This window comes from Rhizobium sp. RU33A (assembly GCF_900156055.1).
Classification (GTDB): Bacteria; Pseudomonadota; Alphaproteobacteria; order Rhizobiales; family Rhizobiaceae; genus Allorhizobium.
In genome coordinates this window covers 229382-457047 of sequence record NZ_FTMQ01000002.1, presented here as the reverse complement: position 1 = coordinate 457047, position 227666 = coordinate 229382, and the positions used below count along the sequence as shown (strand labels likewise).

Below are 227666 nucleotides of genomic sequence, written 5' to 3'. Positions count from 1 at the left end.
ATCGTGCCGAGCCCGCCCGCTACACGCGCCGAATTGCTGTTGGCAAAAGGCGGCAGTGGATCGGAAAACATCCGTGGATCGAGCTCGTAGGGCTCTCTGTTGACGTCGACATAGGCGCGCGGGAAGTTCGCGACGAGCAGCGGCGCACCGAATCCAGGCGCCGCCGAGAACAACTCATCGACGTAATGATCCTCCGAACGGCGAATCGATATCTCGTCGAGTCGCGACTCACCGAGGAAGGTGGAGGGATAGTGACGGCCGCTATGCGGGGAGTTATAGACGAATGGAATGGTCTGGGTCGCGGGCTCTCGAACCTCGAACAGGTCGAATTCGTTGGTCATCCGCTTTCCAGGGCCTCTTCTTTACCAAGTCACAAACTTGTTGCGTGTCTCATGTTGCCAGTCGCCCGGTGCAAAGTCCATACTCCCGGAAATGGCGGAGCAGGCTCACTTTCTCGTTGTTCACCGGTTCTTTACTGAGCCGACCCTAAAGTGAGCGGCTGCAAGCTTACCCATGCAATCGAGTACAGCGGTCCCTAAATGACTCAGAAAATCCTTCTCGCCGAAGATGACAACGACATGCGCCGGTTCCTGGTAAAGGCGCTCGAAAAGGCAGGCTACAAGGTCTCCTCCTTCGACAACGGCGCCTCAGCCTATGACCGCCTGCGGGAAGAACCCTTCTCCCTTCTGCTCACCGACATCGTGATGCCGGAAATGGACGGCATTGAGCTGGCGCGCCGCGCCACCGAACTCGATCCGGACCTGAAGGTCATGTTCATCACCGGCTTTGCAGCCGTTGCACTGAACGCCGATTCGAAGGCGCCGAAGGACGCAAAGGTCCTGTCCAAGCCTTTCCACCTTCGCGATCTCGTCGACGAAGTGAACAAACTCCTTGCTGCGTAAGGCCTGCCGAAGGGGTTGAAAAAATCTCTTCACAAAACTGCAAAATGCCTATTGACGGGCGAACAGGTTTTGTGGTCTTAAGCCGCTCATCGGATGGGCGTGTAGCTCAGCGGGAGAGCACTACGTTGACATCGTAGGGGTCACAGGTTCAATCCCTGTCACGCCCACCATTCGAATTCTTTCAAGGGCTTGCCGGAAACGGCGAGCCCTTTTGAATTTGCGGTTTACGATCCGCTTGGGATCGCGAATCAGGCTGCCTTACGCTTTCACCACCGAAACCTCTTCCCCCGCATAGACCACCACATAACCACCCTGCGGCTTCAGCACCCGTGCTCGCTTCTCAAGCCAGTCGAGATACCGCGCCTCCCGCCAGATTGCCGCCGCTTCCGGCTCCACCAGCACCGTCAGCTGCGGCCCCTGAGCATACATCATCATCCGGCTGACGCTCGGCTCCCATTCATCCCCGAGCGTCGCATCCGTGCGCCAGAGACAGAAGAAGTCACGACAGGTTGAAGGCCTGACATCATAGGCCTCGCAGCCACCGCCGACGAGGCAGTGGCGACAGGGTTCGTTGGCCGGTTTGTCGAATTCGGCAATGTCGGGAAGGATGCAGCAGAGCGAACAGCTGCCGCAATCGCGGCCCGGCACCAGCGCCGGGCCCTGCCCTTGCCCCGATAAAGTCATCTCAGGCCGCCGGACCGATGGTGACGGAGATCGGCGAGAGCCCCTCAACCGCCCCCTGGAGCCGGTCACCTGGCTGAAGCGCGCCGACGCCCGAAGGCGTGCCAGTGAAGATCAGATCGCCCGGCGTCAGGTGATAGTAGCGCGACAGATGGCTGATGATTTCAGGCACCGACCAGACCATCTCGTTGAGATGGCCTTCCTGGCGCAGGCTGTCATTGACGTTAAGCGAGATGCGCTGCGAATTGGGCTGGAAGTCGCCAGCCGGGGTGATCGCGCCGATGACGGCCGACTCCTCGAAGGCTTTCGCGATATCCCAGGGACGCTGTTTTTCCTTCATGGCGTTCTGCAGATCGCGCCTCGTCATGTCGAGCCCGACGGCATAGCCGAATACCGCCTCCATCGCGTCGTCGGTCGAGACCCGGAAGGCCGGTGCCCCGATCGCGATCACCAGTTCGATCTCGTGGTGGTAATCCTCGGTGCCTGGCGGATAGGCGATCGTGCCCCCCTCGATGACGAGACCCGTTGCAGGCTTGGTGAAGTAGAAGGGCGCGACACGATCGACGGTGTTGCCGAGTTCGGCGGCATGGGCGGCGTAGTTTCGCCCGACACAGAAAATGCGGTGAATGGGGAAACCCTCTTGTCGGCCATGGATCGGGACAAGCGGGGCGGTTGGAACGGAAAACAGCGGACGGGTCACGGACAGGACATTCTCTCTGGATTGATGAGGCTCGGGCCCGCCAAGACTGGCAGCGGGGATCACCAGCATAACCGCCTGAACGCGGCAATGCATCCGGCTTGATTGGCAAGCTTGAATGGTCGACCGGGCTTGGAACATACCGCCAAACATGTAACAAAACCGCCGCAGCTGCGTTCACCTGCCCGTAAGGCATAAGTGGTCGCTCCGACATCAGCCGGGACGGATCCGCCCCGGCAAGACATCGAAAGGCATAAAAACATGAGCAACAAGATCGTGCCGGTCATCATGGCCGGCGGCAAGGGAACGCGGCTTTGGCCGCTGTCGCGCGCAGCCGCTGCCAAGCAGTTCATCCGGTTCCTCGGCGATGAGACCTTGCTGCAAAAGACGCTCGCCCGCGTCTCCGACGCGACGATCTATGAAGCCCCTGTCATCGTGACCAACGAGGACTTCCGCTTCCTCGTCGCCGAACAGGCCCGCGAGATCGGTGTCGCGCTTGATGGCATCATCCTGGAGCCGGAGGCGCGCAACACCGCGGCTGCCGTCGCCGCCGCTGCCCTGATCGTCGGTGAGCGCCATGGCAGCGAGACGCTGATCCAGATCCTGCCCTCCGACCACGAAATCACCGTCGACGACACCTATCGCGGCTGCGTGCAAAAGGCGGCCCGTGCCGCGCGCGACGGCAAGATCGTCACCTTCGGCATCACGCCGACCGAGCCCGCAACCGGCTACGGCTATATCGAGATCGGCGACGACCTCGGCAATGGCGTAAACAAGGTTGCGCGCTTCGTCGAAAAGCCGCAGGCCGAGGTCGCCGAAAAGATGCTGGCGAGCGGCAACTATGCCTGGAACTCCGGCATGTTTGTCTTCTCCGCCGGCCAGATGATTGCAGAGCTTGAGACGCTGGCGCCGGAAGTTCTCGCGGCCGTCCGGACCTCGATCGAAAAGGCCAAGGGCGATCTCGACTTCACCCGCCTTGATGGGACAAGCTTTGCGGCAAGCCCGAGCATCTCGATCGACTATGCCGTCATGGAGAAGACGCCGAATGCGGCAGTTGTCCCATCGCCCATCATCTGGTCCGACCTCGGCAGCTGGGACGCGATCTGGAAGCTCGCGGAAGGCGATGAAAACGGCAACGTCGTCAGTGGCAACGCCACCGTCTCCGACACCACCAATTCGCTCGTCATGTCGCGCAACGCCCATCTCGCCGTCCAGGGCATGGAAGGTGTCGCCGTCGTCGCCTCGGAGGACGCCGTCTATGTCGGCCGCCTCGACCGGGCGCAGGATGTCGGCAATCTCGTCAAGATGCTCGCCGCCGACAAGAAGACGGCGCATCTCACCGAAAACCACCCGACGGCACTTCGTCCCTGGGGCGGCTATACCTCGATCCTCAATGGCGACCGCTTCCAGGTGAAGCGGCTGTTCGTCCATCCGGAGAAGAAGCTTTCGCTGCAGAAGCATCATCACCGCGCCGAGCACTGGGTCTGCGTCAAGGGAACGGCGGAAGTGACGATCGACGACAAGGTGACCGTCCTGCACGAGAACCAGTCTATCTACATCCCGCAGGGCTCGGTCCACCGCCTCGCCAATCCCGGCAAGATCCGCCTCGAAGTGATCGAGGTCCAGACCGGCTCCTATCTCGGCGAGGACGACATCATCCGTCTGGTCGACGAATTCGGCCGAAGCTGAGTTCAGGCCATACACCGCATCTGCGCGGCCCGGCGGCTTCCACCGTCCGGGCCGCTTGCTTTATGGCGCTGCATTGCACAAGATCGACGCAAGCCGGAAAAAGCGGCAGGGCGAACAGCGAAGCGGTAAAGAATGGCGATCAAGGCAAGCATCTATCATCTCACCCACTACAAGTATGACAACCCGGTCCAGCTCGGACCGCAGATCATCCGGCTGAAGCCTGCCGCCCATTCCCGCACCAAGGTTCTCTCCCATTCGCTGAAGGTCACGCCCGAGAACCACTTCGTCAATCTTCAGCAGGATCCCTACGGCAACTACCTTGCCCGCTTCGTCTTCCCGGACCCGGTCACCGAATTCAAGATCGAGGTCGACCTCGTCGCCGACATGACGGTTTACAACCCGTTCGACTTCTTCACCGAGGAAGTCGCGGTCAAATGGCCCTTCGACTATCCGGAAGATCTGCGCGACGACCTCAAGATCTACATGACGCCGGAGCCGGCGTCGCCGGCGCTCGACGCCTTCATGGCAACTGTCGACACGACGGAAGGTCAGGGAACGGTCGATATGGTAGTCGGGCTCAATGCCCGCCTGCAGCAGGAGATCGGCTATGTCATACGCATGGAGCCCGGCGTCCAGACGCCCGAGGAGACGCTGACCTCCGCACGCGGCTCCTGCCGTGATTCGAGCTGGCTGTTCGTGCAGATCCTGCGCCGCCTCGGTTTTGCCGCCCGTTTCGTCTCCGGCTATCTCATCCAGCTCGCTCCGGACCTGAAGGCGCTTGACGGCCCCTCCGGCACCGAGGTCGATTTCACCGACCTGCATGCCTGGACGGAGGTCTATATTCCTGGCGCCGGCTGGATCGGCCTCGACCCGACCTCGGGCCTCTTGACCGGCGAGAGCCACATTCCGCTCGCCGCGACCCCGCATTACAAGAATGCCGCTCCCATCTCCGGCGGCTATGTCGGCCAGGCCAACACCGAATTCGCCTTCGACATGCAGGTGAAACGCGTTGCCGAACACCCACGCATCACCAAGCCTTTCTCGGACGACAGCTGGGATGCCCTGAATGCGCTCGGACAGAAAGTCGATGCCGACCTGAAGGCCCATGACGTGCGCCTCACCATGGGCGGCGAGCCGACCTTCGTGTCGATCGACGACTTCCAGTCCGCCGAATGGAACACCGATGCTGTCGGCCCGACCAAGCGCGACCTCGCCGACCAGTTGATCCGCAAGCTGCGCGAAAAATTCGCCCCCGGTGGCTTCCTGCATTACGGCCAGGGCAAATGGTATCCGGGCGAGAGCCTGCCGCGTTGGACCTTCTCGCTCTACTGGCGCAAGGACGGCAAGCCGATCTGGCATGATCCGGCCCTGATTGCAGCCGAGGAGCACGATACCGGCGTCACGCATGAACAGGCGCAAGCGTTCATGGCCGGCATCGCTGCCGAGCTCGAGATCGAAACCGACATGATCATCCCGGCCTTCGAGGATCCGGCCGAATGGATCATCAAGGAAGGCAGCCTGCCGGAGAATGTCGACCCGTCGAATTCCATGCTGGAAAGCCCGGAGGAGCGCGCCCGCATAGCCAAGGTCTTCGAACGCGGCCTGACGACCCCGACCGGCTACATCCTGCCGGTACAGGCCTGGAACGCCAAGGCCGGTGGCCGGCGCTGGGTCAGCGAAAAATGGCGCACACGGCGCGGCAAGATCTTCCTCATCCCCGGCGACAGCCCGATCGGCTTTCGCATGCCGCTTGGCACCCTGCCTTACGTGCCGCCGTCGGAATATCCCTATATCCACACCACCGATCCCTCGGTCCCCCGTTCGCCCCTTCCCAATTTCGGCCCCCGCGATTTCGGACCCAGCGATTTCGGTCCCAGAGCGCCCGAAGGCCGGGCCATGCCGGAGGTATCTCGCAGGACTGGTGATACCCAACAAGATCGCAATGAGCAGACCATTGCCGGCTCGGTCGAGGACATCAGGGGCGCAGTCCGCACAGCCATGAGCGTCGAAGCGAGGGATGGACGCCTCTGTGTATTCATGCCGCCGGTCGAGGACGTCGAAGATTACCTCGAACTGGTGGCCGCCGCCGAAACGGCCGCCCGTGGGCTTGGCCTGCCGGTCCACATCGAAGGCTACGCACCGCCGCAGGACGAGCGTATCAACGTCATCCGCGTGGCACCTGACCCAGGTGTCATCGAGGTTAACATCCATCCAGCCTCCAGCTGGGAGGACTGCGTCGCGACGACGAACGCCATCTACGAGGAAGCGCGCCAGACCCGCCTCGGCGCAGACAAGTTCATGATCGACGGCCGCCATACCGGCACGGGCGGTGGCAACCATGTTGTGGTCGGCGGCGCCAACCCCGCCGACAGCCCTTTCCTGCGCCGTCCGGATCTTTTGAAGAGCCTGATCCTGCACTGGCAGCGCCATCCGGCGCTCTCCTACATGTTCTCCGGCATGTTCATCGGCCCGACCAGCCAGGCGCCGCGCTTCGACGAAGCCCGCCACGACAGTCTCTACGAGCTGGAAATCGCCATGGCGCAGGTCCCGATGCCGGCCAGCGGCGAAGAGGCGCCCCTGCCCTGGCTCGTCGATCGCCTGTTCCGCAATCTGCTGATCGATGTCACCGGCAATACCCACCGCTCGGAAATCTGCATCGACAAGCTGTTTTCGCCGGATGGTCCGACCGGCCGCCTCGGCCTTGTCGAATTCCGCGGCTTCGAAATGCCGCCGAACGCGCGCATGTCGCTTGCCCAGCAATTGCTGGTCCGCGCGCTGATTGCCCGCTTCTGGAAAAACCCGATCGGTGGCCGTTTCGTGCGCTGGGGCACCAGCCTGCACGACCGTTTCATGCTGCCGCATTACCTCTGGCTGGACTTCCTCGAAGTGCTGGCGGATCTCCGCGAACACGGCTTCGACTTCAAGCCGGAATGGTTTGCGGCGCAGCTAGAATTCCGCTTCCCCTTCGTCGGTGAAGTCACTTACGAGGGCTCGAAGCTGGAGCTGCGACAGGCGCTGGAACCATGGCATGTCATGGGTGAGGAAGGTGCACCCGGCGGCACGGTCCGCTATGTCGACTCATCCGTCGAGCGCTTGCAGGTGCAGCTGGAGACAGCCAATCCCGAGCGCTTCGTCGTGGCCTGCAACGGACGCCAGGTGCCGCTGCGCAAGTCGGACGTGAATGGTGTCGCTGTCGGCGGCGTGCGTTACAAGGCCTGGCAGCCGGCCTCCGGTCTGCATCCGGTCCTGCCCGTCAACACACCGCTAACATTCGACATCTATGATACATGGTCTGCCCGGTCGATCGGGGGCTGCGTCTACCACGTAGCGCATCCCGGCGGCCGGACCTACGACACTTTCCCTGTGAATGGGAACGAAGCGGAAGCCCGTCGGCTTGCACGTTTCGAGCCTTGGGGCCATACAGCCGGCTCCTATCCCCTATGGCCCGAAACCGTGTCGCCGGAATTCCCGCACACTTTGGACCTGAGACGACCGCAAGGTATCTGATCTGATGGCACAGAAGACGGCAGCGGAGCTATCCCCGCCAGACGCGCCGAAAAGCGAGGCCCGCACGGCCGGCTATCGCGCGCTGGCGGGCGCTGCCGACGAGATGCTCGACACACAAGGCAACGTCCGCCCCGTCTGGCAGGCCCTGGTCTCCGCCATCGACACGATGCCGGAACAGGATCTGCACGAGCGCTTCGCCCGGGCCGACCGCTACCTGCGAGACGCCGGTGTCTTCTACCGCGCCTACGGTTCTGGCGGATCGAGCGAGCGGGCCTGGCCCTTCTCCCACATCCCGGTGATGATATCGGAAGCCGAGTGGCAGGTGCTGGCCGAGGGGCTGGTCCAGCGTGCAAACCTTCTGGAAGCGGTCGTCGCCGACATCTATTCGGAAAACCGGCTGGTCCAGGAAGGTTTCCTGCCACCGCAACTGATCGCCTCGAACCCGGAATTCCTGCGTCCACTCGTCGGCATCAAGCCGGCCGGCGGTCACTACCTACATTTCTGTTCCTTCGAAATCGGCCGTGGGCCCGATGGCAACTGGTGGGTGCTCGCCGATCGTACCCAGGCACCCTCAGGTGCGGGCTTTGCCCTGGAAAACCGGGTTGCGACCGCCCGCGCCTTTTCCGACGTTTATGCCGAGACACACGTCCACCGGCTGGCCTCCTTCTTCGGCGCATTCCGCAAGGCGCTGCAAGCGCGCACCCGCGGTTCGGACGAGCGCATTGCGGTTCTGTCTCCGGGTCCCGCGAACGAGACCTATTTCGAGCACGCCTATATCGCCCGTTATCTTGGCATCATGCTGCTCGAAGGTGAGGATCTCACCATCGTCAACGGCAAGGTCATGGTCCGCACAGTCGCCGGCCTCAAGCCCGTCAGCGTCCTATGGCGCCGCCTTGATGCCGCCTTTGCCGATCCTCTGGAGCTCGATCAGAACTCCTATATCGGCACGCCCGGCATGGTGCAGGCGCTGCGCAACGGTGCGGTGACCTTCGTCAACGCGCTGGGCTCCGGGATCCTCGAAACCCGTGCGCTTCTCGCCTTCATGCCCACCCTCTCGCGCCACCTGCTCGGCGAGGAACTCAAGCTACCCTCGATCGCCACCTGGTGGTGCGGCCAGAAGGCCGAGCGAGAACATGTGGCAAACCATCTCGACCGCATGGTGATCGGCTCCGCGTTCTCGCGCCTGCCCTTCTTCGATGATGGCGGTCGCTCTGTCATGGGCTCGCGCTACAAGGACCCGCAAGGCAGAACCACCGCCGAATGGCTGGAAACCGAAGCCGGCAACCTCGTTGGCCAGGAAGTCGTGACCTTGTCCACCACGCCGGCCATGGTCGACGGCAAGCTGACACCGCGACCGATGTCGCTGCGTGTCTTTGCCGCCCGCACCCAGAACGGCTGGCAGATCATGCCGGGCGGCTTTGCCCGGATCGGCAGCGGTTCGGATGTCTCGGCGATCGCCATGCAGGCGGGCGGCAGTGCGGCCGATGTCTGGATCGTCTCCAACAAGCCTGTCGACCGCACCTCGCTTCTACCGGCGGAGGAGACTTTCACCCGCAACATGCCCGGCAGCCTGCCGAGCAGAGCCGCCGACAACCTCTTCTGGCTCGGTCGCTACATCGAGCGGGCCGAAGGTGTACTGCGCATCCTGCGCGCCTGGCATGCGCGCTATGCCGAAAGCGCCAATCCGGACCAGCCGCTGCTCGCCTTCGTCAGCGAGTATCTCTCGGACATCGACGTCGACACCAAGTCCGGCGTGCCGGAAAGCCTGCTCCGCAATATCGACAGCGCCGTCTATTCCGCCAGCAACATCCGCGACCGCTTTTCACCGGATGGCTGGCTTGCGCTGAATGACCTGTCGAAGACCGCGAAACGCTTCCACGAGAAGGTGAAGCCCGGCGACGACGCCGCCCATGCCATGACCATCCTCCTGCGCAAGCTTGCAGGCTTTGCCGGTCTTGTGCATGAAAACATGTACCGCTTCACCGGCTGGCGCTTCCTGACGATTGGCCGTCTCCTGGAACGCGGCCTGCACATGACCCGCCTGCTCGGCCACATGACCGGCCCCGATGCACCCGATGGCTCGCTCGACATGCTGCTCGAGATCGGTGACAACGTCATGACCCACCGCCGCCGCTACAATGTCTCGACCGCACGGTTGACGGTGACCGACCTGCTTGCGCTCGATCCACTCAATCCGCGCTCGATCCTCTTCCAGCTGAACGAGATCCGCATCGAGGTCGAGCAATTGCCGAACGCCATGGTCAATGGCCAGATGTCCAATCTCTTCCGCGAGGCGATGCGCCTGCATTCGGGGCTTGCCGTAATGACGCCGGAAGCCATGTCGGCCGATGTCTACATCAACCTGGAGCGTGAATTGGAGAAGTTTTCCGATATACTCGCCCAGACCTATTTGAGCTGACGCAATGCTCTACGACCTCTCGCTCCATATCGGTTACCGCTACGAGGTTCCGGCAACGGGTGCCCATCACATGTTGCGGCTTTTGCCGCTGTCGCTTCCTGACCGTCAGCGACTGATAGCAGGTGCGATCACGGTCACCCCGGAGCCGGACGAGATCTCGACCTTCAACGACTTCTTCAGCCATCCAACGAGCCACGCCATCCTGCGTGGTCCGCATGAAAAGCTCGACATCCGCATGCAGGCCCGAGTGATGGTTCAGGCGCAGCCGATGGCTGCCGACTTCTCGCCTCTGCTCGACCGTCTTCCGCAGGAGATCGCCGAGACCTGGTCGCTCGATGCCGAATCACCGCACCATTTCCTCGGCACCAGTCCTCGCCTGCCGCGGGACAAGGCGATATCAGCCTATGTGCGCGGCATGCTGAAACCCAGCATGACCGTGCGCCAGATCGCCGAGACGCTCTGCAGCCGCATCCACAAGGACTTCAAATACGACGCCGAAGCCACGACCGTCGACACGACGCCGGCGGAAGCCTTCGCCAAGAAGCGTGGCGTCTGCCAGGATTTCACCCATGTGATGATCGTGGCGCTGCGCAGCCTCGGCATTCCCGCAGGCTATGTCAGCGGCTTCCTGCGCACCATCCCGCCTCCGGGTAAGGAACGCCTGGAGGGTGCCGACGCCATGCATGCCTGGGTCCGCATCTGGTGCGGCAAGCTGACCGGCTGGCTGGAGCTCGACCCGACCAACGACATCGCGGCCGGCACCGACCATATCGTGGTCGGCTACGGTCGGGACTATGCCGATGTCGCCCCAGTCATCGGCGTCCTGAAGAGTTATGGCTCGCATCAGACGGACCAGGCCGTGGACGTCATCCCGGTGCACCAATAGTGCATTCTTCCATCGAATTTTATCGATCCCTTTAAACGGATCGCAATGGGATGCAGTCTATAACCCTCCAAACGCTGATTTTGGATGGACATGATGACTACCTCTGACAGCCCGCGCAGATCACTCTTCTCACGTCTCTGGTGCGACCGCGCCGGCAATTTCGGCATCGCAACGGCGGTGCTGTTCCCCGTTGTAGCCGCCACAGCTGGTGTTGCAATCGACTTGAACCGAATGGTTCAGGTGCGCGCCGCGCTTCAGGACTCCGCAGACTCGGCGGTTCTGTCTGCCGCGAACGCGCTGGCGAAAGACGACAAAATGTCTGACGACGCGGTCCTCGAGTTCGCGCGCAAGTTCATGAAGGCACAGCTGAACAGCGTGCTTCCAGGCGGCGTAAGCGACCAGACCGAAGAAGAAGCGGAAGACGATCCGCTGGCTGGAGCGGTCGGAAATGTCGAGCGGAAGCTCGGAAAGACCGGCAAGACCGTCGAAGTCAGCCTGTCACCGAGCTATACCCTGGCGACCAATGGCATGACCGCCCTGCTCGGATGGAAGGAAGTCACCGTCAGCGTCAAGGCAACGGCACAAGCCACGCCTGAAAGCGGCGCAGCCGTATCGATGTATGTCGTGCTGGATCGTTCAGGCTCGATGTCCTTCACCACGAACACGGTCGATACCTCAGTGACGAGCTGCGTGAACTACAGCGCCTCGAACTGGGCCTACAAGGACATTCAGCCGGGAAAACGAAACTATCTCAATCCGTCAAGACCCTGCTACGTGAAGAAGATGCAGGCCTTAAAGACGGCCTCGGCGGTTATGATGAACGAGTTGGTGAAGGCTGATCCGAAAGGTGACCTGATCCGCGTCGGCGCAGTGTCCTACAACGACGCCACCCAGCCAGCCTCAGGCATGGCTTGGGGCGTCACGACCGCCACCAATTATATCACCGCTTTGCCATCCGTTCCGACTGGAGGCACAGACGCTTCCGGCGGCATGCAGCGTGCCTACGAGGCATTGACGAAAAACAATAAAGCCGAGGAAAGCGCCCACGCCGCCAAACGCAATTCCGACTTTACTCGTTACATCGTCCTGATGACCGATGGCGAAATGACCGGCAACAGCGCTTCCTGGAACCCGGCTATCGACACAAAAGTGCTGGCGCAGTGCTCGGCAGCAAAAGAGGAAGGCATCGAAATCTTCACGGTCGCCTTCATGGCCCCTCAGAGGGGCAGAGAGCTGCTGTTGGCATGCGCAACGTCAACCGAACACTACAAAGAGCCGACCGATATGGCTGGTCTCGTCGCGGCCTTCGGTGAGATCGGCAAGGCTGCTGCCATGGCCTCGACCCGCCTGACCAACTGACACGATCCAAAACGTTTTGGATTTCTCCCACAATTCGACCGCAGCCGTCATGGCTGCGGTCTTATCGTTTTTTCACGCTTTCCAGAAAATATAATCAGAACAGGGTCTTGAGGCCCAAGACGGCGCTCGGAACAAAAGTTCTCCTCGCAGCTCCCCGCCTGTTGCAACTGTCTCATTTCGATGCGTAAACTGGCATTCACGGAAGCGGCACCGCTATCGCATTGGCGCCGCCCGGAGACACGAACAACGCCAGGCGGACCGATGATCAAGACTCCCCACAAAGTCGACCTTCCCCTTCCCAAGCGCGGAGTTTCCGATCCGGACGCCCTGGCCGCCGAGATCATGGACAAGCTGACTTACAGCATCGGCAAGGATGCCAAGGTGGCAACCCCGCATGACTGGTTGACGGCAACCATCCTCGTGGTGCGCGACCGCATCATCGACACGTGGATGGAATCCACTCGCACCACCTACATGAACAACGGCAAGCGGGTTTATTACCTATCGCTCGAATTCCTGATCGGCCGCCTCCTGCGCGACGCCATGTCGAACCTCGGCCTGATCGATGACATCCGTGAGGCGCTCTCCTCTCTGTCAGTCGAATTCGACGTGATTGCGGGCCTTGAACCTGACGCGGCGCTTGGCAATGGCGGTCTTGGCCGCCTCGCCGCCTGCTTCATGGAGAGTATGGCAACCGTCAACATCCCGGCCTATGGCTACGGCATCCGCTACGTGCACGGCCTCTTCCGCCAGCAGATGGCAGAGGGCTGGCAGGTCGAGCTGCCGGAAAGCTGGCTCGCCCACGGGAACCCCTGGGAGTTCGAGCGCCGCGAAAGCTCCTACGAAGTGGGATATGGCGGCACGGTCGAGACTGTCGATGGCCCCGACGGCGAACCCCGTTACGTCTGGAAACAGGGTGAACGCGTCATTGCAACGGCCTTCGACACTCCGGCAGTCGGCTGGCGGGGCGAACGCGTCAACACGCTGCGCCTCTGGTCGGCGCAACCGATCGATCCGATCCTGCTCGACGCCTTCAATGCCGGTGACCATATCGGCGCGCTGCGCGAGAGCAACAAGGCCGAATCCCTGACGCGCGTCCTCTATCCAGCCGATGCGACGCCTGCCGGCCAGGAGCTGCGCCTGCGCCAGGAATTCTTCTTCTGTTCGGCGTCCCTGCAGGACATCGTCCGCCGACACCTGCAGCAGGGCAACACGCTCGCCCAGATGCCGGACAAGGTCGCGATCCAGCTCAACGACACCCACCCGGCCGTCTCCGTCGTCGAACTCATGCGCCTTCTTGTCGACGTTCACGGCATCGCCTTCGACGAAGCCTGGGAGATTTCCTCCAAGACCTTCTCCTACACCAACCACACGCTCCTGCCGGAAGCTTTGGAAAGCTGGCCGGTGCCGCTTTTCGAACGCCTCCTGCCGCGTCACATGCAGCTCGTCTACGCGATCAACGCCAAGGTCCTGCTCGACGCACGCAAGAAGCGCGGCTTTAATGACCATGAGATCCGCCAGATCTCGCTGATCGACGAAAGCGGCGACCGCCGCGTGCGCATGGGTAACCTCGCCTTCATGGGCTCGCACTCGATCAACGGCGTGTCGGCCTTGCATACCGAGCTGATGAAGGAGACGGTCTTCTCCGATCTCCACAAGCTCTATCCGACGCGCATCAACAACAAGACCAATGGCATCACCCCGCGCCGCTGGCTGATGCAGTGCAATCCCGACCTGACCGACCTCATCAAGGAAGCGATCGGACCGGAATTCCTCGACGATGCGACCAAGCTCAAGGGTCTCGACGCCTTCGCCGACGATCCGGCCTTCCAGCAAAAGTTTGCGGCCGTGAAGTTCGCCAACAAGCAGAAGCTGGCAAGCCTCGTCGCTAGCCGCATGGGCATCAAGCTCGACCCGCATGCGATGTTCGACATTCAGATCAAGCGCATCCATGAATACAAGCGCCAGCTTCTGAACATCATCGAGACGGTCGCGCTCTTCGACCAGATCCGCTCGCATCCGGAACGTGACTGGGTCCCGCGCGTCAAACTCTTCGCCGGCAAGGCAGCGCCCAGCTACCACAACGCCAAGCTCATCATCAAACTGGCCAACGACGTCGCCCGCATCATCAACACCGACCCCTCGGTGCGCGGTCTGCTGAAGGTCGTTTTCATCCCGAACTACAACGTCTCGCTCGCCGAAGTCATGGTTCCCGCCGCCGACCTTTCCGAACAGATTTCCACCGCCGGCATGGAAGCGTCTGGAACCGGGAACATGAAGTTCGCGTTGAACGGTGCATTGACCATTGGAACGCTCGACGGCGCCAATGTCGAAATGCGCGATCATGTGGGCGAGGAGAACATCGTGATTTTTGGAATGACCGCAGACGAGGTCGGACGCGTGCGAGCGGATGGACACAATCCCCGCGCCGCAATCGACGCCTCGCGCGAACTGCAGCAGGCCCTCTCGTCGATCGCATCTGGCGTCTTCTCGCCTGATGACCGTGACCGCTATGCCGATCTGATGCAGGGCATTTACCAGCATGACTGGTTCATGGTTGCCGCCGATTTCGACGCCTATGCCAAGGCTCAACGTCAGGTGGACGACATCTGGACCGATACCTCGGCATGGTATTCCAAGACCATCCGCAATACGGCCCGCATGGGCTGGTTCTCGTCGGACCGCACCATCCGGCAGTACAACGCGGACATCTGGAGAGCTTGATGGCAAAATCACCGAAGAGGAGCGGTGACGTAGCGACGCCGGACACACCGTCGGCAGCAGAAATCGAAGCGATCATTCATGGGACGCATGGCGACCCCTTCGCCTTTCTCGGCGTGCACGAGGCAGGCGCGGGCCATGTCGCGCGTTGCTTCATCCCGGGTGCCGAGACGGTGGTTGCCTACAATCTGGCCGGAGACCAGGTCGGCGAACTCGCGCGTCTCCACGATGCCGGCTTCTTTTCCGGTCCGGTCAAGCTCGATGGGGTTCTGCCGGTCCGCTACCGCGCCACCCGCGGCGATGCCGAATGGACAGTGACCGACCCCTACAGCTTCTGGCCGATCCTCGGGCCGATGGACGATTACTTCATTAAGGAAGGATCGCACCTGCGCCTCTTCGACAAGATGGGCGCTCATCCGATCAAGCATCAGGGTGTCGACGGCTTTCACTTCGCCGTCTGGGCCCCCAATGCCCGCCGCGTTTCCGTCGTCGGCGACTTCAACGACTGGGACGGCCGCCGGCATGTCATGCGCCTGCGCCGCGACACCGGCATCTGGGAAATCTTCGCGCCCGATGTCCGGGCCGGTGCCAGCTACAAGTTCGAAATCGTCGGGCCGCATGGCGATCTTCAGCCGCTGAAGGCCGACCCCTTTGCGCGCCGCGCCGAGATGCGGCCGAAGAACGCTTCGGTGACAACACCTGAGCTCGAACAGGACTGGGAAGACGAGGCCCACCGCAAGCACTGGGCAAGCATAGACCAGCGCCGCCAGCCCATTTCGATCTACGAGGTCCATGCCGGGTCCTGGCAGCGCCGCGACGACGGCTCCATGCTGTCCTGGGACGAAATGGCGGCCCGGCTGATCCCCTACTGTGTCGACATGGGCTTCACCCATATCGAATTCATGCCGGTGACCGAGCACCCTTACGACCCATCCTGGGGCTATCAGACGACGGGGCTTTACGCCCCGAGCGCCCGTTTCGGCGAACCGGAGGGCTTTGCCCGTTTCGTCAACGGCTGCCACAAGGTCGGCTTGAGCGTCATCCTCGACTGGGTGCCGGCGCATTTCCCGACGGACGCCCACGGGCTTCGCAACTTCGACGGAACGGCGCTCTACGAACATGCCGATCCCCGCCAAGGCTTCCACCCGGACTGGAACACCGCGATCTACAATTTCGGTCGCCAGGAGGTTCTGTCCTATCTGATCAACAACGCGCTGTATTGGGCGGAGAAATTCCACCTCGACGGGTTGCGCGTCGATGCCGTCGCTTCGATGCTCTACCTCGATTATTCCCGCAAGGAAGGCGAGTGGATCCCCAACGAGTATGGTGGCCGGGAGAACCTGGAGTCGGTCCGCTTCCTCCAGCAGATGAACCACCATGTCTATGGCAGCCATCCCGGCATCATGACCATCGCCGAGGAGAGCACCTCCTGGCCCAAGGTCTCGCAGCCGGTCCATGAAGGAGGCCTCGGCTTTGGCTTCAAGTGGAACATGGGCTTCATGCATGACACGCTGAGCTATTTCGCTCGGGATCCGATCTACCGGAAGCATCATCACAACGAACTGACGTTTGGCTTGCTCTACGCCTTCTCGGAAAACTTCGTGCTGCCGATTTCCCATGACGAAGTCGTACACGGCAAGGGTTCGATGATCGCCAAGATGCCCGGTGACGACTGGCAGAAATTTGCCAATCTCCGTGCCTATTACGGCTTGATGTGGGGCCATCCCGGCAAGAAGCTGCTCTTCATGGGCCAGGAATTTGCCCAATGGGGCGAGTGGTCGGAGGAGCGCTCACTCGACTGGAACCTGCTCGACTACGCCCCGCATGAAGGCATGCGCCGCCTCGTGCGTGACTTGAACTTCACTTATCGTGCGAAGGCCGCACTTCATGCCCGTGACTGCGAGGGTGAGGGCTTCGAATGGATCGTCGGCGACGACCAGGACAATTCGGTTTTTGCCTGGCTGCGCAAGGCACCCGGCGAAAAGCCGATCGCGGTTATCTGCAACCTGACGCCGAACTACCACGAGCGATACGAATTGAGCTTGCCTGCGGCCGGCCGTTGGCGTGAGATACTCAATACCGATGCCGAAATCTATGGCGGCAGCGGCAAGGGCAATGGTGGTCGCGTGGAGGCGCATGCCACGGGAAGCGGATGGGCAAAGGCGGGTGTGACCTTGCCACCGCTCGCCGTGATCATGCTGGAATTGGAACAGTAAGGGGAGGATACACATGACGGAAAAGAGAACAAAAAGCCTGTCGCGCGATGCCATGGCCTATGTGCTGGCCGGTGGTCGCGGAAGCCGCCTCAAGGAACTGACGGATCGTCGCGCAAAACCCGCCGTCTATTTCGGCGGCAAGGCCCGGATTATCGACTTTGCCCTCTCCAATGCGCTCAATTCCGGCATCCGCCGCATTGGCGTCGCCACGCAGTACAAGGCGCACTCGCTGATCCGCCATCTGCAGCTCGGCTGGAACTTTTTCAGGCCCGAACGCAACGAGAGCTTCGACATCCTTCCGGCCTCGCAGCGCGTCTCCGAAACGCAGTGGTACGAAGGCACCGCCGACGCCGTTTACCAGAACGCCGACATCATTGAATCCTATGCCCCCGAATACATGGTTATTCTGGCCGGCGACCACATCTACAAGATGGACTACGAATTGATGCTGCAGCAGCATGTCGATTCAGGTGCCGATGTGACGATCGGCTGCCTCGAAGTGCCGCGCATGGAAGCAACCGGCTTCGGCGTCATGCATGTGGATGCGACCGACCGGATCATCGACTTCGTCGAAAAGCCGGCCGACCCGCCGGGCATTCCCGGCAGCCCCGATCTCGCGCTGGCTTCGATGGGGATCTATGTCTTCCACACCAAGTTCCTGATGGAACTGCTGCGCCGCGATGCCGCCGACCCGGAATCGAGCCGCGACTTCGGCAAGGACATCATCCCCTACGTGGTGAAGAGCGGCAAGGCCGTCGCGCACCGCTTCGCCCAGTCCTGCGTCCGCTCCGATTTCGAACGCACGCCCTACTGGCGCGACGTCGGCACGATCGACGCCTACTGGCAGGCGAATATCGACCTGACGGACATCGTTCCGGAACTCGATCTCTACGACAAGACCTGGCCGATCTGGACCTATTCCGAGATCACGCCGCCCGCCAAGTTCGTCCATGACGACGAAGGCCGCCGTGGCTCGGCGATCTCGTCGCTGGTCTCGGGCGACTGCATCATCTCCGGGTCGTCGCTCTACAAGAGCCTGCTCTTCACCGGTGTGCGCGCCAACTCCTACTCGCGTCTCGAAGGTGCTGTCGTTCTGCCCAAGGTGCAGGTCGGCCGTCACGCCAGGCTCACAAATGTCGTGATAGACCATGGCGTGGTGATCCCGGAGGGGCTGATCGTCGGCGAGGATCCGGAAATGGATGCCAAGCGCTTCCGCCGCAGCGAAAACGGGATATGCCTCATCACGCAGGCCATGCTCGACAAACTGGGATAAGACACATCCATGAAGGTCCTCTCGGTCGCCTCCGAACTTTATCCGCTGATCAAGACCGGAGGCCTCGCCGACGTCGCGGGCGCGCTACCGATCGCGCTCGCCGCCCATGGCGTCGAGACGAAGACGCTGATCCCCGGCTATCCGGCCGTGATGAAAGCGGTGAAGAAGGCCAAGAAGGTCCACGAGTTCGAGGACATTCTCGACGAGCGGGTGACACTTCTCGAGGTAAAACACGAGGGCCTGGATCTTTTGATCATCGACTGCCCGCCACTCTACGAGCGTTCGGGTGGTCCCTATCTCGATACACAGGGACGGGACTACCCCGACAATTGGAAGCGCTTCGCCGTCCTCTCCAAGGTGGGCGCCGAGATCGCGGCGGGCGTGCTGCCCAGCTTCAAGCCGGACCTCGTCCATGTGCATGACTGGCAGGGTGCTCTGGTTCCCGTCTACATGCGCTATGCCGAGGCGCCGGAAGTGCCGAGCCTCATCACCATCCACAACATCGCCTTCCAGGGGCAGTTCGGTGCAACGCTCTTTCCCTATCTTGGCCTGCCCACACACGCATGGCACGAGGCGCTCGAATATTATGGCACGATCAGCTATCTGAAGAGCGGTCTTCTGACCGCTCATGCGCTGTCCACGGTCAGCCCTTCCTATGCCGAGGAAATCCTGACACCCGAATTCGGCATGGGCCTTGATGGCGTCATCGCCAGCCGCGCCGCTGACCTCTACGGCATCGTCAACGGCATAGACGCCGAGGTCTGGAACCCGGCCAGCGATCCACTGCTCACCAGCCACTATTCCGGTTCAGCACTGAAGAAGCGCGCCGGCAACCGTGCAGCCGTGGTCGAGCGCTTCGCATTTGATGGCGACGATGGCCCGATCTTTTGCGTCATCTCGCGGCTGACCTGGCAGAAGGGGCTGGACCTGCTGCCCGACGTCATCGACGAAATCGTCAATGCTGGCGGCAGGCTCGCAATCCTCGGCTCCGGGGAAAGCGCTATCGAGGCCGCCCTTCAGAGTGCCGCCGCCCATCATCGCGGCCGTGTCGGCATGATACTTGGATATGATGAAGCGCTGTCGCATGTCATGCAGGCCGGTTCCGACATCATCCTCGTGCCCTCGCGCTTCGAGCCCTGCGGGCTGACACAGCTCTACGCCCTGCGCTACGGCTGTGTTCCGCTTGTGGCCCGCACCGGCGGCCTCGCCGATACCATTATCGACGCCAATGAAGCGGCCCTGGCTGCTGGTGTTGCAACCGGCGTGCAGTTTGCGCCGGTGACATCAGATGCCCTCCGCCGGGCGATCCGCCGCACGCTACGCCTCTATAGTGACCAGCGTCTCTGGTCGCAAATGCAGAAGCAAGGCATGAAATCCGACGTCTCCTGGAACAGGAGCGCTACGACCTATGCCGACCTTTATCAACGCCTCGTCTCGAAAGGCCCGTAATCGATGATCTCGACCGTCTCCACGAAACCCTATGCGGACCAGAAGCCCGGCACATCGGGACTGCGCAAGAAGGTTCCGGTCTTCCAGCAGGAAAACTATGCGGAGAACTTCATCCAGGCGATCTTCGACAGCCTTGAGGGCTTCGAAGGCCAGACGCTGGTGATTGGCGGCGACGGCCGCTACTACAACCGCGAAGTCATTCAGGTGGCGCTGAAGATGGCCGCCGCCAATGGCTTCGGCAAGGTGATGGTCGGCAAGGGCGGGATCCTCTCCACCCCGGCTGCGTCCCATGTCATCCGCAAATACCATGCCTTCGGGGGCATCGTGCTTTCGGCCAGCCACAATCCCGGCGGCCCGACCGAAGACTTCGGCATCAAGTACAATATCGGCAATGGCGGCCCGGCACCGGAAAAGATCACCGATGCCATCTTCGCCCGCACCAAGGTCATCGACAGCTACAAGATTGCCGACGTCGCCGACATCGACCTCGACACGGTCGGCAGCTTCGATCTGGCTGGCATGACCGTCGAGGTGATCGACCCGGTCACCGACTATGCCGACCTGATGGAAACCCTCTTCGACTTCCCGGCGATCCGCGCGCTGATCTCGGGCGGCTTCCGCGTGGTGATCGATAGCATGAGCGCCGTCACCGGCCCCTACGCCGTCGAGATCCTCGAAAAGCGTCTCGGCGCGCCTTCAGGCTCCGTGCGCAACGAGATCCCCCTGCCCGACTTCGGCCACCACCATCCGGACCCGAACCTCGTCCACGCCAAGGAGCTTTATGACGATGTCATGAGTGCCGACGGCCCGGACTTTGGTGCCGCTTCCGATGGCGACGGCGACCGCAACATGGTCGTCGGCAAGGGCATGTTCGTCACCCCCTCCGACAGCCTCGCGATGATCGCCGCCAACGCCACCTGCGCCCCCGGCTACAGACAAGGCATCGCAGGCATCGCTCGCTCGATGCCAACAAGTGCTGCCTCCGACCGCGTCGCCGAAAAACTTGGCATCGGCATGTACGAGACCCCGACAGGCTGGAAGTTTTTTGGCAACCTGATGGATGCCGGCAAAGTCACTGTCTGCGGCGAAGAAAGCTTCGGCACCGGCTCTGACCATGTGCGCGAAAAAGACGGCCTCTGGGCCGTGCTCTTCTGGCTCAACATCGTTGCCGCCCGCAAACAGAGCGTGAAGCAGATCGTCGAGGCCCATTGGGCCGAATACGGCCGCAACTACTATTCCCGCCACGACTACGAAGGCGTCGACACCGACAATGCCAACGCCCTTGTCGCAGCGCTCCGCGCCAAGCTCGACAGCCTGCCCGGCACCAAGATCAACGGCCTGACCGTCAGCGCCGCCGACGACTTCGCCTATCACGACCCGATCGACCACTCCGTCTCGAAGAACCAGGGCATCCGTATTCTGTTCGAAGGCGGCAGCCGCATCGTCTTCCGCCTTTCGGGCACCGGCACCTCGGGCGCGACGCTTCGCCTTTATGTCGAGCGCTACGAGCCAGACGCCAGCCGCCACGGCATCGAGACACAAGGAGCTTTGGCCGACCTGATCGCGGCAGCCGAGGAAGTGGCCGAGATCAAGCGCTACACCGGCATGAACGAGCCGACGGTCATTACCTGATCCCCTAGAGACCTTCGCTCACGCATTAGAGCCCCGGCGTCTTCGACACCGGGGTTTTTCTTTGCCTACGGCATGACCCCAATTGACTTCACAATCATATCCACTATTCTGGATATATGGATGAAAGATCGACGATTGCGGCCCTCGCCGCCCTGGCTCAACCGACCCGCCTGCAGACCTTCCGCCTGCTGGTGGCGCATGAACCCGATGGCGTTCCCGCCGGCGAGCTCGCGCGCCTGATCGGTGTGCCGCAGAACACTATGTCGGCGCATCTGTCGACACTCTCGCAGGCCGGCCTTGTCACGGGCGAACGCCAGAGCCGCTCGATTATCTACCGCGCCGATCTCGATCGCTTCCGCGCCGTCGCCCTTTACCTGCTCAAGGATTGCTGCGGCGGCAATGCCAGCCTCTGCCAGCCGCTGATCGACGATCTCGCCTGCTGTTCACCCACCCTCGAAGTCACCCGCCCCAACTGAGAGACCGGCCATGTCCGACAAGATCTACAACGTGCTCTTCCTTTGCACCGGCAATTCCGCCCGCTCGATCATCGCGGAAGCGCTGCTGAACCGGCTCGGTCAGGGCAAGTTCAGGGCCTATTCCGCCGGCTCCCAGCCCAAGGGTGAGGTTCATCCCTACACGCTGCAACTGCTTAAGGGCGTGAACTACGACACCAGCTTCGCCCGCTCAAAGAACTGGGACGAGTTTGCAGTCCCCGGTGCCCCTGAACTCGATTTCGTCTTCACCGTCTGCGACAACGCTGCCGCCGAAGCCTGCCCCGTCTGGCCTGGCCAACCGATGACCGCCCATTGGGGCGTGCCCGATCCGGCCGCTGCCGAAGGCACCGATAGCGAGAAGCATTTCGCCTTTGCCGAAGCCTATCGCATGCTCAATCACCGCATCTCGATCTTCGTCAGCCTGCCGATGGCGAGCCTCGACAAGCTCTCGCTGCAGAAACGGCTGAACGAGATCGGCAGCAGCACTCAGACGGCCGGCTGAAGACCATGGCCGATCTTTCACGCCGCCTCACCGCCGAGGCGCTTGGCACCGCCATGCTGGTCGCAACCGTCGTCGGTTCCGGCATTATGGCGGACCGGCTTTCAGACGATGTCGCCGTCTCCCTGCTCGGTAACACGATCCCGACCGGCGCCATCCTCTTCGTGCTGATCACGATCCTGGGTCCGATCTCCGGGGCCCACTTCAACCCGGTGGTTACGATGGTCTTTGCCCTGCGCAAGGAGCTGGAGGCCTCCGCCATTCTGCCTTACATGCTCGCCCAGATCCTCGGCGGCATCGCCGGCACGCTCATCGCCCATGTGATGTTCGACTTGCCCGTCTTCCAGGTCTCGGAGACGGTTCGCACGGGCTCGGCGCAGTGGACAGCCGAAGCCGTCGCGACCTTCGGCCTGCTCCTCACCATCCTCGGCGGGCTGCGCTTCAAGACGGACGCCATCCCGATGCTGGTCGGCCTCTACATCACGGCCGCCTACTGGTTCACGGCCTCGACGTCCTTCGCCAATCCGGCCGTCGCGATCGCCCGCAGCCTGACCAATACTTTCGCCGGCATCCGCCCGATCGACCTCGCCGGCTTCATTTTCGCGCAGATTGCCGGCGCCCTGATCGCGGCCACGATCGCCGCCTGGCTCTTTGCCGATAGCCGCAACAAAATCCCCCCGATCATACCCGAAGGAACGGAACGTCCATGACCGTCACCATTTATCACAACCCTGCCTGTGGCACCTCGCGCAACACGCTTGAAATCATCCGCCATGCGGGCATCGAACCAGTGGTCATCGAATACTTGAAGACCCCGCCGAGCAAGGAAGATCTGGCGAAGATGATCGCCGATTCCGGCCTTTCGGTGCGCGAGGCGATCCGCGAAAAAGGTACGCCCTTTGAGGAACTCAGCCTTGCAGATCCCGCGCTCACGGACGACCAGCTGCTCGACGCGATGATCACGACCCCCATACTGATCAACCGCCCCCTCGTCGTCACCGAGATGGGCACGCGCCTCTGCCGCCCGTCGGAAGTCGTGCTCGACATCCTCCCCGCCGACGCCTTCACCTCTGCCTTCGTCAAGGAAGACGGCGAAGCCGTGCTCGATGCGGAGGGCAAGCGCATTGTCTGATGCAAAAATAGACCTGCCCGCCGCCGATCTCGATCACCTGCGCATGCCGGATCTGGAGGCGCTGCGCCGCCCCTTCTCGACCCACAAGCCGCGCATCCTGATTCTCTATGGGTCTCTGCGTCAGGTGTCCTTCAGCCGCCTGCTGGCAATGGAGGCCAAGCGCCTGCTAGAGCATTTCGGTGCCGAGGTGAAGGTGTTCGATCCCTCAGGCCTGCCGCTGCCCGACGATGCACCGGTGAGCCATCCCAAGGTGCAGGAACTGCGTGACCTCTCCGCGTGGTCCGAAGGCCAGGTCTGGGTGAGCCCCGAGCGTCACGGCACGCTGACCGGCATCATGAAGGCGCAGATCGACTGGATTCCCTTGTCCGTCGGTGCCGTCCGCCCGACCCAGGGCAAGACGCTCGCCGTCATGCAGGTCTCCGGCGGCTCGCAGTCGTTCAACGCGGTCAACGCCATGCGCCTGCTCGGCCGCTGGATGCGGATGATCACCATCCCCAACCAGTCCTCGGTTGCCAAGGCATATCAGGAATTCGACGGCGAAGGCCGGATGAAGCCCTCGACCTATTACGAGCGCGTCGTCGACGTCTGTGAGGAACTGGTGAAGTTCACGCTTCTCACCCGCGACATCTCCGACTACCTCACCGATCGCTACAGCGAGCGCAAGGAAGAGGCCCTGAAAGCGGTGAACCTCAAGGCCATGTAAGCGCAACCGCTCTGGCCGAAGATCGCTCGCCTGCTATTGTTCCATCAGGCGAGCGAATCAACCGGACCACGAGGCACCAAATGACCAAGCCGATGCTCGGAGCCATCATCGGCAAGACGGGTGCCGATATCCGCCTCTGGTCGCATCATGCCGAACGCGTGGAGCTCTGCCTCTTCGACACCAGCGGCGGGGCCGAACTGGCTCGCCTTTCGATGGCGCGTGGCGAAGGCGATGTGCATCATGTCTTCGTCGAGGGTTTGAAGGAAGGCGCCCGCTACGGTTTCCGCATCCACGGCCCCTATGACCCGGCGCAAGGGCACTGGTACGATCCATCCAAGCTGCTGGTCGACCCTTACGCCACCGAGTTGGACCGCCCCTTCGTTTACGACGCACGCCTTGGCCAGTTCGGCGTCGACACAGCCGCCCTGATGCCCAAGGCGGTCCTCAAGGCACATAAGCAGCTGAAGCCGATGATGCCGCTCGGCGAGCGCACCGGCTTTATCTATGAGGTCAACGTCAAGGCGCTGACTATGCTGCATCCGGACGTGCCCGAATCCCAACGCGGAACACTCGCGGCCCTCGCCCACCCCGCCGTCCTCTCCCATCTGCGTCGCATCGGCGTCGACATGGTCGAACTGATGCCGATCACCGCCTGGATCGACGAGCGGCATCTGCCCCCCCTCGGCCTCACCAACAGCTGGGGCTACAACCCCGTCGCGATGATGGCGCTCGACCCGCGCCTCGTGCCCGGCGGTGTGAAAGAATTACGCGAGACGGTTGCCGCCCTGCATGCCGAAGGCATTGGCGTCATCCTCGACCTCGTTTTCAACCACACCGGTGAAAGCGACGTCCACGGCACGACGCTGTCTCTGCGCGGCATCGACAACCGCTCCCTCTTCCGCCATGTCGCGGATGATCCGGGCACCCTGGTCAATGACACCGGCTGCGGCAACACGCTGGCCTGCGACCATCCCTTCGTGCGGCGATTGATCGTCGATACGCTGCGCCACTTCGTGCTTTCGGCCGGCGTCGACGGTTTCCGCTTCGACCTCGCCCCGATCATGGGCCGGCATTGGGACGGTTTTCATCACGACGCCCCGACGCTGAAGGCCATCCTCGACGACGAAGTGCTGGAAGATCGCATCCTGATTGCCGAACCCTGGGACATCGGCCCCGGCGGCTATCAGCTCGGCCGCTTCCCGCCCGCCTTTCTCGAATGGAACGACCGCGCCCGCGATACCTTCCGCCGCCATTGGCGCGGCGATGGTGGAACGACAGGCGATCTCGCAAACGCGCTTGCTGGCTCCGCCGATCTCTTCGCCCATGACGGCCACGGCCAGACCCGCAGCGTCAACTTCATCTGCGCCCATGACGGCTTTTCGCTCTATGACCTCGTCTCATACGAACACAAGCACAACGAGGCGAATGGCGAGCAAAACCGCGACGGCCACAACGAGAACCATTCCTGGAACAATGGCGTCGAGGGCGAAAGCTCTGACAAGGCGATCCTGAAGAAGCGCCGGCAGGATGTCGAAGCCCTGCTCTCGACACTGTTTGCCAGCCGGGGGGCCGTCATGGTGACGGCGGGCGACGAGTTCGGGCGCAGCCAAGGCGGCAACAACAATGCCTATTGTCAGGACAACCCGCTCACATGGCTCGACTGGTCGAAGGCGGATGAAGAGCTGATCGAGACCACCGCCCGCCTTGCCGCCATGCGCCAGCGTTTCTCCTGCTTCATGGACACCAGTGTTCTGACCGGCGAAGGCGATGTGACCTGGCTGAACACTGACGGTCTGCCGATGACAATCGCCGACTGGGAAACGCCCGACCTCGGTGCCTTCGCCATGGTGCTCGCCGGCATCGACCGCGAGACGGCCAAGGACTGCCATGTTGCCGTGCTCTTCAATCGTACCCCTGAGCCGAGGGACTTCGCGCTCCCCGTACACGACAAGCGCAAATGGCGCCGCCTCGAGCCCGGGCGCAGCGCCGCCAGACTGACGGTGAAGCCGCGCAGTGTCGATTTCTGGATCGAAACCTGAGTTTTTCCCCAGCAGTGACGTTAGCCTCTTCCTCATGACATCAAGCGGCTGTAGCCTGCGGGAATTATTGAAGGATCAGGTTCTTTTCATGCCGCAAGAGATTTCACTGAAGGACGTGCCGGGCCTCGTCGGTACGATTGTCGGGGTATCGGACTGGATCACGGTTGACCAACCGATGATCGACGCTTTCGCCGGCGCCACCATGGACCACCAGTTCATCCACACCGACCCCGTCCGGGCTGCCGCAGAGACGCCCTTCGGCGGCACCATCGCCCATGGTTTTCTGACCGTCTCACTGCTCTCCGCAATGAACTACAATTGTCTGCCCAAGATCCGTGAACAGACGCTTGGCATCAACTACGGCTTCGACAAGCTGCGCTTCATGTCTCCGGTGAAAACCGGAAAACGCATCCGGGGCTCTTTCAAGCTCGCGGAAGCCCGTTTTCGCGGCGCCGGCATGCTGATGAACACCTATGAGGTGACGGTCGAAATTGAGGACGAGCGAAAGCCGGCCTTGACAGCCAACTGGATCACCATCTCCCAGTTCGACCCCAAGGACCGTCCGGAGGACGTCTGACACGAGAGGCACTGCGACGATGAGTGACGACCGCAGCGAGCTCATCCGCCAGAGTTTCCTCCGTCAGGCGAAAGCCTGCGCCGATCTCGGCTCCCCCTTCACCGCCCGCATTTGTACGCTCGCCGCAGAGCGGTTGACGGACGACACGAGGGTCGGCGCCGTGATCCTCGGTTGGCCGGGGAATCCTGACGGCACCGGCGATGCGCTCGCGCTCAGGCTGGCCGGCACGCTTCACACCATTGTGCGCTCCGGCCAAGACCCTGCACTCGCAAGCGTTTACTCGCCCCATGCCGTCGACGACGATACGCTCTGGGCCGCAATCGAGGCTGCGTTGCGCCGGGACGAAGCCTTTATCCTGGAGCGACTGAAATCAGCGCCGCAGACCAACGAGGTACGCCGCTCCTCCGCCCTGCTCCCCGGTTTCCTGACGATCGCTGCGCTGACCGGCAAACCGCTGATCCTGTCGGAAGTTGGGGCCAGCGCCGGGCTCAACCTGCAATGGGATCGCTACGCCTACCGCCTCGGTGATTTCAGCTGGGGCAATACCTCACCGATGGACCTCGCCCCTCGCTGGGAAGGCCCGCCGCCGCCAGATGCAAATGTCGAGGTGGCCGAACGCGCCGGCTGCGACCTGAACCCGCTCGACCCATCTTCAGAAGACGACCGCCTTCGGCTCTTCTCCTATATCTGGGCCGACCAGCAGGACCGCCTCGACCGCACGGTAGCGGCCCTTGAAATGGCTACCGAAAGCGGCCTGAAGGTGGAGAAGGCCGACGCCATCGACTGGCTGCGGAAGCGTTTGACAACGCCGCATCCGGGCACGACCCATGTGATCTACCACACCATCGCCTGGCAATATCTGCCGCCGGCGCTGAAGTCGGAAGGCGAAGCCCTGATCGCTGAAGCCGGCGACCGCGCGACGGAAGCCGCACCGCTGGCGCGCCTGCAGCTTGAGGCCGATGGCAAGCCGGAGGGGGCGGCACTCCTGCTCACGCTTTGGCCGACAGGGGAAACCCGCGAGATTGGCCGGGCGGATTTTCACGGGCGGTGGGTGAAGTGGGTGGGATGGGAAGGCTCAACTGGCTGAACTGAACAGAGCCGCGTAGTTTCGGCGTCCGTAGAATATGTTGGTGATCACCACGTCGCTCTCGTCCATGAGGTAGAGCACGACGGCACTATGTTCGAATGGCACCATGCGCAGCCCAGGGGCCAAGTCATCTCTCGACACTCCGCCGTAGGGCGCATCACCGATCTTCTCGCAGCGCGCACGAATACGACCAACATAGCGTCTTGCAGTCACAGGCGATTGGCTGAGCGGCAGCACGAACAAGAATATGTCTCGAAGATCGCTCAACGCCTCGGGGCGAAAACGGACCTTAGCGCGCCGCACGTCCCGACACCGGTCGCGCCTCGGCCATCATCTCGTCAAGCGCAGCATCGACCTCGTCAATGCTGAGGCTCGCACGAGGATCATCGATCGAGCGACGAACCCTCAGCCGAATGGCCTCAAGGCGTTGAGCAGGATCATCCGCCGCTTGGTGCCATGCCCCGATTGCGGCAAGCACAGCCTCGTCCGCCGACGCAAAACCGCCGATCTCAACCAGATCGTCCACGGCCTTCAGGGTCTCTTGTCCAAAGGATCTCATTGGATTTGACCTCCTTGCTCTGGTGTGTCGGCTCGCACAATACCATGCGGAGCCGACCGAAGCGAGATCAGCCCCCAAACGCAAAAAGGCCGGGTCACCCCGGCCTCCCCAAACCCTTATAAACACCCCGCCCCTCAGAGAGAGGCATCCTCCGCGCCCTCGGCCAGCATTCCAAACGCATACTCCGCAAACGACCGCCAGCATTCGACCCGGAACGTCTCTTCCTCGACCCGGTAAAGGATGATCTCGATCTTGCCGAACACAGTGCGCGTGACGGCGCCAACCGGGAAGGCCGCGAGCGACAGATCCAGCGGGCAGGCAGCGTTCAGCGTATCGGCGGCAGCCGGCCCCGAGACGATGATCGCCGTGTTCCGGTGGGAGATATCAGTCGCCGAATGAACCACGCCGGAGGCGGCGCAGTCGGCCATCAGCGTGTCACCTTTCTCGTCGATCAGGAACCATTCGTCCGGGCCGATCCAGAAGGCCGTGCGGCCCTTGGCCGAGGCAGACGTCTTCGGCTTTGTCGGCAGCTTGAGACCGAGCGTCTTGGAGAGGCCGGCGACCGCATCGGCACCAGCGCGCAGCGACACGCGGGTGGCGGGAAGCGCTGGCGTCAGCCGCACCTTGGCGCTGCCGCCGTGGAAGCCGGCGAGAACGGTCTTGCGCTCTGCAACAGACATATCAGCCATGGATGCGGCCTCCTTCCTTGTCAACGAACACCATGTCGGTCACTTCGACCGCGATGGTCTTGTCCTTCATCGGCACGTAAAGCGTCTCACCCATGCGGGCGCGGCCACCGGCCACCATGGCGATCGCGATCGAGCGACCGAGGTTTTCCGACCAGTAGGACGAGGTCACGTGGCCGAGCATGGTCATCGGCTTCGGCTGGTTCGGGTTGGCGACGATCTGCGCGCCCTCTTCCAGCACTTCGTTCGGATCCTTGGTGAAGATGCCGACGAGCTGCTTGCGGCCTTCCTTGACCAGATCCGGACGCTTCATGCCGCGAATGCCGACGAAATCGGTCTTCTTCTTCGACACCGCCCAGGAAAGGCCGGCATCGTCAGCCGTCAGCGTGCCGTCGGTGTCCTGACCGACGATTATATAGCCCTTCTCGGCGCGCAGCACATGCATGGTCTCGGTGCCATAGAGGCAGGCACCGAGCGACTGGGCCCGTTCCCAGATTTGTCTGAAGACGTCAGCGCCGAAATCGGCAGGCACATTGACTTCGAAGCCGAGTTCACCGGTGAACGACACGCGGAAGAGACGCGTCGGCACGCCGCAGAACGTGCCCTCGGCCACGCTCATATGGGGGAAGGCCTCGTTCGAGATATCGATGCCCTCGACGAAAGGCGCGATGATGTCGCGCGCCTTCGGACCCTGGACGGCGATGACCGCCCACTGCTCGGTCGTTGAGGTCAGCCAGACTTTCAGATGCGGGAATTCCGTCTGCAGATAGTCTTCCATGTGGTGCATGACGCGTGGCGCACCGCCCGTCGTGGTGGTCACGTGGAAGCGATCCTCGGCCAGGCGCCCGACGACGCCATCGTCATAGATGAAGCCGTCTTCGCGCGTCATGATGCCATAGCGCGCCTTGCCCGGCTTCAGCGTGTCCCAGGCATTGGTGTACATCAGGTTCAGGAACTCGGCAGCGTCAGGACCGACAACCTCGATCTTGCCGAGCGTCGAGGCGTTGAACACACCGGCGGCCTCACGAACCGTCTTGCCTTCGCGGTTGACGGCGGCATGCATGTCTTCGCCCGCCTTCGGGTAATACCAGGCGCGCTTCCAGTTGCCGACATCTTCATAGACGGCACCTTGGGAGACTTCATAGGCATGCATCGGCGTCTTGCGGGTCGGATCAAACAGCGCATCACGCGAATGGTTGATCAGCGTGCCGAAGGTCACAGGCGTATAGGGTGCGCGGAAGGTGGTGAGACCGACCTGCGGGATCTCCTTGCCAAGCACTTCCGCCGCAATGGCGAGGCCATGCATGTTGGAGAGCTTCCCCTGGTCGGACGCCATGCCGTTGGTCGTGAAGCGCTTGATATGCTCGATCGAATGCATGCCCTCGCGCACGGCAAGGCGAATGTCCTTGGCGCAGACATCGTGCTGGAAATCGACAAAGGCCTTGACGTTGTCATCACGGCCAGCCCCTTCGGCAGCCCCAATCATGCCACCGGTCCAGGCGTGTGCATTGGCGCCTGACAGCGAGACGGCTGGCGTTTCGGTCGCACCCGCAGCCTTGGCCGAGGAGAGACCGGCAGCGGTCGCCTCGTCGAGCAGCGCCTGCAGGTCGTCAGTACCGTTGCAGCCACCGACGGAGACGCAATCCTGCACGTAGATATCAGGCAGGAAACGGTCGTTTGCGGCGTCATATTTCAGCTTGCCGCGCGACTGCGAGAACATGTGCACGGACGGTGTCCAGCCGGCGCACATCAGAAGCGAATCGACCTCGATCTTGCGGGAGGAGCCGCCACCATTGCGGCGAACGGTGATCGAGCGGACGCGGAGACGGCCAGCCGTGTCGACCACGCCGTGGCCGGTCAGCACCTCGATGCCGAGTGCGCGGGCCTGGGCGAGAACACCCTCGCCCGGCTTTTCGCGCGCATCGACGATGACAGGCACGGAGATGCCCGCCTTCTTCAGATCGATCGCGGCTTCATAGGCCGAGTCATGCGCCGTATAGACAGCGACCTTGGCACCGACGGCGACGCCGAAATGGTTGAGATAGGTGCGGCCGGCAGAGGCCAGCATGATGCCCGGGCGGTCGTTGTTGGCGAACACCATATGGCGTTCGATCGAACCGCTGGCGATGATCACGCGCTTGGCGCGGACCTGCCACAGCCGCTCGCGCGGCTGGTCCTTTGACGGCTTGGCAATGTGGTCAGTCACACGTTCGACCAGCGCCACATAATTGTGGTTGTGGTAGCCAAACGCCGTGGTGCGGGAGAGCACGGTGACGTTGGACATGGCCTTCAGCTTGGCGACGGTCGCCTGCGCCCAGTCCCAGCCGCTCTGACCGTCAACGGTAGCGCCCGTGTCGAAGTGGAAGGCACCGCCCATTTCCGGCTGCTCGTCAACGATCATCACGCGCACGCCCGTCTGGGCGGCAGCCAGTGCCGACGCCAGACCGGCGGCACCGCCACCGATCACCAGCACGTCGCAATGGGCGTAGCGGTTGGCGTAATGGTCCGGATCGGCCTCCTTCGGCGCATGGCCGAGACCGGCCGCACGACGGATGAAGGGTTCATAGATCTGGTGCCAGGCAGCCTTCGGCCACATGAAGGTCTTGTAGTAGAAGCCGGCGGCGAAGAAGGGCGACAGCAGGTTGTTGACCTCGCCGATGTCGAGCGACAGCGACGGCCAGCGGTTCTGCGTCTCGATCTTCATGCCGTCGAAGACTTCCTGCACGGTCGCCCGCACATTCGGCTGGCGGCGGGCAGCGTCCCGCGAAACGTCGAGCAGCGCATTCGGCTCTTCCGGACCTGCGGTCAGGATGCCGCGCGGACGGTGATACTTGAACGAGCGGCCGGCGAGATGCATGCCGTTGGCGATCATGGCAGACGCGACGGTATCGCCTTCGTAAGCCGTCAGCGTGCGGCCATCGATGGTGAAGCGGGCAGTGAGCGCCGGCGTCAGGCGGCCCTTGCCGGGAATGCGGTTGGCAGCGCTCATGCCTTTTCTCCCTTCGAGGCAGACGGGGCAACCAGTGTTGCGGGATCGGGCATGGGTTCACCGGCCTTGTAGGTCAGCAGGATCTTGTCGGAGATCGTGTCGCGGGCCGCGTTGAAGAAGCGACCGCAGCCATGGATATGGCGCCAGCGCTCGAAGATCAGACCCTTCGGATTGTCGCGCAGGAAGAAGTAATCGACGAATTCCTCGTCGGAAATCGCTGAGATATTGGCAGGACGCGCGATATGCGCTTCACCGGCGGCGCGAAACTCGAGCTCTGCGCGCTCTTCTTCGCAATAGGGGCATTTGATGACCAGCATGTTGGGCTATCCCTAATTCAGTGCGCCACGGCAGCGGCGGCTGCCTCGTCGATGAGGCGGCCGGTGCGGAACCGGTCGAGCGTCAGACCCTGGGCCAGCCGGTGCGGCTCGCCCTTGGCGATGAGATGGGCAAAGAGGTTGGCCGAGCCCGGCGTCGCCTTGAAACCGCCCGTCCCCCAGCCGGCATTGACGAAGAGGTTTTGAACCGGCGTCACGCTCTGGATCGGCGAACGGTCGGCCGTGTTGTCGGTGATCCCGCCCCACTGGCGCATCATCTTCACACGACGGAACATCGGGAAGAGCTCGCAGATGGCATCGAGCGTATGCGTGATGATCTGCATGCCGCCGGTCTGGCTGTAGGAGTTGTACTGGTCGGTACCGGCACCGATGACCAACTCGCCCTTGTCCGACTGCGATATATAGGCATGCACGGTGTTCGACATGACCACGCAGGGGAAGATCGGCTTCAAGGGCTCGGAGACGAGCGCCTGCAGCGGCGTCGAATGCACCGGCAGGCGAACGCCCGCCATGCCCATGACGACGGAGGAATGGCCGGCCGCGGAGACGCCGACCTTTTTCGCGCCAATGAAGCCCTTTGTCGTATCAACGCCGGTCACTTCACCATTCGGGCCGCGACGCAGCCCCGTGACTTCGCAGTTCTGGATGATATGCACGCCACGATCGGACGCTGCACGCGCATAACCCCAGGCAACCGCATCATGGCGGGCCGTGCCACCGCGGCGCTGGAGCGCTGCACCATTGATCGGATAGCGGGCCGATTTGGAGATATCGAGCGGCGGGCAAAATGCCTTGGCCTGCTCCGGCGTCAGCCATTCATTGTCGATGCCATAGAGATTGTTGGCATTGACGTGGCGCTTGAATGACTGCTGGTCATGCACATTGTGCGACAGCATCATCACGCCGCGCGGCGAATACATGACATTATAATTGAGGTCCTGCGACAGGCCCTCCCAGAGCTTCAGCGAATGCTCGTAGATGTCCATGCTCTCTTCATAGAGATAATTGGACCGGATGATCGTCGTGTTTCGACCGGTATTGCCACCGCCGAGCCAGCCCTTCTCGATCACGGCGACATTGGTGATGCCGTGTTCCTTGGCCAGATAATAGGCCGCGCCGAGGCCATGGCCGCCGGCACCGATGATGATGACGTCATAGGACTGCCGCGGCTCGGGAGAGACCCACTGAGCCTCCCATCCCTTGTGGGCACGCATGGCCTCACGGACAACGGCAAAGACCGAATATTTGCGCATTCGCCTTAAACTCCTGTGGTTCAGGCATGTGGGTAGGATGATACAGGTCGCAGATCAACCCACGACATGACGTCCGTTTTGCGACGCATTGTCATCCGTCTTTCGACACCCCAGAAGAAGCGCAGCGCAGGGCGCAAAATTATTGGCGGGAAGCCTTGCGCCATATGGACTTCAGCAGGGTCTTCTGGTATCTCGCAGCCCAATCGCCGGACTCAGTGGCCGCGCGAACAAATACGCTGTTCCGGAGATGCGACCTCCATCGACGGAAGGACCAACACTTGAAAACCAAAGGAACGGGATAAACGTGCAGGTACTAGTCCGCGACAACAACGTTGACCAGGCGCTCCGCGCTCTCAAGAAGAAAATGCAGCGCGAAGGCATTTTCCGTGAAATGAAGATGCGCGATTTCTTCGAAAAGCCGTCCGAAAAGCGTGCGCGCGAAAAGGCCGAGGCCGTTCGCCGCGTCCGCAAGCTCGCCCGCAAGAAGATGCAGCGCGAAGGTCTGCTGCCGGCGCCTGCTGCTCGCGCGCGCTGATCAGCCTAGATTTAGACGTTTTCCTATGAAATTAGGGCGGGGGCGAGACGAATCGCCGCCGCTCTTTTGATATGAAACACGAACTTGCGCTGTCCGATGCCCACCGAGGGGTTCTGGCGGCCGCCGGATGATGCGCCTCATGACGAAAACCTCCGTGCTCTTCTCCGCCTCCTACGGTCCGCGCATGCCGCGACTGGCGACTGCGGCAGCCCTGATCGCAACGCTGACCCTGGCAAGCTGCGCCACGACGACGGAAACCACGGATGTTATTCGTCTCGACCGAGCCCAAGGCTCCGAGGAAAACATCGCCTCACTGACATCAGTCATCCAGTCCAACCCGCGTGATCCGGAAGGCTACAACGTGCGCGGCTCGGCTTACGGTCGCGCCGGCCAGTTCCGCCAGGCGCTCGACGATTTCAATACCGCCCTGCAGCTGAACCCACAGTTCTTCCAGGCCTATGCCAACCGCGCGCTGGTCTACCGCAACATGGGCAAGCCGGTCGAAGCGGCCGCCGACTACAATGCAGCGCTGAAGATCAACCCGAACTACGACGTAGCCTATATCGGACGCGGCAACATCTATCGCCAGGCAGGCCGGATCGACGAGGCCTTCGGCGACTTCAACCGCGCCATCCAGCTCGACACGACAGACGGACGCGCGTTCCACAATCGCGGCCTGATCTATCAGTTGCGCGGCGACCATGCGAAGGCGATCGACGACTTCTCGAAGGCGGTCTCGCTCTCGCCACGTGCGCCGGAGCCCTACAACGGCCGTGGCGTCTCCTATGTGGCGCTCAACGACGACGACAATGCATTCGCCGACTTCAACCTCGCGATCGAGCTCAACAACAACATCGCCGAGAGCTGGGCCAACCAGGCGCTGATCTACGAACGCCGCGGCGACAAGGCCCGTGCAGCCAAGTCCTACAGCCATGCGCTGCGCCTCGACCCCAAATACGAGCCAGCCAAGCAGGGTCTGGCCCGCACACGCGGCACGACCAGCTGAGACCAGAACCACTGGCGAGACATCGAAAACGGCGGGTCACCCCGCCGTTTTTTTGTTTGCCCTCCATCCACGCCCGTCCTGTCCATCAGATGGAATACAGCATGAAAAAAGGCGGCCCGTTGCCGGACCGCCTTTGCAAAAGCGATAGGACTGCGATCAGCGCATCATGAACACGCCGGCAACCGACAGCACGATCCAGATGAAGAACCCGCCGAGCAGGCCGGCACCGCCGAAGAAGCCGGCGGCCATGGCGATCATCAGTGCAACCAGGATGGCGGTGCCATACTTCGTGCCAGCGATGAAGACGTCATAGGTCTTCTCGTGCTCCTTGTAGTCCATAGAAGCACCGGTTTCGACCGGACCGGAATGATGTTCGCTCATGTTCGATCTCCCAAATCTTAAGCCTAGCGGCACCACGGCGGAATCGCATCTGACGAAGCCATGGGCAGAAATTTGTCTTTTTCCCGCATACACAAACGGCACGCGGAGCGCAATCGGATCCGGCACTTGTGGTCAATAATCCCGACCAGCAACGGCGCCAGCGACCTTTCCCGTCGCGACCAGTCGCGCGGAAGGCAGGACCGTCAGCGGTGTGGCCGACAACGCCCCCTCGCCGCGCCCGAACATCATGCGGCGTTCATGCTGGCCGGAATCGAAGAAAGGATAGCGCTTGAGGAGTTTCGAACCCGTGGTGTGGGTGTTGGTCGCCATCAGCGTGAGTTCGAGACCATAGATCTCGGTCATCCGCCGCTCGACCACGGTTTCCGCATAGAATACGCGTTTGTAGAAGGCAGCATGATGCGGCCGAACATGTTGCAGCACGCGGTCCGCCTTGAAATAGGCGGCTGCGACAATGCTCGTTCGAAGGGTGATGTAGGGTAGAACCGGCAATTCGCTTGCCACATCTGGATCAACCGCGAAACGCGCAGGGTCGATCAAGGTCAGTCCCGCATCCAGATAGGCCTCCATGACATCGGGAAAGACCCCTGCCGACTGTGACAGGGTGTGTTTCGGGGTCACGTGGTGAAGCCTGATCGTGCTGACAAGCTCTTCGAAATAATAGATCCCAAACACATAGGCGTGGCTGTCGAAATCAGCATCGTCAATCATGCTTGGCGCCGCGACCGGCAGCACATTCGCTGCCTTGTAGGCCTTGTAACGCAGTTGCTCGATATCTTCGAAATCTTCTTGAGTCTCGATCCGGCGATACTCGATGAAATCGAGATAACGCATCAATCGTTCCGAAAAGCCTTCCAATTCCATGCTGATACCCATGCCGGTTGACCGATGGCATGGGGTATCACCTCTCATTCCACCTCGCCCCCCTGAATATTAATAAGATATTAAAATGCCATGGGTTAAGGTTAATGGTCACGTCCGCAACCAATTCGCGACAGGCGGGAAGTCTGATGGAAAACGGAAATGGGCAGCTGATGAGGTGAATCAAGCCACGCCGGCTTGGGCCGCGATCCCGTTGACTTCTGCCTCTTCCGCGAGGGCACCGATGGCGTGTGCGGCGATCGGCATAGAGAAGACGTAGCCCTGAATGAGATCGGCGCAGTTGTGCTTCTTGATCAGCGACAGTTGCTCCCGCGTTTCCACGCCTTCGACCACGATCCCTATATCAAGACCGCGCGTCAGGCTGACGATGCCCCGCAGAAGCTTCAATCGGCGGGCGTCCTGCCCGATGTTGCGAACGAAGGAGCGATCGATCTTCACAACATCGACAGGCAGGGTGTCGAGGTAGCTGAGGCTCGAGAAGCCCGTACCAAAGTCGTCGATGGAAATGGTGATCCCGAGCAGACGTAGCCTGTCCAGAACGGCGCGGGCGGGAGAGAGCTCTTCGATCAGGCTGCTTTCCGTGACCTCGAGATGCAGCCGCTTGGCCGACAGCCCCGTCTCCGAGAGTATCCGTTCGACCATGGCGGCGAGATCGCCCTGCCTGAGATCGTGGACAGAAAGATTAACCGATACACCGATCGCTTCCGGCCAAGTCTGGCAATCAAAACAGGCTCGACGCAGCACCTGCTGCGTGATCTCTGTGACAATGCCCATCTCTTCTGCAATCTGGATGAAGATGTTCGGTGCGATCGGCCCCTTCTCCGGATGATGCCATCGGGCAAGCGCCTCGCAACAGACGAGACCCCGCCCATCCGGCGTGAACATCGGCTGGTAAACGACAGTGATGCCATGCTGGTCGATGGCCGCCCGGAGATCTGCCTTCAGGCGCTGCCGCTCCAGATAACGCGCATCCATTTCCTTGACGAAGAGCATGAAGCTGCCCCGGCTGCGTGCCTTCGATTCGAACAGCGCGATATCCAGCTTGACCAGCCAGTCGTCCATATCGAACGCAGCACTCTCGGCAAGGACGGCCCCGGCGGAGAAAACGACCGGAACACGAATCCCCTCGACATCATAATCAGCGCTGGCGGCGAGATGCAGATTGCGCATCACGTCTTCGAGGTCATCCTGGTCCTCGACATTGGGAAAGAAGCAGATGAAGTGATCGCCCACTTGCCGGCCGACAATCGCCTTGCCAGCGGCACACGACGTCAGGCGGGACGCGATGGAGACAAGCAGTTTGTCGCCGGTCAGATAACCCTTGAGATCGTTCACGTGCTTGAAATCAGCGACATCGAGGATCATCAGGCCGACAGTCGTGCCGAATTCGCCAGAACGCTCAAGACGTTCGCGGACGAGGTCGATAAAGTATCCCCGCTGCGGCAGACCCGTCAGACTGTCGTAACGCGCCATGTGAAGGATCTTGCGATCGGCATGCACCCGGGCTGTGACATCCTCGAAGATCAACACGACCCCGCCCTCGTCACGCCGCTTGGCGGAGAACTCCAGCACCAGGTCCTCGGAGAAATGCATGAGCGCGCGGCTTGAGAGGCCTTGCACGAGATGGGCAAGTTGCCCCTGAAGAAGGCTCGACATGGCCCCGTCCACAAACGTATGGCGGACGCCATAGCGCAGAACAACATCGAGATCGCAGCCGACGAGACGGCGACGGTCCCCCAGACTGAGCAATTCGCAAGCCTTCCGATTGACCACCTCGATCCGATTGTTCGGATCAAGCATCAACAGACCATGGGTCATGTTGCTGAGAGCCGTATCAAAGCGGTCGGCAATTTTCGCCATTTCGCGAGAGGCGAGAACATTCTCATAGAGAAAGTCGCGCACACCATTGGCCATCGAGCGCACGGTGAGCCCAAACGGCACCAGCATCAGCGACAACAGAGCCTTGAAGAGGTCTTGTGCCAGAAGACTGCCGATGACCATGGGGACGCAACAGGCCAAAGTCTGCAGATCGACAGCAAGCCTTGAACCATAGTTGCGACCGACAACCGACACCATTGACGCCATGGTCACGGCTATGCAGGCAAGTTCCGCGAATGTGTCCTCGAAGGCGAGCATAGCGTAACCGCTGCCGATGCCCAGGATTGCAGCAGTCGACGCACCGCCAATGACATAGCGACGCTCCCAGGTCGCGATCTGCTGCCGCGTCATCTTCGACTTGTCCTCGCGATCGAAGACAAAGAAGGAATGAAGCCGGAACGAGAAGACGGCGACGAAACAGGCGCACAGGAAGAGATAGAAGGACGCTCCCGTCTGCACATAGACCGTGACGAATGTGAGGATGTGGACAACCATGCCGGTAAACAGCGTGAAGCGGTTGTCGAACAGGGAGCTCACGAACGACAGATACACATCCGTGGGCACATTCTGTTCATGCCCCTTCTCGGTATTCATGATCTGCCCTCCCGGCAAGGTTGGACGCGAAACCTCAGTTTTCAAGTGATGTCTCTTCCAGTCCTTGTGCCTGCTTTGCGGCGAAAAGCATGTCCTAAAACGTCACAGTCACACGCAAAACGAAGACAATGCTAAAATGCACTGCTTCGAGGCGGGACGCAAACCACTAAGCGAGAACCTCTTAAGGGCGGCATATCCAAAATGTTAAAATGCAAGCAAATACAAGCGCCGCGCGCAGGCGAAAAGCCAGCGCCAGCCTCGGCTGCAGCTTGCAGAGAGTTCAACTTTCGTTGCCCCAGGGGGAGGATCCGCGCTGTCCAGTTGCGCACGGTTTACCATTGCTCTAAGCACGAAAAGACAAGGGGAGAACAAACACAATGACAATTCTGTTGGCTGTTTCCCGGCTGATCGACGCGATCAACGGGGCCATTGGGCGCTCGGTGTCATGGCTGCTTCTGGCGGCCGTTCTGATCAGCGCCGGCAATGCCGTCATCCGCAAGGTCTTCGACATTTCATCCAATGCATGGCTCGAGCTGCAATGGTATCTGTTCGGCACCGTCTTCATGCTCGCAGCCGCCTATGCCCTGCTCCGCAACGAGCATATCCGCATCGATATTCTCTCAAGCGGTTGGAAGAAGCGGACGCGGGACTGGATCGACCTGATCCTCCACACCATCTTCCTCGTGCCCTTTGCCGGGCTGATGGCCTATCTCGCTTGGCCCTGGTTCTGGCTGTCCTTCCGCTCCGGCGAGATGTCGTCGAGCGCCGGCGGCCTGATCATCTGGCCCGCCAAGGCGATGGTTCTGGTCGGCTTCCTCCTGCTGACGGCACAGGCCTTCTCCGAAATCATCAAGCGCGCTGCGGTGCTGATGGGCCGGATCGAGGACCCGAACGTCGTGCCCCCGGTGAACGAAGGCCAGGAGGCTTGAGATGATCGACATCATTGCCCACAATCTCGCGCCGATCATGTTCACCAGCGTCATGCTGATGCTGCTGCTCGGTTATCCCGTAGCGTTTACCCTCGCCGCTGGCGGATTGATCTACTTCGTCGTCGGCGTCGAGCTGTCGATCTTCTCGTCCGAGATCCGCCTCTTCTGGCCGCTGCTGCAGTCGCATCCGGAGCGCATCTACGGGATCATGTATAACGACACCCTGCTGTCGATCCCGTTCTTTACCCTGATGGGCATCATCCTCGAACGATCGCGCATGGCAGAAGACCTGCTCGACACCATCGGCCAGCTCTTCGGCCCGATCCGTGGCGGTCTCGCCTATGCCGTCATTCTCGTCGGTGCGCTGCTTGGTGCCACAACCGGCGTCGTCGCAGCCTCGGTCATGGCCATGGGCCTGATCTCGCTGCCGATCATGCTGCGCTACAAGTATAACGGCCCGCTGGTCTCGGGCACGATCGCAGCCTCCGGCACACTTGCCCAGATCGTCCCGCCCTCGCTCGTCCTGATCGTCATGGCCGACCAGCTCGGCCGCTCGGTCGGTGACATGTATGTCGGCGCGCTCTATCCGGCCCTGATGATCATCGCAGCTTACTGCGCCTACATTTTCGCAGTCACGATCATTAAGCCGGAATGGGCACCTGCCCTTCCCAAGGAAGCCCGCACTTTGGGCGACGGCGTCACGTCTCTGCTCGTCATGATCGCCATCGGTACCGGCCTCTATTTCCTCGGCTACCACATTCTGTTCACCGGCATCGCAAGTGCCGAGTGGCAGTTGGTGGCGGCACTCGCCTTCGGCGTGATCTCCGTCTACGGCTTTGCGCTGATCAACCGCGGCATGAAGCTGAACGTGATCTCGCGGCTGGCGCAAGAAGTCATCATCGTCATGGTGCCACCGCTGGCGCTGATCTTCCTCGTTCTCGGCACCATCTTCCTCGGCATCGCAACGCCGACAGAAGGCGGCGCCATGGGCGCGACCGGCGCCCTCATCATCGCCGCCGCCAAAGGGCGTCTGAACCTCGCCATCCTAAAGAACGCGCTCGACGCCACCACACGTCTTTCCGCCTTCGTCATGATGATCCTCATCGGCGCCCGCGTCTTCGGCCTGACCTTCTACGGCATCAACGGGAATGTCTGGATCGAGGATCTGATGCTGGCGCTTCCGGGCGGCGAATACGGCTTCCTGATCGTCGTCACGATTATCGTCTTCATCCTCGGCTGCTTCCTCGATTTCTTCGAGATCGCCTTCATCATGGTGCCACTCCTGGTGCCGGTCGCCGATAGTCTCGGGATCGACCTGGTCTGGTTCGGCATCATTCTCGGCATCAACCTGCAGACCTCGTTCCTGACGCCACCCTTCGGCTTCTCGCTGTTCTACCTCCGATCCGTCGCCCCTGAAGGGAGATGGAAGGACAAGGTGACCGGGCAGATGCGGGATGGCATCAAGACAATGGAGATATATAGAGGTGTTCTGCCCTTCATCATCATCCAGTTCATGGCGATCATCGTCGTCATCGCCTTCCCTGGCCTCGTGATGCATTACAAAGGCGACGCTGTGGTTCAGGATCCGAGCACGATCCAGATCACCATCCCGCAGCCTTCGGATGGTGGAGGCAGCACCATGCCGTCCTTCGGTCTTCCGCCCCTCGGGAGCGACGGCCAGGCGCCTGCAGGCGCGACGGGACAGCAACCGTCCTTCGGCCTGTCACCGCTCGATCTCGGCCAGCCACCGGCGATACAGCCACCGGCCGGAGCGACAACCGCCCCTGCCCCGGCTCCCGCTCCGTCCATGGACCTGAGCCAGCCACCTGTGATCCAGTAGGCGGCGACGCTTATCCACCGATGGCATTCCAATTCTGCAAAACCCCGGCCTCGCGCCGGGGTTTTGTTTTGTAGACGGCGCACGAAAAAGCCCCGGTCGCGAGGACCGGGGCCATTGACTGTCGAACGCCTCGATTGATCAGAGCTTGTTGGCGCGCTGCTGCATCATCATGAACGTGTCGAACGTGTAGTCCGGCAGCTGCATCCAGAGATAAGCGTCTTTCTTGAACGCCAGCTGGCTGTCATAGATCTTCTTGAAGGCCGCGTTGGAGGCGTTGATCTCTTCGTAGGTCGCCAGCGAGGCTTCGTAGCAGGCTGTCAGGATTTCCTGGCTGAACGGACGCAGCACAGCGCCGGAGCCGACGAGTTCCTTGACCGCGATCGGGTTCTTGACGTCGTACTTCGCCAGCATGTTGGCATTTGCGAAGGCGCAGGCGTCATGCAGGATCGCCTGGTAGTGGGCCGGAAGGCTGTTCCACTTTTCCAGGTTGACCATGGCATGCAGGGTGGCACCACCTTCCCACCAGCCGGGATAGTAGTAGTACTGCGCAACCTTGAAGAAGCCGAGCTTCTGGTCGTCATAGGGACCGACCCACTCCGTGGCATCGATCGTGCCCTTTTCCAGTGCCGGATAGATGTCGCCGCCAGCGATCTGCTGCGGCACGACGCCGAGCTTTTCGATGACCTTGCCGGCGAAGCCGCCGATGCGCATCTTCAGACCCTTGAGGTCGTCAAGCGTATTGATCTCTTTGCGGAACCAGCCACCCATCTGCGCACCGGTATTGCCGGCCGGCAGGCCGTAGAGGCCCTGGGTCGCGAAGAATTCGTTCAGCAGGTCGTTGCCGTTCGCCTGGTAGAACCAGGCATTCTGCAAGCGGGCATTGAGACCGAAGGGAACGGCTGTCGCCAGTGCATAGGTGGGGTCCTTGCCCCAGTAATAGTAGTTGGCGGTGTGCGACATTTCGACGGTACCGGCAGCGACCGCGTCGTTGGCCTGCAGGCCGGGGACGATTTCACCGGCGGAGAAGACCTGGATTTCGAAATTGCCATTGGTGGCAGCCTTGACGCGATCTGCAACATCATTGGCGGCGCCGAAAATGGTGTCGAGTGCCTTCGGGAACGACGACGTCAGGCGCCAGGTAACTTTCGGATTTTCCTGCGCGATGGCAGGTGCCGCCAGCACGGCGGACGCCGCAGCGCCCGCGCCGGCAACGCCAGCCTTCTTGATAAATGAACGACGATCCATGAACTACCTCCCAGTTGTTGCCCCACCGGCGGGCATCGTCGGCCCCTCCCGGCAGCGATGCGCGAGCTAACCATTTTGTCTAAAGGGATTCAAGCGCTTGGACTCTATTCTTTTGGATGAGAGCTTTCACTTGAGCGTGCCTGTAGAGGCCAGCGGCTATGTTAGCGCGAACATGTAAAACGAGGAAAGAGGCAGCACAACCGGAGCGTTTTTACTGCGTAAAAGCACAAGGCTTGCGACCTGCTGCACGTATGCTCAAGGTAACATCAGGAGCGCCAGATCCGCACCGGGAATATCCGTCACCTCGTAAGAAAAGTGCCGTCCTCGAACCAGTGTCAGCAAGGTGGCTCCACCGGGGTCGCTGATCGTCACACTGCCGTCTTCGTGCTGGGTCCATGTCGTCGCCCGGATCAGACCGGGCCAGACCTCCTCGCAATCCGGCGGCGCGAAGAAATCGCGACTGCGACTGGTGAGCGCCGCACCGCGCTCCACCAGACAGACCGTCTTTCGTGTAAAGTTGGACACGGAAAACATGGCCGGTGGCGAGACGGACCCGGCATGCAGCCTCGCAGCAAAGGCCGACGGCGTATGGTTGGCAGATGGAATTGTCCCGAGCACGATCGGATCGGCGGCCATCTGCTCGGAACGCTGCGGCAAAGCCCAGATACTGAGCCCAACCAGCGAGGCGCCTGCACACAGGAGAACTGTCGCCACGATGGCGAGAGAGGACTTCATCGGAGCATCCTTCCGCTCGAGACCCCATATGGCAAGAGGATGGACCGGCAAGCTTGCGGAAGGCTGACCGCCGAATCAGGTCTTTGGATGCGGCGTTTCCGGAACCGGCGTGAGCGGACGACCTGTGTCGAACCAGCTGACGATATTGTCGACGACGAGATCGGCCATGGCGTCACGCGTCGGTACCGAGGCCGAGGCGACATGCGGCAGCAACGAGACATTCGGCAGATCGATCAGGCCCTGGGGCACGCGAGGCTCGTCGGCAAAGACATCGAGACCGGCAGCAGCGATCGTGCCGCCCTGAAGAGCGGCGATCAGCGCGGGCTCATCGACCGTCGAACCGCGACCGACATTGATGAGCACGCCGTTCGGTCCGAGCGCGGAGAGGACTTCGGCATTGATTGCACCCTTGGTCTCGGGCGTCGACGGGACGATAGAGATCAGCACATCGACCGCTTGCGCGAGGCCCGTCAGGGTGTCGTGATAGACAAAATCGACATCCGTGCGAGGTCGCCGCGTGTGGTAGGCGAGTTCGACCTTAAACGGCCGGAGACGGTCGGCAATCTCCATGCCGATCCGGCCGAGACCGTGAAGACCGACCTTGCGCCCCTTGAGCGAAAGCGGCGAGAGCGGAAAGGCCCCCTCCTTTTCCCAGCGTCCGTCACGCAGATAACGCTCGGCGAAATAGAACTGGCGCATTGTGTTGAGAAGCAGCGCAATCGCCGTATCGGCCACCTCATCGTTCAGCACGTCGGGCGTATTCGTGACGACCACCCCAGCAACCGCGGCGGCCCTCACATCGACGCCGTCATATCCGACCCCGAAACTGCCGATCACCTCGAGTTTCGGCAACCGCTCGATCAGTGAAGCCGGAAACCGGCCGGATACCGCAGCGCCGCGCACTCGCTCTAATTCACCTGCGTCCACGTCCGCAGTATTGGCATCAGCAATCTCCAGAAGATCGAATCGATCCGAAAGACGAGCACGGACGCGCGGATGAATGCGACCTGGGATGAGCACGAGGGGGCGATCGGACATGTCTGTCTCCTTGCAGGGGCGAGGATCATGGGCGAGCGGCTTGAAGGCCGGCTCGGGGGTTACCGACGGATCGGGCCGGTTGATTGGCGAATGCGCATCTCGGGCTTGATCAGGTGGATGCCGTCAGGCTCGTGACTGCCGGCAAGCTTGTCGAGCAATGCACGCGCGGCAAGCCGCCCGACCTCTGCCTGGCCGTTCCAGACGGTGGTCAGGGATGGCGTGGCGATCGAGGCTTCCTCGAGGTCGTCATAGCCGGTGACCGAGATGTCCTGACCGGGGATGAGACCGGCACGGGCAATACCGTTCATTAACCCGATGGCGACGAGATCGTTCCAGCAGACGGCAGCCGTTGGCTTCTGCGGCAGCGACAGGAAGTTCACCGCCGCCTCGAAACCACCCTGCTTGGTGCGGGGGCCAGGAATGCGCAGGCCCGGATCGACTTCGATGCCTGCCTTGCGCAGCGCGTTCACATAGCCCTGGTAACGGTCACGCCCCGTGGATGTCTGGTCCGTGCCGCCGATCATGGCGATCGAGCGATGACCGAGGCCAATCAGGTGGTTCGTGGCAAGCGAAATGCCGTAGCTGTCGTCGCCGCGATAGATCGGCACATCGAGCCCATCCATCGAGCGGGCGATGAAGATCGCCGGCATGCCGTTGTTTTCGGCCAGCAGCACATCTTCCGGCGGCGTACCGATGGCTGGCGACATGATCACCCCGTCTCCGCCCAATTGCAGCAGCGTCTCGATGAACATGCGTTGCTTGTCGACGCTATCGTAATGGTTCGAGAGAATGAAGGTGTGTCGGCTGCGGTCGAGTTCGGTCTCGATAGCTTTCAGGATTTCCCCGTAGAACGGGTTCATGATGTCATGCACGACGACACCGATGATCCCGGAGCGGGAGGTGCGAAGGCTAGCGGCACGGCGGTTGTAGATATAACCGAGGGCGCGCGCCTGCTCCTTGATTTTCTCGCGAGTATCGGCCGCAACGAGCGGGCTGTCACGCAGGGCAAGTGAAATGGTCGCTGTAGAGAGACCAAGCGATTCCGCAATGGTCGAAAGCTTTACCTTTTGTGCCACGTTTCCTCCCTCGCAGCAGACCGGTGGGCGCTCGATCGCCCTTAAAAGATTTAATTAAACAATTTAATTGGCGATTTCAATCACTGTCATCGTCTGCATGATCGGCAGATCGGATCCCGCTCTGACCCGAGAGATTGCCCTCTATGACCGACAGCAGCTTGACCAGAATTTTCACTTCCTTGCCCGACAGGCCCTGGAGGGCATGAGCCTCGCAAGCAGCCGTCGCCTGAGCGATCCGCGCGACGCTGCCGCGCCCCTCGTCGGTAAGATAGACCTTGGTCAGGCGTCCGTCCCGATCGTCGGTACGGCGCATGACAAAACCCTGCGCCTCCATCCGCCCGATCGTGCGGGTCATGGTCGGCGCCTTCACGCCGAGCTGATGGGCCAGCGCGCCCGGCGTCTGACCATCCTCCTGCGCCAGAAGCTGCACCACGCCATCCTGCCCCGGATAGAGCCCGCTTTCGGCCAGCCCGTGCGAAAGCCGGGTTCGCAAGGCGCGCGCAACCTGGGTGACGGCGCCGCTCAGCACACCCGAAGCCGGCGGCTCCTTCTTCTTGCCCTTCTTCTTTTCACCGCGGTCCTTGTCGGCCTTGTCCTTTTTCGCCATGACTCTCCCCGATGGACAAACGCTGCGGCCCTTACGGCAATCCGCCGCGACGGCTGCCATGCATAACGAAGATGATGAGGTTAGACCAGATGGCGAAACCCGCACCGTGGTTCGCGGACAATGATCCCCGACTGGGAGCCGCTGACCGAGGAGACTGGATTGCCGTCCTGCCGCTAGGCGCTCACGAGCAGCACGGCCCGCACCTGCCCTTCGAGACCGACACGATCATCGCCGACGGCATCATGCACCGCGTCGCCGATGCCCTGCCGCCGCATCTCTCCGTCACCATCCTCCCGGCAGAGCCCGTCGGCTATTCGATTGAACACATGGATGTCGAAGGCAGTCGAACGCTCACCTATGCCGAGGCAATCAACCGCTGGATCGGGATCGCCGAGGATCTGAACCGCCAGGGCATTCGCAAACTGGTGCTGATGAACGCCCATGGTGGCAATTCCCCGCTGCTGACGATTGTCGCAACTGAAGCACGGGTACGCTTCAACATGCTGGTGGTCGCCACCAGCTGGACACGCTTCGGTCAACCGGAAGGCTGGATTACGCCTGAAGCGAAGGCAATCGACATCCATGGCGGCGACATCGAGACATCGGTCATGCTGGCGCTCGTACCGGATCGGGTGGACATGACCAAAGCAGAGAGCTTCCCGTCCCGGCAATCCGGCTTCGCCGCCCGCTTCAGCCATCTGCGCGCCTATGGTCCCCATGCCTTCGGCTGGAAGATGTCCGACCTCAACTCACAGGGTGTGGCCGGAAATGCGGCGGCAGCGACGGCAGAGAGGGGTGAACGTTTGCTGGCCCACTCGGTCGCGGGCCTTTTCGATCTACTGGATGACGTGCACAGGTTCGATATCACAACATTGACGTGAGCTTGCAGGGCCGACAGGCAAGGCGCATATTGGTCAAGAGAGAACGTGAGGAAGAAGCATGCGTGTTTCCATGGAGCAGGCAGCCGCACGGGTCGAGGAACTCGTAGAACGAGCAGAACGCGGAGAGCCTGTCATCATCACCCGTGACGGACAGAATGCTGTGGCCTTGCGACCGATAGAGGCCTCAGAAAGGCTGCCAACTCTCTCGCAAGAAGAACGGCGACAGCTCTTCAAGGAGCTACAGCAACGCCTCGCACAGATGCCGGACCCCTTTCCAGATGAGACGGCAGCGAGAAGCCAGGACTTTCTATATGACGAAAACGGTCTACCCAAGTGATCGTGGTCGACACCTCTGCGCTGATGGCGATCCTAAAGACAGAGACTGCAGCCGCTGAGTGCGAGGCCATTCTGTCTGATGGATCGCGGCGCCTACTAGTGCCTGCTGCCATCTTGACTGAAGCCCACATCGTAGCTGCGCGCAATCAGCGGCTCGCAGAAATGAAGATTCTCATTACAGCATCGGGTATCGAAATCATTCCTCTGACATCGGCACGCGCGGAAGTCGCTGCCGCAGCCTATCAGCGTTTCGGCAAAGGCTTCACCCCGCAGCGTTCAACTTCGGTGATTGCTTCTCCTATGCCACCGCCAAGGAGTTCGACTGTCCTCTTCTGTATATAGGAGACGACTTCGCACGTACCGATGTCCGCTCGGCGCTAGCCGCAGTCTGAGCTGCACGAAAGCCTTTGAACTGGCAAGACGGAACGCCTATATGGAGGTAACACCATTACAGCCGCACCGCCCGGCGCCCCCTGACACCAGAGGCTTTCATGACCGAAGCATCCGCGAAACCGACACCTGTCACCGTGCTCACCGGCTATCTCGGCGCCGGCAAGACGACACTGCTCAATCGCATCCTCTCCGAAAACCACGGCAAGAAATACGCCGTCATCGTCAATGAGTTCGGCGAGATCGGCATCGACAATGACCTGATTGTCGAGTCTGACGAAGAAATCTACGAAATGAACAACGGCTGCGTCTGCTGCACCGTGCGCGGCGACCTGATCCGCGTCGTGGAAGGCCTGATGCGCCGTCCCGGCCGCTTCGACGGCATCATCGTCGAGACAACAGGCCTCGCAGATCCGGTCCCGGTCGCCCAGACCTTCTTCATGGATGACGACGTCCGCTCCAAGACGGAACTCGATGCTGTGGTCGCTCTGGTCGATGCAAAGCACCTACCGCTGCGCCTGAAGGACAGCCGCGAAGCCGAAGACCAGATCGCCTTTGCCGACGTCGTCGTGATCAACAAGGCTGATCTCGTCACTCATGACGAACTGCACCAGATCGAGCACATCGTCCGCGCGATCAATCCGTCTGCCCGCATCTACTCCACGACCCGGTCAGGTGTCGACCTCGCCAAGGTCCTCGACCAGGGCGCCTTCAACCTTGAGCGCGCGCTGGAAAACGATCCGCATTTCCTCGACCATGACGACCCGGACCATGTCTGCGGTCCGGATTGCGGCCATGACCATCATCACCATGATCACGGGCATGACCACCACCATCATGACCATGACCATGGCCACGAGCATCATGCGCATGACCACGGCCATCACCACCATGACCATGCCCCCTCGGCGATCCATGATGTGACCGTGGTCTCTGTCTCGCTGCGCGGCGGCGAGATGAACCCGGACCGCTTCTTCCCCTGGATCCAGAAGGTGACGCAGACGCAAGGGCCGAATATCCTGCGTCTGAAGGGCATCATCGCCTTCAAGGGCGACGAGGAGCGTTATGTCGTCCAGGGCGTGCACATGATCGTCGAAGGCGACCATCAGCGTCCGTGGAAGGACGGCGAGAAGCGCGAGAGCCGCCTCGTCTTCATCGGTCGCGAACTCGACCGCGAAAAGCTGGAAGCGAGCTTCAAGGCCTGCGAAGCCACCTCTGCCTGAACGGGGTATTCCCGCTCCGCCGCCTGACCGAACCGTTCTGCCTGAAAGAAAGCCTGTCCGTATGCCCACTGTTGCACCGCTCGATATCGAAGGCCACGTTGTCTCGACCCATTTTCTCGGCGACATCCCGGTCTTCGCCGCTGCGAGCGGTGCCATTCATCGGCTGGATGGCGGCGAGAAGGTCACCGAGGCGAATGCCGGGCTGCTGACCTGCGTCAAGGATTCGGCAAGCCAGACCCTGCTCACCGGTGGCGAGGACGGCCGCGTGCTGCGCATCGCCCATGACGGCACGGTCACCGAACTTGCCCATGTGCCGCGCAAGTGGATCTCGGTCGTCGCACCCGGTCCGCAAGGCGCCGTCGCCTATGCCCATGGCAAGTCGGCCTTCGTGCGTCTTGCCGATGGCACGACGAAGGAATTCACCGAGGAACGCACCGTCGAGGCGGTGGATTTCGCGCCCAAGGGCCTGCGCATCGCTGTCGCACGCTACAATGGTGTTACGCTGCACTGGGTCGGAACGGCAGGCGCGCCTGTTGATCTCGACTGGAAGGGCGCTCATACAGGCGTCACCTTCTCGCCCGATGGCCGCTTTGTCGTCACCATGATGCAGGAATCGGCGCTGCACGGCTGGAAGCTCGACGGCAAGGCCGCAGATACCCGTCATATGCGGATGACCGGCTATCCCGCCAAGGTCAAATCCCTTTCCTGGTCGCCCAAGGGCAAGTGGCTTGCCTCGTCAGGTGCACCGGCTGCCATCGTCTGGCCGTTTTCCGGCAAGGATGGCCCCATGGGCAAGGCTCCGCTCGAACTCGGCACCCGCGCTAACATTCTCGTCACCCAGGTCGCCTTCCACCCGATGGAAGAAGTTCTGGCGATCGGCTTCATCGACGGCATGATCCTTGCCGTGCGCATCGCCGATGGCAAAGAGGCCCTGTTGCGCCGTCCCGGTAAGGGTGCTGTGACCTCGCTTGCCTGGAGCAGCACCGGCAAACTCCTCGCCTTCGCCTCAGAGGCGGGTGACTGTGGCGTCATCGACATCACCGGCTGATTGCCAAGCTAGCGCCTAAAAGCGCTTTAGTTGCGTGTATGCGCGCGTAAAATCACGCCTTGCGCTCAAAATTGCGAAAATTTGCATCAAACGATTCACCAATTACTCACCTTAACCATGTGGTAGTAAATGCCTCCCTATTTTCGGGGGGACGAGCGAGAGACAACACAGCCGCGTCTCGTCGGGACTGGGAATTATTCCAAACAAGCCTGTTCAAATTCTCTTCAACCACGGCAGCCTGGCCGAGGGCGCAGTTGCTTGCGCCCGGTCGGGGCCCTCGTTCCGAACGGACGACACATGAACCTGAACCTGAAAATCGTGGTGACGGCGGCCGGTCTTGCCCTTGCCGCTGGCATAGTCGCAGTCGCAGGCGTCGGCGCCCAGACCCTGCAGACGCTGAAAGTCAACGGCCCGATCTACAAGCAGATCGTCGACGGCAAGGACCTCATCGCAGACATCCTGCCCCCGCCGCTTTACCTGATCGAATCCTATGCTCTGGCCAACGAAGTCTTCATCCACCCCGATACGGCCGCCATCAACCTCCCGCGCTTCGATCTGCTCAACAAGCTCTACGACGAGCGCCGGGAATATTGGAAGACCTCCACTCTGCCCGACAATCTGCGCACAAAGCTCTACGACGAAGTCATCGCCAAGGGCGACCGCTATTGGAGCACGCTGCAGAACGACGTGAAGCCTGCTCTTTTGGCCGGCAATGCGAGCGCTGTCACGCCGATCCTCGCCAAGCTCAAGCTCGAGTTTCACGATCACGAAACCTCCGTGAATGAACTCGTCACCATGGCGACCGACTATCTCGTCGACCGGGAAGCCTATGCTGCTGAGGAATCGGCGAGCCGAGAAGCCATTGTTCTCACCCTTGGTCTTCTGCTGCTCGCAACCGCCCTCGGCAGTGTCTATTTCATCCACCGCCGCGCCCTGAAGCCGCTGGGTGAAATCACCAGCTTCATGACCAACATGGCAGCCGGTGACTTCACCGCAACCGTGCCTCACGCTGCGCGTCATGACGAAATCGGGCACATCGCAGCAGCCGTCGAGGTCTTCCGCCAGGCGGGTCTTGAGAACCAGCGCCTGCAGGCCGAAACGGAAACCGCCCGCGCCGAAGTCGATCATGAACGCAGTCTGCGAGACAATGACCGCATGGTCGAGGCCGAAGCGCTTCGCTTCGTGATCGAGGCCCTTGGCGCCGGCCTGCATCGCCTCGCTGAATGCAACATCCGCATGACGCTCGACGATGCCTTCGACGCTCGCTTCGAACCCTTGCGCCAGGACTTCAACCACTCCATCGCCACGTTCCAGGCAACGCTTGAGAAGGTCATGGAAGAAACCCGCCGCCTTCTGGAAAACAGTCAGGAGATGCGCCAGGCCTCCGGCAACCTCGCGACGCGCACGGAGCAGCAGGCCGCGGCACTGGAAGAAACCTCGGCAGCCCTTGAACAGGTTACCGCAACCGTGCGCGCCTCCGCCCAACGGACGAGCGACACGCGAGAACTGGTGCGTGATGCCAAAAACTGCGCGCTGGCCTCGGGCGAAGTCGTTCGCTCCGCAGTCTCTGCCATGGAACGAATCGAATCGGCGTCCTCCGAGATTGGTCAGATCATCGGCGTCATCGACGAGATCGCTTTCCAGACAAACCTGCTGGCATTGAATGCCGGCGTAGAAGCGGCCCGTGCGGGTGAGGCTGGCAAGGGCTTCGCAGTCGTCGCGCAGGAGGTCCGTGAACTCGCCCAGCGATCCGCCAATGCAGCCCGCGACATCAAGGGGTTGATCCAGAAGTCGAGCGTCGAAGTCTCATCCGGTGTGCATCTGGTCGGGGAGACCGGCACCGCACTCGATCAGATCGGGGACTTTGTCAGCCGAATCGATACCAATGTCGATGCGATCGCCACCGCCGCGCGTGAACAGTCCATCGGCCTGCAGGAAATCAGCGCTGCCATCAACAGCATCGACCAGATGACGCAGCAGAACGCGGCCATGGTCGAGGAAACGACAGCAATCAGCCACACTCTGGCGGAAGGTGCCGTGCAGTTGACCTCGCTCGTCAACCGTTTCCAGCTGAACCGGCGAAGCGATATCAGAGCGGAAGGCACGCGCCAGATCGACCATCGCGCCGCCTGATCAAACCTTCAAAACGCAAAAAAAGGCCCGGCTTCCTCGCGGAAGCCGGGCCTTTCTATATCAAATTGCTCGGATCAGAACTTGACCGCGAGGCCGACATTGACCGTATGCTGGTTGAAGTCGACGTTGGTGCCGCCAACGTTGCCATCGCCGAAATCGTTGTAACGATATTCAACGCGGGTGAACATGCGGTCAGTCAGGGCGTAGTCAACGCCACCACCGACGGTCCAGCCATGCAGCGTGTCGTCGCCGCCGGGGCCTTCAAGGTTGGTGCCGGTGTAACCACCAGCCGCGAACAGAAGCGCGCGATCCATAGCGTAGCCGATACGGGCACGGGTCGACCAGTTCAGACCGGTTTCGAAGTCACCGACGCCAGCGACAGTTTCCTCGTTCCAGTCGTAGTTCAGGTCGCCTTCAAGACCGACAACGAGCTGGTTGCCGAGATCCCAGTTGTAGCCAACGAAGCCGCCGAAGCGTGCACCGTCGAAGTCAGCGTTGCCGGCACCGGCAACGTCCGCGTCGCCCCAACCGTAGCCGGTCAGAACACCTGCATAGCCACCGGTCCAGGAGAACTGGGGCGCGGTTTCGATGGCAGCCATCGGCGGTTCAGCCGGAGCTTCGTAGATGGCGTCAGCCGCGAAAGCCGAGGTCGAAATCGCCAGAGCGGCGGCAGATCCGAGAAGGATGCTCTTCATCATGTTTTTAACTCCTGTGTTACAAGGTCGCTTATAACGCCATCTCTGGTTAATGTATGTGATGATTATACAACATAACCACCTAAACCTATCCGGCGTATTTGTTCCCGCCCGTGCGAAATTTTTCGCGCCGGACCCCGCAGCAAGAAGCGATGAGAGAGGAGATAGTTCCCGCTCGTGGCGGAAAAAAGGACGGTTCTTGTCAGGACTGTGTGAGGAGTGCGTGAGTTTTGCCACACCGACTGTCGTAGAAGTCGCCACCGGATCGGCCCCGGGCACTAAGGCTCCAGTACTGAACTGCATTTGCGAGTGACAGGCGACATCGTCTCGGGGTTTTGAGGGCGAGCTCTCTGGCCCGCCCCTTTTCAAGAATCCCGCATCCGGACCGGATGCGGTTTCCGTTCAGAACCTGTAAGTGATACCCGCACCGATCAGCCACGGATCGAGCTTGGCCTTGCCGCTGTAATTGGTACCGCCGATGGTCGCGTCGAAGTCGGCCTTTAGGAACAGCTTCTTGACGTCGAAGTTGACGCCCCAGTGCTCGTTGATCATGTAGTCGGCACCGACCTGCAGCGCCGTGCCGAAGGTGTTCTTGACGTCGAGGCTGCTCGCCGCGTCGCCCTTCTGGCTGTAGAACATGGTGTAGTTGACGCCGGCGCCGACATAAGGCTTGAACGCGCCGAAATCGGTAAAGTGGTACTGCAGCGTCAGCGTCGGCGGCAGAAGCCATGTCTTGCCGACCTTGCCCACGGCAGCCAGGCTCCCCTCCGCATAGATGTTCGAATAAGTCGTGCCGAGGATCAGTTCGGCGGCAAAATTGTCGGTCAGATAATAGGTGATGTCGAGTTCGGGGGTCACGCTGTCACCGTAGGATAAATCCGAACCGCCAACGCCGTTCACCGAACCCGAATCATTGGTGATGACTCCGAGACCGCGCACGCGGACCTGCCAGGGGCTTGGCGCGGCCAACGTTTCGGTCGCCGCTTCCGGTGCAGGGTCCATAAGCGGCGCCATGTCGGCCGCCGAGGCTGCGTTAGTCAGCAGCAGCAGAGTGGCGGTCGCGGCAAGAGCGCGGGTTGAGGCAGTCCGGACGGTGCTCATCATTCTCTCCTTGAAACAGATACTGGCCTAGAGCCGGCGCCAGCTAGCAGCCCCGGAGAGAGAAGCCGCTTGAGGTAGATCAATAGGTTAGCACTTGATCATGAAAAATAACGATCGTCTTCGGAGCAGTGTCCGGCATGACACAGCCAGAGTTGACGATTGAAAAAGCAGTGTGCGCCCGGCCTGCTGCGCGGACAAAGGAAAGGGCCCGGCGCGACGAATCGCGGCCGGGCCCTTCAGCAAGCATCCGGGAGCCTTCGATCAGGCTGCGCGGCGCGAGACCATCGGCTGTGACAGCTTGCGCCCGGACGCGACCACCATGCCGGCGGCTCCTTCGAGCCAGCCATGCACGAGTTCCAGCGCCAGGAAGCGGTCACGCGCAAACGGACCCGGCATCACCAGATGCTGCGTCTTGTCGGCAAAGAAGCCGAAACGCTCATAGTACGCGGCATCGCCGACGAGCAGAACGGCGCCGTGCCCGCGCTTGCGCGCTTCGAGAAGAACGGCACGCATCAGTGCAGCCCCGATTCCCTTGCCTTCATGGGCGCAGTCGACGGCAAGCGGACCGAGTAGCAGGGCATCGATCGCCCTGCCTTCACGGCTGACGCCGGCCTCGATGCTCCACAGACGCACAGTTCCAATGACGTGGCCAGCGGCATCACGGGCGACGAATGCCAGCCCTTCGGCAGGAATGCGACCGCGGCGGATCTTCTCCGACGACTTTTTGCGGCGGTCGCGGCCCATGGTGCGGTCAAGCAGCGCTTCGCGCGCGACCACGTCGGCCGGCGTTTCATGATCGATGACAAATGCAGGCGCCGGCGCGAAAAGCGCGCGCATGCTGTCCAGAACAGCGGCCATTCTGGCCTCCCATCCCAAGCGATGACGATAATTGTGGGGGTCCGCGCCGGTTGGCCGGCGCGGGAGACGTCAGATGACGTAGGACTTCAGCGGGTCGAAGCCGTTGAACGCCACCGCCGAATAGGTGGTGGTGTAGGCGCCGGTGCCCTCGATCAAAACCTCGTCGCCGATCGAAAGCGAGATCGGCAACGGATACATGTTCTTCTCGTACATCACGTCAGCCGAATCGCAGGTCGGACCGGCGAGAACGCAGGGCTCCATCGCGTCAGCGTCATGGGCGGTGCGGATCGGGTAACGGATCGCTTCGTCCATGGTTTCGGCGAGACCGCCGAACTTGCCGATGTCGAGGAACACCCAGCGATGCTCGTCATTATCAGACTTCTTCGAGATCAGAACGACTTCCGCCTTGATCACGCCGGCATTGCCGACCATGCCGCGGCCCGGCTCGATGATGGTCTGCGGGATGTTGTTGCCGAAGTGCTTCTTCAACGACGCGTTGATCGCCTGACCATAGGCCTCTGCGGACGGGATGTCGCGCAGGTACTTGGTCGGGAAACCACCACCCATGTTGACCATCTTCAGGACGATGCCCTGCTTGGCAAGCGAGTTGAACACACGCTTCGCATCGGCAAGGGCGCCGTCCCAGGCATCGACCTTGGTCATCTGCGAACCGACATGGAACGAGACGCCGAAGCTTTCGAGGCCCAGCTGGTGCGCATAGACGAGAACGTCGACGGCCATCTGCGGCACGCAGCCGAACTTGCGGGAAAGCGGCCATTCGGCGCCTTCACCATCCGTCAGGACGCGGCAGAACACACGGGTGCCGGGAGCGGCACGGGCGATCTTCTCGACTTCCTCATGGCTGTCGACGGCATAGAGATTGACGCCGAGTGCGAAGGCACGCGCAATGTCGCGCTCCTTCTTGATGGTGTTGCCAAACGAGATGCGCGAAGCATCTGCACCGGCATCGAGCGCCATCTGGATCTCGGCAACGGAAGCGCAGTCGAAGTTCGAGCCCAGCGAGGCCAGGAGCTGGAGGATCTCCGGCGCCGGGTTCGCCTTGACTGCGTAGTAGATGGCGCTGTCCGGCAGGGCATGACGGAAGGCACCGAAATTGTCGCGCACGACGTCGAGGTCGACCACGAGGCAGGGACCTTCAGGACGGCGGGTGTTGATGAAGTCGAGGATGCGAGCAGTGGTCATCGGTCTAACCCTTCCAAAATTCCAAGGATGTCCGAAGCTGCCAAGCTTCGGGTGGACAAAGGACGGCGAGACATCGCTCGAAACCAGTCGGTGGAGACACCGGTACCGTACGAACGCTCGACGCGCGAAACGATGGATCGACGCACTCTGGAACGAGCACATTAATCCGCTTTGTCTGCCATGGATTGGAGGGAGACCCTACCGCACTTCCGGCAATGATGGTGTGCCTCTGAAGTAACTCCAGCTGATGGAAAGCCGGAAGAGACTAGAAAGGCCCGCACCGTCGTTGCTTCGTATGTCCTCGCATTTTCCGGTTGGCCGGAATAGCGACTGGAGGGGTTAGTTCCAGGTACCTTACCGATAACCTCACCTTAGGGATAAATCCCAGTTCGAGGGTCGGCGGACACACACGGGCACGTGCGACTTTGGGCTGAGCAGGAGATAAGAAATGTCCTCGTCATAATCAAGAGAATTTTTGAGGTCGTGCGGAAGTTTTTTCGCGGTTTCTGCGGCAGCTATTGAACGAAGCGGGCGCTTTGTTCACAATCCGGCAACTTCGCGAGGGGAATGGGACGAGAATGGACACGCTGACGCGCATCAGAGCCTTCATCGACGTGGTGGAAGCCGAGGGGTTTTCCGCGGCCGCCCGCAAGACAGGCCGCTCAAAGGCGCTTTTGTCCAAATACGTCAGGGAGTTGGAGGATGAACTCGGCGCCCTCTTGCTCAACCGGACCACCCGGCAGTTCTCGCTGACAGAAGCCGGCCACACCTATTTTCGCACCGCAGCCGACATCCTGAAGGAGATCGACAACCTCGCAGATCTCGTGCGCGAGAATAATGCCGACCTGAAGGGCAAGCTCAAGGTCACCGTTCCCCGCACCTTCATCGATGCCGATGTCGGGCAGTCGCTGATCGACTTCGCCAGGGAGAACCCGCAGCTATCGCTCGAAATCGTCGCGGAAGATCGATTCGTCGACCTGATCGAGGAAGGCTTCGACCTCGGCATTCGAATCACCAAGCTTGACGATTCAGGCATGATCGCCCGCAAGCTCTCCGACTTCCGCGTCTATGCGTGCGCGACACCCGCCTTCATCGCGGACAACGGCCCGCTGGTGCATCCGAGCGAGCTGTCCCGCATCCCCTTCCTGATCGATACCAACTCACGCTCGCACAACAGCCTGCGCTTCATCGAGGCGGATGGCGACATGATCTCGGTGAACGTCTCAGGCCCCATCGAGGTCAACAGTCCGCTCGCGACCCTGCGTGCTGCGCGGACCGGCATGGGCGTTGCCATGATCCCGGACTTCATTGCCCGCCCCTATCTGGCGTCGGGCGAACTGGTCTCGCTCTTCGACGACTTCATCGCCAAGGACCGCGGCATCTACGCCGTCTATCCGCACCGCCGTTACCTGCCGGCCAAGGTCCGCGCCTTCGTCGACTATCTTCACGCATGGTTCAAGCGCTATTCCTGAGCCGTGAGCGCTGCATCGGGTCCCACTTTTGTCCCATTCATCGGACAGGGAGAGACCTCAAGCGGGAAATCGGGAAGGGTTTTGGGAGCATGCTGAAGAGGCTCGGTTACTGGGCGGCCGCAATGGTCACGGCCTTTGCCACACCGGCACTTTCCCATCCGCATATCTTCGCCGAGGCCCGGCTCGAGATCGTCGCGGCGGATGACGGCACGCTGAAGGAACTGCGCAATGTTTGGCGCTTCGACGACATCTTCTCCTCGAGCGTTCTCATGGACTTCGACAAGAACAGCGACCTGAAGCTCGACCACAGCGAGTTGACCGAAATCGCCAACACGATCCGCGATTCGCTTGGCGATTACAGCTATTTTTCCTTCATCACCAAGGACGGGGCCACGTCCGAAATCGCGAAGCCCGAGGTCTTCAACGTCGACTTTAAGGACAACCAGCTCCTCGTCTTCTTCGTCGCAAAGCCGAAGACACCCGTCACGATCGGCGGGCGGATGAATTTCGGCGTCTACGACCCGACGCTTTATACCGCGATCGACTTCGCCAAGGATGAAGACATGGTGGTCGAGGGCAAGGCCTTCGCGGCCTGCACCCACAAGGTCGTCCGCCCCGATCCGGACGAGGTCATCGCCCAGAACCAGCTCAACCTCACCGAGGCTTTTTTCAGCGATCCCACCGGCAATGACATGGGCAAGCTGTTCGCCACCCGCATGGAGGTCGCATGCTGACGACGGCCGGCCGCTTGCGCATTTCGGGTCTCATTGCCGCGACACTGGTGCTTGTGCTTCTCGCCAGTCTCGCGCATGCCGCCTCCCCGCTTGGCATCGGCACGGCCGAACCCAGCTACCAGCCCTCGGGCGGCCCCTTCGCCGAATTGCTGGTCTGGATCAACGATCACCAGCAGACCTTCTACCGATCGCTCACCGAAGCGCTGAAGGCCATGCGCGAGGATCCCGCAAGCCTCATAACGCTGGTCGGCCTCTCATTCTTGTACGGGATTTTCCACGCCGCCGGCCCCGGCCATGGCAAGGCAGTCATCTCGTCCTACCTGCTCGCCAATGAAATCGAGTTGCGCCGCGGCATCCTGATTTCCTTCGTCTCGGCGTTCCTGCAAGGCCTCGTCGCCATCGCGGTCGTCGGCATTGCCTATGTCGTGCTGCGCGGCACCGCGATCAGCATGACGGATGCGACGCGCACGCTGGAGATTGCCAGCTACGCGATGATCGTCGCCTTCGGCCTGTGGCTGCTGGTGCGCAAGCTGAAGGCATCCTTTGCCCAGACAAGTGGGGCGGCAGCAACGACGGGCAGCCTGTTCAAGGGTGCCGACACGTCCTCCGGCGGCAGCGTCACGGCCTCGCTGTTTGCCGGTCCGACTGAGACCACCTCGACTGGCGAGACAACCGGCTCACGCTTCCGCGCCCTGGCGGTCGCCCATGATCACGATGCGCTGGCTCCAGGGTCTGTCTGTCACGAATGCGGCATCGCCCACCTGCCCGATCCGAGCCTCGTCGGCGGCAGCGCTTTCAGCCTGCGGGACGCCTGGTCCGCCGTCATCGCGGTCGGAATGCGGCCATGCTCTGGCGCACTTCTGGTGATGACCTTCTCGCTGTTGAACGGCTTGCTGCTCGGCGGTGTCCTGTCCGTCTTCGCCATGGCCCTCGGCACCGCGATCACCGTTTCGATTCTCGCCAGCCTTGCGGTCGGCGCAAAAAGCATTGCGCTGAAACTCTCAGGGCCCGGGTCGCGCCGCGCGGGCGTCGTTGCGAGCTCGATCGAAGTCGGTGCGGCACTGCTCGTTATCCTGCTCGGCGCCCTTCTTCTGGCAGCGAGCCTGAACGGCTGAGAGAATCAGCCCTGGTCCCCGTCCCGGCTGCGCTGATAGCGTGAGCGGAGCCAAAGGATAAGGAACATCGCCATCAGGGCGACCCCACCCACGAAGGCACCGAGTTCGGGCGAGTAGCGCCCCAGCCAGAGCACGACGGTCGGAACGATCAGCATCAGGCCGAAGATCACGGCAACAACGACAGCGGCCTGCGCTGCCGGCGAGCGCGTCGTGCTCGACGTTCCCTCGGACCGCGCGACCTTCTTCGGTTCCGGCAACTTGCTGAACGCGTAGACCACGACCCCGATCGCCACGCAGATGCCGACCGACCAGGCAACCGTCGCGCTCTGGAAACTCGCATAGGCGAGTGCGACAACGGTTACTGCCGTGCCGACATAAAGGATGATGCTGAAGATGTTCGGCTTCACGATTTGCTTTCCTATCAGGTGTCTGAGGCCGCGAGCTCGGCCCGCAGATCCTCGAGCCGACGCCGTTGGCGGCCGGCCTCGTCGAAATTCTCAGGCAAAAGCCAGGCCTCGAAGGCGGCTCGGATCAATGGCCACTCGCTATCAATCATCGAGAACCAGGCGGTGTCGCGATTTCGACCTTTCGACAGCATATGCTGGCGGAACACGCCTTCGAAGCTGAAGCCGTAGCGCTTCGCCGTCACCTTGCTCGGCTGGTTCTCGTTGTGGCACTTCCATTCGTAGCGGCGATAGCCGAGATCGTCGAAGACGTGCCGGGCTAGAAGATAATGCGCCTCGGTCGCGAGCGGCGAACGGCTCATGGTGGGACCATGCGCCACGCCGCCGATTTCCACGACGCCATTGGCCGGATCGGGTCGCATGTAGTTTGCCATGCCGACGATCTTGCCCGACGCCTTGTCGCGAAAAACCTCCGTGACCCAGCCACCTTTCTGGACGGCCGCCAGCCAGGCGTCGAAGTCGTCGATGCCGTTGAAATCGGGCTGGGTGAAATAGATGAGCAGCGGATTGATCGCCATGCCGCCAAGACCGGTCCAGAGCGCATGGAGATGCGCGGAACTGTCAAACGGCTCGACCACGACAAAACGCCCCTCTAGCCTGACAGGCTGGGGCGCCGGACATCCCTTGAATGTCGACAGGTCACGCATGAAAACGCCTCGGGCAAAACAGTGGCCCGAGGCTTAGGGCACGGAGCCGGCAAAGGCAACCGTCCGGGCAGTACCAAGCCCGGACCGGATGCCGCAGCACATGTCAGAGGCTGATCTTCGCGGAGGCGACCGTCGCCTCGATGTGATCCACCAGCGCATCCGGCAATCCGAGGCGACCGGCCAGCATGTCGAGGTAACCGCGCTCGGTGCGGGTGTCGGGCTCGATGGTAAGGCGCGAAGCGGTGTAGATCTCCACCTTCTGCTCCTCGGTCTTGGCCGAGGCGACGAGCGCATCGAGATCAATGGGCTTCGCAAGCTCGGCCTCGATGAAGGCTTCCGCTTCCGAACCGAGGCCGGAAAGGTGAACCTTGTCCATGATCCGCGCCCGCTCGCTTACATCAATATGGCCGTCAGCCTTGGCGGCTGCGATCATCGCGCGCACCAGCGACAGGGCGAAATCATTCGAGATGGCCTCGGGCTCGGTGCTGAAGGGCGAATCCTTCGGCGGCGGCAGGAGCTCCGGCAGCGCCTGCGTCGGCTCGGCCGGCTGTCCGGACTTGTAGTTTCTGTAGGCCTGGTAGCCGAGACCGGCAATTACGGCGAGTCCGCCGAGCTTCAGGGCATTGCCGCCCAGCGATCGACCGGTCTTCGTGCCCAGCAGCACGGCTGCAAGCGCGCCGCTCTTCCACGGGTTGGCCTTCGCCATACCGAGGATATCGTTCCCCTTCTGGCTGATCGAGCCGGATGCGCCCGGCATCTGTGATCCGAGGAATTGATCCAGCAGCTTCTTGGCGTCGAACATTGCGGTCTCCTTGTTGAAACGGTCGCTCCCTAGATAGGAAGCGACCGTGACATTACAAAGAGCCTGATGGAAACGCTGACGAAGATATCAGCCCCTGAGTGCCGATGCTTCGCTCGCAAGCTTGGTTATGCCGGCCCAGTCGCCGGCCGAAACCAGCTCCTTCGGCGCAACCCAGGAGCCTCCGACGCAGACGACGTTCGGCAGCGAAAGATAGTCCATCGCGTTCTTCAGCGAGATCCCACCTGTCGGGCAGAACAGCGTTCCGGCAAGCGGCGAGGACAGGGCCTTGAGATAGGCCGCACCGCCAGCCTGTTCGGCGGGGAAGAATTTCAGAACCTTGTAGCCCTCTTCGCGCAGCGCCATCACTTCAGACGCAGTGGCAGCACCCGGCAGTAGCGGAATGTCGGAGCTCCGCGCCACGTCCAGCAGCTCCTGCGTCGTACCGGGGCTGACGATGAACTGCGAGCCCGCATCGACGGCCGCGGCATAGTGAGCGGCGTTGAGGATGGTGCCTGCGCCAACGACGGCGCCTTCGACTTCCTGAGCCACGAGCCGGACGGCTTCAAGTGCAGCATCGGTCCGGAGCGTGATTTCGATCGCCTTCAGGCCGCCTGCGACAAGAGCACGGGCCAACGGCACCGCCGTCCTGGCATCCTCAACGATCAAAACCGGCACGACCGGCTGAAGCTTCAGGGTGGAGAGGAGCTTTTCGGTTTTGTCGCCCATGGCAGAACCCTCTTTTTAAAACGATTAGATCGGGTTTTCACTAACCCGCGCCGACCGGATTGTCGAGACCGACAGCTAGCACGGAATCTTTCCAGTTTCCTAACACGGCCGCCTCCGCTATGGTTCAGCGGCGTAATTGTTTTCGGAGCGTGAGCGTATGGCGAAGGAAATCGAACGCAAGTTTCTTGTGCGGGACGATGCCTGGAAGGGCGGCGTCACGTCCGAGACCCAGATCAGGCAGGCCTATATCTGCGCCGAAAGCGACCGCTCGGTCCGCATCCGGACCAAGAACGATGCGACCGCCCAGGTCACGATCAAATTCGGCAGCAACCTCCGGGTCCGCGACGAATTCGAATACCCCATCCCCATAGACGACGCCCGCGAAATGATCGGCATTGCCGATGGCCATGTGATCGACAAGACACGCTACACGGTCGATTTTGCCGGCTTCACCTGGGAAGTCGACGTCTTCGCCGGCAATCACCGCGGCCTCGTCATTGCCGAAGTCGAGATGCAGTCGGAGACCGATGATCCGAAGCTGCCCGCATGGCTTGGCCGTGAGGTGACGGGAGACAAGCGTTATTCCAACCAGTCCCTCGCGACCCAGCGAAGCCGCCCGGGGCTGGTGCATGCCCTATAGGATCAGCCCGGACGCCGGACTGGAGACAGAAGTCAGGCGGATCGCCCGCGAACAGCTGGAGCGCGCCATCGCGGCTCTGGAGACCAGACCCGACGGTTTGCACGAGGCGATCCATGAGGCCCGCAAGGGGTTCAAAAGGGTCCGAAACCTCTACCGTCTCGTCGCCTCCGCCGACAAAACGTTCCGGCGCCAGGAGAATGCCCGCATTCGCGACACCGCACGCGGCCTTTCCCTGGTGCGCGACGCGACAGCCCTGATCGAAACCGTCGACCATCTTTCCGAGCACACCCTAACCGATGACGAAGCCGAGACGCTGGATGCGGCCCGCACCGTCCTCGTCCTCCGGCGCGACGACATTGCCTCTTCCGAGACGGATCTCGAGGACAAGGTTCGGCACGCGATCGATCAGTGCCGCGCAGCTCATGCAGCGCTCGATACACTCGAACTTCCCTCGAGACCGGGTCACGCGGCCCGCCTTCTGGCCAAAGGCTGGCGCAAGGGGCTGCAGCGTGCGGCAGAGGCACTGGAGTTCTGCGAGGGACAAGGCCATGGCGAGGCCTATCACGACCTGCGCAAGGCGGCCCAGGCCTATTGGATGAACCTTTCGCTGCTGCGGGAACTCTGGCCGAGTGCCTTCGCCGCCAAGCGCAGGGACGCCAAGAGACTGGTTGACCTGCTTGGCCATGAACACGACTTGACGGTGTTGACGGCCCTGCTCGACCATGAGCCCGAGATCTTCGGTGACGGTGAAGGCCAGTCCTTCCTGCTGGCGATCATCATCCGCCGCCAGCAGGACCTCCGCCGCGAAGCTGTGGCGCTAGCCGGTCAGGTCTTCGCCGACCCCGCCAAAGACGAGGCCGGCGTCATCGAGACGCTCTGGCTGCGGGCCACGGCGTGAGGCTTCGGATCTCAGTCTAGGCGCTGCCGATGCGCACCTGACGATCACAGGTCTTCTCGATCAGGGCTGCGTCGTGGCTGACAAGCAGAACCGCGCAGTTCCGCTCTCGCGCCAGTTCCGTCAAGAGATCGATGGTCTCCTGCTGGGTGATCAGATCGAGACGCGAAGTCGGCTCATCGGCAAACAGGAAGACAGGATCGAGCAGCAGCACGCGCAGAAGAGCGAAACGCTGCAACTCGCCGCCGGACACCTCCGTCGGCAGCCTCGTCAACAACACGGGTGACAGCCGCAGCCGCTCCATCAGCGGCGCGACACGGGTGCCGTCCAGCCTGTGCAGGCGCATCAGATCGGCGATCGCCTCCCCGAGCGTGATCTTCTGCGGAAAGGCAGAGGGCGGATCCTGGTAGAGCTTCTGATAGCGAACGGCAGATGCCTGCGGCAGGCGGGTGACCTCGCCGGCATCGGGTGTCAACAGCCCAAGCAGAACGTCTCCGAGCGAACTCTTGCCCGAGCCGCTTGGCCCCGTGATCCCGACTATCTCGCCGGGACGAAGGGCGATTTCCTGTCCGTCAAACAGCAGCTTGCCGCCACGCACCTTCTTCAAGCCGGAAGCGATCAGGATCGGGTCCGAATCGTCACGAACTCCCAAAGCCCTTTGCGCCCAGTTCTCCGGTTCGGCCGCGATCAGCCGCTGCGTATAGTCGTGGACCGGCGATGCCAGCACGTCTGCCGCCTCACCCGCGTCGACGATCTTGCCCTCCAGCATGACGGCGAGATCGCCGCCCATCTGCCGGGCGAGCGCGAGGTCGTGGGTGATGGTGAGCACCGTGCCACCCGCCTGCACCTCCTGCATCAGAAGCGCGATCACCTCGTCCCGGCGGGCAACATCGAGCCCTTTGGTCGGCTCGTCGGCGATGATGATGCGCGCACCACCGGCCCTTGCTGCGGCAAAGGCAACGCGCTGCGCCATGCCGCCGGAAAGCTGACCCGGGAGCTTTGCCTCGGCATCGAGCACGCCAAGCGCTTCGAGATCGGTGCGAGCCGCAGACACGGCCTCGTCTTCATCGAGACGCCCCAGATAACGATGCCCCCCGGCCACCTGGTCGAGCGCCACCATGGTCGGATCAAGCGCCAGCCATGGCTCCTGCGGCAGGACGCCGACTGTCCGGCCCCAGAGTTTCCGAAAGAGCTTCGGCTCGGCCAGCGGCAGCGTCTCACCATCAATGGTCAGCGAGCCGGTGGCGGTCAGCCCGGACGGCAGGAGGCCGATGATCGCCTGGGCAAGCAGGCTCTTGCCCGAGCCGGTTTCGCCGAGAATGGTGAAGGGCCGCCCCGCCTTGAGGGAAAACGAGACCGGGGCCACGATTTCACCCTTGGCGGCAGAGACCGAAGCCCCATCGACGGAAAGCAGAATGGTCATGGCTTGTCCTTTCCGGCGATCAGTTGCAGGGCGAGCACCATCAGGAAGATGACGGCTATCGGCTGCAGAAGCGCATGCGGCGCCTCCTGGTAATAAGGCAGAAGCTCGATCATCATCGATCCGAGCTCCGGCGTCGGCGGGCGGACACCGACGCTGACGAAGCCGAGCGCCGCGATCGCCATGATCGCAGAGGCAGCACCATAGGCGGCCACCGTCAAAATCATCGGCGCAAGCTCCGGCCAGAGATGCCGGCGCAGGATATATGCGGGACCGAAGCCGAGCAGACGCGAGGCCTCCACAGCCGGAGAAAACAGCAGTGGTCGTGCCAGGGCCCGTGTAAGTCGAAAATACTCGACCCACAGAACGAGGGAGATGCCAACATAGAGCATGGCCGGATTGTCGGGCACGATCGCCGTCAGCATCAGCACCAGCAACAGACCGGGCAGCGCCAGGAAGGCCTCGGACACCGCACCCACGGCGCGATCGGCAAAACCGCCGCGCCAGGCCGCAAGCACTCCGAGCAGCACGCCGGGGATCATTGCGGTGAACACCGAAAGCAGTGCCAGCCCCAGCGACAGGCGAAGGGCTGCCGCAAGCCGCGCCTGCATCGAGCGACCGAGATGGTCATAGCCGAACCAATCGGCAACGCTCGGCCCTTGCAGGCTGTAGCGCAGCGTCTGCTTGAGCGGATCCGTTCCGCCGATCACAAGCGGGAGGAAGGCAAAAGCCAAGAGCCCGCCCAGGATGGCCACGCCAGCCAACCGACGCATCGGCCAACGCGCCGGGCGCGGCGCCACATAATCGAGCGTCGTCATGTGCTGCGTCTCCGGGGATCGATGCCATGGCAGAAGAGATCGACAAGCGCATTGAGCGCGACGAACATAAATCCCATGACCAGTGCCGTACCCTGGATCATCGGCACATCGCGGCCGAAGATCGCATGCACCAGCGCATGGCCTATGCCCGGCCAGGCAAACAGTGTCTCGACGACGACGACCCCCTCGACGAGGTAGACGAACTGCACACCGAGATAGGTGACGATCGGGACGGCAACATTGCGCAGTCCGTGCCGCGTAAAGACCTGCCATTCGCTCAGACCCTTGGTGCGGCCAAAGGTGTAATAGGGCGAGCGCGAAACCGCGACCATGGCATCCCGTGCCACGCGGTTGGAGACGGCAGCAAGACCGAGCGCCAGCGTCAATGCCGGGAGGACAAGATGCGCACCATGGGTGTGGCCTGCCACGGGCAGGAGATTGAAGGTGATCCCGAAGATGATGATCAGGACCAGGCCGACAACGAACTGCGGCAGGGCACGCAGCCCCGTCGAGACCAGCATCAGTGTGCGGTCGAGCACCCCGCCGGGCCTGAGACCCGCGAGAATGCCAAGCGGCGGGCCAATGAACAGCGACAGCACGATAGCGGCGAAAGCCAGCTGGACCGTGTGACCGAGCTGCATGCCGATCTCTTCGATGACCGGTTTGCCGCTGATGAGCGATGTGCCGAGATCAAGGCGCAAGAGGTCGGCCATCCAGTCGAAGAGTGCCAGGATGGCCGGTTTGGCGAGATCGAGTTCGGCGGCCACCTTGGCAGCGGCCGCACTGTCGACGACATCGTAGCCATAGCGGCCGGCAGCGATCCGGTAGGCAAGGTCGCCCGGAAGCGACCTTGTCATCACAAAGCAGATGATACCCACCATGAACGCCACCAGAGCCGCCTGGATCAGGCGGTTCACAATGGCCTTCGTCATTTCGCCCACCGCATGGTTTCGAGACCGAAGCTACGCTCGAACGGATCGATCGTGGCACCCTCCAGCTTCGGCGAGAAGGCGACGGTCTGCTGATACCAGGCCAGCGGAATGACCGGCAGTTCGGCCTGAATGGCAGCGACGGCCTGATGGCGCAGCGCCTCGCCTTCAGCGGGGTCCGTGACGCGGGTCAGATCATCCAGCGCCTTTTCGAAGCCGGCATTCGTCCAGTTCATGGCACCCCAATCACCACCACCACCAGGACCGTAGTCGGAGAGCATGGTGCCGATCGGGTCAGGAACCAGCGCGAAGTTGCGCGCCATCAGCGCGAGTTCCAGCGAACCATCCTGATGCTTGGCCGGGATCTCGGAGGAATTGGTCGAGTTGATGGTGAGCGCAACACCGATTTCCTTCAACTGGTCCTGCAGGACGGCGGCGATCAACGGCAGTTCCGGGCGGTCCGGATAGGTGGTTAGCGTCAGAGCAAACGGCTTGCCGTCCTTGACCAGAATGCCGTCATCAGCCGCCGTCCAGCCGAGCTCGGCCAGAAGCGCCTTGGCTTTGTCGACATCATAACCGAGCGGCGCAAGATCGGCATCGTGCCAGATCTTCAGGCTCGGTGGGAAAAGCTGGGTCGCAGCCGCCGGATAGCGCAGGATGGCGACTGCAAGGCCTTCCCGGTCGATGGCCAAGCTCAACGCCTCGCGCGCCTTGACGTCGGCGAGGAAAGGATGACCGGCATTGACCTTGAGCAGGACGCTGCGCGGGATCGAGACAGACTGCAGCACGACCTTGTCGCTCTTCGAAAGCCGTGTGCGGCTGGCGGGATCGAGGTTGAAGACATAATCGGCGTCACCGCTCTCGGCCATCAGCGCGCGGGTCTCGGCGCGGCTGACCGAAAGATAGGTCGCCTTCTCGATTTCGGGCTTATTGCCCCAGTAGTCGGCAAAGCGCTCGACGGCGAGGCTCTGCGGCGGCTCGATCTTCGTCAGCTTGAACGGTCCCGTTCCGATGATCGACTTGACGTCAGCGCCGTCATAGGAGGCCGGTGCCAGGATCTGCGCACGGTTCTCGGCAAGGAAAGCGAGAAGCGGCACAAAAGGCTTCGTCAGCGAGACGACGAGCGTGCCCTCCCCCTCGGCTTTGATGTCGGCAATCGGCGCCTTGCTCAGAAGTCCGGCTTTGTCCTTGGCAGTCCGGAGCGCAGAGGCGACTGCCTCCGCCGTCAGCGACGTACCGTCCTGGAACGTCACGCCCGACTGCAGCTCGAAGCGCCAGGTCAGGCCGTCGTTGCTGACCGTCCAGCTCTTCGCCAGCGCCGGAACCGGATTGCCATCCTTGTCCGCCTCGACCAGGGTCTCGACGATCCCCATGCGCAGGAAAATGTCGCCCGACTTGGACGGATCGAGACCGCCGATTTCAAAGGGCGCGACGATGTCGACGACGCCGTCGTCCGCGATGGTGGGCGCCGCACCGGCGAGCAGAAGCGCGAATGAGGCTGCGAAGATATTCTTGAACATTAGGATCACCTATAATGTTATAAAGTTACACTCCTCTACTCAAAGCTTTTCGCGCTGTCCAGTGCTGCAACGCACCAACGCACAATCGGCGATCGACTTGACGATTTTCAAACTTGCCCGGGCGAACGGAAATCCGTTGCGCAGCAAGGGCCGAGGGGGTATTTCGCAGACCATGACCGAACACACTTCAGCCCCCCGCCCTGAGACAACCGGCGCCTTTTGCGTCGCCGCCCTCTATCACTTTGCCAAGTTTCCGCGCTTCGAAAGCTTCCAGGAGCCACTCGAGACCCTTTGCAAAACAGAAGGCGTCAAGGGTACTCTGCTGATTGCCCATGAAGGCATCAACGGCACCATCGCCGGCACAGATGCTGCGATCGCCAAGGTGCTTGCCTACATTCGTAGTCAGCCGGAATTCTCGAACCTGGAGCACAAGGAAAGTCGGGCCTCCAAGATGCCCTTCCTGCGCATGAAGGTTCGGCTGAAAAAGGAAATCGTCACCATGGGCGTCGAGGACATCGACCCCAACGAGATCGTCGGTACCTATGTCGATCCGAAGGACTGGAACGATCTGATCTCAGATCCCGAGACCATCGTCATCGACACCCGCAACGACTACGAGACGGCTATCGGCATCTTCCGCGGCGCCGTCGACCCGAACACCAAGACGTTCCGCGAGTTTCCCGACTGGGTGAAGAACAATCCCGGCCTGCACAACAAGCCGAAGATCGCCATGTATTGCACCGGCGGCATCCGCTGCGAAAAGGCGACGGCTTTCATGAAGCAACAGGGCTTCGATGAGGTCTACCACCTCAAGGGCGGCATTCTGAAATATCTGGAGGAAGTGCCGGAAGAACAGAGCCTCTGGGACGGCGCCTGCTTCGTCTTTGACGAACGGGTCTCCGTGACCCATGGCCTGAAAGAGGGCGATCACAGGCTCTGCCATGCCTGCCGCAACCCGATCACAGCAGAAGAACTGACCCATCCGCATTACGAGGAAGGCGTCTCCTGCAGCCATTGCTATCCCGATCGCACCGAAGCCGATCGTGACCGCTATCGTCAGCGCCAATTGCAGATCGCGCTCGCCAGGAAGCGTGGCGAAAAGCACATCGGCGGCTGAAAGCCGCCGATGGAATGTTTGGCCTGATCAGCCGGAGATCGTATCTCCGCGCTTCCAGTCTTTGCGGCCCCAGTTTCTGAGCCGCATGCGCGGTGCGACCACCAGTGCGAAGAAGGGGGCAGCGGCAAAGGCGGCGATGACGACCAGCGGCAGCAGGACCTTGGCGTGAGCAGCCAAAGCCGGGATCGACAGCACGAGAATGGCGCCGACTCCGAAGATCACGGCATTGATCATCATGCTGCAGACGATTTTAAGCCAGGTATCTGTGGTGAACATGGAATGTCTCCTTTCTGAAAGGAGAAGGCGCAAGACCGGCAATCGTTCCAGATCATCCGTTCCTATGCTCAGGCCGGCAGGCCACCATCGCGGCCGGCGGCAAAGGCAAGTTCGGCAGCCTTGGCCCGCAGTTCCATCGGTCTTAGCATCAGCGCGGCAATCTGTTCTGGGGACTGCGGACGGCCGAAGAGATAGCCTTGCAACTGGTCGCAGCCAGCAATCCGAAGGATGACGGCCTGCTGCTCGGTCTCGACCCCCTCGGCCGTGACGGGGATGCCGAGCGAGCGGGCAAGAGCCACAGTTGCCTGCAGCATTTCCACGGCCCGATGGCCCCGATCGAGCGATTGGACGAGCGACCGGTCGATCTTCATCCGATCAAAGCCGAATTGCCGGAGATAGCCAACACTGGAGAAACCTGCGCCGAAATCATCAAGCGCGATCCTGAGGCCGAGCGACCGCAGCCGGTCCATGGCGAGCCTTGCCCGTTCGGGGCTCTGGATGAAGTAGGTTTCGGTCATCTCCATGACGACCCGACCGGGCTCGATGCGCGCCTCCGCGAAGGTCGCCGCGACATGATCGACAAAGGCCGGATCCCGGAACTGGCCTGGAGAAACGTTGACAGAAAGCTTCAGCTCGGGCCAATCACCGAGCTGGCGAAGAGCCTGGCTGAGAACGCAGAGGCCGAGCTGATCGATCAGGCCGCTGGTCTCGGCGATCGGAATGAACACGTCCGGCGACACCGGCCCATGTCCCCTGCGCGTCCAGCGCGCCAGCGCCTCGACGCTGACCAGGGTGAAGGTCTTGGCATCGACGACCGGTTGGTAGACGACCTCGATTTCACCGCGTGCGATGGCCTCGCGCAGATCGATTTCCATCTGATTGCGGCTTTCCCGCTCCTCGTCCATGCGGGGGTCGTAGACCGTCCAGCGGCCACGGCCACCATCCTTGGACGAATACATGGCCATGTCGGCGCGCCGCGTCAGCTCGCCACCATCGACAAGACCGCCCTCGGAAACGCAGATGCCGATGCTGCAACCGACAACGACGGTCCGTTCGCCCAGAAGCACAGGCTCGTCGAAGAAGGCGATGATAGAACCTGCAAGTGAAAGGGCACGCTCCTGTGCATTGTTGCCCGTCAGCACGATGCCGAATTCGTCGCCGCCGATCCTGGCAAGTGCGGAAGCATCACCGACCAGAACCGAGAGGCCGGCCGCGACCGCGCGGATGAGCCGGTCGCCCGTCGCATGACCATAGGCGTCGTTGACCTCCTTGAAGCCATCCAGATCGAGATAGAGCAGCACGACATCTTCGTTCATGTCGCGCCCGCGTCGCACCTGATCCTCAAGCAACTGGGTAAGCCCGGCACGATTGAGGAGACCGCTGAGGCGATCGGTCTGCGCGAGCTGGACGGCATTGGCTTCATCGGCCCGCACCCGGCGCAACTCGGCATTGCCGATGATGACGAGCAGGACGGCATAGATGGTAACGATCACCAGCGCCGCCTTGATCAGGGGCGCGACCTGTTCGCGGCTCTGGTCTCCCGGGGCACGCGGGGTCCAAGCCAGGGAGGCGATGGCCTGACCGGAAGGAGCAGAGATCGTGACGGATGCATTGCTCGAGGACGGCGGCGTCAGGACGAGGCCGGGAAGCACATAAGCGTCGGACAGTCGCTCCACCGTAAGCGGCGAAAGATGCCGGATGAAGGCGAGATAGACTCGCTCTGCCCGGGGAACGCCGACGTCTCCTGATTTCGGACGGATCAGGGCAACACCGGCAGAGCCGATCCCCCTTTGCGTGCGGATGAAGCCGAGCGACTGGGGAACGAGACCGCTCTGGCCTGAGCGCACCTTGTCGAAGAGCTCCACCAACGCAGGCGTCAGATAGCCACGGGCATCGCCCTCGACCGGCTCCCCGTCAGAATAGGCCATCATCGGACGCCCCTCGGCATCGAGCACGATCGCCACGTCGAACAGGTCGCTGTCGAAGGTCATGTCGCCAAAATTGCTGATCATCCAGGCCATGTCCTTGTGGACATAGGCATTGGTCGCGGCATCATCCCAGGCAGTGTAGTCGAGCAGTGTCGCGCCCAGCTGATGTTCGAAGGTCTGAACGGCGCCGACGAGCGTTTCGCGCGAGCGTTCCTCGTCCAGATGGTTGGCATAGCTCGCGACGCGATCGAGCGCGGTCATCACGATCGAGGCCACCATCATCGCCATGGTCGCGAAAACGACGAGCAAGACTGCGACCGCCACCCGTCGGGTGGCAAGTGGCCGTAGCCGTCTGTCGAAATGGTGAAGCCGCATACGATCTACCCAAGGCTGAAGCCACACCTTGCGTCGAAATGTGTTCAATTTGACTTAACACACTGAAGAGCATGCAGAATAACCAACCACCTGAATATCCTGATATGCAACGAAAAAGGACCCCGGTTTCCCGGAGCCCTTTGCAGGTCGGCCTGGAGGTACCGACACGGATAGACGGATGGTCAGGCGACGACGGAGACGAACTCATCCTTCGGACGACGCACCTTCTTCAGTCCGGCAAGCCAGTCGCCTTCGGCGGCGCGATAACCGAGCGGCAGGATCGTCACCGAACGCAGACCCTTTTCGCGAAGACCAAGGATCTCGTCGAGCTTGGCCGCATCGAAACCTTCCATCGGGGTCGCATCGACGCCTTCGAAGGCGGCGGCAGCAACCGACATGCCAAAGCCGATATAGGCCTGGCGGGCGGCATGCTCGAAGTTCACGTCCGCATCGCGGCCCGGATACATGCCGAGCAGCATCTGACGATAATTTTCGAAGCCCTCGTTCTTGAAGCCGCGCTCGTCATTGGTCAGGTCGAACATGTGGTTGATGCGCTCGACCGTGTAATTGTCCCAGGCGGCGAAGACGAGAAGATGCGAGCCTTCGGTCACCTGTGCCTGGTTCCAGGCGATTTCCTGGATCTTGGCACGGACGTCCTTGTTGGTAACGACGATCACTTCAAAGGGCTGCAACCCGCTGGAGGTCGGTGCGAGACGCGCGGCCTCGACAATGCGCTCGACCTTGTCCTCGGACACGGACTTGGAAGGGTCCATCTTCTTGGTGGCATAACGCCAGTTGAGCTTTTCGATCAATGCGGACATGGTGTCGCTCCTGTTTGAACCCTCAAGGCGCCACGGGAGTTGGCACGGCCGATCGGGTCTGGTATAAATTCGTAACCAGGCCTAGATATGGAACCGGAAAATTTGTGCAAGAAGGCACATTTTTGATACCAGGTTACACCGATGGAACGATTGGACCCTCCATGTGCGATAACTACGATCCTAACAAGTGCCAGACCGTCAGCGAAATGCTGGCCCGTCTGGGTGATAAATGGACGGTTCTGGTCATCATGATGCTCGGAGACGGGCCGCAACGCTTCTCCGATCTGAAGCGATCGGTGGTCGGCATATCCCAGCGCATGCTGACATTGACACTGCGCGCACTGGAGCGGGACGGCATCGTCGAACGCACAGTGCATCCCACCGTGCCACCCAAGGTGGAATATGCCCTGACCGATCTCGGCCGCTCCTTCGGCGAGCCGATCCGGGCGCTGGGCGGCTGGGTTTTCACCCATCACGAACGCATCCAGTCGGCCCGTGCCGACTTCGACCGGCGCAACGAAGTGGATGCCGGCAACAAGCTGATCAAGCTCGGCTGACCAGGATTACGGGGGCCATAGCCCCCTGCCCGCTCAATCCGCCTTGAAGTTTCCCTTCGGAAACTCTGAGGCAAGATCACGATACCACTTGCCGCTCTTCTTGATGGTGCGGACCTGGGTGTCGTAATCGACATGCACGAGGCCGAAGCGCATCCGGTACCCCTCCGCCCACTCGAAATTGTCCATCAGCGACCAGGCGAAATAGCCCTGCATCGGATAGCCATCGGCAATCAGATCGGCGACCTTGTCGAGATGCTCAGCGTAATAATCCAGCCGCGGCTGGTCCTCGACCTCGCCACCCTCGACCTCCATGTTGTAACAGGCGCCGTTTTCGGTGATGTAACAAACCGGCAGGTCGTAGCGGGCATAGAGCCGCTCGACGAGCGACTTCAGCGCCGGCGCATAGACTTCCCAGCCGATATCGGTTTTCACATCCGAAACCGGAGCCGCATTGACGGTCGCCGGGAATTCGGCACCCGGCGTCGGATCGGCGGCAACGCGCATCGGCGTGTAGTAGTTGAGCCCCCACCAATCGAGCGGCTGGCTGATGATGCCGAGATCGCCCTCCTCGATCTTGGGCATGCGATGCCCCAGCGCCGAGAGGAACTCGGCCGGATATTCGCCCCTGAAGACTGGATCGAAGAAGACGCCATTGTGGAACTGATGCGCCCGCTCGGCCGCCGCGCGATCTTCAGCGCTGTCGGAGCCCGGCAGCGTCTCATGCGCATTGAGCACCAACCCCACGGGCACCTTGGGGCTAATTTCCCGGATCGCCTGAACGGAAAGACCGTGCGCCAGATTGGTGTAGTGCAGCGCATGAAGGGCCGCATCCATGCTGCGCTCGCCGGGCGCATGCACGCCGTAGAGATGGCTGAGCCAGACCGAGCACCAGGGCTCGTTGAAGGTTGCGACCGCATCGAGCCGGTCGCCGAGCCGCTCCATCACCACTTTGGTATAGCGCTGGAAAGCCTGTGCCGTGGAGCGCGCCGTCCAGCCGCCCTCGCCCGTCAAGGCAAGCGGCAGATCCCAATGGTAGAGCGTCGCATAGGCCTTGATGCCGCGTGCCTTCAGCCCGTCGACGAGGTTGTCATAGAAATCGAGACCCTTCTCGTTGATCGGGCCCGTTCCTTCCGGAAGGACGCGCGGCCAGGCGATCGAGAAGCGATAGCCGGTCACGCCCATGTCCTTGATCAGATCAAGATCGCTTTCCCAGCGATTGTAGTGATCGCAGGCCATATCGCCATTATGCCGCCCATAAACCCGGCCCGGCATGTTGGAAAACGCATCCCAGATCGAGGGCTTGCGCCCATCCGCCTTCGACGCTCCTTCAATCTGGAAGGAGGCGGTCGCGACCCCAAACAGGAAGTCACCGGGAAAACGCGAGGCGAGAGCCTTGGGATCGATCATGACACTGTCCTTCGTCATATCAGGGCGCAGATGGGCGCCCGCAGTCGGTCGTTGAGCGGTTTAGAGCAAAGGCGCAACGCGGTGAAGACATCAGGAACAAAAAACTGCAACGTTGCAGTTAAGACACCCTCCTCTCCCCTAGAGGGGGAGGGTGGGAGCGCAGCGGAGGGGTGGGGTGACCTGCACGAGGCCGGCGTGCCCTCCTCTCCCCGTGGCGAGAGGGAAGCCGAGCGCAGCGGAGGCAGGGTGAGGGGGCGGATCGACATGCGCAAACATGTCGCCTGAGCTTCGCTCCCCCTCATCCGGTGCTGCGCGCCACCTTCTCCCCGCTGGGGAGAAGAGAGAAAGAGCCGCTAACGCCCCTCAAAACTCGCCTCAAACGGAAGCTGAGATCAAACCTTCACCCAACCGCCATTCTTTTTGCCCGACTCGATGCAAGCCTCAACGAACGCGACCCCCTTCACGCCGTCATCGACCGTCGGATAGATCACCGCCGCATCGACCGCAGTCCCGGCCTTTGCCGCATTGATGGCGTGAGCCGCTTCCGTATAGATCGTTGCGAAAGCTTCGAGATAGCCTTCCGGATGACCCGACGGAATACGTGTCACGCGGCCAGCTGCGGCATTCGCCCCTGCCCCGCCACGCGTGATCAACTGCTTGGGTTCGCCAAGCCGGGTGAACCACAGATAGTTCGGATCAGCCTGCGTCCATTCGATGCCGGCCTTCGTGCCATAGATGCGGACCTTCAGCCCGTTCTCGTTGCCGGTCGCCACCTGGCTGCACCAGAGCAGACCCTTGGCGGGCATTTCTGTCCCCTTGGCTTTGAAGCGCAGCATCACATGGGCGTTGTCGTCGAGACGGCGCCCTTCGACGAAGGTGTGCACATCAGCTGCCAGCTCGTCGAGTTCGAGGCCGGAGATGAACGAGCCGAGATTATAGGCATGCGTGCCGATATCACCGGTCGAACCACCCGCACCCGACTGCTTCGGATCGGTGCGCCAGGCGGCCTGCTTCTGGCCGGTCTGCTCGATCGGCTCGGCCAGCCAATCCTGCGGATATTCCATCTGCACGAGACGCAGATCCCCGAGTTCGCCGGAGCGCACAAGCTCGCGCGCATGCCGCACCATCGGATAGCCAGTGTAATTGTGGGTGAGGATAAACAGCGCCTTGGCCTTGTCGGCAACCGCCTTCAGCGCCTTGGCGTCTTCGAGATTTGAGGTGAGCGGCTTATCGCAGATGACATGGATGCCACGCTCCAGGAAGGCCTTGGCGGCCGGGAAATGCACATGGTTCGGCGTCACGATCGACACGGCCTCGATACCGTCGGGGCGCGCCGCTTCCTTTTCCGCCATCTCTTCGTAAGAACCGTAGCAACGCTCGGGATCGAGCCCGAGTTCGCGACCGGAGGCCACCGACTTCTCCGGTGTCGAGGACAGAGCACCGGCAACGAGGTCGTACTGGTCGTCGAGACGGGCCGCCATGCGGTGCACTGCGCCGATGAAGGCCCCGGCGCCACCGCCGACCATCCCCAACCGGATCTTCGGTGTCCGTTCGCCCGACTTGCTTGCTTCGATCGCCATGATGCGTCCTCCTTCATGAGCTGCGTCTGGAGTTCACGCTCCAGATCCGTTAGACTGGCATCCGAGAAGAAGGATGCCCTGACAGTGAACATCTGAGATCCGCCTCTTCTGAGGCAAAGCGAACAAGCCCGCGTCAGCGATCACCGCGACGCTGAATGGAAGCTTTTGCAAGGATCTCAACCATGCCTATTCTCGACCCGAGAATACCCTATCCGATCACGCTCGCCGATGGGACACCCTATCGCGAGACCGTTCAGCTTGCTGCCGTCATCGATCATCCCCGAATGGAGATCGGCGACTTCAGCTATTTCACCCATTCCGGCACCGCAGAAGAGACGGCAGCGATCCTCGCGCCCTATCTCTACCCCTTCAGCCAGGAACGGCTGGTGATCGGCCGCTTCGTGCAGATTGCCCGCGAGGTGATCTTCATCACCAGTTCGGCCAACCATGCCATGTCGGGTGTGACGACCTATCCCTTCCGCGTCTTCAGCCCTGACACAATCGGCGGCTATCAGGAGCTGCCTTTCCAAGACACCATCATCGGCCATGATGTCTGGATCGGCCATGGCGCAACGATCATGCCGGGGGTCACGATCGGCTCCGGAGCCATCATTGCCGCGCGTGCGGTCGTCACCCGCGATGTGCCGCCCTACGCGATCGTCGGCGGCAATCCCGCTAACTTGATCCGCAAACGCTTCACGGACGAGGAGATCGCTGAACTCCTAACCCTCGCCTGGTGGGACTGGCCGCTCGACAAGATCGAACGCGCCCTGCCCCACCTCGAGAGCGGCGACATCGCCGCCCTCAAGCAGGCGTGACGATCAGAGCCCCAGCATCCGGCGGTTCGCGGCATCGTCCGTACCGCCAGACGCGAAGTCGTCGAACGCCTTCTCGGTGACGCGGATGATATGCGCCCGGACGAAATCGGCCCCTTCGCGGGCGCCGTCTTCCGGATGCTTCAGTGCGCATTCCCATTCGACAACGGCCCAGCCGTCGAAGTCGTTCGCTGCCATCTTCGAAAAAATCGCGCCGAAATCGACCTGGCCGTCACCGAGCGAGCGGAAGCGCCCGGCGCGGTTGACCCAGCCCTGGTAACCACCATAGACGCCCTGCCGACCGGTCGGGTTGAACTCCGCGTCCTTGACGTGGAACATCTTGATCCGGTCTTTGTAGATGTCGATGTTGTCGAGATAGTCGAGGCACTGCAGCACGTAATGCGACGGGTCATAGAGCATGTTGGCGCGGGAGTGGTTCTTCACCCGCTCGAGGAACATCTCGAAGGTCACGCCATCATGCAGGTCTTCGCCCGGATGGATCTCATAGCAGACGTCGACACCCTGTTCGTCCGCGTAATCGAGGATCGGCAACCAGCGGCGTGCAAGTTCGTCAAAAGCGGTCTCGACCAGACCCGCCGGGCGCTGAGGCCAGGGATAGATATAGGGCCAGGCAAGCGCGCCCGAGAAGGTCGCATGCGCCTTGATGCCGAGATTGCGCGAAGCCTTCAGCGCATATTTGACCTGTTGCACCGCCCATTCCTGGCGGGCCTTCGGATTTCCGCGCACTTCGGGTGCGGCAAAGCCGTCGAAGGCTTCGTCATAGGCCGGATGAACCGCGACCAACTGGCCCTGCAGGTGGGTGGAGAGTTCCGTGATTTCGACGCCGTTCGCCCGCGCCACACCGGCAAGCTCGTCGCAATAATCCTTGGATTCAGCGGCCTTTTTCAGGTCCATCAGCTGGCCGGCCCAGGTCGGAACCTGGACGCCCTCATAACCCTTTTCGGCCGCCCATTTGGTAATCCCATCCCAGGTGTTGAACGGTGCGGCATCACCCGCAAACTGGCCGAGAAAGATCGCCGGTCCTTTGATCGTCTTCATGAATTCTCCTCCCTGAGATCCCTGCAACGTTTCCGTGAACGATTACAGGAGATGGAATTTCGACACAACCGCAATGATGTTCACAGCGGAAATCTGCCCGGGAAAAACCCGGGCAGACCATGGCGTTGAAGTCCTGCGGATCAGAAAGGCGAATCCGGGAAGTAGTAGCCTTCCGCGTTTTCAGGGGTGATCAGTGTCGCGTCCAGCGTGTAGGTGCCATGCACCGGAACGCTGTCGTAGAGGGCGGCAGCCGTCATTTCCATCGCCGTGCCAACCATCGACGGCGGATAGAGAACGTTGACCGGCACCATCTTGTCGCCGTCCATGACCTTCTTGATCATGTCCTTCGAACCGGCACCACCGATGATGTACTGGATATCGGTACGGCCGGCCTGTTCGATCGCCTGAAGTACGCCGACGGCCATGTCGTCGTCCTGGCACCAGACCACATCGATCTTCGGATATTTGGTCAGGTAGTCCTGCATGACCTTGAAGGCATCGTCGCGGTTCCAGTTGCCGAACTGGCGGTCGAGGATCTTGACGTTGGAGCCTTCGATACCCTTGTCGAAACCGTCCTGGCGCTGCTGATCGATCGGGATCGGCATACCGCGGATGACGACGACTTCGGCGTCCGGCGTGGTCTCGGCAATATACTTGCCGGCGACTTCGCCGAGAGCCGGGTTGTTGCCGGCCACGTAAAGGTCACGGACGGTGTTGTCGTTGACCGACGGTGCGCGGTCGACGAGCGCGACGAACTTGCCGCTGTCCTTGATCTGGCGGATGGCGTTGACAAGCGGATCCGGATCCGTCGGCAGGATGACGAGCGCGTCGATGCCTTGCGTCGCCAGATCCTGCACGGCATTCGCCTGGCTGGACGGATCAGCAGAGGTTTTCACGACGACATTGAGGCCCGGATGGCGCTCCATGAGCTGCTTGGCAATACGCTCGGCATGATAGATCACACCCGATGTCCAGCCATGTGTTGCGGCCGGGATCGAGACACCGATCGTCTTGGCATCCTGGGCCTGCGCTGCGCCGAAGATCGACACGAGCGCGGTCATGGCAACAGCCATACCCAAAAGTTTCTTGTGCATTGGTTTCCTCCCAAAGTGACGAGGGTCGAGTTTGAACGGACCGGGCGACCCTCCTGCCCGGCCGTTTCCTTACGCCTTGCGCGCCAGCGACCGCTGGACGAGCATCGCGATGATGATGATCGTGCCCTGGATGGCGCCGATCAGATATTCGGAGATGAAATTCGAGAGCAGCATGATGTTGCCGACCAGCTCGAGGATGAAGGCACCGCAGATCGTGCCCCAGACACGCCCCGCCCCGCCCTTGAGCGCCGTACCGCCGACAACGACGGCGGTGATCGCCTGCAGCTCCCAAAGGATGCCGGTCGTTGCAGAAGTCGAGCCGAGACGCGGCACGTAAAGCAGCACGGCAATCGCCACGCAGAGGCCCTGAATGACGAAGGCGATGGTGCGCACTCGATCAACCGCAATGCCGGAATAGCGCGCGACGTCCCGGTTCGAGCCAACGGCGACGACATGGCGACCGTAGCGCGTGCGGTAGAGGACGAGGGCGGCAATGGCGGTGACGACGAGAATGATGACGATCGGCACAGGCAAGCCGAGGATCGAGCCGAAATAGACCGGCCGGTAGATGTCCTGCTGGGCCGTATCACGCAGCGTGATCGCCCCGCCCTGAGAGAGCCAGGTGGTCAGGCCGCGATAAATGCCCATCGTGCCGAGCGTGGCGATAAAGGGTTCGATCTTGCCGACAGTGGTGATCAACCCGTTGGCGAGACCGCAGAGCGAGCCGATGACGATGGCAAGGGCCATCGCGGCGGCAATCATCAGGCCGGGATCGGCAATCGCGCCGGAATTCATGAACAGGATCATCAGGCTGGCAACGAAGGCCACCATCGAACCGACGGAGAGGTCAAGGTCGCCTGAGGAGATGACGAAAGTCGCACCCACCGCGATGATCGCGATGAAGGCCGAGCGCGTCGCGACATTGGCAAGATTGGTGAGGCCGATGAAGTTCGGGTTCACCAGCGCGCCAACGATCAGGAGGATTAGAAGCGCGGCGAAGGGGGCAACGGCACGCAGATCCACATCGCGAAAGGTGCGGCGTGGACGGCCAGTTGTGGTCGTATCAGTCTCGGCAGTCATGGTCTTCCCGTCTCCTCCCGCACGCCTCGTTTTGAGGTCGCGCACCCTGAAGTCTTCGTGTTCAAGCCCGGTCTTGCCGCCGGGCTGGTGCAGTCAGTCAGCTCGCCATCTGCCTTTTCAGGCCGGCGGCGTAGCGCATGATGGTCTGTTCGTTGATGTCGTCGCCCTCGAGCAGGCCGACCATGCGACCTTCACGCATGACGGCGACCCGCGTGCAGAGGCCGATCACCTCGGGCATTTCCGAGGAGATGACGATGATCGAGCGACCCTCGCGGGCGAGCGCTGCGATGAAATGATAGATCTGCTGCTTGGTACCGACATCGATGCCGCGCGTCGGCTCGTCGATGATGATGATCTGAGGCTCGACCTCCATGATCTTGCCAAGCAGCAGCTTCTGCTGATTTCCACCCGACATGCGCCCGACGCGGACCTTTTCGTCGCGCACCCGGATATCGAAGCGGCGCTTCGCCCGCGCCATGGCCTTCGCCTCGCTGCCGGGATCGAGATAGCCGTGGCGCACATGGTTATCCATCGACTGCAGCGTCAGGTTCGCCGTCATGCCCTCGCCGAGCAACAAGCCTTTGCCCTTGCGATCCTTGGTCATATAGGCGAGCCCACGCCGGTTCGCTTCGCGGAAATCCCCGGCCTCCAGCACAGAGCCCTTGAGCCTGACCTCGCCCGACAGACGCGGACGCAGGCCCGCCACCGCCTCCATCAGCTCCGTGCGCCCCGACCCGATCAGGCCGGAAAAGCCGAGCACTTCACCACGCTTCAGCTCGAAGCTGGCATTCTTCACAAACCCCGTCGTCAGATCTTGAACCGAAAGCGCGATCTCTTCGTCGACATTGGGTTCATGTTTGGTTGGATAAAGGCTCGACAATTCGCGCCCGACCATCAGCTGGGCAATCGCTTCGCTATCGAGCGCCGACGTTGGCGCGGTCTTCACCCATTGGCCGTCGCGCAGAACCGTGACCCGGTCGGTGAGTTCCATGACTTCGTCGAGCTTGTGGGAAACGAAGACGAAACTCGTTCCCCGCGCACGCAGCTTGCGCACCTGGTCAAACAACACCTCGGTCTCGTCGCGCGAGAGAACGGCCGTCGGCTCATCCATGAAGACGATCCGGGCCTTGCGGCTGATTGCCTTGGCGATCTCGACCATTTGCTTGTCGGCGACCGGCAGCGAACTGATCAGTGCATTCTCATCGATCCTGGAGCCGAGTTGATCGAGCACACGTCGCGCCTCCGCTTGCATGGTCTTGCGATCGAGCAGACCGAAATGCGTGACTTCGCGACCGAGAAACAGGCTCTCGGTGACGGTGAGATGGTCGGCGAGATTGAATTCCTGGTGGATGAGCACGATACCGAGCGCCTCGGCGGAGCCATTGGCCGGCAGCGTGACCGGTTCACCATCCAGCAGGATGCGACCGGCCGTCGCCTGCTCGAAGCCTGAGAGGATCTTCACCAGCGTCGATTTGCCAGCACCGTTCTCGCCCATGAGGGCGTGAACCTCGCCCGGCAAGACGTCGAAATCGACGCTGAACAGCACCTGCACATCGCCAAATGATTTGGAGATACGCTCCGCCACGAGCACGGGTGTCCGCGCTTCGCCCCCAGCCAAATTCATGCAATCCTCCCAGGCGGCTCCTCAACCGCTTATGGCCCATTGTGTAAACCTTTACATGGCCGATGTAAAGGTTTACATCATTCACTCATAGGGACAATTTGTTCCCTCTCGGCTTCCGCAACCGCAGCAGTGAATGTAAGGTCTCCAACGATTCCAGACGGATAGGGGATAAAGCCGCGTGCCGGACACAGCACCAGCGACGATCGAGGACGTGGCGCGCATCGCGGAAGTGTCGATCGCGACGGTCAGTCGTGCGATCCACACCCCGGACAAGGTGGCGAAATCGACCCGCCAGCGGGTCAACCAGGCGATTGCCATCACCGGCTACACGACCAATGCCATGGCGCGTTCGTTGCGCATGGGCCGGTCGAACATGATCCTGATCCTAGCCCCCGATATCGGCGACCCCAATTTCTCTTCGACCCTGATTGGCCTTGAGAACGAAGCACGCGCCCATGGCTTCGGCGTCCTGATAGGCCATACCCAGAACGATCCCGAGCGTGGGCTCGAATATCTGAAATTTTTAAGCTCCGGCCAGGCGACAGGCCTCGTTCTCTTCACCGGCCATGAACCCTTTGGGCACCAGGTCATCGGCCAAAGGCTGCCGCCCTCGGTCGCCGTCTTCGAACCCGTCTTCGGCTCGAAGATCTCCTATGTCGGCGTCGACGACGTCGCCGGTGCGCGCAAGGCGGCCGAACATCTCCTGTCGGCCGGGCACCGCTCCATCGCCTTCATCGGCGACAGCAAGACAAGGCTCGGCCACCAGCGTCGGCGCCAGGGCTTCGACATTGCGCTCGATGCCGCGCGCATCCCGCCGGGCCAGCGCTTCGTGCTGGAGGGGGAAGGTACGATCGAGAGCGGCCGCCTCGCCGTCGAGCAACTCTTCATGCGCGATCAGCTGCCGACCGCATTCATGTGCGTCAATGATGCGACCGCCGTCGGCGTGATCAACGGCCTGACCGCCCGCGGCTACGACCTGCCCTACGACTTCTCCGTCATCGGCTTCGACGACGTGCCCCAGGCGACCTATGTGAACCCCGCGCTCACCACCATCCGCCAGCCCCGCACCGCGATCGGCCGTCAGGCCATGTCGCTGCTGATCAAGTCACTCGCCGATCGCCCGACCGAGCGCCAGGAAATCCTGCTGATGCCGGACCTGATCGTGCGGGGGTCTGTGGCCGGACCGGCCAAGCATTAGCCTTGCCGCATCGCCATACTTTGCAGATGGACCCATATTCGGTCTGGGCCGTTGACCAACATACACCTACATTGGCGGTTCAATAGCCCGTCCCTGCCAGCAATCGGAAGTTACAGATGAGTGTCGCCTTCACCAAGGAAGAGAGTTCGGAAACCGCAGCAGAAACCCATCTGCCGGATCGACCGATCTCGTCCCATCCCAACTTTGTGACGGCGTCAGGCTTCCGGCTCCTGGAGACCCACGCAGAAGAGGCACGCGCCGCTTATCTCGCAGCACAAGCAATCGAGGACATCAACGAGCGTCGACGCCAATCGGCCGTGCCCTATCGTGACCTCAAATACCTGACGGAACGGCTGCACAACGCCCAGGTGATCCCGGACCCGGACGACAACACGGTCGTCGCCTTTGGTAGCAAGGTCACCTTCGAACGCGACGATGGCCGCGTCCAGACCTACCGCATCGTCGGTGAGGACGAGGCGGACCCAAAGACGGGCTCGATCTCCTTCGTGTCGCCGGTCGCAAGCCAGCTGATGGGAAAGAGTGTGGGCGATGTGGTGACGGTCGGCGACCAGGAACTGGAGATTACGGCCATAGGCTGAGCCGCCCAAGGGGGCACACCTTTCACCGCAGTCATAACTGAGGCCGGCAACGGATGTCCCAAATCCGCAAACGTCGTCATCCTCGGGCTCGTCCCGAGGATCCACTGCCGCCTGCCGCAAACTCGACTCTTCAGGCGACCGCAGCTGCCGCCCAGCATTCCGGAGAAGTCTCAACCGCAGCCACCCTCGGTAGATCCTCGGGACGAGCCCGAGGATGACGACGCTTGAGGAATGCAAAAGGCCAGGACACTTGCGCGCCCCGGCCCTTTTTTTCATCGAAGATACCCGAAATCAAACGTAGCGATTAACAACGTTTTCCAGCAGTTCCTGCTTGCCGGACACCGGCTTCGGATTGACGTTCTGGCTTTCAACGCGAGCAGCGATGGCATCGAGGCTTTCTTCGCCACGCAGCATCTTCTGGTTCTCGGCCTTGTCCCAACCGGCATAACGCGAGCCAAGCGGGCCGGACAGCGCCTTGTCTTCCACCATCTTGGCAGCAGCCTTCAGGCCGCGGGCGCAGCAGTCCATACCGCCGATATGGCCGATCAGCAGGTCTTCGGCGTCGAGCGACTGACGGCGCAGCTTGGCGTCGAAGTTGGTGCCACCCGTCGTGAAGCCGCCGGCCTGCAGGACCTGGTAATAGGCCAGCGCCATTTCCGGAACATTGTTCGGGAACTGGTCGGTATCCCAGCCGGACTGGTAGTCGTTGCGGTTCATGTCGATCGAGCCGAAGATGCCGAGCGCGTTGGCAAGCGCCAGTTCGTGCTCGAAGCTGTGGCCCGCGAGGATCGCATGGCCCTGCTCGATGTTGACCTTCACTTCGTTCTCGAGGCCGTAGCGCTTCAGGAAGCCATACACGGTCGCGACATCGTAGTCGTACTGGTGCTTCGACGGCTCCTGCGGCTTCGGCTCGATCAGGATCGCGCCCTTGAAGCCGATCTTGTGCTTGTATTCGACGACGAGGTTGAGGAAGCGGCCCATCTGGTCGAGTTCTCGGCCGAGGTCGGTGTTGAGCAGCGTCTCGTAGCCTTCGCGGCCACCCCACAGAACATAGTTTTCACCGCCGAGCTTCAGCGTCGCATCCATGCAGGTCTTCACGGTCGCGGCTGCAAAGGCGAAGACATCGGGATCCGGGTTGGTCGCAGCGCCCGACATGTAGCGGCGATGCGAGAACATGTTCGCCGTGCCCCAGAGCAGCTTGACGCCCGTCTCTTCCTGCTTTTTGGCGAAGTAGTCGACGATCTCGTTCAGGTTCTTGGTGTTCTCGGCAAAGCTCGCGCCCTCAGGGCGAACATCGGCATCGTGGAAGCAGTAGTAGGGCGTTCCCAGCAGCTGGAAGAATTCGAAGGCGACATCGGCCTTCATCTTCGCCGCGGCCATCGTGTCCTCAAACCACTGACGTTCAAACGTGTTGCCGCCGAACGGGTCGGTGCCCGGCCAGACGAAGGTGTGCCAATAGGCAACCGCAAAGCGCAGATGGTCTTCCATCCGCTTGCCCATCACCACCTCGTCGGGATTGTAGTGACGGAAAGCCAGCGGATTGGTGCTGCCTTCGCCTTCATATTTGATCTTCTGGATATTGCCGAAGAAACCTGTGCTCATGGGTAGTCCTCCTTGGTGTGTTTGTATGTCTACCCTCCCCTTGAGGGGGAGGGTCGGACCGAAAGGTCCGGGGTGGGGTGATGGTGGGGTTCACCCCCACCCGCTGCTTACGCAGCGACCTCCCCCCTCAAGGGGGAGGTAGAAGCTCAAAGTCCCCGGATCGCCGGATAAAGCGCCCGGTAGCGGCCGTAAGCCGTCTCGTAAGCCGAGCTCAGCGCCTTGACTGGCTCAATCGTCTCGGCCGTCTCGGGCGCCGTGCAGACCGAAAGCGGATCCGCCCCGGTCGCCGCAATCAACCCAAGCCGCGCCGCACCGAAGGCAGCGCCGAAATCACCGTCGGCGGGAATGTCGACCGGCATATCCAGCGCAGTCGCAATCGAGGACAGCCAGTAGCGGGAACGCGAACCGCCGCCGATGGCCGTGACGCGCGAGATCTTGGTGCCGGCGGATTTCAGTGCCTCCAGACTGTCCCGGATGGCGAAGGTCACGCCTTCCAGCACGGCTTGCGTCAGCACGACCCGATCACTTTCATGGCCGAGACCGATTAAGGCGCCGCGGATCTTCGCGTCATTGTGCGGCGTGCGTTCGCCCGAGAGATAGGGAAGGAAAGTAACCCCGGTGGGCGCCTTCAGCGCATCGCCCAGTTCGCCGGTCAGCTCGCCAGCCGACTTGCCGGTCACGCCGGAATGCCAGTTGAGCGCGTCGGTGGCCGACAGGATGACACCCATCTGGTGCCAGGTGTTGGGCAGCGCATGGCAGAAGGCATGCACGGCGCTTTCCGGCTTCGGCAGATAGGAAGCGTTGGCCGCGAACAGCACGCCCGAAGTCCCGAGCGAGACGAAGGCCTGGCCTTCGGCAACCGTGCCCATGCCGCAGGCCGAGGCCGCATTGTCCCCTGCCCCGCCGGCAACGACCACGTCAGAACCGAGACCCCACTTTGCGGCCAGTTCAGCGCGCAGCGTGCCCGCCCGATCGGTCCCCTCAACGAGGCCCGGCATCTGTTCGACGGTCAGCGCGGTCGCGTCAAGCAGTTCCGTCGACCAGGCCCGCTTGCCGGTATCGAGCCAGCTGGTGCCAGCCGAATCCGACATGTCGGAGAGATATTCGCCCGTCAGCAGAAGGCGCAGGTAATCTTTCGGCAGCAGAACCTTGGCGACCTTCGCAAAGATCTCAGGCTCGTTGTTCTTCACCCAGGCAAGCTTCGGCGCGGTGAAGCCCGGAAAGACGATATTGCCGGTCAGCGCGCGGAAGCGCGGATCGGCATCAAGGCTCGCTGCTTCCGCGTGGCTGCGCGTGTCATTCCAGAGAATGCAGGGCCGCAAGACCCTGTCCTGCGCATCGATCAACGTCGCGCCATGCATATGGCCGGAAAGTCCGATACCCTTGACGGCGGCCAGTTCCCGGGGGTGCGACGCCTTCAGCGCCGCAATCGCCTCTTCGGTCGCGCGGAGCCAGTCGCCCGGCGCCTGTTCCGACCAGCCAGGATGCGGTCGCTGCACGGTGAGACCGGCATGGCCGACGCCGACAACCTTCTGGTCGCTGTCGATCAGCATCGCCTTCACGCTCGATGTGCCGAGATCCAATCCGAGATACATGGGTGTCCTCCATTCCTCTGCCTTCAGGGCAGATTGTCCTTCAAGAATATGTCGATACGAATGCGCTCCTGCGCGGCCACGACCGGCAGACCGTCGGCCTTGGCCTTCAGTACGCGAATGGCGCTGCGCACCTCGTGGCCGGCATCCTGGTTCAGCACGGCATCGATGAGGCCGGACTGGAGCGCCCCGCGCGTCGTCTCCGTCAGTTCATGGGCGATGACCACCGGCCGGCGTTCGGCCGGCTGCCGTTCCAGCGCCCTGATCAGGCCGCGATTGCCAGCACCAAGACTGTAAAGCGCGACAATGTCATTGCGGTCCGCGAAGAGCGCGGAGAGCTTGCGTTCGACAACAGCGGGATCGTCACGCCCTTCAATCACGGGCAAGACTGCAAGCCCAGGGAAGTCCTGCGCCATCACCGAAGCGAAGGCCTCGCAGCGCTCGCGATGGTCGCGCACCAGCATGGAGCCCGCGAGCACCGCAACCTTGCCCTGCCGGCCAGCCGCAAAGCGTCCGAGCAGGCTCGCTGCAGTCCGCCCGGCAGCCGCATTGTCGATCCCGGCATAGTGATCTCGCTCCGCGCCCGAGAGATCAGAAACGAGGGTGACCAGCGGAATACCGGCAGACACGATCTCCAGGGCAGCCGCCGCCACATCGGGCGCATCGACGGCGACGAAGGCAATGCCCGCCGGCTCTTCCATTGCCGCGTGTCTGAGAGCGGCAGCAAGCGCTGCGGCATCGAAAGCCGGCACGTCGATAAGCCGGATCGCGATCCGCTCGACGCCCGCGCGTGCGCTTGCCTCGTCGAGTGCAAGCCTCAGGCCCCGCATGAAAGAATTGTCGTTCGACGGAATGATGAAGGTCAGCGGATAGATCCGCCCCTTGGCAAGGTTCGCCGCCGCCACGTCGCGCACGAAGCCGAGTTCGCTCACCGCCTGATCCACCTTCTCCCGGGTGCGCGCGCTCACCCCCGGCCGACGGTTCAAAACTCGATCGACGGTGGCAAGGCTTACGCCCGCGCGGCTGGCAATGTCATGGACAGTCGGCTTCATTCTCTTCTCCGGCGCCTGTCCTACACCGGCGAATGAGGTACGTAAATCAGAATTTGACGTACGTACCTCTTTCGCTCGAAAAAAAGACCGCCTCAACATGTGAGGCGGTCTGAGCCTTGGAGATCAGGGAAGAGCCTGAACCCGCAAGCTTACCCGGGCATGGTGGCGTCAATGGCCAGCGCCAGCGGGTGCTGCACCCGTCGGCTTCTTCAGCAGCAGCACCATGAAGACCAGCGCAACGAAGAGCACCGTCAGCCCCATGAAGACGTCCATGAAGGAGAGGAGCCAGGCCTGCTGCGTCACCACACCCGACAGCTTCTTGATCGCCACCGCCGTGCCATCGAGGCCATAGCTGTCATAGTTGGCACCGACACTGGCGAGCCAGTCGAGAGCCGCCTGGTTGCCCCATGAAAGCTGCTCGGAGAGCCGCGCATAATGATCGTCAGATCGCTGCGTCAGCATTGTGTTGATGATCGCGAGCCCAACGGCACCGCCGAGGTTTCGGGTCAGATTGAAGAGGCCGGAAGCGTTCTTGATCCGGTCAGGCGGCAGTGTGCCGAGCGCCAGATTGTTGATAGGAACCATGCAGATCATCAGCGAGCAACCACGCAGGATCTGCGGCACCAGGAGTTCGTAGAAGTCCCAGTCTGCCGTGATCCCGGTCATCATGTAGGTGCCAAGCGCGAAGCCTGAAAACCCGATCATCATCATCACGCGCGGATCGAGCTTGTTCGACAGCGCACCCGCCACCGGCGCGGTGAGGAACATCGCAGCGCCCGAGACGAACATGGTTTCACCGATCATCAGCGAATCGTAACCTCTGATACGCCCGAGATAGAGGGGGTAGAGGTAGGTCAGCCCGTAGAGGCCGACACCCATGACGAAGGAGAACAGCGAGCCGAAGGCGAAGTTTGCATTGGAAAAGGCACGCAAGTCCACGACCGGCAACTCGACCTTGAACACGCGCCAGAAGAAGATCGCCCCGCCGATCACCATGGCGACTGTGCCGAGCACGATGTGATAATCGTTGAACCAGTCCTTGTTGTTTCCCTCCTCCAGCACGAATTCCATCGTGCCGAGGAAGACCGCCATCGAGGCCAGCCCCCACCAGTCGAACTTCTTCAGAAGCTTGAGATCCGGCTTGTCGAAGTCGATCAGGCTCCATGCGGCGGCCGCGACCAGTATCCCCGGGATCACGTTGATGAGAAACAGCCAGTGCCACGACATGGCATGACTGATGTAACCGCCGATCGTCGGGCCGATCGTCGGCGCGAGTGTGGCGACGAGACCGACCATCGGCGAGACGACGTTGCGCTTCGACGGCGGGAAGATGGTGAAGGCAGCCGCGAAGACGGACGGGATCATGCCACCGCCGATAAAGCCCTGGATCGCGCGGTAGACGATCATCTGCTCGATATTGGTGGCCGTGGCGCAGAGAGCACTGGCGAGCGTGAAGCCTGCGGCACAAAAGGTGAAGAGCACCCGGGTGGAGACGATCCGGGCCAGCACACCAGAGAGCGGAATCATGATCACTTCGGCGATCAGATAGGCGGTCTGCACCCAGGCGACTTCATCTGATCCGGCGCCGAGACCCGCCTGGATTTCCGCAAGCGAGGCCGAAACGATCTGGATGTCGAGGATCGACATGAACATGCCGAACACCATCGCCAGGAAAGCGAAGACGCGTTTCGGATCCATCCGCTCCTCGGCAGGTGCCGGGGGCGCGATGGCTGTAGAAGTGATTGCGGCCATGACACGGCCCTTTCGATAACGTCAGCCGGTGGTGTTACTTCGCGGCAAGCGCCTGGCCCTCGGGGGCCGTGCGGGTGTCGACGTCGACGATAACGCTGAGGCCGGCGCGCAGATGGCCGCCGGCAAGCGCTTCCTTGGGCAGCGCAATGCGGACAGGCACGCGCTGGACAACCTTGGTGAAGTTGCCGGTGGCGTTTTCAGCCGGCAGCATGGAGAAGATGGCGCCGGAGGCCGGTGCGATCGACGTCACTGTCCCCTCGAGCGCATCGTCGCCATAGGCATCGACATGGATCGAGACCTTCGAACCCGGCACCAGATGCGCGATCTGGGTTTCCTTGAAGTTCGCCTCGATATAGAGTTCGCTGGTCGGCACCAGAGCCGCAAGACGCTTGCCGGCCGAGACGAGATCTCCCGATTGAACCGAGAGATTGCCAATCACGCCGTCATAGGGCGCCTTCAGCACGGTGAAATCGAGATCGCGCTTGGCTTTCGCCACCACCTGATCCTGCACCTTCACGGCGTTCAGTGCTTCATCCCGCTGTGCCTTGAGGATCGAAAGGTTGGCTTCGGCAGAAGCGACCGCCGCGTGGCCCGCCACCAGATTGGCGCGGGCCTGGTCGAGCGCCACCTTGGCATTGTCGAGATCGGCGGTGGTGCCGACACTCTTGGCCGCAAGCTCGCTCGCGCGCTTCTCCGTGATTTCGGCGCCCCGAACTGCAGCCTCCAGAGAACCGAGTTGCGCTTGAGCCTGCGCGACGCTCGCCTGACCACCATTGATCTGCGCATCGATGCGGGCGATCGCAAGATCGGAGCTCTGCTTCCCGGCCACGGCCTGATCATAGGCGATCTGGTAGTCGCCGCCATCGAGGGTCACAAGCGGATCGCCGGCACGGACGACCTGGTTGCTGGCAACGTTGACCTTCTCGACATAGCCAGAAACCTTAGGCGAGATGATCGCAATGTCACCTTCGATATAGGCGTCGTCGGTCGACACCATGAAGCGACCATCGATCCACCATTGATAGCCGTACCAGGCACCGCCTGCGAGCAGTGCAGCAAGGATGACCGGTAGCACTGGGCTGCGGCGTTTCGGCTTGGAGGCGGAGGTCTTTTCCGGCGGATGGGGTTCCCCTGCATCCATCTCCGTCAGGAGCGCAGCCTCATTCCGGTCGACTGGAGTGGAAGTGGAACGAAGGGCGGTGGATCTTGGCGTCGCTGACATGATATGAACCGGGGATTGGTGAATTCTCTCGAACTGAACCGTTCGGTTCGATTGACATAGAGCCTTTTTTGCCCCATATCAAGAGGCAGAAACGGGCCTTGGAGACGAGGCCGCGCAACGCAGTTAATTTTTTGTCGGACAGGAAATGTCGAAACAAGAGCAGGAAATCGCCATGACGCCGCCCTCCTATCCCGTCGCCGGGGTGGGTCGCTTCGCTGCGGGCGCAGATCCGGTCAAGCGGGGACAGATCCTAGATGGGGCCAAGCGCGTCTTTATGAAGCTTGGCTACGATGCCGCAAGCATGAATGACGTCACCCGCGAGGCAGGCGTCTCGAAAGGCACCATCTACGTCTATTTCCAGAGCAAGGAAGATCTGTTTGGCGCTCTGGTAGAGCGAGAAAAGAGCGCCTTCGATGCCGCCATCCGACAGATCCTCGAAGAAAGCACCCACGTCGAGGAGGGCCTGCGGCGCTATGCGCTCGCCCACGCGCATTTCATTCTCGACACTGAGATGATCCCGACAATGCGCATCCTGATGGGTGTGCTCGACCGGATGCCGACGCTCTGTCAGCGCTTCTTTGCTTCGTCGCCCACCAACATCAAGGTGCTGCTGCAGGACTATATTGCTGCTGCCCATGAAAAGGGCGAACTCTCGGTCGAAGACAGCGATCTGGCCGCACGCCAGTTCATCGACATGTCAACAGCAGGCTATTTCAAGAAGCGGCTGTTCAACGACATCCCCGTGCGACCCGACGACAAGGAGATCGAACGCGTGGTCGAATCAGGCCTTCGTATGTTCATGAACTTCTACGGCCCCAGAAGCCCCGAGTCCTAAGCCTAATCTGCGACGGAACTTTATTCCGCGCGCGGATTTTAGTTGGCTGCTTGCCAACCCCACGGATATGGCTCATGTCCTGGGGATCATAATCCGTTTGATCAGCACGGAAGTCACTTATGGAAGATATCAGCGTTCTCCTCCAGGACCCCGCCGCCTGGGTCGCGCTCGTGACGCTCGTCGTCATGGAGATCGTGCTGGGCATCGACAACCTCATCTTCATCTCGATCCTGACCAACAAGCTGCCCGCCGAGATGCGCGAAAAGGCGCGCCGCATCGGCATCGGGCTTGCTCTAGTTATGCGTCTCGCCCTGCTCGGCACGGTCGCCTGGATCGTCCAGCTGACCACGCCGGTCTTCGAGCTCTTCGGCCAAGGCTTCTCTTGGAAGGACATGATCCTCATCGCCGGCGGCCTCTTCCTCGTCTGGAAGGCAACGAAAGAGATCCACCACGCCGTCGACCCCGTCGACAAGGAAGAGGACTTCATCGCCTCCACTGCATCGACGACCTTCGCGAGCGCCATCGGCCAGATACTGCTGCTCGACCTCGTCTTCTCGATCGACAGCATCATCACGGCTGTCGGCATGACGCCGCATGTCCCGATCATGGTCGTCGCCGTGGTTGCGGCCGTGACCGTCATGCTGGTGGCAGCGACCCCGCTTGCCAACTTCATCGAGAAGAACCCGACCATCGTCATGCTGGCGCTGGCCTTCCTGATGATGATCGGCACCACGCTGATCGCCGAGGGCATGGGCTTCCATGTGCCCAAGGGTTATGTCTATGCTGCCATGGCTTTCTCGGCCCTGGTCGAGGTGCTCAACATGTTCGCCCGCCGCAAGCGCGAGCGAGACCGTTTGGCCAAGACGGCAGTGCATTGAGCTCCAGCTGAATCGAAAAGAAGGCCTGTCGCGAGATGGGCCTTTCTTATCTGCAGCGATCGCGCTGGAACCGATCGGCTCTTGCCGGAATTGCTGTCAGCGCTTACGCCTTCATCGATCATCCGCATTTGGCCGGAGCCCAATGACATACGAGCAAATCCTCGCCTTTGGCCTCATCGCAGTGATGATGGCCGCTTTTCTCTGGGAGAAGTTTCGTTACGACGTTGTGGCCTGCGTGGCGCTCGTAACAGCGGTCGCGCTTGGGTTGCTGCCGGCAGCGGATGCCTTTTCCGGCTTCTCTGACGATCTCGTCATCATCGTCGGCAGCGCATTGGTGGTCAGCGCCGGTGTCGCCCGCTCCGGCGTGGTGGATCTCGCCATCAAGCGCTTCTTTCCTGCCCTCACCTCCCTGCACGGCCAGATGCTGCTGTTGCTGGTGACGGTGACGATCCTGTCCGCTTTCATCAAGAACATCGGCGCGCTGGCGATCATGATGCCCGTCGCCTTCCAGTTTGCCCGTCGGTCCCATGTCCCGCCCTCGGTCTTCCTGATGCCCATGGCCTTTTCCGCCTTGCTCGGCGGGCTCATGACACAGATCGGCACCTCGCCGAATATCGCGGTTTCACGGCTGCGCGAGGAGCTGACCGGCCAGTCTTTCACCATGTTCGACTTCACCCCGGTCGGCGCGACGCTCGCAGCCGCCGGCATCGTCTTCCTGATCTTCTTCTACTGGCTGGTCCCCCGCCGCGAGAACCAGAACCCCTCGCTGCAGGAGGCTTTGGAAAGCTCGAGCTTCGCCACGGAAGCCATGATCACCCGGCAATCGCCCTTCGCCGGCAAGACCCTGCATCACCTGCTGCAGACCGCGCATGGCGAGGTAACCGCAAGCGCCATCCTGCGTGGACACACGCGCCTCTCACCCTTCCCCGACGTGCTTTTGCATGAGGAAGACACGCTTCTCCTGGAAGGCCCCTCGGAAGCGCTCGACCGCATCGTTTCCCAGGGCAATCTGAGCCTCTCCGGCAGCACCGAGCATGATCGCAAGAAGCGTGGAGATGTCTCGTCGGTCGAGGCCGTCATCGGTCGAGGCTCGCCGCTGATCGGCCAGACGACGAGCGAGCTGTCGCTCGTCCACACCTATGGTGTCAATCTTCTGGCGGTGAGCCGCCAGGGCAAACGCATTCGCGAACGTCTGGGCCAACTGACGCTGCGCTCGGGCGACGTGGTGGTGCTGCAGGGTCTGCGCCAGCAGATGCCCTCCATCCTGACCGAACTCGGCTGCCTGCCGCTCGCCGAACGGGAAATCCTGCTGGGAACGAGCCGTAACATCTTCATCCCGCTGGCGATCCTCGTTGTCGCCATGGGTTCCACCGCGCTCGGCCTTGCCCCTGTCGCGATTGCCTTCTTCGCGGCAGCGCTTGCCATGGTCGCCTTCGGTGTCATCCCGGTCAGCGAGGTCTATCGCGCCGTCGACGGGCCGATCCTCGTGATGCTCGCCGCCCTGATCCCAGTCGCCGATACGCTGCGAACTTCCGGCGGCAGCGACGTGATTGCCGGCTGGCTGAATGCGGTCGCTGGCGGCCTGCCCGCCTGGGGCGCCGTTGCGCTGATCCTCTTGACCGCAATGGCCGTGACGCCCTTCCTCAACAATGCTGCAACCGTCCTTGTCATGGCGCCGATTGCAGCAAGTTTCGCCACCGGCATCGGCTACAAGCCGGAAGCCTTTCTCATGGCGGTCGCCATTGGTGCCGGCTGCGATTTCCTGACGCCGATCGGCCACCAGTGCAACACGCTGGTCATGGGTCCCGGCGGCTACAAGTTCTCCGACTATCCGCGGCTGGGCCTTCCCCTGTCAGTGCTGATCGTGCTGGTCTCGGTCCCCGCGCTCCTGATGGTCTGGCCGGTCCGCTGATCGGCTTGGGCCTGAAAACCACGCAAAGAAAAACCTGCGTCGGCGGGACGCAGGTTTTCCTTGGGGGCGGGGACTTGGGGGGGAACACAGACCAGACGGTAAGGGGCTCGTCTGCTATTTCGTTGGCCACGGAAAGAAACCGGAAAAACTTCCATGCTCCCTGATTCCGTCGCGTCCGGTTGGCTCGGCCTGCGCTCTGTCATAAGAACGCCGACCCCGCCTTCGGGTTCCGCGCCTTTGGAAATTCATTTGAAGATTTTTTCAGGCGCCGTAGCGCAAGGCGCGAGATCCGTGGTTTTTCTTGACGCAAGGGCCTGAATATGGCCTAAGGCCCAGCGGTGGAACCGGCTTGCGCATCGGCATTTCCTCGCCTGTTTCCGGCCTGCCGCCACACTGATTTCGCACCTTGTCCGGATCCGGCACACTGCCGTTCCCTTGCACGCACCACGAGCTGAATTCCATGACCAATTCCGGCGTCCGCGTCCGCATCGCACCCTCCCCTACCGGCGAGCCCCATGTCGGCACCGCCTATATCGCGCTGTTCAACTACCTCTTCGCGAAGAAATTCGACGGCGAGTTCATCCTGCGCATCGAGGACACCGACGCGACCCGCTCGACCGCCGAATTCGAACAGAAGGTGCTGGACGCGCTGAAATGGACCGGCCTCACCTGGTCGGAAGGCCCCGATGTCGGCGGCCCCTACGGCCCCTACCGCCAGTCCGAGCGCAAGGATCTCTATCGTCCCTTCGTCGACAAGATGCTCGACAATGGCGGCGCGTTCCATTGCTTCTGCACCCCGGCGCGGCTCGAAAGCATGCGCGAGGCGCAGCGCGCTGCCGGAAAGCCGCCGGGTTATGACGGCCACTGCCTGCATCTGAAGGCCGAAGAAGTCACCACCCGCGTCGCCGCCGGCGAGCCGCATGTCGTGCGCCTGAAGGTGCCAACCGAAGGCTCCTGCGATTTCCACGACGGCGTCTATGGCGATGTGTCGATCCCGTGGGAAAGCGTCGACATGCAGGTGCTTCTGAAGGCCGACGGCATGCCGACCTATCACATGGCGAACGTCGTCGACGACCACATGATGAAGATCACCCACGTCGCCCGTGGCGAAGAGTGGCTGGCCTCCGTGCCGAAGCACATCCTGATCTACAAGCATCTCGGTCTCGAGCCGCCCGTCTTCATGCACCTGTCGCTGATGCGCAATCACGACAAGTCGAAGCTGTCGAAGCGCAAGAACCCGACCTCGATCTCCTACTATTCGGCCCTCGGCTACCTGCCGGAAGCTCTGATGAACTTCCTCGGCCTGTTCTTTATCCAGATCGCCGAAGGCGAAGAGCTGCTGTCGATGGAAGAGCTAATCGCAAAGTTCGACCCCGACAACCTCTCCAAGGCTGGCGCGATCTTCGACATCCAGAAGCTCGATTGGCTGAACGGCCGCTGGCTACGCGAGAAGCTGACCCCGGAGGACTTCGTCGCCCGCGTCCTCGACTGGGCACAAGAAAACGACCGCCTGGTCGAAGGCCTGAAGCTTGCCCAGAGCCGCGTCACCAAGCTCGGCGAAGTCCCGCCGCTCGCCGGCTTCCTGCTCGCCAACGACGTTGGCCTGACGCCTGCCTCTTTCGGCGGCTTGAAGACCAGCCCGGCTGAGACGCTGGAGATTGTGACCACCGTTCAGGCGGATCTCGAAAAGATCCTCGAATGGAATGTCACGACCATCGAGGAAGAGCTGCGCGCGATCTCCGAGCGCATGGAAAAGAAGCTCCGCGTCGTCACCCCGCCTCTCTTCGTCGCCGTCTCCGGCAGCCAGCGCTCGCTGCCGTTGTTTGACTCGATGGCGCTCCTCGGCCGCTCGGTCGTGCGCCAGCGCTTGAAGGTGGCGATCCAGGTGCTGACCGCGATGGCGGGTGCGCAGAACTGATTTGAGATAGTGCCCCTCATCCGCCCTTCGGGCACCTTCTCCCCGTAAACGGGGAGAAGGCCACGACGGCCACCCTTGGCACAACATCTCCTCTCCCCGCTTGCGGGGAGAGGGTAGGGTGAGGGGCAAAGACTTACGGCAGAGGCCAGAGGCCGCCACAGGAACCACACGATGACCGAACAGACACCTGAAACCGCCCTCTCCTCCGACCCGACGGAAGTCCGTCGCCAGAAGCTCGCGCTGCTGCGCGAAAAGGTCGGTGACGTCTATCCGGCGCATTTTCACCGCACCATGACGAACGCGGAATTCGCCGAGAAATACGCAGGCCTCGAGCTGGACCAGGTGTCAGATGACATCATCACGGTCGCCGGGCGCGTCTATTCCTCGCGCAATTCCGGCATGTTCATGGATATCCATGATGCCTCGGGCAAGATCCAGATCTTCTCCCACAAGGACACGACCCCGGAAGAAGCCCGCGCGCTGCTGCCGATGATCGACCTTGGCGACATCATCGGCGTTACCGGCCAGGTCCGTCGCACCAAGCGGGGCGAACTCACGATCAACGCCCATGAAATCACCATGCTGACCAAGACGCTTCTCCCCATGCCGGAGAAGTATCATGGTCTTGCCGACATTGAGCTGCGCTACCGCAAGCGCCACCTCGACATCCTCACCAACGAGGAATCCAAGATCCGCTTCCAGCAGCGCTCGAAGATCGTTTCCGGCATCCGCCGCTTCATGGAGGCCGAAGGCTTCCTCGAGGTCGAGACCCCGATGCTGCAGACCGTCTATGGCGGCGCCACCGCCGAGCCCTTCAAGACCCACCACAACACGCTGAAGATGGACATGTACCTGCGCATCGCGCCGGAACTGTTCCTCAAGCGCACGCTGGTCTCAGGGCTTGCCGACAAGGTGTTCGAGGTCAACCGCAACTTCCGCAACGAAGGTGTGTCGACCCGCCACAACCCCGAATTCACCATGCTGGAATGCTACTGGGCCTATGCCGACTATGAGGACATCATGGGCCTCGTCGAGCGCATGTTCGAGACGCTGGCCGTCTCCATCCATGGCAGCACGGACGTGACCTTCGGCGACAAGGAAATCTCCTTCAAGGGCCCGTTCAAGCGCGTGCCCATGCCTGATGCCGTCAAGGAAGCAACCGGCATCGACTTCCTCGCGATGAAGACCGACGAGGAAGCCCGCACCGCCGCCAAGGCTGCCGGCTTTGCCATCGAGAAAGACTGGACCTGGGGCGAATGCCTCGCCTTCATCTTCGAAGAAAAGGTCGAGGGCACGCTGATCCAGCCGAGCCACGTCACGCATTTCCCGAAGGACATTTCGCCGTTTGCCAAGGAAGTGCCGGGCGAGCCGCGCCTCGTCGAACGTTTCGAGACCTATTGCAACGCCTGGGAAGTCGGCAACGCCTTCTCCGAGCTCAATGACCCGGAAGAGCAGCGCAAGCGCATGGTCGAGCAGCTCGAACAGGCCCATTCGCGCGGCGAAAAGGACAAGCAGCTCGACGACGAATTCCTCGACGCCATCGACCAGGGCATGCCCCCCGCCGGCGGCCTCGGCATCGGCGTCGACCGCCTCGTCATGCTCTTGACTAACGCCCCCTCGATCCGAGACATCATCCTCTTCCCGGCGCGCCGCAACCGCAACGACTGAGGCGAGCGTCGAAACCAGGCATCAGATCCCGGATCTCGCAAGAGGTCCGGGATTTTTCGTTTTAAGCGGAAGAATCGGGGTCACCGTGAACCCGGCGCGCCCTTCTCGGCAATGTCGAGAAATAGCCCGGTCATGATCCGCATGCCCTCCTCGGCAATCGACAAGAGCGCATGCTCGTTTGGCCCATGCTGGCCGCAGTCTGCATGCGCATGCGGAATCCAGATCGTCGGCAGACCAAGCACATCCGTGAAGACATCGTTCGGCAGCGAGCCCGCGAGATTGGGCAAAAGATGCGGCGCCTTGCCCGTGGTTGTGGTGATCGACTGTTCGACGAAGCGCACCCAGGGATGATCCGGCGGAAAGCGCGTCGCCTTGAAGGCGGGGCCCTTGGCCAGGATCTCCACCATCGGAAAGCCTGCCGCATCGAGATGCCGCCTGAGCGCCGGCAGGATCTCGTCCATATCGGTACCGACGACAAACCGCAGCTGGCAGGTCGCCCGCGCCGACCCGGAAATGGCATTCTGCGGGGCCGCGATGTTTCCCGCCGAAATCGCGAGAACTGCCAGCGAGTTCCAGCCGAAGACTCGTTCGGAGGGCGTCAGATCCGACTCCCCCCAATCGGCATCATGCCGACGCGGCGGCAAATCCTTCAAGGCTGCGCGAATATCCGGCGTCAGGCTCGTCGGCCGCCATTCCGGCACCAGGAGCTGGCCGCGCCGATCGACAATGGCGGCGATGGCATGGGTGAGCAGGGTCACCGGATCCGCCAGCAGGCCACCAAAATTGCCGGAATGATGATCCCCCGGCCTCAAATCCACGACGAGATCGAAGCTTAAGCCCCCGCGCGAGCCCATGAACATGGTCGGCGTCTCGACCTGCAGCCTCGGCCCGTCGGAGGCGATCAGCACATCGGCTTGAAGCAGTGCCCGCTCCTGCTCAAAGAAGTCCCGCAAGCCGTAAGACCCCGTCTCCTCCGCCATTTCCAGCACAATCTTAACGTTGAAGCCGAGGCGCCCCCGCCCTTTGATCACCGTCTCCAATGCCTTGATGTTGATCAGGTGCTGGATCTTGTTGTCGGCGGTGCCCCGACCGTAAAGCCGGTCGCCTTCCTGTGTCAGCTGGAAGGGATGCAACCCCTCGCGCCAGCGGGATGCCTCGCCGTTGCAGACATCGCCATGCCCGTAGATCAGGATGGTCGGCAGGCCCGCATCCTCGATACGCGACCCGATCAGAAGGGGAGCACCATCGGGCATTGGATTGTCGAAGATCCGGCAGTCAAAGCCGATGCATTCCAGCATAGGCCTGACATCGTCCTTGAGATAGGCGAGGAGATCGTCCGGCAGCCCCTCCGATTGGCTGACCGAAGGGCGCGCGACAAGCGCTGCGAGATCAGCGGCGAGACCGCCACCGGAAGCATAATCGGATACATGCTGAATAAGGGTCGTGCGTTCCATCGTTTCCCGGTCGTGTTGCGTGGGACCTCCCGACGCGAGACTACAGGATTCGACGGTTATGACGACCCGTCGGGACAGATATGCAGGACCGCAAGACGGGGCAGCGAACCTCAGTGATCGGCCTTCGCATGCTCGTCACCCTTGATGTTGGCCTTGGGCGGTAGAACAGCCTCGTCCTCCTCCGGGACTGTCGTGGCACCATGCTCCTCCGGTTTGGCCGGCGCAGATGCAGCACCCACATCCGGGGCGATCGGCTGCGCCCGCATTTTCTCAAGCCAGGCAGCCCCGTGGTCGTCACTCTTTGCACCATCCGAAGCCTCGGCGGGCTTGGCTTCAGCGGCGACATCTGCGGCGGGCGCCTCCTCCTCGGAACCGCCAAGCCCAACCATGCTCTTCAGCGATGAGAACCAGCCGTCTCCTTCGGCGGGCACCTCTTCGGCCACCGGCGTCTCACCAGCGGCTGCCTCATGGCCTGCGGCTTGTTCGACCGCACCGTCGTGACTGCTGTCATCCGCGCTATGGGCGGCAGCCTCATCAACAACCGCAGGCTTCTCTTCGGTATGCACCACCTGTTCTGCCCCATGCTCGGGCGCAGCCGCATGAGCCGCATCAGCCGGTTCCTGACCATGCGCGGCAGGATCCGTAGCTGCATGATCGGTCGCCGCGTCTCCATGCGTCTCGGCAGAACCTGCGTCTCGATGCGCAACAGCAGCCGGTTCCGCATGATCCTCGGCCGGCGCCTCGTGACCCTCGGCCACGGCACCATGGCCATCGGCGGGCGCAGCATGGCCATCGGCTGGCGCTTCATCGCCGCCGAGACCGACCATGCCCATCAGCGAGGCCATCCAGCCCTTGTCTTCTTCGGCACCGTGCTCGGCGACCGGAGTTTCCTCACCGTGTTCGCCGGCCGGCGCATCACCATGGCCCTCAGCCTCACCCTTGGCATCCGCCTCGCCATGCCCTTCGGCCGACTTTTCGCCATGGGCATCCTCGGCGCCATGAGCCGGCGCCTTACCGTGACCATCGGCGGCCTTCTCGCCATGGCCCTCGGCCTCCGTCACCAGACCTTCCGGCTTGACGCAATCTGTCTGGTCGTTGAGCTTGGCGACGAGCGCCTGAATATCCGCTTCGAGCATGTCGACACGCTCGCCGAAGAACTCGCCATTCGGCGCGGCAAGACCGTCGGCATAACGCGCCGTCAGAACACGCGCTGACATTTCCTCAGGCACGTGGCTTGGATCCGGCACATAGATGATGTCAGCCCCGATGGCGCGTCCACGCATGCCCGAGCGATCCTTCGGCCCGCTGGCGTCGAGCACGACCACCTGCACCAAATCGGCCTTCTTCGTTTCCTGCAGCGTCTTCGCCACGCGAAGCGCGGTCTTGACGCGGGCAAGCCCGTCACCGGGTTCATCTGTGGTGATGAATTTGCGCACCCAGAAGCGATCCTTCTTGTGGATCTCGACGGTCTTCACCTCGGTGCATTCCAGGCCGTTCAATTCGGCATAGGACGGACCGAGAAGCTGGTCCGCGCCGATATAGACGGCAGCGGCACCTGTGCCGCCGAGGGTCACGAGAACCCCGCCCAAAATCAGCATCAGCTTTCGTGAAAGGTGGATCTTAGGCACCTTCACGCTTGGAACTCCGCCATGACACTGTCCCGACTGTTTACGCAATACTGAAGACCACCATACGCGCCTCTGCTTGCGGAACCTTTAACCCCGGCTTTCCACTTACGGCACACCGCGCTCGCGACTCTTTTTGCGAATGATTTGCAAAAGCATTGACATCGGCGTCAAGCGCGATAGATTTTAATGCGAATGACTTGCAAGAACAGGAATGGACCATGGTCTCAAAGCTTGCCTGCCGTCTTTTCGCCCTCGCGCTGATGCTGCCGGGGGTGGCCCTTGCCAACGACAAGCCCAAGGTCGTCACCACCTTCACCGTGATTGCCGATATCGCCCAGAATGTCGCAGGCGACGCCGCGACCGTCGAAAGCATCACCAAGCCCGGAGCAGAAATCCACGGCTATCAGCCGACACCGCGCGATATCCTGAAGGCCCGCGACGCCGATCTGGTGCTGCGCAACGGCCTGAACCTCGAAGCCTGGTTCGAGAAATTCCTCGCCAATCTCGGGGATGTGCCGACCGTCACCGTCAGCGACGGCATCGAGCCGATCGGCATCGCCGGCGGCGCCTATGACGGCAAACCGAACCCGCATGCCTGGATGTCGCCGGAAAATGCGCTGATTTATGTCGAGAACATCCGCAAGGCCCTGACCGATATCGACCCGGCCAATGCCGCGATCTACGAGGCCAATGCCCGGACCTATTCGGATAAGATCCGCGCCGAAATCGAGCCGATGAAGGCGGAAATTGCCAAGGTGCCGGAAAACGAACGCTTCCTTGTCACCAGCGAAGGCGCCTTTTCATACCTCGCCCGCGACCTCGGCATGAAGGAACTCTATCTCTGGCCGATCAATGCCGACAGCCAGGGCACACCCCAACAGGTCAAGGCCGTCGTTGACCAAGTGATCGAAAACAAGATCCCCGTCGTATTCTCTGAGAGCACCGTCTCCGACAAGCCGGCCAGCCAGGTCGCAGCCGAAACCGGGGCACGCTATGGCGGCATCCTCTATGTGGATTCCCTGAGTGAGCCCGACGGTCCGGTCCCGACCTATCTGGATCTCTTGAAGGTGACGGTTTCGACCATCGTGAAGGGATTTGCCGGATGATCATGGGATCGGGCACGAGACGCAGCCGCGAAGGCATCGCCGCAGAGGATGTGACGGTGACCTATCGCAACGGCCACACAGCCTTGCGTCATGCGAGCTTCGCCATCCCGCCCGGCACGATCACCGCACTTGTCGGCGTCAACGGCGCCGGCAAATCCACACTTTTCAAGGCGATCATGGGCTTTGTGCCGGTGGCCTCGGGTGAGATCCGGGTGCTCGGCATGAGCGTCAAGCAGGCACTCAAGCAAAACCTCGTCGCCTATGTGCCCCAGGCGGAAGAAGTCGATTGGAACTTCCCCGTCCTCGTCGAAGATGTGGTGATGATGGGCCGCTACGGCCACATGAACTTCCTGCGCATTCCTTCGAAACGCGATCACCAGCTCGTTGACGAAGCGCTTGCCCGCGTCGGCATGGGCGATTACCGCAAGCGCCAGATCGGCGAGCTCTCCGGCGGCCAGCGCAAGCGCGTCTTCCTGGCAAGGGCACTCGCCCAGGAAGGCCAGGTGATCCTGCTCGACGAACCCTTCACCGGCGTCGACGTCACGACCGAAGAACAGATCATCGGCCTGATGAAGGATCTGCGCGCCGAAGGCCGCGTCATGCTGGTCTCCACCCACAATCTCGGCAGCGTCCCCGACTTCTGCGACCGCACCATCTTCGTCAAGGGCACGGTCATTGCCTCCGGCAAGACCGAGGACACCTTCACCGAGGCGAACCTGAAAACTGCCTTCGGCGGGGCGCTACGCCACTTCGTGCTCGCCGGCCGCGACTTGCACGACGACGACGATGGCCGGGAGGTCACCGTCATCACCGACGACGAACGCCCCTTCGTCATCTATGGCCAGCCGAAACCGGGAGCCGCCGATGCTCGCGACCCTGGTTGAGCCCTTCACCTACGACTACATGCGCAACGCCATTCTGGTGAGTGCACTCGTCGGTGGCGTCTGCGGCTTTCTCTCCGCCTATCTGATGCTGAAAGGCTGGTCGCTGATCGGCGATGCGCTCTCCCATGCCATCGTGCCTGGTGTTGCCGGCGCCTATATGCTGGGTCTGCCTTTTGCGTTCGGAGCTTTCATGTCGGGTGGACTGGCGGCGATGGCCATCCTCTTCCTCAACCAGCGCACCAAGCTGAAAGAAGACGCGATCATCGGCCTGATCTTCACTTCCTTCTTCGGCCTTGGCTTGTTCATGGTCTCGATCTCGCCCGTTTCGATCGACATCAAGACCATCGTGCTCGGTAATATCCTCGCGATCACGCCAGCCGACACGCTGCAGCTCGTGCTGATCGGCGGCGTCAGCCTCATCGTGCTGACGCTGAAGTGGAAGGACCTGATGGTCACCTTCTTCGACGAGAACCACGCCCGCTCAATCGGCCTGAAGCCCGAACGCCTCAAGGTGATCTTCTTCACCCTGCTTGCGGCCTCCACGGTTGCCGCCATGCAGACCGTCGGCGCCTTCCTCGTAATCGCCATGGTCGTCACGCCAGGTGCCACCGCCTATCTGCTGACCGACCGCTTCCAGCGGCTGATTCTGCTGGCGCTAGGCATCGGCGCCGGCACCAGCTTCATCGGCGCCTATGCCAGCTATTTTCTCGATGGCGCAACCGGCGGCATAATCGTCGTCCTGCAGACCATCATCTTCCTCGCAGCCTTCTTGTTTGCCCCGAAGCACGGAATGCTCGCCGCCCGCAGCCGCGCCCGCGAAGCGCTGGAGCCCATGCCTTCCGCATCGACGGCAGAGCCTCACCGCTTAGCCGAGGAGCGGACCGCATGAGCGATATCCTCGAACTGGCCATCCTCCCCTTCCAGCTGCCCTTCATGCAGACGGCTTTCCTGGTCACGCTGATGATTGCCATTCCGATGGCGCTTCTCTCCTGCCTGCTGGTGCTCAAGGGCTGGTCACTGATGGGCGATGCTGTCTCGCATGCGGTGCTGCCCGGCGTTGTCATCGCCTATATCGCCGGCATTCCGCTTGCCATCGGCGCCTTCATCGCCGGCCTCGTCTGCGCGCTTCTAACCGGCTTCATCAAGGAAAACAGCCGCATCAAGGAAGACACGGTCCTCGGCATCGTCTTTTCCGGCATGTTCGGCCTCGGCCTCGTCCTCTATGTCAAGGTCCAGAGCTCCGTGCATCTCGACCATATCCTCTTCGGCGACATGCTGGGCCTGCTGCCGTCGGATCTCATCGAGACCGGCCTGATCGCCCTCTTCGCCACGGCGTTCCTCGTCGTCTTGCGCAAGGATCTTCTGGCCCATGCCTTCGATCCGCAGCACGCCCGCGCCATCGGCCTCTCAGTGCGCCTCCTGCATTACGGCCAGCTTGCCGTACTCTCGCTGGTCGTCGTCGGCGCCTTGAAGGCCGTTGGCATCATCCTCTCGGTCGCCATGCTCGTTGCCCCCGGCGCCATCGCCTTCCTGCTCACGAAGCGCTATGCAACGATGCTGGTGACGGCTGTGATCGTCGCGGTCTCGTCCTCGCTTGCGGGCATCTATCTGAGTTTCTTCATCGACAGTGCCCCCGCCCCGACGATCGTGCTGATCATGAGCGGCATCTTCATTCTGGCCTTCTTCCGCACGCTCTGGCAGGCACGGGGCGTGAACCGCATCGCCGTAGCAGAAGACATCTGATCGCCCTTCCACTTGGCATGGATCAAGTGTGCAAGGGCAAGACCGGGCTAGGGTCACACCATCAACGCGAGGATGGATGCCCATGTCGACGATGAAGCTTCTTCAGAACCCCACCCGCCACCTGTTCTTCACCGGCAAGGGTGGCGTCGGCAAGACCTCGCTCAGTTGCGCGACCGCCATTGCGCTCGCAGACCAGGGGCTGAAGATCCTGCTTGTGAGCACCGACCCCGCCTCAAATCTTAACGAAATGCTCGGCGTGCATTTGGGCAGCGATCCGACACCCGTGCCGAGCGTGCCAGGCTTGTCCGCGATGAACATTGATCCTGAAGCCGCAGCCGAAGACTACCGTTTGCGCGTGCTCGGCCAGATGGAACCTGATGCGACCGACAAGGACCGCGCCACCGTGCGCGAACAGCTCTCCGGCGCCTGCACCACAGAGATTGCTGCCTTCGACGAATTCGTCGGTCTGCTCGCCGATGACAACCCGCTGTTTGACCATATCATCTTCGACACGGCGCCGACCGGCCACACCCTGCGGCTCCTCAGCCTGCCCAAGGCCTGGACCGGCTTTCTGGAGGCCAATGAACGCGGTGCCTCCTGCCTTGGGCCCCATTCCGGACTGAAGATGCAGGAAGACCGCTTCCGCACGGCGCTCGAATGCCTCGGCGATCCCGCCCGCACCACCATCGTGCTCGTCGCCCGTGCCGATCGAGGCGCGATCCGCGAAGCCGCCCGGACCGCCGGAGAGCTCTCCGAGCTCGGCCTTTCCAACCAGATGCTCGCCATCAACGGCCGCTTCACGCCGTCAGATCCAAATGATCAGGTGGCGAGCGCCTTCGCGGCAGAACAGACGAACGCGCTGACTGACCTGCCAACCGCTCTGGCATCCCTCCCCCGCGACGAGGTTGCGCTTAAACCCTTCGACATGGTGGGGCTTGCCGCACTTCGCGGACTGCTGTCCGAAACGCCCCTCACACCCCCCGGCGATACCGCAGACGACACCTTCGAAAGCCCCGACCTCCCCCGTCTCTCGACGCTGGTCGACGAAATCGCGGCAAGCGGCAAGGGCCTTGTCATGGTCATGGGCAAGGGCGGCGTCGGCAAGACCACCGTCGCCGCAGCCGTCGCCGTCGGGCTTGCCGCCCATGGCCATACAGTCCACCTCACGACGACAGATCCGGCAGCCCATCTGTCCTTCGTCGTCGGTGCCGCCGCCATGCCCGGCCTGACGGTCGACCGCATCGACCCCGAGGCAGAAACGACCCGATACATCGACAAGATCATGTCGACCAAGGGCCGGGATCTCGATGACGCCGGCCAGGCCCTGCTGCGCGAGGATCTCGCCTCGCCCTGCACCGAGGAAGTCGCCGTCTTCCACGCCTTCTCCCGCGTCGTCGGGGAAGCGCGCTCGAGCTTCGTCGTCATCGACACCGCGCCCACCGGTCACACGCTTCTGCTCCTCGACGCCACCGGCGCCTACCATCGCCAGATGACACGCCACATGGACGACAACGCTCCCGGGCGCATGGTGACCCCGCTGATGCGCCTGCAGGACCCCGCCTATACACGCGTCCTGCTGGTCACCCTGCCGGAGACGACACCGGTCTCGGAAGCATCAGCCCTGCAGGACGACCTGCGCCGCGCCGGCATCGCGCCCTATGGCTGGGTGGTCAACAAGTCGATGGCGATCACAGGCACCCGCGATCCGCTGCTGCGCGCCCGCATCCGGGGCGAGAAGGCACAGATCGAAAGGGTGAAGCGCGATTGCGCCGATCGCGTCTACGGCCTGGACTTCAGACCTGTCGCACCGGTGGGGCTGGAAGAACTGAAAGAGATCGCTGAGGAGCAATAAGACCTCCGCAGCGCCTTACACCCGCGCCTCTTCCTCGGCGCGCTTGGCCCGACGCGACACCACCCATTCCCGCCAGACGGTGAAGAGACCCGCACCGACGACGATGACCGCGCCCACGACCGTATTCCAGCGCAACACTTCGCCGAACACGGTGACCGCAATCATCGCACCCAGCACCAGCTGCCAATAGGAGATCGGCTGGACGATGACGGCATCGAGGTTCTCATAGGCCTTGATCAGCGCAAGATGGCCGATGATGCCGGTGCAACACAGCGCTAACATCAGGCCCCATCCCACGGGCGTGAACGGCGTCCAGAAAAACGGTCCGAGCAGGTTGGAACCGATGAAGCCGACGATCGCCAGATAGAAGAAGCTGGTCGATGGCTGGTCGTCGCGACTGACGAGACGTGTGGCAATACCGTAGATTGCCCCTAGCACCGCGCAGATCAATGGCAGCCAGATATAGCTATTGAAGCCATCACCGCTGGGTGCCAGCATGATGACGACGCCGACGAGGCCGAAAAGGATCGCCGTCCAGCGCCGCCAGCCAACCTTTTCGCCGAGGATCGGCATGGAGAGAAGCGCCACGAAAATCGGCCCGGCCGCAAAGATAGCCTGGCTCTCCGCCAACCCCACCTGGGTAAAGGCGACGATCGAGATCAGGATCTGCGAAAATAGGATGAGACCGCGCAGGAGTTGCAGGACAGGCCGCTTTGTATTCACCGCCGCCCGCAGCCCACCGGACGAGCGCACGGCAAGAAACAGCGCGAAAGCGACGAAGGCCCAGTAACGCACCATGGCCACCTGCACCGGCGAATGGCTTTCGCCGAGGTGCTTGGAAAGGCCGTCCTGCATGGCAAAGACGGAAAAGGCGAGGAAGGTGAAGAGATAGCCGAGCGGCGTCGATTTCATGGGGTGAGAAAGCTTTGCACGAGAAGGGATCCGTGGGCGAACCAACGGCGCGGGCGATGCAATCCTACACCTTGGCCGCGTGTTGCCTAGTGCAGTTTTGCATAGCTGCCGTGTAACCTGACAACCTTTCGCCTGGCGCCCTTCGACCAGCTTGCCTCCAGACGGACGCCATGCTTCAAAAGGCCATGGCCTTCACCCTCCGTCAGTTGCAGTATTTCGTCGCCGTCGCCGAACAGGGATCGGTGACACGCGCTGCTCAGAACCTGTTGATATCCCAGTCTTCCGTCACCGAGGCGATCAAGGAACTCGAGGGCGATCTCGGCGTCGAACTCTTCGAGCGCCACCCACGCGGCCTGACGATTACCTATAACGGCCATCAGTTTCTGCGCCACGCAACGAAGATTCTGGCCGATGTGTCCGATGCCCGCAACGTCTTCACGGAAACCCGGCATAGCACCGGCGGCACGCTCAACATCGGCGTCACCTCGCTCGTCGCCGGCTACGTCCTGTCAGATCTACTTGCCCGCTACCGCCGCGCCTGCCCGGGTGTCGAGGTCACGGCGATTGAAGACAATGGCTCCTATCTCGAACACCTGCTGATCGGTGGCGAACTGGATGTCGCCGTCATGGTCATCTCCAACCTGCGCGACCGTATGGCGCTGCAGGCCGAGATCCTCGAAACCTCGCCCTACCGCCTCTGGCTCCCCATCGGCCACCCACTGGTCTCGGCGGACATCATCTCGATTGCCGACATCACGAAAGAACCGCTGATCATGCTGACGGTGGACGAAATCGAGGAGAATACCGGCAAGCTCTTGTCGGCACTCGGCGCCCGCCCGCATGTCGCCTTCCGCACCCGCTCGGTCGAAGCCGTGCGCAGCTTGGTCGCGACCGGCGCCGGCGTGGCGCTCCTGCCCGATCTCGTCTACCGCCCCTGGTCGCTGGAAGGCGACCGCATCGAAAGCCGCGACGTTTCGGGCGCGCTCCCCGTCGTGCAGGTCGGCATGGTTTGGCGGAAGGGCTCGAGCCTGCCGCAGGCGGCACGAGATTTTGTGGGAATTGCCGAGGCGAGCCGGAGTGGACGGGTGCGGTAAACGCCTGGCAGCCGCCATAGAATAGCCCCTCATCCCTGGCGCAACAAGTTGCGCCTGAGCTGCCGCCACCTTCTCCCCGTGAACGGGGAGAAGGCCACCGGGGCCGCCCGTTTGCCCCTTCTCCCCGCCTGCGGGGAGAAGGTCCCGGCAGGGGAATGAGGGGTATACCCACGAACCAGCAGAAAGTCCGCCGCCATCGGAAAAACCGATACCGGCATTCTGACGAATGAATTTGCGAATGCGGTTAATTCGCGGCAACTTTCTTTCCGGGAACATAAAGCCGCAAAACGCGGCCCTCACAACCGGGAGACCTCGCGATGAAATCTCTTCTGAAGTCTTGTACTGTCCTCGCCTCTGTATTGAGCATGACCACCGCCGCTGTCGCTCAGGAGCCATTGCAGGCTTTGGGTGCTGGCGAAGGCGCGCTCTCCATCGTCGCCTGGGCCGGCTATATCGAGCGCGGCGAAACCGACAAGAACTTCGACTGGGTTACCGAATTCGAAAAGAAGACCGGCTGCATGGTCTCGGTAAAGACCGCCGCCACCTCGGATGAAATGGTCGCCCTGATGAACGAAGGCGGCTTCGACCTCGTCACCGCCTCTGGTGACGCGTCGCTCCGCCTCGTCGCCGGCAAGCGCGTCCAGCCGATCAACACCGCCCTCATCCCCTCCTGGAGCACTATCGACGAGCGCCTGCAGAACGCCCCCTGGCACACCAAGGACGGCGTCCACTACGGCACGCCCTATGTCTGGGGCCCGAACGTGCTGATGTACAACACCCAGGCCTTTGGCGACAAAGCCCCGGACAGCTGGAACGTGGTATTCGAGGAAGTGACGCTCGCAGACGGGAAGTCCAACAAGGGCCGAGTCCAGGCTTATGACGGTCCGATCCATGTCGCCGATGCTGCCAACTACCTGATGTTCCACAAGCCGGAACTCGGCATCAAGGACCCCTTCGAGCTGAACGAAGACCAGTACAAGGCAGCCCTTGACCTGCTGCGCGGCCAGCGCCAACTCGTCAGCCGCTACTGGCATGACGCCTTCATCCAGATCGACGATTTCAAGAACGAAGGCGTGGTTGCCTCCGGCTCTTGGCCCTTCCAGGTCAACCTCCTGAAGGCCGACCAGCCCGTCGCATCGGTCTTCCCGAAGGAAGGCGTCACCGGCTGGGCCGACACCACCATGCTGCATGCCGAGAGCGAGCACCCGAACTGCGCCTATATGTGGATGGAGCATTCGCTCTCGCCCAAGGTCCAGGGTGACGTCTCTGCCTGGTTCGGCACGGTTCCTTCTGTTCCAGCCGCTTGCAAGGGCAATGCGCTCCTGACCGACGAAGGCTGCACCCTCAACGGCTTCGACAACTTCGAACAGATCAAGTTCTGGAAGACCCCGGTCTCCAAGTGCGAAAGCCAGGGCGAATGCGTCCCCTACCACCGCTGGGTTTCCGACTACATCGGCGTCATCGGCGGACGTTGATCTTCCACCTCCCCCTTGAGGGGGGAGGTCGCGCGGAACGCGCGGGTGGGGGTGATCTGTGGTTCAACAGAACGCTCGTGGTCACCCCACCCCGGACCTTCGGTCCGACCCTCCCCCTCAAGGGGAGGGTGCAGACCCCCGCTGGCCTTCTGCCGGCACCCTACTGAAATTCTGGAGTCCTTGATGTCCGCAGCCGTCTCCTTCTCGAAGGTCTCGCGCCATTTCGGCAGCGTCAAAGCCGTCGATGCCGTCGACCTGACCGTCGAGCCAGGCGAATTCTTCGCCATGCTCGGGCCCTCGGGCTCCGGCAAGACGACCTGCCTGCGCCTGATTGCCGGCTTTGAACAGCCGACCGCGGGCCATATCGAGATCTTCGGCGAGACAGCCGAGGGCGTGCCGCCCTATCGCCGCAACGTCAACACGGTGTTCCAGGACTATGCCCTCTTCCCGCATCTCAACATTCTCGACAACGTCGCCTATGGCCTGATGGTCAAGGGCGTGGCCAAGGCCGAACGCCACCGCGAGGCCGAGAAGGCGCTGGAGATGGTCAAGCTCCCCGGCTACGGCGCCCGCAAGCCCGGCCAGCTCTCCGGCGGTCAGCGGCAGCGCGTGGCGCTGGCCCGGGCGCTGGTCAACAAGCCCAAGGTCCTCCTGCTCGATGAGCCACTTGGCGCGCTGGACCTGAAGCTGCGCGAACAGATGCAGGAGGAGCTGAAGAGCCTGCAGCGGGCGCTCGGCATCACCTTCGTCTTCGTTACCCACGACCAGGGCGAAGCGCTCTCCATGGCCGATCGGGTCGCCGTCTTCAACGACGGCAAGATTGTCCAGGCCGGAACACCGCACGAGATCTACAACCGCCCCCGCACCCGCTTCGTTGCCGATTTCGTTGGCTCCTCGAATGTGATTGCACCGGACGCCATGAAGGCGCTGGGCGGTGAAGCCCGCTGGACGAGCCTGCGCCCCGAAGCGATCCGGATCGTCTCGGAAGGCGGCATCGAGGCGACGGTGCGCTCGACCAGTTTCCTCGGCGCCTCGACCAAGCTCTTTGTCGACACGGCCGTGACCGCTCTCACGCTCTCGCTGCCAGCCGGCCAAGCCGCGCCTCAAACAGGCGAAATCCGCATCGCCTGGTCGACTGCCGACCCACATTACATGGAGGAGGCCGCATGACGGCGATCTCCACATCTGCCATCACCCCTGGCCGTCAGGGCCTGATGGGGCGGCTCTCGGATCTGTTCTGGCGGAGGCCCAACCTGCTGTTGGTTCTGATGCTGGTGCCGCCCCTGCTCTGGCTCGGCATCATCTATGTCGGCTCGCTCTTTGCACTGCTCCTGCAGAGCTTCTTCTCGATCGACGAATTCTCCGGCCTGATCAATTACGAGTTCACACTCGCAACCTATGGCGAACTGCTCCGCCCGGCCAATTTCGACATCATTCTGCGCACGCTCCTGATGTCGGCCGCCGTCACGCTGGCCTCCGCCGTCATCGCCTTCCCGATCGCCTATTACGCGGCGCGGTATGCGAAGGGCCGCTGGAAGGCCGTCTTCTATCTCGGCATCATGCTGCCGCTCTGGTCGAGCTATCTCGTCAAGGTCTACGCCTGGAAGCTGATCCTCGCCAAGGAAGGCATTCTCACCTGGATCTTCGCCAAGCTGCATCTCACCTGGCTGCTCGATGGGCTGCTCGCCGTTCCCGTCATCGGCGGCAATTCGCTGTCGATCAGCTATCTCGGCACCTTCATTGTCTTCGTCTATGTCTGGCTGCCCTTCATGATCCTGCCCACCCAGGCAGCGCTCGAACGCGTGCCCGGCAACCTGATCGAAGCCTCGGGCGATCTCGGCGCCGATAGCCGCCAGACCTTCCGCCACGTGCTCTTTCCCTTGGCTCTGCCCGGCATCGTCGCGGGCTCGATCTTCACCTTCTCGCTGACCATGGGCGATTACATCATCCCCCAGATCGTCGGCACCTCGCGCCTCTTCATCGGCCAGGCCGTCTATGCCCAGCAGGGCACGGCGGGCAACATCCCGCTTGCCGCCGCCTTCTCGGTCGTGCCTATCGTAATCATGGGCATTTATCTGACCATCGCCAAACGCATGGGGGCCTTCGATGCGCTCTGACCGCTCCCAGTCATCAGGCCTGTCCTTGAAGATCGCCGCCGGCGCCGGGCTTGCCTTCCTGCACCTGCCGATCCTCTTGATCTTCGTCTATGCCTTCACCACGGAGGAAAAGAGCTTCCAGTGGCCGCCACCGGGCTTCACCACCAAATGGTTTGCCGTCGCCTGGAACCGCCCGGACATCTGGGAAGCGCTGACGCTCTCGGTCAAGGTCGCGAGCATCGCAACCGTCATTGCCATGGTGCTCGGCACGCTCGCAGCCGCAGCCGTCGCGCGCACGAAATTCTTCGGCCGGGAAGTGATCTCGCTGCTCGTCATCCTGCCGATTGCACTGCCCGGCATCATCACCGGCATCGCGCTGCGCTCGGCCTTCTCGCTGGCGGATATCCCTTTCACCTTCTGGACGATCATCCTCGGCCACGCCACCTTCTGCGTCGTCGTTGTCTACAACAACGCCGTCGCCCGTTTCCGCCGCACCTCCGGCTCGCTGATCGAGGCCTCGATGGATCTTGGCGCCGATGGTTTCCAGACCTTCCGCTATGTGATCCTGCCGAACATCGCGACAGCACTTCTGGCCGGCGGCATGCTCGCCTTCGCGCTCTCCTTCGACGAAGTCATCGTCACGACGTTTACCGCGGGCCAGCAGTCAACCCTGCCGATCTGGATGCTGGAAGAACTGATCCGCCCGCGCCAGCGTCCGGTCACCAATGTGGTCGCGATGATCGTGGTGATCGTCACTTTCCTGCCCATCCTGGCGGCCTATTATCTGACCCGCGATACCGACCAGATCGCAGGCAGCGGCAAATGATGAACCACCGAACCCGTGCGGCCTCGGCCGCCGGTCTCGCAATTGAAGTCTGATAAAAGGGAGAACGACATGGACACCCAAATGCTGATCGGCGCCAAGTTCGAAGCCGGCACAGAGACGGACGAAAAGATCCTGAACCCCAAAACCGGCGAACTCATCGTCGATCTCCCGGAAGCCTCGCTTGCTCAGGTCGAGGCGGCCGTCGACGCTGCCGAAGGCGCCTTCGTCTCCTGGTCGCAGACGACGCCCGGCCAGCGCGCCGGCTACCTGCTCGCCATTGCCGACGCGATTGAAAAGGACGCAGCCGCTTTTGCAGCCCTTGAAAGCCTGAACTGCGGCAAGCCGATCAATGCCGTCCTGAATGACGAAATCCCGGCGATCGTCGACTGCTACCGCTTCTTTGCCGGCGCGATCCGCACGCTGCAGGCCCCGGTCTCGGGCGAATATCTGCCTGGCTTCACCTCGATGATCCGCCGCGATGCCGTCGGCGTCATCGGCTCGATCGCGCCGTGGAACTATCCGCTGATGATGATGGCCTGGAAGCTGGCACCGGCGCTTGCCGGCGGCAACACCATCGTCTTCAAGCCCTCCGAACAGACGCCACTGACGGCGCTGAAGCTCGCCAAGGTCATGGCTGACATTCTGCCCGAAGGCGTGGTCAATGTCGTGCTCGGCCGCGGCGAAAGCGTCGGCAATGCGCTGATCAATAACCCGAAAATCCAGATGCTGTCGATCACCGGCGATATCGCGACGGGCAAGAAGATCATGACGGCAGCCGCCAAGACGGTGAAGCGCACCCATCTGGAGCTCGGCGGCAAGGCCCCGGTCATCGTCCATGACGATGCCGATATCGATGCCGTCGTCTCCGCCATCCGCACCTTCGGCTACTACAATGCCGGCCAGGACTGCACCGCCGCCTGCCGCATCTACGCCGCCGACAAGATCTACGACCGCTTCGTTGCCGATCTCGCGAGCGCCGTCTCCACGATCAAGTTCAACCAGGCCGACGATGCTGAAAACGAGATCGGCCCGTTGATCTCAAAGCGCCAGCGCGACCGCGTCGAAAGCTTCGTCACGCGCGCCGCCGAACACAAGCACATGGAAGTCGTGACCGGCGGCAAGCTCGGCTCCGACAAGGGCTTCTTCTACACGCCAACAGTCATTGCCGGCGCGACGCAAGACGACGAAATCGTACGCCGCGAAGTCTTCGGCCCCGTTGTCTCCGTGACCCGCTTCACCGAAGCCGAACAGGCCGTCTCTTGGGCGAACGACAGCGACTACGGCCTTGCCTCCTCCGTGTGGACCAAGGACATCTCCCGCGCCATGCAGACCGCCGCCAAGCTGCGTTACGGCTGCACCTGGATCAACACCCACTTCATGCTCTGCAACGAAATGCCCCATGGCGGCATGAAGCAGTCGGGCTATGGCAAGGACATGTCGGTCTACGCGCTGGAAGACTACACGACCGTCCGCCATGTGATGATCGCGCATTGAATTCTTCAGGGGGGCCTGCCGGCGATAAGGGGAAGGGGTCACCTCGGTGGCCTCTTCCCTTTTGGCTGTTGGCATTTACCCTGACACAGCAAAGCGGTGGCGGCATCACGCCGCCGCCGGTATGGTGCTGAGCACTTCTGGGAGCCCCGCATGTACCACCGCGCCACGATGATGATCCTGACTGCTTTCGCCTGGATGGCAGGTACCAACCTGGTCGCGCATGCTCAGGAACCGCAAGTCATCCCCGCCCCGGACCTCGATGGTGGCGGAGCGCTGATGGACACCTATCTCTGGCATGTGCGCGGCCTGCCCCCTGGCCAGCGCCTTGCCGTCCATTCCGGCGCCGGACCGAATTTCCGGGTCATCCACGCGCTCGACGAGGGCCAGCCGATCGAACGCCTCTCCTGTCGCGACAGTCGTGGCGGCTACTGGTGCCGCATCGCCACCGTCGACCGTCCCCGCATTTCAGGCTGGGTCGATGGACGGTTTTTGCTGGAGGAAAGCGGCTTCGCGCCGCCGCAGGATGAACGCGATGCGCTGACAGATCCGCTGATCGTGATCGATCCGTTCGAGCGACCACGGCGCCCCTGAGTCACGACTTCCCTGCAGACTGTGGTCGCCCAGGCCGCATCTTTTCTCCGGCGTCCCAGTCTCGCACAAAAAATGGCCGCAGCTTTCGCCACGGCCATCTCCGAACTCACAACGAGAGCTTTTACCTGATCAGGCGGCCAGCGCCTTGGCGATCTGGCCGCGCAGCGTATCCATATCCTTGGCAAAACCGCGAATGCCTTCAGCAAGCTTCTCGGTCGCCATCGCGTCCTGGTTCATCGCCCAGCGGAAAGCCTTTTCGTCGAGCGAGACATGCGGCTCTGCCTTGACCGTTTCTGGCGAAAGCGCGCGGGCAAGCGTACCCTGGTCCGCATTCAGCTCGTCGAGCAGCTGCGGGCTGATGGTCAGGCGGTCGCAACCGGCCAGCGCTTCGATTTCGCCGGAATTGCGGAAGGAGGCGCCCATGACGATCGTGTTGATGCCGTTCGCCTTGTAGTAGTTGTAGATCGAGCGGACGGAGACGACGCCCGGATCGGTTTCGGACGTGTAGTCCTCACCGGTCGACTTCTTGTACCAGTCGAGGATGCGGCCGACGAAGGGCGAGATGAGGAAGACCTTGGCTTCGGCGCAGGCAATCGCCTGGGCCTTGGAGAAGAGCAGCGTCAGATTGCAGTCGATGCCTTCCTTCTGCAGCACTTCGGCCGCGCGAATGCCTTCCCAGGTGGAGGCGAGCTTGATCAGGATGCGATCCTTCTCGATGCCGCGCTCCTTGTAGCCGGCAATGATCTGGTGCGCCTTTTCGATCGACGCCTTGGTGTCGAAGGAAAGGTCGGCATCGACTTCGGTCGACACGCGGCCCGGGACGAGTTCAGCCAAGGCAGCGCCGACAGAGATCGCCATGCGATCGGCAATCGCGCCGATCACGGCATCATCCTGACCGCCCTTGGCCTTGCCCCAGGTGATCGCTTCCTGGAATGCATCCTTGAACGCGTCGGTGCCGAGCGCCTTCAAGACGATCGAGGGATTGGTGGTGCAATCGACCGGCTTCAGGCGGCGGACGGCTTCGATGTCACCGGTATCGGCGACGACGGTCGTCATGGAACGAAGCTGTTCGAGTTTCGAGGTCATCGGGTCATCCTTCGGCTGCGCGAAAAGGGTTGGCAACCGGCATTTGCATGCCGGTCTCGTTGCCCGGACTATCGCCATCCACAGACGGCAAAGTCAAGACATATGTCCTTTGAATTTGACATAAGTACCACAAGAACGGATAGTGCCCGCTGGAAGTTCCCCATTTGAGAGAGATCTTGGCCAAGCTCCGACGCGAGACCCACACCACCCTTTCGGACGCAGCAGCGCTGCGCATCCGCGCCGCCTGGCTCTATTACAACGAGGGCCTGACGCAGAAGGACGTGGCCGACCGCCTCGGCATCAGCCGCTCGACTGTCATCCGCATGCTGGAGGAGGCGCGCAAACGCGCCGAAGTGCAGATCTGGATCAGCGACGGGGTGGCCGACTGCGTTGATCTCGCCGTGCGGCTGGAAAAGGCCTATGGCCTCGACGAGGCCGTCGTCGTCCCCTCGCCCGACAGTCAGGATGCAGCCTCGATCGCCAAGTCAGTCGGTCTCGCCCTTGGCCAGTTCCTGACCGAAGCCATCACCAACGACATGACGATCGGCGTCGGTTGGGGCCGAACCATGACGGCGTCGCTTGCCGGTTTCCGGTCGCCCGGCCGGGAAAACTGCAAGGTCGTCTCGCTGCTCGGCGGGATCGTGGCAGTGCGCCAGACCAACCCAATCGACTATACCTGGCGGCTGGCAAGCCAGCTCGGCGCCGAATGTTACATGTTCCTCGCACCACTTCTCGTCGATTCGGTTACGACGAAGCGGGCACTGATCGAGGAATGCGGATTAAAGGCGATCTACGACCTTGCCGAAAACCTCGACCTTGCCATCGTCTCCTGCGGCGACATCGGCCCGCACTCCACCTCGCTCTCCGAAGGCTTCATCAGCCACCAGACCTTGACAGAACTGGTCGACGCCGGCTGCGTCTGCGACACCATGTTCAACTTTCTGGATGCCGACGGGAACTCCGTCGCCCATCCGATCAACGAGCGGGTGATGTCGGTCGATTTGGACACGCTGAAGAAGGCCAAGCACATCGTGCTGTCTTCAGGCGGCGCGCATCGCGCCAAGGCCATCAGGGCGACGATCCGGCGGATTGGGTGTAATACGCTGATTACCGATGAGGCAGCGGCGCGGGAGTTGTTGGGGCTGGCGGGCTAGAGCTGCTCCGGCCAGGCCCGGGCGCCATGCGGAACGAAGAGAACTTCGACATGATCGTCCCGCACTCGGTAGGCGACGATGTATCCAAGATCGGCCAGCACCAGTTCGCGTGTGCCCTCGATCTCGCCGCGTCGCCCGAGAAAAGCATTTTGCGTCAACAGGCGCAGCGTCCGCCCGTGAATTGACCGCACGAGACGTGCCGCCGCAGCATGGTTGCGCTCAAAGAGGTAATCGCCGATGGCCGCGAGCTCTCGAAGATAACGCCGCGTCCAGACGATACGCATGGCTTCACAAGGAGCCGTACTTGTTCAGGACGGCCTCGATCTCCGCCTCGGTAGCAAACTCTCCACGCTCGGCCTCAGCCAGCCCCTCAAGCACACCAGCAACGTACTGCTCCTGCCAGGCGAGCGAGCGGCCCTGAGCCAACGCATCCTCGACGATCTGATCGCGGGACAGATTGCTCCGCTCGACCAGACTGTCGATCCGTCGGCTAATGTCTTCAGGGAGTTGAACCGTATTGCGCATGATCCCTCCTCTCACAGAAGCAGCCATCAGAAAAGCATCGCGCTTCACCCCTTCCCCGCCTCCCAGCCGAGCATGGCCCGCTTGCGGGTCAGCCCCCAGTGATAGCCGGTCAGCGCGCCGCTCTTGCCAAGTGCCCGGTGGCAGGGCACGACAAACGAGATCGGGTTGCGGCCGACGGCAGCCCCCACGGCACGGCTGGCCGTCGGCTGACCGATCTTTTGGGCGATGTCGGAATAGGTGACGGCCTTGCCGAGCGGGATCTGGAGAAGGCTTTCCCAGACTCGGATCTGGAAGTCCGAGCCGATCAGCACGACGCGCAAGGGCTCTTCCGCAGACCAGCGCTCCGGGTGGAAGACGCGTGCCGCATAAGGCGCCGTCGCACCGATATCCTCGACGTAATGCGCATTCGGCCAGCGCTGCGCCATGTCATCGAAACAGGCGACCTCGCCGCCGACATCGGCAAAGGCGAGCCCCGCCAACCCGCGCTCGGTGATCATGACAAGCGCCAGCCCGAAGGGCGAAGGATGGTAGCCGTAGCGGATCGTCAGCCCTGCGCCGCGTGCCTTCCACTCCCCGGGGCTCATCGCTTCATGGGTGACGAAGAGGTCATGCAGCCGGCCGGGGCCGGAAAGACCGAGTTCCAGTGAGGTCTCAAGCAGCGGCAATTCCTCGCGCCCCAGCAGCCGCTTGGCATGGTCGAGCGTCACGGCCTGCAGGAAGGCTTTGGGGGAAAGGCCCGCCCAGCGGGTGAACGTCTTCTGCAATTGCGTCGGCGACTGGCCCAGCCGCTCGGCGATCACCTCCAGCGATGGCTGGCTCTGATAGTCCAGCGTCAGCAGCTCGATCACCTGCCGCACGGTCTCATAGTCAGAGCCATATGGCGTGATGTCGGTAGAGCCGGAAAGGTTGATCTGTTGCGCAAGCGTCATGGCGAAATCCTCAATCTGAACGGGACTTCACCACGGGCAAGCCTTCGACGCCACCCGTTTCTTGCGGTAATGTCAGGCACTCAGATCCGCTGCTTGGCCGTCGCGAGTGCCCCCGTCAGGGCCTTTGCAAAACTTTCGCGATCATCCGGGTTGAGGAAGGAGCCGACATCAGTGCCGCGGCCCTCACCGCTCACCACCATCGATGTGATGCCAAACTCATCATGGCGGTGCACGAAGAACCGCGCCCACAGCGTCTTGAAGCTGTGCTCGGTCATCCGGCCGGCGGGTGTGAACTTGCGGATTGAGAGACTGGTCCGAGACACCGTCACCTCTTCTCGCGCACGGGCAGCCCGATAATTCAGCCAGAAGGCACCGTAGAGCAGGAGAAAATCTATGCCGAAGAAGACACCGATCGGCCAGGCACCGGTCGCCATGAAAAAGATCGCATGGACGAGACACACGGTCCCGGTGACGGCGAAAAGAATGCGATACCCCTTGCGCCCCAACGACCGGTAGGGCGTCAGTTCCGCTGCGAAAATCGGCTGGTCCGCCGCCTGCTCGAGATTGCCTTCCATCACCACGCCCGACTATAGGTTTTCCATGACTGAAGCGAAGCCGAAATCCAGCACCCAAACCTTGAAAAAGTCAAATCCTGCGACCCGTCGCAAGCCAGCGGCACGCCGTCGCACGGCTTATTCAAAGGCCGAATTGGAAGAGATCTTCCGCCGCTTCTCGATCCAGAGGCCGGAGCCCAAGGGCGAGCTGGAACACGTCAACCCGTTCACGCTTGTCGTTGCCGTGGCTCTCTCCGCCCAAGCAACAGACGCCGGCGTAAATAAGGCGACGCGGGCGCTGTTCAAGGTGGCCGACACGCCGGAAAAGATGCTGGAGCTCGGCGAGGAAACGGTCCGCGATTACATCAAAACGATCGGGCTTTACCGCAACAAGGCGAAGAACGTCATCGCGCTGTCCCAGAAGCTGGTCGACGATTTCGGAAGCGTCGTGCCGCGCACCCGCGAGGAACTTGTGACGCTGCCGGGCGTGGGCCGCAAGACCGCAAACGTCGTGATGTCCATGGCCTTCGGCATACCCACAATGGCGGTCGACACGCATATCCTCAGGATCGGCAACCGCATCAAGCTCGCGCCCGGCAAGACGCCGGATGAGATCGAGGAGATCCTGATGCGGATCATCCCAGATGAATACCTCTTCCACGCCCATCACTGGCTGATCCTGCACGGGCGCTACTGTTGCAAGGCGCGGCGCCCCGAATGCGAGAAATGCGTGATCGCCGACATCTGCAAGTCGCCGGAAAAGACTTGCGACGTGCCAGCACCTTTGGTCGAGCTGCCGCCGCAGGCGATCAGCGCCGTCGAATAAGGCTCAACGGGCGAGAGCCACGTCCCGCGCGGCGAGCGCCTTGTGCAGATGCACCATCAAACCGGCCGCGAACAGCGGCGTGAGCAGATTGACGATCGGCACGGCCAGAAACAGCGCGATGACGAGACCCGCCATGAATACGGTGCCCGAATGGCGGGAACGCAGAAGTTTCGCCTCTTCGACACTGCGGAACCGCATGGCCGCGAACTCGAAGAATTCCCGGCCGAGCAGATAGCCGTTCACCAGGAAGAAGGCCAGAATGTTGATGCCGGGGATGAAGAGCAGCATCAGCGCGATCAGGTTGCCGACGACGACCACACCGAAGAACTTGATCGAGGCGACGATCGCCTGTCCCATCGGCATGGCCTTGCCCGGCGGGTCGCTGGGATAATCCCGCTTCTCCACGACTTCGGCGACATCATCGAGAAAGAGACCGGCAATGATCGCAGTCACCGGCGAGAGCAGCAGCGCAAGTCCGAGTGCGAGCCCGATGCTGGCGAGGATTCCGAAGATGAAGGTCAGCCAACCGGCCCAGTCCGGAAGCTCGGGAATGAAACCCTGGAGCAGCGGCATGATGAAGGCGATGAAGCTTTCGCGCAGCCCGAACCACAGGCCGATCAAAACTAGGATCGTCAGGCTGAGCGTCTTCCAGAAGACGGAGCGGGTCTCCGGGGCGAAGAGGTTGCGCAGGGACAACGCGGCAGCGTCGAAAATCATAGGGGTCTCCTTCATCTGTCGCTGTGATGTAGGAGACCCGGGCGCCCGCTGCAATGCGGGACGTCAGCCGAGACGATAGAGGTCGGGCCGCCGGTCGATCAGATAAGGGTTCTGCGCCTTCGCATCGTCATAGGCGGTCGGGTCGATCTCGGCGACCAGCAGCGTCTCGCGCATACCGGCACGGGCCAGCTCGTCACCATCTGGCCCGAGGATCACCGACCGACCGCCATAGGTGAGCCCGTTTTCTTCTCCGCAGAGATCGGCATAGACGACGAAGACGCCATTCTCGAAGGCGCGTGTCGGCACAACCGTATCGGCCACCCGTCGGCTGATGATCCCTTCCGGCAGGGCGGTCGGCACCAGGATCAGTTCGGCACCGGCGAGCGCCAGCGTTCTTACATTCTCTGGGAATTCGACATCGTAGCAGATCAGCATGCCGGTCTTGATGCCGTTCAGATCGAAGACTTCAGGCGCCTCGGAGCCCGGCACAAAGGCCGCGCGCTCGCCGTCGCCATAGAGATGGCTCTTGCGGTAGAATTCTGTGCTGCCATCCGGCCGGACAAGCACAGAGGAATTGAAGACATGATTGCCGTCGCGCTCGGGGAAACCTGCGCAGATCGAAAGCCCGCAATCGGCCGAAATTTCTGTCAAAGCGCCGATGATCGAACCATCGCGCCCTTCCGCCACTTCTTCGAAGTGCGAACCGAGTGCGTATCCACTGGTGCCGAGTTCGGGCGTGACCAGAAGCTCCGCGCCCATTTCCGCCGCCGCCATCGCAGCTTGGGCGATCTTGCCGATATTGCCCGGAACGTCGCCGGAAAGTGGCTGCATTTGATAGAGCGAAATCAGCATGATGCACCTGTCTGCGTCGGAATCTCGGATTGAACGTTAGTGCTGCTTGCCTAGCGAAGACAAGCGGCAACTCCAAGGCAAGCCGCGCAAGGTTGCCTTTCTTGTCTCGGACCTTATCTTTACGAGATGGAACATGAAACCAAAGCAGGCTTGTCCTGATGGCTTTTGTCGTTACGGCCGCCGTTGCCTTGCTGCTGATAGAGCTTTATCTGAGGCGCCGCCCCTGGGCGATCGCACTGACCGGCGTGATCGCTGTCGTCGGCACCGTGATCTGGATCTTCAGCGACGATCAGTCACGCAGCCAGAGAAGTGCTGTCTCTGCCGTCACAGTGGATGTCGGAGCCGACGGCGAGACTTGTCTTGATCCGACCCTGCCGCTGGCTGCGACCCTCACCAATTCTTCCGGAGACATGATAAACCGCATTGCCTTTGACCTGATCGGACAACAGGCGGAACGAGCCGGCACCGCCTATCGCGGCACTCTCCGTCATGATCAGGTTCTGGCCCCAGGCGAAAGCATCACACGATGCTTCCCCCTGCTCTACCACGGGTTTGCCCACCCGCGTCCACAGATCATCGATGCGACGAAATATGAGTGGACGGCACACGTGACGCTTGTCGGCTTCGGCAACGCGCCCTCCCCGTAGGCATCCACCTCCGAGCATGGAAAAAAGGCTGGCGGAAACAGTGTCTCACACCTGAACCAGATGCCCCTCGCTCACCTCCCGATACTGGCGCGCAGGCGGTTGGTAGCCCACGGGCCGAATGGGGCTCTTGATCTCGTCGGTCGACAGATTGCGCTTGAGCTTGCGTCGCGCCGGATCCGGCACCGGCACCGCCGCCATCAGCTTCTTCGTGTAGGGATGTTGCGGATTGTCGAAGACGGCCTGACGCGGACCGATCTCGACGATTTCGCCGAGATACATCACGGCTACCCGGTGGCTGACCCGCTCCACGACGGCCATGTCGTGGCTGATGAAGAGATAGGCGAGGTTGAAGCTCTGTTGCAGGTCGAGCAGCAAATTGCACACCTGCGCCTTGATCGACACGTCGAGCGCCGAGACGGCCTCGTCCGCAACGATGATCTTCGGATCGAGCATCAGCGACCTGGCAATCGCGATGCGTTGCCGCTGGCCGCCTGAGAATTCATGCGGATAGCGCGGCATCATGTCGGCCGACAGCCCAACCCGTTCGAGGAGATCGGCGGCCTTGTCGCGCGCTTCCGCTTTCGAACCGAGCTTGTGTTCGACGAAAGGCTCCATCACCGCCTGCCCGACGCTCATGCGCGGATCGAGACTGGCGAAGGGATCCTGGAAGACCATCTGGATGCTGCGACGCATGCGCCGGAGCGAAGCTTCGTCGAGGCTGCCGACGGTGTAACCGTCAACAGTGATCTGACCCGAAGTCGGCTCTACCAGCCGGGTGATCGAGCGGCCCGTGGTGGACTTGCCGCAACCCGATTCGCCGACCAGGGACAAGGTCTCGCCCGGCTTGAGGGTGAAGGAGACGTTTTCCACCGCATGCACCGCACCGCTCTTGCGACCGAACAGGCCGGACCGGATGTCGAAGCGGGTGGTGAGGTTTTTCACCTCCAGCAGTGGTTGGCTTGCCTTTTCCGGAACTCCGGCTTCCGCCTCCGGCACCAGCGTGGCCCCGGTCTTGATATCGATGACCGGGAAACGCATCGGCCGCTCCCGCCCGCCCATGGATCCGAGCTTCGGAACGGCGGACAGCAGTGCGCGCGTATAGCGATGTTGGCCACGATTGAAGATGTCGTCCGTCGTCCCCGTTTCCACGGCCTCGCCGCGGAACATGACGATCGTGCGGTCCGACACTTCGGCCACCACACCCATGTCATGAGTGATGAAGAGCACCGCCATGCCCTCCTCGTCCTGAAGCGTCTTGATCAGGTCGAGGATCTGGCCCTGGATGGTGACGTCGAGCGCGGTGGTCGGTTCATCGGCGATCAGCAGCTTCGGCCGGGATGCAAGTGCCATGGCGATCATCACGCGCTGACGCATGCCGCCGGAGAACTGGTGCGGATATTCATCGAAGCGGTTCTTCGCATTCGGGATACGGACCCGGTCGAGCAGCCGCAACACCTCGGTCTTCGCCTCTGCATTGGAGATATCGCGATGGCACGTGATGGCCTCGGCAATCTGCTTGCCGATCGGAAAGATCGGATTGAGCGAGGTCATAGGCTCCTGGAAGATCATCGAGATCTGGTTGCCGCGCACCTGGCGCATCTGCTCGGAATCGAGCGTCAGAAGTTCGCGCCCCTCCAGTTTGACGCTCCCCGCGATGCGACTCGTCAACTCCGGCAGAAGCCGCATGATCGACAGCGAGGTCACGCTCTTGCCCGACCCCGATTCGCCGACGATCGCCACGGTCTCTCCCGAGGCGACGTCGAGATCCATGTTTCGCACCACAGACCGCCACTCGGTGCCGACCCTGAACGAGGTCGTCAGACCCCGCACCGACAGCACCGGCGCCCTGCTTGCTTCTGTTGCCTGCTCCACCACAGCCATATCCCGTTCCCCTGTTTTTATCTGTGTCGAGATGTGGTCGTGTAATCAGGCGGCGAGTGCCGTTTCGGCAAGCGTCACCCAGTAGCTGATGCCATAAGGGATGACCTCGTCGTTGAAGTCATAGGCGGAGTTGTGCAGGTTGGCCGTGTTGCCATTGCCGATGAAGACAAAGGAGCCGGGCCGCGCTTCGAGCATGTAGGAGAAATCCTCAGCACCCATGGCCGGCGGGAAGGCATCGCTGACGGCATGATCGCCGGCCACCTTGCGCATGATATCGAGCGCGAACTCGGTCTCCGGTTCATGGTTGACGGTGACCGGATAGCCGCGGTGATAGCGCAGCGTCGCCTTGCCCCCCATCGCCATCGCGACACCGGAGGCAATCTCGCCGATGCGGGCCTCGGCCATATCGCGCATTTCCGGCATCAGCGTGCGAACGGTACCGGACAAGGTTACCGCATCGGGAATGACGTTATAGGCATCGCCCCCATGGATCTTTGTAACGGTGACGACCACTGAGCCAAGCGGATCCGTTTCGCGGGCGGCAATCGACTGAAGTGCCACGACCACCTGTGAAGCTGCCAAAACCGGATCGATGCTCTTGTGCGGCTGCGCGGCATGACCGCTGCGGCCTTCCACCACGATGTCGAACTGGTCGGCAGCGGCCATGACCGGGCCCTTCTTGGTGGCAAAGGTGCCGACAGCCATGCCGGGATGATTGTGCATGCCATAGACCTGGCGGATGCCGAATTTCTCCATCATGCCGTCGGCGACCATCTCGCGCGCCCCACCGCCGCCCTCTTCAGCCGGCTGGAAGATCACGGCGATCGATCCGCGGAAATTGCGGGTCTCGGCGAGATACTTGGCCGCACCGAGCAGCATGGCCGTATGGCCGTCATGGCCGCAGGCATGCATCTTGCCGGGCGTCTTGGAGGCCCAGGGCTTGCCGGACATTTCATGGATTGGCAGGGCATCCATGTCGGCACGGAAGCCGACGACCGGCCCGTCGCCGCGGTGGCCCTTGATAAGCGCGACCACACCGGTCCGGCCGATCCCCGTTTCGATTACGTCGCAGCCGAATTCCTTGAGCTTCTCGGCCACGAAGGCCGCGGTGCCATGCACATCGAACAGAAGTTCGGGATTCTGGTGCAGATGGCGGCGCCACTCAGCGACCTCGGGCTGGAGTTCGCTGGCGCGGTTGAGCACTGGCATGAAGTAACCTCTTTTTGTCGTTGTTCCCCGCAGGATTTCGCGCATACTGTGCCGCGATGCGCAGCTTTGGCAAGCCGCAAAATTCCGTCTTGCATGGAAAATAGGCTTGTGATTACATGGCCTAAATTTTAGCCAACCCGACAGAGACTGGGCTGTCCGGGAACGCATCGCGCGACTCTGCGGAGCGCCAAAAACTGGAAAAATTTCCTGCAATACCAAGAAGATAGACGGTTGACATTTGGCGAATGGGCTGGCCACATCGCTGGCCGGCAGATCGGTCTTCCATCGTGCCTGCGAACAAAAATAATGGGGAATGAGCACATGAACACTCGCAAAATGATGCTGGCGGCGTCGGCTGCCGCTTTCGCGCTGACGGCAGCGCCGGCAATGGCCGAACGCGGCACGGACGGCGACCTGAAGATCATCTTCTGGCAGGCCGTCTCGACGATGAACCCGTATCTGTCGGGGGGCACCAAGGAAGTCTACGCAGCCTCGATGGTCATCGAGCCGCTCGCCCGCTACGACGAGACCGGCGCGCTGGTGCCGATGCTGGCCACGGAAATCCCGACTGTTGAAAACGGCGGTGTCGCGGCCGATTTCAAGAGCATAACCTGGAAGCTGAAGCCCGACCTGAAGTGGTCCGACGGTTCGGCCGTCACGGCCGAAGACGCAATCTTCACCTGGAAATACTGCACGGCCCCGGACGGCGGCTGCGCGCAAGGCGCCTACTTCGAAGGCGTGACCAATGTGGAAGCCGTCGACGCCTCCACCATCAAGGTCTCCTTCGCCGATGCCAAGCCCTACCCCTACAGCGCCTTTGTCGGCGCCCAGGCTCCGATCATCCAGGCAGCCCAGTTCAAGGATTGCCTTGGCGCCAAGGCACCGGAATGCACGGCCGCCAACTTTGGCCCGGTTGGAACCGGCCCCTTCGTCGTAAGCGAATTCAAGCCGAATGACGTCGTGACCTTCACCGCCAACCCGAACTACCGCGACGCCGCTAAGCCGGCTTTCGCCTCGGTCACCCTGAAGGGCGGCGGTGATGCCGCTTCCGCAGCGCGCTCGGTTCTCGAGACCGGCGAATTCGACTATGCTTGGAACATGCAGGTCGAGCCCGAAATCCTCGACCAGATGATGGCTGCCGGCAAGGGCAAGATCGAAGTTGCCTTCGGCACCCAGGTTGAACGCATCGACCTCAACCCTTACGGCGTCGATCCCTCGCTCGGCGACACGCGCTCGACCAAGGAAGCGGGCCCACACCCCGCGCTTTCCGACCCGGCCGTTCGCCGCGCGCTCTCGATCGCGATTGACCGCGAAATCATCGACGAAGCCGGCTATGGCCCGAACGGTCAGCCGACCTGCAACATCCTGCCGGCGCCGGATATCTATGTTTCCACCGCCGTTGACTGGTGCCTGAAGCAGGACATCGAAGGCGCAAACAAGCTGCTCGACGATGCCGGCTGGGTCATGGGCTCGGATGGCATCCGCGAGAAGGACGGCGTCAAGCTCTCCTTCCTCTACCAGACCTCGACCAACTCCGTCCGCCAGGGCACCCAGGCACTGGTCAAGGACATGTGGAGCCAGATCGGCGTCTCCGTCGAACTGCGCAACATCTCGGCATCCGTCTTCTTCGGCGGCGACCCGGCCTCTCCGGACACCTTCCAGAAGTTCATGGCCGACATCCAGATGTACACCAACAACTTCGACGGCACCGACCCCGAGAAGTACATGGCGGGCTGGATGTGCGACAAGATCCCGAGCCCGGCCAATGGCTGGCAGGGTGAAAACATCGTCCGCTACTGCAACGCGGACTATGATGCGCTCGTGAAGGAACTCGGCCAGACCGGCGAACTGGAAAAGCGTGCCGAGATCGCAAAGAAGCTGAACGACATGCTCTCCAACGATGTCGCCCAGATCCCGCTGATCCATCGCGGTCAGCCCTCGGCTGTCAACAACACGCTGGTTGGCGTGAAGATGAACGCCTGGGACTCGGAACTCTGGAACGTCGCCGACTGGTCGCGCGCTAAGTAATGCCCTACACGCCGGGCCTGCCTTCACGGGCGGGCCCGGCGTTCGCATTTTTGCCGACAGTCTGGAGACCAGCCGATGTTTACCTTCACCGTACGGCGACTGCTGTTCGCAGTCCCGACGCTACTGGCCATCAGTTTCATAATTTTTGCCCTGCTCGACCTTGCACCGAGCGACCCGTTGGGCGACCTGCCGCTGACCATTCCGCCTGAAGTTCGCGAGCAGATCCGGCTGGCCATGGGCCTCGATCAGCCCTTCATCATTCGCTATTTCAAATGGCTGCAGCAGTTCTTCATCAATGAACCGCTGAACATCTTCGAACAGATCACCGGGATCACCGTCGGCTCTGGCGAGCGCATGCGCGTGCTTTCCTGGGCAACCCGCAGCCCCGTGGTCGACCTGATCGTCCAGCGTCTGCCACAGACGCTCTGGGTCGTCGGCCTCTCCTACCTCTTCGGCGTCCTGATCGCGATCCCGATCGGCGTCATCTCTGCCTATCGCCAGTATTCCTGGTTCGACCAGATCGGCACCTTCGTCTCGATGGTCGGCTACTCCGTGCCGACCTTCTTCACCGGCGTCCTGCTGATCGTGGTCTTCTCCTCCTGGCTCCAGTGGTTCCCGTCGATCTACGACACCACGCTGGTGGTCAACAGCTGGGACAGCTTCGTGCTCCAGGTGAAGCAGATGTTCCTGCCCGTCCTCGTGCTGACGCTGTTCAACGTTTCGCAGATCAGCCGCTTCGTGCGCGCCTCCATGCTCGACAACCTGAACATGGACTATGTCCGCACCGCCCGCGCCAAGGGCGTCAAGGAAAAGATCGTGCTGCTCGTGCATGTCCTGCGCAACAGCCTGATCCCGGTCGTCACCGTGATCGCGCTCGGCGTTCCCACGATCTTCTCCGGGGCCATCATCACCGAGCAGGTCTTCCGCGTGAATGGTCTGGGGCAGTTGCTGATCACCGCGATCCAGGGCGCCGATATCCCGCTCGTGCAGACGCTGACCTTCATCTTCGCGATCCTGATCGTGCTCTTCAACCTGATTGCCGACGTTCTCTACGGCATACTCGATCCGAGGATCCGCTATGAGTGATGCCGCAATCGCAACGACCGGTGCACCGGCTCCACAGACGAGGCCTCAGAGCGGCAGCTTCTGGCCCATGCTCTGGCGTCAGTTCCGCGCTCACAAGGGCGGCGTAGCTGGCCTGATAGTCTTTACCTTCATCGTGGCTGCCGTCTTCATCGGCCCCTACATCCACACGATCGATCCGGCGAAACTCGACATTCGTGCCAAGAATCAGGGGCCGTCCTGGGAGCATCCTTTCGGCACCGACAACCTTGGCCGCGACATGCTGGCCCAGGTTCTCGCCGGTGGCCAGATCTCGCTCGCCGTAGGCATGGCGGCAATGCTGCTGGCTCTTGTCGTCGGCACCCTGGTTGGGGTCCTGTCAGGCTACTCCCGCAAGCTCGACGGCCCGCTGATGCGCGTGACCGACCTCTTCCTGGCGCTGCCGCTGCTGCCGCTGCTGCTCGTGATCATCATGCTCTTCCGCGACACGTTGCGCACCGCCTTCGGCCCGGAAACCGGCATCTTCATCCTGATCGTCTTCGTCATCGGCATTACCAGCTGGATGCACACGGCCCGCATCGTCCGCGGCGACGTCTTGGCGATCAAGAGCCAGGAATTCATCCTGGCGGCGAAATCGAGCGGCATGCGTGAGCACCGCATCATCATCAAGCACATCCTGCCCAATGTGATGTCTTCGATCATGGTCTCGGCAACGCTTGGCATCGCCACCGCCATCATCACCGAGTCCGCGCTCTCATTCCTGGGGCTCGGCTTCCCACCGGACTTCCCCACCTGGGGACGCCTGCTCTTCGACGGCGCCAACTTCCTGCAGATCAACCCGTCCCGCGTCTTGTGGCCGGGTCTGGCAATCTCGCTGACGGTGTTGAGTGTCAACTATATCGGCGACGCGATCCGCGATGCGCTCGACCCGAAGGCGTTGAAGCATTGAGGGAACGAGCGGGCGCGTCAGCGCCCGCTCGGCCGCCCCAACACCCAGCGTGCCGCAAACCAGCTGGCACAGGCCCAGACCGTTCCCGCCGCCCAGCCGCCGAGCACGTCGGTCGGGTAGTGCACCCCGAGATAGATGCGGCTGAGGCCGATGATCAGGGTGAGGAACACCGCAACGAGCGGGAAGAAGTAACGCAGCGACGGCTGCTCCTCGAGGCGCGACAGCATGGCGCCGAGCGTGAGGTAGGTAATCGCCGACAGCATGGCATGGCCGCTCGGAAAGCTCATGTCCGACACCTCGACCAGGTGCTGCACGACTTCAGGCCTCGGGCGACCAATCCCAAGCTTCATCGCGCTGCTCAAGGCCCAGCCGCCGAGGATCGAGACGGTGACGAATGCGGCCGTGCGAAATTTGCGGCGCAGAGCCAGATAGGTGACGACGAGTGTGACGAGCATCGTGAGCACGGTCACGCCGCCAAGCGCCGTGATGTCGACCATGACCTTGGTGAGCCAGGCGGGACCGACCGGCATGCCGAGATCAGATGTATCACGCAACATCAGCAGCACGCTCTCGTCGAAGGCACGCGTCTCGCCTTCCAGCACTTCGCCGGTCAGTTCGAAAAGGAAATAGGCGACGAGAGCCGCGACCAGTGCAGTCAGCCAGACACGGGCTTCGGCGACCGAGACGATGCGGGTGAGATGGCGCTTGAGCTGCTGCATGGGCGAGATCCTGATCGGTGATGTTGAGGCTACATCGCGTTGCAAGGCGGGCGCGTCAACCGGGACGCGGGGAGCAAATGGGGGCAGGCCGCGGTTGTTCCATACTTCCCTTTCCGGACAGTGGCGGTTCGCTCGCGCCGAGCGCCTGGCTTTGCCCCTCACCCTACCCTCTCCCCACAGTCGGGGAGAGGGTAGGGTAAGCGGATGAGGGGCAAGGGTGGAGCGGGCAGCGGTGAAGGGGGTGAAGCCATATGACGCCCAAAGACCTTGATCTTCTACCCCACCACCGCCACTCTCCGCCCACACATCCGGAGACATGCTTCATGCCCCAAGGCCCGCTCAACCTCCTGACCGACATCGACGGCCTGGCCGTCGGCCATGCGACGGACCTCACCCTCGGCTCCGGTGTCACCGTCATCGTCTTTGATGAACCGGCGACCGCATCCGGCACCGTGCTCGGCGGCGCGCCGGGTGGACGCGACGTGACGCTGCTCGATCCCTCGATGACGGTGCAACAGGTCGATGCCTTCGTGCTGTCGGGCGGCTCGGCCTTCGGGCTCGATGCGGCGGGCGGCGTGCAGTCGGGCTTGCGCGCTGCCGGACGGGGCTTTGCCGTAGGCTCCGTGCGGGTGCCAATCGTGCCGCAGGCAATCCTGATGGATCTGCTCAATGGTGGAGCTAAGGACTGGGGCCTGCATGCCCCCTATCGCGATCTCGGCTATCAGGCCTTTCAGAACGCGGCGAAAGGGTCCTTCCCGCTCGGCACGGTCGGCGCCGGAACGGGTGCCACGACGGCCAATTTCAAGGGTGGCCTGGGCTCGGCCAGCGCCATTTCGTCTTCGGGCCACACAATCGCAGCGCTGGTGGCCGTCAATGCCATGGGTTCAGTCACGGTTGGCGACGGTCCGCATTTCTGGGCTGCACCTTTTGAGGAGGGAGAAGAATTCGGCGGCCTCGGCCAGCCCGCTCACGTCGGCGCAGAGGACCGGGCAATGCGCATCAAGGGCCTCCGGCTGACTGCAACCACGATCGGCGCCGTCGTGACCGATTGCGCTCTGTCGAAACCGGAGCTTCATCGCCTGTCGATCGCCGCCCATGATGGCCTCGCCCGCGCCGTCCTCCCAGCGCATTTGCCGCTCGACGGCGACACGATGTTTACAGCCTCGACGGGCAGGCGCGATAGCAATGGCACGGCGGACTTGATGGAACTCTGCCATCTGGCAACGCTGGTGACGGCCCGGGCAATTGTCCGCGGCGTGTTCGAGGCCGTGGCCCTGCCTTACGCGGACGCGCAGCCGGCCTGGCGAGACAGGTGGAGGTGACCTCTTCTCCCCCTTGGTGGGGGAGAAAGCGATTTCGATGAATTAGGCGAGCGCAAGCCGCCTAAACATCAGAAATCGCAAGTGAGGGGGTCCGTTCGTCGTGCCACCATCACCGATCCCCTCACCAGCAAAATCTGAAGTTTAGGCGGCTTACGCTCGCCTAAGCCTTCGATTTTTCCATCCTCTCCCACAAGGGAGAGGTGTCGCTTCACCCACTTTGCGCCCTTGACCCAAGTCAAGGACAACACATCCTCATCCCTAGAGATTGCCCGCCAAGGTTGGTCATGCAGATGAAGCAGACCGGCTGCAGGATAAACGGATCGGGGGAGGACGGTTCGACAATGGAAGACGAAAGCGACATGGAAAGACCAGTCCTCACCAACCGGATGTTCGACGAGCTGAAGCTCGGCGATGCGGCGAGCATCACCCGCATCATCGGCCCCGATGACATAGAACTCTTCGCTGCCCTCTCCGGGGACAACAACCCGGCGCCGCTCGGCCAGTCGCTGATCCCGGCCGGCATGATCTCGGCCGTGCTCGACACCCGCCTGCCCGGCCCCGGAACAGTGTATCTCGGCCAGGATCTGGAGTTCTGGAGGGACATCGCGACCGGCGACCGGATCACCGCGACGGTGACCCTGATGACCAAGGAGAGCGATGGCCGCACGCTGATCTTCGACACGCGTTGCGTCAACCAGCATGGCGAGCCCGTGCTCGCCGGCAAGGCCCGCGTGCGGGCGCCGGTCGAGCGCATCAGCTGGTCGGAGAACGCAGCTCCCGATGTCTCGCTGCAGCGCCACGACCGCTTCGACGCCATTGTCGCCGAGGCCCGCAGCCTGCCGATGGTGAAGACGGCACTTGTCCACCCCTGCTCGCCGGAAGCGATCGAGGCGGCCGTCGAGATCCGCGATGAGGGCCTGCTGGAACCGATCCTGATCGGCCCGGAGGCGAAGATCCGCGCCGCCGCCGAAAAGGCCGGCATCTCGATTGATGGCTTCGAGATCCTATCGACCGAACACAGCCATGCGGCAGCAGCCCTTGCCGTCGAACTCGCCATCGCCGGCAAGGTCGGCTCCATCATGAAGGGCAGCCTGCATTCCGACGAGCTCCTCAGCGCAGTCGTCGGTGGCGGATCTGGCCTCAAGACCGAACGCCGCGTCAGCCACGTCTATGTCATGGATGTGCCGGCCTATTCCAAGCTGCTAATCGTCACGGACGCGGCGATCAACATCGCGCCCACCCTCGAACACAAGCGCGACATCTGCCAGAACGCCGTCGATCTCATGCATATGCTCGGTGTCGCCGAACCCAAGGTCGCCGTGCTCGCGGCCGTCGAAACGGTCAACGACAAGATGCCGGCAACACTGGAGGCCGCAGCTTTGACCGTCATGGCCGCCCGCGGCCAGATCAAGGGTGCCAAGGTCGACGGCCCACTTGCGTTCGACAATGCGATCAGCATGGAAGCCGCCCGCACCAAGGGCATCATTTCGCCCGTCGCCGGCGATGCCGACATCCTGCTGGTGCCGGATCTCGAAGCCGGCAATATGCTCGCCAAGCAGCTCCTCTATTTCGCCAATGCCGATGCAGCCGGTCTGGTGCTTGGCGCGCGCGTGCCGATCATCCTGACCAGTCGCTCTGATAGCCTCAGGGTCCGCATCGCGTCGGCAGCTCTGGCAAAACTCGTCGCTGCCAAGCGTACGCCAGCGCTCGGTGGCAAGGCATGAACCAGAAACTGCTGCTCACCTTCAATGCCGGCTCTTCGACGGTAAAGATCGGCATTTTCGCCTGCGAACAAGCAGGAGCCAGGCGCATCGGCAAGGGCGTGATCGACTTCCGCGCCGAGCCACTGACCTTCCATCTGGTCGAAGGTCCCGCGGTCTTCGACGTGCCGCTCGTGGCAAAGACCGATGACCTGCTTCACGATGTGCTGGAAGAAGTCTTCGACTGGCTGTCCGCGCATTACGACCTCGACGCCGTCTCGGCCGTCGGCCACCGGGTTGTCCATGGCGGCGATCTCTTCAGCGATGCCGTGAGGCTCGACGACACGAGCCTCGCCGCAATCGAGAGTCTGGTCACGCTTGCACCTCTCCACCAGCCGCAGAACCTGCGCCTTATCCGGGCCATTGCCGAACTCAAGCCCGGCCTCCCCCAGACCGCCTCTTTCGACACCTCGTTCCACCGCACGCAATCCGATGTCGTCCGCCGGTTCGCCATCCCGCGTGAGTGGTTCGATAAGGGCGTCAAGCGTTACGGCTTTCACGGCCTGTCCTATGCCTATGTCGCGGGTGCCCTGAAGAGGCTCGAACCGGAAACGGCAGGCGGCCGGGCCGTTGTCGCGCATCTGGGCTCCGGCGCTAGCCTCTGCGCGCTGGAGAATGGCGTGAGCCGCGACACTTCCATGGGCTTTTCCACCATTGACGGCGTACCCATGGCAACACGGTCGGGCGCGATCGATCCGGGCGTGCTCTTTCACTTGGTCGATACACATGGGCTGAGCGTGAAGCAGGTCGAGGAGATGATCTACAAGCAGTCCGGCTTGCTCGGTCTCTCCGGTATCAGTGCCGACAGCCGCATGCTTCTCGAGACACCGTCGAAGGAAGCCTGCGAGGCGCTTGATGTCTTCACCTTCCGGATCGCCGGCGAAGTGGCACGGCTCGCAGCCTCGCTCGGTGGCTTGGATACGCTGGTCTTCACCGCCGGCATCGGCGAGAACCAGCCGACGATCCGCCGTTCTGTGGTCGAGCGCCTGCGCTTCCTCGGCCTGCTCCTGGACAGCGAGGCGAACGACCGCAACGAGGCCGTCATCTCGCGCGAGGAAAGCCGCGTGAAGATCCGGGTGATCGCAACCGACGAGGAGCAGGTCATTGCGGATGACTGCCTGGGGCTCCTCGGCTGAGAGGATTCGCCGCAACTGACACCAAAGCGTCATGCAACGCGCCTAGAGACGCTTCGACGAGAAGCGGACGGAGGCCGAGACATGCTGCGACACACGGATGCGACGGGTGAAGCCTATGAAGCGGTGTACGGCGAGGTCCTGCTCCTCTCCAATGCCCGCGTTGTGACCCCAAGCCATGTGCTGCATGGTTCGGTGGTCATCGAAAACGGCCTGATTGTCGAAATCCATGAGGGACCGTCGCGCCATGCGGACGCGCTCGACTTCGCCGGTGACTATCTCCTGCCCGGCCTTGTCGACATCCACACCGACCATTTCGAGAAGCATCTCTATCCGCGCGCCCACGTGCGCTGGGATTTCATGCGCGCCGCCTTGGCCCACGATGCCCAGATCATCGGCGGCGGCGTGACCACCGTCTTCGACAGCCTCTGCGTCGGCGCGACCACCGACAATCCAGAGCGCGCCGAAATCCTGAAGCCGATGATCGAGGCGCTGGAGCAGGCGCAAAGCGCCGGCATGTTCAGGGCCGAACACCTGGTGCACCTGCGCTGCGAACTCACAGACCCGGTCACCCCGCAGCTAACAGCCGAGCATATCGACCGCGAGATCGTGCGCGTCATCTCTGTGATGGAGCACCTGCCCGGAATTCGCCAGAGCCGTGACATCGAGGCCTATGTCCACCGCGCCTGCAAATCAACCGGCGAGAACCCGGAACTGGTGCGCAAGAAGATCAAGGTGCTCGTTGCCGAGAAAAGCCAGTTTGCCGCGAGCACCCGTCCAGAGGTCGTCGCGCTCGCCCGGTCGCGCGCCATGCCGCTGATGAGCCATGACGACACCGATGTCGCGCATATCGAGGAGGGCATCGCCGAGGGCGTGTCGATCTCCGAATTCCCCTGCTCGATGGAAGCGGCCGAAGCGGCACGGTCCGCCGGCATGATGATCGTAGCTGGCGCTCCGAACCTCGTGCGCGGTGGCTCGCAGTCGGGCAATATAGCGGTCCGCGACCTCCTCGCAGCGCGCCTCGTCGACATCCTCGCCTCGGATTATGTGCCCCGCTCGATGCTCGACGCTGCCTTCATGATCTCCGCCGATCCGGGTCTCGACTACGACCTGCCAAGCGCTGTTGCCATGGTCACGCGCAGCCCGGCGCTCGCGGGCAACCTCACCGATCGCGGCGCCATCGAAACCGGGCTGAAGGCCGATCTGATCCGCGTCGACCTGCAGGACGGGCAACCCTTCGTCAAGTCGGCCTGGCGCTCCGGCAATCGGGTCGCCTGACAGGGCTTACTCGCCCCGACTATTCATGCCAGGCGGAGGCCAGCACCCGCAGCCAGTTTTCCCGGCAGATCTTGGCGAGATCGGCAGGACCGTAGCCGCGCTCCTTAAGCGCCGTCACGAGCCGCTGGTTGCCGGTGGCGTCGCCGATGACATTCGGGATCGTCGCGCCGTCGAAATCAGACCCCAGCGCCACGCAGTCGATCCCCATGCGGTCGACGAGATAGTCGATATGGCTGACCATGGTCGCAAGCGAGGTTTCCGCATCGTCGCGACCATCAGGCCGGAGCATGGTGACGGCATAGTTGAGACCGACGAGCCCGTGGCTTGCCTTGATCGCATCCATCTGCCGGTCGGTCAGGTTGCGGGCAACGGGCGTCAGCGCATGGACGTTGGAATGGCTGGCGATCAACGGCTGATCACTCAGACGCTCGACATCCCAGAAGCCCTTCTCGGTGATATGGGCGAGATCGATGAGGATCCCGAGCCGGTTGCAGGCCCGGATCAGATCCTCCCCAGCGCGCGTCAGGCCGGGTCCTGTATCGGGTGAACTCGGGTAGGCGAAGGGTACACCATGGCCGAAAATGTTGTGGCGGCTCCAGACGGGCCCGAGCGAACGAAGGCCAGCAGCGTAGAAAACCTCGAGCGCATCGAGATCGGCATCGATGGCCTCGCAGCCTTCCATATGCATCACCGCAGCAAACACGCCATCATCCATGGCTTGCCGGATGTCACGGGCCGAGCGGCAGAGCCGCCAGCTTCCGTCCTGATCGAGCCGATGGGCGATCGCCGCCATTTCCATCGCGATATCGAGCGACGCCTGGCGATCAAGCGGTGGATCGAGCGGTGTCGCATAGTGTCCGTTCGCATCCGGCTCGCGCAGCGTGAAATCATGGGGCGACGGAATGTAGATGGCACAAAGACCACCGGCGAGGCCACCCCGCTTGGCCCGGGGTGCATCGATATGCCCGGCGCTGGTTCCGTTGCGGAATTCGGCCACGGGATTGCGACCTTCCGTTCCGCTGCGCCAGAGGCGTAGGAGAACATCATTGTGGCCGTCGAAAACGAGGTTCATGCAGGCAGATCCAGAAAATGGCATCCAGGGTTGGACCCGGACGGGAGGGGATGGCTGAGTGTGGAAGCAAAACTCTTTCGGAATCGTTGGACGAAATCATGTCGCGCTTCAAGTCGGCCGACGATTTAACCGGGAAGAAGAGTTCAAGAGAGCGACGGTATCTGGGTGAGCCAGTCGGTGGCGTCCTCGTAAGCGGCTGCTACAGACAGAACCTGCGCATCCGCGCGAGGTTGGCCAATCAGCTGAAAACCGGTAGGCAGGCCCTGCGGCGAAAAGCCGGCCGGAAGGGCGGCAACCGGAAGCCCGGCCATGCTGGGGCCGATGACGACTTCCATCCAGCGATGATAGGTATCCATATGCTTACCCGCGATCTCGCGCGGCCAGGGGATATTGGCATCAAAGGGGAAGACCTGGGCTGCGGGCGCCACGAGATAATCGCAAGTCTCGAAAACCTTCATGACCGCTTGATACCAGGCCGTCCGGACCGCCGAGGCTTCGTAGACATCAGCCGCCTGGATGCGCAAGCCGGAGCGGACCTCGTAGAGGATCTCGGCCTTCAGCGAGCCACGTCGGCCGGGATCTTCGTAGAAGTCCCGCATGCTGCCGGCGGTGAAATAGCTGCGCAGCGTCGTCCAGGCCCACCAGAGCTTGTTCATGTCGAAATCGATCTTCGCTGGCTCGACGACAAAGCCCAGCCGATCGAAGATGCCGATTGCCTTCTCGTTCAAATCGAGCACGCCGGTTTCGAAGGAAAGATGTCCGCCAAAGTTGCCGAGCCAGCCAATACGACCGCCCTGGCCGGCGATCGACGGATCGATGGAAATCGGCCCGCTTTCGAACGAGCTCGGATCGCGCGGATCAAAACCCGACTGTACGTTCAGCAGCGTCACCACATCCTCGACGGAACGTCCCATGGGCCCCAGCGTCGCGAGCTGGTTGAGATAGGCGTCACGACCGGGAAGTGTAGGCACACGGCCGAAGCTCGGGCGGAAACCGACGACGTTGTTGAAGGCGGCCGGATTGCGCAGAGAGCCCATCATGTCGCTACCATCCGCGACCGGCACGAGACGCGCAGCAAGCGCTGCCCCCGCCCCGCCGCTTGATCCACCAGCCGAACGGCTGATATCCCAAGGGTTCCGCGTCACTCCGAAGACGGGATTGTAGCTATGCGAGCCGAAGCCCCACTCCGGCGTGTTGGTCTTGCCGATAATGATCGCACCGGCCGCGCGGATGCGCTCTACTTGGATGTCGTCGAAATCGGGCACATAGTCGTGGAAGAGCGGCGAGCCATAGGTGCATAGAACGCCCTTTGCCTCGCTCAGATCCTTGATCGCAACGGGCACGCCATGCAGGACCCCGAGGGATCTGCCTTGCTTGCGCTCGGCATCCCTGGAACGGGCTTCGCCAAGCAGCGCCTCGCGCGAACGAAGACTGACAAGCGCATTGATCTGAGGATTGAGCCTCTCGATCCGCTCGAGATAGGCTTCCATCACCTCCTCGGCCGAGAGACCTCCGGCAGCGAGGGTTTTCCGGAGGTCGGCAAGGGACAGGGACGTCAGTTCGGACACGCGGGGCTCCGTTCAAATGGCTCTCTGGTCGGGCAGGAAGAGACGATGGGCTTCCCGACACGACACTGTCAAGCGCTGGGCCGAGCGCCTCACGCAGGCCAGCCATGCGCATCCGGAAAACTTTCAAGCCGTCCAAAATAAAAATGGTCAAACGACCAATTTAGAGGCAACATGCCCCAAAACAGGATGCTGCGGATCTCGTCGACCGCGCTTCCGACACACGGGAACATCGACGAATACAGGCAGAATCCGGCGCAGATCCCGAAATTGGGGCAGTCCGGCTACCGCCACGAGGGGAGAGATCGGCATGCTCGAAAGCTGGCACGTGACTTGCGTGATACCACCTGCGCCACCCTGCCACCTGCGATCGCCGGGCACAGGGTCGAACGAAGCACTACGCGCATAACCCGAACGCCAGGGGGTACGGCTTGAGTTCCGCATCTGACAAGGCAGCCATCGAAATCCGCGGCGTCAGCCGCATCTACGGAACCGGACAGGACAAGGTCACCGCGTTGGACGGGATCTTCCTCAAGATCAGGGAAAACGAGTTCTTCACGCTGCTCGGTCCATCCGGCTGCGGCAAGACCACCCTGCTGCGGCTGATTGCCGGTTTCGATTTCCCGACCACGGGCGAAATCCTGCTGCACGGCGAAGACATCGCGCCGCTGCCGCCCTTCAAGCGCCCGGTCAACACCGTCTTCCAGTCCTACGCACTCTTCCCGCACATGAGCGTCGCCGATAACATCGGCTTCGGCCTGAAGATGCTCGGCAAGCCGAAAGCCGAGGTTGAAGCTCGTGTCGCCGAGATGCTGGAACTCGTGCATATGACCCAGATGCGCGACCGGCAGGTCAGCCAGATCTCCGGCGGCCAGCAGCAGCGCGTGGCTCTCGCTCGGGCACTCGCTCCGAAGCCGAAGGTCCTGTTGCTCGACGAGCCCCTGTCGGCGCTCGACTACAAGCTGCGCAAGGAAATGCAGATCGAGTTGAAGCGGGTTCAGGCGGAGACGGGCATCACCTTCATCTTCGTCACCCACGATCAGGAAGAAGCGCTCACCATGTCGGACCGCATCGCGGTCATGTCGATGGGCAGCCTACGCCAGGTCGGCTCGCCCTGGGACATCTATGATCGCCCCGCTGAACGCTTCGTCGCCGACTTCATCGGCGAAACCAACTTCCTTGAGGTTGAAGTAGCCTCCGTTCAGGGCGACCGGGCAAGTGTCAGGCTGCGCTCCGGCCGTGAGATCCCCGCGACCTTCCCGGACAACACAACACCGACAGGCAAGGTGACGATCGTCATCCGACCCGAACATGCCGCCATCGTCGACGCGACAGATGAGGCGACCCTGCAGGGTTCGATCGAAAGCGTCGTCTATCTGGGCACGGACACGAACATCAATGTGCGGCTCGAAGGCGGATCGCTGTTCACCGTCCGCCAGCAGAACAGTCGAAGCGGCAGTTGCGGCAGGACGGAGGGCCAGACGGTCGGCATCCTGGTCAGCGACGATGTCGCGCAGATCCTGAGGGATTGACCATGAGCGCGATGAAAACAGCCCCCGAAACTGCCAGATCGCGCGACGTCAAAAACCGCTGGTTGCTCAGCCTCCCGGCCCTGGCAATCATCTTCGTCGCCGCACTCGGCCCGCTGCTTGTCATGGTCCTATACTCCTTCTTGGAAAAGGGTGATTACGGCGACGTCAAGTTCGGCACCTTCTCGCTCGAAGGCTGGACCTCAGTCTTCATGCAGCGCGACATCTTCGACGACACGCTGGGCATCGCCGACGCGCACCTCGCGATCTTCTGGCGCTCGATCAAGCTCTCGCTCTACACGACCCTCTTCACCCTGATCCTTGGCTTCCCGACCGCCTATTTCATCGCGACGCGGCCAGCCCGGACCCGCGAGATCTGGGTCTTCCTGATCACCATTCCCTTCTGGACCAACCTTCTGATCCGCACCTTCGCCATGCAGCAGGTCATCCGCAACGAGGGCATTCTCAACAACCTGCTGATCTGGCTCGGGATCATCGATACCCCCCTACAGATCATCTATACGGATACCGCGACCCTCCTCGGCATGACCTATGTCTATCTGCCGCTGATGGTGCTGCCGCTTTATGCCTCGATCGAAAAGCTCGACTTCAGGTTGGTCGAGGCGGGTTACGACCTCTACGCCAACCGACTGCAGGTGCTCTGGCGTATCGTCATTCCGCTGGTGAAGCCCGGCCTGATCGCTGGCTCCATCCTCGTCTTCATCCCCTCGCTTGGCGCCTATGTCATCCCGCGGGTCCTTGGCGGCGGCAAGAACCTGATGCTCGGCAATCTGATCGAGCTGCAATTCGGCGCCGGTCGCAACTGGCCGCTGGGCGCTGCCATGTCGATCACGCTCATGGCGCTGGTGATGATTGCCCTGCTCTTCTATGTCCGCAACGCCGCAAAATCGGGGGTGCGTCATGGCTGAACGTCGCTTCGATATCCGCTCGCAACCAGGCTTTAGCACGATTGCGCTCTTTACCTTCTTCGCGCTCTATCTGCCGATTGCGACCCTAGTTGCCTATTCCTTCAACGCCAGCGACTCGCTCTCAAGCTGGGGCGGGTTTTCGCTGCGCTGGTTCGCCGCCGCTCTGGAGAACAGCACGGTCCAGGCCGCTGCCATGCGCTCGGTTATCATCGCGCTTTGGGCCGCGGGGCTGGCGACGATTGCCGCAACCATGGCGGCGCTGGCCACAACCCGCACCGAACCCTATCGCGGGCTGACTGCAAAATATGCCGTCATCAACCAGCCGCTGATGATCCCGGAAATCGTCACCGCCGTAGCGCTCCTCATCGTCTTCTCGCGCATCAAGGTCTGGACCGGCTATTCCGGCCTCGGCTACCTGATCCTCGCACATACGGCGTTCTGCATTCCCTTCGCCTACCTGCCAATCCGTGCACGGCTGGAAAGCATGGACCTGACGCTCGAACGCGCAGCCGCCGATCTCTACGCGACGCCTTGGCAGGCCTTCCGCTTCGTCACCCTGCCTTTGCTACGGCCTGCGATCATCGCCGGCTTCATGCTCGCCTTCGTGATTTCGCTGGATGATGTGGTCATAACCGAATTCGTCAAATCCGGCGGGCAGGACACGCTACCCACCTATATGCTCGGCCAGATCCGGCGCGAGACGACGCCGGAAATCAACGCGATTGCCACGATCTTCCTCGCCGCCTCGACGGTGCTGATCGTGATCTTCTTCTTCATCAACCGGCGCAAGCCGCAAGCATAAAAAAGCAACCAACAGAGAGGAACGGACATGACAATGAAATGGATGACGACCACGGCCATCGCTGCCATCTCAGTGCTGGGCTTGGCAGGCGCGGCATCGGCCGCTGGCGAGCTCAACATCTACAACTGGGGCGACTATACCAGCCCCGAACTGATCAAGAAGTTCGAGGAACAGTTCGACGTCAAGGTGACGGTCACCGACTATGACTCCAACGACACCGCGCTCGCCAAGGTTCGCGCCGGTGGCCATGGCTTCGACATCGTCGTGCCCTCGGCCAACTACATCCCGATCTGGGTCAAGGAAGATCTGCTGCTCGAAGCCCGTCCCGACCAGATGGAGAACTTCAAGAACGTCGACCCGCGCTGGGTCGATGTCGATTGGGATCCGGGCCGCCGCTATTCCGTTCCGTGGCAGTGGGGTCTGACCGGCATCGGCGTCAACACCAAGTTTTACAAGGGTGACGTGAATACGTCCGCGATCTTCCTCGATCCGCCGGAAGAGCTGGTCGGAAAGATCAACGTCGCGCCGGAAATGAACGACGTGCTCTACGCCACCATCAAGTATTTTGGTGGAGACTGGTGCACGACGGACAAGGAAGTCCTCATGAAGGTGCGCGACAAGCTGGTCGAAGCGAAGACGAAGTGGCTCGCCATGGACTACAGCGTCACCGACAAGCTGCCGACCGGCGACTATGCCGGCGTGTACTACTGGAACGGCGCCATCATGCGCTCGCGCCTACAGAACCCGGAAGTCAAGTTCGGCTATCCCAAGGAAGGCTATCCGGTGTTCATGGACAGCGTCGCCATCCTGAAGGATGCCAAGAATGTCGACAACGCCAAGGCCTTTATGAACTTCATTATGATCCCGGAAAACGCCGCGATGATTTCCAACTTTGCAAAGTATGCAAACGGTATCACCGGTTCGGAAGCGTTCATGGTACCGGAAATGAAGGACGCACCGGAACTGGTCATTCCGGCGGAATTCGAAAGTGCTGGAGAATTCTTGAAGAGCTGCGAACCGGAAGTGCTGCAGCTCTACACCCGAATCTGGACCGAAGTTCAGAAGTAACCTCGATACGACAATCGAAATGACCGAAACGGGAGGGCCCATGGCCCTCCCGCAGGAGGAGCATACCCTGATGACGACGCAGTTTGCCGAAGCCTATGGTTTCGAGAGAAGTGCCGTAACGTTAGCCAATTGGCGCACGGCCCCTTTCAGCCGGTTCAGTTTTGGCCAGGCCGAAGAGGTTGTCCCGAGCGCCATGATTGCCGCCACCGCCGAATTAAGCGAAGGCGAACCCGTTGCATCCGATCTTCTGTCGCTGGCGCTGCCGCAGGGGCTGGCCGGGCAGCCGGACGTGCGCGCCTATCTCGACTATGCCCATAGCGACGCCTTCGTGCTGACGAAGGCGGGCACGATCGTCGCCGAACACTATGCGCCGCATGCCGGCATCGACCAGCGCCATATTGTCTTTTCGATCAGCAAGTCGCTGACCGCTCTGGTCATCGCCTCGCTGGAAGCCGACGGGCTGATGAACCCGGATGCTCCCGTCATCAGCCTCCTGCCCGAAGCGGCAGGTTCCGCCTATGCCGACTGCACCATCCGCGACGTGCTCGACATGCGCGTCAGCCTCGCCTTCGACGAGGCCTATCTGAACACCGACGGCGCCTATGCCCGCTACCGCCGCGCCACGCTCTGGAACCCGGCCGATCCATCCCAGCCGGATGAAACCTTGCTGGCGTTCCTTCTGACGCTGAAGAAAGACGCCCATCCGCATGGCGGCGCGCATTTCTACGCCTCGCCCAATTCCGACCTGCTCGGCATCCTGATCGAACGCGCGACCGGCGAACGCTACGCCGATGTCTTGTCGACGCGCCTGTGGAAGCCGCTGGGCGCGAAGAACCATGCGAGCGTCACCGTCGACGCGGAGGGCAGCGCCCGTGCGGCGGGCGGGATCTCCGTCACGGCCCGCGACCTGGCCCGCGTCGGCGAGATGCTGCGCAAGGGCGGCGTGGTGGACAACCGGCGCATCGTTCCACAAGCATGGCTCACCGACATGCTCACAGCTGGCGACCATCAGGCCTGGGTGGACGGCGAATCCAACTTCTTCCCCAACGGACGCTATCGCAGCCAGTGGTACCAGTCGGGTGAGCCTGATGGAGCCTTCTGCGCCATCGGCATCCATGGCCAATGGCTCTATGTCGACCCATCGACCGAAACCACCATCGTCAAGCTCTCCTCCCAGCCCAACCCGCTGGACGATGAGCTGAAGCACGACAACTTCGCCTTTTTCCGTGCGCTTAGCGCCTGGACCGCATGACATCAGAGGAACACGCCATGGCAACCACGGCAGACATCATCATTACCAACGGCCGCGTCCTCACCATGGACAGCGCCGCCCCGCGCGCCGAAGCCGTGGCCCTCGCCGGCAATCGCATCTTCGCCGTCGGCACGGAAGCCGAGGTGAAGGCTCTGGCCGGCTCGAATACGAAGGTGATTGACGCCAAGGGTGGCACAGTGATGCCGGGCTTCAATGAAGCTCATATGCACATTTTCCCCGGCTCGGTCTCGCTGCGCCAGCTGAACCTGCATGGCATTCAAGGCTTCGACGCCCTCAAGGCAGCAATCCTCGACTATGCAGAGAAGAACCCGGACGAGCCGCTGTTGATGGGTTTCTCCGCCGACTACTCGATCATTTCGCTCACCGAACCCTGCACCCGCCATCACCTCGATGCGATCCTGCCGGACCGCCCCTTCATGATGTTCGCGCCGGATCATCACACCGCCTGGGCGAACACGGCAGCATTGACAAAAGCAGGCATCCTGCAGGGCAAGGACGTCGGCATCGGCAACGAGATCGTCATGGGGCCCGATGGGCTCGCAAATGGCGAATTGCGCGAAGGCAACGCCTTTGGTCCCGTTTCGGCGCTCGCCTCCACCGGCGGCCGCGAAGAGCTCGGCATGGTCACCGGCATGGACCCGGAGAACGTCACCCCGGAGCAATTCGCTCTTGACCGCGCCATCCTGAAGGCCGGCCTCGACTACTGCGCCTCCTGGGGCGTCACCTCGATCCAGAATTTCGACGGCAATCACTACCAGCTGCGCCTGATGCGTGACCTCGAGCTTTCGGGCGAACTCTCCTGCCGTATCCGCATTCCCTATCACATGAAGAACTTCATGGCGCTGGAGGATCTCGACAAGGCAGCCGCATGGAAGACGGAATTTGCCACCGACATGCTGCGCGGCGATTTCGTCAAGGTATTCATGGACGGCGTACTGGACAGCCAGACGGCCTATATGCTCGACGGCTACGGTGACCGTCCCGGCTACACCTATGAGCCGCTGTTTACGCCGGACGCCTTCAATGCCATCGCCACGAAGGCTGATGCACTCGGCTTGCAGGTTGCGGTGCACGCGATCGGCAGTGCCGCGATCCGCCAGACGCTCGACGGCTACGAGGCGGCCGTGAAAGCCAATGGCAAGCGCGACAATCGCCACCGCATCGAGCACATCGAGATCATCCATCCGGACGACATCCCGCGCTTTGCCACCCTCGGCATCGTCGCCTCCATGCAGCCGGTCCATTATCCCGGCGGCACCTGCTTCCCGGCAGAGCCGACGACCTGGAAGATCGGCGAGGACCGCTGGGACGAGGCCTATGCCTGGCGTACGATGAAGGAAGCGGGCGCGCCCGTTGTCTTCGCCTCCGACTGGCCGGTGTCGCCCGTCTCGCCATTCCAGTGCATCCAGGATGCGCTGACCCGTAAGCCATGGAAGGACGGTCTGAAAGACCAGCGCTTCTCGCTAATGGAGGCTCTCGCAGCCTACACCGCGATCGGTGCCTGGGTGGAGTTCATGGAAGATCGCAAGGGAATGCTGAAAGCAGGCTATCTCGCCGACGTCGTGGTCCTCACCAAAGACATCGAAGCCGTGTCACCCGAAGCGATCATGGACACCGTCCGCCCCGCCGTCACGATTTGCGACGGCCACATCACCTTCCAGGCCTGAAGAAAGACCGTCCAATGAGCGCCGATCTCGTCATTCACAATGCCCGCATCCTGACGATGGATGACAAGCATCCGCGCGCGGACGCCATTGCGCTCACGGGCAACCGTATTCGGGCCGTGGGCGGCAATGCCGAGATATTGGCGCTGGCGGGATCAAAGACACGCCTGGTAGATGCAGATGGCGCCACAGTGCTTCCAGGTTTCAACGAAGCCCATATGCATATCTTCGGCGGCTCGGTCGCGCTCGGCGAACTGTCGCTCTTCCGCGTGAAGGGCTTCGATACCCTTTCGAAAGCCGTTAAGGACTACGCCGCCGCCAACTCGGATCTGCCGCTGCTCGTCGCCCAGACGGCCGATTACACCATTCTCTCGGAAACCGAGCGCGTCACCCGGCACCATCTCGACCGTATCATCGCCGACCGCCCCTTCATGATGGTCGCCCCCGACCGGCATACGGCCTGGGCCAACACCATCGCGCTGGAGAAGGCCGGGATCCTCCATGGCCGCGACGTCGGCGTCGGCAACGAGATCGTCATGGGCGAGGACGGTCTCGCCAATGGCGAGCTGCGCGAGAGCAATGCCATGCGCCCTGTCGCGTCGATGAGCGTGACCGGCGGTCGAGAAGGCCTCGGCGTCGGCACCGGCGGCGATCCGGAGCATGTCACTCCGGAAGAGCGCGCTGCAGACATCGCCGTCCTGAAGAAGGGCCTCGCCTACTGCGCATCGCTCGGCATCACCTCGTTCCAGAACATGGACGGCAATCTCTATCAGCTGGAAATGCTGGACGAGATCGAGAAGACGGACGGTCTGCCGGTCAGGGTGCGTATGCCCTACCACATGAAGAACTTCATGCCCCTCTCGGATCTCGAAGAGAAGGCCGCGGCGTGGAATGCCCGCTTCGACACGGACAAGCTGCGGTGCAACTTCGTCAAGCTGTTCATGGACGGCGTGACGGAGGGCGAGACGGCCGTATTTGTCGATGATTACGCCCATAAGCCAGGCTGGAAGGGCGAGCCGCTATTTTCTGGCGAAGCCTTTAACGCCGTGGCGACCGAGGCAAACCGCCTCGGCTTATCCGTCGCGGTTCATGCGATCGGTGACGGCGCGGTACGCATGGTGCTTGATGGTTATGACGCCTCGATCAATGCCAACGGCCAAAAAGACATGCGCAACCGCATCGAACATATCGAGGTGGTGCATCCCGACGACATCCCCCGCTTCGCAGAAACGGGCACGATCGCCTCGATGCAGCCGACCCATCCGCCGGGCTCGGCAGGCCTGCCGCTCGAACCCTATCTCACCTATATCGGCCGCGAACGCTGGCCTTACGCCTTCGCCTGGAAGACGCTGGTCGATGCCGGCGCGACAATCGTCTTTGCGACCGACTGGCCCGTTTCGCCGCTACCGCCACTCAGCTGCATCGGCGATGCGATGACAAGGACGCCCTGGGCCGACGACATGCCGGACCACCGCCTCAGCCTGCACGAGACGCTTGCCGCCTATACCCGCACCAGTGCCTGGGTCGAGTACATGGAAGACCGCAAGGGGGTGTTGAAGCCCGGCTACCTCGCTGATGTCGTGGTCCTCTCAGGCGATATCGAAGCGGCTGCCCCGGCCAAGATCGCCTCGCTTTCGCCTGTTCTCACCATCTGCGATGGTCGTATCACTTTCGAAGAAGGAGGAGGCCGGTGAGCGAGGCGGCGCGATCGACCACCGATGGATCGACCAGCGCATCGACACGCGGGCGCCCTCCGGGCGCGACCCGCAAGGGCCTCGAAACCCGCGTCCGCATCATCAAGGGTGCCCGCGAAGCGCTCGAAGAGGGCGGCATGGAGGCGTTGACCACACGTCGTATCGCCGCCTCTGCGGGCGTCAAGCTGGCGACGCTCCACTACTACTTCGACAGCAAGGAGAGCCTGTTGCTCGCCGTGCTCGAAGACCTGATTGCCGATATGGAAGTCGCGTATCGCCAGGACGTTGCCCTGCCGGAGGCGCCAGAGGATCGGGTGGAAGCGCTGATCCGGGCGAGTTGGCGCTACATCCAGCGCACCCGCGACAAGCAGATCGCTCAGACGGAGCTGACCCTCTATGCGCTGCGGACCAAAGGCTCCGAATGGCTCGCGGCGCGCCAGTACAACGCCTATATCGATTTCTACGGCAACCTCGTTTTCGAGGATGACAGCGACCAGGAACTGCGCCGCATCGGCCGCGCCGTCGCCCGTCAGATGCTGATCGGCATCGACGGGATCATCCTGCAGAGCTACGCCCTGCAGGATCTCTCCGCCTCGAACGACGACATCGAAGCCTTGATCATCGCCATGCGCGGCTATCTTCGGCGCCTCATGGCCGAGCACGGCAGGGCGCGCTAGGCAAGGTTCCAGATGCCTCTGGCGTTGCCGGAGAAAAGCTTGTCCTTCTCTTCCCTCGTGCAACCATGCAGCAGCGCTTGCGTCGTCGCGACCCAGGTCGAAAGCCCTCCTCCGAGTGTACAGACCGGCCAGTCCGAACCCCAGATCGCACGATTAAAGCCGAAAGCACCGATCGTGTGATCGAAATAGGGCTTGAGATCCTCCAGCGTCCAGTTCTCCAGATCGCCATAGGCCGGGATGCCGGAAATCTTCACACGGACATTCTCGCGCTTGGCAATGTCGGTGATCCCCGTCTTCCAGGTCTCGTAGCCATGCCCCTTGATATCGGGCACCCCGCAATGATCGAGGATGAAAGTAACATCGGGCGCGAGATCGACAAGGGCCTTTGCCTTGTCGATCTGATGCGGCAGCATGCAGAGATCGAAAGTGAGGCCCGTGCCTGAGAGCCGCTTCACATTCTCGCGGAACAGCGCCCCCTCGGATACATCATCAGGCACGACATGCAGCACGCGCCGGAAACCCTTGACGAAGGGATTGGCGCGTTGCGCTTCGAGATAGGCAGCAAAATCAGGATCTTCCGGGCGGCAGGAGGCGATCACACCCTGGATGAAGCTATCAGGTGCCTGCGACAGCTCCTGGACCATCGCCGTTTCACCGGCGATGTCCTCGGGCGCGACATCCACTTCCATATGCAGCACCGAGGAAATCCCGAGCCTCTTCGCCTCCCGCGAATAGGTCTCCCAGGTGAAATCGGCATCGAGCGCGGTGACGTCCTTCAGCCAGAGATAGCTGAGCCTGTCGCGGTAGATAAGGTGCAGATGGGTATCGATGATCATGTGTGGCCCCTCCCAAGGCAACTTAAACTGATGGAGTGTCCCCGGTTTCGCCACCAAGTCCAGCGCCGGCCAGTGCGGAAATCTGACGTGCCGTTTCCCGCAGCGCTTTCAGCGTCCGGGGAATATCGGGCGCCTCAGGCGCATTGATGATGCCGATATAGGGCACGGTCAGCGCGCCCAATGCCTCGCCATCCGCGCCGAGGATCGGGGCCGAAAGGTTGGTGACGCCGGCGGTCTGGGCGCTCGGCATCATCTCATAGCCGCGCGCGCGGATCTCGTCGAGGTGGCGAGCAAAGGCCTCGGTCATGCGCCCCTCCGGACCGCCGCTGGCCACATGCTCCGCCACCATCATCGCGCGGACCTCCGGGCTTCGATAGGCAAGAAGCACATGGCCGGACCCGGTATCGAAAAGGCCCATGCGCGAGCCGACCCGCATCGAGATGCCCCAATAGCCCGGCGCTTCCAGCTGGGCGATGACGACCGGATGGCCGCGATCGTAGACGACGATGTGATTTTCCTGCCGGGTCACTTCCGCCAGTTCCCGCATCAGCGGCATGGCAAGTGAGGCGAGCCGCCGCGTTGGCGCATGCAACTGCGCAAGGCCAAACAGTTTGAGCGTCAGAACATAGCGATCGCCATCGAGCCGCGCGACGTAACCGCGCTTCACCAGCCGATCGAGCATCCGGTAGAATTCATTTGGGCTACGGTCGAGCTTCTTGGCGATATCTGCCTGGCCCAAGCCGCCATCGACACCCGCAAGCAGCTCAAGAATGTCGAGGCCCTTGTCGAGCGCCGGCGCCCGGTAACGGTCCTGATCCACATCATTCACGCATGTCTCTCCTCGTAGCCCCGAACCACTCTTGACCTTTATGAATAAATGTTTTGCATATGAATGATGCTCGCATCGCCGGCCGGAATATGCAAGGGTCGCGTGACGAGGGATCGGCTGGAGGAGCCACAAGGATGAACCTGCCCCTGAAGAACAAGCATGTTTTGGTGACCGCCGCCGGCCAGGGCATCGGCCGCGCGAGCGCCATCGCCTTTGCCCGCGCCGGTGCGACCGTCGTCGCGACGGATATCAATACTGAAGCCCTGGCAACGCTCGAAGGCGAAGCTGGGATCACGACCCGCCAGCTCGACGTCCTGAATGAGCAGGCGGTGACGGCCGTGGTGGCGGAGACCGGCCCCTTCGACGTGCTGTTCAACTGCGCCGGTGTCGTGCATGGCGGAACGGTCCTTGATATGGCCGACAAGGATCTCGACTTTGCCTTCGATCTCAATGTCCGCGCGATGATCCGCACCATCCGCGCAGTGCTTCCCGCCATGCTGCAGAAGGGAGACGGCTCGATCATCAACATGGCCTCGGTCGCCAGCTCCGTGAAGGGCGTGCCGAACCGCTGCGCCTATACCGTCACCAAGGCCGCCGTGGTGGGGCTCACCAAATCCGTCGCTGCCGACTACGTGACGCAAGGCATCCGCTGCAACGCGATCTGCCCCGGTACGGTCGAAAGTCCGTCCCTGCAGGACCGCATGCGCGCCCAAGGGGACTATGACGCCGCCCGCGCTGCCTTTATCGCCCGCCAGCCCATGGGCCGTCTCGGTACGCCGGAAGAAATCGCCGACCTCGCCGTCTACATCGCCGGCGCCACCTACACATCGGGCCAGGCCTTTGCCATCGACGGCGGCTGGACGATCTAATATTCAGGAAGGAAGAAGACCATGAAACTGATGCGCGTCGGCCCGTTGGGTCAGGAAAAGCCTGCGATCCTCGACAAGGACGGCAAGGTTCGTGACCTCTCAGCCCATGTGAACGATATCAGCGGTGATGCCATCTCGCCTGAGGGTCTGGCCAAGATCGCGGCCATCGATCCGACCTCGCTGCCGGAAGTCGCCGTCGACCGCATCGGCGCCTGTGTCGCCGGTACCGGCAAGTTCATCTGCATCGGCCTCAACTATTCCGACCATGCTGCCGAGACGGGCGCTGCCGTTCCGCCGGAGCCTGTCATCTTCATGAAGGCGACCTCGGCCATCTGCGGTCCGAACGACGACGTTCTGATCCCCCGCGGTTCGGAAAAGACCGACTGGGAAGTTGAGCTCGGCGTCGTGATCGGCAAGACCGCGAAGTACGTCTCGGAGGCCGACGCGATGGATTACGTCGCCGGATACTGCGTCTCCCACGACGTTTCTGAACGCGCCTTCCAGACCGAGCGGTCAGGCCAGTGGACCAAGGGCAAGTCTTGCGACACCTTCGGCCCGATCGGCCCCTGGCTAGTCACGAAGGACGAGATCGCCAACCCACACGACCTCAAGATGTGGCTCTCCGTCAACGGCAAGATGATGCAGGATGGCTCGTCGAAGACCATGGTCTACGGCGTCGCCCACGTCGTTTCCTACCTCAGCCAGTTCATGAGCCTCCACCCTGGCGACGTCATCTCCACCGGCACGCCTCCGGGCGTCGGCCTCGGCATGAAGCCGCCGCAGTTCCTGAAGGTCGGCGACGTCGTCGAACTCGGCATCGAGGGCTTGGGCACGCAGAAGCAGACGTTCAAGGCGGATGTTTGATCGGCAGCACAACGAAAGAACCCCGCCACGATGACGGGGTTCTTTGTCGTTTAGATACCGCAGCTTCAGAACCGATAGTTCAGACCGACGCGCAAAACGTGGCTAGACGGTTCCGACCGGTAGCTGTCCAGCGGACTGACCGTGCCCAGCGGCGAGGTGCGTGAGACATAATCGGTGTAGAGATATTCGGCCTTGAAGCTCAGGGCTTCCGTCATGGCGTATTCGGCGCCGACACCCGTGACGAAACCCAGATAGGTCTGCTTGTCTTCGCCGATGGCTGCGCCGACCACCGGATCGACTCCGCCCTGACCTCGGGCTACGGCCAGACCGCCAGTTACGTAGAGAAGCGTACGGTCCGTGACGACGCCGACACGGGCGCGTGCCGTTCCCTGCAAGCCGAGCTCATAGTAGCAGGTCTGAGAAGGAAAACCCTGGCAGGACTGGTCTCCCTTGACCTTGGCCCAGGAGACATCGCCTTCCACACCATAGACCATGTTGCCGTTCTGGATGTTGTAACCGGCCGTGACGCCGGCAACACCGCCCCGAAGGGTCGTGTCCGAACCCAGGGTGCCGGATCCTGTCTCGGTCTTCACCTCGCCGACGGCGCCACCACCGACGACACCGACATAACCGCCGCTCCAGTCGTGAATGATGTCTGCCACGGCAGTTTGCGAAGACAAGGGCGATGGCGAATCCGCCGAACCGAAGTCGGCGGCTGAAACTGTGGTGCAAAGCAGGCCAGCACACAGGCCGGCAAGAAACAATTTGGTGCTCACGAAAACTCCTGCGCGCTGATCAACCGCGCTCTGCGCGGCGCAATGCTGGCGTCCGGTTCTCGTCTACTCCCGCAAGGATAGAAAAAAGCCGGGCGTCACCACCCGGCTTTACAGTTTCGATCTGATCCGAAGCTTACTTGATCAACGGCAGGATGCTGTCGATAGACTTCTTCGCGTCACCATAGAACATCCGCGTATTCTCCTTGTAGAACAGCGGGTTCTCGATGCCGGAATAGCCGGTGCCCTGGCCGCGCTTGGAGACGAAGACCTGCTTGGCCTTCCAGACTTCGAGAACCGGCATGCCGGCGATCGGCGAGTTGGGATCTTCCTGGGCGGCCGGATTGACGATGTCGTTCGAGCCGATGACGATCGCCACGTCGGTCTCGGGGAAGTCCTCGTTGATCTCGTCCATTTCGAGAACGATGTCGTAAGGCACCTTAGCTTCCGCGAGCAGCACGTTCATGTGGCCCGGAAGGCGGCCGGCGACCGGATGGATCGCGAAGCGCACCGTCTTGCCGGCGGCGCGCAGCTTGCGCGTCAGTTCCGAAACCGACTGCTGCGCCTGCGCGACTGCCATGCCGTAACCCGGGATGATGATGACGCTGTCTGCATCATTCAGCGCATTGGCGACACCATCGCCGTCGATCGCGATCTGCTCGCCCACGACTTCCATCTGCGGTCCGGTCGTACCGCCGAAGCCACCGAGGATGACCGAGACGAAGCTGCGGTTCATCGCCTTGCACATGATGTAGGAGAGGATCGCACCGGACGAACCGACCAGCGCGCCGACGACGATCAGGAGATCGTTCGACAGCGAGAAGCCGATGGCCGCCGCCGCCCAGCCGGAATAGCTGTTCAGCATGGAGACGACGACCGGCATGTCGGCGCCGCCGATGCCCATGATCAGGTGGTAACCGATGAAGAGCGCCAGTAGCGTCATCAGGATCAGCGTCCAGCTGCCGGCGCCGTTGAAATAGAGCACCAGCAGGATCAGCGAACCGAGGGCAGCACCGGCATTCAGCATATGCCCGCCCGGTAGCTGCTTGGCCGTCGTGTTGACCTTACCCGCCAACTTTCCATAAGCGACCACAGAGCCAGTAAAGGTGATGGCACCGATGAAGACGCCGAGGAAGACCTCGATCTTCAGAACAGCGATCTCGGCACTGGTCTTCTCGGCAATCTTCAGGGCGAAGCCGCCGAAATCGCCAAACAGCGTCGCCTGACCGGCCTGGGCCGCACAGACCGCAGCGCTCAGCGGATCGCAGCCAGTCAGCCCCGCGTCGGCTAGTGTGCTGGCGATGCGCCACATCTCGATTTCGGCATTGAAGCCGATGAAGACGGCAGCCAGACCGACCAGCGAATGCATGGCAGCGACAAGCTGCGGCATTTCGGTCATCTGAACGCGCTGGGCAACGACCCAGCCGATCCCGCCGCCAATGGCAATCATGACGACAGAGACGAACCAATTGCCAGCACCAGGACCATAAAGCGTTGCAACGACCGCGAGCCCCATGCCGACGATGCCGTACCAGACGGCGCGCTTGGCGCTTTCCTGTCCCGAGAGACCGCCGAGCGACAGGATGAAGAGAACGGCTGCGACGACATAGGCCGCTGTGGTGAATCCGTATTCCATGTGTGTGTCCCCTCCCCTAACTCAAGACTTCTGGAACATGGCGAGCATGCGCCGTGTCACCATGAAGCCGCCGAAGATGTTGATGCCGGCCATCAGGACCGACAGCGCACCGAGGATGATCACCAGGAAATTGCCCGACCCGATCTGCATCAGGGCACCCAGAATGATGATCGAGGAGATGGCATTGGTGATCGCCATCAGCGGCGTGTGCAGCGAATGGCTGACATTCCAGATGACCTGGAAGCCGACGAAGCAGGCGAGCACGAAGACGATGAAATGGCTCATGAAGCTGGCTGGTGCATAAAGACCGGCTAGCAGGATCAGCGCACCGCCGCCGGCAAGCATCGCCACCTGATTGCGGGTCTGGGTCTTGAAGGCCAAGATTTCCTGCGCCCGCTTCTCCTCGGGCGTGAGCTCCTTCACCTTCTCCTTGGGCTTGGCAGCCGCGATCGCCTGGATCTTTGGCGGCGGCGGCGGATAGGTAATCTCGCCGTCCTTGGTGACCGTGGCACCCCGGATGACATCGTCTTCCATGTTGTGCGCGACAACGCCGTCCTTGGCCGGCGTCAGATCGGTCATCATGTGGCGGATGTTGGTCGAGTACAGCGTCGAGGACTGCGCGGCCATGCGGCTCGGGAAGTCCGTGTATCCGACGATGGTCACGCCATTGTCGGAGACGATCTTCTGATCCGGCACGGTAAGGTCGCAATTGCCGCCGCGTTCGGCCGCGAGGTCGATGACAACGGAGCCGGGCTTCATTGCGGCGACCATGTCAGCCAGCCAGAGCTTCGGAGCATCCCGGCCCGGGATCAGCGCCGTGGTGATGACGATATCGATCTCGGGCGCCAGTTCGCGGAACTTGGCAAGCTGCTTTTCACGGAATTCCGGCGACGACGGGGCCGCATAACCGCCAGTCGCTGCCCCATCCTGCGTCGCTTCAAATTCGAGATAGACGAACTGCGCGCCCATGCTCTCGATCTGTTCGGCGACTTCCGGACGCACGTCGAAGGCATAGGTGATCGCGCCAAGCGAGGTTGCCGTCCCGATGGCGGCCAGACCGGCGACGCCTGCACCGATCACCAGAACCTTGGCCGGCGGCACCTTGCCGGCCGCCGTCACCTGACCGGTGAAGAAGCGACCGAAATTGTTGCCGGCCTCGATCACGGCGCGATAGCCAGCGATGTTGGCCATCGACGACAGCGCGTCCATTTTCTGAGCGCGGCTGATGCGCGGCACCATGTCCATGGCAACAACGGTCGCGCCCTTGGCCTTCGCCTGCTCGAGCAGAGCCGTGTTCTGGGCCGGGTAGAAGAAGGAGATCAGCGTCTTGCCAGGTCCGAGACGATCGACTTCAGCCGTTTCCGGCGGACGCACCTTGGCGATGATGTCAGCTGTCTCATAAAGTGCAGCAGCCGTCTCGACCACCGTCACGCCGGCGGCGCGATAGGCATCGTCCGAGAGGCCAGCGGCTTTGCCGGCACCGCTTTCGATGACGCACTCATAGCCGAGCTTCTGCAACTGTGTGGCGCTGTCCGGCGTCATCGCGACGCGGGCCTCGCCGGCATAAATCTCCCTTGGCGATCCGATCTTCAATCCCATCTCCCAAACTCCGTTCGAACGGGTTCTACCTACTATCCTTCGCCCAAAGTCGAAGGACTCTCCGATCGCGGACACGAACAGAACTAAGGCCCCCTGTCTAGTCCAGCTCCGAGAACAAATGACGGTTTGTCATGGGGCTTATCCGCTTAAACCGATTTTTGTTGCAGCGCACACGAGCGGCTCCCGCCGACACCCGATGGAACAATTGACCGCTGGCCCTGTTTCCCCAGGGAACAACGCATCAGGGAGACCCACATGCTGCAATGGATCCTCATCCTTCTTCTGATCGCCGCCGTCGCAAGCCTGCTCGGTTTCCGGGGCGTGGCCGGCGCCTCGGCCGGCGTCGCCAAGATCCTGATTTTCATCGTCTTGGTCGTGATGATCATCGCGCTCTTCACCGGCGTCGTCATCGTCGCCTGAGGAGAGTGCCCCCAGACATGAAAGGGCCCGCACGCTATTAGCGATGCGGGCCTTTTCCTATGCAGCGATCAGATGAAAGGCCTGACCCGTTGCTCGGCCGGTGTCCAGCCGGAAATCTCCTGGAGGCCAACCGGGTCGACGATGTCGCAGCCCCGTTCGCGCCAGCGAATGAGCCCGCGATCGGCGAGTTTCTTCAGGGTCTTGTTCGTGTGCACGATCGACAGCCCGAGCGTGTCGGCAAAATGCATCTGCGTGACCGGAATATGGCGGTGGTTGTCGCCGAGGATGCCGGCATTCATGCCACGATCGAACAGGAAGGCCAGAAGGTAGGAGGCTCTCTCCAGCGCAGACCGGCGCCCGATGCTGAGCAGATGTTCGTCGAGAATGCACTCTTCGCGCGCTGCAAGCCAGGTGAGATCGAAGCTCAGCCCCGGATGAAGCTCGAACAGGGAAAACAGCCTACTTCTTTCGAAGACACAGAGCGTCATGGGTGTCAGGGCTTCGACCGAATGCTGCATCTCGGCCATGACAGCGCCCTGCAGGCCGACCATGTCGCCAGGCACGATGTAGTTCAGGATCTGTCGTCGGCCGTCTTCGAGGATCTTGTAGCGGAAGCCCCAGCCCGACAGCACCGTGTAAAGATGGGCGCTGCGTGCGCCTTCGACGAGCACGGTCGTTCCCGGGTCGGCGACGAGTTCGCCACGCTTGAACGTGGAGACGAACTCCAGTTCCGCTTCAGTGAAGGGACGAAACCGTTTCATCTGCCGCAATGGACATTCGAAACAGCTGACACGAACGGGAGAATGACGCGGTTCGATTGCCACGGGATGACCTCGTTTGACTGCCATGCTGTTCCGACTTGGAACAATGCAGGTTGGACATGTCTTTTTTAAATGACGCTGGTCAAGGCACGTCCGATAACGCGCGCCTGACAAAAGGAAATTCCATGATGACTGCGCCGCTCCGCGTTCTCGTTGCCGAGAACCAGTATTTGATTGCCATGGAGGTGGAGCGCATTCTTCTTGACGATCTGCCTTGCGATGTAACCATCGCCCCACTGGCCCGACTGGCAGAAGCCGTCCAGACGACCGCGTTCGATGTGGTGATCATCGATGCGGCCTTGAACGAGGCCTTGAATGTCGAACGTACCGATCTGATCATGAAAGCCGGCGCGAAGCCCGTCTTTCTGTCGTCCTACGGCCATTTCAACGACATCCCAAGCATCGTCACCGCTCATCCGCTGGTCACAAAGCCGCCGCAGGCCCATGAACTGGCTGCGGCGGTTTTGAAAGCTGCCCATGGTCGCGGGCCCTCAGACGGCAAAGGCCTTCTTGATGACCGCTGAGCTGTGCGCATCGGGGCCGTAATCGCCCTCGCCGCTCACACCCAGGATCTCCTGAAGCTTGTTGCGCGCCCGATTGATGCGGCTCTTGATGGTGCCCACGGCACAACCGCAGATTTCGGCGGCTTCTTCATAAGCGAAGCCGGAGGCGCCCACGAGAATGATCGCCTCGCGCTGGTCGCTCGGCAACTGATCAAGTGCACGCTTGAAGTCCTGCAGGTCGAGTGAACCATACTGCTGCGGATGGGTGGAGAGCTGCGACGTGAAGATGCCGTCGGTGTCGGAGACCTCGCGACCACGCTTGCGCATCTGCGAATAGAATTCGTTGCGCAGAATGGTAAAGAGCCAAGCCTTCATGTTGGTGCCGGGCTCGAAATGATCCTGCTTCGCCCAAGCCTTCATGATCGTGTCCTGCACAAGATCGTCGGCGACGTGATGTCGGCCGGTCAGCGATACGGCAAAGGCACGAAGGTTTGGCAGCGCTGCCAAGAGGTCGCGCTTGAAGGAGTGGTCGGTCGACTTGTCGCCAACAGTCATCGAGCATTGTCCTTGATGCGAGTGGACTCACTGGCTTGGCGCTCGGCCACATCCAGTTGCTCCAGAAGCTGGAGGAACCGATCCGGGATCCCCTCTTCCTGTACCGATTGATAGTACTCGCGCAATTGCGCCGACACGCCGGGATGAAAGGCGGCCATTCCAGGCAGCCCGTTCGTAGCCGGCGCTTTCTTCGAATGTTCTGTCATTGGGTCCAACGGGTTTGAAACAGTGTCGCCTGAAAACGCAAAAGGGCGCATAAGGTTCCCGAACATGCAATTATTTTATTTCACCGCTCCACTGCTCTCGAAACCGTGATCTGGATGGAACAAAGCCCGGTAGCCAACGTTCATCCGGCATCGAAACACGGAGAACCCAACATGCTTTACTACGCACTCGTATTTCTGGTCGTCGCCCTGATCGCTGGCGTTCTCGGCTTCGGCGGCATTGCTGGCGCATCGGCTGGCATCGCCAAGATCCTCTTCGGTATCTTCATCATTCTCTTCATCATTTCGCTCGCCATGCGGCTCTTCCGTCAGGCTTAACCGGGAAACTGACGTAGCAAAAAAGGCCGCTTCCGAAGAAGCGGCCTTTTTTCATGGAAGAAATTCGGATCAAAGCTCAGAGCAGGATCCAGGCGACAGCGGCGAATAGCAGGACGAGAATGACGCCGAGCGTCGTGACGGTGAACGAACCATAGCGGGGCGGCACCTGTGATTCGAGGTCCTGATCGAGACCAGCCTGCTGCGCGACATGGCGGTTCTGAGCGTCGATATTCACGGAATTCGGATTGGCCGAAACTTCGGGCTTCATCATCATTCTCCATAACGTTCTGCAGGAACGGGCGGCACCAAGGCCTGCGCTTCGGCAGGGCCTGCGGTTGAAACAGGTGCGTCGAGCACGGCGAGCTTGTTGGGATCGATCGTCTGACGGATGTTTCGACCAGCCACCAGATCAGCATTCACGGGGAAACAATCCCCATAGATAATTTCGGCCATGGCCCGGGCGCGCTTAAGTTCTTTCGGCAGCGCACCGTAGCAAGCCTCGTCCGTATCATAGGAGATAACAGCGACCGGATCCTGCAGACACGTGGTGTCTTGCGGATGGCAGGCCACAATGACCATCAGGGCAGCCATACTGTTCATGATCATTCTCCGTGTTACCTGAAGGTTAACGCGAAGACTGCAAGACAGTTCCGGGAACAAGGGCGTGAAATACCCGATAATGCGGGGTTTACGAGCGGATCAGGCCATGAATGTAGTGCAGTTTGCCAATCACTGGCTCGGACAGCACAAAGGGATAGAGATCCGGCTGCCCCATGCTGCGATTGATGCTGTTGATCGCCAGCGTCAGCGGCACCCAGGCGCGGATCAGGGCGCCTGCGCTGCCAATGCCGTAGCTATCAAACGTGCGCTTCAGCTCGATCGCCGGTACATCGGCCTCGACATCGGGATTGGTTCTGAGCCCGAACGCGTCCGCCGTATCGAGCGCGTCGACGATGTGGAAGTAATGGGCAAAGGTCTCGGCGAAATCCTCCCAAGGATGGCTCGCCGCATAGGCGGAGATGAAGCTGTTCTCCCAGCCCTGCGGAGGGCCCTCAGCATAATGGCGTTTGAGAGCCTCACCGTAGTCTGCCCGCTCGTCGCCGAACACACTCCGGAAAGCTTCAAAGGCATTCCTGTCCCGTACGAGGACATTCCAGTAATAATGTGCCACCTCGTGGCGGAAATGGCCAAGCAGGGTGCGGAAGGGCTCTCCCAGCGCCACGCGCCGGGCCTCCCGTTCTGCGTCGGACCCCTCGGCAATGTTGAGCGTGATCAGGCCATCGGCGTGACCGGTGAGCACTGGCCCGTCACCGCTGTCTGTCGCATCATCCGCGAGGAATTCGAAACCCAAACCATGCTCGGGATCGGCCGTGCGTGTGACGAGCGGCAGCCTGAACTTGAGAATTGAGTAGAAGAGCCCCCGTTTGGCGAGCTCAATCCGCTGCCAGTTCTGGAGGTTTTCCAGCACCGAAAGATCCGGGATAGTAACATTGTGCCGACAGGCGACGCAAAAGCCGCTGGCGTCCTCATCTTCAACGAGCCAGTTGCACCCACCGAGGGCTGCATTGGCGCAAGGCTGAGAGCTCCCAGTTTCCGTGATGCCGTGATTGAGCACATGCGTGCAGGAAACATCCAGCGCCACCATATCAAGACTTGTCGAACGAAAGGCCAGACGCGCGCCGCATGTGACGCAGCCGTCGTTTTCGAAATGCACGACGTTAGAACAGTTGCTGCAACTGAACAGGCGCATCAGCGTGTCTTTCTGTGAAAGGACACCCGCAGGGGCGCCAAAGGATCAGTCGAAGATTTCGAGCGGAAAGCGCAGTTCGTATCGCACCTGTCCGTTGGTGAGTTCGTGATTCGCCTCGCCGTTGACTGAAGACGGGACGACCCGCTCCAGCACGGTGCTGCCGAAGCGCGCCGCCTTGGTTTCTTCGTTTTCGCGCGCGGTGAATGGTTCGGACCAGATGATCACGACCACGGGACCCGTGGGGGTTTCGAGCTTCCGGCACGAGACCTCGATCGGCTGCCGCCGCTGCAGGAAATCACCGTGGCTCACGGCGTTGACCACGAGCTCATGCAAAGCAAGCCCGATATGCAGCGAAGCATTTGGGGTGAGAAGCACGTCGTCGCCGGAAACATGCACTAGATCGGCGTTCTCCTGAACGTAGCGATCGACCTGCTGTTTGAGGAGATCGCGGAAATAGGCCCCACGCCAGCTGGAGTCGGTGATCAGGTCTTGCGATTGGGACAGGGCATGCAGCCGGCCCCGGAATTTGCCGAGGAACATGTCCAGCGTCCCCGAGTACCGAGCCGTCTGGGACGCGATGCTCTGGATGATTGCGAGCAGGTTCTTCGACCGGTGGCTGACTTCGCGCAGCAGAGCACGCAACAGCCTTTCGCGACGCCGGTCTTCGGTGCGATCGATGACGACGGTGATCAGATGTACGTCGTGATCGGCCATTTCGACCATCCGGCAGCGGAATTCGAAGAAGGTATCGTCACCCGCCTCGATCTCCAGTTCCGCGCGATCACCCGCCTTCTGGAGGCCCGACTTAAGCTCTGTCAGCTTCTGCCCGATTTCCGGTCCGAAGATCGTGTCGTCGGATGGGACCGCCCCCACCGGCAGCCGCCAGCGGGCTGGCAGCGAGGTGATGCAGACATAGGTACCATCTCTATCCTGAAGGCTCAGGCTTGCGCCCATGTCGATGAGCGCGGTTATGAAGAACTCCCGCAGCTGTTCGTCGCCGCGCTGAGGTTCAAACCATGTCAACCGATGTACCAATTGCCTGCTCCGCCATTATCGGCATCTGGGACCGGCTCCGTCTGCCGGTCCATTCCTCGCTCTAACCTATGCCCCAAAAGAGCTATATCAAGCCTGCTCGGTCACGCGCTCGTTGAAGAAAAGCGCCTGACTGATCAGAGCCTTGACCATGTCGGGGTTGAACGGCTTGGTGACCAGGAAGGCCGGCTCCGGACGTTCGCCGGTCAGCAGGCGTTCGGGGAACGCCGTGATAAAGATGACCGGGATCGTGTCGACCTTGAGGATGTCGTTCACGGCATCGATGCCGGAGCTTCCGTCCGCAAGCTGGATGTCGGCGAGGACCATTTTCGGGCTAGTACGCTTGTAGAGATCGACGGCTTCGGCATGGGTACGGGCGATGCCGGTCACACGGTGACCGAGGTCTTCGACCATCTGCTCGATGTCGAGCGCGATCAGAGGTTCGTCTTCGATGATCATGATGTCGGTCGCGACCTGGCGGGAAATTTCCATCGAGGCCTCGTTGAAGAGCGCGTTGAATTCGGCTTCGCCGACGCTCAGCACACTGGCCGCTTCGGAGGTGGAGAAACCTTCGACCGTGATCAGAAGGAAGGCGTGCCGCGCGCGCGTCGGCACCGATGCAAGGTTGGCGGCGGCCCGCTTTTCCCAGGCAAAGGGCGAGGTGATCTGGGGAAGCTCAACCTTGGTCGAATCGTAGATCGTTACGAACAGCTTGTAGAGAGCGACACGATCATCACCGGTGTCGGGAAAGATGGAAATGTCGGCGATCAGCGCTTCCAGGACCGCTGCGACATAGGCATCTCCGGAAGTCTGCGAACCGGTGACGGCGCGTGCATAACGCCGCAGGTAAGGAAGATGGACAGCGACGCGGGCAGTAAGGGACATGCAGTTCTCCAATCGAAATGGATAATGGTGCGGACTCGGCAGAAAACGCGGCTCGGAAAAAAATGTTCCATCGTCTTTGGAACTTTTTTGCCTCTTCGGGCTTATCACGTTAATTGTCTTCTCGCTTGGCAAACTGACGGATTTGGACAGACATGGCTGAAGGCCCTCCGGATAGAAACAAATCGAAGAAACTGTCCGAGGCAAAGCGGCAAAACACGAATGCACTCATAGCTTCGAACCTTCGTGGATACTATGAGAGCATCGTCGAGGAAGGCACTCCCTCACATCTGCTCGACCTGCTTGAGAGGCTTCACGTCGCGGAAGAGGAAGCCAAGTCCAGGAAACCCTGACATAGCGAAGGCCGGGCTTCGAAAAGCCCAGCCTGCAGTCAATAGCGCTCATCAATTGCGATCGCCGACACCTTGCGATTTGGCGACCCCGTAGGCGACCGCTGCAATCGCCGCGGCGGTCAGCAGGGACCGTCCCTTCATCAGCGCCGGCACACCGGCCAACAACTGCAGCGTCATCGGATCAGGCAGCCGTGCCCTGGCAGCCCTTTGACGGGCTTCCATGCGCCGCTCGGCGCGACGGTTGATCGACTGCACCACGACGATGACGATAATGGCGCAAAGCGCCGTCAAGCCCGCGATGGCCAAGGCAGCATAAATCGGGCCGATGATGCTGGTCAGATAGAAGCCGAGCGCCAGAAGCAGGGCGACATAGGTCGTCAGCCCCAACACACCGGCTATTGCACCCGCCATCACGGAGCGCCCGACCTTGTTGGCGGTCGGCCGCACCTTGCCAAAGGCGACGATGCCCAGATGTCTGAGGAGTGGCAGCATGATCAGCGCCGCGTGAGCAGTGCGAGCACGTAGCCGACGCCGGCTGCGATGGCGAGTGACTGGAACGGGCGCTGATGCACATAGGCTTCCAGTTCGTCCTCGACGTTTGCGATGCTCTCGCGGGCACTGTCGACATACTGCTGCGAGGTCTCGCCGGCCTGTCGGATCTTGCTACTGCCGAAGGAGGCAACCGTCTGCGTCAGCGCAGCGATATCCCGGCGAAGAGCTTCCAGATCGGCCTGCACGTCGCTTCCAGTGGCGCCACCGGCAGTGCCGGCGTTGGCTTCGATGCGGTCGGCAAGATCGTTCGCGGCATCCTCGACCTTGTTGTTTGAGGCGCTCGGCATCTGGGCCATGGGTGATCTCCTTCGCTCGTTCATTCGATTGCGGTTCGCCAAGAGAACGCCGAGCGAGGGCGAGTGTTCCACCGATCCTCACATATTGTCGCCAGCCGAGGACACGTCACTCTCAGACCTCCGCCATTCGATGGTGAGGACGGAACATCTGCAACAAGCCGGCGTTTTCAGTGCCGAGGACACGGAACCTCGACCTTTCACCAGCACGGGAGAAATCCGATGAATTGGAATCAGATCGAAGGCAACTGGGAGCAGTTCAAGGGCAAGGCCCAGACCCAGTGGGGCAAACTGACGGGTGACGATCTCGACGTCATCGCCGGCAAGCGCAAGGAACTCTCCGGCAAGATCCAGGCTGCCTATGGCAAGACCCAGGAAGAAGCCGACCGCGAGATCGACGACTGGATGACCCGAGGCTAAGACCGTCAGGTCTAGAAGATACCCAGACCCGGAAGCAGCCGCTTCCGGGTTTTTTATTGCCTGAAGTCAAGCAGCCGTCGTCGTCGCGCCGTAGGTCACGCCCTTTTCCTTCAGCCAGCGGCGATAGGCGATCGACGAGGCATCCGCCCGCGTCGGGACCTCCTTGCGCGGCTCCAGCGGAAGAAGCACCGGGCGCTGGTTTTCCAGAATGATCCGGTCCTGCAGGAAGATCATCTGCTGGAAATGGATGAGCTCCGTCGTTGTCGAGACATCGTCGATCAGATACATAATCGGATGCGCCCGGCAGCGGCCAGGATCGAGTGGCTGCACGAAGAGCCCAATGACATCCCAGCGATTGGCCGCATTCGGACAGGTCTTGTAGAGGATCGTGGTGAACGGCGTCATCACCCGGTACATGTATTGCGTTGTGATCCCGTCAGACGCAGACAGGGCCGCCTGCGGCTGGAAGAAGGTACAGTTCGTCGCCCAGACCTCGTCTTCTTCGCGCCGGATCTCGACATCGTAGCTCTGCACTTCCGTATGCGGTTCGGCGCCTAAAACATCCGTATGCACGAAGGGGAAATGCGCCATATCGAGAAAGTTCTCGACGATGCGAAGTCCCGATGCCTTCACGGTGACAACACCGCAGGGCACATAGCGACGGTCAGGCTCGTCGGCCTCCGGCAGCGGAAAGATCTCGCGTTCGGGCTGGCCCAGCGTCGCCCAGAGAAAGCCGAAGCGATGGCGAAGCGGCAGCGGCGCGGCGCGCCCCTCGGCAAAGACCTCTATCGTCCCATCCGCCTGTTTGACGACGGTGAGATCCGTCCCGAGCAGCCGGTTCTCGGATCGACCCACGGGGATCACCGCCTCGGTATCGAGCACATACCACTGATCGAGCGACGCCTTGTCGATACCGTTCTGCATAGTCTGTCTTTCCTCTGGAGCACGGGAGAAACCACTTGAACCCCCATCTCGTCGCCCGCTAGATTGCCCAAAAATTAGAGCGCGCACAATTGCAAGGCAACACTGATCCCCATCCGATGACGGCGAAGGCCGACCATAAGACCGTCGGCTTCACCTTTTCCGGAAGGCTGGAGCCGCAGGGCTTCATTGCGTTTGCCGAGCATCGCGCAGCCCGCCTGTCGCTCGGGCTGAAGATTGCGGCCTGCGACCACAATCGCTGTCGCCTGACGCTGTCGGGACCGGAAGCCCTGATCGACGCCTTCGAAATGGCGGTCAGCCTTGGCCCCTATGACAGCATCGTGCTCGACGTATCAAGATTTCAAACAGACGAAGACCTGCCCGCAAAGGCCGCATCATGACATCAGCCTCTCCCTGGATCCCCGTTGCCCTGTCCGCCGACATCGAAGCCGGCACGTCTGCCGGAACGCTCGTTAATGGCGAGGAGCGCGTTGTCTGGCGTGACGACAAGGGCGCGATCCATGTCTGGGAGGACCGCTGTCCGCATCGCGGCATGCGCATGAGCTTCGGCTTCGTGCGCGGCGACCACATCGCCTGCCTCTATCACGGCTGGCGCTACGACACTGGCGGCCAGTGTCGCTACATTCCGGCCCATCCCGATCTCGAAGTGCCCCAGACCATCAAGGTCCCGACCTTCGCCGCGGCCGAACGCGCTGGCATCGTCTGGATGGCGCCGGAAGGGGCGGATGCGACTGAGCTCTCGACGCTTCCCGAGACGGCCGAACCAGTTCGCAGCCTCTTCCTCGATCTGCCGACGAATGCGGCCCTGCTGGCGGTGACGGCAGCGCCACCCGAGGGTTACAGGCCGCTCCCGAGCGAGACTGGCACGGTGACTTTGCAAGGGAACGACGCCACCGTCCTGATAGCAGCCCAACCCCGCGAAGCCGGGCGGACGGCCTTGCACATCACGGTGAGCGGAAACACCTCCGCAGCCATCCGCCGCGACCTGATCCTCTGGGCCACGGACCTCCGCAATCGCCTCGAAGCCCGCTCGATGGAGGCAGCGTGATGATCAGGCTCTACGACTACCACCTCGACGAAAACGGCTTCCGCGTTCGCCTTCTCCTCTCCATGCTTGGCCTCCCCTTCGAGACGGTTGCTGTCGACAAGGCACCGGGCCGCGAACAGGAAAAGCCGCATATGCTGGCGCTCAACCCGACCGGCACGTTGCCGATCCTCGAAGACGGCGACGTCAAGCTTTTCGGCACCGCCGCCATCCTCGCTTATCTCGTCCGTGCCCATGCGCCAGATAGCCTCTGGCTGCCAGCCGATGCAGCAGACTTCGGCCGCGTGCAGCAATGGCTGGGTTTCTCCGGCCGCGAACTGAAGCCCGCCGTGGACGCCCGCGAGGCCGCGCTCTTCACCTCGGAGGGCGCCAGCGAGACGGATTTGAAGGCAGCCCGAAAAGCCCTCCGCATCATGGAAGACCACATGACGCTCCGGCAGATCGAAGGCTCGGACTGGTTCGTCGGCGCCACCCCGTCACTGGCCGATCTGGCACTCCTGCCGAGCTTTGCGCTCTCGCGCGACTGCGGCATCGACCACGACGAATACCCGGCGCTCCGCCGCTGGCTGCGCCGCTTCCGGGCGCTTCCGGGCTTCATCACCATGCCCGGCGTACCGGATTACCATTGACCTGCCTTGCTGGCCGAAAGCCGCTCGGCTAGGTCGATGGCAACGCAGGGAGGTCCGCCATGATCCGCATCGTCTTTCTCGACCGGGACACGCTGTCGCCGGAAACCGTGGTCCGTGCGCCCTCCGTGCCCCATGAGATGGTGGTCCATGCCCGCACCGCCCCGCATGAAGTGGCTGAACGCATCCGCGACGCAGATGTGGTGATCACCAACAAGGCCCCTGTCCGTGCCGAAGCGCTCACCGGCGCCTCGAAGCTGAAGTTGATCGCCGTCTCCGCCACCGGCACAGACATCATCGACCTTGCAGAGGCTAAGGCGCGTGGCATCGCCGTCAGCAACATCCGAAATTACGCAAAACACACGGTGCCCGAACACACCTTCGCCCTGATGCTGGCGCTGCGTCGCTCGATCCTGCCCTATCGCCAGTCGGTGATCGAAGGACGCTGGCAGCAGGCCGCGCAATTCTGCTATTTCGATTATCCCATCGCAGATCTCGGCGGCTCGACGCTCGGCATCGTCGGCCATGGGACACTTGGCCAGTCGGTCGGAAAGATTGCGGAAGCCTTCGGCATGACGGTGCTCGCCGCCGGTCGTCGCGGCGCAACCGAGCTAAAGCCCGGGCAAACAGCCTTCGACGAGGTCTTGAAACGGGCCGACGTGATCACCCTCCACTGCCCGCTGACGCCGGAAACGCGCGGCGTGATCGGTATCAGAGAATTCGCCCTGATGGAGCGCCGCCCGCTGCTCATTAACACCGGCCGCGGCGGCCTCGTTGACGAACTGGCACTCGAAATGGCCCTTGTTGCAGGCCAGATATCAGGCGCCGGCTTTGACGTGACCGACGGCGAACCGCCCGCCGCCGACAGCCCGATGATGCGGATCGCGACCAGAGAAAACGTCATCCTCACGCCGCATGTCGCCTGGGCGAGCCGCGAGGCAGTCCAGGCGCTGGCCGACCAGTTGATCGAGAACATCGAGCTGTTTCTCTTGGGCAAGCCGCGCAATCTCGTGACCTGATCCGACCAAGGCAGCCCTTGCCCTTTGGCCGCGACGCATATCTAACTCTCTCAAAAGACAAGGGAGGAAGGCATGCGTTATCTGGAGGCGGACTATCAGGGCGGGGAAATCCTGACGGCGAAAAAGGGCGCAATCGGCCTGATCGCCCTCAATCGGCCACGTGTGCTGAACAGTCTCTCTCACGACATGGTCCTCGCCTTCGGCAAGGCGCTCGATGCCTTCGAGGCCGACCCGCAAGTCGCAGCCGTGCTCGTCACCGGCGAGGGCGAGCGCGGGCTTTGCGCCGGCGGCGACATCAGGATGTTCTATGAAAGCGGCAAGGCCGGCGATGGCGAGGCCTCCCACTTCCTCAAGGCCGAATACCGCCTGAACGCCCGCATCGCCGGCTTCAAGAAACCTTACATCGTCGTGATGGACGGCATCACCATGGGTGGTGGCGTCGGCGTCTCCAGCCATGGCAGCCACCGCATCGTCACCGAAACCACGAAACTCGCCATGCCCGAAACCGGCATCGGCTTCTTCCCCGATATCGGCGCGACCTGGCTGCTCTCCCGCGCATCAGGTGAACTCGGCACCTGGATGGGGCTATCAGGCGAAGCCATCAACGGCGCTGATGCCATCACCGCAGGCTTTGCCGACTGGTATGTCCCGCAGGACCGGGTGGCCGAACTTTTGGAACGGATCGCCGCCCTCCCCGCTCCTGCGCTAGCCCAGTCGATCGCCTCGACGATCCGCGACTACACGGTGGATGGTCCGAAGGGCATCTTCTCCGAAGGCCGCGACATGATCGACCGCTGCTTCGCCTTCGACACGGTCGAGGAGATCATTGCAGCGCTCGAAAAGGAAGGCAGCGAACTCGCGACGCGCACCCTCACCGCCATGCGCGCCAAGTCGCCGACCAGCCTGAAGGTGACGCTCCGCATGCTGCGCGAGGCCCGTCGCTCGAAAGACCTCGAAACCTGCCTCGAACGCGAATTCGGCGGCACCCTCCAGGTGGTGAAAGTGCCCGATTTCTACGAAGGCATCCGGGCGGCAATCATCGACAAGGACAGGAACCCGAAATGGTCGCCGGCGACGCTGGAGGATGTGGCGCCGAAGAGTGTCGAGGCCTTCTTTGCGGCGCGGGATGAGCGGTTGTTTGGGTAGGGTCGGGGATGGCTAAGGTTCGTGACCAACTGACGGCGGGTAAATGGCTCGTGTACCGAAGCGCCGATCTGTGCCGACCCCGCAGCTTCTCAGTTTGCAGCAACGTCATGAAGGCAACGAATAACGGATCCTGTCCCGCAAGGGGCCTGAGGTATCTACGGAATTACGCCATTTGAGGAGCAAGCAAATTTAGTGGATACTCATTTTTGACAATGGCAGCCTAGCTTAGACACGCCTAGCTTGTTGGCATGGCCGATAACAAGCTTCAGCACTACGTTCCCAAATGCCATCTTAGACCATTCGGTCATGGCGATGAACTGCGGTCAATCAATCTCTATAATTTAAGCAGCTCCCAGTTTATACGCGGCGCTTCCCTTAAGGGTCAGTGTGCAAGTGACTACTTCTATGGTGAGGACGGAATGGTTGAGCACGCGCTCCAGCATTGGGAAGGCAGATATTCCACCGTGCTGCGATCACTGGCTGTCGATCCGCACGCAGCAACAATAGACGACCTTTCACTGCTTCGGGAATTCGCTCTGCTTCAGACGTTCAGGACCCGAGGTCATGTCACAAGGCTCACGGAGCTGGTGCGTCGGCAACGTGAGGACATTCTTGCGGCATCGGAAGGCCGGAGACTCGACATAATGAAAGAGCTTCCAATCCGACAGGCTGTAGATATGTCGATCGGTCATTTTTTGAACAGCAGGGCATCTGTAACTGATTTAGACTCCTGCCTGATCGTCAACGGGACACGCAAACAACTTGTAACATCGGACGATCCCGCTGTTCTTACCAACCGATATTTCCTGCAAAGGCTTAGAGAAGAATCCTCAGGGCTGATTAGCGCAGGCGCGATACTTTACCTTCCACTGAGTCCGAGACTGGCGTTCCTCGCCTTCGATGGCGACATATACTACGCGCCAGATCGACAAGGAAACGTCATCTCTGTGAATAAAGCAGAAGCTATTTCTGAACTCAACGAAATGCAGGTTCTCAACTCTAAGCATAACATCTATTACGGCGACCCAAGGGCGGAGGCACAGGTCGGCGAGGAGATGGAACGTTTCACGCAACGCCGCCGCACGGAGCTCGTACATATCCAATATTTCCGGCTCACGGGCATCAAAAACGAAGTCGAGCACTATGAGCCGATGGATGCCCTTGAGATCCGGCCTGGGGGTGAGTGGATCACGAGCTTCAATTTTCTCCAAGTCCACCCGTCGCGATGGACAAGGCTGCTCAACTTTCGACTTCGGCCGCGTTTCGTCGACACGGGAACCCGTGTCGGTCATATAAGGCCGAGAGTCGTGGTGCCAGGAAGACACCGCAAGAAAGTCGACCGCCCCATCATTCTCGGCAAAAAGCCGAGATTGTAACGCCGGCCTGCCGGATGAGCGGGACCAGATCTGAACAATATGGGCGGTTCATCTTCCGAAGCATGAATGCCCGCACCCCGTTTTCCGCATCAGCTATACCCCTCACTCAATCTCATACGGCATGGGGTTCCTCACCCGGTGATCCACCACTAGCTTCCGCTTCAGCGGTGGCACGGCGCGGCTGGTGCATTTGACGCGCTCGCAGATGCGGCAGGAGATGCCGATGGGGTCGAAGGCGCCGCGATTGGAGAGGTCGAGGTCGTCGGCATAGACGAAGGCGCCGGCATAGGAGATCTCGCAGCCGAGCGCGAGCGCATAGCGCGGATTGGCGGCGCGGAAGCCGGCGGAGCCTTTTGAGACTTGCGTCGCGATGCAGAGATAACGCACGCCATCGGGCGTCTCCGCCGTCTGGCGGATGATCCGGCCCGGCGTTTCGAAGGCCTGATGCGCATTCCACAGCGGACAGGCCGCCCCGAAGCGGGCGAATTGCAGGCGCGCCGCACTGTGCCGCTTGGTGATGTTGCCGGCCCGGTCGATGCGGGCAAAGAAGATCGGCACGCCCTTGAGGCCCGGCCGCTGCAGCGTCGAGAGACGGTGGCAGACCTGTTCGAGCGAGGCCTCGAAACGGGCGGCGAGCAGTTCGATGTCGTGGCGGAGATCCCGCGCGGCGGTGAGGAAGCTGCGGTAGGGCAAGATCAGCGCGCCGGCGAAATAGTTGTGCAGTCCCATGCGACAGATCTCGACCGCCTCTTCGCTGCGGAAATTCGCCTGTTTCAGCACCTGATCGATCTTCGTGGCAGCGGTGAGCTGGGCGATCTGGATGGCAATCTGGAAATCGCGGGTGGGGGCCGAGGCATAGCGGCTGACGGTCAGGATCCGCCCCACCGGATCGAACCGGCGGATCGCCTCGTCGCCCGCCTCGCCACGCACCACGCGAACGCCATGCCGCGCTTCGAGATGGCCTGAAAGGGCTGCGTAATTCTCCCCCTCCCCGAGCTTCAGCTCTGTCGCCAGTTGCTCGGCGGCAAGGTCGAGATCGTGGATGTAATTGTCGACGAAATGGAAGAAGTCGCGCACCTCGTCATAAGGCGTCACCTCCTGGCTGGGCGCCGCCCCCAGCCGGTCGTCGAGGCTCGCCAGCTGCTCGTTGCCGCGCCTGTATGCCTGGTGCGCAGCAATCAGCGCATGGGCAAAACCGGGCGCATTCTGGGTGACGAGCTTCAGCTCCTGCAGGCTCGGCGAATAGGTCTCGAACAGCGGATCAGAGAGCGCCTCCGTCAGCGCCGAGAGCAGGCGGTCGTTCTGGCCGGAGGACAACTCGGTGATATCGATGCCGAATTTTTCCGCCAGCGACAGCAGCACCGAGGCCGAGACCGGGCGCTGGTTGTTTTCGATCTGGTTGAGATAGCTGGTGGAAATGCCGACCATATCGGCAAACTGCGCCTGGGTGGCCCCGTTCGCCTGGCGGATGTCGCGGACCTTGCGGCCGATGAAGAGTTTCCCGATGGCCATTTCGCAAATTCGCAATTTTCACTTTGCAAATTCATAAATCCACAGATGCACCTGTTCAACCGTTTTCTTCTGCGGCACAGTGGAATAGGTGTCACATCAAGGCTCTGAAGCCAAAAGACCATTCGGGAGGACATATGCTGACGATCCTGGACCAGCTCGAAACCCGCCGCGACGAGGCCCGCCTCGGCGGCGGCGAAAAGCGCATTGCCGCCCAGCACGGCAAAGGCAAGCTGACCGCCCGCGAGCGCGTGGAAGTCCTGCTCGACGAAGGCTCGTTCGAAGAATACGACATGTATGTCACGCACCGTTGCGTGGATTTCGGCATGGCCGAACAGAAGGTGCCGGGCGATGGCGTCGTCACCGGCTGGGGCACGATCAATGGCCGCCAGGTCTATGTCTTCTCCCAGGATTTCACCGTGCTCGGCGGCTCGCTGTCGGAAACCCATGCCCAGAAGATCTGCAAGATCATGGACATGGCGATGAAGGTGGGCGCACCCGTGATCGGCCTCAACGATTCCGGCGGCGCCCGCATCCAGGAAGGGGTCGCCTCGCTTGCCGGTTATGCCGATGTCTTCAAGCGCAATGTCGATGCCTCGGGCGTCATTCCGCAGATCTCCGTGATCATGGGTCCCTGCGCCGGCGGCGCCGTCTATTCGCCCGCCATGACCGACTTCATCTTCATGGTGCGTGATAGCTCCTACATGTTCGTCACCGGCCCCGATGTGGTGAAGACGGTGACCAACGAAATCGTCACGGCGGAAGAACTGGGCGGCGCGTCTACCCATACCAAAAAATCCTCCGTTGCTGATGGTGCCTATGAAAACGACGTGGAGGCGCTGGAACAGGTCCGCCTGCTCTTCGACTTCCTGCCCCTGAACAACCGCGAAAAGCCCCCCGTTCGCCCCTTCCATGACGATCCGGCCCGGATCGAAATGCGGCTGGACACGCTGATCCCGGATAGCTCGAACAAGCCCTACGACATGAAGGAGCTGATCTACGCGCTGGCCGACGAAGGCGATTTCTTCGAGATCCAGGAGGCCTTTGCGAAGAACATCATCACCGGCTTTATCCGCATGGAAGGCCAGACGGTCGGCGTCGTCGCCAACCAGCCCATGGTGCTGGCCGGCTGCCTTGACATCGATTCATCGCGCAAGGCCGCCCGCTTCGTCCGCTTCTGCGATGCCTTCTCGATCCCGATCCTGACGCTGGTCGACGTGCCCGGCTTCCTGCCCGGCACCGCCCAGGAATATGGCGGCGTCATCAAGCATGGCGCCAAGCTGCTCTTCGCTTACAGCCAGGCGACCGTGCCGATGGTGACCCTCATCACCCGCAAGGCCTATGGCGGCGCCTATGACGTCATGGCCTCAAAGCATATCGGCGCCGATATCAACTATGCCTGGCCGACCGCCGAAATCGCCGTGATGGGGGCGAAGGGTGCAACGGAGATCCTGTACCGCTCGGAACTCGGTGACGCCGAGAAGATCGCGGCGCGGACCAAGGAATACGAAGTCAATTTCGCCAACCCCTTCAAGGCAGCCGAACGCGGCTTCATCGATGAGGTGATCATGCCGCATTCCTCGCGTCGCAGGATTGCCAAGGCTTTCGCGAGCCTCAGGAACAAGCAGGTCGGCACGCATTGGAAGAAGCACGACACGATCCCGTTGTGAGAGGCCCGTTGTAACAGCGAATTGAGAGTGGGCAAGCACGACACGGAAGGCCTATATACCTCTCGGCGCGCCCGAGGCGCATCACCGAGAAAGGATCCGATTTCATGACCGAGACAAAATTCCCGCCAGAGAAGAACCTGCCTGCCGGCTACGTGCCGCCGAAGGTCTGGACCTGGGAAGCTGGCAATGGCGGCGCCTTTGCCAATATCAACCGTCCGATCTCAGGTGCGACGCATGAGAAGGAACGCCCGGTCGGCAAGCATCCGCTGCAGCTCTATTCGCTCGGCACGCCGAACGGCCAGAAGGTGACGATCCTGCTCGAGGAACTGCTGGCGGCAGGCCATGATGGTGCTGAATACGATGCCTGGCTGATCAATATCGGCCAAGGCGACCAGTTTTCCTCCGGCTTTGTCGAGGTCAACCCGAATTCCAAGATCCCGGCCTTGATGGACCATGCGCCTGTCGATGGCGGAGAGCCGATCCGACTGTTCGAGTCCGCCTCGATCATGACCTATCTCGCTGAGAAATTCGGCGCCTTCCTGCCGACCGAGACCCGCGCGCGCGCAGAAACGCTGAACTGGCTGTTCTGGCAGATGGGCTCCGCCCCCTTCCTCGGCGGCGGCTTCGGCCATTTCTACACCTATGCGCCGATGAAGATCCAATATGCCATCGACCGCTACGCCATGGAAGTAAAGCGCCAGATGGATGTGCTGAACCGCCATCTCGCCGACAACGAGTTCATGGCAGGCAAGGATTACACGATCGCCGATATGGCGATCTGGCCCTGGTATGGACGTCTCGCTCTGCACGGCGCCTATGACGATGCCGGCACCTTCCTCTCAGTCGACGAATACGAACATGTCCAGCGCTGGACGAAGCAGCTTGCAGCCCGCCCGGGTGTGAAGCGCGGCGCGATCGTCAACAAGACCAATGGCCCGCTCTCCGAACAGCTGCATGAACGCCACGATGCCTCCGACTTCTTGACGAATACGCAGGACAAACTGGCCGGTCAGGCGTGAGGAGGAGACCATGAGCAAAGCGCCCGACATGATCAAACATCGCGGTTTTCCATCCGGTATGCCGGGAACCGGTGTGCAGTTCACCATTCGCCGCGCCAATGACAAGGGTGTCACCCCGATCAAGACCCTGCCGCGAAAGGCGCGGCCGGGCACCAAGGAGCACCGGATCGACGCCGCCTTTCTGCATGCGCTCTGGCACCAGTTCGGGGCAGAACCATTCGTCCGCGGCAATCTCGATGCTGCCCGCCTCAGCCTTTTGTTTGGTCGCGAGGTCGTGGCCGTCAACAGGGACTTCGACCCTCAGTCCTACGACGAAATGCTTGTCATCAACGAGCGCGTCGCCCGCAAGAGCTTCCCTGAATCCTTCGAAGACGTGTTCGAGGTTTAAGGCAATGGCAAAAGATCCGCTCATGCCGAAACATCAGGGCTTTCCGCTCGGTTTGCCCGGAACGCAATGGCAATACACGATCCGCCGGCCAAACCCGAAGGTCACGCCCGTCACCAACTGGCCGCGCCACCGCACCATGGACCAGACGGTGGCACTCGCCGACCTCGGCTTCATGCAGGCGCTCTGGCAGTTTTTCGGCACCGAACCCTTCGAGCGCGGCAATCTCGACGGCGAACGCCTTTGCCGCCTCTTCGGCCGCGAAGTGATCGCCGCCGAACGCGGCTTTGATCCGCAATCCTATTTCGCCAAGCTGAAGATCAACGAGCAGCTGGCCCGGAAGAACTTTCCGGAAGCCTTCGGCGACGTGAAGAACGAGCAGAGCGTGGCGAAGGGCTTGAAGAAGAAGGTGCAGGAATAGCCGGCAGATATGGCGCTTGAGCGTCTGGCGGCTGTGTCCGGATGATAAACGGCAGGGAGAGAAGATAAATGATCCAGAAAATCCTCATCGCCAACCGTGGCGAAATTGCCTGCCGGGTCATCAAGACCGCGAAGAAGCTCGGCATCAAGACGGTCGCCGTCTATTCCGATGCCGACCGCAACGCGCTGCATGTCGAGATGGCGGATGAGGCGGTGCATATCGGCCCGGCACCGTCCAACCAGTCCTATATCGTCATCGACAAGATCCTCGATGCAATCAGGCAGACAGGCGCCGATGCTGTCCATCCCGGCTATGGCTTTCTCTCGGAAAACGCAGCCTTTGCCGAAGCGCTGGAAAAGGCGGGCGTCACCTTCATCGGCCCGCCGGTTGGCGCGATCCAGGCCATGGGCGACAAGATAACCTCGAAGAAACTTGCAGCCGAAGCCGGCGTCTCGACCGTGCCCGGCCATATGGGCCTGATTGCCGATGCCGACGAGGCGGTGAAGATCTCCGATCAGATCGGCTATCCGGTGATGATCAAAGCCTCGGCCGGCGGCGGCGGCAAGGGCATGCGCATCGCCTGGAATGCCGAGGAGGCCCGCGAAGGTTTCCAGTCGTCTAAGAACGAAGCGAAGAATTCCTTCGGCGACGACCGCATCTTCATCGAGAAATTCGTCACCGAGCCGCGTCACATCGAGATCCAGGTGCTGGGCGACAAGCACGGCACAGTGCTCTATCTCGGCGAACGCGAATGCTCGATCCAGCGGCGAAACCAGAAGGTCATCGAAGAGGCCCCCTCGCCCTTCCTCGATGCCGCCACCCGCAAGGCCATGGGCGAACAGGCCGTCGCGCTGGCAAAAGCCGTCGGTTATCACTCCGCCGGCACGGTCGAATTCATCGTCGATGGCAAGCAAAACAAGTTCTACTTCCTTGAGATGAACACCCGCCTGCAGGTTGAGCATCCCGTGACCGAGCTGGTGACCGGCCTTGATCTCGTCGAGCAGATGATCCGTGTCGCTGCGGGCGAGAAACTCTCATTCGGCCAAGACGACGTGAAGCTCAATGGCTGGGCCATCGAAAGCCGGCTCTATGCCGAAGACCCTTATCGTAACTTCCTGCCCTCGATCGGCCGCCTGTCGCGTTACCGCCCACCGGCAGAAGGCACGACTTCCGAGGGCACCGTCGTTCGCAACGACACCGGCGTCTTCGAGGGCGGCGAGATCTCGATGTATTACGACCCGATGATCGCCAAGCTCTGCACCTGGGCCCCCGATCGTCTTACTGCAATTGACGCGATGTCGGAGGCGCTCGACAGTTTCGAAGTCGAAGGCATCGGCCACAACCTGCCCTTTCTCTCGGCCGTGATGAACCAGGACCGTTTCCGCTCCGGCAAGATCACCACGGCCTATATCGCCGAGGAGTTCAAGGACGGCTTCACCGGCGTTACCCCGGATGCCACCTCGGCGGAAAAGCTCGCCGCCATCGCCGCCGTCATCAACCACCGCCTCCAGGCGCGTGCGATCCAGATCTCCGGCACCATCGGCAACCATACCCGCAAGCTCGGCAAGGACTGGGTCGTCAATCTGGCAGGTGGCGACCATGCGCTGGCCGTCACCGAAGGCACCGGCAACACGCGCATCGCCTTCGAGGCCGGCAATGAGTTCGTGATCGCCACCGGCTGGCAGCCGGGTCAGACACTCGCCCATGTCGATATCGGCGGCGAGACGCTGGCAGTGAAGGTCGACCTAAAGGGCCCCGCCATCCGGCTGCGCTGGCGCGGCATGGATGTCACCGCCCGCGTCCGCTCGCCACGTGTGGCAGAGCTTGCCAAGCTGATGCCGGAAAAGCTGCCGCCGGATACGTCGAAGATGCTGCTTTGCCCGATGCCGGGCGTCATCACCGGCGTTGCAGTGAAGGAAGGCGAGACCGTCGAGGCCGGTCAGGCGCTCGCCACCGTCGAGGCGATGAAGATGGAGAACATTTTGAAGGCCGAGCGCCGCGGCACCGTGAAGAAGATCGTCGTCAAGCCGGGCCAGAGCCTGGCGGTCGATGAGTTGATTATGGAGTTCGAGGGGTAGCCATCTCCCCTCAGGAGACTGCCCCTCATCCGCCTGCCGGCACCTTCTCCCCGTAAACGGGGAGAAGGCTGAGATGGCACCGCTTGCTCCTCCCTCTCCCCGCTTGCGGGGAGAGGGCAGGGTGAGGGGCAAACAGGAACACTAGTCGTCGGCCCGCAGTCCGTGCGGAGCAGGGAGAAAACCGGATGACCAAGAAAACCATCGCCGACTGGCAGACGCTTGCCGAGAAGGAACTGAAGCGTCCGGCGGATAGCCTCGTCTGGAACACGCCCGAGGGCATTCCGGTGAAGCCGCTTTATACGGCAGAGGACATCACCGGCATCGACCATCTCGACAGCCTGCCGGGTTTTGCCCCCTTCACCCGAGGACCGCGCGCCACCATGTATGCCGGACGGCCCTGGACGATCCGGCAATATGCAGGCTTCTCGACGGCGGAAGAGAGCAATGCCTTCTACCGCAAGGCGCTTCTCGCCGGTCAGCAGGGCGTCTCGGTCGCCTTCGACCTCGCCACCCATCGCGGTTACGACTCGGATCATCCGCGCGTCGAGGGTGATGTCGGCAAGGCGGGTGTGGCGATCGACAGTGTCGAGGACATGAAGATCCTGTTCGACGGCATTCCGCTGGAAGCTATCTCCGTTTCGATGACCATGAATGGCGCCGTCATCCCGATCCTCGCCAATTTCATCGTCACCGGCGAGGAACAGGGTGTCTCGCGCGACAAGCTGTCCGGGACCATCCAGAACGACATCCTCAAGGAGTTCATGGTCCGCAACACCTATATCTACCCGCCCGAACCCTCGATGCGGATCATCGCCGACATCATCGAATACACGGCGAAGGAGATGCCGAAGTTCAACTCGATCTCGATCTCCGGCTATCACATGCAGGAGGCGGGCGCGACGCTGGTGCAGGAGCTGGCCTTCACGTTGGCCGATGGTCGCGAATATGTCCGCGCCGCCATCGCCAAGGGGCTGAATGTCGATGAATTCGCCGGTCGCCTTTCCTTCTTCTTTGCCATCGGCATGAACTTCTTCATGGAGGCCGCGAAGCTGCGCGCAGCCCGCCTGCTCTGGACCCGCATCATGCAGGAGTTCGAGCCGAAGAAGGCGTCCTCCCTAATGCTGCGCACCCATTGCCAGACCTCGGGCGTGTCGCTGGCCGAACAGGACCCCTACAACAACATCGTCCGCACGGCTTTCGAGGCCATGTCCGCGGTACTGGGCGGCACGCAGTCGCTGCACACGAATTCCTTCGACGAAGCGATTGCGCTACCTACGGAATTCTCTGCCCGCATTGCCCGCAACACGCAGCTGATCCTGCAGCACGAGACGGGCGTGACCAAGGTCGTCGATCCACTCGCTGGCTCCTACTACGTCGAGAGCCTGACCAACGACATGGCGGAAAAGGCTTGGGGTTTGATCGAGGAGATCGAGCGCTTGGGCGGCATGACCAAGGCCGTCGATGACGGTCTGCCGAAGCGCTTGATCGAAGAGGCAGCCACCCGTCGCCAGGCCGCCGTCGACCGCGCCGAGGAAGTGATCGTTGGCGTCAACAAGTATCGCCTCGAAAACGAGGAACCGATCGACATTCTGCAGATCGACAACACAGCTGTCCGCCTGTCGCAGATCAAGCGGATAGAGCAGACGCGCCGCCAGCGCGATCCGAAGCGGGTCAGCGAAACGCTGGCACGCCTGACTGAGGTCGCCAAAACCGGCCAGGGCAACATCCTCGAAGCCGCTGTCGACGCCGCCCGCGCCCGCGCCACCGTCGGAGAGATTTCGGACGCCATGCGCGTCGTCTTCGGCGATCACGTTGCCGTGCCCGAAGTCGTGCATGACATCTACGGCAAGGCTTACGAGGGCGATCCGGAAATGGAGACGCTGTCGACCCGCCTCAAGGACTACGGCAAAGCGGCCTCCAAGCCGCGCATCCTGATCGCCAAGCTCGGCCAGGATGGCCATGATCGTGGCGCCAAGGTGATTGCGTCCGCCTTCGGTGACATCGGCTTCGATGTCGTGGCAGGCCCCCTCTTCCAGACACCGGAGGAAGCCGCGGACTTGGCCGTCGCCAACAAGGTCCAGGTCGTCGGCATGTCCTCGCTCGCCGCCGGCCACAAGACGCTCGCGCCGCAGCTGGTCGAAGCGCTGAAGGCTAAGGGCGCGAACGACGTGATCGTCGTGGTCGGCGGCGTCATCCCGCGCCAGGATTATGACTTCCTGCTCGAAAGCGGCGTCTCCGCCGTCTTCGGCCCGGGCACGAATGTCATGGACGCCGCCCGCTCCGTGCTTGACCTGCTGGAGGGTCGCCTGCGAAACAGTTGAGGCTGACGGCTCGGGGAGGAGCATGGAAACCTACGATTACATCGTCATCGGCGCCGGCACTGCCGGCTGCCTGCTGGCCAATCGGCTTTCCGCCGATCCATCGCGGCGGGTGCTGCTGCTGGAAGCCGGTGGCAGCGACAACTATCACTGGATCCATATCCCGGTCGGCTATCTCTACTGCATCAACAATCCGCGCACCGACTGGTGCTTCAAGACGGAAGCAGAGGCTGGGCTGAACGGCCGCGCCATCGGCTATCCGCGCGGCAAAGTGCTCGGTGGCTGCTCCTCGATCAATGGCATGATTTATATGCGCGGCCAGGCCCGCGACTACGACCAGTGGCGCCAGATGGGCTGTGACGGCTGGGGCTGGGATGACGTCCTGCCGCTGTTCAAACAGACCGAGGACTTTCACCGGGGGGCCGACGACAAACATGGTTCAGGCGGCGAATGGCGCGTGGAAAAGGCCAGGCTTCGCTGGGACGTGCTGGAAGCGTTTCGCGAAGCGGCCAAGCAGGCGGGCATTCCGGAGACCGATGATTTCAATCGCGGCGACAACGAGGGCTCCGGCTTCTTCGAGGTGAACCAGAAATCCGGTATCCGCTGGAATACGGCGAAGGCTTTCCTGAAACCGATCCGGCATCGCAAGAACCTGACGATCCTGACCCGCGCCCATGTGAAGCGGCTGACGATTGAGGGTGACCGGGTCACCGGCGCAGAAGTCCATCACGACGGTGAGCTGAAGCGCTTCGCCTCTCGCCGCGAAGTGGTCCTGTCAGCCGGGGCCATCGGCTCGCCGCAAATCCTCGAACTTTCCGGCATCGGTCGCGGTGATATCTTGCAGAATGCCGGGATCGAAACTGTTCGCGAGGTGCCCACTGTCGGCGAAAACCTGCAGGACCATCTGCAGCTCCGCCTTGTCTTCAAGGTGACCGGCGTGCCGACCCTCAACGAGCGCGCCTCCAGCCTCTACGGCAAGGCCATGATCGGGCTGGAATATGTGCTGCGGCGCTCAGGCCCGATGTCGATGGCACCGAGCCAGCTCGGCATCTTCACCCGCTCCGGCCCGGACAAGGAAACCGCCGACCTCGAATACCATGTCCAGCCAGTCTCGCTGGACAAGTTCGGCGATCCTGTTCATCCCTTCCCGGCAATGACGGCGAGTGTGTGCAATCTGAGACCCGAAAGCCGGGGTTCGGTGCATATCGCGGGACCGGACTTCGCCGCCCAGCCGAAAATTGCACCGAACTACCTCTCAACAGCGGGCGACCGCGACGTGGCGGTTCGCTCGATCCGGCTCACCCGCCAGATTGCCGCACAGCCGGCCTTTGCACGATTTAAGCCACAGGAATACCGTCCCGGACCTGATCTAGAAAGCGATGCAGAACTGGAGAAGGCCGCAGGCGATATCGGCACGACGATCTTCCACCCTGTAGGCACCTGCCGCATGGGTGCGGACCCTGACAGCGTGGTGGACCCGCGCCTGAGGCTACGCGCACTGAAGGGCCTGCGCATTGCCGATGCCTCGGTCATGCCGACCATCACCTCCGGCAATACCAGTTCCCCTACCCTGATGATTGCCGAAAAGGCGGCCGCGATGATCCTGGAGGATCACCGCTGATCGTTGATATCAGCTGCGATCGTCCGCATTCGCCCCGAGCAGTTTCGGCAGGTCGCCGAAGCGGGCCACGAGGCCGAAGATGATGGCCGCGACCGCCACGAACAGGATCGTCACTGAAGCCATGACCGGCGTATAGCCGTAGCGCAGCGCGTTGAAGATCTTGATTGGCAGCGTTTCCATCACGAAGCCGACCGTCATGTAGGCGACGATGTATTCGTTGAGCGAGAGGACGAAAGCGAAGGCATAGCCAGAAACGAGGTAGGGTGCGATCAGCGGCAGCACGACGGTGCGGAAGATGGTCCGGTCGTCGGCGCCCATGGTGGCGGCTGCCTCGACCAGTGAGCGATCGATCGCCGAGAAGCCGAGCGACAGCGTCACCAGGGGCAGCGTCACGAAGAAGATCGCGTGGCTGATGACGGCCGTCCAGGGCTGACCATAGAAGCCGGTCGCTGCCCAGAAGGTGAGAAGGCCGAGTGCCGTAATGACCGGCGGCAGCGTGAAGGGGGCAATGCCGAGCAGTTGGAACACTTGCGCCCAGGGGGCAAGTCGCCGCCAGAGAAACCAGGCGAGCGGCAGCGCGATGGCAACCGCAAGAGCCGCCGCGCAAAGCGCCAGGATGACCGAGGCGAACAAAGCCGCGCGCCAGCCCGGATCGGTGAAAATCGCGCTGTACCACGAGAGCGAAAAGCCCTGCGGCGGAAAGTTGAGGCTCTGCTTAGCATTCACCGAGACCCCGGCGACCACGACGATGGGCGCAGCGAGGAAAATGCCGATGAGCGTAAAGTAGAGACGGGTCAGAGCCTTGTTCATGCTGTCTCTCCCTTGCGACCGATCAGCAGCGTCAGCGCCACCATGCCGAGCGTGACGAGCACGAGGAAGACGGCCATCGCCGCCGCAAACGGCATGTTCGACTGGTAGATCGCCTGGTCTGTGATCAGCACAGACAGCGTCCAGTGAGAGGGCCGGCCAAGGATCTGCGGCAACAGATAAGATCCAAGCGCGAAAATGAAGACCATGATCAGCGTGGCAATCAGCGTGTTGCGCAATGCCGGCGCGACCACCGTGAAGAAGGCGCGGAGCGGCGAGGCACCAAGCGTGCGCGCCGCTTCCGTCAGTGTGGGGTCGAGCCTGACGAGAGCGGGATAGAGCACGAGCACGGTATAGGGCAGCGCCTGATAGGTCATGCCGGTCAAGACAGCGCCGAAATTCGGCATCAATGCCACGGGGCTTTCCATCAAGCCGACCATCACCAGGAGATTGGTGACGCCGGCCGTGCGCGAAAGCAGTGTCGACCAGGCAAAACCGATGATGACTTCCGAGAGCGACAGCACGGAGAGGAGCGCCACCAGCCACACCACCTGTGCTTTGCGAGACATGCGGGCGAGCAGATAGGTGAAGGGCAACGCCAGCGTCACGCAGACCACGGCAACAGCGATCGCAAGCCCCAGTGAGAAGCTGAGTACGCCACCGAAGAAGAAGCTCAGGAAACGGGCGTAATTGTCGAAAACGAAATCCGGCGAATAGAAGCCGGTCGGATCCCGCTTGAAGAAGGAGACAGCGATCATCGTCGCGAAGGGCACGACAAAGAACAGGATCAGCATGCCGGCCGGAAAGGCGAGCGGCGCATAGTCAAGCGCGGTTTTCGGGGACTCGCGTCTCATGCTGAGAGCACCACGGCTGTTTCGGGGTCGATGACGATGCCGACATCTTGGCCGACGGTGACGACGGGCCGCTCGCGCGGAGTCGAAACGGCGACGACTTCGGTACCCGCAACATCAAGGAAGGTCTCGATCGTGCCGCCGAGATCGCGGATGAAGGTGACCTTGCCGGTAATGCGGCCTTCGCCAGGAGCAGCAAGCTTCACGTCCTCGGGGCGAACCGAGAGGCTCGCCTGCCCCTGCCCAGACGGTGCCGAAATACCGGCAACGCTATGGCCGAGCACCAGCGCAGAACCGCCCTGCGCAGTCAGCGGCAGGAGGTTGGTAGACCCGATGAAGTCGGCCACGAAACGATCGGCTGGACGGCGATAGATCTCGATCGGGCTCGCCGCCTGACGGATCTTGCCGCCATTCATGACGACGACCGTATCGGCCATTGTCATCGCCTCGCGCTGGTCATGCGTGACGACGATCGTGGTGATGCCGAGCTGCTGCTGCAGCTTGCGCAGCTCCACCTGCATCGCTTCGCGCAGCTTGGCATCGAGCGCCGACAGCGGTTCGTCGAGCAGGAAGAGTTTGGGCGAGATGGCGAGCGCCCGGGCAATCGCAACACGCTGCCGCTGGCCGCCGGAGAGCTTGTGAACGGGACGGTCGGCATAGCCGGTGAGGTGGATCATCGAGAGCAGCTCGTTGACCCGCTTCATCTGCTCCTCGCGACCGATGCCACGGATGCGCAAGGGATAGGCGATGTTCTCGCCGACGGTCAGATGCGGGAAAAGCGCCAGCGACTGAAAGACCATGCCGAGATCCCGCTTGTGCGTCGGCACCTGGGTAATGTCCTGGCCATCAAGAATGATCGCACCGTCGGTCGGGCTGTCGAGACCGGCAATCATCCGAAGCAGCGTGGTCTTGCCACAGCCGGAGGGGCCGAGCAGGCAGACGAAGGTACCATGCGGCACCGAAAGCTGCACATTGTCCACGGCCGTAAACGGACCGAACTGCTTGGTGACGGAATTGAGGGTGAGGCCGGACATGGACTTCCAATCAGACGAATGTTGTTCAAAACGGTGCGAGACAGTCGACGCCCAGGGGCTCGAAGTCTCGGGTGTTGGCAGTCACGACGGTGAGGCCGTGGGTTTGCGCCGTTGCGGCGATGAGGATGTCGGCGAGCTGGCCGTTGTGACCGCGTGCACGCATTGCCCCATCAAGGGTTCCGGCGGCAAGCGCTGTTTCAGTATCAACGACCAAAATGCTGTCGGCATACTGCTCGATGAGACTTTGCAGCCAGAGGCGCAATTGCCGCGCCCGAGTGGGATTACCATTCTTGACCAGTTCGAGCTTCGTTGCACCCTTCTGTATCTCAAGGACAGTGATCGTCGATAGATAAAGAGATTCTTCCCCAAAGCGCTGCCGCAACCAGTCTTCAAACGCTTCCGAGGCTCTTCCGTCGTAAAGCAGCGAGACTGCATTGGTATCGAGCAGATATCCTTTCAAAGATCCACGTCCCGGCTCGGAGAAGGATTTCGTTCAAGGACTAGGCCGGGTTCGGGGAAACTCTTCAGATAATCGACCAGATTCGGTTTCTGCCCTGGGTCAGCTTTTGGCTCCCTCTCCACCGCCACCAGCGTCGCCACAGGCTTGCCATCCCGCGTAATCGTCACGCTGCCGCCCTTGATCACCTCGTCCACCAGTTCGGAAAGATCGGTATTCACATCGCGCACGCTGACCGTTGCCATGAGATTGTCTCCGCTGAGATGCCTTCGGTGATCCTATCACGGGCGTGAAGATGCCGCAAAACCCCGCAAGTCTCCCAGATCGCGGCAAGATCAGCCCCTCACCCTACCCTCTCCCCGCAAGCGGGGAGAGGAGAAGTTGGCACAGAGCCAGCAGCTTGCCTCCTTCTCCCCGCCTGCGGGGAGAAGGTGCCGGCCCTTCGACAAGCTCAGGGCGGATGAGGGGCAACAGCAGCCCTCTGATCAACCGACGATCAGCTCGGTCCACTTCTGGTTCAGCCAGTCCGACTTGGTCTGGTAGAGATCATAACGCGGCGTGATCGGCTCGATATCGGAGGATACCGAGGCGAATTCGGCATCGGTCAGGTCGAGCAGTTCGCGCTTGACCGTAGGCGCCGTGCCGACCTTGCGCGACAGGGTCGCCTGGATCGACGGCTGGCACATGTAGTCGATGAAGATGTGAGCTTCCTCGGTCTTGGCCGAAGCGCGCGACAGAGCCCAGCAGCCAGAGTCCTGAATGCCGCCTTCCTTCGGGAAGGTCGAGCGTACCGGCTGGCCATCGGCAGCGGCAAGACCCGTGACGTCGTGGTAATACTGGCCCATCGGGATTTCGCCCGACTTCAGCGACTGCTCGAACTGCGCTTCGTCACGATACCAGAGGCGCACATTCGGCTTCACTTCTGCGAGCTTCTCGAGCGCCTTCAGGATGCCCTCTTCGGTATCGAGCGCGTTGGTGCCGCCGAGATAGGTCTTGGCGGTCACTTCCAGCAGGAAGGAGTTGGAGACGAGCGCGAGCAGGCCGAGCTTGTCGGCATTCGCCGGATCCCACAGGGCTTCCCAGGAGGTCGGAGCTTCCTTGTAGACATCGGTGTTGGTGACGAGCGTGATGTACCAGGCGACAGCACCGACGCCGGCGACGCGACCATCCGGATACTTGTTGACGAAGCGGTCGATCAGGCCGAAGGCATTGCTGATCTTCCCCATGTCGATCGGCGCCCAGAGCTCGGTGGCCTGGCCCTTCAGCATGGCAACCTGCGACATCATCGAAAGGTCGGCCGGTGCCTGGCCGGCCTTGGCGGCCTGTTCCAGCTGCACGAGCCAGGCTTCACCTGTCGGCTCGGCGATGGATTCGACGGCAATGCCGGTTGCCTTTGTGAACTCCGGGAAGATGTTCTTGTCGAACGAATCCTTGAAGTAACCGCCATAGACGCCGATCTTGATCGACTTGTCCTGAGCGCGCAGGATCGACGGCATGGCGAGCGCGCCGGCGGCTGCGACCGAGCCGGCGAGCACGCCGCGGCGGCTGACGGAAGTGGAGAGAATGTCTTTCATGGTCCTGTTCCCTTGTTGTGGTTGAGGCGTTTTCGCCCGTTCGTCTGTATCGGTTGCCGGACGACATGAGCCGTCCGGGATATCAGCCCTCAGCGGGCCTTGATGGCCGGACTGTAGACCATCAGGCTGAGGATTTCGAAGAGGATTTGTGCGCCGACGTGCGCCGTATTGTGGTTCGCGTCATATTGCGGCGCGACTTCGACCACATCGCCGCCGATGAGATTCATGCCCTTGAAGCCACGAATGAGCTCCAGTGCCTCGCGTGACGTCAGACCACCGACCTCCGGCGTGCCAGTGCCGGGAGCGACGCTCGGATCGAGACTGTCGATATCGAAGGAAAGATAGGTCGGCCCATCTCCGATCACGGCCTTTGCCTTTTCGATGATTGCCGCAATGCCGAGACCATTGATTTCCTCGGCGTGAATGACGGTCATTCCGGACTCGTAGGAGAACTCCCAGAGATATTCGGCAGGTCCGCGAATGCCGATCTGGATCGTCCGGACCGGATCGAGCACGCCATCCAGCACCGCGTTGCGGAACGGGCCACCATGGTGGAACTTCGTCTGGTCGAAGGCACCGCCGGTGTCGCAATGGGCGTCGATGTGGACCATGCCGACGGGGCCATGCTTCTTGGCAATCGCCTTCATGATCGGATGGGTGATCGAATGGTCACCGCCAACAGAGAGCGGCAACACGCCCTGGCTCACCAGCTTCGTGTGATAGGCCTCGATGTCGTCATGGCTCATCTCCAGCCGGTAACGGCTGGAAAACGGCACGTCACCGATATCGGCGACCTTGAGATCGAAGACCGGCGCGCATTCGAGAACATGGTTGTAAGGACCGATGCGATCGATGGCCCGCAAGGCGCGAGGCCCAAAGCGCGAGCCTGGCCGATTGGTGACGCCCAGGTCCATCGGCACACCGACGATCGCGACGTCGAGATCACTGACATCCGGGTTGCGCTGATCAACCTGGCGATAGGGCGCAGACACGAAAGTCGGCACGCCGGCATACGGGGCAGCCCGCGTACCGTTCGAGAAGATCTTCTCGCCGACCTTGGCAAACTTCGGATCGAAGATCTCGCCGGCCTTGTCGTTTCCGTATTTCTCGCGCAGCGCCGCAAGGCGCTTTTCATCGAAAGTCATCTGGCGTTCCCTGTTAGTGAACAATGAGCAGATCATCGTCCATTTTTGCGGCACGATCTTGGCATGCCTTTATTGTAAGCATTAACCCGCAACAGACTTGGAAAATCAATTCACGATGTTATAGCATTCGATGTGAGAAAAATTCACGGATCCTGAACCATCAATGGCAAGCCGCCTGCCCCCGCTCAACCCCCTGCGCGCCTTCGAGGCCGCCGCTCGTCGCGGCTCGATCTCGGCTGCAGCGCGGGAGTTGAGCGTCACCCACGGCGCCATCTCGCATCAGATCCGCAGCCTGGAAGAAACGCTGAAGACGGCGCTTTTCGAGCGCGGGGGCAAGCGTCTGAAACTGACACCGCAAGGCGCGCTCCTCCTGCCGGCCGTCACCCAGGCTTTCGATGGCATTGCGGCGGCAACCGCGCTGATGAACCGCCCCTCGACCAGCGGCAGCCTGCGCATCTCCTGCGTGCCGGCGCTACTCTCGCTTTGGCTCGTGCCCCGCCTCGGCTCCTTCGTCGATCGCTATCCCGAGATCAGCCTGACGTTGACCTCAAGCAACGATCCGAACCTCATCTACTCCCCCGACATCGACATTGCGATCCTCTATGGCGCCGGCGGCTGGAAGGATTGCTGGACACGGCTCTGGAGCACCTTCGAACTCTTCCCCGTTGTCAGCCCCACGCTGCTCAACACGCGGCCTCTGCGATCGGTTCGCGATCTGCACGACCACGTGCTGCTGCATGGCGATGACGGCCGCGAATGGCGAAGCTGGCTTGCCGCCGCTGATCAGCTCGACATGCCCAAGGCGCGGGAACACTTCATGGGCGATGCAAGGCTTTCGACGGAGGCTGCCCGTTTCGGCCAGGGCGTGGCGCTCGGGGATAGCATCACGGCCTCCAGCCTGATTGCCGCCGGCGAACTGGTCATCCCCTTCGATCTCGCGGTGCCCGCACCGGATGCCTTCTATGTCGCGGCTCGCAATGATGTTCGCCCAGCCCCGATCGCCAAGGTCTTCATCGACTGGATCTTCGACATGATCGAAACCGAGCGCGCCGCCCAGCCGCGCCCGGCAAGCCGACCTTCGGGACGAGGCCTGCCCTCGACCCGCAAGCGCAACACCAACACCAACACTATTACCGTGCTCTCGGAAGAGAGCTGATAACACCGAGGAACCTGCCATGCCCGCCGCCCCCTTCAATCCGCTCGTTGCAGATCTCTCGGCTCCGCCTGTCCCTTCGGTTTTTGCCTGGGCGCGCGCCTATGACGAAGCGGCGGGCCCGATGATCGACTTGAGCCAGGCGGTGCCCGGCTATCCGCCGCATCCCGATCTCTTCGCTTGGCTGGCCGAGGCCGCCTCGGCGCGGTCAAATGCCGGCTACGGCCCGATAGAAGGCGAAGCGCCGCTGCGCGAGGCCTATGCGGCAGAAGTGGCCTCCGTTTACGGCGCGCCTGTCACGGCCGACAACATCCACATCACTGCCGGCTGCAACCAGGCCTTCATGGCAACAGTCTCCGCGATTGCGGGGAGCGGCGATGCGGTGGCGCTGACGGATCCCTTTTACTTCAACCAGGAAACCACGCTGACGATGATGGGCATTCGCCGCGAGCTGATCCCGCTTGATCCAGCGACCGGTTTCGTGCCCACCATCGAAGGCATCGAGGCGGCCCTGGCGAAGGGCGTCAAAGCCGTGGCACTCGTGTCACCGAACAACCCGACGGGCGCCATATATCCGGCGGACCTGCTGCGCCAGGCCTTCGAGGCCTGCCGCAAGGCAGGTGCTTTCCTCATTCTCGACGAGACCTATCGCGACTTCCTCCCCGGCGAAGGCCGCCCGCATGATCTGCTATCGGTCGACGGCTGGGAAGAGAACCTCATCCTCCTCTACTCCTTCTCCAAATCCTTTTGCATCCCAGGCCACCGCCTCGGCGCAATCACGGCCGGCCCCCGTGCCGTCTCGGAAATCGCCAAGGTCATGGACAATCTGCAGATCTGCGCGCCGCGTCCACCCCAGGCGGCCGTCGCCAAGGCGATCCCGGCGCTCAAGGCCTGGCGCGAGGACAACCGCATCGAGATCCTTAAGCGCGCCGAAACCCTGAAGGGCGTGATGGCCAAGCTTCCCGACTGGCAGATGGACTCGCTCGGCGCCTATTTCGCCTTCATCCGCCATCCCTTCGCAGGCCAGGACTCCGCCCATGTCGCGGAAAGGCTGGCGAAGAAGGCGGGCGTGCTCTGCATCCCCGGCGCCTATTTCGGCGACGACTGCCAGGATTACCTGCGCTTCGCCTTCGCCAATGCCGACAGTGCAACGATCAAAGGTCTGGTCTCTCGTCTATCGACCTTCAAGCTGGACTGATCACGGATGTCGAAGAGCGTGGCGATCATCGGCGGCGGCCCGGCGGGCCTGATGGCGGCGGAACATCTCGCCGGCAAAGGCCATGCTGTGACGGTCTATGACGCCATGCCGACGGTCGGCCGCAAGTTCCTGCTCGCCGGCAAGTCCGGCCTCAACATCACCCATGCCGAGGACTATGCGCGCTTCGTGACCCGCTTTGGCGCGGCGAACGATCGGCTGCGCGCCATACTCGACCTGATGACGCCGGAGGCGATCCGGGTCTGGGCAGCCGACCTCGGCACGGAAACCTTTATCGGCTCCTCCGGTCGCGTCTTCCCCAAGGTGATGAAAGCTTCGCCGCTGCTGCGCGCCTGGCTGAAACGCCTGGAGGGCATGGGCGTGACCATCCTCACCCGCCACCGCTGGACGGGTTTTGACGGAGAGGCCCTGACCTTCGAAACGGTTGAAGGGCAGAAGCACGCCACTGCCGACGCCACACTTCTTGCGCTCGGTGGTGCGAGCTGGCCAAAGCTAGGTTCGGATGCAGCCTGGGTGCCGCTGCTGGAAGCAGAAGCGGTCGACATCACGCCACTACGCCCTGCCAATTGCGGTTTCTACTGCGACTTCTCCGAAAGCTTCGACACCCGTTTCTCCGGGCTGCCGGTGAAATCGGTGAAGGCAACCTCGGCAGCCGGCACCACCCAGGGTGAATTCGTCATCAGCAAAGGCGGTATAGAAGGCAGCCTGATCTACGCCCATTCGGCATCGCTGAGGGACGCGCTCGACCGCGATGGCCATGCGGAGCTCGTCCTCGACCTCACGCCGGGGCGCACGACCGAGAAACTGACGACGGACCTGGCGCGTCAGGACCGCAAGGCAAGTTTCTCAACCCGCCTGAAGAAGGCCGCCAATCTCGACGGCGTGAAGATCGCGCTGATCAGAGAGGCCACCCCTGAGGCCAACCGGCTCGACCTCACCGAGCTGGCAAAACGCATCAAGGCCCTGCCGCTCGCCGTCAAGCGCCCGCGTCCGATTGCCGAGGCAATCTCGACGGCAGGCGGCGTCTCCTTGAACGCAATCGACGCGCACTTCATGCTGACATCACGCCCCGGCACTTTCGTCGCCGGCGAAATGCTCGACTGGGAGGCGCCGACGGGCGGTTATCTGCTGACCGCCTGTTTCGCGACAGGAATTGCTGCGGCAGATGGTATCCACCGCTGGCTGGAGCCACCAAACGATTGACCCTTAGCGGCTCGCCGTCTTGTGCGAGGAGCCCGGCTTGCGGAACTCGACAGTGGTCTTGGCGACTGGGATGCCGAACTTGGTGACGAGCGCTGTGTTCAGCACGGTCCCATCCTCGCGCAACACCATCTTGTCCCAGAAATGCACCTTATTGCCTTGGGTTTCCGGGCTCAGATAGACGAGATAGTTGAAGCGCGCGACGGCACCATTCAGCCGCACGGTCGTCTCGCCGATCACATCCTCGCGGGTGCCGCTATAGGTGGTCGGCCCCGTCTTGGTGAAGCGCCAGGTCTTGCGGTCCTTGGTCCCGTCGTCGAAGACGAAGTCTTCGCGCAACGTCAGCGTCTTGCCATCCCACTTGCCCGTGAGATCAACAGTGAAGGTGCGCTTGACGCCATTGATCGCGCGGAAGGAACCGACCGCTTCCGTGCGACCAACAAAGTAGTCCTCGAACGTGAACTTGTCCGCCGCCTGACCTGCGGTCGGCAGCAGGCTCATGGCGAGCCCGACAAGGGCGAAAGTGAGCTTCGGCATGATTGGCGTCTCCATCATTGGCTTTGTGCAAACCACTACGCACCGGATGGACGGCCGGATTTTTGCCCGGCACGGCAAACATATTCGTGAAGGCGGCGCAGGCACCGCCTCAACCGAATTCAGCCGTTATCGCGCTGATAGATCCAGTCGTGGTCAGGATGGTTCTGGAAGCGCCATTTGCGCAAGGGGCCGGCCATGACGTTGAGATAATACATCTCATAGCCATGCGGCACGCCGCAGGGGTGATGCCCCCTAGGCACCAGCACCACGTCACCATCGGACACCGCCATGGTTTCGTCCAGCGAACCATCCTCGGTGAAGACACGCTGGAAGCCAAAACCCTGGGCCGGGTTGAGGCGGTGGTAATAGGTCTCCTCAAGATAGGTCATCTCGGGGAAATTGTCCTCGTCATGCCGGTGCGGCGGATAGGACGACCAGTTGCCAGAGGGCGTGAAGACTTCCGTCACCAGAAGGCTGTCGGCCACATCGCGATCTTCCATGGCGATCGGGTAGATATGGCGCGTGTTGGCGCCCTTGCCGCGATCGACAAGCGAAATGCCCTCAGGCCCGATCTGCTGTGCCTCGCGTCCCGGCATGGCAGGTGCCGTGCAGATGGCCAGCACGCAGTCGGTGGTGGCCTTGGCCGACCAATCGCTGCCGGCCGGCACATAGACACAATGCGGCGGGGTCTTCTCAAACACCGACATCCGATGGCCGAGTTCACCGAACTCCTTGCCTCCACCAGAGATCTCAGCCTTGCCTTCGACGAGTACGAGAATGACCTCCGTCTCGCCGGTCTGCTCGACAGCGCTTTCGCCCGCTTTCAGGTGGTAGAGCCCGAAGCCGATATAGCCCCAGCCGGCACTGGCGGGGGTAATGTCATGCACTTTGCCGGATGTGCCCGAAGGCTTGCGCAACAGATCGGCCATTCCTCGTCTCCTGATTTCGGCGCTCAGTCGGCGTCAGCCCGTTCGGCTTCGGCTGCAATCCGCGCCCGTTCGGCCTCCGCCTTGGCTTCGGCCTTTTTCATCGTGTGATCATACATGAACAGCAGCTCGTAACCGGCATAAAGACCGCAGGCGACGAAGATCATCGCCCATCCGGTGGCACCGTTCGAATACTCAACCCCCGCCCAGGCCAGCGGCAGCACGACGCAGAGTATGCGGCGATAAAGCGGCTTGAAGAAGGGATGGGTCGGATCAAGGATCTGGAACTTCAAGGCTTTGCTCCCGGCAGTCTTGTGAATGGGTCGCCTGCAATAGAGCCCAAATCCGCCTGCTGTCAAAACACGGGGCGAAGATTACGTCCCCGCCCCGACTTCAATTCAGATCAATCCGGCATCCTTGGCGAAGCCCTTGAGGGACTTCAGGCCGAGGCTCTGATACTCGAAGGGATTGCGCACATCCGGATCCTGCTCGGCCTCGATGACGATCCAGCCTTGGTATCCATGCTCGGCGGCGATCTTCAGAACCGGGGTAAAATTCACGCCGCCCTCGGTGTCGCCAGGCACGGTGAACACCCCGCGACGCACGCCTTCAAGGAAGGAGAGCTTTTCGTTGCGCACCTGATCGGCGATCACGGGACGAACATTCTTCGCGTGGATGTGACCAACGCGGTGCATGTATTTTTTCGCAACCGCTTCCGGATTGCCGCCACCGAAGAAGCAATGGCCCGTGTCGAGCAGCAGCTTGGCATGCGGGCCAGTATGCTCCATCAGCTTGTCGATTTCCGCTTCGGTCTCGACGACCGTTCCCATGTGGTGATGGTAGACCAGCGAGATGCCCTGCGACGCCGAGAACTTCGCAAGCGCCTCGACGCCGGCGCCGAACTTGGCCCAATCGGCATCGGACAGGACCGGACGGTCGGCGAGTGCCACATCATCGGCGCCATGGATGGCATTCGAGGTTTCGCAGACAATGATGACCTTGCAGCCCATGGCCTTGAGCACATCGAGGAAGGGCTGCATGGCGGCCTTTTCGTCTTCGATCGTGTTGGTGAGCAGGTTCAGCGAATGCCAGCCGGAGACGAATTTCAGGCCGCGCGGCTCGAGCACCGACTTTAATCCGGCTGGATCGGTCGGCAGCTTGTGGCCCTTCTCGATGCCGTCGAAACCGATCTTGGCAGTTTCGTCCAGGCACTGTTCGAGGCTGATATGGGCGCCGAGGCGGCGGTCGTCATCGTTCGACCAGGCGATCGGGTTGGTTCCGAAAAGGATCATGATCAGGTTCTTTCCTTCAGAGCCGCTTCATAGGCAACGCGGGCTTGATTGACTTCAGCGCGGGCCGAGACTTCCGGTACCGCGACATCCCACCAGTAGCCGCCGGCTCCGGTGGTCGGATAAGGATCGGTATCGATGACGATCACAGTGGTCTCGGTCGCCGCGCGGGCGGCATCAAGCGCTGCTTCCAGCTCTGATATCGACGATACCTTCTGGGACCGCGCGCCCATCGACGCGGCGTGGGCTGCGAAATCGATGCCGATCGGGCTGACATTGGTGTGGGCGTAGAGATTGTTGAACTGCGCCCCGCCGGTGCCCATCTGCAGCCGGTTGATGCAGCCGTAACCCCTGTTGTCGGTGATCACGAGCGTGATCTTCACGCCCATGCCGACGGCGGTTGCCAGCTCCGAATTCATCATCATGTAGGAGCCGTCGCCGACCATGACGACGACGTCGCGATCGGGCTCGGCCATCTTGATGCCGAGACCGCCGGCGATCTCGTAGCCCATGCAGGAGAAGCCGTATTCCATGTGATAGGAGAGCGGCAGCTTCGACTTCCACAGCTGATGCAGCTCGCCCGGCATGGTGCCGGCGGCGCACATGACAACCGTATTGTCACGCGAGGCGCGCTGCACGGCACCGATCACCTGCATGTCGGTGGGGAGAGCATTCGAGTCGGTCGGCGCTGCCGTGACGGCATCCGCCTTGGCGAACCAGGAGGCCTTGAGACCCGCATCGGGTGCGACGAACTTGTGATTGCCGAGAGCAGCCGACAGCTTTTCAAGGCCGATCTTGGCATCCGCCACCAGCGGGATCGCATCATGCTTGGCGCTGTCGTAAGGCTGGACGTTGAGCGCCAGGATCTTCCGATCCGGGTTCTTGAACAGCGCCCAGGAGCCCGTCGTGAAATCCTGGAAGCGCGTGCCGACGCCAATGACGAGATCGGCCTTTTCCGACACGACATTGGCGCTTTCGGCACCGGTCACGCCGACAGGGCCGAAGTTCAGACTATGGTCCCAAGCCAGTGCCGACTTGCCGGCCTGGGTCTCGACAACAGGGATCTGGTGCTTCTCGACGAAGGCCTTCAACGTGTCCGTGGCACCCGAAAAATGCACACCGCCACCGGCAACGATCACAGGGTTCTTAGCAGCCTTGAGAGCCGCAACCGCAGCTTCGAATTCCACGACATCCGGCTCCGGACGGCGGAAGCGCCAGGTCTTTTTGGCAAAGAAGCTTTCCGGATAATCATAGGCCTCGGCCTGCACATCCTGGCAGAAGGCGAGCGTGACAGGGCCGCAATCGGCGGGATCGGTCAACGTGCGCATGGCGCGCGGCAACGCGGTCAGAAGCTGCTCCGGCCGCATGATGCGGTCGAAGTAGCGCGAGACAGGGCGGAAGCAGTCATTCGCCGACATCGTGCCGTCGCCGAAGTCCTCGATCTGCTGCAACACCGGATCCGGGCCACGATTGGCAAAGACGTCGCCGGGCACGAAGAGCACCGGCAGACGATTGACATGCGCGAGGGCCGCAGCCGTCACCATGTTGAGCGCGCCGGGGCCGATGGACGAGGTCACCGCCATGGCGCGGCGACGACCGAGCTGCTTGGCATAGGCGATCGCCGCATGCGCCATCGACTGCTCGTTCTGGCCACGATAGGTCGGCAGCTCGTCACGGATGCCGTAGAGCGCCTCGCCGATGCCGGCAACATTGCCGTGACCGAAGATCGCCCACATGCCGGCAATGTAAGGAACACCATCCTCGTTCATCTGATTGGCGAGGTAGCGCATCATCGCCTGGGCGGCAGTCAGCCGGATCGTCTTCATGCTCTCTCTCCCTTGGCGGAAACCGCCCCCACTTGCGCCTTTTGGCGCGCAGCGTCCCAGATCGCACAGAGGCTCTGGTAACGCGCGGCCATATCCTCCACTGCAGCAGTATCGCTCAGCGAGCCGGCGAGCCACTTGCGCGCGGCATCACCGAAGATCGTTCGACCGACCGCAAAACCCTTGACCAGATCAAAGCCTGCCGCAAGCTGGAAACTCGCCTCCAGTTCCGCCTGCGGCGCATCAAGCCCCAGCACGACGATGCCGCGCGTATAGGGATCATTGCGCTCGATCGCGTTGCAGGCATTGGCCCAGGAGGCCGTCGTCTTCATCGGCTCCAGCTTCCACCAGTCGGGATAGACACCGATCTCGTAGAAGCGCTCGATGATCTTGGCCACCGTTTCGTCATCACAGGCGCCAACCTTGGAGGGGATGACCTCCAGTAGGAACTCCAGCCGGTTGCGACGGGCGGCATGGAAGAGCCGCAAAACGGTCTGCTCCTGCTCGGCCTTCATCTCGGGCGTATCATCGGGGTGATAAAAGGTGAGCACCTTCACAACATGATCGACAGGCCATTCGACCAGACCGCCGAAATCCGGGCCGATCTCCTGCTCCAGCGTCAGGGGGCGCGAGCCCGGCCATTCGACCGGACGACCGATCCACAACCCCGTACCGGCGGCGCGGTAAAGCGCGTCGCGACCCAGGCGGCTGTCGCAGAGCAGGCCATAACCGGCTCTGCCATCGGAGACCTTGAGGGCGGCATCGAGGCAGAGGTTCTTGAAAGCGCCGATCCGGTGGTCCGAAACACCTGATTCCTTGGCCATGGCTTCCAGCTGCATGCGGTGATCGAAGGCAAAGACCCGCATCGTCGACCAGTCACCCTTGCGGTTGGTCGACCAATGCACCTGCTCTAGTGCTGCATCCTTGCGCAGCGCCTTGTTCTGGATGCCAGTCTTGAAGAAATACTGCAGCTCCTCCCAGCTCGGATAGGCCGGCGTGCAGCCGTGGCGCGAAACGGCAAAGGCGCCGCAGGCATTGGCAAACTTTAGCGAGGTCGGCCAGTCTTCTCCGGTCAGCCAGCCCTTCAGCAGGCCGGACATGAAGCCGTCGCCGGCGCCCAGCACATTGAAGACCTCGATCGGGAAGCCTTCACCGGTCTGCCCCTCGTCGAGACTATCGGGAATGGCATCTTCGAATACGACAGCGCCCATCGGTCCACGCTTGCAGACCAGCGTTGCCGGCGAGACCTGACGAACGGCTCTCAGCGCCTCTATCGTATCGGTCGAGCCACCGGCAATGTGGAATTCCTCTTCCGTGCCGACGATCAGGTTGAACAGATGCAGCGTCGACTGCAGCTTCCGCGTCACCTTCTCGGATTCGACGAACCGGCTCTCGCCATCGCCATGGCCGGCAAGACCCCAGAGGTTCGGGCGGTAGTCGATGTCGAGCGCGGTCAGGCCGCCAGACTGGCGCGCGATCTCCAGCGCCTTCAGCACGGCCTGTTCGGTGCGCGGGTTGGAAAGATGCGTGCCGGTGACGCAGACGCAGCGCGCTTCGGCGACGAAGTCCGGATCGATATCCTCTTCCGACAGCGCCATATCGGCGCAGTTCTCGCGATAGAAGATCAGTGGAAACTGGTGTTCGTCGCGAATACCGAGCAACACAAGCGCGGTGAGCCGCTCCTTGTCGGTCTTCACGCCGCGCACATCGACGCCTTCGCGCACCAGCTGCTCACGGATGAAGCGGCCCATATGCTCGTCGCCGACGCGGGTGATCAATGCCGACTTGAGGCCGAGCCGCGCGGTGCCGGCTGCGATATTGGTCGGTGATCCGCCAATATATTTGTTGAAAGAGGCCATATCCTCCAGCCGACCGCCGACCTGGGCCCCGTAAAGGTCCACGGACGAGCGGCCGATCGTGATCAGATCGAGCGAAGCCATGCGATGTCCTCCCTGTGATACGGGATCTTTCGCCCCGCCTCGAAACCATTCCACGATTTGGAACGGCCACTTCTTAAATGGACTATAAATTCTATTTTTTAGAATTTCAATACGGACGTTCAGCCATCCTGTCGCGCCGTTCCAACGGCAACGGACAGAGTGATAGCGAGACAAAGCGTCGCGGAAAGCGACCGGAAAGCGCCGAAATCGACTTCCGAGACCGACAGCAGCGTCGCCCCCATCCGCCTAAGCGGACTGACCACCGTATCGGTGACGGCGACAACCGGAACGCTGCGCGCCCGGACCTGCTCGACCAGCTCAAGCGTTTCGGCGGAATAGGGCGAGAAGGTCACAGCAAGCAGGGCATCACCCTCGCGGATGGCATGATGGTTGTCGAGCCGCCCGACGACACTGTGCAGCATCGCCGGAACGCCCATCTTCTCGAAAGCGTAGGCCATGTAGCTTGCGACCGGAAAGGAGCGACGCAGACCGATGATGTGGATCATGCGCGCATCGGAAAGCTGCTTCACGGCCACTTCCATGGCCTGCGGATCAACGGTTTTCACCAGATTTTCGAGCGATAGCCGTCCCGCCTCGACAAATTCGGCGAGAAGAGCGGAGGGCGACCCCTCGGCCTTTTCCCGCAAGTGCTGAAGACGCGTGGTATAGTCAGGCCAGCCGCCGACGAAGCTCTCGCGAAACAGCTTCTGCATCTCCGAAAAGCCTGTGAAGCCCATGATCTGGCAGAAGCGCATGAAGGCGGATGGTTGCACGCCCGCACCTTCCGCCATCTCGGCAACGGTCGACACGGCGATCCGGTCCTGATTGGCAGCGACATAGTCGGCGCACTGTTGCAGCCGCTTAGGCAGGCTCCCGGAAACTTCCAGCAGGCGATCCTCGAAGGCCTTGATCGTCTGCGGTCCACCGCTCTCGCTCATTCGCTCCCCAGCCCTCATCCGGAAACATCGTCACGCTTGACAGAAATCGTATCACGATCTAGCAAAATGGAACATATATTCCAAAACGTGGCATTTGCCAGCGTGAAATGGAACATAGACCAAGCGCCTGCATCAGGAGCGCCCAACGACATCACAATCGCCTCCTCTTGACGAGAGACCAAGGCGTGACAGGGAGGAAATGAACATGGTCACGAGACTGGCCCTTCTGGGCGCAGGCCGTATCGGCAAAGTGCATGCCAAGGCAATCGCGGAAGACAAGCGCGCGAAACTCGTCGCGGTCGCCGATGCGTTTGCCGACGCCGCAAACGCCATTGCCGCCCAGACGGGCTGCGCGGTCAAGACGATCGAGGAGATTGAGGCCGACAAGGGCATCGACGCCGTCATCATCTGCACGCCGACAAACACGCATGCCGATCTGATCGAGCGTTTTGCCAAGGCCGGCAAGGCGATCTTCTGCGAAAAGCCGATTGATCTGGATGTGGCACGCGCAAAGGCCTGCCTAGAGACCGTGCGCGCCGTCGGCGGCAAGGTCATGCTCGGCTTCAACCGCCGCTTCGACCCGCATTTCCAGGCCGTTCGCAAGGAAATCGACAAGGGCTCGATCGGCAAGGTCGAGATGGTGACAATAACCAGCCGCGACCCGGGCGCACCGCCGGCCGAATACATCAAGGTCTCCGGCGGCATCTTCCGCGACATGACCATTCATGACTTCGACATGGCCCGCTTCCTGCTCGGCGAAGAAATCGAGACGGTGCAGGCCTCGGCCTCGGTGCTGGTCGATCCCAAGATCGGCGAACTCGGCGACTACGACAGCGCCTCGCTGATCCTGACGACGAAGAGCGGCCGCCAGGCGATCATCTCCAATTCGCGCCGCGCCTCCTATGGCTACGACCAGCGCATCGAGGTGCATGGCTCGCTAGGTTCTGTCTCGGCCGAAAACCAGCGCCCGGTCTCGATCGAAGTCGCCAACAAGGATGGCTATACCCGTCCGCCGCTGCACGACTTCTTCATGACCCGCTACACGGCAGCTTATGCAGCTGAAATCTCCGCCTTCATCGACGCGCTCGACAACGGCACGCCGATGGCGCCCTCGGCCGAAGACGGTCTGATCGCGTTGGCGCTGGCAGACGCCGCCGTCAAGTCGGCCAAGGACAAGTCGGCGGTCACCGTTACCTACTGACGATCAATAGCTCCCGCGGGACCGCAAGGTCGCGCAGAATGGAAACGCCGCCCGAACCTCCTCGGGCGGCGTTTTCCGTTTCGATCGCTGAGACTAGACCGCCAGTTCGCGCCGCTCGACTTCCGTCAGCATGGCCAGATCGAGGATCTTCTGCAGATTGGCAGCATGCCGGAAGCTCGGCTCCTGCCCATAACCTGAGCGGATCGCCGTGATGAACTTCTGATAGTTCGTCTCGACCGGATCGACCGCGATCTCCCGCCAGACGGCCTTTTCGACATCCTCCTGCAGGCAGGCCCTCAGACTCGACCCGTCGAGGCGGTGGATGACCTCCAACGCGCCCTTGTCGCCATGGACACGAAGGCGCAACTCGTTGAGATGGCCCGTCGCCCAGCGACTGGCGTGAACAACACCCATCGCGCCGTTGGTAAACTCGGCGGTCATGGTGAAGCTGTCATTGGCGTCGAGATCGTATTCGCCGATCCTGTTACCAGGCGCCTTGTCGAAGGTTTTCAGTCGCGCAAAGACATGGTCGATATCGGTCGCCGCACCATAGCCAGCGAAGTCGAGGATATGGATGCCGACATCGCCGAGCACGCCATTCGAACCGTGCTTGGTGGAAAGCCGCCAGAGCCACTGGCTCTCCGTCGACCAGTCGCCCCAGGCCTTGGAGACGAGCCAGCTCTGCAGGTAGGAGGCCTCGATATGCCGGACCTTGCCGATCTCGCCACCGATGACCATCTGCCGGGCCTTCTGCACCTGCGCCACATTGCGATAGGTGAGGTTGACCATGTTGACGAGGCCAGACATTTCCGCCGCCGTCGCCATCTCGTCGGCCTTGGCATAGTTTTCCGCCAGGGGCTTTTCGCACATGACGTGTTTGCCGGCAGCGAGAAGCTTGAGCGTCGTTGGGTAGTGGACCTTGTCCGGCGTGACATTGGTTACGGCATCGAACTCACCCCAGGCAATCGCCTCTTCGAGCGAGGTGAAGGTGTTGGGGATATTGTGCCGGGCGGCAAAGGCGCGCACCGTCGCCATGTCGAGATCAACAGCCGCGACAAGTTGAACATCGGTGATGGTCGAGAAGTTCATGGCATGGGTATTGGCCATGCCACCCGTGCCAAGGATCAGAAGGCGTATGGGGGCAGCGCTCATTTGTAGCCTTCCTCACCGGCCTGATGCAGGCGCGGGCCACGTTCCGTGATCGGCTCGAGTGCCTGCTCGACCGGAACATTCGGAGCATCATGCACGGCCACGTAGCGCGGCATCGGATTATACGCCCACTTCACGCCATTGCGAAGCACCTGCTGAACGGTCGCGTCGTGATAGGTTGGGTAGGTTTCGTGACCGGGTCGAAAATAGAAGATGTTGCCAGCACCGCGGCGCCAGGTCAGGCCCGAGCGGAAGATCTCGCCGCCGGCGAACCACGAGATGAACACCGTTTCCAACGGCTCCGGAACCGAGAAGAACTCGCCGTACATCTCTTCGTTTTCCAGCACGAAGTTCTCCGGAATGCCTGATGCAATCGGATGGCCGGGATTGACCGTCCAGATCCGCTCGCGCTCGCCCGCCTCACGCCACTTCAAGGCACAGGGCGTGCCCATCAGCCGCTTGAACGGCTTGGCAAAGTGGCCGGAATGCAGGACGAGCAGCCCCATGCCTTCCCAGACACGGCTTGCGACCCGTTCGACGATCTCGTCGGAGACATCGCCATGCGCCTTATGGCCCCACCAGACGAGCACATCGGTCTCGGCCAGCCGCTCGACGGAAAGCCCGTGCTCAGGCTCCTGCAGCGTCGCCGTCGTTGCCTCGATATCCGGATCCGTGTTCAGCGCGGCGGCGATCGTCGCATGCATGCCGTCGGGATAAATCCCGCGGACGATGGCGTTTTCGCGCTCGTGAATGTTTTCGCCCCAGACAACCGTTCTGATCGTCATCTGAATTCTCCTTGGTTAGCGCCAGTCAACCGGCCATCAAAAAAGCCTCGACGAGACCCATCGTTCCGTCAGAACTAGGAATGAATCAAAACGAAACTAGGGCATGAAACGAAAAATTTGAAAGCGGTTTGGAGAGCCACACTTGCAGTTGCTAGCTTGGGTGTCAAACAGCCAGCCCCTTAGGATTTACGTTCTCCACGGACACATATCGCGATCTGTGAGGCCCTGGACAGCGCCACCTTTTGGAAGCGCTTTGACATTGCGACACAAGAATTGCCACAATGCGCCGACGCATGACATAAGCCGTGGGCGAGCAGAGATAGCCTCGCCAAGGTGCAGGCGAACGGATGAAGCTCAAGGACTTTGCCAGAGAGATCGGATTGTCACCGACCACGGTCAGCCGCGCGCTGAGTGGCTATCCGGAGGTGAGCGCCTCCACCCGCGTCCGGGTGATAGAAGAAGCGGCGCGCCTCGGTTACCGGCCCAACATCAATGCGGTACGGCTTGCGACGGGTCGGGCCGGCGCGATCGGCGTCGTCATGACCAAGGCCGGCGACTACCAGTTCTCCGAATTCATCAGCGGGATGGCCGACCGCCTGAGCAGCGAGGACACCGACATCCTGATCACGCCGATGATCGGGCACGATCCCGGTGACGAATTGCAGCTCTACCGCAGACTGGCCGAGAGCCGTCGTGTCGATGCTGTCGTCATCCACTCCCCCTTGCCGAATGACCCGCGCATCGCTCTGCTGGACCGATTGAAGCTGCCCTTCATCGTCCATGGTCGCTCCGTGAGCGATGTGGCGCATGCCTGGCTCGACATCGACAATGAAGGCGCGATCCGACGAAGCACGGAGCACCTCCTCGACCTCGGTCATAGGTGCATCGCCTTGCTGAACGGTCGTGAGGGGCTGACCTTCACGCTGGATCGTCTAAAGGGTTACAGACAAGCCCTCGCCGACCGCGGAATTCCCTTTGACCCAAAGCTGGTCAGTCATGGCGACTTTACCGACGAGATCGGTTTCCGCTTTTCCCGCTCCGCGCTCAAACAACGCCCGCAGCCGACCGCCTTCGTTGCAGGTTCGATGATGACTGCCCTCGGTATCTACCGCGCGGCGCGATCGATGAACCTTGTGATCGGCCGGGATGTCTCGGTCGTCGCCCATGACGATGTCTTCCCCTATCTCACAGCCGAGAACATGGTGCCGCCGCTATCGACCACGCGCTCATCGATCCGGGCTGCCGGCAAGCGCATCGCCGATCTCCTTCTGCAGATACTAGCCGGTCAACAAGCAAGCGACATTCAAGAACTTTGGCCAGTCGAATTGATCCTGCGCGAGACCAGCCGCCCCGCACCGGAGGAAGCTTCCATATGAGCAAGACAGGCAGGAAGCGGATCGTCGTCATCGGCCACATCAATCATGACCGCATTTGGCGCCTGACCGAGCCGCTGCGCGCCGGTGGACGGATTGCCTGGTCATCCCGGGAGACGCGTCTCGGCGGCGGCGGATATTTCACCGCTCGAAGGCTTCTCGATCTCGGACACGACGTGGCGCTCCTGTCGAACCTGATGTCCGACATCAATGGTGAGAACGCCTATGCCGACCTGCAGAATGCGGGCTTCGATACGTCGCTGATTACCCGGCGTGACGGCGAGACGGACCTCGCAGATATCTTGCTCGACCCCACGGGTGAACGGACAATCCTGTCCAGCGAACGACGCCTCTCCCGCACCTTCGTGCTCGATCGCGCAATTGAGGCAGATGCCTTCTACGTTAACGCGCCAAAACTGCCGGACGCCATCCTCGCCTCTCTGAACCGCTCACCCCTCGTCGTCTCGCAGTTTCCGCTGCGCGAGGGCGAAGTGCGTGCCGCCGATATCATGGTCGGTTCGAAAGCCGATTTGCCCGGCATACCGATCGCCGATGTCTGGGCCATGGCACAAAGGCTCGCGACCGATCGGCTCACCCATCTCGTGATGACGGACGGCCCGGCCGCCATCTCGGTTTATGACGGGAACACGGAAACGCGAGTGACCTTGAGCCGGTGCGTTACCGTGCGCGACACGATCGGTGCAGGCGACACCTTCAGCGGCAGTCTGCTGCACGCCCTGCTGGGCGGGAAAAACGCCATTGAGGCAAGCCAGCATGCAGGTAACGAGACCACGACATGGCTGGAGCAGCGTGAAGCCCGATCGCGATATGCAACAGAAAAATCAACATCATGACATCTTTATTTGATCGTCCTGCGGGAACTTCCTGACCATCCTCCGAGTTGCTGGGGCGCCAAACGGAGGAAGGCATGACTGAAGCCGATTTCACCTGGAACGTGCCCGTCGAACTGGAACTGCCCTGTGGGCTGACCCGGCGTTTTCTGAATGCATATGATGCGCTCGATTTTCTCGATGCGGAGTGGCCGACGAGACGCGGCCCTGCCTATGAACGCGCGTTGCGGCTTTGCCGCATCGCCCTGCGTGGTGCTCGCGCAACGGAGCTGGCGCGCAGCGCCTTCATCGCGGCGGCAGGCGAGGCCGGTATGCGCCAATGTTCAAACCCGCGAAAGCAAATGGTGAGCTTCCTGCCGAGAGCCAGATCCGCCGTCGCCTGACACTCCGGAGCAAATGGATGACGCGCGCGGGCGGGACGGATGGTTGCATCCGCCCCGCTAGGGATCCGTTTCGAAGGACAGAGTCGCTCAAGCGGCTCCCGAGGTCAGCACCGCGATCGTCTGGCCCTCCATCAGCTCCCGCAGCAGGATACCTTCGGCGGCGACAATCTGCCGATCAGAAAAAACGTCCGTCCAGCCATGCCCTGCGAGAACGTCCGGCAATTGCACGACGGTATCCCCCCAGAACTGCTCCGATGACAGCCCCTCGCTCTGCTGAAGCATGGCGATCGGTAGGCGACAGGCAACAATGATCACAGCGACACCATCTTGCTCCCGCGCAAACGCCACGGCCTGCGACTGGCGGGGGCCCGTGATCGTCAACGGCAGATATTGCCCATGTAGGAACAGCTGGGGATACCGGTTGCGAAGCGACAGGCCGCGGCCGACGACCGCTTGCTTCAGCCACCCCTCGGCCAGCGCGCGTGGGTCGCCGAAGGAAATCGGCGCCTTGGGATCGAAAGCGGACAGGGTTTCGAAAGGTGGCGGACGCCGATTGTCGGGATCGACGAAACTGAAATCGAGCGCTTCGCTTCCCTGATAGATGTCGGGAACACCGGGCGCGGTCAGTTTGATCACGGTCTGGGTGAGGCCATTGATCAGACCCGCCCAGATCAGCGGCTGGATCTCGTGCACGAACTCGTTGACGAATTGAGGACTGTCGAGAAGCAGCGTCCGGACATAGTCCTTCACGGCAGTCTCGTAGGCTTCGTTCACCGCGTTCCAATCCGTGCGGAGCTTTGCCTCGCGCAGGGATTTCTCCACGAAGGCCGAAACACGCTCGGCAAAATCGGCAATACCTTCGCGGTCGTCCGCCGTGAGATCGACCGGCCAGTGGCCGATCAGCGCTTGAAAGATCATCCACTCGACTTCGGCCTCGGGCGCGGGCTTGCCGTCGAGTTCAATGACGGCACCCCGATGCGCCTTGCGCCAACCGTCGATCAGGCCTGCGAAGCGGGGCGCATCCTCGGCAAGCGCAAAGAGACGCGCGCGGGCATCCTCGCCGCGCTTGGTGTCATGGGTCGAGGATGCGGAAAGCCCCGATGGCTGCGTCTGCGCACGCCGCTGCATCTCGGCATGAAAATGTTCGAGGCCGCCCTCTTCCGGCTCCAACTCGCCACCGACCTCGTTCAAGGCCAGGAACTCGACATGTCGGAAGAACAGCGTGTCCTCGAGCGACTTTGCCATCAGAGGCCCAGTCAATTGCTGAAAGCGGCGGCGGAAGAGATCGGTTCCAACACCATCACCTGCAAAACGGCCTTCCCCCTTCAGGAGATCGGCGATGGACCAGGCCGCATCGGCCGCCGTCTCGTCGAGCCGCGCTTTTGCTTCGCTCAGCACCTGATCAACGAGTTGCCGATCCCCGGCGCTCATGTCTCCCTGCGCTGCATAGGTCCTATAGCGTGGGAAGGCGAGAAGAAGCTCTTCCAGAGCCCGGCCCATCGTCTCCTCGTCGAGCCCGAGCAGATCAGCGCCCTGCCCGACCAGGGCCTTCACCTCGCCAGCGAAGTTGACGCGGATCATGCGAAGCTTCGCCTCGCGCATCTTGTCCGCAACAGGGGTCTGTGGCCCCGCGATCGCGACATAGGCCTGACGCATGGCGATGAAGTCCGCGGGATCGAGCAGAACCGGCACCTGGGTCGCGATGAATTCGTAGCCGGTCGAGCCCTGCACCGGCCAGCTCTGTGGCAGATCCTCTCCCGGTGCCAGGATCTTTTCGACATAGATTGGAATGTCCTGCCCGACAGCGTCGCGTAACTGCTTCAGATAGCGGCCGGGGTCTGCGAGACCATCGATATGGTCGATGCGCAATCCGTCGACGTGGCCGGCTTCAACGAGCTCAAGCACCGTCCGATGGGCAGCCTCGAAGACATCTGATGCCTCGACGCGCAGACCGACAAGACCGGCGATTTCGAAGAAACGCCGATAGCTGAGGCCCTTGGCGGCTTCCGTCCAATGCATCAGGCGAAAGGGCTGAAGGTCGTGGAGAAAGAGCAAAAACTCTCGCTCCTCAGCCTTCGCCCTGAGTTCCTCCAGCAGCCCATCGCAGCCATGTTCGCGGCAAAGCGAAACGACAGCGTTATGGAATTCGGCCTCCTCACCGGCTTTTGCCTTGCGCCCGAGATCCGAGAGCGGCGCGGCCATGGGGTGCTCACACTTGGCGAGAGCGGCGGTATAGGTCGATGGGTTCAGCGGGTAGAGACTGTCAAAATAGCCGAATGCGAGGCCCCCTCGGACAGGATCAAGCGCGAGCGACACCTCTCCATCCACCACCGCCTGCTCGAACGGCTTGCCGAGAAACGGAAGTGTCAGTCGCTGGCTCCAGTCGATATCGAAGTAATGCCCGTAGCGGCTTGCCTCGCCCCACTCGATGACGCTCCGCCACCATGGGTTCTCGAGACTGGCCGCCATGTGGTTCGGCACGATGTCGAGGATCAGGCCGAGACCTTCGGCCTTCAACGCGGCTGCCAGCCGTTCGAACCCCTCACGACCACCAAGCACGGGATCGATGACATTGGCATCCGTGACGTCATAGCCGTGGGTCGATCCATCGGTCGCGGCAAACACAGGCGACGCGTAGAGATGGGTGATGCCGAGGCGCTTCAGATAGGGCACAAGCCCAATGGCACGGTCGAAGTCCATGCCGCCGCGAAACTGCAAGCGGTAGGTCGAAACGGGAAGAGGCATGCTGGCATCCTTGGGAGGTAGGTGGCTTTGTCCGACCCGGACCAACGCCTGCCAGCCTGCCTTGTTCCCGCCACCCCGGTGGATGCCGGATCTCAGTGGAGGTTAAATTCGCCGTCCACCTTGCGCCATTCGTTCGGTCCGATCAGCCGCTTGTGGCTGAAGCGCACGGAATGCAGGTCACCGTCGAGATTGGCCCGCCAGAAATCCAGAAACTTCGTCATCTGCGGGAAGTCGGGAGCCAGATCGTAGTCCTGCCAGAGGAACGTCTGCAGCACCGAGCGGAAGTCGGGCATCCGGTAGAGGATGTGTGCGGTGGTAAGGCCATAACCCTCCATCTGGAGGGTGAAGTGATCAGAAGATTTCATGCGGTTTCCCTCGTGGTCACTGACGAGAAAAAGTTTGACAAAAACTCACGTTTTGACAAGAGGGCTTCACATATTACACAGTAAAATCATTATGTTAGCAGCAGACAGCCGAGAGTGCTGATTTTTTCGCGCGATCCTCTTGAAAGATAAAATCGGAAAAACCAAATCATCGCGCGCCGGATGCCATGAAAGGGTCCGGCAACCCGTCCGGACCTTATCCGGTCCGGCCTTTGGGGACGTTCCATTTTGTTTGTCCAGGAGGAAAACATGAAGTTCCGTCCGCTGCACGACCGCATCGTCGTCCGCCGCGTTTCGTCCGAGGAAAAGACCAAGGGCGGCATCATCATCCCCGACACCGCCAAGGAAAAGCCGCAGGAAGGCGAAGTCATCGCCGTCGGTCCCGGCGCGCGCAACGATCAGGGCCAGATCGTCGCCCTCGACGTCAAGGTCGGTGATCGCATCCTCTTCGGCAAGTGGTCCGGCACCGACATCAAGATCGACGGCGAAGAGCTGCTGATCATGAAGGAAGCCGACATCATGGGCGTGATCGAAGCCCAAGCCGCCGAAAAGAAAGCCGCCTGAGAACCATCAGTCATCATTTGCCTTTGAGGAGTGAACCATGGCTGCAAAAGAAGTGAAATTTAATACCGATGCCCGCGAGAAGATGCTGCGTGGCGTCGACATCCTCGCCAATGCCGTGAAGGTGACGCTGGGCCCAAAGGGCCGCAACGTCGTCATCGACAAGTCCTTTGGCGCACCCCGCATCACCAAGGACGGCGTCTCCGTTGCCAAGGAAATTGAACTGGAAGACAAGTTCGAGAACATGGGCGCACAGATGCTGCGCGAAGTGGCCTCCAAAACCAACGACCTCGCCGGTGACGGGACGACCACCGCGACCGTTCTTGCCCAGGCGATCGTTAAGGAAGGTGCCAAGGCCGTCGCATCAGGCATGAACCCGATGGACCTAAAGCGCGGCGTCGATCTTGCCGTAGAAGCCGTCGTTGCCGAACTGAAGGCCAATGCCCGCAAGATCTCCAACAATGCCGAGATCGCCCAGGTCGGTACCATCTCGGCCAACGGCGATACCGAGATCGGCCGCTATCTGGCCGAAGCGATGGAGAAGGTCGGCAATGACGGCGTGATCACCGTCGAGGAAGCCAAGACCGCCGAGACAGAACTCGAAGTCGTCGAAGGTATGCAGTTCGACCGCGGTTATCTCAGCCCCTATTTCGTGACCAATCAGGAGAAGATGCGCGTCGAGCTCGACGATCCCTACATCCTGATCCACGAGAAGAAGCTCTCGAACCTGCAGGCCCTGCTGCCGGTTCTCGAAGCCGTCGTCCAGTCGGGCAAGCCGCTCGTCATCATCGCCGAAGACGTCGAAGGAGAAGCGCTTGCGACCCTCGTCGTCAACAAGCTGCGCGGAGGTCTCAAGGTGGCAGCCGTCAAGGCTCCGGGCTTCGGCGACCGTCGCAAGGCCATGCTCGAGGACATCGCCATCTTGACCGGTGGCACGGTGATCTCGGAAGACCTCGGCATCAAGCTCGAGAACGTCACGCTGAACATGCTCGGCCGGTCGAAGAAGGTCACGATCGACAAGGAAAACACCACTGTCATCAATGGCGCCGGCTCCAAAACCGAGATCGACGGCCGCGTGGCCCAGATAAAGGCGCAGATCGAGGAAACCTCCTCCGACTACGACCGCGAGAAGTTGCAGGAGCGTCTGGCAAAGCTTGCGGGTGGCGTTGCCGTCATCCGCGTCGGCGGCTCGACCGAAGTCGAGGTGAAGGAGAAGAAGGACCGCGTCGACGACGCCCTGCACGCAACGCGTGCCGCTGTCGAGGAAGGCGTACTGCCGGGTGGCGGTGTCGCCCTGCTGCGTTCGGTCAAGGCGCTCGAAAACCTGAAGACCGCCAATGAAGACCAGCGCGTCGGCATCGACATCATCCGCCGTGCGATCGAGGCCCCGGTCCGTCAGATCGCTGAGAATGCCGGCGCCGAAGGCTCGATCATCGTCGGCAAGCTGCGCGAGAAGCCCGACTTCGCCTATGGCTGGAATGCCCAGACCGGCGACTATGGCGACCTCTTCGCCCAGGGCGTCATCGATCCCGCTAAGGTGGTCCGCACCGCGCTGCAGGATGCAGCCTCCGTTGCTGGCCTCCTGATCACGACTGAGGCGATGATCGCCGAAAAGCCGAAGAAGGAAGCGGCCCCGGCGATGCCGGCAGGCGGCATGGACTTCTGAGCTGTCGAAGATCTCTGAACGAGGAAGGGCCGCTCCAGAGGGCGGCCCTTTTTCCATTTACGACGAGAATGCTCAGGCCGCGAGCGCAGTCGGAACAGGGCTGAGGCCCTCGAAGGTCGGCCGAGCAATATAATAGCCCTGGATCAGATCCACGCCGAGATCCGTCAACATCTGAAGTTCGCCCGCCGTCTCCACACCCTCACAGACAGCGGTAACGCCAAGTTCTCGCAGCATGTCGAGGGTACGGCTGACAACGATCTGCTTCACGCTATCGGTGTCGATGCCGCGGATAAGATCCATGTCGAGCTTCACCAGATCGGGCTGGAATCGGGTCAGAAGGTTGAGGCCGGAATAGCCGGCACCAAAATCATCGATGGCCGTCTTGAAGCCGATCTCGCGATAGCTTCTCAGGATATTGAGGAGATGCGCCGTGTCGAGTTTCTCAACCTCGGTAAACTCGAAAATTATGCGGTCGAGAGGAAAGTCCGTCCGCCGTGCGGTCTCGAGCGTCTGGCGAATGCAGGCACGTGGCTCGTACACGGCATTCGGCATGAAATTGATCGACAGGTGCGGCATCCGGTTCCGAGGAAAGAGGCTCGCGGCCAATTCGATCGCGCGTACCCGGCATTGCTGGTCGAATGCGTAACGATTGTCGGGATCGACCAGCGAGAGCACCGATACGGCACCGCTGCCATCAAGGCCACGAACGAGTGCCTCATGGGCGAAAACTTCACGACGCCGGGTGTCGATGATCGGCTGAAATGCCATCGAAAATCGCGACTCGAAGGCGGTTCCATTTTTGCAACCCTGGCAGGTCATCGCGGCTCCTAATTTATGCTTCTCAACAAAAACACAACCGTCTTAAGGAAGCTTGAAAGCTGCTACGCAACCAGTTTCCGAGGAAGCAACCGTCTTGCTCCGTTATTCATGACCTTTTTTGGATTGCTGATTTAACGAATCGAGATAATCGAATATCCTCGAACACGAGGCTGATTCGAGAAAGCCTCACGAGCTAAATGACTTAGCTGGGGATGCGGACATGAGGGAACAGACCGATATCGAGACCTGGGCGATGGTCCGGGCTCAACAGATCGTCATGCAGCAGGGCGCAAATCTGGTCGTTGCGGCGCAGAGACTGGATCACAAGAAGACCACAGCAAATACCTACGCGCTTCGGACTGCGATCATGGCATCGCTGATCGAAGCCATGAAATCGCCGTCTACAGACGCGATGGCATCCATGGACGCCCAGGCCTGAGACGCGGCCCAGGCAGGCGAATGGGCACCCGCTCAGTTCGCTTCCCCAAGGTCGACGGACGTGCTGGCTCACCTTGATCGCAGCAGTCAGACATGCGAGCGTCCGTCCATGCGCATTCTGCTCGTGGAAGACACGCTCGACGTCGGAGAGGCCATCTCTCGCCGCTTTGAAACCATCGGCCACACGGTCGATTGGGAGACAAACGGCCGTGCGGCTTCCGAGATCCTCGATTTTACCGAATATGATCTGGTGATCCTGGATGTCATGCTGCCGGGCATGGACGGCTTCTCGATCCTGAAGCGAATGCGCGACCAGGGCTCGACCGTGCCTGTCCTCGTGTTGACGGCCCGTTCGGAAATCGACGATCGCGTCGGCGCACTCGACCTTGGGGCGGATGATTACCTGGTGAAACCCTTCGACTTCCGGGAACTCGAAGCCCGCGCCCGTGTGCTGCTGCGACGACACGCCGGTGGCGAGGCAACCAACGTGATTGCCTGCGGTGATGTGCTGCTCGACCGCACCCAGCGGACGGTCAAGGTCGGCAACCGCGAGGTTCAACTGAAGCGCCGCGAAATGACCCTGCTCGAAATCCTGGCAAGCCGTCCGGGACGCGTCTTCAGCAAGGATCAATTGCTCGACCAGCTCTTCGGCTTCGACGAACCGGCAGGGCCGAATGCAATAGAACTCTATGTCGGACGCCTGAGAAAGAAGCTGGAAGGGGCGAAGGCTCGCATCGTGACCGTGCGTGGCGTGGGTTATCAGTTGGTGTCAGATGCAGAGGACTAGGCGCTCCCTCTTTGCTCGCCTCGTAATCCGCGTCGCCGTGGTGCTTGCGGGGGGCGCAGCGATGCTGATGACAGCGGCGTGGCTATATGCCCGTGCAGCCGCCGACGAGGCCTATGACCGGCTCTTGCAGGGCGCGGCGATCCAGATCCTCGACAGCCTGGTGGTCGAAGAGGGCCGCATCACGGTCGACCTGCCGCCGAGCGCCTTTGAACTGCTCGGCCTCGCACCGAGAGACAAAATCTTCTACCGCGTCATGGCGCCCGACGCCTCGACACTGACCGGTTACGAAGACCTTGAGTTTCCGACCGACACCGCCAATGCCCGCACCGACACTCTGTTCCAGACCTCACGCTTCCGCGATCAGCCGGTGCGCATGGTGGCAGCGAGCCGCGCGATTGCCGATCCCTTGCTCGGTGGTTGGGCCAAGGTCCTGATCGCCCAGACCATCGAGGCCCGCCAGGAACTGACGACCGAATTGACGACCCGTGCCCTAGCGCTGGTCGGGGTCATGAGCCTGCTTGCGCTCGGAGGGACAATTCTTGCCGTGCGTTATTCGCTACGGCCGCTCGATGCACTCGGCGACACGCTTCGCCGCCGCGACAGCCAGGACCTGACACCGCTCGCCGTCGACGTGCCTCGCGAGCTCTCCCCCTTCGTGGAATCCATCAACCACTTCATGGGCCGACTGGATGATCGATTGCAGCTCTTGCAGCGCTTCATCGCCGACAGCGCCCATCAGATCCGCACCCCCCTGACGGCATTATCGGCCCAGGTCAGCCTGATCAACGAAGAAGCGCTTTCGGAGAACGACCGCCGTCACCTCGACCGGGTGAAGAACCGGGCATCGGAGCTTGCGCGCTTCACCACGCAATTGCTCAACCATGCCATGGTCATCCACCGTTTCGATTCCGTGCAACTCTCGCCGATCGACGTCGTCGATGTCGCGCGTAAAGCCTTCCGCGCCGCCGTCCCGATCACCATCGACCCTGACATCGTCGTCTCCTTCGAGGCGCCGCCGGAGCCGCTGATGGTGCTCGGAGATGGCTTGAGCCTGCGCGAAGCGATCGTCAACGTCATCGACAACTCGCTGCGCCATGGTGTGGTGTCGAGCCTTGCGGTGCGCGTGATCCGGCGCGGCGATTTCGTTCTGGTCGAGGTTGAAGATGATGGCCCCGGCATCCCGGCGCAGGACTGGGCGCAAGTGACCCGACGCTTCGTCTCGTCAAAGTCAGGCGAAGGCAGCTCCGGCCTCGGCTTCGCCATCGCCTCTGAGGTGGCCACAACGCTGAACGGTGCGCTGGCCTTCCGCGAACGGACACCCGGGACAGGCTTCACCACCTTTCTTGAACTTCCCCTGATCGATGCGAGGCCAAACGCATGAACCTGTCGACGATGTTCCGCGCCGTGGTGTCGGGCTTTGTAGCGGCGGCCCTGGCCTCGACCTCGGCTCTCGCTCTTGAGGGTGAGCGCTCTGTCTTCCCCGCACCTGGACAGGAGCGGACAAGACTTGTGATCAACGGGGTGACAGACGCCGACGTCATTGCACCGCTGATCCGGGACTTCCAGGAAACGGCGCGCGATGTGACCGTCGAATTCAACGACTATGTCAGCAACGATCTCTTCCGCGAGGCAGAACTGGCCTGTCGCCAGCAGACGAGTCACGGCGACCTCTGGATTTCCTCGTCGGTCGACCATCTCGTCAAGCTCGCCAATGACGGCTGCGCCAGGTCCCACCAGTCGGAGGAAACAGAGCGTGTATCGGCTTGGGCCAACTGGCGCGACGAAATCTTCGGCTTTGCCTTCGAGCCCGCCGTCATCGTCTATGACGCCTCCCAGGTGCCACCGGAAGACGTGCCGCGCTCCCATGTCGAGATCGCCGAACTCTTGCGCCGCAAACCGGACGAATACTGGACCCGGATCGGCACCTACAATGTTCAGCTGTCGGGCGTCGGCTATCTCCTCGCCTTCCACGATGCCCAGCAGGCACCGACGAGTTATGGCCGCCTCTTGGAGAGCTTCAGCCGCGCCCAGGTGGTGACGAGTTGCTGTAACAAGGAAGTGCTCGATCTGATCGAGGAAGGCAGGCTGAAGATCGCCTACAATATCCTCGGCTCCTATGCCTATGCGCGCTATCTGCGCAACAATGACATGCGCGTTGTCGTACCCCGCGACTACACACTGATCCTGACCCGCGGCGCAATGATCCCGACGCATTCGCCACAGCCGGATCTCGCCGCCCGCTTCGTCGACTATCTGGTTTCCGAGCGCGGCCAGAAGGTGGCGCGGGAGAAAGCCTTCTACTTTGCGGAAAACGCCCCCCTGCCCCCGGGCGTGGACGGTCCGATCTCGCTGATCGAATCCGGCATCGGCAGACCGATCCGTGTTGGCCCGGCCCTGCTTGCCGCCCAGGATCGCGCAACACGCGAAGAGTTCATCCGCAACTGGAGCTCGCTCTTCGCGCCCGGTGTACCCCAGCAATAAAAAAGGCTGGCGTCGCCGCCAGCCTTCGAAAGCAACAGGATGATCGACCTCAGTCCTCTTCCTGGAAGACCTCCTCGCGCTTCTTCTTGACGCTCGGGAGGAAGACGATGACCAGCACAGCAAGGGCGATCAGCAGCAGTGTCAAGCTGATCGGTCGGGTGACGAAGGTCGACGGATCGCCGCGTGAGAGGATCATCGCGCGCCGCAGGTTTTCTTCGAGCAATGGCCCAAGGACGAAGCCGAGCAGCAAGGGTGCCGGCTCGCAGCGCAGCTTGACCAGCACATAGCCGATGAGCCCGAAGAAGGCGACCGCATAGAGGTCGTAGATATTGCCGTTGACGCTGTAGACCCCGATCGAGCAGAACGCCATGATGATCGGGAAGAGCACGTAATAAGGGATCGTCAGCAGCTTCACCCAGAGCCCGATCAGCGGCAGGTTCAACACCAGCAGCATCAGGTTGCCGATCCACATAGACGCAATGATGCCCCAGAACAGAGCCGGCTGTTCGCTGGCAACATTCGGTCCCGGCACGATGCCCTGGATGATCATTGCCCCGACCATCAGCGCCATGACCGGGTTGGCGGGAATACCCAGCGTCAGAAGAGGAATGAACGAGGTCTGCGCGCCGGCATTGTTGGCAGATTCCGGACCCGCAACCCCTTCGATCGCGCCATGCCCGAACTCCTCAGGGTTCTTCGCCATGCGCTTTTCGACCGTGTAGGAGGCGAAGGAGGCCAGGATCGCACCGCCGCCCGGCAGGATGCCGAGCGCGGAACCGATGCCCGTCCCGCGCAAGACGGGCCAGACCATGCGCCTGAAGTCGTCCCGTGTCGGCATCAGGCCTGTAACCTTGGTCACCAGCACCGAGCGGTTGCGGTCGCTTTCGAGGTTGCGCAGGATTTCAGCGACACCGAAGACACCGACAGCCACGGCAACGAAATTCAGGCCGTCCGCATATTCGGTGATGCCCATCGTGAAGCGGGGCGTTCCCGAATAGATATCCGTGCCGACAAGTCCGAGCAGCAGGCCGAGGGACACCATCGCCAGCGCCTTGATGATCGAGCCATGGGCGAGTGCGATCGACGAGACGAGGCCGACGATCATCAACGAGAAGTATTCCGCCGCACCGAATTCGAGTGCGACTGCAGTCAGCGGCGGCGCGAAGATTGCGACCAGAAACGTAGAGACAGTCCCGGCGAAAAACGAACCGATAGCGGCAATGGCAAGTGCAGCCCCTGCCCTTCCCTTGCGGGCCATCTGGTAGCCATCGATGGCGGTGACGGCGGAAGAAGACTCACCCGGCATGTTGATCAGGATCGCCGTGGTCGAGCCGCCGTATTGCGCGCCGTAATAGATGCCGGCGAGCATGATCAGCGACGAGACAGGCTCAAGCTGGAACGTGATTGGCAGGAGCATGGCGATCGTGGCTGTCGCACCGATGCCGGGAAGAACGCCGATCAAGGTCCCCAGGATGACACCGATAAGGCAGAAGAACAGGTTCTCGATGGAACCGGCGGTCGCGAAACCGAGGGCAAGATTGCTGATGAAATCCATGGTCGCTTCCTCAACGGAACCAGGGGCCAAAGCGTTCGAACGGCAGGCCGAGGCCGTAGCTGAACACGAGGACCGAGAAGAAGGTGATGCCGGTCGCCAGCGCGAGCGCCGCGGGGACACGGATCCGTTCAGAGGCAAAGCTTGCGATGAAGGCGGCAACGAAGAGTGCCGGAACGAAGCCGGCGCCGCGAACCAGCAGGCCAAAGACGATCGGTGCCGGCAGGATGAAGATCATACCGCGCCAGGCGATTGCGCCGATGACCTCTCCGCTGACGTTCACCGACTGGACGAGAATGACGACGCCGAGAAGCGTCAGTACACCGGCAAGCACGAGTGGGAAATAACCCGGCCCCATGCGAAAGGCAGTTCCGAGTTCCAGCGACAAGGATTGAATGACGAAGAAGAGGCCAAGCCCGATGAACAGCAGACCGCAAAGCAAGTTGGCCGTGTCGAAGCGTAAGGATTTCATGATGTCCCCCGACAAAAGGCGCGGAGGGCCTTGGAACTGGCCGACCGGCACGACAAGTCGCGGACCCGGTCACAAGACCGGATCCGCGCAGATGTGGATGGATCAGTCGGCGTACTGGCCGGCAGCTTCGATGACCGGCTTCCAACGGGCGATTTCGCCTTCGAGCTTGGCCTTGAGGGCCGCGGAAGTCACATCGCTGTCCGGCGAAGGTGCGGTGCCGAGTTCAGCGAAGCGGGCGACGACGTTCTCGTCCTTGAGGGCCTTCTTGAGCGAGGCGTTGAGCTTCTCGATCGCTTCAGCCGGCGTACCCTTAGGCGTGTAGACGCCGTGCCAGATGCCAACCTGGAAGTCGTTGAGGCCACCTTCGGCAGCAGTGGGGACATCCGGGAGAACCGAAAGACGCTCGGCCGAGGTCACCGCGTAAGCCTTGATCGTGCCGCCCTGGATCTGCTTCGTCGTGTTGGTGGTCTGGTCGCACATGATGTCGACCTGGCCGCCGAGCAGATCCGTCATCGCCGGACCGGTGCCCTTGTAGGGAACGGTGACGACCGGTGTCTCGATCTGGCTCATGAACAGCATGCCACAGAGATGCGAGGCTGCACCGATGCCGGCATTGGCCACGGTGACCGTGTCCTTGTTGGCCTTCACATAGTCGACGAGACCCTTGAGATCGGTCGGCTCGAAGTCCTTGCGGGCAACGATGGTCATCGGAACATCGGTGACGAGACCGACATAGTCGAAGGCGTTCAGCGGATCATAGGCGAGTTTGCGATAAAGGCTCGCGCTGGTCGCCATGCCGATGTGGTGAAGAAGAATGGTGTAGCCATCCGGCTCCGCGCTCGCGACACGACCTGCACCCAGCGTGCCACCGGCGCCGCCGACATTCTCGACCAGGACCTGCTGGCCGAGATCCTTGGACATGGATTCAGCAACGAGACGCGCGACGGTATCCGTCGGACCACCCGCCGCAAACGGGACCACCATGGTGATCGAACGCTCGGGATAGGTCTGGGCTGATGCAGATGCTGCGATGAAGGTTGCCGCAATGGCAGTCGCGCTGAAGAGCGACTTGAAGAAAGTCATGATATCCTCCCGGTTCAATTGATCCTGCCGGTTCGGCTCCTCCCGCCCGGCATTGGATGGCCTGATCTTCTTCAGGCGCGACCGCGTCACAATCGCCCGGTCACTTCTGCAGCAAGCTTTTGTGAGCTATCGCGCCGCAACATGGGTGGGTTTCCGCCCAAGCGGCGCTAAGGATGTGTGGGATTCCACCCATTTCCTGAGGAGGTAGCGGTAGCGCGCGCGCCTAGTCCCTGCCATCAAAGGCCAGGCTCTTGTCGAGCCCGTGCTTCTGCATCTTCTCGTAAAGCGTCTTGCGGGAGATTCCGAGCTGTTCGTAGACCGGCCGAAGTGATCCGCCATGGGCCGTGATGGCATTGGCGATCAGCTGTTTCTCATAGGCCGCCACCTTGTCCGCCAGGCGCGTATTCGCCGTTTCAAGTGCCGCCGCACTGTCGAGCCCGGTTTCCAGCCCGAGCACCAGCCGATCGGCCGCATTCCGCAACTCGCGCACATTGCCCGGCCAGTCGCGCTCCGCGATCTCGGATAGGATCTCCGGCTCCACCTCCATGTCATCGCGGCCATAGCGTGCAGACGCTTCACGCACGAGATGCAGAAAGAGCAGCGGAATGTCGGCCCGCCGCTGCGCAAGCGAGGGCACGCGGAGTGTCACGACATTCAGCCGGTAGAAGAGATCCGCTCGGAAGCGCCCGGCTGCCACCTCCCTTTCGAGATCGACCTTGCTGGTGGCCAGGAAGCGGACGTCGAGCGGCACCGTCTCGTTCGAACCGAGCCGGGTGATGGTACGCTCCTGCAGCACGCGCAAGAACTTTGCCTGCAGGTCAAAGGGCATGGAACCGATTTCATCGAGCAGGATCGTCCCCCCGCGGCCATGTTCGAACTTGCCGTAACGCGCACGGATCGCGCCCGGAAAGGCACCGGCTTCGTGGCCAAAGAGCTCGCTTTCGATCAGCGTCTCCGGAAGCGAAGCACAGTTGATGGCGAGAAAGGGGGCTTTCGCCCGGGCGCTTATATCGTGCAGGCTGCGTGCCACGACCTCCTTGCCCGCACCGGTCTCGCCAATGATCAGCGCATCCGCCTCCGTCGCACCGATCGCTCTCACCCGGTAACGCAGGTCGACCATGACAGGAGTGCGCCCCGGAAGCCGCGTCTCGATATCGTCGCGCTTGCCCGCGACCGCCCTCAAGCGCCGGTTCTCGAGCACGAGGGACCGGCGGTCGAGCGCATGTCGGACGACACCGGCGAGCGCCTGGCTGGCAAACGGCTTCTCGATGAAGTCATAGGCCCCTTCACGCATCGCCTTGACGGCGAGCTGCACCTCGCCGTGGCCCGTCACCAGAATGACGGGGATTTCGTGATCCAGTTCCCGGATGCGGTGGAGGAGCGTCATTCCGTCCATGCCCGGCATACGGATATCACTGACAACCACGCCATCGAAGCCGAAGCCAACCCGCGAAAGGATCTCGTCGCCTGAGGCAAAGGCCTTGACCTGCAGACCATGCAGTTCCAGCGCCTGACTGGTGGAGAAGCGCAGCTCCTCCTCGTCATCGACGAGCAACACCAGACCTGAATTCATTCCGCCGCCTCGTGCAGTGCTTCCGCTTCCAGGAGATCGATCCGGAACAGGGCGCCGCCACCCTCACGCTCCCGAACCGTCAGGCTTCCGCCGAAATCCTTGATGATATTGTAGGAAATCGAAAGGCCGAGCCCAAGGCCCTTGCCGACACCCTTTGTGGTGAAGAACGGATCAAAGATGCGCTCCATGATCGCCGGCGGCACACCCGGTCCCCGATCGACGATCTCGATCACCACGCGCCCATTCTCCTGGCGCGCCGAAAGTTCTATCGCGCGATCATCGAGCCCTTCGACCGCGTCGCAGGCATTGGTCAGGATATTGACGAGCACCTGTTGCAGGCGAACGGATCCACCCTGGACAGGTGGGAGCCCCGGCTCGAAGTTCAATGCAAGCGTCGCATCCGCCGTACCGAGGCGCGCGGAGACGATTTCGAGTGTCTCTTCCACCACCTCCTCGATCGAGATGGCGCTGAGCTTCTCGTTCGGCTTGCGCGCAAAGTTCCGCAGGTGCCTTGAGATAGAAGCCATCCGGTCGATGAGATTGGAAATACGTCCCAGATTGTCCCGCGCCTCGGAGATCCGGTCGCGATCGATCAGCATGGTCGCGCTGTCGGCATAGGTCTTGGCGGCGGCAAGCGGCTGGTTGAATTCGTGTGAAAGGGCAGCCGACATCTGACCGAGACCTGCAAGCTTGCCGGCCTGAATGAGGTCGGCCTGCGTCTGGCGGAGCTGCAGGTTGACGCGGGCGAGATCGGCGGTGCGCTCCTCGACCCGCCGCTCCAGTTCAGCCTGCGCCTCGATCTGCATATGCATGCGCTCCTGCAGCCGGGCACGGCGCTGGATGACGACAGCAAGCCCCAGTCCAAACAGGCAGAGGAAGAGTAGAATGGCGACCAGCATGGTCCGCGCCTGGGCATGGATGGTGCCGGTGTCGAAGAGGACCTTCACTGTCCAGTCGGCGTCCGGCATGTATTGTTCGAGAACAAGATACTCACGAGATCCGGCTCCCTGGCTGACGGTCATCAACACATGATCATCAAGCGCACTGCGTTTGATCGGCAACTCCCGCAAAACGGCATCGGAATAGCGCCGCGAAGCGGTCGTCCGTTCCAGTCTCTCCGGCGTGAGCGGCAGCACCGAGGCATAGAGCCATTCGGGATTTCCGGTCATGAAAATGATCCCCTCGGGATCATGCACGAGGATTTTGTACTCCCCACCCCGCCAGGATGTTTCGATGCCCTCGATGTCGACCTTGAAAGCGATGACGCCACGGACCGTCCCATCCACCGTGATCGGCGCTGAGAAATAGTAGCCGCGCTTGGCCGAGGTCGTGCCGAGTGCGTAGAAACGCGCCTGCTTGCCGGCGGCTGCTTCGAAGAAATAGGGACGGTAGATGAAGTTCTCGCCGACAAAGCTCGCCGCACCGTCGAAATTGCTCGCGGCAATCGTATTGCCGTCCATCGTCATCACATAGATGTCGGAGGATTCGAGCAGCGTGTTGATTTCCTTGAGATAGAGATTGGCCGCCTGCCGGAGTGCCGGATTGCCAGGATCAAGGATGAGTTCCTTCATGTCCTCGTGGTCGGCGATCAGCGCCGGCAAGGTCTCATAGCGGCTGAGATGGCCTGAGAGCGCCGAAGTCGCCAGACGCAAGGCGCTGTTGGCCTGCAGCGAAGCCTCCGCCATGACGTTGAGCGTGAGGAGCCGGTTGCCGATGGTGGCGAGCGCAAGGCTTGCAGCAATGAGGATCAGCACGAGCGCGAGGATCATGCGCCGTGCCACGGCCAGTCGTCGCGCAGGTGGTATCGTTGCTGTCGTCACGGGCTGTCTCCTCACGGCGCAAGGATAGCGAGCTGACTGTCGCTTTCCAAGCCGGCTTGCGAACACGCCTCGGCTCACGAAAAAGCCGCCGGGCCTTTGCGGGTCCGGCGGCTCCAAACATGGCAGGGCTTTGCGGCAATCAGGCCGCGCGGCTGTGGGAATGCGCGGACGGACGACGACCTTCCGGTGCGAGCTTGAACTGGTTGACGAGCTGCATCAATGCATCTGCCTCGTCGGCCAGCTGGCGCGTTGCAGCATTGGTCTCTTCGACCATGGCAGCATTGCGCTGGGTCATCTGGTCCATCTCGTTGACGGAGGAGTTGACCTCCGCCAGCCCGTTCGACTGATCACGGCTCGCCATGGCGATGACCGAGACGCGGTCGGCAACCGTGATGATATTGGCCGAGATCTCGGCGAGCACTGCACCAGTCTGCTGCACCAGCTTGGATCCGGCCGAGACTTCCGTGCTCGACTTATGAATAAGGTCCTTGATCTGCTGCGCTGCACCCGCCGAACGCTGGGCAAGCTCGCGGACTTCCTGGGCGACGACGGCGAAGCCCTTGCCGGCCTCGCCCGCACGTGCCGCTTCGATGCCGGCGTTAAGTGCCAGCAGGTTCGTCTGGAAGGCGATCTCGTCGATCACGTCGATGATCTGGACGATCTGGCCCGAGGCATCTTCAATCCGGCCCATGGCGTCGATGGCATTTCCGACAACCGTCGACGATGTGTCCGCACGGCCCTTGGTATCAGCGACGATGTTGTTCACTTCCTCGGCCCGCTCCGCAGACGACTTGACGGTCACCGTGATCTCGTCGACGGCAGCGGCCGTTTCTTCGAGCGAAGCCGCCTGCTGCTCGGTGCGCTTGGCGAGTTGGTCGGCTGCACTGCTCATCTCGGCGGCGTTGCGCTGGATCATGCAGGTATTCGAGCGGATCTGCGTCATCGTATCCTGCAGGTGCTCGAGCGACTGGTTGAAATCATTGCGCAACTGCTCGAGACGGCCGTGGAACGGCGTATCGATGGTTTCGGAGATATCGCCCTTGGCGAGACGGCCGAGACCGGTGGCCAGCGCATTGACGGCGAAGTCGATCTGGCGATCGATCTCCTGCTTTTCGAGATCGTTGCGGCGGCGTTCCTCCTCCGCCTGAGCGCGTTCGGCTTCGCTGCGGCTTTCGATTTCGATCTTCGAGAGTGCGTTCTGCTTGAAGACGCCGAGCGCACGCGCCATTTCGCCGATCTCGTCAACACGGGCTTCGCCGTTGATTTTAGTATCGAGAACACCTTCGGCCAGGCGACGCATGGCGCCAGTGATCTGGCCGATCGGCCCCTTGAAGGTCATGACAAGCCCGATGCCGGCGAAGATTGAGATCAGGATGCCGAGCGCCGTTGCGCTGATGGAAATCGAGTTGGCTTCCTGACGTTCCTGCCCAGCCGAAACCTTCTGCATTTCGGCGAAGGTCGTGAGTTGCTGCCAGATGATGTTGAGGTCAGCGGCCGCCTCTTCGAAGCTTGCCTTCCGTTCCTGGCTCACCTTTACGAGTTCAGCACTCGCGCCAATCATCGTATCGACAGCGGGGCCGAGATCCTTCTTCACTTGCATCAGGATCGGCTGATCCGCAGCGGTCTTGTCCAGTGCGCCAAGGAACTTTTTCACCGCGTTGAACTGCTGCTCCAGCAGCATGCGGTTCTGCTCGGTCGGCTCCAGCAGGAAACGGGCCATCATGATCTGCACGGCGTAGCCGGCGGCCATGACCTGCCGCCCGTCTTCGATGACGGCCTGGGCCTTGGCAAGCGGTGCATCGAGTTCGCCGAACTTGATCGTCGCTTCCTTCATCTTCTGCTGTGCTGCGAGGCCGAGATAGGCATTGAGTTGCGTGAAATTGCGCAGCTGACCGGTCATGCTTTTGAGCGCATCCTCGGACCTATCATTGCTGGCAAGCGCTGCCTTCAGGTCACCGCCGATCTTTTCCAGCGTCTTGGCGGCCGACAGGTTCGCCTTCGGCAGCACCTCCGCCAGCACCTGCTGGCGGGCAAGGATTTCATCGATGCGCTCCCCGATGACAGCGAATTTCTCATCCGGTGTCTTGGCCTTGGCAAAAGCGGAATTGGTTTCGGTGAGGAAAGTGCCGGTGCTGCGAATGCTTTCGGCGTCGCGCAGCATGGTCTTGGCTGCAGCGTCATCCGCCTGGACGGCGCGCTCCATGGTAGCCATGGCGGCCGTGACGCGTCCCTGAGCGACGACCACCTGCTTGCCTCCCCGCTGAAGGGTCTCGACAAGGGCGGTCTCGGACGCGTGGAGCCTCCAGAGATCGTCGATATGGACAAAGACCTGATCGATCAGCTTGCCGGCCTCTTCCAGTTCACCACGACCGTCGGCGTCGGGAGCCAACTGCGCAAGCGTGCTGTCCAGATCGCGTCGCTGCTGCTCGAGGCGACTGGTCAGGTCGGCCTTGGCCTCTTCGGTCGTATTGGCGAGAAAGCTGCTCATGGAGGCGGAGACGTCGCGGAAACCGCTCAAAGACTGAAGCACGCTGTTCGAGATTTCGATGCGGCCCTGCAGCAGTCCCGATGCATAGAGCCCGGTAAAGCCGACGGCGGAAATGCTGATGACGAAAGGCAGAATGAAAATCAGCACCTTCGTCTGGATGTTAAAGCGCGACAATATACGGTCAATGAACACGGTCTTGGTCTCCTCCGACATCGGCGACGAGCAAAGTTCGCTGTCGTCGAAGTCCATGTCTGAATCGGAGGGAGCATGGGCAAGGAAGACTAATATGAGTTTAATAAGACCGCTCAGATTGGCGCATCGGCAGTGCTGGAGACCGATCCGAACGAACGGTCGACCCACAACCTAAAATAGAAATTAAGCACAGAATCAGGGCACGCGAGATGGACGATCCCGCATGCCCAAGTTAACCTCTCCTCGCGAATGGGAGGAGTGTGTCAGCGCATATCCTCAATGGCGACCGCATCGACATCGGTATAGTCGACATTATCGCCGGCCATGGCCCAGATGAACGAATAATTCGCCGTGCCGGCCCCGGAATGGACCGACCAGCCGGGCGATAGAACGGCTTCCTCGTTCTTCATGATGATGTGGCGTGTCTCGTCCGGTTCACCGAACAGGTGAAAGACACGGGATTTTTCCGCCATGTCGAAATAGAGATAGACCTCCATGCGCCGGTCATGAATGTGGCAGGGCATGGTGTTCCAGACCGACCCCTTGGCAAGGCTTGTCATACCGACCACCAACTGGCAGGTTTTCACGCCTTCGGGGTGAACGAACTGGAAGATCGAGCGTTCGTTGCTGGTTTCCTGCGCGCCGAGATCGAGCCGCTTGGCGTCACCGATACCGATGTGACGGGCCGGATGGCGGGTATGTGCCGGAGCACTGAGCAGGTAGAACTTTGCAGGCTCATCGGCCGCGACAGAGGCGAAACTGACTTGGGATCCCATACCGGCATACACCATGTCCCGGGTGCCGGCTTCGAACCGTTCTCCGTCAACCGTCACGACGCCTGCCCCGCCGATATTGACCGCAATCATCTCACGACGCGCGAGCAGCTCTGGTGTACCGGCCGGCTTGATCGTTTCGAGCGACAGCTCCGAGGCGAGCGGCACGACCCCGCCGACGATCATGCGATCGTAGTTCGTATAGTGCAGCTGGATGCGGCCCGGCACGAAGAGCGGCGGCAGCAAAAAATTCGAACGCAATTCATCCGTGCCGAAACCGGCAGCGGTCAACGGATCGATGGCGAAGCGATTGGTAAAATCGGTGTGCGACATCATTCCTCCCATACATGTTATGTCAACTCATCATACATGTTGCGCATCGCGCGGCAAGAAATAAAATCTTTCAGCTGAGGACCTGTAACCGCGGACTGTGCGCGCGCCATGTGCAAGTCATAAGACAGGTTCTCAGCCACGCGGCAATGGATAGGCCACCTGACCATCCTCCTCACCCCTCGGAAACGCGCCTTCCCGATTACGCCGCTCGGCTTCCCTGTATCCCTGCGGACTGATGCCGATGTAGCGCTTGAACATGCGGGAGAAGTAATAGGCGTCCGCATAGCCGGAGAGAGCGGCCGCCCGCTTCACCGTGCATCCACCGGCCAGCAACCCCATGGCGCGTTCCATGCGCTTGAACTCCTGGAACTTGTCCATGGTCCAGCCGACGCGCTTGCGGAATTCGCGCTTGAAATAATCCGGATTGTAAGGTGCTGCCGCAAGAACCTGGGCGGTGATCGCCTCGTTCAGCGGATCGGCGGCAATCTGGCTGGCGGCGACCATGATCGCCAGCGACAGCTGGTCGGGATTGGCGACCGTCCCGACCGACTGCTCGCGCCAACCGATGAAGGCCTGTTCGATATATTCGATCAGCAGGAACATGAAGACATGGTGCTGCTGCAGGCTCGTCGAATAGGGCGGCGCCGTGTCGCGAAAATGCCGAACCACCTTCTCCAGCATGTCCCAACGCGCGAACTTCACCGACAAGGCGAGATCCATTTGTGCGATCAGGTCGAGGCGACCGAAGAGATCCAGCGTGAAATGCTGCGCAATCCCGGTATAGGGCTCGACCGAAGCCGACCGCCCGACGAACCGCATATCGGCCGGCAAAAGCATCGCCGAACCTGGCTCCATCTCCACCGTCTTCCCCTCGACTTCATAGATCCCGCGACCGCTCAGACAGATCACGAGATCATGCACCCGGTTCGATTTGTCGATCGACCAGGTCTGCGAATGCTGCATGCGGATGGTCGAACGTGTCAGGTTGAGCGCCAGCGCCTGCATCGGAATGCCGCTGAGTACGCTACCTTCAGTTTCGTCCATCATTTTTCCCCTCTTTGTCGATTTCCGCGCGAGACGTCTGAAGAGATATTAGACACAGGACCGGTCGCCTTGGGAAGGCCGGGGAGGATATCAGGAGGAGGAGGGTAGACAGCGAGACAGGCCACGGAGGTGGGCCGGTCGAGGCATCGTCCACCCTGCATATTGCGATGCAGAAAACGGAATACACGCGCCCGGTCACCATCGCCTATGTCGGCGGTGGCTCGCTCAACTGGGCGACAAAGCTGATGGGCGACCTCGCCCAGGATGGAACGGTGCCGGCGACAGTCCGGCTCTATGACCTCGACCATGCCGCCGCCGAGCGCAACGCCCGCATTGGCACCCGCTATGCCGCCCGCAGCGAGGCCGGGGCGCCCGTCACCTATACGGCGGAACGCACGCTAGAAGCCGCCCTCACCGGTGCAGACATCGTCATCATCTCGATCCTGCCGGGCTCCTTCGAGGACATGGCGAACGACATTGCGATCCCCGAGCGCCATGGCATCCGCCAATCGGTCGGCGACACAGTCGGCCCCGGCGGCTTCATCCGTGCCATGCGGGCGATCCCGATGATCGCAGAAATCGGCCGTGCCATCGCCAACCACTGCCCTGAGGCTTACGTCTGCAATCTGACAAACCCGATGTCCGTGCTAACGGGTACGCTCTACGCGGTCTTTCCGGAGATCCGTGCCTGGGGGTCCTGCCACGAGGTCATCAAGACCCGCAAGATCATAGCCTATCTTGCCAACCGCCGCGCCGGCGACGTGCTCTACGGCTACCGCGATGCCAAGGTGAACGTGCTCGGCATCAATCACTTCACCTTCGTTGATCGGGCTGCGGTCGGCGGTATCGACATGATGCCGGCCTATCTCGATTTCGCGAGAGAGCATCATGCGACCGGCTGGCGGGAATCGCCGCTGGATCCTGCAAACGAACACGATCGCTACTTCACCGACAGCTTCCGCGTGAAGTTCGATCTCTCGCTTCGCTTCGGCATAGCGGCAGCTGCCGGCGACCGCCATCTCGTCGAGTTCCTGCCCCAGTCGTGGTATCTCGATGATCACGCCGCATGGAAATTCGGCCTGACCCCGGTGGAGTTCCGCATGCGCGAGCGAAAGGAAAAGGTCGATTATGCCGATGCTCTGGACAAGGGTGCCGACCTGCCGCCAGCCCGCGCCTCGGATGAAGCCATCGTCGAGCAGATCAAGGCTCTGATGGGCGGCCCCGAGCATGTGAGCAACGTCAACCTGCCGACCCGGGGGCAACTCGCCGGCTTCGCAGAGGGCACGATCGTCGAAACCAACGCCCGCTTCAGTGCACTCGGCATCCAGCCCATTACGGCTGGACGATTACCGCAGGCACTCGAGCTGCTCGCCCGCCCCCATGCCGACCGGCAAACCGCGCTTGTCGAGGCGGTCCTGGCTGACGATCTCGACGCGCTCTTGCCGCTCTTTGTCTCGGATCCGCTCGTCGCCACCCTGTCCCAGGAAAAGGCGACCCGCCTCTTCCGCGAAATGGTCGCGGCCACCCAGCATCGTCTGCCTGAAACCTTGGCCAAAGCCGGAGGTGCGGCATGAGCGGAGACAGCCGTTATCTCGGGCTCTTCTATCTGGCACCCTACATCATCGGGTTGCTGATCTTCACGGCGCTGCCCTTCGTCATCTCGCTCTATCTGAGCTTCACCGACTACAATCTGATGAGCGCGCCGATCTTTACCGGCCTGGACAACTATATCAGGCTCTTCACCAGCGATCGTACCTTCATCAAGTCGCTCAGCGTCACCCTGTTCTATGTCTTCGTCACGGTGCCGCTGGAGCTGTGTTTTGCGCTCTTCATTGCGGTGATCCTGAATTACAAGCTGAAATTCATCAATCTCTACCGCACGGCCTTTTACGTGCCCTCGATCCTTGGTGGCTCGATCGCCATTGCCGTCCTGTGGCGCTACATGTTCGCCGATGTCGGCCTAATCAACATGGGTCTCGCAACAATCGGCATCGAACCCATCAACTGGTTCGGCGACCCGACCAATGCCATGTTCACGATCACCCTGCTGCGTGTGTGGCAGTTCGGCTCGGCCATGGTGATCTTCCTTGCGGCACTTCAAAGCATCGACAAGAGCCTCTACGAGGCGGCCGCAATAGATGGTGCCGGCAAATGGAAGAGCTTCGTCCACATCACGCTGCCGCTGATCACGCCTGTCATCTTCTTCAACCTGATCATGCAGATGGTTCAGGCCTTCCAGGAGTTCAACGGCCCCTACATCATCACGCAGGGCGGCCCGCTGAAAGCCACCTATTTCCTGCCGATCTACATTTATGACGAGGCCTTCCTGCGCTTCGACATGGGCTATGCCTCGGCCATCGCCTGGGTGCTCTTCCTCATCATCATGGCGCTCACCCTTATTGCCTTCTGGTCCTCGCGCCACTGGGTCTACTACGCCGGCGACAAGCGGAGCTGATCATGACAGACCACGCCCTCCACCACGTGACCGCAGACATCGACGAA

210 protein-coding genes, 1 tRNA gene and 1 pseudogene (1 of these 212 cut by a window edge) are annotated in these 227666 nt (G+C 61.7%); 110 read left to right on the top strand and 102 right to left on the bottom strand.

Going from position 1 to position 227666, the window contains the following annotated elements; genetic code table 11:
- Positions 1-341, bottom strand: the start of a protein-coding gene (locus tag BW978_RS08125) for an N-formylglutamate amidohydrolase (RefSeq protein ID WP_076393973.1). The gene continues 535 nt to the left of window position 1, outside the view; 341 of the gene's 876 nt are visible here — the first part of the coding sequence; its start codon is at positions 339-341; the stop codon falls past the left edge of the window.
- 198 nt (positions 342-539) lie between these two features.
- Here BW978_RS08125 and cpdR1 point away from each other — a divergent pair, with 198 nt between their 5' ends.
- The gene (gene cpdR1, locus BW978_RS08120; protein ID WP_006726917.1) at positions 540-902 is read left to right on the top strand and encodes a response regulator CpdR1; all 363 of its coding nucleotides are present in this window, start codon (positions 540-542) and stop codon (positions 900-902) included.
- Positions 903-997: 95 nt separating this feature from the next.
- Positions 998-1072 (top strand) — tRNA-Val (locus BW978_RS08115).
- 88 nt (positions 1073-1160) lie between these two features.
- Here the strand turns inward: BW978_RS08115 and BW978_RS08110 are convergent.
- Together BW978_RS08110 and BW978_RS08105 are read right to left on the bottom strand one after the other, a co-directional pair.
- Positions 1161-1586, bottom strand: a complete 426-nt coding sequence (locus BW978_RS08110) for a hypothetical protein (RefSeq protein ID WP_076393971.1) — start codon at positions 1584-1586, stop codon at positions 1161-1163.
- A gap of 1 nt (position 1587) precedes the next feature.
- Positions 1588-2283 carry a fumarylacetoacetate hydrolase family protein gene (locus tag BW978_RS08105; protein WP_076394914.1) on the bottom strand — a complete coding sequence of 232 codons (696 nt, stop codon included), beginning with the start codon at positions 2281-2283 and terminating at the stop codon, positions 1588-1590.
- A gap of 258 nt (positions 2284-2541) precedes the next feature.
- On the opposite strand from BW978_RS08105, the gene BW978_RS08100 reads away from it, so the two are divergent.
- The 18 genes and pseudogenes from BW978_RS08100 (at position 2542) to BW978_RS08015 (ending at position 27962) form a co-directional block, all read left to right on the top strand.
- Positions 2542-3969, top strand: a complete 1428-nt coding sequence (locus BW978_RS08100; protein ID WP_076393969.1) for a mannose-1-phosphate guanylyltransferase/mannose-6-phosphate isomerase — start codon at positions 2542-2544, stop codon at positions 3967-3969.
- Between the two features lie 132 nt (positions 3970-4101).
- On the top strand, positions 4102-7476 hold the full coding sequence (locus BW978_RS08095; RefSeq protein WP_076393967.1) for a transglutaminase family protein: 3375 nt from the start codon (positions 4102-4104) through the stop codon (positions 7474-7476).
- A 70-nt stretch (positions 7477-7546) separates the two neighbouring features.
- Positions 7547-9895: pseudogene (locus tag BW978_RS08090) on the top strand (circularly permuted type 2 ATP-grasp protein); the annotation flags it as partial.
- Between the two features lie 4 nt (positions 9896-9899).
- The gene (locus tag BW978_RS08085) at positions 9900-10781 is read left to right on the top strand and encodes a transglutaminase family protein (protein WP_076393963.1); all 882 of its coding nucleotides are present in this window, start codon (positions 9900-9902) and stop codon (positions 10779-10781) included.
- A 93-nt stretch (positions 10782-10874) separates the two neighbouring features.
- Positions 10875-12140: a vWA domain-containing protein gene (locus BW978_RS08080; protein ID WP_076394912.1), complete on the top strand. Its 1266-nt coding sequence runs from the start codon at positions 10875-10877 to the stop codon at positions 12138-12140.
- Positions 12141-12401: 261 nt separating this feature from the next.
- A complete protein-coding gene (locus BW978_RS08075) occupies positions 12402-14864 on the top strand; it encodes a glycogen/starch/alpha-glucan phosphorylase (RefSeq protein ID WP_076393961.1) in 2463 nt (820 codons plus the stop codon).
- Positions 14864-17077 carry a 1,4-alpha-glucan branching protein GlgB gene (glgB, locus tag BW978_RS08070; protein WP_076393959.1) on the top strand — a complete coding sequence of 738 codons (2214 nt, stop codon included), beginning with the start codon at positions 14864-14866 and terminating at the stop codon, positions 17075-17077. The genes BW978_RS08075 and glgB overlap by 1 nt, the downstream gene beginning before the upstream one ends.
- A 13-nt stretch (positions 17078-17090) precedes the next feature.
- Positions 17091-18350, top strand: coding sequence for a glucose-1-phosphate adenylyltransferase (gene glgC / locus BW978_RS08065; protein WP_076393957.1), 1260 nt, complete (start codon positions 17091-17093; stop codon positions 18348-18350).
- A gap of 9 nt (positions 18351-18359) precedes the next feature.
- On the top strand, positions 18360-19799 hold the full coding sequence (gene glgA, locus BW978_RS08060; RefSeq protein ID WP_076393955.1) for a glycogen synthase GlgA: 1440 nt from the start codon (positions 18360-18362) through the stop codon (positions 19797-19799).
- 3 nt (positions 19800-19802) lie between these two features.
- On the top strand, positions 19803-21431 hold the full coding sequence (locus BW978_RS08055; RefSeq protein WP_076393943.1) for an alpha-D-glucose phosphate-specific phosphoglucomutase: 1629 nt from the start codon (positions 19803-19805) through the stop codon (positions 21429-21431).
- Between the two features lie 116 nt (positions 21432-21547).
- Positions 21548-21907: an ArsR/SmtB family transcription factor gene (locus tag BW978_RS08050; protein ID WP_076393941.1), complete on the top strand. Its 360-nt coding sequence runs from the start codon at positions 21548-21550 to the stop codon at positions 21905-21907.
- Between the two features lie 10 nt (positions 21908-21917).
- A complete protein-coding gene (locus BW978_RS08045) occupies positions 21918-22427 on the top strand; it encodes an arsenate reductase ArsC (protein WP_076393939.1) in 510 nt (169 codons plus the stop codon).
- 5 nt (positions 22428-22432) lie between these two features.
- Entirely contained in the window at positions 22433-23134 is a 702-nt protein-coding gene (locus tag BW978_RS08040; protein ID WP_076393937.1) for an aquaporin, read from the top strand.
- Positions 23131-23556, top strand: a complete 426-nt coding sequence (gene arsC, locus BW978_RS08035; protein WP_076393936.1) for an arsenate reductase (glutaredoxin) — start codon at positions 23131-23133, stop codon at positions 23554-23556. Before BW978_RS08040 ends, arsC begins: the two co-directional genes overlap by 4 nt.
- Positions 23531-24259 carry an arsenical resistance protein ArsH gene (gene arsH / locus BW978_RS08030; protein ID WP_076393935.1) on the top strand — a complete coding sequence of 243 codons (729 nt, stop codon included), beginning with the start codon at positions 23531-23533 and terminating at the stop codon, positions 24257-24259. Before arsC ends, arsH begins: the two co-directional genes overlap by 26 nt.
- A gap of 80 nt (positions 24260-24339) precedes the next feature.
- The gene (gene glgX, locus BW978_RS08025; protein WP_076393934.1) at positions 24340-26298 is read left to right on the top strand and encodes a glycogen debranching protein GlgX; all 1959 of its coding nucleotides are present in this window, start codon (positions 24340-24342) and stop codon (positions 26296-26298) included.
- An 88-nt stretch (positions 26299-26386) separates the two neighbouring features.
- Positions 26387-26875, top strand: coding sequence for a MaoC family dehydratase (locus BW978_RS08020; protein ID WP_076394910.1), 489 nt, complete (start codon positions 26387-26389; stop codon positions 26873-26875).
- Positions 26876-26894: 19 nt separating this feature from the next.
- Positions 26895-27962 carry a DUF2332 domain-containing protein gene (locus BW978_RS08015; RefSeq protein WP_076393933.1) on the top strand — a complete coding sequence of 356 codons (1068 nt, stop codon included), beginning with the start codon at positions 26895-26897 and terminating at the stop codon, positions 27960-27962.
- On the opposite strand, the gene BW978_RS08010 is transcribed toward BW978_RS08015, so the two are convergent.
- From BW978_RS08010 to BW978_RS07985, 6 genes are all read right to left on the bottom strand, one after another.
- Complete coding sequence (locus BW978_RS08010) at positions 27951-28265, bottom strand: type II toxin-antitoxin system RelE/ParE family toxin (RefSeq protein WP_076393932.1); 315 nt, start codon at positions 28263-28265, stop codon at positions 27951-27953. The two genes, BW978_RS08015 and BW978_RS08010, sit on opposite strands and share 12 nt — an antisense overlap.
- Positions 28252-28521 carry a hypothetical protein gene (locus BW978_RS08005; protein WP_076393931.1) on the bottom strand — a complete coding sequence of 90 codons (270 nt, stop codon included), beginning with the start codon at positions 28519-28521 and terminating at the stop codon, positions 28252-28254. Before BW978_RS08005 ends, BW978_RS08010 begins: the two co-directional genes overlap by 14 nt.
- Before the next feature lie 134 nt (positions 28522-28655).
- On the bottom strand, positions 28656-29210 hold the full coding sequence (locus BW978_RS08000; RefSeq protein WP_076393930.1) for a sarcosine oxidase subunit gamma: 555 nt from the start codon (positions 29208-29210) through the stop codon (positions 28656-28658).
- The gene (locus BW978_RS07995; RefSeq protein ID WP_076393929.1) at positions 29203-32196 is read right to left on the bottom strand and encodes a sarcosine oxidase subunit alpha; all 2994 of its coding nucleotides are present in this window, start codon (positions 32194-32196) and stop codon (positions 29203-29205) included. The genes BW978_RS08000 and BW978_RS07995 overlap by 8 nt, the downstream gene beginning before the upstream one ends.
- The gene (locus BW978_RS07990; protein ID WP_076393928.1) at positions 32193-32513 is read right to left on the bottom strand and encodes a sarcosine oxidase subunit delta; all 321 of its coding nucleotides are present in this window, start codon (positions 32511-32513) and stop codon (positions 32193-32195) included. Before BW978_RS07990 ends, BW978_RS07995 begins: the two co-directional genes overlap by 4 nt.
- 17 nt (positions 32514-32530) lie before the next feature.
- Positions 32531-33784 (bottom strand): sarcosine oxidase subunit beta family protein, encoded by a 1254-nt coding sequence (locus BW978_RS07985; RefSeq protein ID WP_076393927.1) that lies wholly within the window; start codon positions 33782-33784, stop codon positions 32531-32533.
- A 304-nt stretch (positions 33785-34088) separates the two neighbouring features.
- On the opposite strand from BW978_RS07985, the gene rpsU reads away from it, so the two are divergent.
- Positions 34089-34319: a 30S ribosomal protein S21 gene (gene rpsU / locus BW978_RS07980; protein WP_076393925.1), complete on the top strand. Its 231-nt coding sequence runs from the start codon at positions 34089-34091 to the stop codon at positions 34317-34319.
- A 184-nt stretch (positions 34320-34503) separates the two neighbouring features.
- Positions 34504-35325, top strand: a complete 822-nt coding sequence (locus tag BW978_RS07975; protein WP_244551933.1) for a tetratricopeptide repeat protein — start codon at positions 34504-34506, stop codon at positions 35323-35325.
- A gap of 156 nt (positions 35326-35481) precedes the next feature.
- Here the strand turns inward: BW978_RS07975 and BW978_RS07970 are convergent, their stop codons facing one another.
- The 3 genes from BW978_RS07970 to BW978_RS07960 all read right to left on the bottom strand — a co-directional run bounded on the left by BW978_RS07970 (position 35482) and on the right by BW978_RS07960 (position 39078).
- Positions 35482-35706 (bottom strand): aa3-type cytochrome c oxidase subunit IV, encoded by a 225-nt coding sequence (locus BW978_RS07970; protein ID WP_076393921.1) that lies wholly within the window; start codon positions 35704-35706, stop codon positions 35482-35484.
- Between the two features lie 132 nt (positions 35707-35838).
- Positions 35839-36600: an N-acyl amino acid synthase FeeM domain-containing protein gene (locus BW978_RS07965; RefSeq protein ID WP_076393919.1), complete on the bottom strand. Its 762-nt coding sequence runs from the start codon at positions 36598-36600 to the stop codon at positions 35839-35841.
- Between the two features lie 168 nt (positions 36601-36768).
- Positions 36769-39078, bottom strand: a complete 2310-nt coding sequence (locus BW978_RS07960; protein WP_076393917.1) for a putative bifunctional diguanylate cyclase/phosphodiesterase — start codon at positions 39076-39078, stop codon at positions 36769-36771.
- 377 nt (positions 39079-39455) lie between these two features.
- Between BW978_RS07960 and BW978_RS07955 the strand changes: the two genes are divergently transcribed.
- Positions 39456-40007 (top strand): TRAP transporter small permease subunit, encoded by a 552-nt coding sequence (locus BW978_RS07955; protein ID WP_076393915.1) that lies wholly within the window; start codon positions 39456-39458, stop codon positions 40005-40007.
- Position 40008: 1 nt separating this feature from the next.
- Positions 40009-41847 (top strand): TRAP transporter large permease, encoded by a 1839-nt coding sequence (locus BW978_RS07950; protein WP_076393913.1) that lies wholly within the window; start codon positions 40009-40011, stop codon positions 41845-41847.
- 138 nt (positions 41848-41985) lie between these two features.
- On the opposite strand, the gene BW978_RS07945 is transcribed toward BW978_RS07950, so the two are convergent.
- The 5 genes from BW978_RS07945 to BW978_RS07925 form a co-directional block, all read right to left on the bottom strand.
- The gene (locus BW978_RS07945; protein ID WP_076393911.1) at positions 41986-43092 is read right to left on the bottom strand and encodes a TRAP transporter substrate-binding protein; all 1107 of its coding nucleotides are present in this window, start codon (positions 43090-43092) and stop codon (positions 41986-41988) included.
- A gap of 255 nt (positions 43093-43347) precedes the next feature.
- Complete coding sequence (locus tag BW978_RS07940; RefSeq protein ID WP_076393909.1) at positions 43348-43827, bottom strand: hypothetical protein; 480 nt, start codon at positions 43825-43827, stop codon at positions 43348-43350.
- Between the two features lie 75 nt (positions 43828-43902).
- Positions 43903-44865 (bottom strand): 2-hydroxyacid dehydrogenase, encoded by a 963-nt coding sequence (locus BW978_RS07935; RefSeq protein WP_076393907.1) that lies wholly within the window; start codon positions 44863-44865, stop codon positions 43903-43905.
- A 59-nt stretch (positions 44866-44924) separates the two neighbouring features.
- A complete protein-coding gene (locus BW978_RS07930) occupies positions 44925-45941 on the bottom strand; it encodes a LacI family DNA-binding transcriptional regulator (RefSeq protein WP_076393905.1) in 1017 nt (338 codons plus the stop codon).
- A 76-nt stretch (positions 45942-46017) separates the two neighbouring features.
- Positions 46018-46548 (bottom strand): MarR family winged helix-turn-helix transcriptional regulator, encoded by a 531-nt coding sequence (locus BW978_RS07925; protein WP_076393903.1) that lies wholly within the window; start codon positions 46546-46548, stop codon positions 46018-46020.
- An 89-nt stretch (positions 46549-46637) separates the two neighbouring features.
- On the opposite strand from BW978_RS07925, the gene BW978_RS07920 reads away from it, so the two are divergent.
- From BW978_RS07920 to BW978_RS07895, 6 genes are all read left to right on the top strand, one after another.
- The gene (locus tag BW978_RS07920) at positions 46638-47429 is read left to right on the top strand and encodes a creatininase family protein (protein WP_076393901.1); all 792 of its coding nucleotides are present in this window, start codon (positions 46638-46640) and stop codon (positions 47427-47429) included.
- A 58-nt stretch (positions 47430-47487) separates the two neighbouring features.
- Positions 47488-47766 carry a type II toxin-antitoxin system Phd/YefM family antitoxin gene (locus tag BW978_RS07915; protein WP_076393899.1) on the top strand — a complete coding sequence of 93 codons (279 nt, stop codon included), beginning with the start codon at positions 47488-47490 and terminating at the stop codon, positions 47764-47766.
- A gap of 23 nt (positions 47767-47789) precedes the next feature.
- On the top strand, positions 47790-48107 hold the full coding sequence (locus tag BW978_RS07910) for a type II toxin-antitoxin system VapC family toxin (protein WP_348529162.1): 318 nt from the start codon (positions 47790-47792) through the stop codon (positions 48105-48107).
- A gap of 149 nt (positions 48108-48256) precedes the next feature.
- Positions 48257-49378, top strand: a complete 1122-nt coding sequence (locus tag BW978_RS07905) for a CobW family GTP-binding protein (RefSeq protein ID WP_076393897.1) — start codon at positions 48257-48259, stop codon at positions 49376-49378.
- 61 nt (positions 49379-49439) lie between these two features.
- Positions 49440-50426, top strand: a complete 987-nt coding sequence (locus BW978_RS07900; protein WP_076393895.1) for a WD40 repeat domain-containing protein — start codon at positions 49440-49442, stop codon at positions 50424-50426.
- A 297-nt stretch (positions 50427-50723) separates the two neighbouring features.
- A complete protein-coding gene (locus BW978_RS07895; protein ID WP_076393893.1) occupies positions 50724-52559 on the top strand; it encodes a methyl-accepting chemotaxis protein in 1836 nt (611 codons plus the stop codon).
- Positions 52560-52633: 74 nt separating this feature from the next.
- Here BW978_RS07895 and BW978_RS07890 read toward each other — a convergent pair whose 3' ends face one another.
- From BW978_RS07890 to odc2, 4 genes are all read right to left on the bottom strand, one after another.
- Entirely contained in the window at positions 52634-53254 is a 621-nt protein-coding gene (locus BW978_RS07890) for an outer membrane protein (protein WP_076394908.1), read from the bottom strand.
- A 402-nt stretch (positions 53255-53656) separates the two neighbouring features.
- Positions 53657-54358 carry an OmpW/AlkL family protein gene (locus tag BW978_RS07885; protein WP_139330394.1) on the bottom strand — a complete coding sequence of 234 codons (702 nt, stop codon included), beginning with the start codon at positions 54356-54358 and terminating at the stop codon, positions 53657-53659.
- A 258-nt stretch (positions 54359-54616) separates the two neighbouring features.
- Positions 54617-55213 carry a GNAT family N-acetyltransferase gene (locus BW978_RS07880; protein WP_076393889.1) on the bottom strand — a complete coding sequence of 199 codons (597 nt, stop codon included), beginning with the start codon at positions 55211-55213 and terminating at the stop codon, positions 54617-54619.
- A gap of 69 nt (positions 55214-55282) precedes the next feature.
- Positions 55283-56416, bottom strand: coding sequence for an ornithine/lysine decarboxylase (gene odc2, locus BW978_RS07875; protein WP_076393887.1), 1134 nt, complete (start codon positions 56414-56416; stop codon positions 55283-55285).
- A 578-nt stretch (positions 56417-56994) separates the two neighbouring features.
- On the opposite strand from odc2, the gene BW978_RS07870 reads away from it, so the two are divergent.
- The 3 genes from BW978_RS07870 (at position 56995) to BW978_RS07860 (ending at position 59737) form a co-directional block, all read left to right on the top strand.
- Entirely contained in the window at positions 56995-57888 is an 894-nt protein-coding gene (locus BW978_RS07870; protein WP_076393885.1) for a LysR family transcriptional regulator, read from the top strand.
- An 89-nt stretch (positions 57889-57977) separates the two neighbouring features.
- On the top strand, positions 57978-58622 hold the full coding sequence (locus BW978_RS07865; protein WP_076393883.1) for a DUF1007 family protein: 645 nt from the start codon (positions 57978-57980) through the stop codon (positions 58620-58622).
- Positions 58616-59737 carry a nickel/cobalt transporter gene (locus BW978_RS07860; RefSeq protein ID WP_076393881.1) on the top strand — a complete coding sequence of 374 codons (1122 nt, stop codon included), beginning with the start codon at positions 58616-58618 and terminating at the stop codon, positions 59735-59737. The genes BW978_RS07865 and BW978_RS07860 overlap by 7 nt, the downstream gene beginning before the upstream one ends.
- 5 nt (positions 59738-59742) lie before the next feature.
- Here BW978_RS07860 and BW978_RS23755 read toward each other — a convergent pair whose 3' ends face one another.
- The 4 genes from BW978_RS23755 to BW978_RS07840 form a co-directional block, all read right to left on the bottom strand.
- Positions 59743-60144: a hypothetical protein gene (locus BW978_RS23755; RefSeq protein ID WP_244551919.1), complete on the bottom strand. Its 402-nt coding sequence runs from the start codon at positions 60142-60144 to the stop codon at positions 59743-59745.
- A 14-nt stretch (positions 60145-60158) separates the two neighbouring features.
- On the bottom strand, positions 60159-60848 hold the full coding sequence (locus tag BW978_RS07850; protein ID WP_076393879.1) for a GNAT family N-acetyltransferase: 690 nt from the start codon (positions 60846-60848) through the stop codon (positions 60159-60161).
- A 103-nt stretch (positions 60849-60951) separates the two neighbouring features.
- A complete protein-coding gene (locus tag BW978_RS07845; RefSeq protein ID WP_076393877.1) occupies positions 60952-61650 on the bottom strand; it encodes a tellurite resistance TerB family protein in 699 nt (232 codons plus the stop codon).
- Positions 61651-61737: 87 nt separating this feature from the next.
- Entirely contained in the window at positions 61738-62376 is a 639-nt protein-coding gene (locus tag BW978_RS07840) for a 2-dehydro-3-deoxy-phosphogluconate aldolase (RefSeq protein ID WP_076393875.1), read from the bottom strand.
- A 157-nt stretch (positions 62377-62533) separates the two neighbouring features.
- Between BW978_RS07840 and BW978_RS07835 the strand changes: the two genes are divergently transcribed.
- Together BW978_RS07835 and BW978_RS07830 are read left to right on the top strand one after the other, a co-directional pair.
- The gene (locus BW978_RS07835; RefSeq protein WP_054148162.1) at positions 62534-63016 is read left to right on the top strand and encodes a CYTH domain-containing protein; all 483 of its coding nucleotides are present in this window, start codon (positions 62534-62536) and stop codon (positions 63014-63016) included.
- Complete coding sequence (locus tag BW978_RS07830; RefSeq protein WP_076393873.1) at positions 63006-63914, top strand: CHAD domain-containing protein; 909 nt, start codon at positions 63006-63008, stop codon at positions 63912-63914. Before BW978_RS07835 ends, BW978_RS07830 begins: the two co-directional genes overlap by 11 nt.
- A 16-nt stretch (positions 63915-63930) precedes the next feature.
- On the opposite strand, the gene BW978_RS07825 is transcribed toward BW978_RS07830, so the two are convergent.
- Genes BW978_RS07825 through BW978_RS07810 form a run of 4 tightly spaced genes read right to left on the bottom strand, consistent with a single transcriptional unit; the run spans position 63931 to position 68598 of the window.
- A complete protein-coding gene (locus tag BW978_RS07825; RefSeq protein WP_076393871.1) occupies positions 63931-65334 on the bottom strand; it encodes an ABC transporter ATP-binding protein in 1404 nt (467 codons plus the stop codon).
- Positions 65331-66149 (bottom strand): ABC transporter permease, encoded by an 819-nt coding sequence (locus BW978_RS07820; protein WP_083697532.1) that lies wholly within the window; start codon positions 66147-66149, stop codon positions 65331-65333. The genes BW978_RS07825 and BW978_RS07820 overlap by 4 nt, the downstream gene beginning before the upstream one ends.
- Entirely contained in the window at positions 66146-67081 is a 936-nt protein-coding gene (locus tag BW978_RS07815) for an ABC transporter permease (protein WP_076393869.1), read from the bottom strand. The genes BW978_RS07820 and BW978_RS07815 overlap by 4 nt, the downstream gene beginning before the upstream one ends.
- Complete coding sequence (locus BW978_RS07810) at positions 67078-68598, bottom strand: ABC transporter substrate-binding protein (protein WP_076393867.1); 1521 nt, start codon at positions 68596-68598, stop codon at positions 67078-67080. The genes BW978_RS07815 and BW978_RS07810 overlap by 4 nt, the downstream gene beginning before the upstream one ends.
- A gap of 172 nt (positions 68599-68770) precedes the next feature.
- Here BW978_RS07810 and BW978_RS07805 point away from each other — a divergent pair, with 172 nt between their 5' ends.
- Positions 68771-69715 carry an oxygen-dependent tRNA uridine(34) hydroxylase TrhO gene (locus BW978_RS07805; protein WP_139330392.1) on the top strand — a complete coding sequence of 315 codons (945 nt, stop codon included), beginning with the start codon at positions 68771-68773 and terminating at the stop codon, positions 69713-69715.
- Positions 69716-69742: 27 nt separating this feature from the next.
- Here BW978_RS07805 and BW978_RS07800 read toward each other — a convergent pair whose 3' ends face one another.
- The 3 genes from BW978_RS07800 to BW978_RS07790 all read right to left on the bottom strand — a co-directional run bounded on the left by BW978_RS07800 (position 69743) and on the right by BW978_RS07790 (position 73115).
- Positions 69743-69991: a hypothetical protein gene (locus BW978_RS07800; protein WP_076393865.1), complete on the bottom strand. Its 249-nt coding sequence runs from the start codon at positions 69989-69991 to the stop codon at positions 69743-69745.
- 68 nt (positions 69992-70059) lie between these two features.
- Positions 70060-72294, bottom strand: coding sequence for a putative bifunctional diguanylate cyclase/phosphodiesterase (locus BW978_RS07795; RefSeq protein WP_076393863.1), 2235 nt, complete (start codon positions 72292-72294; stop codon positions 70060-70062).
- 182 nt (positions 72295-72476) lie between these two features.
- On the bottom strand, positions 72477-73115 hold the full coding sequence (locus tag BW978_RS07790; RefSeq protein WP_076393861.1) for an NAD(P)H-dependent oxidoreductase: 639 nt from the start codon (positions 73113-73115) through the stop codon (positions 72477-72479).
- Between the two features lie 161 nt (positions 73116-73276).
- Here BW978_RS07790 and BW978_RS07785 point away from each other — a divergent pair, with 161 nt between their 5' ends.
- Positions 73277-73672: a winged helix-turn-helix transcriptional regulator gene (locus BW978_RS07785; protein WP_139330390.1), complete on the top strand. Its 396-nt coding sequence runs from the start codon at positions 73277-73279 to the stop codon at positions 73670-73672.
- A gap of 33 nt (positions 73673-73705) precedes the next feature.
- Here the strand turns inward: BW978_RS07785 and BW978_RS07780 are convergent, their stop codons facing one another.
- Positions 73706-75079, bottom strand: a complete 1374-nt coding sequence (locus tag BW978_RS07780) for a GH1 family beta-glucosidase (RefSeq protein ID WP_076393857.1) — start codon at positions 75077-75079, stop codon at positions 73706-73708.
- Positions 75080-75471: 392 nt separating this feature from the next.
- Positions 75472-76659 (bottom strand): Gfo/Idh/MocA family protein, encoded by a 1188-nt coding sequence (locus BW978_RS07775; RefSeq protein WP_076393855.1) that lies wholly within the window; start codon positions 76657-76659, stop codon positions 75472-75474.
- A 182-nt stretch (positions 76660-76841) separates the two neighbouring features.
- Here BW978_RS07775 and BW978_RS07770 point away from each other — a divergent pair, with 182 nt between their 5' ends.
- Complete coding sequence (locus BW978_RS07770) at positions 76842-77477, top strand: CatB-related O-acetyltransferase (protein ID WP_076393853.1); 636 nt, start codon at positions 76842-76844, stop codon at positions 77475-77477.
- Positions 77478-77480: 3 nt separating this feature from the next.
- Here BW978_RS07770 and BW978_RS07765 read toward each other — a convergent pair whose 3' ends face one another.
- The 4 genes from BW978_RS07765 to BW978_RS07750 form a co-directional block, all read right to left on the bottom strand.
- On the bottom strand, positions 77481-78533 hold the full coding sequence (locus BW978_RS07765; RefSeq protein ID WP_076393851.1) for a sugar phosphate isomerase/epimerase family protein: 1053 nt from the start codon (positions 78531-78533) through the stop codon (positions 77481-77483).
- A gap of 140 nt (positions 78534-78673) precedes the next feature.
- Positions 78674-79627: a substrate-binding domain-containing protein gene (locus BW978_RS07760; RefSeq protein ID WP_076393849.1), complete on the bottom strand. Its 954-nt coding sequence runs from the start codon at positions 79625-79627 to the stop codon at positions 78674-78676.
- A gap of 69 nt (positions 79628-79696) precedes the next feature.
- Entirely contained in the window at positions 79697-80707 is a 1011-nt protein-coding gene (locus BW978_RS07755; protein ID WP_076393847.1) for an ABC transporter permease, read from the bottom strand.
- 97 nt (positions 80708-80804) lie between these two features.
- Complete coding sequence (locus BW978_RS07750) at positions 80805-82331, bottom strand: sugar ABC transporter ATP-binding protein (RefSeq protein ID WP_076393845.1); 1527 nt, start codon at positions 82329-82331, stop codon at positions 80805-80807.
- 178 nt (positions 82332-82509) lie between these two features.
- Here BW978_RS07750 and BW978_RS07745 point away from each other — a divergent pair, with 178 nt between their 5' ends.
- The gene (locus BW978_RS07745; protein WP_076393843.1) at positions 82510-83529 is read left to right on the top strand and encodes a LacI family DNA-binding transcriptional regulator; all 1020 of its coding nucleotides are present in this window, start codon (positions 82510-82512) and stop codon (positions 83527-83529) included.
- Positions 83530-83645: 116 nt separating this feature from the next.
- The gene (greA, locus tag BW978_RS07740; protein WP_076393841.1) at positions 83646-84128 is read left to right on the top strand and encodes a transcription elongation factor GreA; all 483 of its coding nucleotides are present in this window, start codon (positions 83646-83648) and stop codon (positions 84126-84128) included.
- 291 nt (positions 84129-84419) lie between these two features.
- Here the strand turns inward: greA and xylA are convergent, their stop codons facing one another.
- From xylA to BW978_RS07715, 5 genes are all read right to left on the bottom strand, one after another.
- Positions 84420-85730, bottom strand: coding sequence for a xylose isomerase (gene xylA / locus BW978_RS07735; protein WP_076393839.1), 1311 nt, complete (start codon positions 85728-85730; stop codon positions 84420-84422).
- Between the two features lie 146 nt (positions 85731-85876).
- A complete protein-coding gene (gene xylB, locus BW978_RS07730; protein WP_076393837.1) occupies positions 85877-87325 on the bottom strand; it encodes a xylulokinase in 1449 nt (482 codons plus the stop codon).
- A gap of 23 nt (positions 87326-87348) precedes the next feature.
- Positions 87349-88374 (bottom strand): LacI family DNA-binding transcriptional regulator, encoded by a 1026-nt coding sequence (locus tag BW978_RS07725; RefSeq protein ID WP_076393835.1) that lies wholly within the window; start codon positions 88372-88374, stop codon positions 87349-87351.
- A 168-nt stretch (positions 88375-88542) separates the two neighbouring features.
- Positions 88543-90126: a DHA2 family efflux MFS transporter permease subunit gene (locus tag BW978_RS07720; protein WP_076393833.1), complete on the bottom strand. Its 1584-nt coding sequence runs from the start codon at positions 90124-90126 to the stop codon at positions 88543-88545.
- A 34-nt stretch (positions 90127-90160) separates the two neighbouring features.
- Positions 90161-91348, bottom strand: a complete 1188-nt coding sequence (locus BW978_RS07715) for an HlyD family secretion protein (RefSeq protein WP_076393831.1) — start codon at positions 91346-91348, stop codon at positions 90161-90163.
- A 145-nt stretch (positions 91349-91493) separates the two neighbouring features.
- Between BW978_RS07715 and BW978_RS07710 the strand changes: the two genes are divergently transcribed.
- The 5 genes from BW978_RS07710 (at position 91494) to lysS (ending at position 98559) form a co-directional block, all read left to right on the top strand.
- Positions 91494-92183, top strand: a complete 690-nt coding sequence (locus tag BW978_RS07710) for a TetR/AcrR family transcriptional regulator (RefSeq protein ID WP_076393829.1) — start codon at positions 91494-91496, stop codon at positions 92181-92183.
- Positions 92184-92302: 119 nt separating this feature from the next.
- Positions 92303-93061, top strand: coding sequence for a TerC family protein (locus BW978_RS07705; protein ID WP_076393827.1), 759 nt, complete (start codon positions 92303-92305; stop codon positions 93059-93061).
- A 142-nt stretch (positions 93062-93203) separates the two neighbouring features.
- A complete protein-coding gene (locus BW978_RS07700; protein ID WP_076393825.1) occupies positions 93204-94973 on the top strand; it encodes an SLC13 family permease in 1770 nt (589 codons plus the stop codon).
- Positions 94974-95433: 460 nt separating this feature from the next.
- Positions 95434-96891, top strand: a complete 1458-nt coding sequence (gltX, locus tag BW978_RS07695) for a glutamate--tRNA ligase (RefSeq protein ID WP_076393823.1) — start codon at positions 95434-95436, stop codon at positions 96889-96891.
- Positions 96892-97062: 171 nt separating this feature from the next.
- Positions 97063-98559 carry a lysine--tRNA ligase gene (lysS, locus tag BW978_RS07690; RefSeq protein ID WP_076393821.1) on the top strand — a complete coding sequence of 499 codons (1497 nt, stop codon included), beginning with the start codon at positions 97063-97065 and terminating at the stop codon, positions 98557-98559.
- A gap of 80 nt (positions 98560-98639) precedes the next feature.
- Here the strand turns inward: lysS and BW978_RS07685 are convergent, their stop codons facing one another.
- Together BW978_RS07685 and BW978_RS23290 are read right to left on the bottom strand one after the other, a co-directional pair.
- Positions 98640-100013 carry a M20 family metallopeptidase gene (locus BW978_RS07685; protein ID WP_076393819.1) on the bottom strand — a complete coding sequence of 458 codons (1374 nt, stop codon included), beginning with the start codon at positions 100011-100013 and terminating at the stop codon, positions 98640-98642.
- A gap of 110 nt (positions 100014-100123) precedes the next feature.
- The gene (locus tag BW978_RS23290; protein WP_076393809.1) at positions 100124-101611 is read right to left on the bottom strand and encodes a hypothetical protein; all 1488 of its coding nucleotides are present in this window, start codon (positions 101609-101611) and stop codon (positions 100124-100126) included.
- 248 nt (positions 101612-101859) lie between these two features.
- Between BW978_RS23290 and BW978_RS07675 the strand changes: the two genes are divergently transcribed.
- The 5 genes from BW978_RS07675 to arsA all read left to right on the top strand — a co-directional run bounded on the left by BW978_RS07675 (position 101860) and on the right by arsA (position 107226).
- On the top strand, positions 101860-102747 hold the full coding sequence (locus BW978_RS07675; protein WP_076393808.1) for a metal ABC transporter substrate-binding protein: 888 nt from the start codon (positions 101860-101862) through the stop codon (positions 102745-102747).
- Between the two features lie 2 nt (positions 102748-102749).
- Positions 102750-103631, top strand: coding sequence for a manganese/iron ABC transporter ATP-binding protein (locus BW978_RS07670; RefSeq protein ID WP_076394900.1), 882 nt, complete (start codon positions 102750-102752; stop codon positions 103629-103631).
- Positions 103612-104520 (top strand): metal ABC transporter permease, encoded by a 909-nt coding sequence (locus tag BW978_RS07665; protein ID WP_076393807.1) that lies wholly within the window; start codon positions 103612-103614, stop codon positions 104518-104520. Before BW978_RS07670 ends, BW978_RS07665 begins: the two co-directional genes overlap by 20 nt.
- Complete coding sequence (locus BW978_RS07660) at positions 104517-105374, top strand: metal ABC transporter permease (RefSeq protein WP_076393806.1); 858 nt, start codon at positions 104517-104519, stop codon at positions 105372-105374. Before BW978_RS07665 ends, BW978_RS07660 begins: the two co-directional genes overlap by 4 nt.
- Before the next feature lie 82 nt (positions 105375-105456).
- Positions 105457-107226 carry an arsenical pump-driving ATPase gene (arsA, locus tag BW978_RS07655; protein ID WP_076393805.1) on the top strand — a complete coding sequence of 590 codons (1770 nt, stop codon included), beginning with the start codon at positions 105457-105459 and terminating at the stop codon, positions 107224-107226.
- A 15-nt stretch (positions 107227-107241) separates the two neighbouring features.
- Here arsA and BW978_RS07650 read toward each other — a convergent pair whose 3' ends face one another.
- Positions 107242-108138 (bottom strand): DMT family transporter, encoded by an 897-nt coding sequence (locus BW978_RS07650; RefSeq protein ID WP_076393804.1) that lies wholly within the window; start codon positions 108136-108138, stop codon positions 107242-107244.
- A gap of 185 nt (positions 108139-108323) precedes the next feature.
- Here BW978_RS07650 and BW978_RS07645 point away from each other — a divergent pair, with 185 nt between their 5' ends.
- From BW978_RS07645 to BW978_RS07615, 7 genes are all read left to right on the top strand, one after another.
- Positions 108324-109232, top strand: coding sequence for a LysR family transcriptional regulator (locus BW978_RS07645; protein WP_076394898.1), 909 nt, complete (start codon positions 108324-108326; stop codon positions 109230-109232).
- Positions 109233-109549: 317 nt separating this feature from the next.
- Entirely contained in the window at positions 109550-110707 is a 1158-nt protein-coding gene (locus BW978_RS07640; RefSeq protein ID WP_076393803.1) for an ABC transporter substrate-binding protein, read from the top strand.
- A 183-nt stretch (positions 110708-110890) separates the two neighbouring features.
- Positions 110891-111877 carry an ABC transporter ATP-binding protein gene (locus BW978_RS07635; RefSeq protein WP_076393802.1) on the top strand — a complete coding sequence of 329 codons (987 nt, stop codon included), beginning with the start codon at positions 110891-110893 and terminating at the stop codon, positions 111875-111877.
- The gene (locus tag BW978_RS07630) at positions 111874-112824 is read left to right on the top strand and encodes an ABC transporter permease (RefSeq protein ID WP_076393801.1); all 951 of its coding nucleotides are present in this window, start codon (positions 111874-111876) and stop codon (positions 112822-112824) included. The genes BW978_RS07635 and BW978_RS07630 overlap by 4 nt, the downstream gene beginning before the upstream one ends.
- A complete protein-coding gene (locus BW978_RS07625) occupies positions 112814-113629 on the top strand; it encodes an ABC transporter permease (RefSeq protein ID WP_076393799.1) in 816 nt (271 codons plus the stop codon). Before BW978_RS07630 ends, BW978_RS07625 begins: the two co-directional genes overlap by 11 nt.
- A 69-nt stretch (positions 113630-113698) precedes the next feature.
- Positions 113699-115123, top strand: a complete 1425-nt coding sequence (locus BW978_RS07620; protein ID WP_076393797.1) for a gamma-aminobutyraldehyde dehydrogenase — start codon at positions 113699-113701, stop codon at positions 115121-115123.
- A gap of 150 nt (positions 115124-115273) precedes the next feature.
- Positions 115274-115714 (top strand): SH3 domain-containing protein, encoded by a 441-nt coding sequence (locus BW978_RS07615; RefSeq protein ID WP_244551917.1) that lies wholly within the window; start codon positions 115274-115276, stop codon positions 115712-115714.
- Between the two features lie 129 nt (positions 115715-115843).
- Here the strand turns inward: BW978_RS07615 and tal are convergent, their stop codons facing one another.
- A complete protein-coding gene (gene tal / locus BW978_RS07610) occupies positions 115844-116800 on the bottom strand; it encodes a transaldolase (RefSeq protein ID WP_076393795.1) in 957 nt (318 codons plus the stop codon).
- Positions 116801-116976: 176 nt separating this feature from the next.
- On the opposite strand from tal, the gene BW978_RS07605 reads away from it, so the two are divergent.
- Positions 116977-117954, top strand: a complete 978-nt coding sequence (locus BW978_RS07605) for a sugar-binding transcriptional regulator (protein WP_076394894.1) — start codon at positions 116977-116979, stop codon at positions 117952-117954.
- Here BW978_RS07605 and BW978_RS07600 read toward each other — a convergent pair.
- From BW978_RS07600 to BW978_RS07585, 4 genes are all read right to left on the bottom strand, one after another.
- Positions 117951-118238, bottom strand: a complete 288-nt coding sequence (locus BW978_RS07600) for a type II toxin-antitoxin system RelE/ParE family toxin (protein WP_076393793.1) — start codon at positions 118236-118238, stop codon at positions 117951-117953. The genes BW978_RS07605 and BW978_RS07600 overlap by 4 nt on opposite strands.
- Positions 118239-118242: 4 nt before the next feature.
- Positions 118243-118479, bottom strand: coding sequence for a CopG family ribbon-helix-helix protein (locus BW978_RS07595; RefSeq protein ID WP_076393791.1), 237 nt, complete (start codon positions 118477-118479; stop codon positions 118243-118245).
- A gap of 44 nt (positions 118480-118523) precedes the next feature.
- Positions 118524-119408 carry a methylated-DNA--[protein]-cysteine S-methyltransferase gene (locus tag BW978_RS07590; RefSeq protein ID WP_076393789.1) on the bottom strand — a complete coding sequence of 295 codons (885 nt, stop codon included), beginning with the start codon at positions 119406-119408 and terminating at the stop codon, positions 118524-118526.
- 80 nt (positions 119409-119488) lie between these two features.
- Positions 119489-119983 (bottom strand): DUF2244 domain-containing protein, encoded by a 495-nt coding sequence (locus BW978_RS07585; protein WP_076393787.1) that lies wholly within the window; start codon positions 119981-119983, stop codon positions 119489-119491.
- A gap of 25 nt (positions 119984-120008) precedes the next feature.
- Between BW978_RS07585 and nth the strand changes: the two genes are divergently transcribed.
- Positions 120009-120788: an endonuclease III gene (gene nth, locus BW978_RS07580; RefSeq protein WP_076393785.1), complete on the top strand. Its 780-nt coding sequence runs from the start codon at positions 120009-120011 to the stop codon at positions 120786-120788.
- Between the two features lie 3 nt (positions 120789-120791).
- On the opposite strand, the gene BW978_RS07575 is transcribed toward nth, so the two are convergent.
- Both BW978_RS07575 and BW978_RS07570 read right to left on the bottom strand, forming a co-directional pair.
- Entirely contained in the window at positions 120792-121505 is a 714-nt protein-coding gene (locus tag BW978_RS07575) for a sulfate transporter family protein (protein WP_076393783.1), read from the bottom strand.
- Between the two features lie 63 nt (positions 121506-121568).
- Entirely contained in the window at positions 121569-122357 is a 789-nt protein-coding gene (locus BW978_RS07570) for a carbon-nitrogen hydrolase family protein (RefSeq protein ID WP_083697531.1), read from the bottom strand.
- Positions 122358-122515: 158 nt separating this feature from the next.
- Between BW978_RS07570 and BW978_RS07565 the strand changes: the two genes are divergently transcribed.
- Positions 122516-123004, top strand: a complete 489-nt coding sequence (locus BW978_RS07565) for a hypothetical protein (RefSeq protein ID WP_076393779.1) — start codon at positions 122516-122518, stop codon at positions 123002-123004.
- 45 nt (positions 123005-123049) lie between these two features.
- On the opposite strand, the gene BW978_RS07560 is transcribed toward BW978_RS07565, so the two are convergent.
- Entirely contained in the window at positions 123050-124885 is a 1836-nt protein-coding gene (locus BW978_RS07560; RefSeq protein ID WP_076393777.1) for an ABC transporter ATP-binding protein, read from the bottom strand.
- 45 nt (positions 124886-124930) lie between these two features.
- Positions 124931-126094: a M20 aminoacylase family protein gene (locus BW978_RS07555; protein ID WP_076393775.1), complete on the bottom strand. Its 1164-nt coding sequence runs from the start codon at positions 126092-126094 to the stop codon at positions 124931-124933.
- 321 nt (positions 126095-126415) lie between these two features.
- Here BW978_RS07555 and BW978_RS07550 point away from each other — a divergent pair, with 321 nt between their 5' ends.
- From BW978_RS07550 to BW978_RS07540, 3 genes are all read left to right on the top strand, one after another.
- On the top strand, positions 126416-128122 hold the full coding sequence (locus BW978_RS07550) for a peptide ABC transporter substrate-binding protein (protein ID WP_076393772.1): 1707 nt from the start codon (positions 126416-126418) through the stop codon (positions 128120-128122).
- Positions 128123-128197: 75 nt separating this feature from the next.
- Positions 128198-129208, top strand: a complete 1011-nt coding sequence (locus BW978_RS07545; protein ID WP_054147968.1) for an ABC transporter permease — start codon at positions 128198-128200, stop codon at positions 129206-129208.
- Entirely contained in the window at positions 129201-130133 is a 933-nt protein-coding gene (locus tag BW978_RS07540) for an ABC transporter permease (protein WP_076393771.1), read from the top strand. The genes BW978_RS07545 and BW978_RS07540 overlap by 8 nt, the downstream gene beginning before the upstream one ends.
- Positions 130134-130150: 17 nt before the next feature.
- Here BW978_RS07540 and BW978_RS07535 read toward each other — a convergent pair whose 3' ends face one another.
- Positions 130151-130852 carry a phosphatase PAP2 family protein gene (locus tag BW978_RS07535; RefSeq protein WP_076393769.1) on the bottom strand — a complete coding sequence of 234 codons (702 nt, stop codon included), beginning with the start codon at positions 130850-130852 and terminating at the stop codon, positions 130151-130153.
- Positions 130853-131175: 323 nt separating this feature from the next.
- On the opposite strand from BW978_RS07535, the gene BW978_RS07530 reads away from it, so the two are divergent.
- The 4 genes from BW978_RS07530 (at position 131176) to BW978_RS07515 (ending at position 136345) form a co-directional block, all read left to right on the top strand.
- Entirely contained in the window at positions 131176-132174 is a 999-nt protein-coding gene (locus BW978_RS07530) for a P1 family peptidase (RefSeq protein WP_076393767.1), read from the top strand.
- A gap of 359 nt (positions 132175-132533) precedes the next feature.
- Complete coding sequence (locus BW978_RS07525; protein ID WP_076394893.1) at positions 132534-133898, top strand: bifunctional enoyl-CoA hydratase/phosphate acetyltransferase; 1365 nt, start codon at positions 132534-132536, stop codon at positions 133896-133898.
- Positions 133895-135070, top strand: coding sequence for an acetate/propionate family kinase (locus BW978_RS07520; protein ID WP_076393765.1), 1176 nt, complete (start codon positions 133895-133897; stop codon positions 135068-135070). Before BW978_RS07525 ends, BW978_RS07520 begins: the two co-directional genes overlap by 4 nt.
- Before the next feature lie 81 nt (positions 135071-135151).
- A complete protein-coding gene (locus BW978_RS07515) occupies positions 135152-136345 on the top strand; it encodes an alpha-D-ribose 1-methylphosphonate 5-triphosphate diphosphatase (protein ID WP_076393763.1) in 1194 nt (397 codons plus the stop codon).
- 19 nt (positions 136346-136364) lie between these two features.
- Here the strand turns inward: BW978_RS07515 and BW978_RS07510 are convergent, their stop codons facing one another.
- Positions 136365-137417, bottom strand: coding sequence for a dipeptidase (locus tag BW978_RS07510; protein WP_076393761.1), 1053 nt, complete (start codon positions 137415-137417; stop codon positions 136365-136367).
- Between the two features lie 143 nt (positions 137418-137560).
- Positions 137561-138985, bottom strand: a complete 1425-nt coding sequence (locus BW978_RS07505) for an amidase (protein WP_076393759.1) — start codon at positions 138983-138985, stop codon at positions 137561-137563.
- Between the two features lie 428 nt (positions 138986-139413).
- On the opposite strand from BW978_RS07505, the gene BW978_RS07500 reads away from it, so the two are divergent.
- The 8 genes from BW978_RS07500 to BW978_RS07465 all read left to right on the top strand — a co-directional run bounded on the left by BW978_RS07500 (position 139414) and on the right by BW978_RS07465 (position 148618).
- Positions 139414-140514, top strand: coding sequence for an ABC transporter ATP-binding protein (locus tag BW978_RS07500; protein WP_076393757.1), 1101 nt, complete (start codon positions 139414-139416; stop codon positions 140512-140514).
- An 11-nt stretch (positions 140515-140525) separates the two neighbouring features.
- Positions 140526-141440: an ABC transporter permease gene (locus tag BW978_RS07495; RefSeq protein WP_076394891.1), complete on the top strand. Its 915-nt coding sequence runs from the start codon at positions 140526-140528 to the stop codon at positions 141438-141440.
- Positions 141433-142242, top strand: a complete 810-nt coding sequence (locus tag BW978_RS07490) for an ABC transporter permease (RefSeq protein ID WP_076393755.1) — start codon at positions 141433-141435, stop codon at positions 142240-142242. The genes BW978_RS07495 and BW978_RS07490 overlap by 8 nt, the downstream gene beginning before the upstream one ends.
- Positions 142243-142275: 33 nt before the next feature.
- Positions 142276-143310 (top strand): extracellular solute-binding protein, encoded by a 1035-nt coding sequence (locus BW978_RS07485; RefSeq protein ID WP_076394889.1) that lies wholly within the window; start codon positions 142276-142278, stop codon positions 143308-143310.
- 70 nt (positions 143311-143380) lie between these two features.
- A complete protein-coding gene (locus BW978_RS07480; RefSeq protein WP_076394887.1) occupies positions 143381-144562 on the top strand; it encodes a serine hydrolase domain-containing protein in 1182 nt (393 codons plus the stop codon).
- Positions 144563-144579: 17 nt separating this feature from the next.
- Entirely contained in the window at positions 144580-146250 is a 1671-nt protein-coding gene (locus BW978_RS07475) for an amidohydrolase (protein ID WP_076393753.1), read from the top strand.
- A 14-nt stretch (positions 146251-146264) separates the two neighbouring features.
- Positions 146265-147941 carry an amidohydrolase gene (locus BW978_RS07470; protein ID WP_076393752.1) on the top strand — a complete coding sequence of 559 codons (1677 nt, stop codon included), beginning with the start codon at positions 146265-146267 and terminating at the stop codon, positions 147939-147941.
- The gene (locus BW978_RS07465; protein ID WP_076393751.1) at positions 147938-148618 is read left to right on the top strand and encodes a TetR/AcrR family transcriptional regulator; all 681 of its coding nucleotides are present in this window, start codon (positions 147938-147940) and stop codon (positions 148616-148618) included. Before BW978_RS07470 ends, BW978_RS07465 begins: the two co-directional genes overlap by 4 nt.
- Here BW978_RS07465 and BW978_RS07460 read toward each other — a convergent pair.
- A complete protein-coding gene (locus tag BW978_RS07460; RefSeq protein ID WP_076393749.1) occupies positions 148615-149454 on the bottom strand; it encodes an amidohydrolase family protein in 840 nt (279 codons plus the stop codon). The two genes, BW978_RS07465 and BW978_RS07460, sit on opposite strands and share 4 nt — an antisense overlap.
- 22 nt (positions 149455-149476) lie before the next feature.
- Positions 149477-150283, bottom strand: coding sequence for an IclR family transcriptional regulator (locus BW978_RS07455; protein ID WP_076393747.1), 807 nt, complete (start codon positions 150281-150283; stop codon positions 149477-149479).
- Between the two features lie 134 nt (positions 150284-150417).
- Here BW978_RS07455 and BW978_RS07450 point away from each other — a divergent pair, with 134 nt between their 5' ends.
- Positions 150418-151152 carry an SDR family oxidoreductase gene (locus BW978_RS07450; RefSeq protein ID WP_076393745.1) on the top strand — a complete coding sequence of 245 codons (735 nt, stop codon included), beginning with the start codon at positions 150418-150420 and terminating at the stop codon, positions 151150-151152.
- Positions 151153-151173: 21 nt separating this feature from the next.
- Positions 151174-152016 carry a fumarylacetoacetate hydrolase family protein gene (locus BW978_RS07445; protein ID WP_076393743.1) on the top strand — a complete coding sequence of 281 codons (843 nt, stop codon included), beginning with the start codon at positions 151174-151176 and terminating at the stop codon, positions 152014-152016.
- Positions 152017-152081: 65 nt separating this feature from the next.
- On the opposite strand, the gene BW978_RS07440 is transcribed toward BW978_RS07445, so the two are convergent.
- From BW978_RS07440 to BW978_RS07430, 3 genes are all read right to left on the bottom strand, one after another.
- Positions 152082-152792 carry an outer membrane protein gene (locus tag BW978_RS07440; protein WP_076393741.1) on the bottom strand — a complete coding sequence of 237 codons (711 nt, stop codon included), beginning with the start codon at positions 152790-152792 and terminating at the stop codon, positions 152082-152084.
- Between the two features lie 133 nt (positions 152793-152925).
- Complete coding sequence (locus BW978_RS07435) at positions 152926-154425, bottom strand: NAD(P)(+) transhydrogenase (Re/Si-specific) subunit beta (RefSeq protein ID WP_076393739.1); 1500 nt, start codon at positions 154423-154425, stop codon at positions 152926-152928.
- A 21-nt stretch (positions 154426-154446) separates the two neighbouring features.
- Positions 154447-156018, bottom strand: coding sequence for a Re/Si-specific NAD(P)(+) transhydrogenase subunit alpha (locus tag BW978_RS07430; protein ID WP_076394885.1), 1572 nt, complete (start codon positions 156016-156018; stop codon positions 154447-154449).
- A gap of 261 nt (positions 156019-156279) precedes the next feature.
- Between BW978_RS07430 and BW978_RS07425 the strand changes: the two genes are divergently transcribed.
- The gene (locus BW978_RS07425) at positions 156280-156444 is read left to right on the top strand and encodes a DUF1328 domain-containing protein (RefSeq protein ID WP_006724646.1); all 165 of its coding nucleotides are present in this window, start codon (positions 156280-156282) and stop codon (positions 156442-156444) included.
- 68 nt (positions 156445-156512) lie between these two features.
- On the opposite strand, the gene BW978_RS07420 is transcribed toward BW978_RS07425, so the two are convergent.
- Positions 156513-157268, bottom strand: a complete 756-nt coding sequence (locus BW978_RS07420; protein WP_083697530.1) for a Crp/Fnr family transcriptional regulator — start codon at positions 157266-157268, stop codon at positions 156513-156515.
- 50 nt (positions 157269-157318) lie between these two features.
- On the opposite strand from BW978_RS07420, the gene BW978_RS07415 reads away from it, so the two are divergent.
- The gene (locus tag BW978_RS07415) at positions 157319-157789 is read left to right on the top strand and encodes a response regulator (protein ID WP_139330386.1); all 471 of its coding nucleotides are present in this window, start codon (positions 157319-157321) and stop codon (positions 157787-157789) included.
- On the opposite strand, the gene BW978_RS07410 is transcribed toward BW978_RS07415, so the two are convergent.
- Together BW978_RS07410 and BW978_RS23750 are read right to left on the bottom strand one after the other, a co-directional pair.
- Positions 157757-158323 (bottom strand): RNA polymerase sigma factor, encoded by a 567-nt coding sequence (locus BW978_RS07410; protein ID WP_006724650.1) that lies wholly within the window; start codon positions 158321-158323, stop codon positions 157757-157759. The two genes, BW978_RS07415 and BW978_RS07410, sit on opposite strands and share 33 nt — an antisense overlap.
- Entirely contained in the window at positions 158320-158481 is a 162-nt protein-coding gene (locus BW978_RS23750) for a NepR family anti-sigma factor (RefSeq protein WP_236759390.1), read from the bottom strand. Before BW978_RS23750 ends, BW978_RS07410 begins: the two co-directional genes overlap by 4 nt.
- Positions 158482-158700: 219 nt before the next feature.
- Here BW978_RS23750 and BW978_RS07400 point away from each other — a divergent pair, with 219 nt between their 5' ends.
- On the top strand, positions 158701-158865 hold the full coding sequence (locus tag BW978_RS07400) for a DUF1328 domain-containing protein (protein WP_076393732.1): 165 nt from the start codon (positions 158701-158703) through the stop codon (positions 158863-158865).
- A gap of 76 nt (positions 158866-158941) precedes the next feature.
- Here BW978_RS07400 and BW978_RS07395 read toward each other — a convergent pair whose 3' ends face one another.
- The 5 genes from BW978_RS07395 to BW978_RS07375 all read right to left on the bottom strand — a co-directional run bounded on the left by BW978_RS07395 (position 158942) and on the right by BW978_RS07375 (position 162532).
- The gene (locus tag BW978_RS07395) at positions 158942-159133 is read right to left on the bottom strand and encodes a hypothetical protein (RefSeq protein WP_076393730.1); all 192 of its coding nucleotides are present in this window, start codon (positions 159131-159133) and stop codon (positions 158942-158944) included.
- 2 nt (positions 159134-159135) lie between these two features.
- Positions 159136-159465 (bottom strand): hypothetical protein, encoded by a 330-nt coding sequence (locus BW978_RS07390; RefSeq protein WP_244551916.1) that lies wholly within the window; start codon positions 159463-159465, stop codon positions 159136-159138.
- An 88-nt stretch (positions 159466-159553) separates the two neighbouring features.
- A complete protein-coding gene (locus BW978_RS07385; RefSeq protein WP_076393728.1) occupies positions 159554-160615 on the bottom strand; it encodes a zinc-binding metallopeptidase family protein in 1062 nt (353 codons plus the stop codon).
- A 45-nt stretch (positions 160616-160660) separates the two neighbouring features.
- Positions 160661-161650 carry a sensor histidine kinase gene (locus BW978_RS07380; protein WP_076393726.1) on the bottom strand — a complete coding sequence of 330 codons (990 nt, stop codon included), beginning with the start codon at positions 161648-161650 and terminating at the stop codon, positions 160661-160663.
- An 87-nt stretch (positions 161651-161737) separates the two neighbouring features.
- The gene (locus BW978_RS07375) at positions 161738-162532 is read right to left on the bottom strand and encodes a response regulator (RefSeq protein WP_076393724.1); all 795 of its coding nucleotides are present in this window, start codon (positions 162530-162532) and stop codon (positions 161738-161740) included.
- A gap of 152 nt (positions 162533-162684) precedes the next feature.
- Here BW978_RS07375 and BW978_RS07370 point away from each other — a divergent pair, with 152 nt between their 5' ends.
- Positions 162685-162882 carry a NepR family anti-sigma factor gene (locus tag BW978_RS07370; RefSeq protein ID WP_076393722.1) on the top strand — a complete coding sequence of 66 codons (198 nt, stop codon included), beginning with the start codon at positions 162685-162687 and terminating at the stop codon, positions 162880-162882.
- 51 nt (positions 162883-162933) lie between these two features.
- Here BW978_RS07370 and BW978_RS07365 read toward each other — a convergent pair whose 3' ends face one another.
- Positions 162934-163374, bottom strand: a complete 441-nt coding sequence (locus tag BW978_RS07365) for a hypothetical protein (RefSeq protein WP_076393720.1) — start codon at positions 163372-163374, stop codon at positions 162934-162936.
- A 2-nt stretch (positions 163375-163376) separates the two neighbouring features.
- Positions 163377-163730 carry an ElaB/YgaM/YqjD family protein gene (locus tag BW978_RS07360; RefSeq protein WP_076393718.1) on the bottom strand — a complete coding sequence of 118 codons (354 nt, stop codon included), beginning with the start codon at positions 163728-163730 and terminating at the stop codon, positions 163377-163379.
- A 219-nt stretch (positions 163731-163949) separates the two neighbouring features.
- Between BW978_RS07360 and BW978_RS07355 the strand changes: the two genes are divergently transcribed.
- The gene (locus tag BW978_RS07355; RefSeq protein ID WP_076393716.1) at positions 163950-164147 is read left to right on the top strand and encodes a CsbD family protein; all 198 of its coding nucleotides are present in this window, start codon (positions 163950-163952) and stop codon (positions 164145-164147) included.
- 66 nt (positions 164148-164213) lie between these two features.
- Here the strand turns inward: BW978_RS07355 and BW978_RS07350 are convergent, their stop codons facing one another.
- Positions 164214-165071 carry an aromatic ring-hydroxylating oxygenase subunit alpha gene (locus BW978_RS07350; protein ID WP_076393714.1) on the bottom strand — a complete coding sequence of 286 codons (858 nt, stop codon included), beginning with the start codon at positions 165069-165071 and terminating at the stop codon, positions 164214-164216.
- Positions 165072-165160: 89 nt separating this feature from the next.
- Between BW978_RS07350 and BW978_RS07345 the strand changes: the two genes are divergently transcribed.
- From BW978_RS07345 to BW978_RS07320, 6 genes are all read left to right on the top strand, one after another.
- Positions 165161-165469 (top strand): hypothetical protein, encoded by a 309-nt coding sequence (locus tag BW978_RS07345; RefSeq protein WP_244551915.1) that lies wholly within the window; start codon positions 165161-165163, stop codon positions 165467-165469.
- Positions 165466-166137 carry a Rieske (2Fe-2S) protein gene (locus tag BW978_RS07340; RefSeq protein WP_076393712.1) on the top strand — a complete coding sequence of 224 codons (672 nt, stop codon included), beginning with the start codon at positions 165466-165468 and terminating at the stop codon, positions 166135-166137. Before BW978_RS07345 ends, BW978_RS07340 begins: the two co-directional genes overlap by 4 nt.
- Positions 166137-166763, top strand: a complete 627-nt coding sequence (locus BW978_RS07335; protein ID WP_076393710.1) for a glutathione S-transferase family protein — start codon at positions 166137-166139, stop codon at positions 166761-166763. The genes BW978_RS07340 and BW978_RS07335 overlap by 1 nt, the downstream gene beginning before the upstream one ends.
- A gap of 59 nt (positions 166764-166822) precedes the next feature.
- Complete coding sequence (locus tag BW978_RS07330) at positions 166823-167779, top strand: D-2-hydroxyacid dehydrogenase (protein WP_076393708.1); 957 nt, start codon at positions 166823-166825, stop codon at positions 167777-167779.
- Between the two features lie 72 nt (positions 167780-167851).
- On the top strand, positions 167852-168925 hold the full coding sequence (locus BW978_RS07325; RefSeq protein ID WP_076393706.1) for an enoyl-CoA hydratase/isomerase family protein: 1074 nt from the start codon (positions 167852-167854) through the stop codon (positions 168923-168925).
- Between the two features lie 248 nt (positions 168926-169173).
- Positions 169174-170301, top strand: a complete 1128-nt coding sequence (locus tag BW978_RS07320) for a DUF4238 domain-containing protein (protein ID WP_076393704.1) — start codon at positions 169174-169176, stop codon at positions 170299-170301.
- Between the two features lie 102 nt (positions 170302-170403).
- Here BW978_RS07320 and BW978_RS07315 read toward each other — a convergent pair whose 3' ends face one another.
- Positions 170404-171813: a helix-turn-helix domain-containing protein gene (locus BW978_RS07315; protein ID WP_076393702.1), complete on the bottom strand. Its 1410-nt coding sequence runs from the start codon at positions 171811-171813 to the stop codon at positions 170404-170406.
- A 134-nt stretch (positions 171814-171947) separates the two neighbouring features.
- On the opposite strand from BW978_RS07315, the gene BW978_RS07310 reads away from it, so the two are divergent.
- From BW978_RS07310 to BW978_RS07280, 7 genes are all read left to right on the top strand, one after another.
- On the top strand, positions 171948-173480 hold the full coding sequence (locus BW978_RS07310) for an acyl-CoA carboxylase subunit beta (protein WP_076393701.1): 1533 nt from the start codon (positions 171948-171950) through the stop codon (positions 173478-173480).
- A gap of 104 nt (positions 173481-173584) precedes the next feature.
- Positions 173585-174499, top strand: a complete 915-nt coding sequence (gene yghU, locus BW978_RS07305) for a glutathione-dependent disulfide-bond oxidoreductase (RefSeq protein ID WP_076393700.1) — start codon at positions 173585-173587, stop codon at positions 174497-174499.
- Positions 174500-174509: 10 nt separating this feature from the next.
- Complete coding sequence (locus BW978_RS07300; RefSeq protein WP_076393698.1) at positions 174510-174887, top strand: hypothetical protein; 378 nt, start codon at positions 174510-174512, stop codon at positions 174885-174887.
- Between the two features lie 4 nt (positions 174888-174891).
- Positions 174892-175305: a hypothetical protein gene (locus BW978_RS07295; RefSeq protein WP_076393696.1), complete on the top strand. Its 414-nt coding sequence runs from the start codon at positions 174892-174894 to the stop codon at positions 175303-175305.
- Positions 175306-175373: 68 nt separating this feature from the next.
- Entirely contained in the window at positions 175374-177383 is a 2010-nt protein-coding gene (locus tag BW978_RS07290) for an acetyl-CoA carboxylase biotin carboxylase subunit (RefSeq protein WP_076393694.1), read from the top strand.
- A gap of 185 nt (positions 177384-177568) precedes the next feature.
- Complete coding sequence (gene scpA / locus BW978_RS07285; RefSeq protein ID WP_076393692.1) at positions 177569-179704, top strand: methylmalonyl-CoA mutase; 2136 nt, start codon at positions 177569-177571, stop codon at positions 179702-179704.
- A gap of 22 nt (positions 179705-179726) precedes the next feature.
- A complete protein-coding gene (locus tag BW978_RS07280; protein ID WP_076393690.1) occupies positions 179727-181322 on the top strand; it encodes a GMC family oxidoreductase in 1596 nt (531 codons plus the stop codon).
- 9 nt (positions 181323-181331) lie between these two features.
- Here BW978_RS07280 and BW978_RS07275 read toward each other — a convergent pair whose 3' ends face one another.
- The 7 genes from BW978_RS07275 to speB form a co-directional block, all read right to left on the bottom strand.
- The gene (locus BW978_RS07275; protein ID WP_076393688.1) at positions 181332-182132 is read right to left on the bottom strand and encodes an ABC transporter permease; all 801 of its coding nucleotides are present in this window, start codon (positions 182130-182132) and stop codon (positions 181332-181334) included.
- Entirely contained in the window at positions 182129-182983 is an 855-nt protein-coding gene (locus BW978_RS07270; RefSeq protein WP_076393686.1) for an ABC transporter permease, read from the bottom strand. The genes BW978_RS07275 and BW978_RS07270 overlap by 4 nt, the downstream gene beginning before the upstream one ends.
- Positions 182980-184014 carry an ABC transporter ATP-binding protein gene (locus tag BW978_RS07265; RefSeq protein WP_076393684.1) on the bottom strand — a complete coding sequence of 345 codons (1035 nt, stop codon included), beginning with the start codon at positions 184012-184014 and terminating at the stop codon, positions 182980-182982. Before BW978_RS07265 ends, BW978_RS07270 begins: the two co-directional genes overlap by 4 nt.
- A 25-nt stretch (positions 184015-184039) precedes the next feature.
- The gene (locus BW978_RS07260; protein ID WP_076393682.1) at positions 184040-184474 is read right to left on the bottom strand and encodes a type II toxin-antitoxin system VapC family toxin; all 435 of its coding nucleotides are present in this window, start codon (positions 184472-184474) and stop codon (positions 184040-184042) included.
- Complete coding sequence (locus BW978_RS07255; RefSeq protein ID WP_076393680.1) at positions 184471-184716, bottom strand: type II toxin-antitoxin system Phd/YefM family antitoxin; 246 nt, start codon at positions 184714-184716, stop codon at positions 184471-184473. The genes BW978_RS07260 and BW978_RS07255 overlap by 4 nt, the downstream gene beginning before the upstream one ends.
- A gap of 240 nt (positions 184717-184956) precedes the next feature.
- On the bottom strand, positions 184957-186045 hold the full coding sequence (locus BW978_RS07250; protein WP_076393678.1) for an ABC transporter substrate-binding protein: 1089 nt from the start codon (positions 186043-186045) through the stop codon (positions 184957-184959).
- An 89-nt stretch (positions 186046-186134) separates the two neighbouring features.
- A complete protein-coding gene (gene speB, locus BW978_RS07245) occupies positions 186135-187190 on the bottom strand; it encodes an agmatinase (RefSeq protein WP_076393676.1) in 1056 nt (351 codons plus the stop codon).
- Between the two features lie 163 nt (positions 187191-187353).
- Between speB and BW978_RS07240 the strand changes: the two genes are divergently transcribed.
- From BW978_RS07240 to BW978_RS07230, 3 genes are read left to right on the top strand one after another with little or no spacing between them, the layout of a single operon-like run.
- The gene (locus tag BW978_RS07240; RefSeq protein WP_076393674.1) at positions 187354-188346 is read left to right on the top strand and encodes a LysR substrate-binding domain-containing protein; all 993 of its coding nucleotides are present in this window, start codon (positions 187354-187356) and stop codon (positions 188344-188346) included.
- A 19-nt stretch (positions 188347-188365) separates the two neighbouring features.
- Positions 188366-189541: an aminotransferase gene (locus BW978_RS07235; RefSeq protein WP_076393672.1), complete on the top strand. Its 1176-nt coding sequence runs from the start codon at positions 188366-188368 to the stop codon at positions 189539-189541.
- 6 nt (positions 189542-189547) lie between these two features.
- A complete protein-coding gene (locus BW978_RS07230; RefSeq protein WP_076393670.1) occupies positions 189548-190762 on the top strand; it encodes a TIGR03862 family flavoprotein in 1215 nt (404 codons plus the stop codon).
- Between the two features lie 3 nt (positions 190763-190765).
- Here BW978_RS07230 and BW978_RS07225 read toward each other — a convergent pair whose 3' ends face one another.
- The 7 genes from BW978_RS07225 to BW978_RS07195 form a co-directional block, all read right to left on the bottom strand.
- Positions 190766-191296 (bottom strand): DUF3833 family protein, encoded by a 531-nt coding sequence (locus tag BW978_RS07225; RefSeq protein WP_175616856.1) that lies wholly within the window; start codon positions 191294-191296, stop codon positions 190766-190768.
- Positions 191297-191415: 119 nt separating this feature from the next.
- Positions 191416-192225: a 5-deoxy-glucuronate isomerase gene (gene iolB / locus BW978_RS07220; protein WP_076393666.1), complete on the bottom strand. Its 810-nt coding sequence runs from the start codon at positions 192223-192225 to the stop codon at positions 191416-191418.
- Between the two features lie 23 nt (positions 192226-192248).
- Positions 192249-192515 carry a hypothetical protein gene (locus BW978_RS07215; RefSeq protein WP_076393664.1) on the bottom strand — a complete coding sequence of 89 codons (267 nt, stop codon included), beginning with the start codon at positions 192513-192515 and terminating at the stop codon, positions 192249-192251.
- A gap of 105 nt (positions 192516-192620) precedes the next feature.
- Positions 192621-193514 carry a myo-inosose-2 dehydratase gene (iolE, locus tag BW978_RS07210; protein WP_076393662.1) on the bottom strand — a complete coding sequence of 298 codons (894 nt, stop codon included), beginning with the start codon at positions 193512-193514 and terminating at the stop codon, positions 192621-192623.
- A 2-nt stretch (positions 193515-193516) separates the two neighbouring features.
- The gene (gene iolD / locus BW978_RS07205; protein ID WP_076393659.1) at positions 193517-195337 is read right to left on the bottom strand and encodes a 3D-(3,5/4)-trihydroxycyclohexane-1,2-dione acylhydrolase (decyclizing); all 1821 of its coding nucleotides are present in this window, start codon (positions 195335-195337) and stop codon (positions 193517-193519) included.
- Positions 195334-197274, bottom strand: a complete 1941-nt coding sequence (gene iolC, locus BW978_RS07200) for a bifunctional 5-dehydro-2-deoxygluconokinase/5-dehydro-2-deoxyphosphogluconate aldolase (protein ID WP_076393657.1) — start codon at positions 197272-197274, stop codon at positions 195334-195336. Before iolC ends, iolD begins: the two co-directional genes overlap by 4 nt.
- 119 nt (positions 197275-197393) lie before the next feature.
- On the bottom strand, positions 197394-198212 hold the full coding sequence (locus BW978_RS07195) for a MurR/RpiR family transcriptional regulator (protein WP_076393655.1): 819 nt from the start codon (positions 198210-198212) through the stop codon (positions 197394-197396).
- Positions 198213-198417: 205 nt separating this feature from the next.
- Here BW978_RS07195 and iolG point away from each other — a divergent pair, with 205 nt between their 5' ends.
- Positions 198418-199413, top strand: coding sequence for an inositol 2-dehydrogenase (gene iolG / locus BW978_RS07190; protein WP_076393653.1), 996 nt, complete (start codon positions 198418-198420; stop codon positions 199411-199413).
- A 93-nt stretch (positions 199414-199506) separates the two neighbouring features.
- Here iolG and BW978_RS07185 read toward each other — a convergent pair whose 3' ends face one another.
- Together BW978_RS07185 and BW978_RS07180 are read right to left on the bottom strand one after the other, a co-directional pair.
- Positions 199507-200565, bottom strand: coding sequence for a Gfo/Idh/MocA family protein (locus BW978_RS07185; RefSeq protein ID WP_175616855.1), 1059 nt, complete (start codon positions 200563-200565; stop codon positions 199507-199509).
- Positions 200562-201347, bottom strand: a complete 786-nt coding sequence (locus BW978_RS07180; protein ID WP_076393651.1) for a ThuA domain-containing protein — start codon at positions 201345-201347, stop codon at positions 200562-200564. The genes BW978_RS07185 and BW978_RS07180 overlap by 4 nt, the downstream gene beginning before the upstream one ends.
- 347 nt (positions 201348-201694) lie before the next feature.
- On the opposite strand from BW978_RS07180, the gene BW978_RS07175 reads away from it, so the two are divergent.
- The 3 genes from BW978_RS07175 to BW978_RS07165 all read left to right on the top strand — a co-directional run bounded on the left by BW978_RS07175 (position 201695) and on the right by BW978_RS07165 (position 203954).
- Positions 201695-202723 (top strand): substrate-binding domain-containing protein, encoded by a 1029-nt coding sequence (locus BW978_RS07175; RefSeq protein WP_076393649.1) that lies wholly within the window; start codon positions 201695-201697, stop codon positions 202721-202723.
- Positions 202720-203574 carry a PfkB family carbohydrate kinase gene (locus BW978_RS07170; RefSeq protein WP_076393647.1) on the top strand — a complete coding sequence of 285 codons (855 nt, stop codon included), beginning with the start codon at positions 202720-202722 and terminating at the stop codon, positions 203572-203574. The genes BW978_RS07175 and BW978_RS07170 overlap by 4 nt, the downstream gene beginning before the upstream one ends.
- Positions 203575-203648: 74 nt before the next feature.
- Complete coding sequence (locus BW978_RS07165; RefSeq protein ID WP_076393645.1) at positions 203649-203954, top strand: DUF982 domain-containing protein; 306 nt, start codon at positions 203649-203651, stop codon at positions 203952-203954.
- A gap of 87 nt (positions 203955-204041) precedes the next feature.
- Here BW978_RS07165 and treY read toward each other — a convergent pair whose 3' ends face one another.
- Positions 204042-206699, bottom strand: a complete 2658-nt coding sequence (treY, locus tag BW978_RS07160) for a malto-oligosyltrehalose synthase (RefSeq protein WP_076393643.1) — start codon at positions 206697-206699, stop codon at positions 204042-204044.
- A gap of 92 nt (positions 206700-206791) precedes the next feature.
- Positions 206792-207064: an usg protein gene (locus BW978_RS07155; RefSeq protein ID WP_076393641.1), complete on the bottom strand. Its 273-nt coding sequence runs from the start codon at positions 207062-207064 to the stop codon at positions 206792-206794.
- A gap of 267 nt (positions 207065-207331) precedes the next feature.
- Here BW978_RS07155 and groES point away from each other — a divergent pair, with 267 nt between their 5' ends.
- Both groES and groL read left to right on the top strand, forming a co-directional pair.
- A complete protein-coding gene (gene groES / locus BW978_RS07150; protein ID WP_076393639.1) occupies positions 207332-207646 on the top strand; it encodes a co-chaperone GroES in 315 nt (104 codons plus the stop codon).
- Between the two features lie 37 nt (positions 207647-207683).
- Positions 207684-209309 carry a chaperonin GroEL gene (gene groL / locus BW978_RS07145; RefSeq protein ID WP_076393637.1) on the top strand — a complete coding sequence of 542 codons (1626 nt, stop codon included), beginning with the start codon at positions 207684-207686 and terminating at the stop codon, positions 209307-209309.
- Positions 209310-209381: 72 nt separating this feature from the next.
- Here groL and BW978_RS07140 read toward each other — a convergent pair whose 3' ends face one another.
- The gene (locus BW978_RS07140) at positions 209382-210077 is read right to left on the bottom strand and encodes an EAL domain-containing protein (RefSeq protein WP_348529160.1); all 696 of its coding nucleotides are present in this window, start codon (positions 210075-210077) and stop codon (positions 209382-209384) included.
- A 271-nt stretch (positions 210078-210348) separates the two neighbouring features.
- Between BW978_RS07140 and BW978_RS07135 the strand changes: the two genes are divergently transcribed.
- The 4 genes from BW978_RS07135 (at position 210349) to BW978_RS07120 (ending at position 213834) form a co-directional block, all read left to right on the top strand.
- Positions 210349-210567, top strand: coding sequence for a hypothetical protein (locus BW978_RS07135; protein WP_076393633.1), 219 nt, complete (start codon positions 210349-210351; stop codon positions 210565-210567).
- Positions 210568-210675: 108 nt separating this feature from the next.
- The gene (locus BW978_RS07130; protein ID WP_076393631.1) at positions 210676-211353 is read left to right on the top strand and encodes a response regulator transcription factor; all 678 of its coding nucleotides are present in this window, start codon (positions 210676-210678) and stop codon (positions 211351-211353) included.
- 61 nt (positions 211354-211414) lie between these two features.
- Positions 211415-212734 (top strand): sensor histidine kinase, encoded by a 1320-nt coding sequence (locus tag BW978_RS07125; protein ID WP_244551914.1) that lies wholly within the window; start codon positions 211415-211417, stop codon positions 212732-212734.
- Complete coding sequence (locus BW978_RS07120) at positions 212731-213834, top strand: ABC transporter substrate-binding protein (RefSeq protein WP_076393627.1); 1104 nt, start codon at positions 212731-212733, stop codon at positions 213832-213834. The genes BW978_RS07125 and BW978_RS07120 overlap by 4 nt, the downstream gene beginning before the upstream one ends.
- A 49-nt stretch (positions 213835-213883) precedes the next feature.
- Here the strand turns inward: BW978_RS07120 and BW978_RS07115 are convergent, their stop codons facing one another.
- From BW978_RS07115 to BW978_RS07080, 8 genes are all read right to left on the bottom strand, one after another.
- A complete protein-coding gene (locus BW978_RS07115) occupies positions 213884-215389 on the bottom strand; it encodes a tripartite tricarboxylate transporter permease (RefSeq protein WP_076393625.1) in 1506 nt (501 codons plus the stop codon).
- A 10-nt stretch (positions 215390-215399) separates the two neighbouring features.
- Entirely contained in the window at positions 215400-215858 is a 459-nt protein-coding gene (locus tag BW978_RS07110; RefSeq protein WP_076393623.1) for a tripartite tricarboxylate transporter TctB family protein, read from the bottom strand.
- A 102-nt stretch (positions 215859-215960) separates the two neighbouring features.
- The gene (locus BW978_RS07105; protein WP_076393621.1) at positions 215961-216941 is read right to left on the bottom strand and encodes a tripartite tricarboxylate transporter substrate binding protein BugD; all 981 of its coding nucleotides are present in this window, start codon (positions 216939-216941) and stop codon (positions 215961-215963) included.
- 223 nt (positions 216942-217164) lie between these two features.
- On the bottom strand, positions 217165-218514 hold the full coding sequence (locus tag BW978_RS07100; protein WP_076393619.1) for a sigma-54-dependent transcriptional regulator: 1350 nt from the start codon (positions 218512-218514) through the stop codon (positions 217165-217167).
- Positions 218511-220283 (bottom strand): ATP-binding protein, encoded by a 1773-nt coding sequence (locus BW978_RS07095; RefSeq protein WP_139330432.1) that lies wholly within the window; start codon positions 220281-220283, stop codon positions 218511-218513. Before BW978_RS07095 ends, BW978_RS07100 begins: the two co-directional genes overlap by 4 nt.
- A 190-nt stretch (positions 220284-220473) precedes the next feature.
- Complete coding sequence (locus BW978_RS07090) at positions 220474-223014, bottom strand: methyl-accepting chemotaxis protein (RefSeq protein ID WP_076394874.1); 2541 nt, start codon at positions 223012-223014, stop codon at positions 220474-220476.
- A gap of 263 nt (positions 223015-223277) precedes the next feature.
- A complete protein-coding gene (gene kduI / locus BW978_RS07085) occupies positions 223278-224120 on the bottom strand; it encodes a 5-dehydro-4-deoxy-D-glucuronate isomerase (protein ID WP_076393617.1) in 843 nt (280 codons plus the stop codon).
- Positions 224121-224252: 132 nt separating this feature from the next.
- A complete protein-coding gene (locus BW978_RS07080; RefSeq protein WP_244551913.1) occupies positions 224253-225167 on the bottom strand; it encodes an AraC family transcriptional regulator in 915 nt (304 codons plus the stop codon).
- A gap of 164 nt (positions 225168-225331) precedes the next feature.
- Here BW978_RS07080 and BW978_RS07075 point away from each other — a divergent pair, with 164 nt between their 5' ends.
- On the top strand, positions 225332-226738 hold the full coding sequence (locus tag BW978_RS07075; RefSeq protein WP_076393615.1) for a family 4 glycosyl hydrolase: 1407 nt from the start codon (positions 225332-225334) through the stop codon (positions 226736-226738).
- Positions 226735-227619, top strand: coding sequence for a carbohydrate ABC transporter permease (locus tag BW978_RS07070; RefSeq protein WP_076393613.1), 885 nt, complete (start codon positions 226735-226737; stop codon positions 227617-227619). Before BW978_RS07075 ends, BW978_RS07070 begins: the two co-directional genes overlap by 4 nt.
- Positions 227620-227666: the final 47 nt, after the last annotated feature.

What these genes read in the sequence shown, in the direction of transcription:
- cpdR1 (WP_006726917.1), top strand. Translation starts at nt 540, where the DNA reads ATGACTCAGAAAATCCTTCTCGCCGAAGATGACAACGACATGCGCCGG.
- BW978_RS08110 (WP_076393971.1), bottom strand. Translation starts at nt 1,586, where the DNA reads ATGACTTTATCGGGGCAAGGGCAGGGCCCGGCGCTGGTGCCGGGCCGC.
- BW978_RS08100 (WP_076393969.1), top strand. Translation starts at nt 2,542, where the DNA reads ATGAGCAACAAGATCGTGCCGGTCATCATGGCCGGCGGCAAGGGAACG.
- BW978_RS08095 (WP_076393967.1), top strand. Translation starts at nt 4,102, where the DNA reads ATGGCGATCAAGGCAAGCATCTATCATCTCACCCACTACAAGTATGAC.
- BW978_RS08085 (WP_076393963.1), top strand. Translation starts at nt 9,900, where the DNA reads ATGCTCTACGACCTCTCGCTCCATATCGGTTACCGCTACGAGGTTCCG.
- BW978_RS08080 (WP_076394912.1), top strand. Translation starts at nt 10,875, where the DNA reads ATGACTACCTCTGACAGCCCGCGCAGATCACTCTTCTCACGTCTCTGG.
- BW978_RS08075 (WP_076393961.1), top strand. Translation starts at nt 12,402, where the DNA reads ATGATCAAGACTCCCCACAAAGTCGACCTTCCCCTTCCCAAGCGCGGA.
- glgB (WP_076393959.1), top strand. Translation starts at nt 14,864, where the DNA reads ATGGCAAAATCACCGAAGAGGAGCGGTGACGTAGCGACGCCGGACACA.
- glgC (WP_076393957.1), top strand. Translation starts at nt 17,091, where the DNA reads ATGACGGAAAAGAGAACAAAAAGCCTGTCGCGCGATGCCATGGCCTAT.
- glgA (WP_076393955.1), top strand. Translation starts at nt 18,360, where the DNA reads ATGAAGGTCCTCTCGGTCGCCTCCGAACTTTATCCGCTGATCAAGACC.
- BW978_RS08055 (WP_076393943.1), top strand. Translation starts at nt 19,803, where the DNA reads ATGATCTCGACCGTCTCCACGAAACCCTATGCGGACCAGAAGCCCGGC.
- BW978_RS08050 (WP_076393941.1), top strand. Translation starts at nt 21,548, where the DNA reads ATGGATGAAAGATCGACGATTGCGGCCCTCGCCGCCCTGGCTCAACCG.
- BW978_RS08045 (WP_076393939.1), top strand. Translation starts at nt 21,918, where the DNA reads ATGTCCGACAAGATCTACAACGTGCTCTTCCTTTGCACCGGCAATTCC.
- BW978_RS08040 (WP_076393937.1), top strand. Translation starts at nt 22,433, where the DNA reads ATGGCCGATCTTTCACGCCGCCTCACCGCCGAGGCGCTTGGCACCGCC.
- arsC (WP_076393936.1), top strand. Translation starts at nt 23,131, where the DNA reads ATGACCGTCACCATTTATCACAACCCTGCCTGTGGCACCTCGCGCAAC.
- arsH (WP_076393935.1), top strand. Translation starts at nt 23,531, where the DNA reads ATGCGGAGGGCAAGCGCATTGTCTGATGCAAAAATAGACCTGCCCGCC.
- glgX (WP_076393934.1), top strand. Translation starts at nt 24,340, where the DNA reads ATGACCAAGCCGATGCTCGGAGCCATCATCGGCAAGACGGGTGCCGAT.
- BW978_RS08020 (WP_076394910.1), top strand. Translation starts at nt 26,387, where the DNA reads ATGCCGCAAGAGATTTCACTGAAGGACGTGCCGGGCCTCGTCGGTACG.
- BW978_RS08015 (WP_076393933.1), top strand. Translation starts at nt 26,895, where the DNA reads ATGAGTGACGACCGCAGCGAGCTCATCCGCCAGAGTTTCCTCCGTCAG.
- BW978_RS08005 (WP_076393931.1), bottom strand. Translation starts at nt 28,521, where the DNA reads ATGAGATCCTTTGGACAAGAGACCCTGAAGGCCGTGGACGATCTGGTT.
- BW978_RS08000 (WP_076393930.1), bottom strand. Translation starts at nt 29,210, where the DNA reads ATGGCTGATATGTCTGTTGCAGAGCGCAAGACCGTTCTCGCCGGCTTC.
- BW978_RS07995 (WP_076393929.1), bottom strand. Translation starts at nt 32,196, where the DNA reads ATGAGCGCTGCCAACCGCATTCCCGGCAAGGGCCGCCTGACGCCGGCG.
- BW978_RS07990 (WP_076393928.1), bottom strand. Translation starts at nt 32,513, where the DNA reads ATGCTGGTCATCAAATGCCCCTATTGCGAAGAAGAGCGCGCAGAGCTC.
- BW978_RS07985 (WP_076393927.1), bottom strand. Translation starts at nt 33,784, where the DNA reads ATGCGCAAATATTCGGTCTTTGCCGTTGTCCGTGAGGCCATGCGTGCC.
- BW978_RS07975 (WP_244551933.1), top strand. Translation starts at nt 34,504, where the DNA reads ATGCCGCGACTGGCGACTGCGGCAGCCCTGATCGCAACGCTGACCCTG.
- BW978_RS07970 (WP_076393921.1), bottom strand. Translation starts at nt 35,706, where the DNA reads ATGAGCGAACATCATTCCGGTCCGGTCGAAACCGGTGCTTCTATGGAC.
- BW978_RS07965 (WP_076393919.1), bottom strand. Translation starts at nt 36,600, where the DNA reads ATGGGTATCAGCATGGAATTGGAAGGCTTTTCGGAACGATTGATGCGT.
- BW978_RS07960 (WP_076393917.1), bottom strand. Translation starts at nt 39,078, where the DNA reads ATGAATACCGAGAAGGGGCATGAACAGAATGTGCCCACGGATGTGTAT.
- BW978_RS07955 (WP_076393915.1), top strand. Translation starts at nt 39,456, where the DNA reads ATGACAATTCTGTTGGCTGTTTCCCGGCTGATCGACGCGATCAACGGG.
- BW978_RS07950 (WP_076393913.1), top strand. Translation starts at nt 40,009, where the DNA reads ATGATCGACATCATTGCCCACAATCTCGCGCCGATCATGTTCACCAGC.
- BW978_RS07945 (WP_076393911.1), bottom strand. Translation starts at nt 43,092, where the DNA reads ATGGATCGTCGTTCATTTATCAAGAAGGCTGGCGTTGCCGGCGCGGGC.
- BW978_RS07940 (WP_076393909.1), bottom strand. Translation starts at nt 43,827, where the DNA reads ATGAAGTCCTCTCTCGCCATCGTGGCGACAGTTCTCCTGTGTGCAGGC.
- BW978_RS07935 (WP_076393907.1), bottom strand. Translation starts at nt 44,865, where the DNA reads ATGTCCGATCGCCCCCTCGTGCTCATCCCAGGTCGCATTCATCCGCGC.
- BW978_RS07925 (WP_076393903.1), bottom strand. Translation starts at nt 46,548, where the DNA reads ATGGCGAAAAAGGACAAGGCCGACAAGGACCGCGGTGAAAAGAAGAAG.
- BW978_RS07920 (WP_076393901.1), top strand. Translation starts at nt 46,638, where the DNA reads ATGGCGAAACCCGCACCGTGGTTCGCGGACAATGATCCCCGACTGGGA.
- BW978_RS07915 (WP_076393899.1), top strand. Translation starts at nt 47,488, where the DNA reads ATGCGTGTTTCCATGGAGCAGGCAGCCGCACGGGTCGAGGAACTCGTA.
- BW978_RS07910 (WP_348529162.1), top strand. Translation starts at nt 47,790, where the DNA reads ATGGCGATCCTAAAGACAGAGACTGCAGCCGCTGAGTGCGAGGCCATT.
- BW978_RS07905 (WP_076393897.1), top strand. Translation starts at nt 48,257, where the DNA reads ATGACCGAAGCATCCGCGAAACCGACACCTGTCACCGTGCTCACCGGC.
- BW978_RS07900 (WP_076393895.1), top strand. Translation starts at nt 49,440, where the DNA reads ATGCCCACTGTTGCACCGCTCGATATCGAAGGCCACGTTGTCTCGACC.
- BW978_RS07895 (WP_076393893.1), top strand. Translation starts at nt 50,724, where the DNA reads ATGAACCTGAACCTGAAAATCGTGGTGACGGCGGCCGGTCTTGCCCTT.
- BW978_RS07890 (WP_076394908.1), bottom strand. Translation starts at nt 53,254, where the DNA reads ATGAAGAGCATCCTTCTCGGATCTGCCGCCGCTCTGGCGATTTCGACC.
- BW978_RS07885 (WP_139330394.1), bottom strand. Translation starts at nt 54,358, where the DNA reads ATGATGAGCACCGTCCGGACTGCCTCAACCCGCGCTCTTGCCGCGACC.
- BW978_RS07880 (WP_076393889.1), bottom strand. Translation starts at nt 55,213, where the DNA reads ATGGCCGCTGTTCTGGACAGCATGCGCGCGCTTTTCGCGCCGGCGCCT.
- odc2 (WP_076393887.1), bottom strand. Translation starts at nt 56,416, where the DNA reads ATGACCACTGCTCGCATCCTCGACTTCATCAACACCCGCCGTCCTGAA.
- BW978_RS07870 (WP_076393885.1), top strand. Translation starts at nt 56,995, where the DNA reads ATGGACACGCTGACGCGCATCAGAGCCTTCATCGACGTGGTGGAAGCC.
- BW978_RS07865 (WP_076393883.1), top strand. Translation starts at nt 57,978, where the DNA reads ATGCTGAAGAGGCTCGGTTACTGGGCGGCCGCAATGGTCACGGCCTTT.
- BW978_RS07860 (WP_076393881.1), top strand. Translation starts at nt 58,616, where the DNA reads ATGCTGACGACGGCCGGCCGCTTGCGCATTTCGGGTCTCATTGCCGCG.
- BW978_RS07850 (WP_076393879.1), bottom strand. Translation starts at nt 60,848, where the DNA reads ATGCGTGACCTGTCGACATTCAAGGGATGTCCGGCGCCCCAGCCTGTC.
- BW978_RS07845 (WP_076393877.1), bottom strand. Translation starts at nt 61,650, where the DNA reads ATGTTCGACGCCAAGAAGCTGCTGGATCAATTCCTCGGATCACAGATG.
- BW978_RS07840 (WP_076393875.1), bottom strand. Translation starts at nt 62,376, where the DNA reads ATGGGCGACAAAACCGAAAAGCTCCTCTCCACCCTGAAGCTTCAGCCG.
- BW978_RS07835 (WP_054148162.1), top strand. Translation starts at nt 62,534, where the DNA reads ATGGCGAAGGAAATCGAACGCAAGTTTCTTGTGCGGGACGATGCCTGG.
- BW978_RS07830 (WP_076393873.1), top strand. Translation starts at nt 63,006, where the DNA reads ATGCCCTATAGGATCAGCCCGGACGCCGGACTGGAGACAGAAGTCAGG.
- BW978_RS07825 (WP_076393871.1), bottom strand. Translation starts at nt 65,334, where the DNA reads ATGACCATTCTGCTTTCCGTCGATGGGGCTTCGGTCTCTGCCGCCAAG.
- BW978_RS07820 (WP_083697532.1), bottom strand. Translation starts at nt 66,149, where the DNA reads ATGACGACGCTCGATTATGTGGCGCCGCGCCCGGCGCGTTGGCCGATG.
- BW978_RS07815 (WP_076393869.1), bottom strand. Translation starts at nt 67,081, where the DNA reads ATGACGAAGGCCATTGTGAACCGCCTGATCCAGGCGGCTCTGGTGGCG.
- BW978_RS07810 (WP_076393867.1), bottom strand. Translation starts at nt 68,598, where the DNA reads ATGTTCAAGAATATCTTCGCAGCCTCATTCGCGCTTCTGCTCGCCGGT.
- BW978_RS07805 (WP_139330392.1), top strand. Translation starts at nt 68,771, where the DNA reads ATGACCGAACACACTTCAGCCCCCCGCCCTGAGACAACCGGCGCCTTT.
- BW978_RS07800 (WP_076393865.1), bottom strand. Translation starts at nt 69,991, where the DNA reads ATGTTCACCACAGATACCTGGCTTAAAATCGTCTGCAGCATGATGATC.
- BW978_RS07795 (WP_076393863.1), bottom strand. Translation starts at nt 72,294, where the DNA reads ATGCGGCTTCACCATTTCGACAGACGGCTACGGCCACTTGCCACCCGA.
- BW978_RS07790 (WP_076393861.1), bottom strand. Translation starts at nt 73,115, where the DNA reads ATGTCCGCATTGATCGAAAAGCTCAACTGGCGTTATGCCACCAAGAAG.
- BW978_RS07785 (WP_139330390.1), top strand. Translation starts at nt 73,277, where the DNA reads ATGTGCGATAACTACGATCCTAACAAGTGCCAGACCGTCAGCGAAATG.
- BW978_RS07780 (WP_076393857.1), bottom strand. Translation starts at nt 75,079, where the DNA reads ATGATCGATCCCAAGGCTCTCGCCTCGCGTTTTCCCGGTGACTTCCTG.
- BW978_RS07775 (WP_076393855.1), bottom strand. Translation starts at nt 76,659, where the DNA reads ATGGCGATCGAAGCAAGCAAGTCGGGCGAACGGACACCGAAGATCCGG.
- BW978_RS07770 (WP_076393853.1), top strand. Translation starts at nt 76,842, where the DNA reads ATGCCTATTCTCGACCCGAGAATACCCTATCCGATCACGCTCGCCGAT.
- BW978_RS07765 (WP_076393851.1), bottom strand. Translation starts at nt 78,533, where the DNA reads ATGAAGACGATCAAAGGACCGGCGATCTTTCTCGGCCAGTTTGCGGGT.
- BW978_RS07760 (WP_076393849.1), bottom strand. Translation starts at nt 79,627, where the DNA reads ATGCACAAGAAACTTTTGGGTATGGCTGTTGCCATGACCGCGCTCGTG.
- BW978_RS07755 (WP_076393847.1), bottom strand. Translation starts at nt 80,707, where the DNA reads ATGACTGCCGAGACTGATACGACCACAACTGGCCGTCCACGCCGCACC.
- BW978_RS07750 (WP_076393845.1), bottom strand. Translation starts at nt 82,331, where the DNA reads ATGAATTTGGCTGGGGGCGAAGCGCGGACACCCGTGCTCGTGGCGGAG.
- greA (WP_076393841.1), top strand. Translation starts at nt 83,646, where the DNA reads ATGAGTGTCGCCTTCACCAAGGAAGAGAGTTCGGAAACCGCAGCAGAA.
- xylA (WP_076393839.1), bottom strand. Translation starts at nt 85,730, where the DNA reads ATGAGCACAGGTTTCTTCGGCAATATCCAGAAGATCAAATATGAAGGC.
- xylB (WP_076393837.1), bottom strand. Translation starts at nt 87,325, where the DNA reads ATGTATCTCGGATTGGATCTCGGCACATCGAGCGTGAAGGCGATGCTG.
- BW978_RS07725 (WP_076393835.1), bottom strand. Translation starts at nt 88,374, where the DNA reads ATGAAGCCGACTGTCCATGACATTGCCAGCCGCGCGGGCGTAAGCCTT.
- BW978_RS07720 (WP_076393833.1), bottom strand. Translation starts at nt 90,126, where the DNA reads ATGGCCGCAATCACTTCTACAGCCATCGCGCCCCCGGCACCTGCCGAG.
- BW978_RS07715 (WP_076393831.1), bottom strand. Translation starts at nt 91,348, where the DNA reads ATGTCAGCGACGCCAAGATCCACCGCCCTTCGTTCCACTTCCACTCCA.
- BW978_RS07710 (WP_076393829.1), top strand. Translation starts at nt 91,494, where the DNA reads ATGTCGAAACAAGAGCAGGAAATCGCCATGACGCCGCCCTCCTATCCC.
- BW978_RS07705 (WP_076393827.1), top strand. Translation starts at nt 92,303, where the DNA reads ATGGAAGATATCAGCGTTCTCCTCCAGGACCCCGCCGCCTGGGTCGCG.
- BW978_RS07700 (WP_076393825.1), top strand. Translation starts at nt 93,204, where the DNA reads ATGACATACGAGCAAATCCTCGCCTTTGGCCTCATCGCAGTGATGATG.
- gltX (WP_076393823.1), top strand. Translation starts at nt 95,434, where the DNA reads ATGACCAATTCCGGCGTCCGCGTCCGCATCGCACCCTCCCCTACCGGC.
- lysS (WP_076393821.1), top strand. Translation starts at nt 97,063, where the DNA reads ATGACCGAACAGACACCTGAAACCGCCCTCTCCTCCGACCCGACGGAA.
- BW978_RS07685 (WP_076393819.1), bottom strand. Translation starts at nt 100,013, where the DNA reads ATGGAACGCACGACCCTTATTCAGCATGTATCCGATTATGCTTCCGGT.
- BW978_RS23290 (WP_076393809.1), bottom strand. Translation starts at nt 101,611, where the DNA reads ATGCTGATTTTGGGCGGGGTTCTCGTGACCCTCGGCGGCACAGGTGCC.
- BW978_RS07675 (WP_076393808.1), top strand. Translation starts at nt 101,860, where the DNA reads ATGGTCTCAAAGCTTGCCTGCCGTCTTTTCGCCCTCGCGCTGATGCTG.
- BW978_RS07670 (WP_076394900.1), top strand. Translation starts at nt 102,750, where the DNA reads ATGGGATCGGGCACGAGACGCAGCCGCGAAGGCATCGCCGCAGAGGAT.
- BW978_RS07665 (WP_076393807.1), top strand. Translation starts at nt 103,612, where the DNA reads ATGCTCGCGACCCTGGTTGAGCCCTTCACCTACGACTACATGCGCAAC.
- BW978_RS07660 (WP_076393806.1), top strand. Translation starts at nt 104,517, where the DNA reads ATGAGCGATATCCTCGAACTGGCCATCCTCCCCTTCCAGCTGCCCTTC.
- arsA (WP_076393805.1), top strand. Translation starts at nt 105,457, where the DNA reads ATGTCGACGATGAAGCTTCTTCAGAACCCCACCCGCCACCTGTTCTTC.
- BW978_RS07650 (WP_076393804.1), bottom strand. Translation starts at nt 108,138, where the DNA reads ATGAAATCGACGCCGCTCGGCTATCTCTTCACCTTCCTCGCCTTTTCC.
- BW978_RS07645 (WP_076394898.1), top strand. Translation starts at nt 108,324, where the DNA reads ATGGCCTTCACCCTCCGTCAGTTGCAGTATTTCGTCGCCGTCGCCGAA.
- BW978_RS07640 (WP_076393803.1), top strand. Translation starts at nt 109,550, where the DNA reads ATGAAATCTCTTCTGAAGTCTTGTACTGTCCTCGCCTCTGTATTGAGC.
- BW978_RS07635 (WP_076393802.1), top strand. Translation starts at nt 110,891, where the DNA reads ATGTCCGCAGCCGTCTCCTTCTCGAAGGTCTCGCGCCATTTCGGCAGC.
- BW978_RS07630 (WP_076393801.1), top strand. Translation starts at nt 111,874, where the DNA reads ATGACGGCGATCTCCACATCTGCCATCACCCCTGGCCGTCAGGGCCTG.
- BW978_RS07625 (WP_076393799.1), top strand. Translation starts at nt 112,814, where the DNA reads ATGCGCTCTGACCGCTCCCAGTCATCAGGCCTGTCCTTGAAGATCGCC.
- BW978_RS07620 (WP_076393797.1), top strand. Translation starts at nt 113,699, where the DNA reads ATGGACACCCAAATGCTGATCGGCGCCAAGTTCGAAGCCGGCACAGAG.
- BW978_RS07615 (WP_244551917.1), top strand. Translation starts at nt 115,274, where the DNA reads ATGTACCACCGCGCCACGATGATGATCCTGACTGCTTTCGCCTGGATG.
- tal (WP_076393795.1), bottom strand. Translation starts at nt 116,800, where the DNA reads ATGACCTCGAAACTCGAACAGCTTCGTTCCATGACGACCGTCGTCGCC.
- BW978_RS07600 (WP_076393793.1), bottom strand. Translation starts at nt 118,238, where the DNA reads ATGCGTATCGTCTGGACGCGGCGTTATCTTCGAGAGCTCGCGGCCATC.
- BW978_RS07595 (WP_076393791.1), bottom strand. Translation starts at nt 118,479, where the DNA reads ATGCGCAATACGGTTCAACTCCCTGAAGACATTAGCCGACGGATCGAC.
- BW978_RS07590 (WP_076393789.1), bottom strand. Translation starts at nt 119,408, where the DNA reads ATGACGCTTGCGCAACAGATCAACCTTTCCGGCTCTACCGACATCACG.
- BW978_RS07585 (WP_076393787.1), bottom strand. Translation starts at nt 119,983, where the DNA reads ATGGAAGGCAATCTCGAGCAGGCGGCGGACCAGCCGATTTTCGCAGCG.
- nth (WP_076393785.1), top strand. Translation starts at nt 120,009, where the DNA reads ATGACTGAAGCGAAGCCGAAATCCAGCACCCAAACCTTGAAAAAGTCA.
- BW978_RS07575 (WP_076393783.1), bottom strand. Translation starts at nt 121,505, where the DNA reads ATGATTTTCGACGCTGCCGCGTTGTCCCTGCGCAACCTCTTCGCCCCG.
- BW978_RS07570 (WP_083697531.1), bottom strand. Translation starts at nt 122,357, where the DNA reads ATGCTGATTTCGCTCTATCAAATGCAGCCACTTTCCGGCGACGTTCCG.
- BW978_RS07565 (WP_076393779.1), top strand. Translation starts at nt 122,516, where the DNA reads ATGGCTTTTGTCGTTACGGCCGCCGTTGCCTTGCTGCTGATAGAGCTT.
- BW978_RS07560 (WP_076393777.1), bottom strand. Translation starts at nt 124,885, where the DNA reads ATGGCTGTGGTGGAGCAGGCAACAGAAGCAAGCAGGGCGCCGGTGCTG.
- BW978_RS07555 (WP_076393775.1), bottom strand. Translation starts at nt 126,094, where the DNA reads ATGCCAGTGCTCAACCGCGCCAGCGAACTCCAGCCCGAGGTCGCTGAG.
- BW978_RS07550 (WP_076393772.1), top strand. Translation starts at nt 126,416, where the DNA reads ATGAACACTCGCAAAATGATGCTGGCGGCGTCGGCTGCCGCTTTCGCG.
- BW978_RS07545 (WP_054147968.1), top strand. Translation starts at nt 128,198, where the DNA reads ATGTTTACCTTCACCGTACGGCGACTGCTGTTCGCAGTCCCGACGCTA.
- BW978_RS07540 (WP_076393771.1), top strand. Translation starts at nt 129,201, where the DNA reads ATGAGTGATGCCGCAATCGCAACGACCGGTGCACCGGCTCCACAGACG.
- BW978_RS07535 (WP_076393769.1), bottom strand. Translation starts at nt 130,852, where the DNA reads ATGCAGCAGCTCAAGCGCCATCTCACCCGCATCGTCTCGGTCGCCGAA.
- BW978_RS07530 (WP_076393767.1), top strand. Translation starts at nt 131,176, where the DNA reads ATGCCCCAAGGCCCGCTCAACCTCCTGACCGACATCGACGGCCTGGCC.
- BW978_RS07525 (WP_076394893.1), top strand. Translation starts at nt 132,534, where the DNA reads ATGGAAAGACCAGTCCTCACCAACCGGATGTTCGACGAGCTGAAGCTC.
- BW978_RS07520 (WP_076393765.1), top strand. Translation starts at nt 133,895, where the DNA reads ATGAACCAGAAACTGCTGCTCACCTTCAATGCCGGCTCTTCGACGGTA.
- BW978_RS07515 (WP_076393763.1), top strand. Translation starts at nt 135,152, where the DNA reads ATGCTGCGACACACGGATGCGACGGGTGAAGCCTATGAAGCGGTGTAC.
- BW978_RS07510 (WP_076393761.1), bottom strand. Translation starts at nt 137,417, where the DNA reads ATGAACCTCGTTTTCGACGGCCACAATGATGTTCTCCTACGCCTCTGG.
- BW978_RS07495 (WP_076394891.1), top strand. Translation starts at nt 140,526, where the DNA reads ATGAAAACAGCCCCCGAAACTGCCAGATCGCGCGACGTCAAAAACCGC.
- BW978_RS07490 (WP_076393755.1), top strand. Translation starts at nt 141,433, where the DNA reads ATGGCTGAACGTCGCTTCGATATCCGCTCGCAACCAGGCTTTAGCACG.
- BW978_RS07485 (WP_076394889.1), top strand. Translation starts at nt 142,276, where the DNA reads ATGAAATGGATGACGACCACGGCCATCGCTGCCATCTCAGTGCTGGGC.
- BW978_RS07480 (WP_076394887.1), top strand. Translation starts at nt 143,381, where the DNA reads ATGACGACGCAGTTTGCCGAAGCCTATGGTTTCGAGAGAAGTGCCGTA.
- BW978_RS07475 (WP_076393753.1), top strand. Translation starts at nt 144,580, where the DNA reads ATGGCAACCACGGCAGACATCATCATTACCAACGGCCGCGTCCTCACC.
- BW978_RS07470 (WP_076393752.1), top strand. Translation starts at nt 146,265, where the DNA reads ATGAGCGCCGATCTCGTCATTCACAATGCCCGCATCCTGACGATGGAT.
- BW978_RS07460 (WP_076393749.1), bottom strand. Translation starts at nt 149,454, where the DNA reads ATGATCATCGATACCCATCTGCACCTTATCTACCGCGACAGGCTCAGC.
- BW978_RS07450 (WP_076393745.1), top strand. Translation starts at nt 150,418, where the DNA reads ATGAACCTGCCCCTGAAGAACAAGCATGTTTTGGTGACCGCCGCCGGC.
- BW978_RS07445 (WP_076393743.1), top strand. Translation starts at nt 151,174, where the DNA reads ATGAAACTGATGCGCGTCGGCCCGTTGGGTCAGGAAAAGCCTGCGATC.
- BW978_RS07435 (WP_076393739.1), bottom strand. Translation starts at nt 154,425, where the DNA reads ATGGAATACGGATTCACCACAGCGGCCTATGTCGTCGCAGCCGTTCTC.
- BW978_RS07425 (WP_006724646.1), top strand. Translation starts at nt 156,280, where the DNA reads ATGCTGCAATGGATCCTCATCCTTCTTCTGATCGCCGCCGTCGCAAGC.
- BW978_RS07410 (WP_006724650.1), bottom strand. Translation starts at nt 158,323, where the DNA reads ATGACTGTTGGCGACAAGTCGACCGACCACTCCTTCAAGCGCGACCTC.
- BW978_RS23750 (WP_236759390.1), bottom strand. Translation starts at nt 158,481, where the DNA reads ATGGCCGCCTTTCATCCCGGCGTGTCGGCGCAATTGCGCGAGTACTAT.
- BW978_RS07400 (WP_076393732.1), top strand. Translation starts at nt 158,701, where the DNA reads ATGCTTTACTACGCACTCGTATTTCTGGTCGTCGCCCTGATCGCTGGC.
- BW978_RS07395 (WP_076393730.1), bottom strand. Translation starts at nt 159,133, where the DNA reads ATGAAGCCCGAAGTTTCGGCCAATCCGAATTCCGTGAATATCGACGCT.
- BW978_RS07390 (WP_244551916.1), bottom strand. Translation starts at nt 159,465, where the DNA reads ATGAACAGTATGGCTGCCCTGATGGTCATTGTGGCCTGCCATCCGCAA.
- BW978_RS07385 (WP_076393728.1), bottom strand. Translation starts at nt 160,615, where the DNA reads ATGCGCCTGTTCAGTTGCAGCAACTGTTCTAACGTCGTGCATTTCGAA.
- BW978_RS07375 (WP_076393724.1), bottom strand. Translation starts at nt 162,532, where the DNA reads ATGTCCCTTACTGCCCGCGTCGCTGTCCATCTTCCTTACCTGCGGCGT.
- BW978_RS07370 (WP_076393722.1), top strand. Translation starts at nt 162,685, where the DNA reads ATGGCTGAAGGCCCTCCGGATAGAAACAAATCGAAGAAACTGTCCGAG.
- BW978_RS07365 (WP_076393720.1), bottom strand. Translation starts at nt 163,374, where the DNA reads ATGCTGCCACTCCTCAGACATCTGGGCATCGTCGCCTTTGGCAAGGTG.
- BW978_RS07360 (WP_076393718.1), bottom strand. Translation starts at nt 163,730, where the DNA reads ATGGCCCAGATGCCGAGCGCCTCAAACAACAAGGTCGAGGATGCCGCG.
- BW978_RS07355 (WP_076393716.1), top strand. Translation starts at nt 163,950, where the DNA reads ATGAATTGGAATCAGATCGAAGGCAACTGGGAGCAGTTCAAGGGCAAG.
- BW978_RS07350 (WP_076393714.1), bottom strand. Translation starts at nt 165,071, where the DNA reads ATGCAGAACGGTATCGACAAGGCGTCGCTCGATCAGTGGTATGTGCTC.
- BW978_RS07340 (WP_076393712.1), top strand. Translation starts at nt 165,466, where the DNA reads ATGACATCAGCCTCTCCCTGGATCCCCGTTGCCCTGTCCGCCGACATC.
- BW978_RS07335 (WP_076393710.1), top strand. Translation starts at nt 166,137, where the DNA reads ATGATCAGGCTCTACGACTACCACCTCGACGAAAACGGCTTCCGCGTT.
- BW978_RS07330 (WP_076393708.1), top strand. Translation starts at nt 166,823, where the DNA reads ATGATCCGCATCGTCTTTCTCGACCGGGACACGCTGTCGCCGGAAACC.
- BW978_RS07325 (WP_076393706.1), top strand. Translation starts at nt 167,852, where the DNA reads ATGCGTTATCTGGAGGCGGACTATCAGGGCGGGGAAATCCTGACGGCG.
- BW978_RS07320 (WP_076393704.1), top strand. Translation starts at nt 169,174, where the DNA reads ATGGCCGATAACAAGCTTCAGCACTACGTTCCCAAATGCCATCTTAGA.
- BW978_RS07315 (WP_076393702.1), bottom strand. Translation starts at nt 171,813, where the DNA reads ATGGCCATCGGGAAACTCTTCATCGGCCGCAAGGTCCGCGACATCCGC.
- BW978_RS07310 (WP_076393701.1), top strand. Translation starts at nt 171,948, where the DNA reads ATGCTGACGATCCTGGACCAGCTCGAAACCCGCCGCGACGAGGCCCGC.
- yghU (WP_076393700.1), top strand. Translation starts at nt 173,585, where the DNA reads ATGACCGAGACAAAATTCCCGCCAGAGAAGAACCTGCCTGCCGGCTAC.
- BW978_RS07300 (WP_076393698.1), top strand. Translation starts at nt 174,510, where the DNA reads ATGAGCAAAGCGCCCGACATGATCAAACATCGCGGTTTTCCATCCGGT.
- BW978_RS07295 (WP_076393696.1), top strand. Translation starts at nt 174,892, where the DNA reads ATGGCAAAAGATCCGCTCATGCCGAAACATCAGGGCTTTCCGCTCGGT.
- BW978_RS07290 (WP_076393694.1), top strand. Translation starts at nt 175,374, where the DNA reads ATGATCCAGAAAATCCTCATCGCCAACCGTGGCGAAATTGCCTGCCGG.
- scpA (WP_076393692.1), top strand. Translation starts at nt 177,569, where the DNA reads ATGACCAAGAAAACCATCGCCGACTGGCAGACGCTTGCCGAGAAGGAA.
- BW978_RS07280 (WP_076393690.1), top strand. Translation starts at nt 179,727, where the DNA reads ATGGAAACCTACGATTACATCGTCATCGGCGCCGGCACTGCCGGCTGC.
- BW978_RS07275 (WP_076393688.1), bottom strand. Translation starts at nt 182,132, where the DNA reads ATGAACAAGGCTCTGACCCGTCTCTACTTTACGCTCATCGGCATTTTC.
- BW978_RS07270 (WP_076393686.1), bottom strand. Translation starts at nt 182,983, where the DNA reads ATGAGACGCGAGTCCCCGAAAACCGCGCTTGACTATGCGCCGCTCGCC.
- BW978_RS07265 (WP_076393684.1), bottom strand. Translation starts at nt 184,014, where the DNA reads ATGTCCGGCCTCACCCTCAATTCCGTCACCAAGCAGTTCGGTCCGTTT.
- BW978_RS07255 (WP_076393680.1), bottom strand. Translation starts at nt 184,716, where the DNA reads ATGGCAACGGTCAGCGTGCGCGATGTGAATACCGATCTTTCCGAACTG.
- BW978_RS07250 (WP_076393678.1), bottom strand. Translation starts at nt 186,045, where the DNA reads ATGAAAGACATTCTCTCCACTTCCGTCAGCCGCCGCGGCGTGCTCGCC.
- speB (WP_076393676.1), bottom strand. Translation starts at nt 187,190, where the DNA reads ATGACTTTCGATGAAAAGCGCCTTGCGGCGCTGCGCGAGAAATACGGA.
- BW978_RS07240 (WP_076393674.1), top strand. Translation starts at nt 187,354, where the DNA reads ATGGCAAGCCGCCTGCCCCCGCTCAACCCCCTGCGCGCCTTCGAGGCC.
- BW978_RS07235 (WP_076393672.1), top strand. Translation starts at nt 188,366, where the DNA reads ATGCCCGCCGCCCCCTTCAATCCGCTCGTTGCAGATCTCTCGGCTCCG.
- BW978_RS07230 (WP_076393670.1), top strand. Translation starts at nt 189,548, where the DNA reads ATGTCGAAGAGCGTGGCGATCATCGGCGGCGGCCCGGCGGGCCTGATG.
- BW978_RS07225 (WP_175616856.1), bottom strand. Translation starts at nt 191,296, where the DNA reads ATGCCGAAGCTCACTTTCGCCCTTGTCGGGCTCGCCATGAGCCTGCTG.
- iolB (WP_076393666.1), bottom strand. Translation starts at nt 192,225, where the DNA reads ATGGCCGATCTGTTGCGCAAGCCTTCGGGCACATCCGGCAAAGTGCAT.
- iolE (WP_076393662.1), bottom strand. Translation starts at nt 193,514, where the DNA reads ATGATCCTTTTCGGAACCAACCCGATCGCCTGGTCGAACGATGACGAC.
- iolD (WP_076393659.1), bottom strand. Translation starts at nt 195,337, where the DNA reads ATGAAGACGATCCGGCTGACTGCCGCCCAGGCGATGATGCGCTACCTC.
- iolC (WP_076393657.1), bottom strand. Translation starts at nt 197,274, where the DNA reads ATGGCTTCGCTCGATCTGATCACGATCGGCCGCTCGTCCGTGGACCTT.
- BW978_RS07195 (WP_076393655.1), bottom strand. Translation starts at nt 198,212, where the DNA reads ATGAGCGAGAGCGGTGGACCGCAGACGATCAAGGCCTTCGAGGATCGC.
- iolG (WP_076393653.1), top strand. Translation starts at nt 198,418, where the DNA reads ATGGTCACGAGACTGGCCCTTCTGGGCGCAGGCCGTATCGGCAAAGTG.
- BW978_RS07185 (WP_175616855.1), bottom strand. Translation starts at nt 200,565, where the DNA reads ATGAGCGCTGCCCCCATACGCCTTCTGATCCTTGGCACGGGTGGCATG.
- BW978_RS07180 (WP_076393651.1), bottom strand. Translation starts at nt 201,347, where the DNA reads ATGACGATCAGAACGGTTGTCTGGGGCGAAAACATTCACGAGCGCGAA.
- BW978_RS07175 (WP_076393649.1), top strand. Translation starts at nt 201,695, where the DNA reads ATGAAGCTCAAGGACTTTGCCAGAGAGATCGGATTGTCACCGACCACG.
- BW978_RS07170 (WP_076393647.1), top strand. Translation starts at nt 202,720, where the DNA reads ATGAGCAAGACAGGCAGGAAGCGGATCGTCGTCATCGGCCACATCAAT.
- BW978_RS07165 (WP_076393645.1), top strand. Translation starts at nt 203,649, where the DNA reads ATGACTGAAGCCGATTTCACCTGGAACGTGCCCGTCGAACTGGAACTG.
- treY (WP_076393643.1), bottom strand. Translation starts at nt 206,699, where the DNA reads ATGCCTCTTCCCGTTTCGACCTACCGCTTGCAGTTTCGCGGCGGCATG.
- BW978_RS07155 (WP_076393641.1), bottom strand. Translation starts at nt 207,064, where the DNA reads ATGAAATCTTCTGATCACTTCACCCTCCAGATGGAGGGTTATGGCCTT.
- groES (WP_076393639.1), top strand. Translation starts at nt 207,332, where the DNA reads ATGAAGTTCCGTCCGCTGCACGACCGCATCGTCGTCCGCCGCGTTTCG.
- groL (WP_076393637.1), top strand. Translation starts at nt 207,684, where the DNA reads ATGGCTGCAAAAGAAGTGAAATTTAATACCGATGCCCGCGAGAAGATG.
- BW978_RS07140 (WP_348529160.1), bottom strand. Translation starts at nt 210,077, where the DNA reads ATGGCATTTCAGCCGATCATCGACACCCGGCGTCGTGAAGTTTTCGCC.
- BW978_RS07135 (WP_076393633.1), top strand. Translation starts at nt 210,349, where the DNA reads ATGAGGGAACAGACCGATATCGAGACCTGGGCGATGGTCCGGGCTCAA.
- BW978_RS07130 (WP_076393631.1), top strand. Translation starts at nt 210,676, where the DNA reads ATGCGCATTCTGCTCGTGGAAGACACGCTCGACGTCGGAGAGGCCATC.
- BW978_RS07125 (WP_244551914.1), top strand. Translation starts at nt 211,415, where the DNA reads ATGCTGATGACAGCGGCGTGGCTATATGCCCGTGCAGCCGCCGACGAG.
- BW978_RS07120 (WP_076393627.1), top strand. Translation starts at nt 212,731, where the DNA reads ATGAACCTGTCGACGATGTTCCGCGCCGTGGTGTCGGGCTTTGTAGCG.
- BW978_RS07115 (WP_076393625.1), bottom strand. Translation starts at nt 215,389, where the DNA reads ATGGATTTCATCAGCAATCTTGCCCTCGGTTTCGCGACCGCCGGTTCC.
- BW978_RS07110 (WP_076393623.1), bottom strand. Translation starts at nt 215,858, where the DNA reads ATGAAATCCTTACGCTTCGACACGGCCAACTTGCTTTGCGGTCTGCTG.
- BW978_RS07105 (WP_076393621.1), bottom strand. Translation starts at nt 216,941, where the DNA reads ATGACTTTCTTCAAGTCGCTCTTCAGCGCGACTGCCATTGCGGCAACC.
- BW978_RS07100 (WP_076393619.1), bottom strand. Translation starts at nt 218,514, where the DNA reads ATGAATTCAGGTCTGGTGTTGCTCGTCGATGACGAGGAGGAGCTGCGC.
- BW978_RS07095 (WP_139330432.1), bottom strand. Translation starts at nt 220,283, where the DNA reads ATGATCCTCGCGCTCGTGCTGATCCTCATTGCTGCAAGCCTTGCGCTC.
- kduI (WP_076393617.1), bottom strand. Translation starts at nt 224,120, where the DNA reads ATGTCGCACACCGATTTTACCAATCGCTTCGCCATCGATCCGTTGACC.
- BW978_RS07080 (WP_244551913.1), bottom strand. Translation starts at nt 225,167, where the DNA reads ATGATGGACGAAACTGAAGGTAGCGTACTCAGCGGCATTCCGATGCAG.
- BW978_RS07075 (WP_076393615.1), top strand. Translation starts at nt 225,332, where the DNA reads ATGCAGAAAACGGAATACACGCGCCCGGTCACCATCGCCTATGTCGGC.
- BW978_RS07070 (WP_076393613.1), top strand. Translation starts at nt 226,735, where the DNA reads ATGAGCGGAGACAGCCGTTATCTCGGGCTCTTCTATCTGGCACCCTAC.